Annotated in this window: 181 protein-coding genes, 6 tRNA genes, 1 other RNA gene and 3 pseudogenes; 100 read left to right on the top strand and 91 right to left on the bottom strand. The window is 63.8% G+C overall.

What is annotated here, in order from left to right:
- Positions 1–92: pseudogene (locus tag HHL08_RS13415) on the top strand (IS5/IS1182 family transposase); the annotation flags it as partial.
- A 92-nt stretch (positions 93–184) separates the two neighbouring features.
- Here HHL08_RS13415 and HHL08_RS13420 read toward each other — a convergent pair.
- The gene (locus HHL08_RS13420) at positions 185–2989 is read right to left on the bottom strand and encodes a TonB-dependent receptor (protein ID WP_169573671.1); all 2805 of its coding nucleotides are present in this window, start codon (positions 2987–2989) and stop codon (positions 185–187) included.
- A 336-nt stretch (positions 2990–3325) separates the two neighbouring features.
- Between HHL08_RS13420 and HHL08_RS13425 the strand changes: the two genes are divergently transcribed.
- Genes HHL08_RS13425 through HHL08_RS13435 form a run of 3 tightly spaced genes read left to right on the top strand, consistent with a single transcriptional unit; the run spans position 3326 to position 8713 of the window.
- Positions 3326–4069, top strand: a complete 744-nt coding sequence (locus tag HHL08_RS13425; protein ID WP_169573672.1) for an ImuA family protein — start codon at positions 3326–3328, stop codon at positions 4067–4069.
- Positions 3969–5507, top strand: coding sequence for a Y-family DNA polymerase (locus tag HHL08_RS13430; RefSeq protein ID WP_169573673.1), 1539 nt, complete (start codon positions 3969–3971; stop codon positions 5505–5507). Before HHL08_RS13425 ends, HHL08_RS13430 begins: the two co-directional genes overlap by 101 nt.
- Positions 5504–8713 carry an error-prone DNA polymerase gene (locus HHL08_RS13435; protein WP_169573674.1) on the top strand — a complete coding sequence of 1070 codons (3210 nt, stop codon included), beginning with the start codon at positions 5504–5506 and terminating at the stop codon, positions 8711–8713. The genes HHL08_RS13430 and HHL08_RS13435 overlap by 4 nt, the downstream gene beginning before the upstream one ends.
- Positions 8714–8736: 23 nt before the next feature.
- Here HHL08_RS13435 and HHL08_RS13440 read toward each other — a convergent pair whose 3' ends face one another.
- Positions 8737–9408, bottom strand: coding sequence for a spermidine synthase (locus HHL08_RS13440; RefSeq protein WP_169573675.1), 672 nt, complete (start codon positions 9406–9408; stop codon positions 8737–8739).
- A 168-nt stretch (positions 9409–9576) separates the two neighbouring features.
- Between HHL08_RS13440 and HHL08_RS13445 the strand changes: the two genes are divergently transcribed.
- Positions 9577–10026: a hypothetical protein gene (locus tag HHL08_RS13445; protein WP_169573676.1), complete on the top strand. Its 450-nt coding sequence runs from the start codon at positions 9577–9579 to the stop codon at positions 10024–10026.
- A 27-nt stretch (positions 10027–10053) separates the two neighbouring features.
- Here the strand turns inward: HHL08_RS13445 and HHL08_RS13450 are convergent, their stop codons facing one another.
- The 11 genes from HHL08_RS13450 to HHL08_RS13500 form a co-directional block, all read right to left on the bottom strand.
- Complete coding sequence (locus tag HHL08_RS13450) at positions 10054–13533, bottom strand: DUF3857 domain-containing protein (RefSeq protein WP_169573677.1); 3480 nt, start codon at positions 13531–13533, stop codon at positions 10054–10056.
- Between the two features lie 44 nt (positions 13534–13577).
- Positions 13578–15416: a carboxypeptidase regulatory-like domain-containing protein gene (locus HHL08_RS13455; protein WP_169573678.1), complete on the bottom strand. Its 1839-nt coding sequence runs from the start codon at positions 15414–15416 to the stop codon at positions 13578–13580.
- Entirely contained in the window at positions 15413–17521 is a 2109-nt protein-coding gene (locus HHL08_RS13460) for a DUF4175 family protein (protein WP_169573679.1), read from the bottom strand. Before HHL08_RS13460 ends, HHL08_RS13455 begins: the two co-directional genes overlap by 4 nt.
- Positions 17518–18663 (bottom strand): BatA domain-containing protein, encoded by a 1146-nt coding sequence (locus HHL08_RS13465; RefSeq protein WP_169573680.1) that lies wholly within the window; start codon positions 18661–18663, stop codon positions 17518–17520. Before HHL08_RS13465 ends, HHL08_RS13460 begins: the two co-directional genes overlap by 4 nt.
- Positions 18660–19553 (bottom strand): DUF58 domain-containing protein, encoded by an 894-nt coding sequence (locus HHL08_RS13470; RefSeq protein WP_169573681.1) that lies wholly within the window; start codon positions 19551–19553, stop codon positions 18660–18662. Before HHL08_RS13470 ends, HHL08_RS13465 begins: the two co-directional genes overlap by 4 nt.
- Positions 19554–19566: 13 nt before the next feature.
- A complete protein-coding gene (locus tag HHL08_RS13475) occupies positions 19567–20556 on the bottom strand; it encodes an AAA family ATPase (protein ID WP_169573682.1) in 990 nt (329 codons plus the stop codon).
- Between the two features lie 47 nt (positions 20557–20603).
- Entirely contained in the window at positions 20604–21308 is a 705-nt protein-coding gene (locus tag HHL08_RS13480; RefSeq protein ID WP_169573683.1) for a DUF4159 domain-containing protein, read from the bottom strand.
- Between the two features lie 16 nt (positions 21309–21324).
- Complete coding sequence (locus HHL08_RS13485) at positions 21325–22659, bottom strand: TldD/PmbA family protein (protein ID WP_169573684.1); 1335 nt, start codon at positions 22657–22659, stop codon at positions 21325–21327.
- Between the two features lie 20 nt (positions 22660–22679).
- Positions 22680–24314 carry a TldD/PmbA family protein gene (locus tag HHL08_RS13490; protein WP_169573685.1) on the bottom strand — a complete coding sequence of 545 codons (1635 nt, stop codon included), beginning with the start codon at positions 24312–24314 and terminating at the stop codon, positions 22680–22682.
- Positions 24315–24588: 274 nt separating this feature from the next.
- Positions 24589–24665, bottom strand: a tRNA-Pro gene (locus HHL08_RS13495).
- A 117-nt stretch (positions 24666–24782) separates the two neighbouring features.
- Entirely contained in the window at positions 24783–25076 is a 294-nt protein-coding gene (locus HHL08_RS13500; protein ID WP_169573686.1) for a hypothetical protein, read from the bottom strand.
- Between the two features lie 141 nt (positions 25077–25217).
- Here HHL08_RS13500 and thyA point away from each other — a divergent pair, with 141 nt between their 5' ends.
- The 4 genes from thyA to HHL08_RS13520 all read left to right on the top strand — a co-directional run bounded on the left by thyA (position 25218) and on the right by HHL08_RS13520 (position 30045).
- Complete coding sequence (thyA, locus tag HHL08_RS13505; protein ID WP_169573687.1) at positions 25218–26165, top strand: thymidylate synthase; 948 nt, start codon at positions 25218–25220, stop codon at positions 26163–26165.
- A gap of 119 nt (positions 26166–26284) precedes the next feature.
- Complete coding sequence (locus tag HHL08_RS13510) at positions 26285–27595, top strand: 3-methyl-2-oxobutanoate dehydrogenase (2-methylpropanoyl-transferring) subunit alpha (RefSeq protein ID WP_169573688.1); 1311 nt, start codon at positions 26285–26287, stop codon at positions 27593–27595.
- Positions 27596–27663: 68 nt separating this feature from the next.
- The gene (locus tag HHL08_RS13515; RefSeq protein WP_169573824.1) at positions 27664–28668 is read left to right on the top strand and encodes an alpha-ketoacid dehydrogenase subunit beta; all 1005 of its coding nucleotides are present in this window, start codon (positions 27664–27666) and stop codon (positions 28666–28668) included.
- Between the two features lie 6 nt (positions 28669–28674).
- Positions 28675–30045 carry a dihydrolipoamide acetyltransferase family protein gene (locus tag HHL08_RS13520; RefSeq protein ID WP_169573689.1) on the top strand — a complete coding sequence of 457 codons (1371 nt, stop codon included), beginning with the start codon at positions 28675–28677 and terminating at the stop codon, positions 30043–30045.
- A gap of 41 nt (positions 30046–30086) precedes the next feature.
- Here the strand turns inward: HHL08_RS13520 and HHL08_RS13525 are convergent, their stop codons facing one another.
- Positions 30087–30572 (bottom strand): hypothetical protein, encoded by a 486-nt coding sequence (locus HHL08_RS13525; protein ID WP_235955055.1) that lies wholly within the window; start codon positions 30570–30572, stop codon positions 30087–30089.
- A 168-nt stretch (positions 30573–30740) separates the two neighbouring features.
- Here HHL08_RS13525 and HHL08_RS13530 point away from each other — a divergent pair.
- From HHL08_RS13530 to HHL08_RS13545, 4 genes and pseudogenes are all read left to right on the top strand, one after another.
- Positions 30741–31899: pseudogene (locus HHL08_RS13530) on the top strand (AI-2E family transporter).
- A 42-nt stretch (positions 31900–31941) separates the two neighbouring features.
- Positions 31942–32018, top strand: a tRNA-Asp gene (locus tag HHL08_RS13535).
- A gap of 83 nt (positions 32019–32101) precedes the next feature.
- Positions 32102–32178 (top strand) — tRNA-Asp (locus HHL08_RS13540).
- 80 nt (positions 32179–32258) lie between these two features.
- A tRNA-Asp gene (locus tag HHL08_RS13545) sits at positions 32259–32335 on the top strand.
- Positions 32336–32364: 29 nt separating this feature from the next.
- Here the strand turns inward: HHL08_RS13545 and HHL08_RS25930 are convergent.
- The 4 genes from HHL08_RS25930 to HHL08_RS13565 all read right to left on the bottom strand — a co-directional run bounded on the left by HHL08_RS25930 (position 32365) and on the right by HHL08_RS13565 (position 33911).
- On the bottom strand, positions 32365–32601 hold the full coding sequence (locus tag HHL08_RS25930) for a DUF2842 domain-containing protein (protein ID WP_169573690.1): 237 nt from the start codon (positions 32599–32601) through the stop codon (positions 32365–32367).
- Positions 32598–33185 carry a 5-formyltetrahydrofolate cyclo-ligase gene (locus HHL08_RS13555; RefSeq protein WP_169573826.1) on the bottom strand — a complete coding sequence of 196 codons (588 nt, stop codon included), beginning with the start codon at positions 33183–33185 and terminating at the stop codon, positions 32598–32600. The genes HHL08_RS25930 and HHL08_RS13555 overlap by 4 nt, the downstream gene beginning before the upstream one ends.
- A gap of 203 nt (positions 33186–33388) precedes the next feature.
- On the bottom strand, positions 33389–33724 hold the full coding sequence (locus tag HHL08_RS13560; RefSeq protein WP_169573691.1) for a cell division protein ZapA: 336 nt from the start codon (positions 33722–33724) through the stop codon (positions 33389–33391).
- Positions 33717–33911, bottom strand: a complete 195-nt coding sequence (locus HHL08_RS13565; protein ID WP_235955056.1) for a hypothetical protein — start codon at positions 33909–33911, stop codon at positions 33717–33719. The genes HHL08_RS13560 and HHL08_RS13565 overlap by 8 nt, the downstream gene beginning before the upstream one ends.
- Positions 33912–34103: 192 nt before the next feature.
- Here HHL08_RS13565 and tkt point away from each other — a divergent pair, with 192 nt between their 5' ends.
- The 3 genes from tkt to HHL08_RS13580 all read left to right on the top strand — a co-directional run bounded on the left by tkt (position 34104) and on the right by HHL08_RS13580 (position 38441).
- Positions 34104–36068, top strand: a complete 1965-nt coding sequence (tkt, locus tag HHL08_RS13570) for a transketolase (RefSeq protein WP_169573692.1) — start codon at positions 34104–34106, stop codon at positions 36066–36068.
- A 36-nt stretch (positions 36069–36104) separates the two neighbouring features.
- Positions 36105–37115, top strand: coding sequence for a type I glyceraldehyde-3-phosphate dehydrogenase (gap, locus tag HHL08_RS13575; RefSeq protein ID WP_169573693.1), 1011 nt, complete (start codon positions 36105–36107; stop codon positions 37113–37115).
- 123 nt (positions 37116–37238) lie between these two features.
- Positions 37239–38441, top strand: coding sequence for a phosphoglycerate kinase (locus tag HHL08_RS13580; RefSeq protein ID WP_169573694.1), 1203 nt, complete (start codon positions 37239–37241; stop codon positions 38439–38441).
- Between the two features lie 18 nt (positions 38442–38459).
- Here HHL08_RS13580 and HHL08_RS13585 read toward each other — a convergent pair whose 3' ends face one another.
- On the bottom strand, positions 38460–39659 hold the full coding sequence (locus HHL08_RS13585) for an MFS transporter (RefSeq protein ID WP_169573695.1): 1200 nt from the start codon (positions 39657–39659) through the stop codon (positions 38460–38462).
- A gap of 261 nt (positions 39660–39920) precedes the next feature.
- Between HHL08_RS13585 and HHL08_RS13590 the strand changes: the two genes are divergently transcribed.
- From HHL08_RS13590 to aac(6'), 28 genes are all read left to right on the top strand, one after another.
- Positions 39921–40826, top strand: coding sequence for a fructose bisphosphate aldolase (locus tag HHL08_RS13590; RefSeq protein WP_169573828.1), 906 nt, complete (start codon positions 39921–39923; stop codon positions 40824–40826).
- A gap of 190 nt (positions 40827–41016) precedes the next feature.
- Complete coding sequence (gene thiE / locus HHL08_RS13595) at positions 41017–41724, top strand: thiamine phosphate synthase (protein ID WP_169573696.1); 708 nt, start codon at positions 41017–41019, stop codon at positions 41722–41724.
- A 74-nt stretch (positions 41725–41798) separates the two neighbouring features.
- Entirely contained in the window at positions 41799–42893 is a 1095-nt protein-coding gene (locus HHL08_RS13600; protein WP_169573697.1) for a L,D-transpeptidase family protein, read from the top strand.
- The gene (locus HHL08_RS13605; RefSeq protein ID WP_169573829.1) at positions 42893–43459 is read left to right on the top strand and encodes a M23 family metallopeptidase; all 567 of its coding nucleotides are present in this window, start codon (positions 42893–42895) and stop codon (positions 43457–43459) included. Before HHL08_RS13600 ends, HHL08_RS13605 begins: the two co-directional genes overlap by 1 nt.
- Before the next feature lie 256 nt (positions 43460–43715).
- Entirely contained in the window at positions 43716–44282 is a 567-nt protein-coding gene (efp, locus tag HHL08_RS13610; RefSeq protein WP_169573698.1) for an elongation factor P, read from the top strand.
- A 62-nt stretch (positions 44283–44344) separates the two neighbouring features.
- Entirely contained in the window at positions 44345–44668 is a 324-nt protein-coding gene (locus HHL08_RS13615; RefSeq protein ID WP_235955057.1) for a hypothetical protein, read from the top strand.
- Between the two features lie 39 nt (positions 44669–44707).
- A complete protein-coding gene (locus HHL08_RS13620) occupies positions 44708–45523 on the top strand; it encodes an inositol monophosphatase family protein (RefSeq protein ID WP_169573699.1) in 816 nt (271 codons plus the stop codon).
- A 129-nt stretch (positions 45524–45652) separates the two neighbouring features.
- On the top strand, positions 45653–46027 hold the full coding sequence (locus tag HHL08_RS13625; protein ID WP_088184016.1) for an NADH-quinone oxidoreductase subunit A: 375 nt from the start codon (positions 45653–45655) through the stop codon (positions 46025–46027).
- A complete protein-coding gene (locus HHL08_RS13630) occupies positions 46018–46572 on the top strand; it encodes a NuoB/complex I 20 kDa subunit family protein (RefSeq protein WP_169573700.1) in 555 nt (184 codons plus the stop codon). Before HHL08_RS13625 ends, HHL08_RS13630 begins: the two co-directional genes overlap by 10 nt.
- Before the next feature lies 1 nt (position 46573).
- On the top strand, positions 46574–47356 hold the full coding sequence (locus tag HHL08_RS13635) for an NADH-quinone oxidoreductase subunit C (RefSeq protein ID WP_169573701.1): 783 nt from the start codon (positions 46574–46576) through the stop codon (positions 47354–47356).
- Positions 47356–48591 (top strand): NADH-quinone oxidoreductase subunit D, encoded by a 1236-nt coding sequence (locus HHL08_RS13640; protein WP_169573702.1) that lies wholly within the window; start codon positions 47356–47358, stop codon positions 48589–48591. The genes HHL08_RS13635 and HHL08_RS13640 overlap by 1 nt, the downstream gene beginning before the upstream one ends.
- Positions 48591–49259 carry a complex I 24 kDa subunit family protein gene (locus tag HHL08_RS13645; RefSeq protein ID WP_169573703.1) on the top strand — a complete coding sequence of 223 codons (669 nt, stop codon included), beginning with the start codon at positions 48591–48593 and terminating at the stop codon, positions 49257–49259. The genes HHL08_RS13640 and HHL08_RS13645 overlap by 1 nt, the downstream gene beginning before the upstream one ends.
- Positions 49256–49405, top strand: coding sequence for a hypothetical protein (locus HHL08_RS13650; RefSeq protein ID WP_169573704.1), 150 nt, complete (start codon positions 49256–49258; stop codon positions 49403–49405). The genes HHL08_RS13645 and HHL08_RS13650 overlap by 4 nt, the downstream gene beginning before the upstream one ends.
- Positions 49405–50748, top strand: coding sequence for an NADH-quinone oxidoreductase subunit NuoF (gene nuoF, locus HHL08_RS13655; RefSeq protein WP_169573705.1), 1344 nt, complete (start codon positions 49405–49407; stop codon positions 50746–50748). The genes HHL08_RS13650 and nuoF overlap by 1 nt, the downstream gene beginning before the upstream one ends.
- 134 nt (positions 50749–50882) lie before the next feature.
- Entirely contained in the window at positions 50883–51443 is a 561-nt protein-coding gene (locus HHL08_RS13660) for a hypothetical protein (RefSeq protein WP_169573706.1), read from the top strand.
- A 99-nt stretch (positions 51444–51542) separates the two neighbouring features.
- Entirely contained in the window at positions 51543–53549 is a 2007-nt protein-coding gene (gene nuoG, locus HHL08_RS13665) for an NADH-quinone oxidoreductase subunit NuoG (protein WP_169573707.1), read from the top strand.
- The gene (gene nuoH, locus HHL08_RS13670; protein ID WP_169573708.1) at positions 53546–54595 is read left to right on the top strand and encodes an NADH-quinone oxidoreductase subunit NuoH; all 1050 of its coding nucleotides are present in this window, start codon (positions 53546–53548) and stop codon (positions 54593–54595) included. The genes nuoG and nuoH overlap by 4 nt, the downstream gene beginning before the upstream one ends.
- Positions 54592–55077: an NADH-quinone oxidoreductase subunit NuoI gene (nuoI, locus tag HHL08_RS13675; RefSeq protein WP_169573709.1), complete on the top strand. Its 486-nt coding sequence runs from the start codon at positions 54592–54594 to the stop codon at positions 55075–55077. The genes nuoH and nuoI overlap by 4 nt, the downstream gene beginning before the upstream one ends.
- Positions 55078–55107: 30 nt before the next feature.
- Positions 55108–55719, top strand: coding sequence for an NADH-quinone oxidoreductase subunit J (locus HHL08_RS13680; protein WP_169573710.1), 612 nt, complete (start codon positions 55108–55110; stop codon positions 55717–55719).
- A complete protein-coding gene (gene nuoK, locus HHL08_RS13685; RefSeq protein ID WP_004211745.1) occupies positions 55716–56021 on the top strand; it encodes an NADH-quinone oxidoreductase subunit NuoK in 306 nt (101 codons plus the stop codon). The genes HHL08_RS13680 and nuoK overlap by 4 nt, the downstream gene beginning before the upstream one ends.
- 10 nt (positions 56022–56031) lie before the next feature.
- Positions 56032–58113: an NADH-quinone oxidoreductase subunit L gene (nuoL, locus tag HHL08_RS13690; RefSeq protein WP_169573711.1), complete on the top strand. Its 2082-nt coding sequence runs from the start codon at positions 56032–56034 to the stop codon at positions 58111–58113.
- The gene (locus HHL08_RS13695) at positions 58113–59660 is read left to right on the top strand and encodes an NADH-quinone oxidoreductase subunit M (protein ID WP_169573712.1); all 1548 of its coding nucleotides are present in this window, start codon (positions 58113–58115) and stop codon (positions 59658–59660) included. Before nuoL ends, HHL08_RS13695 begins: the two co-directional genes overlap by 1 nt.
- Positions 59660–61096: an NADH-quinone oxidoreductase subunit NuoN gene (gene nuoN / locus HHL08_RS13700; RefSeq protein WP_169573713.1), complete on the top strand. Its 1437-nt coding sequence runs from the start codon at positions 59660–59662 to the stop codon at positions 61094–61096. The genes HHL08_RS13695 and nuoN overlap by 1 nt, the downstream gene beginning before the upstream one ends.
- A gap of 2 nt (positions 61097–61098) precedes the next feature.
- Complete coding sequence (locus HHL08_RS13705) at positions 61099–61800, top strand: biotin--[acetyl-CoA-carboxylase] ligase (RefSeq protein WP_169573831.1); 702 nt, start codon at positions 61099–61101, stop codon at positions 61798–61800.
- A gap of 10 nt (positions 61801–61810) precedes the next feature.
- Positions 61811–62590 carry a type III pantothenate kinase gene (locus HHL08_RS13710; protein ID WP_169573714.1) on the top strand — a complete coding sequence of 260 codons (780 nt, stop codon included), beginning with the start codon at positions 61811–61813 and terminating at the stop codon, positions 62588–62590.
- Complete coding sequence (locus tag HHL08_RS13715) at positions 62590–64227, top strand: ribonuclease J (RefSeq protein ID WP_169573715.1); 1638 nt, start codon at positions 62590–62592, stop codon at positions 64225–64227. Before HHL08_RS13710 ends, HHL08_RS13715 begins: the two co-directional genes overlap by 1 nt.
- 9 nt (positions 64228–64236) lie before the next feature.
- Positions 64237–64506 carry a DUF1467 family protein gene (locus HHL08_RS13720; protein ID WP_169573716.1) on the top strand — a complete coding sequence of 90 codons (270 nt, stop codon included), beginning with the start codon at positions 64237–64239 and terminating at the stop codon, positions 64504–64506.
- Positions 64503–64964, top strand: coding sequence for an aminoglycoside 6'-N-acetyltransferase (gene aac(6'), locus HHL08_RS13725; RefSeq protein WP_328804659.1), 462 nt, complete (start codon positions 64503–64505; stop codon positions 64962–64964). Before HHL08_RS13720 ends, aac(6') begins: the two co-directional genes overlap by 4 nt.
- Here the strand turns inward: aac(6') and HHL08_RS13730 are convergent, their stop codons facing one another.
- Entirely contained in the window at positions 64965–67637 is a 2673-nt protein-coding gene (locus tag HHL08_RS13730) for a coiled-coil domain-containing protein (RefSeq protein ID WP_169573717.1), read from the bottom strand. It abuts the gene before it with no gap.
- Positions 67638–67717: 80 nt separating this feature from the next.
- Here HHL08_RS13730 and HHL08_RS13735 point away from each other — a divergent pair, with 80 nt between their 5' ends.
- From HHL08_RS13735 to HHL08_RS13750, 4 genes are all read left to right on the top strand, one after another.
- Positions 67718–68020, top strand: coding sequence for an Hpt domain-containing protein (locus tag HHL08_RS13735; protein WP_169573718.1), 303 nt, complete (start codon positions 67718–67720; stop codon positions 68018–68020).
- Positions 68021–68110: 90 nt separating this feature from the next.
- Positions 68111–69277 carry a hypothetical protein gene (locus HHL08_RS13740; protein WP_169573719.1) on the top strand — a complete coding sequence of 389 codons (1167 nt, stop codon included), beginning with the start codon at positions 68111–68113 and terminating at the stop codon, positions 69275–69277.
- 46 nt (positions 69278–69323) lie between these two features.
- On the top strand, positions 69324–70424 hold the full coding sequence (locus tag HHL08_RS13745; protein ID WP_235955059.1) for a DUF2336 domain-containing protein: 1101 nt from the start codon (positions 69324–69326) through the stop codon (positions 70422–70424).
- Positions 70421–71800 (top strand): sensor histidine kinase, encoded by a 1380-nt coding sequence (locus HHL08_RS13750; protein ID WP_169573720.1) that lies wholly within the window; start codon positions 70421–70423, stop codon positions 71798–71800. Before HHL08_RS13745 ends, HHL08_RS13750 begins: the two co-directional genes overlap by 4 nt.
- A 92-nt stretch (positions 71801–71892) precedes the next feature.
- Here the strand turns inward: HHL08_RS13750 and gltA are convergent, their stop codons facing one another.
- Positions 71893–73179 carry a citrate synthase gene (gene gltA / locus HHL08_RS13755; RefSeq protein WP_169573721.1) on the bottom strand — a complete coding sequence of 429 codons (1287 nt, stop codon included), beginning with the start codon at positions 73177–73179 and terminating at the stop codon, positions 71893–71895.
- 20 nt (positions 73180–73199) lie between these two features.
- Entirely contained in the window at positions 73200–74621 is a 1422-nt protein-coding gene (gene gltX / locus HHL08_RS13760; protein WP_169573834.1) for a glutamate--tRNA ligase, read from the bottom strand.
- Between the two features lie 69 nt (positions 74622–74690).
- Here gltX and HHL08_RS13765 point away from each other — a divergent pair, with 69 nt between their 5' ends.
- Positions 74691–76844, top strand: a complete 2154-nt coding sequence (locus HHL08_RS13765; RefSeq protein WP_169573722.1) for a ComEC/Rec2 family competence protein — start codon at positions 74691–74693, stop codon at positions 76842–76844.
- Here the strand turns inward: HHL08_RS13765 and lexA are convergent.
- The 6 genes from lexA to HHL08_RS13795 form a co-directional block, all read right to left on the bottom strand.
- Entirely contained in the window at positions 76835–77506 is a 672-nt protein-coding gene (gene lexA / locus HHL08_RS13770) for a transcriptional repressor LexA (protein ID WP_169573723.1), read from the bottom strand. The genes HHL08_RS13765 and lexA overlap by 10 nt on opposite strands.
- Before the next feature lie 69 nt (positions 77507–77575).
- Positions 77576–78757, bottom strand: a complete 1182-nt coding sequence (locus tag HHL08_RS13775) for a molybdopterin molybdotransferase MoeA (RefSeq protein WP_169573724.1) — start codon at positions 78755–78757, stop codon at positions 77576–77578.
- Positions 78754–79227, bottom strand: a complete 474-nt coding sequence (gene moaC / locus HHL08_RS13780; RefSeq protein ID WP_169573725.1) for a cyclic pyranopterin monophosphate synthase MoaC — start codon at positions 79225–79227, stop codon at positions 78754–78756. Before moaC ends, HHL08_RS13775 begins: the two co-directional genes overlap by 4 nt.
- Positions 79224–80015, bottom strand: a complete 792-nt coding sequence (gene trpC, locus HHL08_RS13785; protein WP_169573726.1) for an indole-3-glycerol phosphate synthase TrpC — start codon at positions 80013–80015, stop codon at positions 79224–79226. The genes moaC and trpC overlap by 4 nt, the downstream gene beginning before the upstream one ends.
- Positions 80012–81004, bottom strand: coding sequence for an anthranilate phosphoribosyltransferase (trpD, locus tag HHL08_RS13790; RefSeq protein WP_169573727.1), 993 nt, complete (start codon positions 81002–81004; stop codon positions 80012–80014). Before trpD ends, trpC begins: the two co-directional genes overlap by 4 nt.
- A gap of 136 nt (positions 81005–81140) precedes the next feature.
- Positions 81141–81731 (bottom strand): anthranilate synthase component II, encoded by a 591-nt coding sequence (locus tag HHL08_RS13795; protein WP_169573728.1) that lies wholly within the window; start codon positions 81729–81731, stop codon positions 81141–81143.
- A gap of 100 nt (positions 81732–81831) precedes the next feature.
- Between HHL08_RS13795 and ssrA the strand changes: the two genes are divergently transcribed.
- Positions 81832–82176, top strand: a transfer-messenger RNA (tmRNA) gene (ssrA, locus tag HHL08_RS13800).
- 345 nt (positions 82177–82521) lie between these two features.
- On the top strand, positions 82522–82911 hold the full coding sequence (locus HHL08_RS13805; RefSeq protein ID WP_169573729.1) for a tetratricopeptide repeat protein: 390 nt from the start codon (positions 82522–82524) through the stop codon (positions 82909–82911).
- 127 nt (positions 82912–83038) lie between these two features.
- Here the strand turns inward: HHL08_RS13805 and HHL08_RS13810 are convergent, their stop codons facing one another.
- Together HHL08_RS13810 and HHL08_RS13815 are read right to left on the bottom strand one after the other, a co-directional pair.
- A complete protein-coding gene (locus HHL08_RS13810; RefSeq protein WP_169573730.1) occupies positions 83039–85738 on the bottom strand; it encodes a TonB-dependent receptor domain-containing protein in 2700 nt (899 codons plus the stop codon).
- 91 nt (positions 85739–85829) lie between these two features.
- The gene (locus HHL08_RS13815) at positions 85830–87428 is read right to left on the bottom strand and encodes a hypothetical protein (protein WP_169573731.1); all 1599 of its coding nucleotides are present in this window, start codon (positions 87426–87428) and stop codon (positions 85830–85832) included.
- A 239-nt stretch (positions 87429–87667) separates the two neighbouring features.
- On the opposite strand from HHL08_RS13815, the gene HHL08_RS13820 reads away from it, so the two are divergent.
- Positions 87668–89095, top strand: coding sequence for a CYTH and CHAD domain-containing protein (locus HHL08_RS13820; RefSeq protein ID WP_408021780.1), 1428 nt, complete (start codon positions 87668–87670; stop codon positions 89093–89095).
- A 6-nt stretch (positions 89096–89101) separates the two neighbouring features.
- Here HHL08_RS13820 and HHL08_RS13825 read toward each other — a convergent pair whose 3' ends face one another.
- On the bottom strand, positions 89102–89758 hold the full coding sequence (locus tag HHL08_RS13825) for a prolyl hydroxylase family protein (protein ID WP_169573733.1): 657 nt from the start codon (positions 89756–89758) through the stop codon (positions 89102–89104).
- A 172-nt stretch (positions 89759–89930) separates the two neighbouring features.
- Here HHL08_RS13825 and HHL08_RS13830 point away from each other — a divergent pair, with 172 nt between their 5' ends.
- The 13 genes from HHL08_RS13830 to HHL08_RS13890 all read left to right on the top strand — a co-directional run bounded on the left by HHL08_RS13830 (position 89931) and on the right by HHL08_RS13890 (position 101986).
- Positions 89931–90788 (top strand): type II secretion system protein N, encoded by an 858-nt coding sequence (locus tag HHL08_RS13830; protein ID WP_169573734.1) that lies wholly within the window; start codon positions 89931–89933, stop codon positions 90786–90788.
- Positions 90785–92989 carry a type II secretion system secretin GspD gene (gene gspD / locus HHL08_RS13835; protein ID WP_169573735.1) on the top strand — a complete coding sequence of 735 codons (2205 nt, stop codon included), beginning with the start codon at positions 90785–90787 and terminating at the stop codon, positions 92987–92989. The genes HHL08_RS13830 and gspD overlap by 4 nt, the downstream gene beginning before the upstream one ends.
- Before the next feature lie 23 nt (positions 92990–93012).
- Positions 93013–94530, top strand: coding sequence for a type II secretion system ATPase GspE (gene gspE / locus HHL08_RS13840; protein ID WP_169573835.1), 1518 nt, complete (start codon positions 93013–93015; stop codon positions 94528–94530).
- The gene (gspF, locus tag HHL08_RS13845) at positions 94523–95740 is read left to right on the top strand and encodes a type II secretion system inner membrane protein GspF (RefSeq protein ID WP_169573736.1); all 1218 of its coding nucleotides are present in this window, start codon (positions 94523–94525) and stop codon (positions 95738–95740) included. The genes gspE and gspF overlap by 8 nt, the downstream gene beginning before the upstream one ends.
- Before the next feature lie 11 nt (positions 95741–95751).
- Entirely contained in the window at positions 95752–96276 is a 525-nt protein-coding gene (gspG, locus tag HHL08_RS13850; RefSeq protein WP_169573737.1) for a type II secretion system major pseudopilin GspG, read from the top strand.
- A gap of 91 nt (positions 96277–96367) precedes the next feature.
- Positions 96368–96808 carry a type II secretion system minor pseudopilin GspH gene (gene gspH / locus HHL08_RS13855; RefSeq protein ID WP_169573836.1) on the top strand — a complete coding sequence of 147 codons (441 nt, stop codon included), beginning with the start codon at positions 96368–96370 and terminating at the stop codon, positions 96806–96808.
- On the top strand, positions 96801–97163 hold the full coding sequence (gene gspI / locus HHL08_RS13860) for a type II secretion system minor pseudopilin GspI (RefSeq protein WP_328804660.1): 363 nt from the start codon (positions 96801–96803) through the stop codon (positions 97161–97163). Before gspH ends, gspI begins: the two co-directional genes overlap by 8 nt.
- Complete coding sequence (gspJ, locus tag HHL08_RS13865) at positions 97160–97948, top strand: type II secretion system minor pseudopilin GspJ (protein ID WP_268932714.1); 789 nt, start codon at positions 97160–97162, stop codon at positions 97946–97948. Before gspI ends, gspJ begins: the two co-directional genes overlap by 4 nt.
- A complete protein-coding gene (gene gspK, locus HHL08_RS13870) occupies positions 97941–98930 on the top strand; it encodes a type II secretion system minor pseudopilin GspK (RefSeq protein ID WP_328804661.1) in 990 nt (329 codons plus the stop codon). Before gspJ ends, gspK begins: the two co-directional genes overlap by 8 nt.
- Positions 98927–100045 carry a type II secretion system protein GspL gene (gspL, locus tag HHL08_RS13875; protein WP_169573738.1) on the top strand — a complete coding sequence of 373 codons (1119 nt, stop codon included), beginning with the start codon at positions 98927–98929 and terminating at the stop codon, positions 100043–100045. The genes gspK and gspL overlap by 4 nt, the downstream gene beginning before the upstream one ends.
- Positions 100042–100530, top strand: a complete 489-nt coding sequence (gene gspM, locus HHL08_RS13880; RefSeq protein WP_169573739.1) for a type II secretion system protein GspM — start codon at positions 100042–100044, stop codon at positions 100528–100530. Before gspL ends, gspM begins: the two co-directional genes overlap by 4 nt.
- Positions 100527–101249: a type II secretion system protein N gene (gspN, locus tag HHL08_RS13885; RefSeq protein ID WP_169573740.1), complete on the top strand. Its 723-nt coding sequence runs from the start codon at positions 100527–100529 to the stop codon at positions 101247–101249. Before gspM ends, gspN begins: the two co-directional genes overlap by 4 nt.
- Positions 101246–101986: a prepilin peptidase gene (locus HHL08_RS13890; RefSeq protein WP_169573741.1), complete on the top strand. Its 741-nt coding sequence runs from the start codon at positions 101246–101248 to the stop codon at positions 101984–101986. Before gspN ends, HHL08_RS13890 begins: the two co-directional genes overlap by 4 nt.
- A 5-nt stretch (positions 101987–101991) precedes the next feature.
- Here the strand turns inward: HHL08_RS13890 and HHL08_RS13895 are convergent.
- The 4 genes from HHL08_RS13895 to HHL08_RS13905 form a co-directional block, all read right to left on the bottom strand.
- Positions 101992–102068 (bottom strand) — tRNA-Pro (locus tag HHL08_RS13895).
- A gap of 54 nt (positions 102069–102122) precedes the next feature.
- Complete coding sequence (locus tag HHL08_RS25935; protein WP_268932715.1) at positions 102123–102257, bottom strand: hypothetical protein; 135 nt, start codon at positions 102255–102257, stop codon at positions 102123–102125.
- An 86-nt stretch (positions 102258–102343) separates the two neighbouring features.
- Positions 102344–102556, bottom strand: a complete 213-nt coding sequence (locus tag HHL08_RS13900) for a hypothetical protein (protein ID WP_088185566.1) — start codon at positions 102554–102556, stop codon at positions 102344–102346.
- Between the two features lie 157 nt (positions 102557–102713).
- Positions 102714–104087 carry a M20/M25/M40 family metallo-hydrolase gene (locus HHL08_RS13905; RefSeq protein ID WP_169573742.1) on the bottom strand — a complete coding sequence of 458 codons (1374 nt, stop codon included), beginning with the start codon at positions 104085–104087 and terminating at the stop codon, positions 102714–102716.
- Positions 104088–104185: 98 nt separating this feature from the next.
- Here HHL08_RS13905 and ettA point away from each other — a divergent pair, with 98 nt between their 5' ends.
- Positions 104186–105871, top strand: a complete 1686-nt coding sequence (gene ettA / locus HHL08_RS13910; RefSeq protein ID WP_169573743.1) for an energy-dependent translational throttle protein EttA — start codon at positions 104186–104188, stop codon at positions 105869–105871.
- Positions 105872–106133: 262 nt separating this feature from the next.
- Here the strand turns inward: ettA and HHL08_RS13915 are convergent, their stop codons facing one another.
- Entirely contained in the window at positions 106134–107135 is a 1002-nt protein-coding gene (locus HHL08_RS13915) for a cytochrome-c peroxidase (protein WP_169573744.1), read from the bottom strand.
- Positions 107136–107333: 198 nt separating this feature from the next.
- Between HHL08_RS13915 and HHL08_RS13920 the strand changes: the two genes are divergently transcribed.
- Positions 107334–107852, top strand: a complete 519-nt coding sequence (locus tag HHL08_RS13920; RefSeq protein ID WP_169573745.1) for a TPM domain-containing protein — start codon at positions 107334–107336, stop codon at positions 107850–107852.
- Between the two features lie 138 nt (positions 107853–107990).
- On the opposite strand, the gene HHL08_RS13925 is transcribed toward HHL08_RS13920, so the two are convergent.
- From HHL08_RS13925 to HHL08_RS13935, 3 genes are read right to left on the bottom strand one after another with little or no spacing between them, the layout of a single operon-like run.
- A complete protein-coding gene (locus HHL08_RS13925; RefSeq protein ID WP_169573840.1) occupies positions 107991–108272 on the bottom strand; it encodes an acylphosphatase in 282 nt (93 codons plus the stop codon).
- Positions 108272–109126 (bottom strand): NYN domain-containing protein, encoded by an 855-nt coding sequence (locus tag HHL08_RS13930; RefSeq protein WP_169573746.1) that lies wholly within the window; start codon positions 109124–109126, stop codon positions 108272–108274. The genes HHL08_RS13925 and HHL08_RS13930 overlap by 1 nt, the downstream gene beginning before the upstream one ends.
- A 14-nt stretch (positions 109127–109140) precedes the next feature.
- Positions 109141–109779 (bottom strand): carbonic anhydrase, encoded by a 639-nt coding sequence (locus HHL08_RS13935; protein ID WP_169573747.1) that lies wholly within the window; start codon positions 109777–109779, stop codon positions 109141–109143.
- A gap of 8 nt (positions 109780–109787) precedes the next feature.
- On the opposite strand from HHL08_RS13935, the gene lipA reads away from it, so the two are divergent.
- Both lipA and HHL08_RS13945 read left to right on the top strand, forming a co-directional pair.
- Positions 109788–110795 carry a lipoyl synthase gene (lipA, locus tag HHL08_RS13940; protein ID WP_169573748.1) on the top strand — a complete coding sequence of 336 codons (1008 nt, stop codon included), beginning with the start codon at positions 109788–109790 and terminating at the stop codon, positions 110793–110795.
- 7 nt (positions 110796–110802) lie between these two features.
- Positions 110803–111276: a type II toxin-antitoxin system RatA family toxin gene (locus HHL08_RS13945; RefSeq protein ID WP_169573749.1), complete on the top strand. Its 474-nt coding sequence runs from the start codon at positions 110803–110805 to the stop codon at positions 111274–111276.
- Here HHL08_RS13945 and HHL08_RS13950 read toward each other — a convergent pair.
- Both HHL08_RS13950 and HHL08_RS13955 read right to left on the bottom strand, forming a co-directional pair.
- A complete protein-coding gene (locus tag HHL08_RS13950; protein WP_169573750.1) occupies positions 111225–111740 on the bottom strand; it encodes a CinA family protein in 516 nt (171 codons plus the stop codon). The genes HHL08_RS13945 and HHL08_RS13950 overlap by 52 nt on opposite strands.
- 4 nt (positions 111741–111744) lie before the next feature.
- Complete coding sequence (locus HHL08_RS13955; protein ID WP_169573751.1) at positions 111745–112926, bottom strand: bifunctional 2-C-methyl-D-erythritol 4-phosphate cytidylyltransferase/2-C-methyl-D-erythritol 2,4-cyclodiphosphate synthase; 1182 nt, start codon at positions 112924–112926, stop codon at positions 111745–111747.
- A gap of 116 nt (positions 112927–113042) precedes the next feature.
- On the opposite strand from HHL08_RS13955, the gene dusB reads away from it, so the two are divergent.
- The 8 genes from dusB (at position 113043) to HHL08_RS13995 (ending at position 123573) form a co-directional block, all read left to right on the top strand.
- Positions 113043–114065 (top strand): tRNA dihydrouridine synthase DusB, encoded by a 1023-nt coding sequence (gene dusB / locus HHL08_RS13960; protein ID WP_169573752.1) that lies wholly within the window; start codon positions 113043–113045, stop codon positions 114063–114065.
- Positions 114062–115171 carry a two-component system sensor histidine kinase NtrB gene (locus HHL08_RS13965; protein ID WP_169573753.1) on the top strand — a complete coding sequence of 370 codons (1110 nt, stop codon included), beginning with the start codon at positions 114062–114064 and terminating at the stop codon, positions 115169–115171. Before dusB ends, HHL08_RS13965 begins: the two co-directional genes overlap by 4 nt.
- Positions 115171–116616 (top strand): nitrogen regulation protein NR(I), encoded by a 1446-nt coding sequence (gene ntrC, locus HHL08_RS13970; protein WP_169573754.1) that lies wholly within the window; start codon positions 115171–115173, stop codon positions 116614–116616. The genes HHL08_RS13965 and ntrC overlap by 1 nt, the downstream gene beginning before the upstream one ends.
- 111 nt (positions 116617–116727) lie before the next feature.
- Positions 116728–118989, top strand: a complete 2262-nt coding sequence (locus tag HHL08_RS13975) for a sensor histidine kinase (protein ID WP_169573755.1) — start codon at positions 116728–116730, stop codon at positions 118987–118989.
- On the top strand, positions 118979–120349 hold the full coding sequence (gene ntrX / locus HHL08_RS13980) for a nitrogen assimilation response regulator NtrX (protein WP_169573756.1): 1371 nt from the start codon (positions 118979–118981) through the stop codon (positions 120347–120349). The genes HHL08_RS13975 and ntrX overlap by 11 nt, the downstream gene beginning before the upstream one ends.
- 174 nt (positions 120350–120523) lie before the next feature.
- Positions 120524–121006, top strand: a complete 483-nt coding sequence (gene hfq, locus HHL08_RS13985; RefSeq protein WP_169573841.1) for an RNA chaperone Hfq — start codon at positions 120524–120526, stop codon at positions 121004–121006.
- 124 nt (positions 121007–121130) lie between these two features.
- On the top strand, positions 121131–122465 hold the full coding sequence (gene hflX / locus HHL08_RS13990; RefSeq protein WP_169573757.1) for a GTPase HflX: 1335 nt from the start codon (positions 121131–121133) through the stop codon (positions 122463–122465).
- An 88-nt stretch (positions 122466–122553) separates the two neighbouring features.
- Positions 122554–123573 carry a 2-hydroxyacid dehydrogenase gene (locus tag HHL08_RS13995; RefSeq protein ID WP_169573758.1) on the top strand — a complete coding sequence of 340 codons (1020 nt, stop codon included), beginning with the start codon at positions 122554–122556 and terminating at the stop codon, positions 123571–123573.
- Between the two features lie 18 nt (positions 123574–123591).
- On the opposite strand, the gene mazG is transcribed toward HHL08_RS13995, so the two are convergent.
- From mazG to HHL08_RS14055, 12 genes and pseudogenes are all read right to left on the bottom strand, one after another.
- Positions 123592–124371 (bottom strand): nucleoside triphosphate pyrophosphohydrolase, encoded by a 780-nt coding sequence (mazG, locus tag HHL08_RS14000; protein ID WP_169573759.1) that lies wholly within the window; start codon positions 124369–124371, stop codon positions 123592–123594.
- A 355-nt stretch (positions 124372–124726) separates the two neighbouring features.
- A pseudogene (locus HHL08_RS14005) lies at positions 124727–125299 on the bottom strand (helix-turn-helix domain-containing protein); the annotation flags it as partial.
- Positions 125300–125493: 194 nt separating this feature from the next.
- Positions 125494–126795 carry an MFS transporter gene (locus tag HHL08_RS14010; RefSeq protein ID WP_169573761.1) on the bottom strand — a complete coding sequence of 434 codons (1302 nt, stop codon included), beginning with the start codon at positions 126793–126795 and terminating at the stop codon, positions 125494–125496.
- Positions 126792–127421: a retropepsin-like aspartic protease family protein gene (locus HHL08_RS14015; protein ID WP_169573762.1), complete on the bottom strand. Its 630-nt coding sequence runs from the start codon at positions 127419–127421 to the stop codon at positions 126792–126794. Before HHL08_RS14015 ends, HHL08_RS14010 begins: the two co-directional genes overlap by 4 nt.
- Positions 127421–128212 carry an MBL fold metallo-hydrolase gene (locus tag HHL08_RS14020; RefSeq protein WP_169573763.1) on the bottom strand — a complete coding sequence of 264 codons (792 nt, stop codon included), beginning with the start codon at positions 128210–128212 and terminating at the stop codon, positions 127421–127423. The genes HHL08_RS14015 and HHL08_RS14020 overlap by 1 nt, the downstream gene beginning before the upstream one ends.
- Positions 128209–128982, bottom strand: a complete 774-nt coding sequence (locus HHL08_RS14025) for a TatD family hydrolase (RefSeq protein ID WP_169573764.1) — start codon at positions 128980–128982, stop codon at positions 128209–128211. The genes HHL08_RS14020 and HHL08_RS14025 overlap by 4 nt, the downstream gene beginning before the upstream one ends.
- Positions 128983–128986: 4 nt before the next feature.
- Positions 128987–130555 carry a methionine--tRNA ligase gene (metG, locus tag HHL08_RS14030; protein WP_169573765.1) on the bottom strand — a complete coding sequence of 523 codons (1569 nt, stop codon included), beginning with the start codon at positions 130553–130555 and terminating at the stop codon, positions 128987–128989.
- Between the two features lie 41 nt (positions 130556–130596).
- On the bottom strand, positions 130597–131568 hold the full coding sequence (locus HHL08_RS14035; protein ID WP_169573766.1) for an AAA family ATPase: 972 nt from the start codon (positions 131566–131568) through the stop codon (positions 130597–130599).
- Positions 131565–132191 carry a dTMP kinase gene (gene tmk / locus HHL08_RS14040; protein WP_169573767.1) on the bottom strand — a complete coding sequence of 209 codons (627 nt, stop codon included), beginning with the start codon at positions 132189–132191 and terminating at the stop codon, positions 131565–131567. Before tmk ends, HHL08_RS14035 begins: the two co-directional genes overlap by 4 nt.
- Entirely contained in the window at positions 132188–133351 is a 1164-nt protein-coding gene (locus tag HHL08_RS14045; protein ID WP_169573768.1) for a D-alanyl-D-alanine carboxypeptidase family protein, read from the bottom strand. Before HHL08_RS14045 ends, tmk begins: the two co-directional genes overlap by 4 nt.
- A gap of 47 nt (positions 133352–133398) precedes the next feature.
- Positions 133399–134349 (bottom strand): RlpA-like double-psi beta-barrel domain-containing protein, encoded by a 951-nt coding sequence (locus HHL08_RS14050; protein WP_169573769.1) that lies wholly within the window; start codon positions 134347–134349, stop codon positions 133399–133401.
- On the bottom strand, positions 134333–135382 hold the full coding sequence (locus HHL08_RS14055; RefSeq protein WP_169573770.1) for a lytic murein transglycosylase: 1050 nt from the start codon (positions 135380–135382) through the stop codon (positions 134333–134335). Before HHL08_RS14055 ends, HHL08_RS14050 begins: the two co-directional genes overlap by 17 nt.
- 313 nt (positions 135383–135695) lie before the next feature.
- Between HHL08_RS14055 and HHL08_RS14060 the strand changes: the two genes are divergently transcribed.
- A tRNA-Ser gene (locus tag HHL08_RS14060) sits at positions 135696–135785 on the top strand.
- A 93-nt stretch (positions 135786–135878) separates the two neighbouring features.
- Positions 135879–136835, top strand: a complete 957-nt coding sequence (locus HHL08_RS14065; protein WP_169573771.1) for a DNA cytosine methyltransferase — start codon at positions 135879–135881, stop codon at positions 136833–136835.
- On the opposite strand, the gene HHL08_RS14070 is transcribed toward HHL08_RS14065, so the two are convergent.
- The gene (locus tag HHL08_RS14070) at positions 136810–137622 is read right to left on the bottom strand and encodes an HNH endonuclease (protein WP_169573772.1); all 813 of its coding nucleotides are present in this window, start codon (positions 137620–137622) and stop codon (positions 136810–136812) included. The genes HHL08_RS14065 and HHL08_RS14070 overlap by 26 nt on opposite strands.
- Positions 137623–138080: 458 nt before the next feature.
- Complete coding sequence (locus tag HHL08_RS14075) at positions 138081–138296, bottom strand: hypothetical protein (protein WP_088185176.1); 216 nt, start codon at positions 138294–138296, stop codon at positions 138081–138083.
- Here HHL08_RS14075 and HHL08_RS14080 point away from each other — a divergent pair.
- Complete coding sequence (locus HHL08_RS14080; protein WP_169573773.1) at positions 138295–138492, top strand: hypothetical protein; 198 nt, start codon at positions 138295–138297, stop codon at positions 138490–138492. The genes HHL08_RS14075 and HHL08_RS14080 overlap by 2 nt on opposite strands.
- Positions 138493–138902: 410 nt before the next feature.
- Here the strand turns inward: HHL08_RS14080 and HHL08_RS14085 are convergent, their stop codons facing one another.
- The 7 genes from HHL08_RS14085 to HHL08_RS14115 form a co-directional block, all read right to left on the bottom strand.
- Complete coding sequence (locus tag HHL08_RS14085; protein ID WP_169573774.1) at positions 138903–140171, bottom strand: site-specific integrase; 1269 nt, start codon at positions 140169–140171, stop codon at positions 138903–138905.
- A gap of 207 nt (positions 140172–140378) precedes the next feature.
- Positions 140379–141080, bottom strand: coding sequence for a response regulator (locus tag HHL08_RS14090; protein ID WP_169573775.1), 702 nt, complete (start codon positions 141078–141080; stop codon positions 140379–140381).
- Complete coding sequence (locus tag HHL08_RS14095; RefSeq protein ID WP_169573776.1) at positions 141077–143743, bottom strand: DUF4118 domain-containing protein; 2667 nt, start codon at positions 143741–143743, stop codon at positions 141077–141079. Before HHL08_RS14095 ends, HHL08_RS14090 begins: the two co-directional genes overlap by 4 nt.
- Entirely contained in the window at positions 143740–144330 is a 591-nt protein-coding gene (kdpC, locus tag HHL08_RS14100; RefSeq protein ID WP_169573777.1) for a potassium-transporting ATPase subunit KdpC, read from the bottom strand. Before kdpC ends, HHL08_RS14095 begins: the two co-directional genes overlap by 4 nt.
- Positions 144331–144354: 24 nt before the next feature.
- Positions 144355–146391 (bottom strand): potassium-transporting ATPase subunit KdpB, encoded by a 2037-nt coding sequence (kdpB, locus tag HHL08_RS14105; RefSeq protein ID WP_169573778.1) that lies wholly within the window; start codon positions 146389–146391, stop codon positions 144355–144357.
- Between the two features lie 75 nt (positions 146392–146466).
- Complete coding sequence (gene kdpA / locus HHL08_RS14110) at positions 146467–148170, bottom strand: potassium-transporting ATPase subunit KdpA (protein ID WP_169573779.1); 1704 nt, start codon at positions 148168–148170, stop codon at positions 146467–146469.
- 12 nt (positions 148171–148182) lie between these two features.
- Positions 148183–148272, bottom strand: a complete 90-nt coding sequence (locus HHL08_RS14115) for a potassium-transporting ATPase subunit F (RefSeq protein ID WP_169573780.1) — start codon at positions 148270–148272, stop codon at positions 148183–148185.
- On the opposite strand from HHL08_RS14115, the gene HHL08_RS14120 reads away from it, so the two are divergent.
- A complete protein-coding gene (locus tag HHL08_RS14120) occupies positions 148271–148432 on the top strand; it encodes a hypothetical protein (RefSeq protein WP_169573781.1) in 162 nt (53 codons plus the stop codon). The two genes, HHL08_RS14115 and HHL08_RS14120, sit on opposite strands and share 2 nt — an antisense overlap.
- An 84-nt stretch (positions 148433–148516) precedes the next feature.
- Here the strand turns inward: HHL08_RS14120 and HHL08_RS14125 are convergent, their stop codons facing one another.
- Together HHL08_RS14125 and secA are read right to left on the bottom strand one after the other, a co-directional pair.
- Positions 148517–148873 (bottom strand): PilZ domain-containing protein, encoded by a 357-nt coding sequence (locus HHL08_RS14125; RefSeq protein ID WP_169573782.1) that lies wholly within the window; start codon positions 148871–148873, stop codon positions 148517–148519.
- Positions 148874–149003: 130 nt separating this feature from the next.
- Positions 149004–151733, bottom strand: coding sequence for a preprotein translocase subunit SecA (secA, locus tag HHL08_RS14130; protein WP_169573783.1), 2730 nt, complete (start codon positions 151731–151733; stop codon positions 149004–149006).
- Positions 151734–151976: 243 nt separating this feature from the next.
- Here secA and HHL08_RS14135 point away from each other — a divergent pair, with 243 nt between their 5' ends.
- Genes HHL08_RS14135 through HHL08_RS14150 form a run of 4 tightly spaced genes read left to right on the top strand, consistent with a single transcriptional unit; the run spans position 151977 to position 156197 of the window.
- Positions 151977–153524: an ArnT family glycosyltransferase gene (locus HHL08_RS14135; protein WP_328804662.1), complete on the top strand. Its 1548-nt coding sequence runs from the start codon at positions 151977–151979 to the stop codon at positions 153522–153524.
- Between the two features lie 32 nt (positions 153525–153556).
- Positions 153557–154783 carry a bifunctional glutamate N-acetyltransferase/amino-acid acetyltransferase ArgJ gene (gene argJ / locus HHL08_RS14140; protein WP_169573784.1) on the top strand — a complete coding sequence of 409 codons (1227 nt, stop codon included), beginning with the start codon at positions 153557–153559 and terminating at the stop codon, positions 154781–154783.
- Positions 154783–155577, top strand: coding sequence for an inositol monophosphatase family protein (locus HHL08_RS14145; RefSeq protein ID WP_408021781.1), 795 nt, complete (start codon positions 154783–154785; stop codon positions 155575–155577). Before argJ ends, HHL08_RS14145 begins: the two co-directional genes overlap by 1 nt.
- An 11-nt stretch (positions 155578–155588) precedes the next feature.
- A complete protein-coding gene (locus HHL08_RS14150) occupies positions 155589–156197 on the top strand; it encodes a glutathione S-transferase family protein (RefSeq protein ID WP_169573785.1) in 609 nt (202 codons plus the stop codon).
- 129 nt (positions 156198–156326) lie between these two features.
- Here the strand turns inward: HHL08_RS14150 and trxA are convergent, their stop codons facing one another.
- From trxA to HHL08_RS14195, 9 genes are all read right to left on the bottom strand, one after another.
- Complete coding sequence (gene trxA, locus HHL08_RS14155) at positions 156327–156647, bottom strand: thioredoxin (RefSeq protein ID WP_088182115.1); 321 nt, start codon at positions 156645–156647, stop codon at positions 156327–156329.
- Between the two features lie 26 nt (positions 156648–156673).
- Complete coding sequence (gene addA / locus HHL08_RS14160) at positions 156674–160141, bottom strand: double-strand break repair helicase AddA (protein ID WP_169573786.1); 3468 nt, start codon at positions 160139–160141, stop codon at positions 156674–156676.
- Complete coding sequence (gene addB, locus HHL08_RS14165; RefSeq protein ID WP_169573787.1) at positions 160122–163091, bottom strand: double-strand break repair protein AddB; 2970 nt, start codon at positions 163089–163091, stop codon at positions 160122–160124. Before addB ends, addA begins: the two co-directional genes overlap by 20 nt.
- Positions 163084–163794 (bottom strand): nucleotidyltransferase family protein, encoded by a 711-nt coding sequence (locus HHL08_RS14170; protein WP_169573788.1) that lies wholly within the window; start codon positions 163792–163794, stop codon positions 163084–163086. The genes addB and HHL08_RS14170 overlap by 8 nt, the downstream gene beginning before the upstream one ends.
- Positions 163791–164777, bottom strand: a complete 987-nt coding sequence (locus HHL08_RS14175) for an aminoglycoside phosphotransferase family protein (RefSeq protein WP_169573845.1) — start codon at positions 164775–164777, stop codon at positions 163791–163793. The genes HHL08_RS14170 and HHL08_RS14175 overlap by 4 nt, the downstream gene beginning before the upstream one ends.
- A complete protein-coding gene (tsaE, locus tag HHL08_RS14180) occupies positions 164774–165193 on the bottom strand; it encodes a tRNA (adenosine(37)-N6)-threonylcarbamoyltransferase complex ATPase subunit type 1 TsaE (RefSeq protein WP_169573844.1) in 420 nt (139 codons plus the stop codon). Before tsaE ends, HHL08_RS14175 begins: the two co-directional genes overlap by 4 nt.
- Positions 165194–165224: 31 nt before the next feature.
- Positions 165225–167573 carry a sensor histidine kinase gene (locus tag HHL08_RS14185; RefSeq protein ID WP_169573789.1) on the bottom strand — a complete coding sequence of 783 codons (2349 nt, stop codon included), beginning with the start codon at positions 167571–167573 and terminating at the stop codon, positions 165225–165227.
- Positions 167574–167725: 152 nt separating this feature from the next.
- Positions 167726–169144 (bottom strand): adenosylhomocysteinase, encoded by a 1419-nt coding sequence (ahcY, locus tag HHL08_RS14190; RefSeq protein ID WP_169573790.1) that lies wholly within the window; start codon positions 169142–169144, stop codon positions 167726–167728.
- 141 nt (positions 169145–169285) lie between these two features.
- Positions 169286–169846 (bottom strand): YqgE/AlgH family protein, encoded by a 561-nt coding sequence (locus HHL08_RS14195; protein WP_169573791.1) that lies wholly within the window; start codon positions 169844–169846, stop codon positions 169286–169288.
- A gap of 143 nt (positions 169847–169989) precedes the next feature.
- Here HHL08_RS14195 and HHL08_RS14200 point away from each other — a divergent pair, with 143 nt between their 5' ends.
- Both HHL08_RS14200 and HHL08_RS14205 read left to right on the top strand, forming a co-directional pair.
- On the top strand, positions 169990–170472 hold the full coding sequence (locus HHL08_RS14200; protein ID WP_169573792.1) for a peroxiredoxin: 483 nt from the start codon (positions 169990–169992) through the stop codon (positions 170470–170472).
- A 93-nt stretch (positions 170473–170565) separates the two neighbouring features.
- Entirely contained in the window at positions 170566–172020 is a 1455-nt protein-coding gene (locus HHL08_RS14205) for an AMP nucleosidase (protein ID WP_169573793.1), read from the top strand.
- A gap of 50 nt (positions 172021–172070) precedes the next feature.
- Here the strand turns inward: HHL08_RS14205 and HHL08_RS14210 are convergent, their stop codons facing one another.
- The 13 genes from HHL08_RS14210 to HHL08_RS14270 all read right to left on the bottom strand — a co-directional run bounded on the left by HHL08_RS14210 (position 172071) and on the right by HHL08_RS14270 (position 183275).
- Positions 172071–173219 carry a GGDEF domain-containing protein gene (locus HHL08_RS14210; protein ID WP_169573794.1) on the bottom strand — a complete coding sequence of 383 codons (1149 nt, stop codon included), beginning with the start codon at positions 173217–173219 and terminating at the stop codon, positions 172071–172073.
- Between the two features lie 31 nt (positions 173220–173250).
- A complete protein-coding gene (locus tag HHL08_RS14215; RefSeq protein WP_169573795.1) occupies positions 173251–175074 on the bottom strand; it encodes a M2 family metallopeptidase in 1824 nt (607 codons plus the stop codon).
- Positions 175075–175127: 53 nt separating this feature from the next.
- Positions 175128–175901 carry an alpha/beta fold hydrolase gene (locus tag HHL08_RS14220; RefSeq protein ID WP_169573796.1) on the bottom strand — a complete coding sequence of 258 codons (774 nt, stop codon included), beginning with the start codon at positions 175899–175901 and terminating at the stop codon, positions 175128–175130.
- 43 nt (positions 175902–175944) lie between these two features.
- On the bottom strand, positions 175945–176583 hold the full coding sequence (locus HHL08_RS14225; protein WP_169573797.1) for a DUF2238 domain-containing protein: 639 nt from the start codon (positions 176581–176583) through the stop codon (positions 175945–175947).
- An 8-nt stretch (positions 176584–176591) separates the two neighbouring features.
- Positions 176592–177617: an aspartate-semialdehyde dehydrogenase gene (locus HHL08_RS14230; RefSeq protein WP_169573798.1), complete on the bottom strand. Its 1026-nt coding sequence runs from the start codon at positions 177615–177617 to the stop codon at positions 176592–176594.
- A gap of 112 nt (positions 177618–177729) precedes the next feature.
- Positions 177730–179955 carry a S9 family peptidase gene (locus HHL08_RS14235; protein WP_169573799.1) on the bottom strand — a complete coding sequence of 742 codons (2226 nt, stop codon included), beginning with the start codon at positions 179953–179955 and terminating at the stop codon, positions 177730–177732.
- A gap of 206 nt (positions 179956–180161) precedes the next feature.
- On the bottom strand, positions 180162–181286 hold the full coding sequence (locus HHL08_RS14240) for a tyrosine-type recombinase/integrase (RefSeq protein WP_169573800.1): 1125 nt from the start codon (positions 181284–181286) through the stop codon (positions 180162–180164).
- A gap of 223 nt (positions 181287–181509) precedes the next feature.
- Positions 181510–181878, bottom strand: coding sequence for a hypothetical protein (locus HHL08_RS14245; protein WP_169573801.1), 369 nt, complete (start codon positions 181876–181878; stop codon positions 181510–181512).
- Entirely contained in the window at positions 181871–182248 is a 378-nt protein-coding gene (locus HHL08_RS14250; protein ID WP_169573802.1) for a hypothetical protein, read from the bottom strand. Before HHL08_RS14250 ends, HHL08_RS14245 begins: the two co-directional genes overlap by 8 nt.
- On the bottom strand, positions 182241–182705 hold the full coding sequence (locus tag HHL08_RS14255) for a hypothetical protein (protein ID WP_169573803.1): 465 nt from the start codon (positions 182703–182705) through the stop codon (positions 182241–182243). The genes HHL08_RS14250 and HHL08_RS14255 overlap by 8 nt, the downstream gene beginning before the upstream one ends.
- On the bottom strand, positions 182702–182890 hold the full coding sequence (locus HHL08_RS14260) for a hypothetical protein (protein ID WP_169573804.1): 189 nt from the start codon (positions 182888–182890) through the stop codon (positions 182702–182704). The genes HHL08_RS14255 and HHL08_RS14260 overlap by 4 nt, the downstream gene beginning before the upstream one ends.
- Positions 182887–183024, bottom strand: coding sequence for a hypothetical protein (locus tag HHL08_RS14265; RefSeq protein WP_169573805.1), 138 nt, complete (start codon positions 183022–183024; stop codon positions 182887–182889). The genes HHL08_RS14260 and HHL08_RS14265 overlap by 4 nt, the downstream gene beginning before the upstream one ends.
- The gene (locus tag HHL08_RS14270; protein ID WP_169573806.1) at positions 183021–183275 is read right to left on the bottom strand and encodes a hypothetical protein; all 255 of its coding nucleotides are present in this window, start codon (positions 183273–183275) and stop codon (positions 183021–183023) included. Before HHL08_RS14270 ends, HHL08_RS14265 begins: the two co-directional genes overlap by 4 nt.
- Before the next feature lie 62 nt (positions 183276–183337).
- On the opposite strand from HHL08_RS14270, the gene HHL08_RS14275 reads away from it, so the two are divergent.
- Genes HHL08_RS14275 through HHL08_RS14285 form a run of 3 tightly spaced genes read left to right on the top strand, consistent with a single transcriptional unit; the run spans position 183338 to position 184198 of the window.
- On the top strand, positions 183338–183538 hold the full coding sequence (locus HHL08_RS14275) for a hypothetical protein (protein WP_169573807.1): 201 nt from the start codon (positions 183338–183340) through the stop codon (positions 183536–183538).
- A 40-nt stretch (positions 183539–183578) separates the two neighbouring features.
- The gene (locus HHL08_RS14280; protein ID WP_169573808.1) at positions 183579–183956 is read left to right on the top strand and encodes a hypothetical protein; all 378 of its coding nucleotides are present in this window, start codon (positions 183579–183581) and stop codon (positions 183954–183956) included.
- A gap of 14 nt (positions 183957–183970) precedes the next feature.
- On the top strand, positions 183971–184198 hold the full coding sequence (locus HHL08_RS14285; protein WP_169573809.1) for a hypothetical protein: 228 nt from the start codon (positions 183971–183973) through the stop codon (positions 184196–184198).
- 24 nt (positions 184199–184222) lie between these two features.
- On the opposite strand, the gene HHL08_RS14290 is transcribed toward HHL08_RS14285, so the two are convergent.
- From HHL08_RS14290 to HHL08_RS14305, 4 genes are all read right to left on the bottom strand, one after another.
- The gene (locus HHL08_RS14290) at positions 184223–184612 is read right to left on the bottom strand and encodes a hypothetical protein (RefSeq protein WP_169573810.1); all 390 of its coding nucleotides are present in this window, start codon (positions 184610–184612) and stop codon (positions 184223–184225) included.
- 68 nt (positions 184613–184680) lie between these two features.
- Complete coding sequence (locus HHL08_RS14295) at positions 184681–184890, bottom strand: hypothetical protein (protein ID WP_169573811.1); 210 nt, start codon at positions 184888–184890, stop codon at positions 184681–184683.
- Complete coding sequence (locus tag HHL08_RS14300) at positions 184887–185603, bottom strand: phage antirepressor KilAC domain-containing protein (protein ID WP_169573812.1); 717 nt, start codon at positions 185601–185603, stop codon at positions 184887–184889. The genes HHL08_RS14295 and HHL08_RS14300 overlap by 4 nt, the downstream gene beginning before the upstream one ends.
- 40 nt (positions 185604–185643) lie before the next feature.
- Positions 185644–185910 carry an Arc family DNA-binding protein gene (locus HHL08_RS14305; protein WP_169573813.1) on the bottom strand — a complete coding sequence of 89 codons (267 nt, stop codon included), beginning with the start codon at positions 185908–185910 and terminating at the stop codon, positions 185644–185646.
- Between HHL08_RS14305 and HHL08_RS14310 the strand changes: the two genes are divergently transcribed.
- From HHL08_RS14310 to HHL08_RS14320, 3 genes are all read left to right on the top strand, one after another.
- Positions 185909–186196, top strand: coding sequence for an Arc family DNA-binding protein (locus HHL08_RS14310; RefSeq protein WP_169573814.1), 288 nt, complete (start codon positions 185909–185911; stop codon positions 186194–186196). The two genes, HHL08_RS14305 and HHL08_RS14310, sit on opposite strands and share 2 nt — an antisense overlap.
- A 146-nt stretch (positions 186197–186342) precedes the next feature.
- Entirely contained in the window at positions 186343–186633 is a 291-nt protein-coding gene (locus tag HHL08_RS14315; RefSeq protein WP_169573815.1) for a type II toxin-antitoxin system RelE/ParE family toxin, read from the top strand.
- Positions 186634–186662: 29 nt separating this feature from the next.
- Positions 186663–186989 (top strand): addiction module antidote protein, encoded by a 327-nt coding sequence (locus HHL08_RS14320; protein WP_169573816.1) that lies wholly within the window; start codon positions 186663–186665, stop codon positions 186987–186989.
- A gap of 44 nt (positions 186990–187033) precedes the next feature.
- Here the strand turns inward: HHL08_RS14320 and HHL08_RS14325 are convergent, their stop codons facing one another.
- Positions 187034–187459 (bottom strand): hypothetical protein, encoded by a 426-nt coding sequence (locus HHL08_RS14325; protein ID WP_169573817.1) that lies wholly within the window; start codon positions 187457–187459, stop codon positions 187034–187036.
- Between the two features lie 184 nt (positions 187460–187643).
- Between HHL08_RS14325 and HHL08_RS14330 the strand changes: the two genes are divergently transcribed.
- The 7 genes from HHL08_RS14330 (at position 187644) to HHL08_RS14360 (ending at position 192020) form a co-directional block, all read left to right on the top strand.
- Positions 187644–188072, top strand: coding sequence for a DUF3168 domain-containing protein (locus HHL08_RS14330; RefSeq protein WP_169573818.1), 429 nt, complete (start codon positions 187644–187646; stop codon positions 188070–188072).
- A 67-nt stretch (positions 188073–188139) separates the two neighbouring features.
- The gene (locus tag HHL08_RS14335; protein WP_169573819.1) at positions 188140–188574 is read left to right on the top strand and encodes a phage tail tube protein; all 435 of its coding nucleotides are present in this window, start codon (positions 188140–188142) and stop codon (positions 188572–188574) included.
- A 1-nt stretch (position 188575) separates the two neighbouring features.
- Positions 188576–189025 carry a gene transfer agent family protein gene (locus tag HHL08_RS14340; protein ID WP_169573820.1) on the top strand — a complete coding sequence of 150 codons (450 nt, stop codon included), beginning with the start codon at positions 188576–188578 and terminating at the stop codon, positions 189023–189025.
- A gap of 29 nt (positions 189026–189054) precedes the next feature.
- Positions 189055–189219, top strand: coding sequence for a hypothetical protein (locus HHL08_RS14345; protein WP_169573821.1), 165 nt, complete (start codon positions 189055–189057; stop codon positions 189217–189219).
- Positions 189219–189692, top strand: a complete 474-nt coding sequence (locus HHL08_RS14350; RefSeq protein WP_235955060.1) for a phage tail length tape measure family protein — start codon at positions 189219–189221, stop codon at positions 189690–189692. Before HHL08_RS14345 ends, HHL08_RS14350 begins: the two co-directional genes overlap by 1 nt.
- Positions 189685–191766 (top strand): phage tail protein, encoded by a 2082-nt coding sequence (locus HHL08_RS14355; protein ID WP_169573822.1) that lies wholly within the window; start codon positions 189685–189687, stop codon positions 191764–191766. Before HHL08_RS14350 ends, HHL08_RS14355 begins: the two co-directional genes overlap by 8 nt.
- Before the next feature lie 50 nt (positions 191767–191816).
- The gene (locus HHL08_RS14360; protein WP_169573823.1) at positions 191817–192020 is read left to right on the top strand and encodes a hypothetical protein; all 204 of its coding nucleotides are present in this window, start codon (positions 191817–191819) and stop codon (positions 192018–192020) included.
- The last annotated feature ends 107 nt before the right edge of the window (positions 192021–192127 follow it).

Below are 192127 nucleotides of genomic sequence, written 5' to 3' on the forward strand. Positions count from 1 at the left end.
CCAAGGACTTTGAACAGACCATCGCATCGGCAACTGCGTGGCTGTTCATAGCTTCCATCCAGCTATTCGCGCGTCGCATCGCAAGACTATGAAATTTCATCGGATAATTATGAATCAGGCTCTAACCGATTTTTCGACACCTGTCATGCTTTTGGCCGGGCGCATCCGCGCCCGGCCAGCGGGATCAGAATTTCACCGACGCATTGACGAAGAAAGCGCGGCCATAGACGTCATAGGTCGACGGATAGGTGTTGGACTGTTCCTGGTTGTCGCCCAGGATCGGCGGCTTCTTGTTGAACATATTGTTCATGCCGATGGTCCAGCCGAAATTCTTCGTCACTTCTATCTGCGCGCCCAGGTCGAACAGATTATAGGCATTGATCTTCTCCACGCTATATTCGGTCGTATCGTCGTCATCCTTGACGCTCGACAGGTGGCGGTGGGTCAGCGACAAGGTCAGCGGCCCGCTGCTATAGGTGACGCGGTTGCTCAGGCGCAGTTTGGAATAGGGATTGCCGCAATAGATGCCGAACTTGCCCGCGCATTTCTGGGTCAGTTCCGGGATCGCCGCCAGCGGGTTGAGATCATATTGGATCAGCCGCGTGCCGGAAATGCGGAAATCCAGCTTGCCCGTCTTGGCGCCCAATATCCCGAAATTGAGCGGCACGCTGTAGCGCGCCTCGAAATCGACGCCCCGCGTCTTGAGCCCGCCGGTATTGGCCAGCAGGTTGACAGCCCCCTCGATCGCATAGCTGTTGGCGTTGCGCGGCAGCAGCGAACAGGCGCTGCTGTCATAGGGCGTCCAGCCATTGGCCGCCGTGCCATAGCAGGCGGCGATCAGGTTCGCGGTGCCGGGGGTGGAGATATAGTCGGCGATCTTGATCTGGTAATAATCGATCGTCATCGTGAAGCGCGGCAGGAAGCGGGGTTGCAGGATCACGCCCGCCGTCCAGGTGTCTGACGTTTCGACGCCCAGGTCGCTATTGCCGCCGCTATAGGACTGGATCTGCGTGCTGCCGCCGTTGAGCGACGTGCCCAGCAGCGCGGACGGCACACCGGCCGCAACGCAGCTTGACGTCAGATTGGCGTTGGTCAGTGCGGCGGCGTTTTCGCACGGGTCGTTCGCAGTCGGATAATCCTCCGACTGGCCCGAATAGAGATCCGCGACCGTGGGCGCGCGCACCGCACGGCTATATTGGCCGCGCAGCGTGATGTCCTGCACCGGCGCATAGATCAGGCCCGCCGAATAGGTGCTGACCGATTTGGCGGCGGTGGAATAGCGTGAGAAGCGATAGGCGCCGTTGAACGCCAGCTTGTGGACCAGCGGCATGTCCGCCAGCAGCGGCACGTCGATTTCGGCGAACAGCTCCTTCACATTATAGCCGCCCGACAGCCCTTCGCCCGCGTTGAAGCCGACGACGTCGCCTGACGAGAGCGCATAGTCGGGATCGTAGCTGCCATGTTCGCTGCGATATTCCGCGCCGAACGCGATTCCCGCAGGGCCAGCGCCCAGGTCGAACAGATTGCCGTTGGTGATCGCCAGGTTGGCAACCTGCTCGGTGATGGTGCTGACATTCTTCACCGGAATGGCGATGAACGCCGCGGCTTCGTCGCTGATATTGCCCGCGCCGAAGATGTTGAGCGGGACGCAGCCGTTGCTGGTGTCGGAACAGACCAGGTTTCCGTCGCTGTCATAGGTGGTGGCCAGCGCTTGCTCCACCCGGCTGCGCGATACGTTACCGGTTTGGGTTTCGACGGACTTGGTGCGCGCATAGCTGTAATAGCCGTCATAATTCCAGTCGCCCGCAACCTCCCCGCGCGCGCCGATGACCGTGCGATAGGCGGTGTTGTCGACGGACGAAAGGCGCGGCCCGACCTCGTTCATGCGGCGATAGATGGATGCGGTGGTATAGCCGTCGCCATCACTGTCCAGCCCCTGGAGCAGCGCCTGGGATGACGCGGACAGGAAACTGCTGTCATTGTCCAGTTCCACCGTGCCGGTGAAGGGCGTGGAGGCAAGCCGGTTCTTGACGCGGTTGTTGATGAACTGCCCCTCGGCATAGACGGTCAGGTGATCGCTGACTTCATAATGGGTCTGGGCGCTCAGCAGGATGCGCTTCTGGGGCACCTGCAGATAATTGTCGGGCGCATAATTGTAGGCGTCGGTGCCGGAATTATAGGCCGAATAGCTGCCGTCGCTCTCGAACTTGCGCTGAACGCCGCCGATTGCAAAGCGGGTGCCGGGGATGGAGCCGGAGCCGCCGGCCGCCAAGCCGCCGTCGCCATCGTCGGTGTAGGCTTGTTTGGTATAGCTTCGCCCGGCCTGCAACACGCCGCCGCGCTTGGTATAGTCGATATAGAAGGTCGCATTGCCCCGGCCGTCCGCGAAATTGCCGCCCAGCAGCAGGTTGGTGTTGAACGTGCCGCCATCGCCCGCCTGATTGATGCGGTAATTGGCGTTGGCTTCCACGCCTTCGAAATTCTGCTTCATGACGAAGTTGATGACGCCGGCGATCGCATCGGACCCATAGACCGCCGACCGGCCACCGGTAACGACCTGCACCTGATCGATTAGGCCAGCCGGAATGGTGTTGAGGTCGACGACCTGGTTCGAATCATAGTAGACATAGCGGCGGCCATTGACCAGCACGAGCGTCCGGGTGGAGCCAAGGCCACGCAGGTCGGCCGTCGATACGCCGCCACCCGGATTGTTGGATGCGGCCGTTGTGCTGGGGATCAGTTGCGGCAGATCGTTGATGATCGCCTCAACATTCACCTTGCCGCTCAGCTTAAGTTCCTGGCTGCCGATGACCGCGATGGGCGACGCTTGTTGCAGGTCGGGACGGGCGATGCGCGATCCGGTGACGACGATCGTCTCGGCGGGCGCGGCGCTGTCTTCCGGTGCGCCGCTCTGGGCCAGGGCCGGGGTCGACAGGCCGAGCAGGACCGTCGACGCCAGGAGGCGCCTGCAAAATTCAGCCGATGTCATGATATGCTCCCTTCGATGCACTCTATGCGACCCGTGCAGTTTTATCGTGGCTGCATCGAGTTGATGGGATGAATGTGCCTTGGCGTGGCGCATATCGTCAATATTGCGCTTTTGTTAAACAGCGGCTTTTCAGGCAATGTGTCTTTTTAGAAACAAGAATTTCGTAATATTACTATCAATGTCGTAATATTACGATAATTTCATCATGTTTCAAATTGATACTATCTATCTATCATTGTCGGGCGGTTGGAAAATCGTCCTTTCCTCGCACTCTTTCGATGCTGGACGAACGCTCGCATATGGAACATAAAGAGAACATAGCGAGTGATTCTAGATATGACAGCCAATGGTCCCATCAGCAGCGCGCGTCCGGCAGGACGGCATGCGCCCGAAGCGCAAGCGTCCTGTCCGGCGCTTGAGCAGGGACATTTGCATGAAATTCACAGCCAGGCTGAGGACCGGGCTGCCGCCTTGGCCTTTGCCCTGACGCAAGGGCCGCTGGCCGGCGCAGGTGCGATCTTTGCCCTGCGTACACCGCGTCGGCAACGCCTGCCGACGCTCTTTTCGGGCGACGGACTGGCGTTGCTGGGTATCCAGCCCGGTCGCCTGACGATCGTGGAGACAAGGACTGAGGTCGATATGCTGCGCGCCGGGCTGGAGGCGGCGCGCTGTCCGGGCGTGGTGGCGGTGCTGATGGAAAGCGAGGGGCGGTTTGTCGACTATGACCTGACCGCCAGCCGCCGGCTGGTGCTGGCGGCGGAAGCCTCCGGCGCGTGCATATTATTGCTGCGAGGCGATGCAGAACCGCGATCGAGCGGCGCGCAGACCCGCTGGACCATCAAAAGCGCGCCCTCCGTCGCATTGGAGGCGGATGCCCCCGGATGGCCGGCGATCGAGGCCGAATTGCTCCGCTGTCGTGGTGGCCTTGCGGGCGGACGCTGGCGGCTGACATGGGATAATGAAGGTGGATGTTTCAGGGATGCAGACGGACAAGCGCCTTTGCCTGGCGCTGTGGTTCCCTTTTCTCGCCTGCGAACGGATGCGGGCGACGATGGGGACGAGCAGCGACAGGTCGCTTGATGGCGTAGCGCCCGAACCTCTGGCACTCGTGGCGCGGGTCGGCAGTGCGCTGCGGTTGGCGGCGGTGGACAGGCAGGCCGTCGAACAGGGGCTGGCTGCGGGCATGACGCTGGCCGATGCGCGGGCGCGCTGTCCGACACTCGTCACGCGCCCGGCCGATCCGGTCGCCGATGCGCAGGCGTTGGACCATTTGCTGGAGGCGATGCGGCATTTTACCCCCATGGTCGCGCTGGATGCGCCGAATGGCCTCATCCTTGATATCAGCGGTTGCAGCCATCTGTTCGGCGGTCCCAAGGCCCTTGCGCAACAGGCGCGGGCCATAGCCGGCTATGCCAGTCGCCATGCCTTTGGTCCCAACGCCATGGCGGCCCGTGCGCTCGCCCGACATGGCGGGAGTGGCGGCGATGTGGCAGCATTGCCGGTCGCGGCGCTTGAACTGGACGATGGCGGACTGGCTGCGCTGCGCCGGGCCGGCCTGCGCAGTATCGGCGATCTGGCGCAGCGCCCGATGGGTATGATCGCCGCCCGCTTTGGCGAACAGGCGGTCACCCGGCTGCGCCAGATATTGGGCGAAGCGCCCAGTCCGATCGCGCCGCGCCGTCCCTCCGCCCCGATCCGGGCCGAGGCGCGCTTCCCCGAACCGATCGCCCGGACCGAGGATGTCATGGACGTGATCGAGGATCTGCTGGATCAGGCCGCCCGGCAGATGGAAGCGCGCAAGCTGGGCGGCCGGCGTTTCGTCATCCGTTTGTTGCGCAGCGATGGCGCGCGGCAGGGGCTGGCGATCGAAACCGGACAGCCGGTGCGCGATCCCGCCGCCGTGCTGCGCCTGTTGCGTGAGCGGATCGACACGATGGCGGACCCGCTCGATCCCGGCTTCGGCTTCGACGCTGTGTTGCTGGCGGTGCCGCGGGTCGAGCCGCTGGCCGAACGGCAACAGGCGATGGACGGGGAGGCGCAGGCGGCGGAGGAGGGCATCGTCGCGCTCGTCGATCGGCTCGGCATCCGCCTTGGCCCGGATAATGTGCGCCGTCTCCAGCCCTGCGACCGGCACCTGCCCGAAGGCGCGCAACGGCTGCTCCCGGCGACGCAGTCCCGGCAACAGCTCTGGCCGACAGAAGAGGATCGTCCGCCTCGTCCGTTGCTGCTGTTCGACCCGCCCCAACCGGTTGCGGTGATCGCCGGCGTGCCCGATGGCCCGCCGCAGCGCTTTCGCTGGCGTGACCGCCTGCATGAAGTGCGGCTGGCCGAAGGACCGGAACGGATCGCGGCGGAATGGTGGCGCAGACGGGCCGGGCATCAGCCGGGCGGGGCAGGCAAGACGCGCGATTATTATCGGATCGAGGATAGTGACGGGCGACGCTACTGGATGTTCCGCCATGGCCTGTTCGGCGAAGAGACGGAGATACGCTGGTATCTGCACGGCCTGTTCGCATGAGCGACTTTGCGGAGGTGGTGGCCGCCACCAATTTCAGCTTCCTGCGGGGTGCGTCCCATCCCGCCGCCATGGTGCAGCAGGCCGCGCATCTGGGCATGACCGGCATCGGCATCGCCGACCGCAATACGGTGGCGGGCGTGGTCCGGGCGCATCAGGCGCTCAAGGATTTGCGGCCGTTGGGCGTCACCATGCGCCTGATCGTCGGGGCACGGCTGGTCTTTGCCGATGGCACGCCGGACATCGTGGCCTATCCCCGCACCCGTTTCGGCTGGGGCCGGCTGACCCGGTTGCTGACACTGGGCAATCTCCGCGCGATCAAGGGGACATGTGAACTCAATCTGTCGGACCTGATCGATCATGCGCAGGACATGGCGTTGATCGCGATGGACGATGACGCAGCGCTGCTGGCGCAATTGCGGGCGCTTACCCCGTATCTCTGGCTCGCCGCCACGATGGGGCGATCCGGGCGCGACGCACGGATGCTGGCCCGGCGCAGGATGCTTGGCGCACAATGCGGCGTGCCGTTGATCGCCACCAATGACGCCCTCTATGCGGAGGCGGAGGACCGGCCGATGCAGGATGTGCTGACCTGCATCCGCGAAGGGCTGACGATCCAGACGGCGGGCCGCCGCCTTGCTCCCAATGCCGAGCGCCACCTGAAAACCCCCGCCGAAATGGCACGGCTGTTCGCCGCCTGCCCGCAGGCGATCGCCGCGACGCAGGACTTGCTCGGCTGCATCGATTTCAACCTGGACCAACTGGTCTATGAATATCCGCATGAGCCGGTGCCGGAGGGCTGGGCACCGCAGGACTGGCTCGAACATCTGGTTGAGGAAAAGGCGAAGGCGCGCTTTCCCGACGAATTGCCGCCCGCCTATCGGAACGTGCTGAATGACGAGTTCCGCCTGATCCGCCTCAAAAACTACGCTTATTATTTCCTGACTGTCCACGACATCGTAGCCTATGCCCGCAGCCTCGATCCGCCGATCCTGTGTCAGGGGCGGGGGTCTGCCGCCAACTCCCTGGTCTGCTATCTGCTGGGCGTTACCCCAATCGACCCGGTCGAGCAGAAGCTGCTCTTTTCCCGCTTCCTGACCGAAGCGCGCGACGAGCCGCCCGACATCGATGTCGATTTCGAACATGAGCGGCGCGAGGAGGTGATGCAATATATCTACCGCCGATACGGACGTGATCGCGCCGGCATCGCCGCGACCGTCATCCGTTACCGCCAGCGCAGCGCTCTGCGCGAGGTCGGCAAGGCGCTTGGCCTGACCGAGGATGTGACGGCGCGCCTTTCCGGCACCGTCTGGGGCAGTTGGAGCGGGGATCAGGAAGTGCCTGAAGCCCGACTGGCCCAAGCCGGCTTCGATCCCGCCAATCCCGAACTCGCCCGTCTGCGCGACATGGCTAGCCGATTGCTCGAATATCCCCGCCACCTGTCGCAGCATGTCGGCGGCTTCGTGCTGAGCCAGGGGCGCTTGGACGAACTGGTGCCGATCCACAATGCCGCCATGCCCGACCGCACCTTCATCGAATGGGACAAGGATGATCTCAACACGCTGAAACTGATGAAGGTCGATGTGCTGGCGCTCGGCATGTTGACTGCGATCCGCAAGAGTTTCGACCTGATGCGCCTGCATGGCCTGGGCGACCTGAAGTTGGAGACGGTGCCGCTTGAAGACCCCGCAACCTACGCCATGCTGCAAAAGGGCGACAGCATCGGCACCTTCCAGGTCGAAAGCCGTGCCCAGATTTCCATGCTGCCGCGCATGAAGCCCAAGGAGTTGTACGACCTCGTCATCCAGGTCGCGATCGTGCGGCCCGGCCCGATCCAGGGTGGCATGGTCCATCCGTATTTGCGACGGCGAGCGGGGGAGGAGGCAGAAGCCTATCCGGGGCCTGCGGACAATCCCTTCGAACTGAAGGAGGTGCTGGAAAAGACCAAGGGCGTACCACTGTTTCAAGAGCAGGCGATGCGGCTGGCGATCGTGGCCGCCAAATTCACGCCGGCGGAAGCGGACGGCCTTCGCCGATCCATGGCGACCTTCCGCAATCGCGGGACGATGGGCTATTGGCAGGACAAGTTCATCGGCGGCATGACTGCGCGCGGCTATCCGCTCGAGTTTGCCGAGCGCTGTTTCGAACAGATCAAGGGCTTCGGCGAATATGGTTTCCCCGAAAGCCATGCGCAGGCGTTCGGCTGGCTCGCCTATGTCTCCTCCTGGCTGAAATGCCATTACCCCGCCGTCTTCACCTGCGCGCTGCTCAACAGCCAGCCGATGGGCTTTTACGCCCCCGCGCAATTGGTCCGCGATGCGCAGCAACATGGCGTGGAAGTGCGGCCGATCGATGTGCAGGCGAGCGACTGGTATAGCAGTCTGGAAGGGGAGAGAGTGCTGCGCCTTGGCCTCAAGCAGATTGATGGATTCCGCGAAGAATGGGCCAAGGCGCTAATCGCAGCACGGCATGAAAGCGCCCTGCGCGACATGGAGGATATTGCTCGCCGCGCCGGGATGCCCGCGCGCGCCCTGCATCTGCTGGCGGACGCCGACGCGCTCCAATCGATCGGCCGCAGCCGTCGCGAAGCGGGGTGGGACGCGCGTCGAGTGCCGCCGGCCCAGTTGCCCCTCTTCGCCGCGCAGGATTTGCCCGAACTCGGCAGCGAAGCCGATCCGATGCTGCCAGCCATGCCGTTGGCCGAAGAGGTCGCCATCGATTACCAGACCCACAGGCTGTCGTTAAAGGGGCATCCGATGCAGTTTCTGCGCGACCATTTCAACAGACGCGGCGTCATCGACTGCGCATCGGTCAATAGCGCCAAAGATGGTGCGAAAGTGAAGGTGGCAGGCGTGGTCCTGATCCGCCAGCGGCCGGGCAAGGGCAATGCGGTTTTCATCACGATCGAGGATGAAAGCGGCATCGTCAACGCCCTGCTATGGGCGCGTGAGATGGAGAAGCAGCGGCGCGCGGTGATGGCGGCTCGCCTTATGCTGATCGAAGGCGAAGTCCAGCGCAGCAAGGAAAATGTTGTCCATCTGATGGTCGATCGCGTCACCGACGCCAGCCGCGCGCTGGACTGGTTGCAGGAACAGCCGATGATGCGTGGGGATGAAGTTACGCATCCGGTCCAAGCGCGTGCTGCCCCATCGCCGCGCAGGCATCCCAGGGACGTGCGGATATTGCCGCGATCACGGGATTTCCATTAAGGGTCGAAACGGACTAGGACCGGTTATCGCTTCCGCGCAAACCAGATGACATGGCGCGGCCCCTTGCCATTGTCGCGCGCCTTGACCGCGACCTCGTCTACCTCGAAGCCCGCATTGCGCAGGCGTCGGGTAAAGGGATCGTCCGATCCCGCCGACCACACCGCCAATATCCCGCCAGACTTCAGCGCCGCTTTGGCGACTGCCAGCCCGCTGGCGGAATAGAGCCGATCGTTCGCTGCGGCGGTCAGGCCGTCAGGGCCATTGTCGACATCCAGAAGGATCGCGTCGTAGGTCGCCTGGCCCGCCGCGATCACCGGCACGACATCATCGATCAGCAGTTCGACGCGGGGATCGTCCAGGCATCCGGCCATCAGATCGGCCATCGGCCCGCGCGCCCATTCGATGATCTTGGGCACCAGTTCGGCCACGGTAACGCGCGCCGATCCGTCGAGCACGCCCAGTGCCGCGCGCAGGGTGAAGCCCATGCCATAGCCGCCGACCAGCAGATGCGGTGCCTTGCGCCCCTGCAATCGTTCGATCGTCATCAGCGCCAGCTGCTTTTCCGATCCGCTCATCCGACTGCTCATCAACTCGTTGCGGTCGAGCACGATCATATGATCGGCGCCGCGCCGATAGAGTTTCAGTTCCTGCCCGCCCGGCACCTGCGCCGAATCCAGATATTCCCGCGGGATCATGATCGCTTCCTTCCATCTGCCGCACGCCATTCGTCGCGCCATTTATCCCATGGGTGCCACGCGCGACGCGCATGGCAGCTTGGCATCCGTCACGCAAATGCTACAGGCACCTGCAACCCTGCGTCACCCCCTTCGACGCCCTCTCACTGGCAGGCAGTTTTTCCTTTCATGCGGTATTTCCTCGACACCGAATTCAACGGCTTTGGCGGCACGCTGATCAGCGTCGCACTGGTTCCCGAACATGGTGACCAGGAATTTTATGTAACGCTGCCGCTGCCCGAGGAGATCGAACCCTGGGTGGAAAAGCATGTCATCCCCTATCTGCGCCATGTCCCGCCCGGCATCGATCTGCAACTGGGCCGGGTCGAAGCCGCCGACCATGTGGCCGCCTATCTCGAAGGGGACAGCGATCCGATCATTATCGCCGACTGGCCGGAGGATCTGTCGCATTTCTGCGCCCTGCTGGTGACCGGGCCGGGCAAGATGGCGGGCGTGGACTTCGGGCTGCGGCTGGAACTCATCAACGCCGCCGGTTTCAGCGCAGCCGCCAACAGCCGTGTGCCGCACAATGCCCTGCACGATGCGCGGGCGCTGCGCGACTTTTACATGGCCGACTGAAGAAACCCTAAGCCCGCCGGAACCCGGTCAGAAATCGCCCCAATAGGCCTTGCTGCCGGCGAAATCGACTACGCGGCCATATTCGCTGAACTTAGCCTTCACCGCCGGGGCGGCGCGCGCCGCAGCCATCACCTGCTCCAGCTTTGCGTCGAAGCGCGATGGCGCAGGCTGCACCTTGAACCGCGTGAACAGGCCCAGCGCGGCGGCACGATCCTCCGGCTTGTCCAGCCGTTCGATCAGCAATTTTTCGATCATCGGCTGGTCGCCACGACATGCCGCAGCCATGGTGACCGCCGATTTATTATCGTCGCGGCCGGTAACGAGCTTTTCTTCCACGGCCTTGGCCTCTTCGCCGCGATTGAGGTTGCGCAGCGCGCAGGCCTTGCCAGCCCATATCCACATCTTGCCGAACATGCTGGCATGGGTGGCATAATTGTCTTCCGCCTCGGTCAGCGCCGCCAGCGCCTGTTCCGGCCTGTCGCCATGGTTGAACATCTCCGCCCGATTGATGACCTGGGACACCAAGGTCGGATATTGGTCGACGCCCAACGCCATCAGCCCGTCCATCTGCGCGATGGCATCGTCCGTCCTGCCCGCGTCCGCCAGCGCATAGGCATATTCGTTGACGAACCAGAAGGCGGTGTCGCCCGTCGCTTCGATCTTGTCCTTGCGCGCGGCCAACAGCTTGCCCGCTGCTATGGCTTCCGGCGCCTTGCCGGCAGTGCGCAGCGCCTGGATCAACCCGGTCGCGGCGCCGAATTCGTCCGGCGCCTTGGCTACTGTCGCTTTGGCGGTGACGATAGCCTGCTCGATGTTCTTGGCAAAGCCATCCGCCTGCCCCTTCGCCAGGTCCGGCCAGATCGCCTGATAGCGTTTGTCCATCGCCAGGCTCGCCAATGTATCGGCCGATGGTTGCAGCGCGATCAGCTTGCGCGCCTCGGCCACATTGCCGCGTTGCAATTGCCCCTGGATCGCACAGCCCAGCATGCTGACGCCTTCCACCGTGCGCGGTTCCATATGCCAACCGCTGCCGGCCAGAAGGATGCACAGTTCATGACGCGCATTTTGCCGCTGTTCTTCGGGCAGCGTGCGTATCCGCTGCTGCATGAACCGCATCCAGTCCATGTCGAAATTCTGGATAAGCGCAGGCTGGGCCGCCTGCGCGACCTTCATCGTCTTGAACAAGGCGGCGGGTTCGTCGCTATTCAGCTGAATGGCCATCAGGGTGCGCATCATGTCCGCATTGCCCTGATATTGTTCCAGGCTGGACAGCAAAGCCGCCTTGGAAGGCGCATTGCGGCCAAGCCCTGCCAGGATCAGCCCTTTCAAGCCATCGAGCAGGCCGGCAATGGCGGACGGGCGCGGCGGCTTTTCGGCCAGTTGGTTGGCGATAGACAGGGCTTCGACCTTCGACGCCTGATCCGTTTTCTCGCCCATCAGGGCGACGATCCGGTCCAGTTCGACGCGATAGGGCTGCATGTCCGCGGGGTCGATTGCGCCCATCGTGGCGGACGGACGGGAGGATTTGTCGATGAAGAAGCGCAGACCGCTCTCATCGCCGATCTTGTCGCTGATGGCATAGACTGTGGCGGCCTGCGCGGCTGGGACGACATTGTTGTCGTCATTGATCAGGCGATAGGCGATGCGGACGCCATCGCCGTCGCGCACCGACTTGCGGGAAAAGACCAGGCCGTCGGCCTTCATCTCAATATCGTCCGGCGCCCACAGGCGGCGATCCCTGGCATGGACCTCGATCAGCTGGCTACGGTCGATATTGGCGGACAGATAGAGCGGTTGCGTACGCGGTCCGGCCTGCTTGGCAGGCACCAGATTGCTGATGGCATAGGCGTTGGTGTTAAGATCCGACAGGATCTTGCCCTTGTCGAACTCAGTCTTGGATAGGCTGTAATCCTCCCCCAGTACGACGATATTGGCGTCCCGGTCGTCGCTGATCGCCAGCGTCTTGGACTCGGTCAGCCCAGGAAAGCGCTTCTGGTAGAATTCCAGGTTGCCGCGCGCCATCTGCGCCGCCGACTGCGACGCCAGCCGACCGCGCATCCAGTCCGCCATGCCACCGCTATAGCGCGTCTCGACATGCAATGTCATCGCGACCGGCGCGGCTTCGTCCACATCGAACCGCTCGATCACGTCCATCTTCCCGGCGCGGGCGGCATAGCCTTCCATTTTCTCCAGCGCCTGCTGGCCGTCGCGGATCGGCAGCGCATAACCCAGATTGGAGGGCGTGATGTTCAGGCCCCGACCGCCGCGATGGGTCGCGGTTGGATCAATCCACAGCGTCTGGGCGTCGATCGCCACCCGCACGATTACATGATCGAACATCAGGGGCGACGCCAGCCGGTCAGGCAAGTCGCGGCCCGGCCTGGTCGACACCAGCGCCGGCACCGCGCCGATCCCCAGCCGTCGCAGCGCCACGGCCAGCAACAGGCTCTTGTCCTTGCAGTCGCCATAGCCGCGCTCTAGCACCAGCCTGGGCCGGCGCGGCACATAGGAGCCTTCACCTAACTCCTCGCCGACATAGCGAATATTGTCCTGAATATAGCGGCTGACCTCGGTCAGTCGGTCCTGCGCCTTGGGCCATCGTTTGGCGATGTCGGCCAGCGACCGTTCGAAATCGGGTGTCAGGCTTTCATCGCCCGCATAAAGCGGCGTTGCCCAACGCGCGACCGTCGCCCAATCGGCCATGGTCGATATGTCGATACGGCCATATTGGGGGTGCCATGCGGGCACGTCATCCTCGCCCGGACCGAATGGCCGGTCGCGGCCGACCCATTCCCAGGCGGTCATGTCGCCCTGCTTCTGCTGGGTGAAGGCGATGTCGCTATTGGCAGCCTTGAACCGCAGCGGCTGGCTGGCGGGCCAGATGAAACGGATCGCGCGCAATCCCAGAGGCTCGGTGAAACGATCGGTGAAGCTGGCGAAATAGTGGCCGGGCCACAAGGCGGTGCGGACATGCTGAGTCATGCCATAATCGACAATGTCGCCAACCCGCACATCCTTCAGCGTGGCGATGGCCTTTAATGTTCCGCTGATGATGCCATCGTCCAGATCGTCTTCGCGCTCGACCACGCGAAAGCTGGCGTCTGAAGTGCGGTCGATCACCTTGCCGTCGCGGATGATATGGACGAAATTCAGGGCGACCGTTTCAAATGCCGGGTTATAACTGGTGGATATGCGCCCCGTTTCTTCCAGGCCGCTGCGATCGACCACCTTGGTCGCTATGCGATAATAGCTGTCATAGCCTTGCGCCGTGCCGCGTACCTGCCAGTCGGTCAGTAGGTAGGCGACGCCGTCCTCCGCATGCGCCAACTGATCAGGCTTGATATCGGGCAGGGTGCGGACGGCCAGCCAGTCCGGGCTTGTTTCGCGCAAGACGACGGGTGCCTGGGACGTCTGTGCCGCAACCGGAGCAATCGACGTTACGGACAGCGCCGTGGCTGACGCGGACAGCAAAAGCAGACAACCACCGGTCGCCGACAGAAATCGCATGGAAAATCGCCCCCAATTTCAGGCATCACAGCCCTGCATCCTTGCTATGGCGCAGCAGAGGCAGTTGCAAGCGCAGGCTCTGCCTGGCCTGACGAAAGGGTGACGCGGCGACCCACGCGCGACCGCTCCAGCCACCATAGCAGCGCGCTCGCTACCAACCATGCCACCCAGAAGGGCCACGCCGATCCAGAACCGCCGGTCGTCACCGCTACGGCTGGCGCACCGGGGGTAGTGGTCGACCGCATCGCCATCGCCTGCCGGTCACGCGCAGCGCGCATTGTCGGCAATGCGTCGTGCGACTGAACATAGAAGGGGCGAAGCGCGTCCTTCACGCGCAACTGATGCCAGCCAGCCCTTGCAGGCCAGAACGCGCCGCATCCCGCCACCGGTGCAAGTCTGGTCTGCGCGCTGTCGGTATTTTCTACTTGTCCGTCGCTACCAATATCGCACAGCGCCATCCGTTCGCCCGCCCAAAGGATGCCGGGGATCATGTGGCTGGATGGCGCAGGTCGCGCGACCGCCGTCAGCAGCCCATTCCACCAGTCGCCATAGAGATCGCGGCGACCGGTCAGGGTCAGGACATAGCTGTCGATGCCGGTGAACAGCGCGACCCGCCCGATGCCGATCGCCCGCCACGCACCCAGCGTTGCGCCACCTGCATCCTGAAGCATGGGCACGGCCTCGCCGCCGCCGGGCGTCAGGCCCAGGCGGCCGACATCGGGCGCAAAGTCTTCGGGCAAGGCCATGTCCACCGGCGCTTCGTCGCTGCCAATGCCATGGCGAGTGCGGGCAACGGCTTCATCGGACGCATTGGGCAACGCCAGCGGTGCCACGCCACCCGGACCGCTCAGGCCAAAGCCCAGAGCCTGCCATTGCGATCGCGTCACGCCGTCGATCGCACCGCCCGCGCGCAACACCAGCCCCAAGCCGCCGCGCACGGCGGCGATCAGCGGGCCGCGCAGTCCCGCCCATGCGCGATCATCGACGATGGCCACATCGAACCGGCGCAATCCGGCGGCATCCAGCGCCACCGGCGCGTCGCCAAGCGCGATCCCGCCGCCCGCACTCATTTGCGTCGTCACGTCGAATCCTGCGTCGCTCGCCCAGCGTCGCAGATATTTGGCCTCCGGCCCCGGCGCGCCTGCCAAGATCAACAGCCGGGGGCGGGTGCTGTCCGTCACCCAGACCGGGACGTCGGCCTGCTCGATCAGGCGCTTGTCCTTGCGCGCGCGCAGCGTGAAGTTAACGGCCCCCGCCGCCCGCGCGGTTCCGGCCAGCAGGAAATGCCCGTCCCGGTCGGCCGAACCGCTGTCGGTAACGCGGCCCGCCGGATCGATGAGTTCGACCGTTGCTTCGCTCAGTCCGGCCAGCGTTCCGCCCACGACGAAACGGCCGCCTGCCGGCGCCGTTGGCGGCGGCGTCAGATTGAGGATGCCTGGCCGGAGCGGCGGCGAATCGAACTCTACAGCCACCTGCCGCGCGGCATCGATATCGCGTGGGCCAAGGCCTTTGCCCAGCACGGTGATCGTTCTGACGCCCGGATGCCGCCGCAGCGCGGTGGCCAGATCGGGCGTCGCTTCGCCGCCACCGATCGCAGGCGCTTCGGGCAGCAGGATGAGTGGCGCGCCATCGACAGCGGCCGCAAGGCGCGACGTTCCGGCCGTCGCGATCCGCAGGTCGGTCGGGCCGCCGCCCACCATGGGCGGGAACAGGGCGTAATAGAGCAGCGCCGACACCAGCGGTTGGAGCAACATCAACAATGCCAGTCGGACAGGCGAAGCCTGGCCCGTCCTTCGCCCGCGACTATGCCATAATGAAAGTCGCACCCAGGCGAGAAACGTCGCAAAGCCCAGGATCAGCATAACCGCCCATTGAATCGTCATGGCGTTCCCCCGATCGCACCCAGATAGCGCGCGCCGCCCGCATCGGCCGGGCGACGTCGGGCAGGGCGCGCAAGCGGTCGCTCCATCGCGGTCCATAGTTGCGCGCGCAATCGGGCGCGACAGGCCATGCAGGCGGGATCGCTGCGCACGCTATCGATCGCACCCAGCAGCGCCAGCGCGTCGGGCAGCCGTCCGGCATTGGTCCGCGTCCAGTCCTCCAAAGCATCCAGCGCGATTGGCCCACGGATCGCATCCGGCCCTTCGCCCAACGCCCGCCATGCAGCGGCGGCAGGGCCATCGCGTCCCTCCACTGGAGCGAGGGCAAGCGTGCGGCTCGCCAATCCCTCGCGCTTGCCGGTCATGCGTCGGGTCGCGTCGATCGGCGGCAGTTCCGGGCCGACCCGCGACAGGAAAATGCGGGTCGCCTGTTGCACCTCCTTGATGAAACGCAGCGCCTTGTAAGCGAAGGGCAGGGCCAGGTCGGGGCGGCCCTGCTTCAATTCCCGTTCGGATTGCCACATTTCATCGACCGCCTGTTTCAGGATCGCGCGGGTTTCAGGATCAAGGCTGGAGGCGGGGCTATCGTCATGGGGATGGCCGAAATCGCCCAGCACATCCTCCGGCGCGCCAAAGCCGGTGCTGGGCTGCTTGGGCGGCCCGCCATGGTCGTGGCCGTCGCCCTCCTGATGGCCGTCTGCGGTCGGCAATGCCGGTTCGCCTTCCTCCTCGCCACCCAGAAACTGACTGTAGCGGCCGCGCAATATCTGCTGGTCGCCGCCGATCGACGCCGATCGGGTGACATAGCGGTCCAACGCCATACCGCGCTTCTGTTTGATGAGCGCCTCTGCATCGATGATGATCTGCCGCTGGCTGCGGAAATAGGCGGGCAGGGTGGTGTTCACCATGCCCTCCATACCGCCGCTTTCCGGCTCTTTGGTCGACGGCCAGCGCAGGATCATGCTGGGGCCGCGTACCTCCTGCGGCGTGGGGGAGCGATTGTCGCGCACGATCAACTGCACCACCATGTCGCCGCCCGCGACGAAGCCGAAGCTGGAAAAATCGAGCCGCGGCGCAAAGCGGCGATCGCGCGCCGGGCCGCTGCCCGTCAGGGCGATTTCCCGTTCGCTGAAGGTCACATTCTCACCCTCGCCGATCGCCAGAGTCACGCGCAGCCGGGCGGTGGCGGCGACGCCATAATCGTCGGTCGCGGCGAAGACCGGGGTCCAACTGCGCTGACCCGCCGTGACCATGGACAGGCTGGCGGTCGGCGACAGCGCCTTTACCTGGGGCGGGGCGTCGGCGATCGCGTCTATCCGGTGAAGCGGCGGGGTCGGGCCGCGTGCCGTGGCAGGATCTACCCGATAGAGGAAGGAGGCATCGAGCGTTCGGCTGGCGATCCATGTTTCACCGTCGCGCCGCAGGGATAGCGGTTGGCCAGCGAGCATCGCCAGGACGGCGTTGCTTGGCTGTGGATCGAACCGCAGCGTCCATTCCAGTCGTGCCCCTCGTGGCGCGCGGGCATCGAGCGAGGCGGAATCACGCACCGATAGGCCGGTATAGGACGGCGGAATGATCCGCAGATTTTGTGCAACCAGGCGCGGGATGCCGGGGCGGGCGGGCAAGCCTTCTTGGGCCGGCGCGAGCATGGGCGGCCCTTCGCCGGGGCGTGGACAGAGCAGGGCGGCGATGATCAGCGTAGCGGCCATGATGCTAACAGCCAGCAGCGTGCGACGCGACCAGCCGGGCCTTAGATCGTCAGGCGCACCCTGATCGATCCGCGCCGCGATGCGCGTGTGCTGGAGCGCTTGCAAGGGGGCAAGCGGAGCATCCTCGGCGAACAGCAGCGCGCTGCTATCCTCCAGTTCCGGGCGGCTATTGTCGAGGCTGCGGACTAGCCAGGCCCGATCGAAACGGGCGGCGCGCCGACGGGCGATAAGAATGGCCATGGCGCTGCCAATCGCAACTATCAGCAGCGCGATGACCGGTCCCCCCCCGCGCCAGCCGACCACGCCCCCAGCGATCAGCAATGGCATCGCCATCGCCAGCGTATCGGCCAATGCCCTGCGGCGGGCGGGAGCGATCCAATGCGCGAGCAGCCCGGTCATGGCGCGATGCTCCGGCCGCGGCGCGTCGCCATCCAGCGCTCGACCAGCAGCAACAGCGCAATCAGCAGGGCCAGCCAGGGCCGCAAAGACTGCGGCGGCTGGTCATAGGTGCGCCCGCCCGTCAGCGGCGCATAATCGGCGGCAGCGACGCGGGCAGGCGGTATCGGTGGGGCCAATAACGCGCGCAATTGAGCAGGAAAATCCGCGTCGAGCAATATGGGCATCTGCGCGGGCGTCATCGCGCGGGTGAAATGCAGTAAGCGTCCTTTGCCCATCGGCCGCGCCTCTGCCAGCGGTGTGCCCAGATCGTCGCGCCAGACGGGCAGGGCAGGGCGACCATCGGGCAAGCGCGCATCGCTCACCGCCAGCACCGTGCCACCTTCGTTCACCCAGCGGAGGACGTCGTCCGGCAAGGTGCCGCCAGCCAGCCAGAGCAATATCCGTCGCTGGTCGGGCAGCGGGGCGTCGGTGCCGGCGGTGTCGATATCCGCCTTCCGTCCTGCCGGCTGCCATGCCAATGCGGCGGCGCGGATGTAGCGCAGCGGACCGCGATTATCGGTATCGAAGCGAACGGACAGGGGCGGTGGTGACACAAGCTTGGCCTCTGATGCCGCCACCGTGCCGTCTGTAATCCGCCACGTTACCTTGCGCGACAGGCGCAGGCGATCGGCGTCCGCCCCGTCTATGACAGTTGGCGTGATGATGGTCAGCGGCGTTCCAGTCGGCAATTCCGCGTCGATCTGCCGTATCAGGCTGGCAATCGGCAGCGGCCCCGCAGGCTGTGGCGTGTCGATCGCCGGAAACCCCGGCGCGATCCAGTGGAGGCGGCTGTTCTTGAACGTCGCAGCATCAAATTGCGCGCCCGGCACCACGGCGACGTAGGAGCTGCGGTCGGCCGCACCGAACAGCACAGGCTGCGCCAGCCATAGCGCCGCCAGTGCGAGCAGTATGAGCCGCACCAACAGCAACGGCCATTCGTCGAAACGTAGCCGGGAGCGCGGTTTCGGTTTCTGTCGCAGCCAGCGCAGCGCCGCGAAATCGGTCGGCAACTGCTCGCTCTTGCGCGCGATATGAATGATCAGCGGCACGATCAGCGCAAAAAGCGCGGTCAGCGCCGCCGGGAAGAGCAATCCCACGCTCATGCATAGTCCGCCGCGCCATGGGCGGAAAAGAGGCGGCGCAGCGGCAGGTCGATCGGTTCGTCCAGCACATAGGCGGCATGGCGAATGCCGACGCCGTCCAGTCGCGCATGGAGCGCAGCGCGGGCCTGCCCGAAGCGAGCAATGAACCCGGCGCGCAGCGCCGCGCCGTCCCCCAGCAATTGCTCGCCCGTTTCGGGATCGCGAAACCGATAGCCGCCGTCGAAGGGGAAATCCCGTTCGGCGACGGTCAGCATCTCTATCACCAGAGTCTCCCGCCCCGCGGCGGCCAGCTTTTCCGCCAGCGCCACCGCGCCATCATCGAAACAGTCGCTCAGCAGGATGACCAGGTCGTGCGCCCCGATCCGTTCCCAGACCGGCCCCAGTTGGGCCTCCGCCGCGAAGCCGCGCGCGGGATGCACGGTCAGCAGGTCGAGCAGTAGCCGGTCGCGATGGCGCGCGCCGGTCGCGGGCGGCAGCAGCGTCATCCCTTCGTCGCACAGCGCCATGAAGCCGAAACGATCGCCCTGTTTCAGGGCGAGTTCGGCGATGGCGGCGGTGATGCCCTTGGCCGCGTCGAGGCGGCGATAATGTGGGCGTGGGGCGTCGGCCTGGCCCATCGAGGCGCTGGCGTCGATCAATATCCACACAGCGACAGGGCTTTCGCGCTCGGCTTCGCGCACGAAGAATTTGTCCGACCGGGCGTAGAGCTTCCAGTCGATCTGTCGCAGTTCGTCGCCCGGTTCATAGGCGCGATATTGGGCGAATTCCAGGCCGGCCCCCCGGCTGTGACTTTGATGCAGGCCAAGGCCATGCGACCCCACCGCCCGGCGCGTGACAAGCCGCAGGCCGCGAAGGCGGCTGCGCACGTCAGGTGGAATCAGGTCGGTCATCGCCGGAACAGGTTCAGGCGAGCGGGACGGCGCGGACCAGGGCGGCGACCACATCATCGGCGCTGCGCCCTTCGGCCTCGGCGGCGAAGGACAGCAGCAGGCGATGGCGCATGACCGGCGCGGCGAGCGCGGCGATATCCTCGCGCGTCGCGGCCAGGCGACCATGCAGCAGCGCGCGCGCCTTGGCGCACAGGATCAGCGACTGGCCGGCACGCGGCCCCGCGCCCCATTTCACATATTTACGGATATCCTCCGGCGCGTCGTCGCCGGGGCGGCTGGCCCGCACGATCCGCGTCACCCAATGGAGCAGGTCGTCGCTGAAATGCACGTCGCGCACCAACCGTTGCAGCGCCAGCACCTCCTCGCCGTCCATCACCATCGGCACCACGCCCGCTTTGGTCCCCGTGGTCTGGGCCAGGATCGCGCGTTCCTCCTCCTCGGTCGGATAATCCACGCGGACATGCAGGAGGAAGCGGTCGAGCTGCGCTTCGGGCAGGGGGTAGGTGCCGGCCTGCTCCAGCGGGTTCTGCGTTGCCAGCACAAAGAAGGGGGCGGGCAGCTTATGCGTTACGCCGCCATAGCTGACCGTCTTTTCCTGCATCGCCTCCAGCAGCGCCGCCTGCGTCTTGGGCGGTGTGCGGTTGAGTTCGTCGGCCAGCAGCAGGTTGGTGAAGACCGGGCCTTGCTGGAAACGGAAGCTGCGATGGCCGGTGCCATGGTCCTCCTCCAGCAATTCCGTGCCCAATATATCGCTGGGCATAAGATCGGGGGTGAACTGGACGCGGCGGAAATCGAGCTTCAGCGCGTCGCCCAGCGACCGCACAAGCAGCGTTTTGCCCAGGCCCGGAACGCCTTCCAGCAGGCAATGCCCGCCAGCCAGCAGGCCGATCAGCAATTGCTCCACCACCTCCGCCTGCCCGACGATCGCCTGCCCGATCGCGGAGCGCAATGCGGTCAATCGCGCAAGACGGATCTGGATTTCGGCTTCGGTGATTTCGGTCATGTCATGTCCCTTGCTGGACGAAAGGCGGGAATGGGGAGGGGCGCTCGTCACACTGACAGGGCGTACATGACGATGTTGACCGCGAACTTGGTATTATCCTCGGCAAGGAAGCGCTTGTTGCGCCAGTCATAATCCCACTCGCAGCCATAATCCTTGTTGCTGTACAGAATGCCCAATCGGCCGTTCACCTCTATCCCCTTGAGATAGTCGTGAACCAGGTCGTCGCCCCAGCCATTGAGTTCCAGCCCGGTGTTGGGTGGGCCGTCATCGAATTTGAAGAAGCTGCGATATAGGCCATGGCTCTTGGGCAAGGTCTTCAATGCCTTTGGCCCGAAGATCTTCGCCATCTGCGCTTCGAAGGACCGGGCGAACAGGCCGTCGATGTCATGGTTGCAATCATCCACCATGACGAACCCGCCATTGCGGACATAGCGTTCGAAATTGCGGCGTTCGGCCGCTGAAAATTCAACCAGCTTGTGCCCTGCCAAATAGCAGAAGGGCGCAGTCAGCATCTTGGGGTCCGACAGGGCGATGACATGCTCCTTCGGGTCAACGCGCAGCGTCGTATAGTCGATCAGCGACGTGACGATGTTCGATGGAGTGCGCTGGTCCACATCCCAGTCTCCGCTATCGTAGCGCAGGCGCGTGAACCAGAAGTCGTAGCCAGCCGCAGCGGAGGCGGCGAGCGGCCGGGCCAGCAACGCGCTGGCCAGACCACCCGCCATCAACCGAAGAAAGTCGCTGCGCGTCATGCCGTGCGGGTCAGCCTCACACCGCGTCCGACAGCGACGTGAAGGTGAAGTCGCGCAGCTTCATCGGCGGAATGACCATCGGCGAATCCGCTTCGTCGCCCTTCACCCGCACGGGTTTGCCGAGTTCTTCGACATTGTTCAGCATGATGACCGGGCTTTCGTTGAAACGGAAATTCTTCACCGGATATTTGATCTGGCCATTTTCGATATAGAAGGTGCCGTCGCGGGTCAGGCCGGTCAGCAGCACCGTCTGCGGGTCCACCATGCGGATATACCAGGTGCGCGAAACCAATATGCCGCGCTCGGTGGTGCGGACAAGGTCCGCGGTCGACTTGGTGCCGCCTTCCATGATGATGTTGCCGAACTGCGCCTGCTGCGCCTTGCCCTGCTTCTGCGCCCAGAAACGGCTATAGTTCATATTCATCAGCTTGCCGTTCTGGATGATCGGCAGCTTTGCGCGTGGCACGCCATCCTCGTCCCAGGGCAGCACCGCTGCGCCGGGATAGGCCGGGTCGGTGAACATCGTGACCTGCGGGCCATAGACTTGTTCGCCCAGCTTGTTGCCGCCGCCCTTTTTCGACAGGAAACTGCGGCCTTCGTCCGCCGATCGCGCGTCGAAGAAGAAGAACATGAATTGGATCAGGCCAGCCGCGGCGGCCGGTTCCAGAATGACGGTATATTTGCCCGGCTCCAGCGCTTTCGCTTCGGCAGACGCGCTCGCCTTGCGCATGGCGACGCGGATATCCTCGCCTGCGCTGAACGTCGCCACATCCTGCACATTATGGCCTACCCAGCCGGACCCGCGTCCGTCTTCGGTGCGGACGGTGCAGGTGTAATCCGCGCTGGTCGATGTCTGATACCCGTAATTGCCCTTGCTGTTCAGGAAGGCGACAAAGCCCGCCTGATCCTCCAGATAGCCTGCCGCTATCAGCTTTTCGGCGCGGCACGGCCCGATGGAATCGGTGGCGACCTTGGCGCGGTAATTGGCGTCGATCCCGGCCGTCGATGCGCTGAACGTGTCGGTGGGCTTGTAGGTCTGTTTCGTCACCGCTGGCATGAATTCCGGATTTTCCGGCGCCAGCTTCGCCAGTTCCTCCGCCCGGCGCACCACGCGCTCCAGCGCGGCATCGTCGAACTGGTTGATGGTCGCGGTGCCGATCCGCTTGCCGAACGCGACCTGCACGGCCAGTTCGATATTGTCGGTGATGCCCGCGGTGGACACGTCATTGCGCGCGAAGCGCACATTGCCGCGGATCGCCCCGGTCAGTTGCGCGGTACATTCGTCCGCCTTGGAAAAGCCCACGACCTTGGTCAGGATCGCCTTGGCCTGTGCTTCGGAAAGGATGCTCATGTCTTTGTCTCCCTAACCGATCAGCCGAGCGAACGGGCGGTGTTGATGACGTTGATGCCGTTGAAACGCGCGGTCGATGATCCGTGCGACACGGCCGAAACCTGGGCCGGCTGGCCCTTGCCGTCGAAGAAGGAGCCGCCCAGGCGATAATCGCTGGCATCGCAGACCCCGGCGCAGCCGTTCCAGAATTCCGGCGTGCGGATCTGGTAGGCGACGTCCTCGATCTGCTGGGTGATCTTGCCCTGCTTGATCTCGTAGAAAAGCTGGCCGCCAAACTGGGCGTTGTAGCGCTGCTGGTCGATCGAGAAGCTGCCGTCGCCGATGATGTAGATGCCGTCTTCGACATTGGAAATCATGTCGGCGACGCTCAGCTTGGCCTTGCCCGGTTCCAGCGACACGTTGGCCATGCGCTGAAACTGGACGTTGGACCAGCTATCGGCATAGGCGCAGCCGTCCGACGCGGTCTTGCCCTCGATATAGGCCTGGTCGCGGATCGCCTGATAGCCGACCAACTTGCCGTCGCGGATAAGATCCCATTTCTTGGTCTTCACGCCTTCGTCGTCATAGGACACGGCGCCCAGGCTGCCCGGCTGCGTCTTGTCGGCGACGATGTTCACCTTGTCGCTGCCATATTGGAAATTGGCCTTAAGCTTGTCCATCGTCGCGAAGCTGGTGCCAGCATAATTGGCCTCATAGCCCAGCACACGGTCCAGTTCGAGCGGATGGCCGACCGATTCATGGATCGTCAGCCATGTGTGCGACGGGTCGAGCACCAGATCATATTTGCCCGGCTTGACCGAGGGCGCCTTGATCTTCGCCATCGCCTGCTTGGCGGCGGCGACGGCATCTTCCTTCATGTCGTAGGACTGGCCATAGACGATGACGCCATTGGGCAGAACGGTCTTGCCCGACGCTGCGCCGTCCAGATATTCATAGCCCAGCCCCATGGGGGCCGACAGGCCTTCGCGCACGCGGAACTTGCCGCTCGCCTTGTCGACGGCGGTGACTTCCATCGGCGCCCAGATGCGGTGGACGTCCTGATCGATATAGCTGCCGTCGGTGCTGGCGAAATATTTCTGCTCGTTCACCAGGAACAGGATGGAGCGGATGAAGCTGGCCCCGGCATCCAGCGCCGCGGCGTTCACGCCCATCAGCAGGTCGACCTTGTCCTTGATCGGCACGGTCATGCTGTTCTTGACGATCGGCGTGCGCCAGCTGACCTCGCCCACGCCCGTCACAGGGGCAAGTTGGACCGGCGCGCTCTGCCCCGGCGCATTGGCCTTGGCGATGGCGACGGCTTGGCTCGCGGCCTTGGCGACCGCTTCCTTGGTCATTTCATTGGTCGCGGCAAAGCCCCAGGCGCCGTTCGCGATCACGCGGATACCAACGCCGGTCGATTCGGTGTTCACCACATTTTCGACATTGCGTTCACGGGTGATGACGAACTGGCGCAGGTATCGGCCCACGCGCACATCGCAATAGGATGCGCCGGCGCTTTTGGCCGCATTCATCGCGGCGTCGGCCAGTGCCTTCTTCACTGCCACGTCGATGGCGCTGTTCAATTCTTCGGCGGCAATCACCTTGCCGAACATGGAGGGGAGGACGAGTCCTCCTACGCCCACGGCCCCAAAGGCCAGAAAATCGCGTCTGTGCAAGGCTTGTCTCCCGCCTGACTATGCCCGCAGGACGCGGGTCGGATTATATTCGGATCATGGTTTGCAGCCATATCGGCTCGATAAGACGGATCATCGCCGTCCAGACGGGCGGGGTCAAACATCTTTTACGGATGCATAAAAAGGAGCGGGATGCTTTCGACAGATGACATCTGTCGAAAAATACTGGTCGCCAAAAGACGCGGAGACACGACAAATCGGCGGAGAAGGCTATGCCATCCCGCTGATATATCGTCATATCTGACTATGAATTATGTGGTCGGGGAAAGAGGATTCGAACCTCCGGCCCCTGCCTCCCGAAGACAGTGCTCTACCAGGCTGAGCTATTCCCCGACCGATGCCGAAGCCGCTTTGTAGGCGGCCCCGTAAGGCAGGAGTGCGCCTATAGAGGGGGCGTTCGGGACTGGCAAGCGGGCAATGACGCTTTTTTTGCAGTCCCCATAGCGGTCGTTACAGAAGCCCCGCCGCGCGGAAGCTGAAGCGCATTTCGCCCGCGTGGATGACATGGTCGGCCAGCATCATGTCCAGCGGGCGCAGGCTGCGCGCGACGGTTCGCGTCAGGGCGACATCGCGCCAGCAGGGCAGGGGCGACATATGGATGTCGCGCCGCTGGATCAGCGCGACCCAGCTGCCTTCGTCTCTCAGCAGGTGATATAGCAGGCCATGCCAGTCCTGCCGCAGCGTCAGCAGGCGTTGCGGTCGCCATTCGCCATCCAGAATCGCGAGCGCCAGTTGGTCCGTCATGCCTACAGGATGCCGTGACCGTTGGCGTGCGGGCAGCGGAACATGAACCCTTTTGGACGGTGATTGCGTATCTCGGTCCGATTGGCGCGGCCGTCATCCTGAGCTAGAGCGTCTGACGACATCCATCCGCAGGAAACCATCTTGACCGATACGCTCTCTTCGTCCGCGCCCCATTATGAGCAGCAATATCTGGACCTGATGCGGCATATCTGGTGCCATGGCGACGAGCGGGTCGATCGCACCGGGGTCGGCACCCGGTCAATATTGGGCGCGACGATGCGATTTTCGCTGGCGAACGATGCGGTGCCGCTGCTGACGACCAAGCGGGTCTATTGGAAGGTCGCGGCGCGCGAAATGCTGTGGTTCCTGACCGGCGACACCAATATTCGCGAACTGGTGCGGCAAGGCGTACACATTTGGACCGACTGGCCGCTCGACGCCTATCGCAAGGTGACGGGCGAGGACATTGATCGTGACACGTTCGAGATGCGAATCGTCGGAGATGATGACTTCGCCCGGCAATGGGGCGACCTTGGCCCGGTCTATGGCGCGCAATGGGTAAACTGGCCGCGCTACGAGTCGGTCGGCGACGGGCTGTATCGCAAGGCGGACAAGGGGCACAACCAGATCGCCGATTTGGTGCAGGCGATCCGCACGACGCCCGGTTCGCGCCGCCTGTTGTTCACGGGCTGGAACGTCGCCGAAGTGGGGCAGATGGCGCTGCCGCCCTGCCACATGACCTATCAGTTCCAAGTGTCGAACGGAAAGCTCAACGGCCTGCTGTTCCAGCGCAGTTGCGACCTGGGCCTCGGCTTCGCCTTTAACATTTTCGGCCTGTCGATGATCACCCGGATGCTGGCGCAGCAATGCGATCTGGAGCCGGGCGAAGTGGTCTGGCAGGGCGGTGACGTCCATCTCTACCTGAACCATGCCGCGCTGGTGGAAGAGCAGATGAACCGAATGCCGTCCGGCACACCCAAATTGCGGATCAATCGGCGGCCTTCGACTATTTTCGATTATCGAATCGAGGATTTCGACGTCCTCGATTATGCGCCGCAAGCCCATATTTCCGCGCCGGTCGCAGTCTGAAGAGACAACGAACTGGACAGTTGTAACGGAAATTTGGGTCAGCAAGGCTTGCCTTTTGCGGCGTTGAAATATAATATCTGCTTTAAGCAATATTATTGCAATGCACCATAGGAGGCAGGATGAGCGATCCGACCGGATCAGGCGGCGTTGATAGGCAGGCTGGGGATGGGCAGACTGGACGCAATCTGCCGCCGCTGCGCCTGCATGTGCCAGAGCCGCCCGCGCGGCCCGGCGAAAGCGCCGACTTCACCCATTTCGAGATCCCCGCCGCCGATGCTGCGCCCCGCCCGGATGAAGCGGCGCAGCCCGGCGCGATACGCGACATGGCCTATGGCCTGATCCGCGTTCTGGACGAGGAGGACGCGGCGGTCGGCGCCTGGAATCCCAAGCTGCCGCCCGAAACGCTGCTGCGGATGCTGCGCTACATGGCGCTGACCCGCGCTTTCGACGCGCGTATGTTCCGCGCCCAGCGGCAGGGCAAGACCAGCTTCTACATGAAATCGACGGGCGAGGAGGCCGTGTCGATCGGTGCCGCGCTGGCCCTGTCGCGCGACGATATGTGCTTCCCCAGCTATCGCCAGCAGGGCATATTGCTCGCGCGCGACTGGCCGCTGGTCGATATGATGAACCAGATTTATTCCAACAAGGGCGATCGGCTGAAGGGCCGGCAGTTGCCGATCATGTATTCGGCGCGAGAGGCGGGCTTCTTCTCCATCTCCGGCAACCTGACCACCCAATATCCCCAGGCGGTAGGCTGGGCGATGGCAAGCGCGGCGCGGGGCGACACCCGCATCGCGGCGACATGGTGCGGCGAGGGTTCCACGGCGGAGGGCGACTTCCACAGCGCCTGCACCTTCGCCAGCGTCTATCGCGCACCCGTCATCATGAATGTCGTCAACAATCAATGGGCTATCAGCAGTTTTTCAGGCTTTGCTGGAGCGGAGGCAACCACCTTCGCCGCGCGCGCCGTGGGCTATGGCATTGCCGGCCTGCGGGTCGACGGCAATGACATCCTCGCCGTCTATGCGGCGACGCGATGGGCTGCCGACCGGGCGCGGTCCAATGCCGGGCCGACCCTGATCGAGCATTTCACCTATCGCGTCGAAGGGCATAGCACGTCGGACGATCCGACCGCCTATCGCTCCGTCGAAGAAAGCAGCCTCTGGCCGCTGGGCGACCCGATCGCGCGGCTGAAAGCCCATTGCATTACGCTTGGCATCTGGGACGAGGATAGCCACGCCGTCATGGACAAGGAACTGGCCGAACTGGTCCGCGACGCTGCGCGTGAAGCCGAGAAGAACGGCATATTGGGCCACGGCCTCCACCATCCGATGGAAAGCATGTTCGAGGATGTGTTCGAGGAAATGCCGCCGCATTTGAAAGAGCAGCAGCAGCAGATGCTGGACGAATGGAAGGCGGCGGGCCTGTGAGCGAAGCGATCGAAACAGAGGTTGTGAGCGAGGTCATGACCCAGGAAACTCCTGCCGACACCATCCACATGAACATGATTCAGGCGATCAACAGCGCCATGGACGTGATGATGGAGCGCGATCCGACCGTGGTCGTGATGGGCGAAGATGTCGGCTTTTTCGGGGGCGTGTTCCGCGCCACTGCTGGTCTGCAACAGAAATTCGGAAAAAATCGCGTGTTCGACACGCCGATCACCGAATGTGGGATCATCGGCGTGGCGGTGGGCATGGGCGCCTATGGCTTGCGGCCGGTGCCCGAAATCCAGTTTGCCGACTATATTTATCCCGCGCTCGACCAGTTGGTGAGTGAGGCGGCGCGGCTGCGTTACCGGTCTGCGGGCGAGTTCATCGCGCCGATGACGGTGCGCTCGCCCTTTGGCGGGGGCATCTTTGGCGGCCAGACGCACAGCCAGTCGCCCGAAGGCATCTTCACCCATTGTTCGGGGATCAAGACGGTGATCCCGTCCACCCCCTACGACGCCAAGGGTCTGCTGATCGCGGCGATCGAGGATAATGATCCGACCCTCTTCTTCGAGCCCAAGCGCATTTATAACGGCCCGTTCGACGGCCATTATGATACGCCTGCGACCAGTTGGGCAGGGCATGCCGATGCCCAAGTCCCGACCGGCTATTACCGGATCCCGCTGGGCAAGGCGCGGATCGCGCGGGCGGGCGGCGCGCTGACCATATTGTGCTACGGCACGATGGTCCATGTCGTCGAGGATACGGTCAAGACGCTGGGCATCGACGCGGAAATCGTCGACCTGCGCAGCCTGGTGCCGCTCGACATCGACACGATCGAGGCGTCGGTGAAGAAGACGGGTCGTTGCCTGATCGTGCATGAGGCGACCCGGACCAGCGGCTTCGGTGCGGAACTGTCCGCCCAGGTGCAGGAACGCTGCTTCTATCATCTGGAAGCACCGATTGCGCGCGTCACCGGCTTCGACACGCCCTATCCGCACAGTCTGGAATGGGCCTATTTCCCCGGCCCCGTGCGTATCCGCGAAGCCATCAACAAGATCATGAAGGACTAAAGAGTCATGGCTCTTTTCACGTTCAAGCTGCCGGATATCGGCGAGGGCATTGCACAGGCCGAGATCGTCGGCTGGCACGTCAAGGTCGGCGACAAGATCGAGGAAGACCAGCCGATCGCCGACATGATGACCGACAAGGCGACGGTCGAGATGGAAAGCCCGGTTTCGGGCACCGTGATACGCCTGGCCGGCGAGCCGGGCGACCAAGTGTCGATCGGCGCTATGCTGGTGGAGATTGAGGTGGAAGGCGATAGCGGCGCCGCGCCGCCGCCGTCGGTGGAGGTTATCGAGGCGGAAACGGTGGGGTCCGAAGATATCCTCCCCGATACGGGGAGGGGGACCGCCGACGCAGTCGGTGGTGGAGGGGGTGTGCCGCTTGAGATGCCCGCCGAAACGACCACCCCGCCATCGACGGCTGTGCAAGAGGCCAGCCCCCTCCACCAGCCTGCGGCTGTCGAAACGAGTCACGTGCCTCGTTTCGACCCTCCCCGTGCCGGGGAGGAAATGGTTTTAGCCTCTCCCGCCGTCCGCGCCCGCGCCAAGGAACTGGGCGTCGATCTGACCCAGGTGAAGCCGTCCGGCGATCATATCCGCCATTCGGACCTCGACGCCTATCTGCTCTATGGCCAAGGGCAGGGCTATCGTCCCGCCGGACGGTCCGCGAAACGCGCCGACGAACAGGTCAAGGTGATCGGCATGCGCCGCCGCATTGCGGAGAATATGGCGGCGTCAAAGCGTAACATTCCGCACTTCACATATGTCGAGGAAATCGATGTGACGGCGCTGGAGGCATTGCGCGAGCAGCTCAATGGGGCACGGGGGGATCGGCCCAAACTCACCATGCTGCCGCTGCTGATCGTCGCGCTGTGCAAGGCGCTGCCCGACTTCCCGATGCTCAACGCCCGTTATGATGACGAGGCGGGCGTGGTGACGCGCCATGGATCGGTGCATCTGGGGCTGGCGACGCAGACCGATGCGGGCCTGATGGTGCCGGTGATCCGCGATGCGCAGGACCGTAATGTCTGGCAGCTTGCGACCGAAATCCGTCGCCTGGCCGACGCCGCGCGCAGCGGCAAGGCGAAGTCGGAGGAGCTGTCCGGCTCCACCCTGACGCTGACCTCGCTCGGCCCGCTCGGCGGGATCGCCACCACGCCGGTCATTAACCGACCCGAAGTGGCGATCATCGGCCCCAACCGCGTGATCGAGCGTCCCGTTTTTGTTACCAACAAGATGGGGGGTAAGGAGATCGTCGCCGCGAAGCTGATGAACCTGTCGATCAGTTGCGATCATCGCGTAGTCGATGGCTGGGACGCCGCCAGCTTCGTCCAGGCCGTGCGCAAGCTGCTGGAGGCACCAGCCTTCCTGTTCGTGGACTGATCGGCATCACGGGCCGGGCGGCGTCGCGTCGCCCGGTTCCCCTAACGCATGACCGCGCGATAACTGATCCGCCCGGTCCGGCCCGGCGGCACGGCTTCGGGCAGTTGCCAGCGTATATGGGTGACGTCTTCCACCACGGCTCGGCGCATGCCGCCCAGCGGCGTCGGTAGCCAGAACTGGTCGAGCCGCCCCCAATGACCGCCGCCGTCAACCGACACCTGCATATGGGGATCGTTCAGGTCCGGGCGCGTGCGGGGCGGGACGGCGCGCGTGACGGCGAAGTCGCGGACGGGCTGGGTGCTGGCGTTGCGCCAATGGACGATCACGATCAGCGTGTCGCCGGGGCCGACCCGGTCGGCGCTCGCCAATGTCCGGCGCGGGCGGCCGTTAATGTCGGTCGATACGCGCTCCACGAACGTCTGCGTGCCAAGCCGCATCGCCGGCTGCGCAGCGACCGGTTGCGCGGCCGTCAGACCCGCCGCCAGAGCCAGCCCCATGGGCAATGAGGCCCAAAGCGTCCGCGTCATTCTCTTCCCCGTTCTTGCGTCCCCTGCGTCTACCCCTAGTGGAGGCGCGCAAATATTTGGTTAAGCCCGCCTTTTCCTCCTCTGCCCACGCGGTGACGCCCTTTGTAAATTGACGCTGCACCGCGGGCAGCGCACATCGGATGGGAACGAAAAGGGAATCGACCGGGTGTGACCATGAATGAGCAGCAAGAGGTCAACCGGCGCCGCGACCGGCTGCTCGCATCGATTGCGCTGACGTCGGGCATCGGCCTGATCCTGGCGCTGCCGTTTGCCCTGAGAGCAGGGGCGGAATTTTTCCTGCCACTGACCGCCGCGCTGGTCATCGCCATTGCGCTGGTGCCGTTGCTGGAGTGGATGGAGCGGCGCGGGTTGCCTTCGGGGCTGGCGGCGCTGATCGCGATGATCGGCTTTCTGGTCGTCGCCAACACCGCGCTGGTCCTGATCGTGGTGCCGGCGACCGACTGGTTCCGCATCCTGCCTCAGCGTTTGCCGCAGATTCAGGCGAACCTCGCCCCGCTGATCGACTTTTACGCCAATCTCCAGCGCTTCGTGGATGAAACCGTGCGGATGATCGCGAACGGCACGGTCGCGGCGGCGCAGACGGCGGCGGTCGATGCGCCGCGCTCGCTGCTCCAGTTCGCCGCCACATCGGCCCCGTCCGCGATCATCCAGATGGTGTTCGCGCTGCTCATCATCTATTTCTTCCTGGCTGGCTGGCTGGACCCGGCTGCGGCGGCGCACGATTAACAGCCGCGGCAGCTTCGATGGTGCCATGGCGGTGGCGCGGGTGATCCAGAATATGGTCGATGCGACATCGGCCTATGTCATCACCATCGCCACCATCAACCTGTGCCTGGGCGCGGCGATCGCCTTTGCGCTGTGGCTGATCGGCATGCCCTCGCCGCTGATGTGGGGCGGCATCGTCGCGCTATTGAATTTCATTCCCTATTTTGGGCCGATGCTGGCCGCAGTGCTGCTGGGGCTGGGCGGCCTCATGGTGTTCGACGACGTCTATGTCGCGTTGCTGCCTGCGGGCTTGCAGGTGGGCTTTCATCTGGTGGAGGCCAATGTCGTCACGCCGATGCTGCTTGGCCGGCGGCTGACGATGAACCCGCTGCTGATTCTCGTCTCGCTGGCCTTTTGGGGCTGGGTCTGGGGCACGCCGGGTGCGCTGCTCGGCGTGCCGCTGCTCATCATCATCCAGACCGTCGTTCAGGCGGCGGGAACGCCCGATATTGCAGGTTTCCTGTTCGAACAGGGGACGTTGACCGTGGCCCCGCGCAAAGAAAATGACGAGAAACAGGAAAGTCCCGTTGCGGACGGTTGACAGCATCGCAGGACGCTCATAGACGGCGCTTCCACACCAAACGCGGGTGTAGCTCAGTTGGTTAGAGTGCCGGCCTGTCACGCCGGAGGTCGCGGGTTCGAGCCCCGTCACTCGCGCCACTTTCCTTGACCGGAGGGTGGAAATGGTGTTCCAGGCCGTATCGTCTGGTGATCTGCAAGGTCACGAAAAGATGCCACCCTGCGCGGGTGTAGCTCAGTTGGTTAGAGTGCCGGCCTGTCACGCCGGAGGTCGCGGGTTCGAGCCCCGTCACTCGCGCCACTTTCCCTGACAGGAAGGTGATTTCTCCCAGATCGGCATCATCTGGCGGCTTTCGGGTCGATGAAGATGCAGCGCCTTACGCGGGTGTAGCTCAGTTGGTTAGAGTGCCGGCCTGTCACGCCGGAGGTCGCGGGTTCGAGCCCCGTCACTCGCGCCACCGCTTCGATTATGCGGTGGGAAGAAGGTTTAGCGCCAGCGCCCGGTTTCCATCCAGGCGAGCAGCCGCCGGAGCGGCAGTATCCATATCCACACGATCCCCAGCACGACGTAGATGGGTGCCTGCACCCACATCGGCAGCGCGCCGATCAGTCCCGACAGGCTGCCCACCAGCACGGCCCAGAGCGCGATCAAGCCGACGATCGCGAACATGCCCACCGGCTTGCGCCAGCTGGGCTGGTGATAATGGCGCGGGTCGATGCTCACAATTCCGGTCCTTCGATCAGTTCGACTTCGGTCATGATGATGTCCAGCGGCAGATCCCAAGGATCGGCGGGCACAGCGTCGATCTCCTGCGCGGACCAGGCGATACCGACCCGCAGCGCATCGGGAAAGCGGGCGAAGGCGCGGTCATAATAGCCGCCGCCCTGGCCAAGGCGATTCATTGCCCGGTCAAACCCGACCAGCGGCGCAATGATGACGTCAGGCGTCACCGGTCCGTCGCCCGGTTCGGGATGGCTGGTGCGGAACAGGCCGGGGACCAGTTGATCTTCGGGCTGCCAGGCCAGGAAATCCATGCTGCCCAGCCGGTCGAGCACGCGCGGCAGCGCCACGGTCTTGCCCAGCGCCTGCAACTGCGCGGCCATGCGCTGGGCCGGCGCCTCGTCATCCACCGCCATATAGAGCGCCACGACTTGCGCATCGGCGATCCGGCGCGCCAGGGGCGACGGGATTGCCTTGAACGCCAACCGGTGGGCCAGCGGATCGAGCGTGGCGACGAAATTGGATCGCCTCTGCCGCGCGATCGCGCGCAATGTCGTCTTGTCGGCGGCGGACATATCGTCGCTCATCATGGCCTTCTGGAAAAAGCGGGCGGGAGGAGGGTGACGGGACCACCTTGGCCGTGTGCTGGAATATCCTCTGACGCCTCAACGTCAGGTGGGGACCATGTAGATCGGGCCGGAACCCGCCCAGGGACAGCCCCCTTGGATGTGATTATCGCCTCAGGGATGTTCGCTAAAGCTCGTACCAGGCAGAACCCGTCAAAGCCAATCTAGGCGTTCCCGGTCCGGGCGGCAAGCCGGTCGCGCAGCTTTTCTATGCGCCCGGCCAGCGCCTCGATTGCGCGGGCGCTCGGTTCGTCATCGCCGTCCAGTGGCAAGCTTGTCTGCCGCCCCGCGACTTCGCGCTTCAGATCGTTCAGTTCGTCCGCCAGGAACAGAGCGGCGAACAGCAAGGTGCGGACTTCGGTCAGGCCCGGCGTGCTCTGTTGCGCCACGCGCGACTTGTCCTCGATCAGCGTTGCAAGATGGCCCAGATGCGCCTCTTCCCCGTCACGGCAGCGGATCGCATAATGGCGCCCGGCGATTACAAGCGTCGTTTCAGCCATGGGCGTGCCCTTTCAGCGTATCGATCAGATCGTCCAGCGATCGCAACGCTGCGCGTGCGGCAGCCTGGTCCAATATGGGAAGGGGGTTGGCCGGGGCGGCATCCGCCAGACCCGCCACATCCTGTTCAAGCCGGCTCACAGCGCGCTCCAGCGTGCCGATCGCCTGCATCATGCGGTCGCTTGCCATCGTCCATCCATAGCGAAAGTCGCGGCCATGCAAAAGCAGTCTTTATGGCCGATTGCAGCGCTGTTCTCACGATTCGTGCCGCCGCTGCGGTTGACGCATGGGGCTTGACGCGACAAAGGGGGCGCGATCTCGACTCGCCTGCACGTGCGCGGGCGCCGTCCTTATGCTTGCTTCAGAAAGACGCCCGCCCGCATGACCGTTTCCGAAAAGTCGCTCGCCAACGCCATTCGGGCGCTGTCCATGGACGCCGTGCAGGCCGCCAATAGCGGTCATCCGGGTATGCCGATGGGCATGGCGGATGTGGCGACGGTGCTGTTCGGCGACTTTCTGAAATTCGATCCGACCCAGCCCAAATGGGCCGACCGCGACCGTTTCGTGCTGTCGGCCGGCCATGGATCGATGCTGATCTATTCGTTGCTGCACCTGACCGGCTATGCGCGGCCCACGATTGAGGACATTCGCAATTTCCGCCAGTTGCACAGCCCCTGCGCCGGTCACCCGGAGAATTTCGAGCTGGCAGGCGTGGAAGCGACCACCGGTCCGCTGGGGTCGGGCCTGGCCACCGCGGTCGGCATGGCAATCGCCGAGCGGCATCTGAACGCGCAGTTCGGCGACGATCTGGTCGATCACCGGACCTGGGTGATCGCGGGTGACGGCTGCTTGATGGAAGGTATCAACCATGAGGCGATCGGCCTCGCTGGCCACTTGAACCTGGGCCGCCTGATCGTGCTGTGGGACGATAACAAGATCACCATAGACGGCGCGGTCGACCTGTCGAGCAGCGAAGACGTGCGCGCCCGTTATGTCGCAACCGGCTGGCATGTCGTATCGTGCGATGGTCATGATGTGGCCGATGTGCGCCGCGCGCTGGCCGAAGCGATCGCCGATCCGCGCCCCTCGCTCGTCGCCTGCGCGACCAAGATCGGCTATGGTTCGCCGAACAAGGCGGGCACGTCGGGCGTTCATGGATCGGCGCTGGGCACGGACGAAGTCGCCGCCGCGCGCGAATTTCTGGGTTGGACCGCCGAACCTTTCGTTATTCCGGCCGATATTGCCGATGCATGGAAAGGGATCGGCGCCAAGGGCGCGGACGTTCGCGCCGCGTGGGAAGATCGTCTGGCGCATAACGAGAATGGTGCCGAATTTAGCCGTCGCATGGCGGGTGAACTGCCCGCCAACTTCTCGCTGGAAGCCTATATCGACAGCCTGATCGCCAATCCGCAGAAGGTCGCAACCCGTAAGGCGAGCGAACTGACGCTAGGCGCGATCAACGACCTGTTGCCCGAAACGCTGGGCGGATCGGCTGACCTTACCGGCTCCAACAACACCAAGACCAAGTCGACCGGGCCGCTGACCAAGGACGATTATTCGGGTCGCTACATCTATTATGGCATCCGCGAATTTGGCATGGCGTGCGCGATGAACGGCATGGCGCTGCATGGCGGCGTGATCCCCTATGGCGGCACCTTCCTGGTCTTTTCCGACTATATGCGCGGGGGTATCCGTCTCGCGGCGCTTCAGCAGCAGCGCGTCATCCATGTGCTGACCCATGACAGCATCGGCTTGGGCGAAGATGGCCCGACCCACCAGCCGATCGAGCATGTCATGTCGATGCGGATGATCCCCAATCTGGACGTCTATCGCCCGGCCGACATCGTCGAGACGGCGGAGTGCTGGGAATTGGCGCTCAAGGATGCGACCGGCCCGTCGGTGCTGGCGCTGACCCGCCAGAACCTGCCGCAACTTCGCACCGAAAAGAGCGAAAATCTCTCGGCCAAGGGTGGCTATCGCCTGCGCGCCGCGGGTGCTGACCGCAAGGTGGTGATCATGGCGACCGGATCGGAAGTCGAGATCGCCGTCGACACCGCCAAGTTGCTGGAAGAACAGGGCATCGGCGTCGATGTCGTGTCCATGCCAAGCTGGGCGCATTTCGACGCGCAGAGCGCGGCGTATAAGGCGGACATCCTGCCTGCCGACGTGTTGCGCGTGTCGATCGAAGCCGGGACTACTTTTGGCTGGGAACGCTATACCGGCATTGCGGGTCTGCGCTTTGGCATCGACAGCTTCGGCGCGTCGGCCCCGGCCGAAGTGCTTTACGATCATTTCGGCCTGACCGCCGTCAAGATCGCGCCCCGGATCGTGGCCGCTCTCAACTAATCACCCGAACAACAACACCTTAAGGAGGCTAGTGCAGTGGCAACAAAGGTAGCAATTAACGGTTTCGGACGTATCGGCCGCCTGGTGGCGCGCGCCATCCTGTCGCGCACCGACCATGACCTGGAACTGGTCAGCATCAACGATCTGGGCGACGTCAAGTCCAACGCCCTGCTGTTCAAGCGCGACTCCGTGCATGGCAATTGGGCCGGCGACGTCAGCGTGGATGGCGATTTCCTGGTCGTCGACGGCAAGAAGATCAAGGTGACCGCCGAGCGCGATCCCGCCAACCTGCCGCACGCTGCCCTTGGCGTCGCCATCGCGCTGGAATGCACCGGCATCTTCACGACCAAGGACAAGGCGAGCGCGCATCTTACCGCCGGTGCCAAGCGCGTCATCATTTCCGCGCCCGGCACCAATGTCGATCGTACCGTCGTGTTCGGCGTCAACCATGACGCGCTGACCGCCGACGACATCGTCATCTCGAACGCCAGCTGCACCACCAACTGCCTGGCCCCGCTCGCGAAGGTGCTGAACGATGCGATCGGCATCGAAAGCGGCTTCATGACGACGATCCACAGCTACACCAACGACCAGAACACGCTGGATCAGTTGCACAGCGACATGCGCCGCGCCCGTGCCGCTGCCCTTTCGCAGATCCCGACCTCCACTGGCGCGGCCCGCGCGGTGGGTGAGGTTCTGCCCGAATTGAAGGGCAAGCTGGACGGTTCGTCGATCCGCGTGCCGACGCCCAACGTCTCGGTCGTGGATCTCAAGTTCATTCCGAGCCGCCCGACCACCAAGGACGAGGTCAACGCCCTGCTCAAGGCGGCTTCGGAAGATGGTCCGCTCAAGGGCGTGCTGGGCTATTCGGACGAGCCTTTAGTATCGATCGACTATAATGGCGATCCGCGCAGCTCGACCGTCGACAGCTTGGAGACCGCTGTGGTCGATGGCAAGCTGGTCCGCGTGCTCAGCTGGTACGACAATGAATGGGGTTTCTCGAACCGCATGATCGACACCAGCGGCGTCGTCGCGAAGTTTCTGTAAGCACACGAACGGACTAACCTCCGTTCGCCCTGAGCTTGTCGAATGGCCTTTCTTTTCTGCGAGGGAGAGGACAGGGCTTCGACAGGCTCAGCCCGAACGGGCTGGGTATTCAGGGGAAAAGACATGACCAAGCCCTTCAAGACGCTCGACGATATGGGCGACATCACCGGCAAGGTGGTGCTGGTGCGCGAAGATTTGAACGTGCCGATGCAGGATGGCGCGGTCAGCGACGATACTCGCCTGCGTTCGGCTATGCCGACTGTGCTGGAACTGGCCGATCGGGGCGCCAAGGTGTTGATCCTGGCGCATTTCGGCCGTCCCAAGGGCCAGAAGAACCCGGAATATTCGCTGTCCAAGATCACCCGGCCGCTGAGCCAGGTTCTGGGCCGCGAAGTGCAGTTCATCCCCGATTGCCAGGGGGAGGCCGCCGTCGATGGCATCGCGGTGATGCGCCCCGGCGACATCGCCATTCTCGAAAATACCCGTTTTCATGCCGGCGAGGAAAAGAACGACCCGGCACTGGCCGAGGCGATGGCGGCGATCGGCGACCTCTATGTCAATGACGCCTTCTCCGCTGCGCATCGCGCCCATGCCTCGACCGAGGGGCTGGCCCATAAGCTGCCCGCTTTTGCCGGTCGTTCCATGGAAAAGGAACTGGATGCGCTGCAGGCGGCACTGGGCGAACCGGTCAAGCCAGTTGCGGCGGTTGTCGGCGGCGCCAAGGTATCGACCAAGCTCGACGTGCTTAACAATCTGGTGAAACAGGTCGATCACCTGATCATAGGTGGCGGTATGGCGAACACTTTCCTCCATGCCCGCGGAGTCGATGTCGGCAAATCACTGTGCGAGAAGGATCTGAGCGACACGGCCGAAGCGATTTTCGAGGCTGCCGAAGCCGCCGGCTGTACCATTCATCTGCCTTATGACGTGGTGGTGGCGAAGGAATTTGCCGCCAATCCTGCGTCCCTGCGCACCTGCAACGTGCATGAGGTCGCGGCGGACGAGATGATCCTGGACGTCGGCCCGGCCGCTGTCGAGGCGTTGGCCGACGTGCTCAAAAACTGCCGCACATTGGTCTGGAACGGTCCGCTTGGCGCGTTCGAGATGGCCCCGTTCGATACCGCGACCGTGGCGCTGGCCCGGACTGCGGCGGCGCTGACCAAGGAAGGCCAGTTGACGTCGGTTGCCGGTGGCGGCGATACCGTCGCGGCGCTTAACCATGCAGGCGCAGCGGCCGATTTCACCTTCGTCTCTACCGCCGGCGGTGCCTTTCTCGAATGGATGGAAGGCAAGGAACTGCCGGGCGTCAAGGCGCTGACGGCCTGATTCGATAGCGACCGGGGGTCAGCGCGCGATGCTGGCACCCCGGTCGAACAGCAGGAAGGCCAGGGTCGCGACCCCGCCGATGGCCGCACCCGCCAGAGCGCTGGCGGTCCAGCCGCCTGCTTCATAGGTGACCGATCCGATCACCGACCCAAGCGCGCCCACCAGGAACATGACGGTCACATAGGCGGCATTGATGCGGCCGCGCGCATGGGGATCAAGCGAGAAGATCAGCTTCTGCCCCGTGATCTGGCTCATCTGCACCGCGCCGTCGATCAGCACAGCCATGATGGTGAAGCCGATCAGGCTGCCCGCGGCTACGCTCCAGTCGGCGAGCAGAAAACCGACCGTCAGTCCGATCAGCCCGATCAGCGAGGCGGGGCGGGTCAGGCGGCGATCGGCCATCCATCCCGCGATCGGCGCCACCAGCGCCCCGCCAGCGCCGGCCAGCGCAAAGGCGCCGATGCCGGTATGGCCGAGGTGAAATTCATGGATCAGCGCCAGCGGCGCGGCGGTCCAGAACAGGTTAAACGCTGCGAACATCGCCGCCTGATAAAATGCGCGCATCCGCACGACACGATGCTTGACCAGTTGATCGAAGGTCGACGCCAGCACGTCGCGATAGCGCATCCCGCCCTTGGGCTTGCGTTGCGGACAGGCGGCGAGCAGCGCCACGCCCACCATGGCCATGACGACTGCGGAGACGATGAAGGTAGCCCGCCAGCCGACCGACCCGGCCAGGAAATTAGCGATCGGGCGCGACAACATGATGCCGAACAGCAGTCCGCTCATCACCGTGCCGACCACGCGGCCCTGCTTTTCCGGTGCGGCGAGGTGCGAGGCGAGGGGGACCAGCACCTGCGCCCCGGTGGCGCCCACGCCGGTCAGGATGGAGGCGACCAGGAAGCTGGTCGGCCCGCTGGACAGGGCGATGGCGATGCAGCCGATGGTGGTGGCAGCAATCGACGTCAGCACGATGCGCCGGTTTTCTAACAGGTCGGCCAGCGGCACCACCAGGAACAGGCCCGCGCCATAGCCAAGCTGGGTCAATGTCGTGATCAGCCCCGCGACGCTGGGGGAAAGGCCAATTTCCGGTCCGATCACGTCGATCAGCGTCTGAGCATAATAGAGGTTGGCGACGATCACGCCGCACGCCACCGCCATGAGGAGGATGGCGGCAGGGGAGAGATTTGCGGGTTTTTCGGCGGGGATGCTGGTCATGCCTGCCCTATGGGTCGCAAGACGCAACCTTTCAACCCGGCCTTCCTAATTGTGCGATGCAGCGGAACCGGCTGGACCAACCGTTTTTCCGGCTACGGTGGCATCAGCACGCCCCTTGCGGTGCGGCATGGGACTGGCTACCAGCCGGAATACCGGCGATAACAACAAAAAGTCGCACCCGGCCGACAGGTGGTGGAGCATCTGTCGATCATCTATTTTTCGTGCCGCCAGGAGGCGGCGCCCAAGGGAAGGTATGTGCAGATGCTGGATCAGGATATGAAGCAGAAGATCGCGACAGGCGAAGGCTTTATCGCGGCGCTCGACCAGAGCGGCGGATCGACGCCCAAGGCGCTCAAGGGCTATGGCGTGGAAGAAGACGCCTGGACCAGCGAAGAAGACATGTACGGCCTGATCCACGCGATGCGCAGCCGGGTCATCACTTCGCCCGCCTTCACTGGCGATAAGGTGCTGGGTGCGATCCTGTTCGAACGCACCATGGACGGCACCGTCGACGGCAAGCCCACCCCGCAGGCGCTGCTCGATCGCGGCGTGGTGCCTTTCATCAAGATCGACAAGGGTCTGGAGGATGAGGCGAACGGCGTGCAGTTGATGAAGCCCAATCCCGATCTCGACATCCTGCTGCACCGATCGAAGGCGCTGGGCGTGTTCGGCACCAAGGAGCGTTCGGTCGTGAACCTGGCTAACCGCGAAGGCATCGCCGCCGTGGTCGCGCAGCAGTTCGCCATCGGCAACCAGGTGCTCGCCGCTGGCCTGATGCCGATCATCGAGCCGGAAGTGAACATCAAGTCGCCCGAACGCGCCGAGGCCGACCAGATCTTGCTGGAGGAAATCCTCAAGAATCTCGACGCCTTGCCCGATGGTGTTCAGGTCATGTTGAAACTGTCTCTGCCTGCCAAGGCCGGCCTCTTCGACCCGCTGGTCGATCACCCCGCGGTGCTGCGCGTCGTCGCGTTGTCGGGTGGTTTCGCCCGTCCAGAAGCCTGTGTCGAACTGGCCAAGAATCGCGGCATCATCGCCAGCTTCAGCCGTGCGCTGCTCAACGATCTGCGTCACCAGATGACCGATGACGAGTTCAACGCATCGCTGGGCGAAGCGATCGACGAAATCCACGCCGCATCGACCGCCAAGCAGCCGGTCACGGCCTGACGTGTAATACCGGGCGGATCGTCTACGCCCGGTATTGTCACCACCTCCGTTCGCCTTGAGCCTGTCGAAGGGCTTCTCGTCTTAAGAAGCAAGGGGCTCCGACAGGCTCAGCCCGAACGGATGAGAGTTTGGGCATTTCATTCCAGCACTGCGCCCTTGGCGTACTGGCGCGAATGGCTATAAAGCGCCCATGACCGATTTTACCGATGAAGAGCTGGCGCTCGACCCGCATTTCGCCGACCAGTTCGAGCCGGGCTTTCGCCCCGCCTGCCAACTCTACCTGATCTCCCCGCCGGCCATCGACGATGGCTTTCTCGATCAGCTCGCGGCCGCGTTCGATGGCGGCGGCGTTGCGGCGTTTCAGTTGCGGCTCAAAGGGATAGATGATCACGCTATCGCCGCGCTCGCCCCGCCGATCCAGGCGCTGTGCGCGGAGCGGGAGGTCGCCTTCATCGTCAATGACAGCATTGGTTTGGCCAAGCGGCTCAATGCGGACGGGGTCCATCTGGGGCAGGAGGATGGCGACCCGCGCGACGCGCGCGAGCAATTGGGGCCGAAGGTGCAGATCGGCGTGACCTGCCATGACAGCCGCCATCTGGCGATGGAGGCGGGCGAGGCGGGGGCCGACTATGTCGCGTTCGGTGCTTTCTATCCCAGCACCACCAAAGAAACGCTCCACCGCGCCGAGCCGTCGATCCTGGGGTGGTGGACGACCCTGTTCGAACTGCCCTGCGTCGCGATTGGTGGCGTGACCGCTGACAATGCCGGGCCTCTGGTCGCCGCAGGGGCGGATTTCCTGGCGGTCAGCAGCGCTGTGTGGAACCACCCTGACGGTCCGAAGGCGGGCGTCGCCGCCTTTGCCGAAGTGTTGGCGAGCAAGCCGCCGCCGCCGCGCTGAGCGGAGTGGTTCGGCGCATCGCAGCCTTCCGCGTCTTCGCGCGTTCTCTGCTCATCTGATCGGAGAGAATCGCCTTGAAAAACCATCTGTTGCTTGTCGCCCTGCTGTGTAGCGCCTGCAATGTCAGCGTTACCGACGCCAATAGCAGCGCGCCTGCGGATAACGCCGTCCAGCCCGCCAACGCGGCCAACGCCGCTGCCGCCGTTAAGAGCGACGCTTACGCCTTTCAGGTTGTGCAGGAACAAAATCCCCAGCAACCCAATCGCTTTCTCATGGCGCAGGTTGCGCTCGACCGCTGGGGATTCTCGCCCGGCGTGTTGGATGGCAAGGACGGCATGAGTTTCAAGGCGGCCCTGCGCGGTTTTCAGGAAGCCCATAATCTGCCCGTTACCGGCACCTTCGATCAGAAGACCAGCACAGCCCTGCTGGAAGGCGAGCCGCGGCCGACAACCTATCTGGTGCGGATTCCAGATGATTTCGCCCGCGGTCCCTTTTTCGACCTCCCACGCGGGAACCTCAACGAACAGGCCAAATTGCCGGCGCTGACCTATCGCAACCTGCTGGAAAAGGTCGCCGAACGCTTTCACACCACGCCCGAAGCGTTGATCGCGCTCAATGCGCCCAATACGAGGGTCGGTGCGGGTACGACCATCCGCGTGCCGGCGATCGACAACCAGCCGGTCGCCACGATCGAGGGCGACGAGCGCGGTTGGGGCGAGACGCTCGCCAGCCTGGGCGTCGCGAAGGATCAGCCTCAGGCCGATCATCTGGTCGTCGACAAGTCCGAAGGGCTGCTCAAGGTCTATAACGCCGAAAACCGCCTGATCGCGCAGTTCCCCGTGACGACGGGATCGCAACATGATCCGCTGCCGCTGGGCGAATGGACGATTAAGGGCGTCAGCCGCAATCCCGATTTCCACTATAATCCCAACCTCTTCTGGGACGCTTCTGCCAAGGACCAGAAAGCGGTTCTGAAGCCCGGACCCAATGGTCCGGTCGGCGTGGTGTGGATCGACCTGTCGAAGGATCACTACGGCATCCACGGCACGCCGGAGCCGCAGACGATCGGCCGCACCGAAAGCCATGGCTGTATCCGCCTGACCAATTGGGACGCAGCGCGACTGGCCCAGATGGTAAAGAGCGGGACCAAAGCTAAGTTTCAGGCATGATGAGGCCGCGACTGTGGGGGAGCGTCGCTTCGGCGCTGCTGCTCTGCGTCGCCTTCGCCCATTTCTGCGTCCGGATCGTGCCCGCCGACGCGCCGTCCGGGCCTACGCCCCAGTCCGCTGGCCCGGCGACCAACGGCCCGTTGCTGATCCCGGTCGAGGGCGTGCCGGCTTCGGCGCTTGCCGACACTTTCACCCAAGCTCGCGCCAATGGCGCGCGGCCGCATGACGCGATCGATATCATGGCGGCGCGGGGCAGGGCGGTGCTGGCCGCGGCTGACGGCTGGATCGAAAAGGTCTTCTGGAGCGAAGATGGCGGTCGCACCCTCTATCAGCGGTCGGCTGACGGGCGGCTGCTCTATTATTACGCTCATCTCGACAGCTATGCGCCCGGCCTTCGGGAAGGGCAGGCGCTGCGTCGCGGCCAGCGGATCGCCACGGTCGGCAGCACAGGCAATGCCGATCCATCCGCGCCCCATCTGCATTTCGCGGTCCATGTCATGAAGGCCGGCGAACCCTGGTATGGCGGACGCGCGATCAATCCCTATCCGCTGTTGGCGCGCCGCTGACCTGTCCTACACAGGTCGCGTCTGTTACACCGATATTTACCGCACTGCGTGTTCCCGCCTACGCAGGGAAGATGTCCGCTATTTGGAAACAAAATTTCCCGCATAGGAAACTTCCTGACGAAACCGGCGGGAAAAGTGCGAAGTTAAGCGTCGGGGGCCACCCCCTTGCCCTTCGCGCCGTCCCGCGGTAAAGGCTCGCCCAGCCTCAAAGAGGCCGGCTCTTTTCCACCTTCAGACATATAGGCAGGCTCTTCCCATGGCGAAGATCAGCGGCGTGGACATTCGTCCCGGCAATAATATCGAATATGAGGGCGGCCTGTGGCGCGCCGTCAAGATCCAGCATACCCAGCCCGGCAAGGGCGGCGCCTATATGCAGGTCGAACTCAAGAACCTGATCGACGGCCGCAAGAACAACGTCCGTTTCCGCTCCGCCGAAAGCGTCGAGCGCATCCGCCTCGACACCAAGGATTTCCAGTATCTCTATGCCGAAGGCGACATGCTCGTTTTCATGGACAATGAGAATTACGAGCAGATCAACCTGCCCGCAGAATTGCTGGGCGATGCGGCCGACTTCCTGCAGGATGGCATGGAAGTGACGCTGGAAATGTATGATGAGCGCCCGATCTCGGTTCAGTTGCCCGACACGATCGAGGCGACCGTGGTGGAAGCCGACGCCGTGGTGAAGGGCCAGACTGCTTCGGCCAGCTACAAGCCCGCGATCCTCGACAATGGTGTGCGCGTCATGGTCCCGCCGCACATCGTCAGCGGCACCCGCATCGTCGTGGACGTCTATGCCCGCGAATATGTGAAGCGCGCCGAGTGATGCCGATGGACGGCAACAGGGCATGGGCCGCTCGATTGGCACTTGGCCTCGCGATCGCCGTCATGCCGGCTGCGGTTCCCATCCAGGCTATGGCGCAGGCGCAAGCGGCGCCCACCAAGGCGCAACTGGACAGCGCGGCCTATGTGCTGCGCATCGTCACCAGCGCGCTTCAGTCGAACGAGATCGAAGCGCCGGTCAAGAGCGCGCTGTTCGATTGCCTCTATTCCAATTCGGTGTCCAAGGTCAGCGAGGCGACGGACAAGGTCATCGCCGCCAATGCCGGCAAGGTCGATCGGAAAGATCCGTCGCAGATGCTGGCCGTGATCGCCGGCGTATGCGGCTATCGCCCCGCCGCCCCGGCCGCCAAGCCCGCCCCGAAGAAATAATCCAGCAGGCCGTCCCACCGGGGGCGGCGGAGAAACATTATGGCATCGCATTCCGGCCTTCTCACCGTCATGGAGCGCGCCGCGCGCAAGGCGGGATCGAAACTCCGCCGAGACTTCGGCGAAGTCGAACATCTTCAGGTGTCCCGCAAGGGACCTGCCGACTTCGTGTCCAAGGCCGATCATCAGGCGGAAAAAACGCTCGTCGAAGAATTGCAGAAGGCGCGTCCAGACTGGGGCTTCCTGCTGGAAGAAGGCGGCGTGATCGACGGCGATCCCACGAAGCCGCGCTGGATCATCGATCCGCTCGACGGCACCACCAACTTCCTGCACGGCATCCCGCACTTTGCCATCTCGATCGCGGTCGAAGAACCGCAATATGGCAGCGCCAAGCGCGAGATCACAACCGGCCTCATCTATCAGCCCGTCACCGACGAGAGCTATTGGGCCGAAAAGAACCGGGGTGCCTGGCGGCATGACCAGCGTTTGCGAGTCTCGGCGCGGCGCGACCTGGCCGATTGCGTGATCGCGACCGGCATCCCGTTCATGGGCCATGGCGATATGGCCCAATGGACACGTGTCTATGGTGCAGTCGCCCCTTCCGTCGCGGGCATCCGGCGCTTCGGTGCCGCCTCGCTCGATCTCGCCCATGTCGCTTCGGGCCGCTATGACGGCTATTGGGAAAGCGGGCTTCAGCCCTGGGATGTCGCCGCTGGCCTGCTGCTGGTGCGGGAAGCGGGCGGTTTTGCGAGCGATTTCCGCGGTGGCGACCAGTCGATCGAGCGCAAGGAAGTGATCGCCGGCAACGATGCGATCCACAGCAAATTGCACAAGCTGGTGGCTGGCGCGCTGCGTTAAAGCCCGGTTAGGCCAAGCGCTTCAAGCGCTTGGCCTTTTTGCGATTCATTCTCAGGGCGTTGGCCCCTTGCTTCGCATATGCAGCAGGCCTAAAGCGCCCCCAACAACCTTTTCGCCCAGGGGAATCCGTTGGTCGATCTTGCCCAATATCTGCCGATCCTGATCTTTCTCGGGGTCGCCTTGCTGCTCTCCGGCACCTTCGTCTTCCTGCCGATGCTGGTGGGCCGGCTGACCGGCGCACATAAGCCCGAACCGGCCAAGCTGTCCGAATATGAATGCGGTTTCCCCGCGTTCGAAGAACCGCGCAGCCAGTTCGACGTCCGCTTCTATCTGGTCGCCATTCTCTTCATCATCTTTGATCTTGAAGCGGCGTTCCTGTTTCCGTGGGCGGTAAGCCTTGACCAGATCGGCTGGGCCGGCTGGGCAACGATGATGATCTTCATAGCGGAGCTGGTGCTCGGTCTCGTCTATGCGTGGAAGAAGGGAGCACTCGATTGGGAGTAGAACTCTATAACCCTGCGCCTGGCACCTTGCCTCCGCAGGGCACGCAGCCCGACCAGGATTTCTTCAATTCGCTCAACAGCGAAGTGAATGACAAAGGCTTCCTGGTCACCTCGACCGAGGACCTCTTCACTTGGGCGCGGACCGGTTCGTTGTGGTGGATGACATTCGGCCTGGCCTGCTGCGCGGTCGAGATGATCCACGTCAACATGCCGCGTTACGACATGGAGCGTTTCGGCGCCGCGCCGCGCGCGTCACCGCGCCAGTCGGACGTTATGATCGTCGCGGGCACGCTGTGCAACAAGATGGCGCCGGCGTTGCGCAAGGTTTACGACCAGATGTCCAATCCGAAATATGTCATTTCGATGGGCAGCTGCGCGAACGGCGGCGGCTATTATCATTACAGCTATTCGGTAGTGCGTGGCTGTGACCGCATCGTGCCGGTCGACATCTATGTGCCGGGTTGCCCGCCGACCGCCGAAGCGCTTCTCTATGGCGTGATGCAGTTGCAGCGGAAAATCCGCCGTATCGGGACGATTGAGCGCTAATATGGGACATTCCGCACCCAGGATCGCGACCATCGACGGGATTGTCGAGGAAATCGGCACTCTGCTGGGGTCGATGCTGATCGAAACCGTCGATCATGCTGACGAACTGACCTTCATCGTCGCGCGCGACGGCCTGCCGCAGGCGTTGACGCTGTTGCGCGACCACGCGGAATATCAGCAGCTGATGGAGATCGCCGGCATCGACTATCCCGACCGCCCGGAGCGGTTCGAGGTCGCCTATCATCTGCTCAGCGTCACGCGGAATCATCGTATTCGCGTGAAGGTATCGACCGACGAAGACACGCCGGTCCCTACCGTCACGCACCTCTGGCCGGTCGCCGGCTGGCTGGAGCGCGAAGTGTTCGACATGTATGGCGTCGTCTTCGACGGCAATACCGACTTGCGCCGCATCCTGACTGACTATGGGTTCAAGGGGCATCCGCAGCGCAAAGACTTCCCACTGACCGGCTATGTCGAACTGCGCTATTCCGAGGAGGATAAGCGCGTCGTCTATGAACCGGTGAAACTGGCGCAGGACTTCCGCAGCTTTGACTTCATGAGCCCGTGGGAAGGCGCGCAATATGTGCTGCCCGGCGACGAAAAGGCTGTAGCGCCCGCCGCCCCGGCCGCGCCCACGCCCAAGACGACCGAAAAGAAGGCCGACACCGGCGCGGGCGAGGCTGCCAACAAAGCAGCCGAAACGAAGTCCGGTGACGCGCCGGCCAAGCCCGCTGCCGCGACCGACGAAGGTAAAGGTGCTGCCAAGCCCGAGGATAAAGCCTGATGGCCGACTATCTCGACGAACTGGAACATCGCACGGACGCGGCCGACCCGTCTTATGGCGATACGGAAATCCAGAACTACACGATCAATTTTGGCCCGCAGCACCCTGCGGCGCATGGCGTTTTGCGTCTGGTTATGGAACTGGATGGTGAAATCGTCGAACGCTGCGACCCGCATGTCGGCCTGCTGCATCGCGGCACCGAAAAGCTGATCGAATATAAGACCTATATGCAGGCGCTGCCCTATTTCGATCGGCTGGACTATTGTTCGCCGCTCGGCATGGAGCATAGCTATGTGTTGGCGATCGAGAAGCTGCTGAACCTGGAAGTGCCACTGCGCGCGCAATATCTGCGTGTGTTTTTCGCGGAACTGACCCGTATCTGCAATCATATGCTGAACCTGGGTTCGCATGTGATGGACGTCGGCGCGATGACGCCGAACCTATGGCTGTTCGAAATCCGCGAGGATTGCCTCAACTTCTTCGAACGCGCTTCGGGCGCCCGTATGCACAGCGCCTATTTCCGTCCCGGTGGCGTGCATCAGGATGTGCCTTTGAAGCTGCTGACCGACATCGCGGACTGGCTCGACGGTCGCCTGCCTCGCCTGTTCGAGGATGCGATCAGCCTGGTGGCTGACAACCGCATCTTCAAGCAGCGTAATGTCGACATCGCGGTCGTGTCGAAGGAAGACGCGCTGAAATGGGGCTTTTCCGGTCCCATGATCCGCGGGTCGGGTATCCCCTGGGACATCCGCAAGTCGCAGCCCTATGACGTCTATGACCGTATGGAGTTCGACGTTCCCGTCGGCACCCAGTTCGACTGCTACGACCGGTTCATGGTTCGCGTCGAGGAAGTGCGGCAGTCGGCGCGTATCATGAAACAGTGCCTGAACGAGATGCCGGACGGCCCGATCGCCAGCTTCGACCGCAAGGTGGTGCCGCCCAAGCGCGGTGAAATGAAGCGATCGATGGAAGCGCTGATCCACCACTTCAAACTCTACACCGAGGGCTTCCATGTCCCCGCGGGTGAAGTCTATGTGGCGACCGAAAGCCCGAAAGGCGAATTCGGCGTCTATCTGGTCAGCGACGGATCCAACAAGCCCTATCGCTGCAAGATCCGCCCGACTGCCTTTTCGCATCTGCAAGCCATGGACTTCATGATGAAGGGCCACATGCTTGCCGATACAACCGCTGTACTGGGCGCGATGGACATCGTGTTCGGAGAATGTGACCGATAATGGCTGACGCAGTTCATATCCCCGATGAGGCCGAAACCCGCGCGCGCTGGGGCGCGTTCGAGTGGACCGCCGAAAACGCCGAACAGGCCAAGACGGTCATCGCGCGCTATCCCGCCGGTCGTCAGCAATCGGCGGTGATGCCGCTGCTTGACCTGGCCCAGCGGCAGGTCGCTGCGGAGACTCAGACCAATGGCTGGTTGCCAGTGCCGGTGATGGAATATATCGGGCGTCAGCTCGATATGCCGTACATGCGCGTTTATGAAGTCGCGACCTTCTACACCATGTACAACCTCGCGCCGGTCGGCCGCTATCATGTGCAGGTGTGCGGCACGACGCCCTGCATGTTGCGCGGGTCGGACGATGTCTTTTCGGCCTGCAAGAATAAGGGCCTCGTCAAGGGCGGCACGACCCCCGATGGTCTGTTCACGCTGAGCGAAGTCGAATGCCTCGGCGCCTGCGCCAATGCGCCGATGGTCCAGATCAACGATGATAATTTCGAAGATCTGACCTATGACAGCATGAGCGCGATTTTGGAGACGTTGGCCACCGGTGGCCAGCCCAAGATCGGCCCGCAGATCGACCGTCAGACCAGCGCGCCCGAAGGTGGCCCGACCACGCTCAAGGAGATGGTCAGCGAAAATCACGATTATCGGGGTTCGTGGGCGTGAGCGCCCTGATCGCCATCATTTTGGGCCTGATCGTGTTCGTGATCGCGCTCAAGATCATCGGCGCTGTGCTGGGTCTTGTCATCGGCCTTGCCCTTGCGTTGCTTGCCTATTTCGTGGCTGAAAAACTGATCGGAAAGGGCCGGTAATGGCCGACGAAACCGCACCTCCCCCGCCGCCGCCCTTCGTAGGGCCGCTGTCCGATAAGGACCGCATCTTCACCAACGTCCATGGCTACCAGGATTGGGGCATCGACGCGGCGATGAAGCGCGGCGATTGGGACAATACCAAGAAGCTGATGGAAATCGGCCAGGATGCTATCATCGATATCATCAAGGCGTCGAACCTGCGCGGCCGTGGTGGCGCAGGCTTCCCGACCGGCATGAAGTGGAGCTTCATGCCCAAGGAAAGCAAGGACGGCCGTCCCAGCTTCCTGGTCATCAACGCCGATGAATCCGAGCCAGGCAGCTGCAAGGACCGCGAAATCGTTCGCCACGATCCGCACAAGCTGATCGAAGGCGCGCTGATCGCCGGTTTCGCGATGCGCGCCCGCGCGGCTTACATCTACATTCGCGGCGAGTTCATCTACGAAGCGAAGGTTCTCTTCGCCGCGGTCGAGCAGGCCTATGAAAAGGGCTTCATCGGCAAGAATGCCTGCGGGTCGGGCTATGATTTCGACGTCTTCGTCCATCGCGGTGCGGGCGCCTATATCTGTGGCGAAGAAACCGCGCAGATCGAAAGCATCGAGGGCAAGAAGGGCCAGCCCCGCCTGAAGCCGCCTTTCCCGGCGGGCGCAGGCCTTTATGGCTGCCCGACCACGGTGAATAACGTGGAATCGATTGCGGTCAGCCCGACGATCCTGCGGCGCGGCGCGGCCTGGTTCAACCGCTTCGGCCGCGAGAATAATCGCGGCACCAAACTGTTCCAGATCAGCGGCCATGTGAACAAGCCCTGCGTCGTCGAGGAATCGATGTCGATCCCGTTCCGCGAACTGATCGACCGCCATTGCGGCGGTATAAGGGGCGGGTGGGACAATCTAATGGCGGTCATCCCCGGCGGCTCTTCGGTGCCATTGGTGCCGGCCCGTGAAATCATGGACGCGCCGATGGATTTCGATGGGTTGAAGGCGCTCGGCTCCGGCCTTGGCACCGCCGCCGTCATCGTCATGGACAAGTCGACCGACATCGTCCGCGCCATTTCGCGCCTCTCCTACTTCTACAAGCATGAGAGTTGCGGCCAGTGTACGCCATGCCGCGAAGGCACGGGCTGGATGTGGCGGGTGATGGAACGGCTGCGTACCGGCGACGCTGACCTGTCCGAAATCGACATGCTGCATCAGGTGACCAAGCAGGTCGAAGGCCACACCATCTGCGCGCTCGGCGACGCGGCGGCATGGCCGATCCAGGGGCTCATCAAGCATTTCCGCCCGGAAATCGAGCGCCGCATAAATGAAAACAAGGGTAGCGCCCCCGTCATGGAGGCAGCGGAGTGATACTGCGGTTCGCTCTTCTAATATCCGCCGCTTTTGTTGCGGCACCGTCAGCATTGGCGCAGGAAACGGGGACATTGATCCGTCATCGTGTGGCCCAAATGCCGGGTCGAGGTCCCGCGGCCGCGCGAGTGACCATGGAGGGATTTGCGGCTTGCGTCGTAGATCGCTCTCAAGGACGCGCGCGCAAATTCATCGATCTGCCGGTCGGTTCGCCAGAGTATAAATCTTTGCTCAAAAGCATGTTCGACCCTTCGGACGAGTGCATGGCGGATGGTCATTTGAAGCTTTCGGAAAACTTGCTGCGAGGAGGAATTTTCGTGGCGCTTTTCCAGCATGACTATAAGTCCAAGGCCATTGATGCATTTCCGGATGATTTGAATAGCGGTTATCTCCAATTATATGGCGATACCGTTCCTAGTGCGGCATATTCTGTGGTGGCGCTGGAACAATTTGGAGAATGTGTAGCGCGTGCCAATCCATCGCTTTCACGGTCGCTTGTGCTATCTTATCCAGCTTCTCGTCAGGAAAATGAAACCGTTCAGGCGTTGATGCCGAAACTCAGCGCCTGCATCCCCGATGGCGAGAAAATCGAACTGTCAAAGGCAACGGTGAAGGGTGCCATTGCTGAAGGATTGCTTCGTTTGACCCGCGCCGCCACGAAGAGCGAATTTGCTCGGACCGAGGTGCAAAAATGAATCGGATCCGCCTTAATTTCGCCCCAGGCCACGCCGAGAGGGTCGATTGTCATAAACGGGCGGCCAGGCCGCTCATCGCTTCCAAAAAGGGCAGCGCGAATGCCTAAAGTCAAAGTTGACGGCGTAGAACTCGAAGTCCCGGCGGGCGCCACCGTCCTCCAGGCTTGCGAGATGGCGGGGAAGGAAATTCCGCGCTTTTGCTATCATGAACGGCTGTCTATCGCGGGCAATTGCCGCATGTGCCTGGTCGAAGTGAAGCCCGGACCGCCCAAGCCGCAGGCGTCGTGCGCGCTGCCCGCTGCCGAGGGGCAGGACATTCGCACCGACAGCGAAATGGTAAAGAAGGCGCGCGAAGGGGTGATGGAGTTCCTCCTCATCAACCATCCGCTTGATTGCCCGATTTGCGACCAGGGCGGCGAATGCGATTTGCAGGACCAGTCGGTCGCCTATGGCCGCGGCGCATCACGTTATGATGAGAATAAGCGCGCCGTAACCGAGAAATATATGGGACCGATCGTCAAAACGGTCATGACCCGCTGCATCCAGTGCACCCGCTGCGTGCGCTTTGCGGAAGAAGTCGCGGGCGTACCGGAAATCGGCGCAATCGGCCGTGGCGAGAATATGCAGATCACCACCTATCTCGAACATGCCGCGCAGAGCGAGCTGTCCGGCAATGTGGTCGACCTATGCCCCGTAGGTGCGCTGACTGCCAAGCCCTATGCGTTCGAAGCGCGTCCGTGGGAATTGAAGAAGACCCACGCGATCGATGTGATGGACGCGCTCGGCACCAACATCCGCCTCGACAGCCGCGGCCGCCAAGTGCTGCGCGCCGTGCCACGCATCAATGACGACGTGAACGAGGAATGGGCGTCGGACAAGACCCGGCACAATGTCGACGGTCTGGTCCGCAAGCGGCTCGACAAGCCCTATGTCCGCAAGGACGGTAAGCTGGCCCCCGCGACCTGGGCGGAAGCCTTTGCCGCCGTCGCCGCGGTCCAGCATGGCGGCAGCGTCGCGGCGATTGCCGGCGACCTGCTCGATTGCGAGACGATGTTCGCCGGCAAGGCGCTGGTCGAAAAGCTGGGCGGCACGATGCTGGAAGGCCGCCAGACCGGCCTGTCCTACGACGTGTCGAGCCTGTCGTCGGTGGTGTTCAACACGCCGCTGGCCGATCTGGAAACCGCCGACGTCATCCTGCTGGTCGGCACCAATTTGCGCTGGGAAGCGCCTTTGGTGAACACGCGGCTGCGCAAGGCGATCAAGAAGGGCGCGAAGGTCTTTGCGGTCGGGCCTGAGTTCGATCTGACCTACAATGTCGAGTGGCTGGGCAATGATGCGTCTTTGCTCGCCAAGCTGCCGGACGCGGTGGTCGAGGCGTTCGGCAAGGCTGTGCGTCCTGCGATGATCGTTGGTGGCGGGGTGCTGGCCAAGGACGGCGCGCATGGCGATACGCTGGCGCTGGTCGATACGCTTGGCCTCGTGAAGGATGGCTGGAACGGCTATAACGTCCTGCACTTTGCGGCGGCGCGTATGGGCGGGCTGATGCTGGGTTATGCGACGCAGGGCGGCATCAAGGCGGTGGCGGCGGCCGCGCCCAAGCTGCTCCTTTCGCTGGGGGCGGACGAAGTCGATTATGCAGCCTTCTCCAACAGCTTCAAAGTCTATGTCGGCCATCATGGCGACAAGGGTGCGCACGCGGCGGATGTGATCCTGCCGGGCGCAAGCTATGCCGAAAAGGCGGGCACCTATGTCAACCTCGAAGGCCGGGTGCAGTTCGGCGAGAAGGCGGTGTTCGCGCCGGGCGATGCCCGCGAGGACTGGTCGATCCTGCGTGCGCTGTCCGAAGCGCTGGGCGCCAGGCTGCCTTTCGACAGTTTCGACGCGCTGCGCGTCGAAATGGTCAAGGCGGTGCCGGCGCTGGGCGTCGAAGGCTTGGCCGATTATGGCTGGTCGCTCCCGAAGCTCCCAACCGGAGCGACCGGTGAACTGGCGTCGCCGATCAAGGATTTCTACCTGACCAACGCCATCTGCCGCGCCAGCCCGACGATGCAGCAATGCTCGGCGGAACTGGTCCATGGTGAGAGCTTCGCGGAGGCCGCAGAGTGACCGCTTTCTTCCAAAATCTGGGTATGGGCTTCGAAGGCGCCTGGTTCCTGTCGACCATCATCGGCATCCTGGTGATCGCATTGCCGGTCATGCTGGCGGTTGCGATGCTGATCTATGCCGATCGCAAGATCTGGGCGGCGATGGCGCTGCGTCGCGGTCCCAACGTCGTTGGTCCCTTCGGCCTGCTCCAATCCTTCGCGGACGGCCTGAAGGTCTTTCTCCAGGAAACCATCGTCCCGTCGGCATCGAACAAGGCGCTGTTCCTGATCGCGCCGATCATCACATTCACCGTGGCGCTAATCGCCTGGGCGGTTGTCCCGTTCCAGGTCGGCGTCGTGCTGGCCGACATCAATGTTGGCTTGCTCTATATTCTCGCGATTTCCTCGCTGGGGGTTTACGGCATCGTACTGGCAGGTTGGGCGTCGAACTCGAAATATCCCTTCTATTCCGCGATCCGCGCATCTGCGCAGATGATCAGCTATGAAGTCTCAATCGGCTTCATCCTGATCTGCGTCGTGCTTTGGGCGAACAGCTTCAACCTGACGACCATCGTAGAAAGCCAGAAGGGCTATTATGGCTTCCTGAACGGCAACGGCTTCAACCCGCTGCTGTTCCCGATGGCGATCATGTTCCTGATTTCGTCCCTCGCGGAAACCGGCCGCGCGCCTTTCGACCTGACCGAAGCGGATTCGGAACTGGTGGCGGGTTACCAGACCGAATATTCGTCCATGGCCTTCGCGCTCTACTGGCTGGGCGAATATGCCAATGTCATCCTGATGTGCGCATTGAACGCGATCCTGTTCTGGGGCGGCTATCTTCCCCCGGTCGACTGGGCACCGCTCTATTATGTGCCGGGCATCCTGTGGCTGTTCGCCAAGATCCTGTTCTTCTTCTTCGTCTTTTCCTGGGTAAAGGCGACGGTGCCTCGCTACCGGTATGACCAGCTGATGCGGCTGGGCTGGAAGATTTTCCTGCCGACCTCGCTCTTCTTCGTCTTCCTGGTGTCGGGCTTCCTCATGCTGACGCGCTATGGAGGCGCACAATGAGCCTCGGTTATTACGTCAAAAGCTTCACCCTCTGGGAGTTCGTGAAGGCGCACTGGTTGACTTTGAAATATTTTTTCAAAGCCAAGGCGACGATCAACTATCCCTATGAGAAGAACCCGATCAGCCCGCGTTTCCGCGGCGAACATGCGCTGCGCCGCTATCCCAATGGGGAAGAGCGCTGTATCGCGTGCAAGCTGTGCGAAGCGGTGTGTCCGGCGCAGGCGATCACCATTGAGGCTCAGCCGCGCGACGATGGTAGCCGCCGCACGACGCGCTACGACATAGACATGACCAAGTGCATCTATTGCGGTTTCTGTCAGGAAGCCTGCCCGGTGGACGCGGTCGTGGAGGGGCCGAACTTTGAGTTCGCGACCGAAACCCGCGAGGAGCTGATCTACGACAAGGCCAAGCTCCTAGAAAACGGTGACAAGTGGGAACGCGCGATCGCCGCGAACCTTGCCGCCGATGCCCCCTATCGTTAAGCCGCGCGCGTCAAAGGGAATATTGCACCTGTGATTCACGTCCTCGCCTTTTACCTGTTCGCCATTTTGGTGGTGAGCAGCGGCGCGCTCACCATCTTGTCGCGCAACCCCGTTCATTCGGTGCTGTGGCTGATCCTTGCCTTCTTCAATGCGGCGGGGCTGATGGTCCTGCTCGGCGCGGAATTCATCGCGATGCTGCTTGTCATCGTCTATGTTGGGGCGGTCGCGGTGTTGTTCCTGTTCGTCGTCATGATGCTAGACATCGACTTTGCCGAATTGCGCGCCGGCTTTGTCAGCTATCTGCCGTTTGGCCTGCTGATCGCGTTGGTGCTGCTGGCGGAAATCGTGCTGGGCATCGGCCTGTGGAGCGCGGGGCCGATCGAACTGGCGCAACGCGCAGCGCCGACCGCGCCGGACGTGTCAAACATCAAGGCAATCGGCACGCTCCTTTATACCCGCTACATCTTCCTGTTCGAAGCGGCGGGCATCGTCCTGCTGGTCGCGATGATCGGTGCGATCGTCCTGACCCACCGGACCCGTGGCGGCACCAAGGGGCAGAATATCGCCAAGCAGAACCGTCGCCGTCCGCAGGATGCGGTCCGCAATATCAATCAGCCCATGGGGCAGGGGGTGGAGCTGTGATCGGCCTTCAACATTATATGGTGGTCAGCGCCATCCTCTTCGTGATGGGGGTGCTTGGCATCTTCATCAATCGCAAGAATGTCATCATCATCCTGATGGCGATCGAGCTGATCCTGCTCAGCGTGAACATCAACCTCGTCGCCTTCAGCGCCTTTCTGGGCGATCTGGTCGGGCAGGTCTTCTCGATGTTCGTGCTGACCGTCGCGGCGGGTGAGGCGGCCATCGGGCTTGCCATCCTCGTCATTTACTTCCGTGGTCGCGGCACCATCGCCGTCGACGATGTCAACCGGATGAAGGGCTGAGCCTGAACTCATGATCCAGCTTATCGTTCTTCTTCCGCTGCTGGCTGCTGCCATCGCGGGCCTGGGCAACAAGGCTCTCGGCAAATTGCCGGCCAAGATCGTCACCACTGGCGCGCTGTTCGCAGCCTGCGCCATGAGCTGGGCGATCTTCATTCCCTTCCTGCTCGGCCACGCCGAAGCATCGGTGACGCCGCTGTTCACCTGGATCGAAAGCGGCAGCTTCGATGCCCAGTGGGCGCTGCGCGTCGATACGATGACGGCGGTCATGCTGGTGGTCATCACCAGCGTTTCGAGCCTCGTTCACCTCTACAGCTGGGGCTATATGGACGAAGAGCCGGATCAGCCGCGCTTCTTTGCCTATCTCTCGCTCTTCACCTTCGCGATGCTGATGCTCGTGACCGCAAACAACCTGCTGCAGATGTTCTTCGGTTGGGAAGGCGTAGGCCTGGCCTCCTATCTCCTCATCGGCTTCTGGTTCCGTAAGCCCTCGGCCAACGCGGCCGCCATCAAAGCGTTCGTTGTCAACCGCGTAGGCGACCTTGGCTTCATGATGGGCATTTTCGGCACCTATCTGGTGTTCAACACCATATCGATACCGGAAATTCTGGAAATGGCGCCGTCGATGGCCGGTTCGACTATCGGTTTCCTTGGCCACCGTTTCGACACGATGACGGTCCTCTGTCTGCTGCTGTTCGTCGGCGCGATGGGCAAGTCGGCGCAGCTTGGCCTGCACACCTGGTTGCCGGACGCGATGGAAGGCCCGACCCCTGTGTCGGCGCTGATCCATGCGGCGACCATGGTCACCGCGGGCGTCTTCATGGTCTGCCGCCTGTCGCCGATGTTCGAAACGTCGCCAACGGCGCTGACCGTTGTCACCTATGTCGGCGCTGCGACATGCCTGTTCGCGGCGACGGTGGGCACCGTGCAGACCGACATCAAGCGCGTCATCGCCTATTCGACCTGTTCGCAACTGGGCTATATGTTCTTTGCGGCCGGCGTCGGCGCTTATGGCGCGGCGATGTTCCACCTCTTCACCCACGCCTTCTTCAAGGCGTTGCTGTTCCTGGGCGCCGGCTCGGTCATCCATGCGATGCATCATGAGCAGGACATGCGTTACTATGGCGGCCTGCGAAAAAGCATCCCCATCACCTTCTGGACGATGACGCTTGGCACACTCGCCATCACCGGCGTCGGCCTGCCGATTATCGGCGTGGGCTTCGCGGGCTTCTATTCGAAGGACGGCATCCTCGAAGCGGCCTATGCCGCTGGCGGGGCCGGGACCGGGGCGTTCATCGTCGGCGTGTTCGCCGCGTTGCTCACCAGCTTCTACAGCTGGCGCTTGGTCTTCCTGACCTTCTTCGGCAAGCCGCGCTGGACCAAGTCGGAACATATCCAGCATGCGCTGCATGATGCGCACGGCCATAACGATCATGGTCACGACGATCATGCCGCCCATGCGCATAACGATCACGCCCATGTGGCGCATGGTCATGACGACCATCACGCCCATGATGCAGGCGACGGCACGGGTGGCTATCACCCGCACGAAAGCCCGCTCGTCATGCTGGTTCCGTTGATCGTGCTCAGCCTGGGCGCGGTGTTCGCCGGCTTCCTGTTCCACGACCAGTTCATCGGTGCCGAAGGTGGTATCGAATTCTGGAAGGGCTCGCTCGCGTTTGACAGCCATCTGATGCATGCCGCGCATGAAGTGCCGACCTGGGTCAAGTTTGCACCGTTCACGGTGATGCTGACCGGTCTGTTCGTCGCCTGGCTGAGCTACATCAAGAATACCGACTGGCCGCAGCGGTTCGTGGCGACCTTCACCGGTCTGTACACATTCCTGCTCAACAAATGGTATTTCGACGAACTGTACAACGTCCTGTTCGTCAAGCCCGCCTTCGCGATCGGTCGCTTCTTCTGGAAGGTCGGTGACGTCGGCTTCATCGACCGGTTCGGGCCGAATGGCCTGGCTGCGCTGGTCGTGCAGGGCAATAAAATTACCCGTCGGCTTCAGTCCGGCTACCTCTACACCTACGCGCTGGTGATGCTGATCGGCCTCGCCGCTGCCGCAACCTGGGCGATGACACGATAATGGACGGCTTCCCCATCCTTTCCCTGATGATGGCAGTCCCGATGGCTGGCGCCATCGCCTGCCTCTTCGCGAGCGCCAACAATGCGCGCTGGATCGCGCTCATCGCGACGCTGGTCGATTTCGTCCTGGGCATCGTCCTGTGGATGAATTTCGACCAGGGCGGCCTGCAATGGCAGTTTCAGGAATATGCGCCGATCTTCGGTCGCTTCGCCTGGGCGCTGGGCATCGACGGTATCGCCCTGATGCTGATCGCGCTGACCGTGTTCCTGATGCCGATCTGTATCGGCGCGAGCTGGAACGCGATTACCAAGCGTGTCGGTGAATATATGGCGGCCTTCCTGTTCATGGAGGTGCTGATGATCGGTGTCTTCACGGCGCAGGATCTCTACCTCTTCTACATCATGTTCGAAGCCGGCCTGATCCCGATGTATCTGATCATCGGCATCTGGGGCGGCGCGGATCGTATCTACGCCTCGTATAAATTCTTTCTCTACACGCTGCTCGGATCGGTCCTGATGCTGATCGCGATGATGTGGATGGTGCATGAGGCCGGTTCCACCGAAATTCCGGTCTTGATGGCTTATAATTTCGATCCGCATGTCCAGACCTGGCTGTTCTTGGCCTTCTTTGCCAGTTTCGCTGTGAAGATGCCGATGTGGCCGGTCCACACCTGGCTGCCCGACGCGCATGTTCAGGCGCCGACGGCCGGTTCGGTCATCCTGGCAGGCGTGCTGCTGAAGATGGGTGGCTATGGCTTCATACGCTTCTCGCTGCCAATGTTCCCCGAAGCCTCGGCGCAGCTTGCGCCGATGGTCTGGGGCCTGTCGATGGTCGCGGTGGTCTATACCTCGCTGGTCGCGCTGGTGCAGTCGGACATGAAGAAGCTGATCGCCTACTCGTCGGTGGCGCATATGGCTATCGTCACCATCGGCCTGTTCGCCTTCAACCAGGCGGGTATCGAAGGCGCGATGATGGTCATGCTGGGTCATGGCCTGGTCGCAGGCGCGCTGTTCCTGTGCGTCGGCGTGGTCTATGATCGCCTTCATACCCGCGAGATCAACCGCTATGGCGGCCTCAGCATCAACATGCCGCGCTATGCCGTGCTGTTCCTGTTCTTCACCATGGCGTCGGTAGGCCTGCCGGGCACGTCCAACTTCGTCGGAGAATTCCTGGCGCTGATGGGCGTGTACCAGGCGTCGAGCTGGGTCGCGCTGGTCTGCACGACCGGGATCATCCTGGGTGCGGCCTATATGCTCTATTTGTATCGCCGCATTTGTTACGGCCCGCAGGTCAATGCCGATGCCGCCGCGATGCCCGATCTGTCGATCCGCGAATTCTGGCTGATGGCGCCGATTGCGGCGGTCGTGCTGTGGATGGGCGTCTATCCTGAAAGCTTCCTGGCCCCGATGCGCTCCGACATTCAAGCGCTTGAAGCGCGCCTCGCCCCTGCGGCTCCCGCAGGAGATTCCAAGATTAAGATGGGTGCGCCCAAGCCTGCGGGCGAGAGCCACCATGAAGAAGCCCCTGCGCACGGGGAGGCGCACTGATGATCGACTCCGCTTCCCTTCTGGCAGTATTGCCCGAACTCATCCTGACGGCGGGCGGCCTCGCGCTGATGATGGTTGCGGCCTTTGGCGGCGACGGCTCGGCCCGTGTCGTCACCTGGTTGTCGGTGGTCACGCTGGCGATTGCCGGTGCGGCGCTGTCCTGCTCGCTCGCCCATGGTCCTGACGCCTTTGACGGCCTGTATCGCGCCGACGCCTTCTCGGTATTTGCCAAGGCGCTGATTTACGTCGCGGCGGCGGCGGCCATCCTGCTTGCCCCGCGCTTCTTCTCGACCGACGGCGTGCCCCGCCCCGAATATCCGATCCTGATCCTGTTCGCCTCCATCGGCATGGGCATGATGGTATCGGCGGGCGACATGCTGACGCTCTATGTCGGCCTGGAGATGAACAGCCTGGCCTCTTATGTCCTTGCCAGCTTCATGCGGCAGGACGAACGCTCTTCGGAAGCGGGCCTCAAATATTTCGTGCTGGGCTCGCTTGCCAGCGGCATCCTCCTATACGGCATCTCGCTGCTGTACGGCTTTACTGGCAGCACGGCGTTCGACGGCATCGCCGTGGCGCTGGGCGAAGGCGTGTCGAAGGGCGAATTGTTCGGCCTGGTGTTCGTGCTGGCTGGCCTGGCTTTCAAGATCAGCGCCGTGCCGTTCCACATGTGGACTCCCGACGTCTATGAAGGCGCGCCGACCCCAGTTACGACCTTCTTCGCCAGCGCGCCAAAGGTCGCCGCGATGGGCCTGACCGTCCGTGTCGCTATCGAAGCATTGGGGCCGGCGGGTCTGGACTGGCAGCAGATCGTGATCTTCGTCGCGCTCGCCTCGATCCTCTTCGGCGCGGTCGCGGCGATCGGCCAGACCAACATCAAGCGTCTGATGGCCTATTCATCGATCAACAATGTCGGCTTTGCGCTGATCGGCCTGGCGGCGGGCACCCCTGCCGGTGTCGCGGGCACGATGAGCTATATGGCGATCTATGTCCTGATGACGATCGGCGCTTTCGCCTGCATCCTGCAAATGCGCGATGCAGACGGCAAACCGATCGAAACGATCGCCAGCCTCGCAGGCCTGTCTCAGTCGCGCAAAGGCCTGGCTGCGGCCCTCGCCATCTTCATGTTCTCGATGGCCGGCATCCCACCGCTCTTCGGTTTCTGGGCGAAATTCCTGGTGTTCGATGCAGCCGTTGCGGCTGGCCTGACCGCGCTGGCCGCCTTCGGCATCACGGCTTCAGTGATCGGCGCTTTCTATTACCTCAAGATCATCAAGACGATGTATTTCGACGAACCCACCGCCGCCTATGAGGCAAAGGGTGGTCCGGTCGAGAATATCATCCTGACGGCCTGCGCCGTGGTGATCGTGCTGGGCTATCTGCTCAACCCCCTACTGGATCAGGCGAGCGCTGCCGCGGCAGCGTCGCTCTTCTGACGCTGCCGCGCTTCGTCGAGGAAACCGGTTCCACCAACGCCGACATGCTGGCGTTGGCGGGGCAGGGGGCGGCCGATGGCAGCTGGTTGCGCGCCGGTCGCCAGACTGGGGGCAAGGGGCGGATGGGCCGCGCCTGGGAAAGCCCGGACGGTAATCTCTATTGCTCCACGCTGGTCCGGTTGCAGCCCAACGATCCGTTGGCCCATACGCTGGCGCTGGTTGCGGCCAATGCGGTCCATGCGCTTATTGCCCCGCTGTGTCGCGGGCAGGCGCGGATCAAATGGCCGAACGACATATTGGTCGATGGCGCGAAGATCGCCGGCATACTACTGGAACGGGCCGGGGACGCGATCGTCGTGGGCATCGGCATCAATGTCACCGGCCATCCCGAAGGGCTGGAACGCCCGGTCACCAGTCTGGCGGCACAGGGCGCTGCAGACGCGCAGGCGAAGGTGCTCTATGCGCGACTTGCCCAGCTATTTTGCCATTGGCTGTCCATCTGGCGCGCCCAGGGCATCGATCCCATCCGCACCCACTGGCTGCTCAATGCCCACCCGACCGGCACGGCGATGCGTGTCGTTCAGCCCGATGGCGGGGCGGTCGAAGGCGCGTTCGACACGCTCGACCGGCACGGCATGTTGATCCTGCGCTTGGCGAATGGGCAGAGCCATGCCATTCACGCGGGCGACATCATTCTCAACTAAGGGACGAGCCATGCTTCTCGCGATCGACGCGGGTAATACCAATGTCGTTTTCGCGCTGCTGGACGGGCGTGAAATCCGGGCACGCTGGCGAATCGCCACCGATCCGCGGCGCACCGCCGACGAATATGCCGTATGGTTGAACCAGTTGTTGCAGCTGGAAGGCTATGCCATTGCCGATGTCGATGCAGTGATCATCGCGACGGTGGTGCCACGCGCGCTGCATAATCTTCAGGTGCTGGCCGACAAATATTTCAAGACCCCGGCACTGATTGCGGGCCAAGGGTCCGTCGAATGGGGCATCGAACTGGACGTGGCCGAACCGGCGTCGGTCGGCGCCGACCGGGTTGTAAATGCCATCGCTGCGCACCACCTCTACGCAGGCGATCTGATCGTGATCGATTTCGGCACGGCGACGACGTTCGACGTAGTGGATTATCGCGGTGCCTATAAGGGCGGTATCATTGCGCCGGGGATCAACCTGTCGCTCGATGCGCTGGTCGCGGCTGCGGCAAAACTGCCCAAGATCGCGATCGCGCCACCGCAGGATCGATCGGTCATCGGCCGCACGACCGAAGCGCAAATGCATATTGGCGTTTTCTGGGGCTACGTAGCGATGATGGAGGGGCTGGTCGCCCGTATGAGGGCCGAGATCGGCCGTCCGACCAGAGTGATTTCGACGGGGGGCCTGGCGGTCCTCTTCAATGACAATAGCGATATTTTCGATGCGATCGCGCCGGACCTGACGGTTCAGGGCCTCGCGCTGATGCACGAACGGAGTTTGAAGACATAATGACACCCAAGGATGAACTGATTTTCCTGGCCCTTGGTGGGTCGGGCGAGATCGGCATGAACGTCAATCTATACGGCTGCCAAGGCAAATGGGTCATGGTCGACCTCGGCATGACCTTCGGCGATCCGACCTATCCCGGCATCGAACTGGTGCTGCCGGACCTCAGCTTCATCGAGGAGCGGCGCGACGACCTGCTGGGCATCGTCCTGACGCACGGGCATGAGGATCATATCGGCGCGATCCCCTATCTCGCTGCGGACCTTGGCGTCCCGCTCTATGCCACGCCCTTCACTGCGGGCCTCATCCGCCTGAAGCTGGAAGAAGAAGGCCTCTCGAAGGAGGTCAAGCTGCATGTGATCCCCAATGAAGGCAGCTTCAATCTCGGCCCGTTCGGCTTCCGTTACGTCCCGCTCGCCCATTCGATTCCCGAAGGCAATGCGGTGTTGATCGATACGCCCTACGGCCGCATTTTCCACACTGGCGACTGGAAGCTGGATGAACAGCCTCTGCTCGGCCAGCCCTCCACCCCGGCCGAACTGACCGCGATCGGCGACGAAGGCATACTGGCGCTGGTATGCGACAGCACCAACGTCTTCAACGACAAGGCCAGCGGGTCCGAAGGCGATGTGCGCGAAGGGCTGATGAAGACCGTCGCCGACGCAAAGGGGCGCGTGCTGGTCACGACCTTCGCCTCCAACGCCGCGCGCGTCCAGACGCTGGGCGAGGTCGCCGCGGCCACCGGCCGTAAGGTGTGCGTGGCGGGTCGCTCGCTCGACCGCATCATCAGCACGGCCGAGGCGGCCGGCTATCTCAAGGATTTTCCGCCCACCGTCGATTGGGACGATGTCATGCACCTGCCCCGCAGCGAGGTGATGATCATCGCCACCGGCGGCCAGGGTGAGGTGCGGGCAGCACTGGCCCGCATCGCGTTCGACAGCCATCCGATCAAGCTGGCGGAGGGTGATACGGTCATCTTCTCCTCCAAGCAGATCCCCGGCAATGAGATCGCGATCGGCCGTATCCAGAATGCGTTGGCGCAGAAGAATATATTGATGGTCACCGACCGTCAGGCCGAAGTCCATGTGTCCGGCCATCCCGGTCGCCCCGAACTCGAAGCCATGTACCGCTGGATTCGTCCCGAAATCCTGCTGCCGGTCCATGGCGAGCGCCGCCATATGGCGGAACAGGCGCGGCTCGGCATCACCAGCGGCATCCGCCATGCGGTGGTCCAGTCGAACGGCGATGTGCTGCGCCTGGCACCCGGCGCGCCGACGATCATCGGCAAACAGGACACAGGCAGACTGGTGCTGGATGGCGATGTCATCCTGCCGGCTGACGGCGCGACGATCAATGAACGGCGCAAGCTCGGCCTGCATGGCCAGATCAGCGTCGCCGTGGCAATCGACCGCAAGGGCAAGCTGATCGGCCAGCCCGCCTTGCGCACGCAAGGCGTGCCGGTGGAGGAAGACAAGGCGGCATTCCTGGCCGAAGCGGCCAACGAAGCCGCCGCCGCCGTGCCCAAGGGTTCGATGGAGGAAGAGGCGTTGCGCGAACGGGTCCGCCTGGCCGTGCGCCGCACAGCGACGCGCTGGACCGGCAAGAAGCCGATAGTGGACGTACTGCTCGTTCGGGCCTAATCACACGCCATGAACCTCTACGCCATCTTCGCCATCTACTTTCTGATGTGGGTGATCAGCGCCTTCATCATGCTCCCCTTCGGCATCCGCACGCCCGACGAAACGGGCGAAGTGCTGCTGAAGGGGCAGGCGGACAGTGCGCCGAGCAATTTCCGGCCCGGTCTGGTCATGCTGCGCGCGACCATAATGGCGACGATCCTGTTCGGCCTCTATTACGCCAATTATGTGCAGGGCTGGGTGACGCTGGACATGCTGCCAGGTTACCGCACCGCGCAGTGAATAGGCGGGCGGCAGCGCGGATCGTGCGTGCTGCCGCCGATCATGCGCCGTCCTGGGCGAAGATGCGGGCCGCGCTCTGGCCCTACGCGTCGCTGGCCGATCATCATGCCGACATTGCCGATATGCTGGCGCGTGATGGCGAGCTTATTGCTTTCATCGCCTTGGACGGGGCGGGCGACGCAATCGGCTTTGCCGAGGCGACGCTGCGTCGCGACTATGTCAACGGCTGCGACACCAGCCCGGTGGTCTTTGTCGAAGGGCTTTATGTGACGCCGGCGGCGCGACACGAAGGCATTGCGCGCGCGCTGATCGACACCGTCTCGGCGTGGGGACGGGCCATCGGCTGCACGGAAATAGCATCGGACGCGGACATTGCCAATCTGGCCAGCCATGATTTCCATCGCGCCGCTGGCTTCGTAGAAACCGAGCGGGTCGTCTATTTTCGCAAAGCTATCTGATTATTGCCGCAGTCGCTCGATCGCCTGGGCGAGCGCGACATAAAGCTTGCCCATGTCGGACGATAGCACCGCAACGCCCAGCGCATTGCCGTCGCGCGCCGACAGGATGATCCGCAGCATCGACTCGAAATCATGGATATAGCGGTTCACATGATCGCGGAACTCCGCGTCATTATCATAATGAAGCGCAATTTCGCGGGATTCGCCGGCATCCAGCAGCTTCACCGCGCGCCGGGTGAACACGCCGCGATCGCCCTTCAGATAGGCGGACCAGGCCGAATCGGTGACGTCGTTGGACAATATCTTCGCGACGTCGATCGCCGTACTGTTGAGCGATTCGATCAACAGGGCGGAGCGCCGCGCGAAATGGTCGCGATCGCGGCTTTCCGATGCGCGTTCCGCTTCCTCGATCCGCTGTTCGACGCTGGCGCTGGTGTCGGCGATCGTGAGCAACTGACGGGTGAGGCGTTCGGACGCCTGATGCGCCGCCTTGACCGCTTCTTCCGCGACCCGCGCGACCTGTTCGATCTGCGCCGTCACCTTCTCGCCGATCACGGCCTGCAACGCTTCGTCGCTGGCCTGCGCCAATTGTTGTGCGGCGTCGGGAATGGCGCGGCCCAGCGCCTGACGGGCGCGTTCCGCCGCCTGATCGGCCGTGTCCTTGACCCGCAGCAGGGCCGTTACCAGCAAGGGGCCGGCGCCTTCGGTGATGCGCGTCGCGTCTTGGTGCGCGGCGTCGAGCGTGGTGCGGAGGCGCTCCACCAGCGCGCGATTGGCTTCCAGCCCGCCTTGCGTGCTTTCGAGCCATTCGGTCAGGCGGCTGCCTTGGCCGCGCAGCATCTCTTCGGCCTCAGCGGTACGGCCCACCAACGCTTCGGAAATTGCCTCCAACCGCTCCATCTCGGGCGCGGTGCTGCCCAGCAGGGAGCGGCTCTGTTCAAGCCGCGCGTCGAATCGTTCGAGTGCGGCGGGATAGGTTTCGTCCAGTTCCCTTACGCTCGAATCGAGCGCGACCAGCAGCGTCTCGGCGCATCCGATCAGCTTTTCGGCGGTCATGCCGCCAGCCGAGAGTGCCTTGTCGATCCGCAGCGTTTCATCAGTCATGCGGACGAGGGCACCGGTCAGGCGTTCGCCGCGCGCCAGGGCGCTGTCCTCCAGCGCGGCGAAACGGCTTTCGGTCGATGAGATTGTGTCATGCAGGCTGCTGTGCAGGCTCGACATCAGGCTGCGCTGGCCCTCGATCATGTCGTTGACCTGATGCAGGCGGCTTTCGACGTCGCCGATCGAGTCGCTGAGGCCGGTGACGGTTTCATCGCCGATCGCAGTCAGGCTTTCGCGCGAGCGGGCGATCAATGCGTCGAGCGTCATCGTCTGGCTGGTCAGGCCACCATCGGTGATCGCCAGCGTTTCCTGTGCCCGTTGCAACGCAGCGTCCAGGCGGCGGCGCAAATCCGTCTCCATCGATTCGATGTCGCGTTCGAATATGGCGAGCGACTCTTCGCTTGCGCCGTTTATGCCCGTCCGGGCCGCCGCAACCAGCGTTTCCAACGCCGCTGCCCGACGAGACAGCGCCTCGTCGGTGGATGCCATGCTGTCCTTCAGCCTGAGCAAAGCGCTGTCCATGCGCCCACGCAGATCATGTTCGGCGCTATCGAGATCATGGGTCAGCGTCTGGCGAACCTGCGCGCTGGTTTCCGCCACGCCGGCCTGTGCCGCCTCGACCAGGATGGTGAGCGCTGTGGCATGGGCTTCCATATCCTGGCGGCTGCGATCCATCGCCTGCCGTGCGCTCTGCGCTGTGGCGTCGATTCTGCCGGCGGCAATCTCAGCCATGCCGGTGACTTCCTCGGTCGCCGTTCGAGTCGTTTCCTGCAACTGGGTCAACTGGCTGGACAGGCTCTTGGTCGCAGAGAGCGTGCGGGCGCGCGCATCGTCGGACAGTTCGGCGAGGGAATGGAGGCGGGCCTCCAGTGTGTCGATCCGTTCGGCCAGCGCATGGCCATTGTCCATCATCTGCGCGGTCATGCGCCCGGTGCGGTCCTCCAGTTCGGGAATAGACCCGATCAGCATGTCCATGCGCGCCACCAATGCGCCGGCAGCGCGTTCGGCGGTTTCCGCCCGTTCGGCCGTGGCATGGGCGCGTGCCGCAATCAGTTCGGCGGACGCTTCCATATTGCTGCTGGCCGCGGCACCATAGCTGTCGAGCAATTCCGCCTGGTCCTGCATCGCCTGCCGCGCGGTTTCCAACTGGCTGCTGATGCGGCCCAGCCGGAGTTCCAGCAAGTCGGCCTCGGTGCGCAGCGCGCGCGCCGTGTCGAGATAGCGGCGTGATTCGGCGCGGCTGTTGCGGACCAGGAGCATATAGCCGACGCCCAGCAGGATGAGGGGGATAGCGAGCGTGACGATGGCATTGGCCCAGGCAAACGGACCCGCGGCCAGATCGCCCGACGTCGCGATCGCCCAGCCGGCAAAGCCGATCCAGCCGACCGCCAGCGCCAGCATGGCCCAGCGGATGCGCTTTATCCGGTCGTCTCCGACACCTTCCGTCGCGTCATCCTCGTCGATGTCGAGAACGGCCTGTTTCAATAGCAAAATATCGTCCGTCTGCGATTCGTTGCCGATCGCGGTTTGTTCGTCTCGCCAGAACTCGACGATGGTGCTGCCCCCTGTCATGTCATCATCCTAGCATCTTTTCCGCCCGCGCAAATGCCCTGTTACCAAAACTTAACGCAAGCCCGATAGCGTCTGTCGCCATGTCCTATGATCCTGGTGCCCTTCATGCCGCATTGGCCGCCGCCGTCGGCGAAGACAGCACGCTGATCGCAGACCTGCGCGTCGCCTTTCTGGAAAGCGCGACGCGACAAGTCGACTTGCTCGGTCGGGCGCGGTGCGACGCTAATTGGGAATTGGCCGCTTGGCGGCTTAAGGGATTGGCGGCCAGCTTTGGGCTTACCGCATTGATGGCGCTGGCTGACGAGGCCGCGGCGGCGGCGCCCGGCGATCCGCGCGTGCTGCGTCGCCTGCATGCGGCGCTGGCGGGCCTTGATCACAGTTGATCGTCCGACGCTGAAAGCCTTGCTTGCGCGAAACGCTCCGTCTTGCGAAAAGGTCGTCGCACAACAATCGGGTCGACAAGCGTAAACGACATGAGTTTCGCCGCTATTCTGAGCGCTAGTCGCGCATCGGGCGATTCGCCCGCGGGTTTGCGCGCGAGCCTGTATTTCGCTGGTCAGACGCTGGTGGAATATCAGGCGCGGCAGGCGGCGCACGCAGGCGCCGATCGAATCATGATTCTGGTGAGCGTCATCACGCCGGCCCTGTCGCAGGCGGTCGATCGTCTGAGCGCGGATGGCATCGCCGTGGCGCTGGTGCGCGACATGGTATCGATGGTGCGGGACGCGCCACGCGATAGCGACGTGCTGCTGGTGGCGGACGGCGCGATCATCGCACAGGAGCATTATGACGGCATCGGCGCGGCCCAGGGCAATGTGATGCTGGTGACGGACGATAGCCGCGCCAGCGCGCCGTTCGAACGAATCGATGCCGGTCAGCGCTGGGCGGGCCTGGCGCGGATCAGCCCTGACCTGCTGTTCGGTACGCTGGACATGATCGGCGACTGGGATCTGGCGCTGACTTTGGTGCGGACCGGGGTGCAAAAGGGTGCCAGGCGGGTCACCGTGCCGCAGGACGACCTGTTGGAAGGGCGCGTCGCGCTGGTCGAAAGCCAGGCGCAGGCCGATCTGGTAGCGCAGGCGGTGACTGCGGCAGGATCGTCCCGCTCGCATGCGCGCGGGGGCATCGAACATTATCTGCTGGCACCGCTTGCTCGGATCGTCAGCCCGCCACTCATGCGAATGCAGGTGCCCGCGCTTCAGGTGCGAATCGCCGGAATCGCGTTGGGTGCCGTGGCGCTGGTGCCAATCGAACTGGGATGGCCGCTCGCCGGATTCTGCCTGTTGATGGGCGCGCTTCTTTTGTCGGAAATCAGCGATCGGCTGGGCGACCTTGCGCTGCGGACGCCGCTGATGGGCTGGTTCGCCTTCTGCGCGCCGGCGACGGTGCTTGCAGGAATGGTCTTTGCTGGTGGCACGACATTGGCGGCTGACCTCGCGCTGCTGCTCGGCATCCTGATGGTGGCCGATCGTTGGGGCCGGACGGCGGCCGCGCGACCGTGGATGATCTTCACGCCCGGCACCGCGCTGCTGCTGCTGATCCTGACCGGCTTTGTCGGGGTGATGGCGGGGGGCTTCCGCGTCTCCATTTTGCTGGCGATTGCGTCGGTCGGCGCCATCCTGCTGCGAAAGCGTGATTGAACGATTTTCCCCGGCACGGTTTAGTGCATTTTAAGGACGTGCGATTATGCTGACCGGCATGAGCGCCTATTCGTCCCTTACCGGCACGGCCATGGCGGGCAACTGGCCAATGGCGCGGGTCATGGCTGGCATGTCCGCCGTGCCGGTCGGCCATGCCATCGACCTGGCGTTTTTCTTTCCCGACAACCGGCAGGCGCGCCACGACGCCCTGATCGCCGAAACGCGCCGCCATATCGGCGGATGCATCACCGCGATCGAAATGGCCCTGCGCCTGTCGTTGGAACATGCGCCCGATGTCGCCGCGGCTCTGGATCGCTGGCCGGCCCCTGTCGCCTGGGCGATGGTGCGCGCGCACCCCAGTCTGCTTGGCCCCGGCCTGCTGGCGCATATGCAGATGCGCGCTGGCGTGACGGTGATGCTCCGCCAGTTCGGCCAGGCCGATGTCGAGCAACTGGACGAGGTCGAGGGGGCCGCAGCGCCGTCGATCGATGATCCTCTGCTGGGCGATGCCCTGTCGGGGCTGGCGCTGGCCGAAGGACGCTGGCTGGCCATGGGTGGGGAACACACGCCAATGAAGCCCGACCTGCCCGCCGAACATTTCGCCGAACTGATGTGGATGGTCGCTGCCTGCCTGACCGTCGTCGCGCAACGGACCATGGTCGATGCAGACGATCGGCTGCTGGCCGCTTTCGACCGGTCGGGCTGGGCATTGCTGGCCGACCATGACGAGGCGGCCTGTCCGATCGTCCAGGCGGATCGACTGGTGCGCCGCATGGGCGAGCAAGCCGACGCGCCCGACCTGCTGGGCCGCTTGCTCGAACGGCGACGGTTCCTGCTGTTCGCGGCGGTCACCGCGCGGCAACTCCGGTTGGAGAGCGGCCAGGTGATCGAGATGCTGGTGATGGGACCGTTGTCGCAGGTCGCGACGCTGTGCCGGGCACTGGGCGGATCAGGTGCCGATTATCGCCATTTGCTGCTCGCGTTGCGGCCAGTCCGGCCGTCGCTGTCCGATGCGACGATCGTGGCGGAGGCGGATCGCTATGAGGGGTTGAGCGAGGAGCAGGCCGATAGCGCTGTTGCCGCTCTGCGGACGTCGGCCGCCTTTCGTACGAAGCTCGATCATCTGCGGGCGGTTACGGGCGTATGAACATGCCGTCGCATCCGGCCATCCTGCGCGCCGCCTTGTCGGCCGACGGCCGCCTCTTGAGTGCGGACGCGCCGCTGCTGGCGTTGCAACGGGAGGCGGGCGCTGATCTCGGCGCGCCGTTTGCAGTGCCGCAATTGATGGCGATCGCCAGACTGGCGTCCCGACTGGGCGTTCTAGTGTCGCGGCCGGTGGTAGCGGCAGCGCAGCGCGGCGATATCGATATGTGGGTGCGGGCGAAGCCGGAGGGCGACAAGGGCGTCAGCCTGTCGGTCGTGGACTGGCGCGAACGGCCCGCCGCCCCGCTGCCGCCCGATGACGGCCGGCGCGAAGCTGATATTGCGGCGCTGGCCGATGGCTGGACCTGGCAGATCGATACCCAGTTGCGGTTCCAGATGGTGCTGGCGGGCAATGGCGACAGCGGGACGCTGCCGGTCAGTCCTCCTGTGCCAGGAACCCGCTTTTCCGCTTATTTTCAGTTGCAGGCGGACAGCGACGGCGACATGGCGATGCTGCGCGGCTTGGCCCAGCGGCGCGCGTTTCGCGATCAACAGGCGGTGCTGGCGAGCGATATCGCGTGCCATTTTCGCCTGTCGGCCTTTCCGATGTTCGACCATGCCGGTCAATTGACAGGCTACCGTGGGACCGCCTTCCCGCTGGAACTGGCGGTCGCCGCGCCTTTGGCGGACGGAGCGCCGCTGACGCTCTATCCGGTCGAGTTCGGACGTCGGCTCGATCGCTCGCTGCGCCAGCCGCTGGGCCGGATCATCGCGAACGCCGATACGATCAGCGCGCAGTTGGAAGGACCGCTGCGCCCCGATTATGCCGGTTATGCCACTGACATAGCGGCTGCGGGCCGGCACTTGATGGCGCTGGTTGATGATCTGGCCGATTTGCAGGCGATCGATCGCCCGGATTTTAGCGTCGTTGCCGAAGAGGTCGATCTGGCCGATCTGGGACGCCGTGCGGCAGGACTGCTGGCGGTCAAGGCATTGGATCGACGGATCACTATCGTCGCCCCGGCGCCGGACGCCAGCCTTCTGGCGATCGGGGAATTTCGCCGGATACTCCAGATATTGGTCAATCTGATTGGCAACGCTATCCGTTATGCGCCGGAAGGTACGCAGGTGCGCATCGCGACCGAATGGGAAAGCGGTCAGGCGCGCATTGCCGTCATCGATCAGGGCGCGGGCGTCGCGCCCGCCGATCGCGAGCGCATTTTCGAGAAGTTCGAGCGGCTGGGGCGCGATGACGCCGGGGGCAGCGGGCTTGGCCTCTATATCTCCCGCCGCCTCGCCCGCGCGATGAACGGCGATATCCGCATCGGAGGCGCGCCGGGTGAAGGCGCGCGCTTCATCCTGTCGCTGCCGGTCGCCTGACACGATAGCGATGCGACCCAAAGGGCTTCATCCCCATAAAAAACGGCACCCATTGGGTGCCGTTCTTCATCATAGCGTTGGCTTGGTGCCGATCAGCGCTTGTCGACTCCGACATAGTCACGCTGCGTCGGGCCGGTGTAGAGCTGGCGCGGACGACCGATCTTCTGCGCTGGGTCCGAAATCATCTCGTTCCATTGGGCTACCCAGCCGACGGTGCGGGCGAGGGCGAAGAGCACGGTGAACATTTCGGTCGGGAAGCCGATCGCAGACAGGATCACGCCCGAATAGAAATCGACATTCGGGTACAGCTTCTTCTCGACGAAATAGGGATCGTTGAGCGCGATCTGCTCCAGTTCCTTGGCGACGTCGAAGACGGGATCGTTGACGCCCAGCTTCTCCAGCACGTCCTTGGCGGTCTTCTGCATGACGGTCGCGCGCGGATCGTAATTTTTGTAAACGCGGTGGCCAAAGCCCATCAGGCGGAACGGGTCGTCCTTGTTCTTGGCGCGGGCGATATATTCCGGAATGCGATCGACGGTGCCGATTTCGCGCAGCATGTTGAGCGCAGCTTCGTTCGCGCCGCCATGCGCCGGGCCCCACAGGCAGGCGATGCCGGCCGCGATGCAGGCGAACGGATTCGCGCCCGACGACCCGGCGAGGCGCACGGTCGAGGTCGAGGCGTTCTGCTCATGATCGGCATGGAGGATGAAAATCTTGTCCATCGCGTCCACGATCACCGGATCGGGGATATAATCTTCCGCCGGGACCGAGAAGGTCATGCGCAGGAAATTGGCGGTGTAGCTGAGGTCGTTGCGCGGATAGACGAAGGGCTGACCCACCGAATATTTATAGGCCATGGCGGCAATCGTCGGCATCTTGGCGATCAGGCGGTGGCTCGCGATGCGGCGCTGTTCCGGGTCGTTGATGTCGGTCGAGTCATGATAGAAGGCCGACAACGCGCCGACGACGCCGACCATGATCGCCATCGGATGCGCATCGCGGCGAAAACCGCGGAAAAAGGCCGACAGCTGCTCATGCACCATCGTATGGCGCGTGATGGTGGTGGTGAAGTCTTCCAGTTCCTTTTGCGACGGCAATTCGCCGTTCAGCAGCAGGTAGCAGACTTCCATGAAGCTTGATTCTTCGGCCAATTGGCCGATCGGATAGCCGCGATGTAGCAGGATGCCCGCGTCACCGTCGATATAAGTCAGGCCGGATTCGCAACTGGCGGTCGAGGTAAAGCCCGGATCATAGGTGAACATGCCGGTATTGGCGTAGAGCTTGCGCACGTCGATGACCTGCGGGCCGACCGTGCCGTCCATGACGGCATAGTCCTTGGTGTCTCCCCCGACGGTCAAAGTGGCATTGTTATCCGACATATTGTTCTCCTTGAGTGCCATCAACCGGCCGATGCGTGCCCAACATCGTTCAGTCGTTCCAAGCTCTCCTCTTTCCCCAAAAGGAAGAGGACATCGAAAATCCCCGGCGAGACGGTGCGGCCGGTGAGCGCGGCGCGCAGCGGCTGCGCTACTTTGCCCAGTCCCAGACCGGCATCCTCTGCCACGCGGCGTATCACGTCTTCGATCGCTTCGACCGTCCAGAACTGGACGGGCTGGAGAGCGTCGGCTGCCTTCTTCAGCAGAGCGCGCGCGGAGTCGTCTAGCAGAGCGGATGCCTTCTCGTCAAAATCGAGCGGGCAATTTTTGAATAGAAATTCTGCGCCCTCGGCAATTTCATTAAGGTTTTTGGCGCGCGGCTTCAACGAAGCCATCGCCTGGGTCAAAATGTCCAACCCGTTTTCGGATAAAAGCTTTCCAAGCCGCGCGGCGACGCGGGGCGCGACCAGGGCCGCGAGGCGCGCATCGTCGGCCTCGCGCAGATAATGGCCGTTCAGATTTTCCAGCTTCTTGATGTCGAAGCGCGAGGGCGAACGGCCGACGCCGCCGATATCGAACAGGTCGATGGCGCGGGCGATCGATATGATCTCCTCATCGCCATGGCCCCAGCCCAGACGCAGCAGATAATTCAGCACCGCTTCGGGCAGCATCCCCATTTCGTCGCGATAGGCGTCCACGCCCAGCGCGCCGTGGCGCTTGGACAATTTCGCGCCGTCCGATCCGTGGATCAGGGGGATATGGGCGTAGATCGGCTCTTCCCACTGCATCGCCTTGATGATGCTGAGCTGGCGGAAGGCGTTGTTCAGATGATCGTCGCCACGGATGACATGGGTGACGCCCATGTCATGATCGTCGACCACGACGGCGAGCATATAGGTGGGCGTGCCATCGGACCGCAGCAGGATCATGTCGTCCAGCTCGGCATTCTGCACGATGACGCGGCCCTGGACGGCGTCCTCGATCACGGTTTCGCCTGTCCGTGGCGCTTTTATGCGGATGACGAAGGGCGCGCCTGCGGGCGCATCTTCGGGCGCGCGATCGCGCCAGCGGCCATCATAGCGCATCGGCTGCTTGGCGGCGCGCTGTTGTTCGCGCAGTTCGGACAGCTCTTCCGGCGTCGCATAGCAGCGATAGGCGTGGCCTGTTTCCAGCAACTGGTTGGCGACCTCCGCGTGGCGCGGGGTGCGCGCAAACTGGAAGACGGCCGGTTCGTCGCCGCCCAGGCCCAGCCATTCCAGCCCGTCGAAGATCGCGGTGACGGCCGCGTCGGTCGAACGTGCGCGATCGGTGTCCTCGATCCGCAGCAGGAACTTACCGCCATGATGGCGCGCGAACAGCCAGTTGAACAGCGCGGTGCGAGCGCCGCCAATATGCAGGAACCCGGTTGGGGACGGGGCGAAACGGGTCACCACCGGCTTGTTCATTCCCGTTGCACTTGCCGTCATATTCCCTGACATTCGCCTAGCTGACCCATGGATGCTGCGCCCCCTAGCATGGCTTTTGAGCCACGACAAACCTCCCTTGGTGCGAGGCCGACGGCATTGGCGCGGGCGGGGCTGGAGCGACTCGAAAGCTGGCTGGAGTGCGAGCGCGAACAGATCGGATTATGGGTGCCGATCGGGCTGGGCAGCGGGATTGCTGCCTGGTTCATCCTGCCTCATGCTATGGCCTGGCTGGCCTTCTGCTGCGGCGCACTGGCGATGGCCTGCATCGGGGCGATGCTGCCGGTGGGCGGGCGGTTGCGGCGGCTGTTCGTGGCGGGTGCCATTCTGGCGTGCATGGGGTGTCTGCTCGTCTGGGGGAAGGCGATGCTGTGGGGCCAGCCGCCACTCGGCCGGGCGACCTTCGTGCGGTTGACCGGCGATGTGACGGGCGTGCGTCCCGTTCCGGCACAGGCGATGGTGCGCGTCATGCTGCGCCCGGTCGACGCGCCCGATCTGCCGGCCGTCGTGCGGGTGAATATCGCCGATGCCGATGTGCCGTCAGGGCTGGGCGAGGGGGCGCGGCTGCGTTTTCGCGTGCGCTTGATGCCGCCTGCGCCGCCGAGCGTGCCGGGCGGCTATGATTTTGCGGCCCGCGCCTATTTCCAGGGCATCGGAGCGACGGGCAAGGCATTGAAGCCCGTCGAGATGTTGATCCCCTCCAACGCCGCGCCACCACTGCGGGCGCGGCTCTTCGACCATATATTGAAACGGGTTGATGGTCCGGCCGAAGGGATAGCCGCTGCGCTGGCGACCGGGGACCAGGGCGCGATTCCCGAAGCCGATGCGGAAGCGATGCGGCGCAGCGGACTGGCGCATCTTTTGTCGATCAGCGGGTTGCATGTCACGGCGCTTATCGGGGCGGTAATTTTCCTGCTGATGCGGGTGATGGCGCTGAGCCAGCGCGCGGCGCTCGGTTGGCCGCTGATGCTGATCGCGGCGGCGGGCGGCGCGCTGGCCGGGATCGGCTATACGCTGCTGACCGGGGCGGAGGTGCCGACGGTGCGGTCCTGCGTCGCGGCCTTGCTGGTGCTGGGCGGGCTGGCGATGGGGCGGGACGCGGTGACATTGCGGCTGGTGGCGACCGGGGCGCTGGTGGTGCTGGTGATGTGGCCGGAAGCGCTGGCAGGACCGAGTTTTCAGATGAGTTTCGCTGCGGTGACGGCGCTGGTGGCGCTGGCCGAACATCCCCGTTTCCGCGCTTTCGCCGCAGCGCGGGACGAGGGGGCGGTGCGCAAGGTGGGTCGGTTGCTGGTGGTTACGCTGGCGACCGGCATAGCCGTCGAACTGGTGCTGATGCCGATCGCGCTATTCCATTTTCACAAGGCGGGCCTGCTTGGCGCCTTCGCCAATCTGATTGCGATCCCGCTCACCACCTTCGTTGTCATGCCGCTGGAGGCGCTGGCGCTCGTGCTGGATGTCGCGGGGATGGGCGCGCCCTTCTGGTGGTTGACGCAGCAGGCGCTGAACCTGTTGCTGTTGCTGGCTCACGGCGTTGCGGCGAGTCCGATGGCGACATCACTCGCGCCGACCATGGGCACGGGGCTGTTCGGCATAACCGTTATCGGGCTGCTTTGGTGCCTGTTGTGGCGGACGGGATGGCGATGGCTAGGCGTCGCGCCGGTGCTGATCGGTGTGGCGGTCACCTTTGCGGCCTCCCCGCCCGATATCCTGATTACCGGCGACGGGCGGCATGTCGCGGTGCGGACGGGCGGGGGCATGGCGATATTGCGCGATCGGGCGGGGGACTATGTGCGCGACGTGTTGTCGGAGAGTGCAGGCTATGACGGCGAACTGGTAGCGATCGCAGCATTGCCGGAGGCGCGCTGTTCGCAGGATCTGTGCGCCGTGAGGATGAAGGATGGCAATGGCCGCAACTGGCGGCTTCTCTTTACTCGCAGCAATGTGCTGATCGATCGGTCGAGCTTCGCGCGCGATTGCGCGGCGGCGGACATCGTCGTGAGCGATCGGGGATTGCCGCGCTGGTGCAGGCCACGCTGGATGAGGGTCGACCGCCGGCTGCTCGCGCGTACCGGCGGCCTGTCCATCACCCTGGCAGGGGGCGAAGTACACACCGTCCATCGGGCGGGTGACGCGCATCCCTGGATCGCTCGCCCGACTCGCCGGACATGGCGGGGCCAGCCTCGATCACGGCCTCAATTATAGCGGCGCAGTAGCCCTGCCAGCTTGCCCTGGATGCGGACCTGGCGCGGGTCGTAGATTTGCGGCTCATACGCCGGATTGGCCGGATCGAGCCGGACACGACTGCCTTCCCGGCGGAAATATTTCAGCGTCGCTTCCGCTTCGTCAATCAGCGCCACGACGATCTGGCCTTCACGGGCGACGTCGGTGCGCTGGATGAGCGCAAAATCACCGTCGAGGATGCCGGCCTCCATCATCGAATCGCCCGATACTTCCAGTGCATAATGATCGCCTGCGCCGAGCAGCGCGGCGGGGACGGACAGCATCGCCTGCCCCTCCATCGCCTCGATCGGCACGCCAGCCGCGATCCGGCCGTGCATAGGAATTTCGATCACGTCGTTAGCGGCGATCAGAATAGGGGGCGCGGCCTTGGGCTTGAGCGCGATCACTGGCGCGGGCGCGCGATGCATCGCATCGGGCAGCTTCAGCACCTCCAGCGCGCGGGCGCGATTGGGCAGGCGGCGGATGAAGCCGCGCTCCTCCAGCGCATTGATGAGGCGGTGGATGCCGGACTTGGACCGCAGGTCCAGTGCATCCTTCATTTCCTCGAACGAGGGCGACACGCCGCCTTCGTCCAATCGGGTCTGAATGAAGCTCAGCAATTCCTGCTGCTTGGGCGTCAACATTGCGGTCCTCCGTAGAACGTATGAGGAACGCATAGGAAACAGATGAAGATTAGTCAAGCACAGAACATGTCAGGGCAGCGGGAGAATAACGACCCGATCGCCCGGCGCTGCCGGCGGCGATCCGGCCGGGCGCAGGATCAGGCAGTCGGCCCTAGCCATGGCGGCGGTGGCGGCGCTGTCCTGCGATGTCACCGACACTATGCCGTCCGGCCCACGCCAGGCGCGCAGATAATCGTCGCGATCGCCGGTGGCGGGCAGCGGCGCGGCGAGTGGCGCGTCGCTCATGGGCGGGAGCGGATTACGCGCGCCGGCCAGATGGCGGACTAGCGGCAGCAGGAACAGCGTGGCCGTGACGAAGGCTGAGACGGGATTGCCCGGCAACCCCAGGAACAGCGTATCGGCGATTCGCCCAGCCATCAGTGGCTTGCCCGGCCGCATCCTGATCTTCCAGAAATCGAGCGTGCCGCCCGCTTTAATGAAGGCGGGGCGCACGAGGTCATGGTCACCGACGGAGGCGCCGCCGGTCGACACGATGATGTCGGCCGTCCGCGCCCGTCCGATCGCGACCACCATGGCGTCCAGATCGTCCGGCACGATGCCAAGGTCGATGACGTCGCAGGGCAGGGCGGCGAGTAGCGCGGCGAGCATCGGCGCGTTCGAGGACGGCAGGAAACCCGGCGGCGTCGGCGCGCCGGGCGGCACCAGTTCGTTGCCGGTGGAAAGCAGCGCGACTGTCGGGCGCCCGCCGACCGGCACGACGCCATGGCCGCCCAGCACGGCGAGCGCGATCTGGGCGGGGCCGAGGCGGCTGCCCGCCTCCAGCAACAGGCTGTCCTGCGCGAAGTCGGAGGCGGCGGTGCGGACATGGCGCCCGGCGGGTAGGGGATCGGCGCTGGCGGTCAGCCGGTCGCCATCACGGGTCGCATTTTCCTGTATCAATATGGCGTCCGCGCCCGGTGGCAGCGGTGCGCCGGTGAAGATACGGCTCGCGTCGCCCGGTGCCAGGGCGGGAAGGCCCGCCGAACCGGCTGCGCTTTCGCCAGCCACGCGCCAAGGGCCGGGCGCTTCGGCCGCGCGCACGGCATAGCCGTCCATCGCCGACAGGTCGGCCCAAGGCTGATTGCGCAGCGCCGTCAGATCCCGCGCCAGCCAGCTACCGGCGGCGGCTGTGATCGGCACTGTTTCGGTCGCCAGCCTGCCGGCGAGCGCCAAAAGGCGCGCTTGCGCATCGGCGACCGGCAGCAGGCTCATGGCGCGCGATGCCAATCGCCCGATTTGCCGCCGGTCTTGGCGATCAGGCCGATGCCGCCGATGATCATCGACTTGTCCAGCGCCTTGGCCATGTCATAGATGGTGAGGAGCGCGACCGAGGCCGCGGTCAGGGCTTCCATTTCCACCCCGGTCTGGCCGGCGGTGCGGGCAGTCGCGGTGACGGTGACGCCGCGGTCGTCTAGGTCGAAATCCACGGTCACGGCGCTGAGCGCGATCGGGTGGCAGAGCGGGATCAGGTCGGCGGTCCTCTTCGCCGCCATGATGCCCGCCACTCGCGCCACGGCCAGTACGTCGCCCTTCTTGACCAATCCTTCGGCGATCGCCCTCGCCGCCTCGGCACTCATGTCGATCCGGCCGGAGGCTATGGCCTCACGCGCGGTCACCGCCTTGGCCGAGACATCGACCATCCGGGCCGCCCCGTCGTCGTCCAGATGGGTGAGGCCGCTCATGCGCCCGTCAGCAGATTGTGCGTCGCCGCCTCGACATCGGCCTGGCGCATCAGCGTTTCGCCGACCAGGAAGCAGCGCACGCCATGATCCGCCATGGCGACCAGATCGGCATGCCCGGTCAGGCCGCTTTCGGCGACGAACGTGTAGCCTTCGGGCGCCTTGCCCACCAGTTCATAGGTGCGGGCGAAATCGACGCTGAAATCCCGCAGGTCGCGGTTGTTGACGCCGATCAGGCGCGAGCGCAGCTTCAGCGCGCGCTCCAGTTCCGCCTCGTCATGCACTTCGATCAGGGCATCCATGCCCAGGCCCAGCGCCGCGTCCTCGATCTCCTGCATCTGGCCGTCGTCCAGCGCGGCCACGATGATAAGGATGGCGTCCGCGCCAAGCGAGCGGCTTTCCAGCACCTGCCAGGGATCGACCAGGAAATCCTTGCGCAGCACGGGAATCGCGCAGGCCGACCGGGCAGCCATCAGATAATCGTCATGTCCCTGGAAATAGGGTTCATCGGTCAGCACCGAAAGGCAGGCGGCACCGCCGGCCGCATAAGCGACGGCATGAGCGGGCGGATCGAAGTCGGCGCGGATCAGCCCCTTGGACGGGCTGGCCTTCTTGATCTCCGCGATCAGGCCGAAGCCCGACCGCGCGGCGTTGTCCAACGCCTGACGGAAACCGCGCGGCGGCGTTTGCTCGCTGGCGCGGGCGTGCAGCGCCGAGACAGTGGTCGCAGCGCGGCGGCGGGCGACATCCTCGCGCTTGAAATCGCAGATTTCGATCAGTTTGTTGGTCATTGATAGGCAATCCAGCAATTGAGGAGCGCGTTGGCAAGGCCGCGGTCGATGGTTTCGGCGGCTTCTTCCACGCCTTCGCGCAGATTGGGAACGGCGTCCGCGACGACAAGGGCGGCGGCGGCGTTGAGCAGCACGGCGTCGCGATAGGCGCCCGGTTCGCCTTGCAGCAGAGCGCGGAGTGCCGCGGCGTTATGGGCGGCGTCACCGCCGCGGATCGCCTCGACCGGCTGGGTGGACAGGCCGAGTTCTGCGGCGGTCAGGCGGTGCATCGCGACCAGCGCGTTGCCCTTCACCTCCGCCATGTCGTTGCCGCCTGCCAGGGAAAGTTCGTCCAGCCCTTCGTCGCCGGAAATAATCATGGCATGGTCGACGCCGAGGTCCGCGAGCGCCTGCGCATAGATGGGGACATAGGCCGGACGGGCGATGCCGACGAGCTGGCGGCGGACCCCGGCCGGATTGGCGAGCGGTCCCATCAGGTTGAAGATGGTGCGTTCGCCGATCGCCTTGCGGATCGGGCCAAGCCGCTTGAGCGCGGGATGGTAATTCTGAGCGAAGAGAAAGCAGATGCCAAGGTCGCCCAGCGTCGCTTCGGCGGTCGCGGCAGCCCTGTCCAGATCGAGGCCCAGCGCCTCCAGCGTGTCGGCCGCGCCCGCCTTTGACGAGGCGGCGCGATTGCCATGTTTGGCGACGGGCACGCCTGCCGCTGCGACAACGAGCGAGACAGCTGTGGAGACATTCAGGGTATGATGGCCATCGCCCCCGGTGCCGCAGACGTCGATCGCGCCGTCCGGCGCGCTGACCAACAGCATGCGGGCGCGCATGGCGCGGGCGGCGGCGGCGATCTCCACCGCGGTTTCGCCACGACGCGCCATGGTGACGAGGAAGGCGGCAATGTCCGCTTGCGCAAGATCGGCGTCGAACAGCAGGTCGAAGGCCTGGGCTGCGGCGTCGGGGTCGAGCGGTGCGGAAGGATCGGGCAGGCGGGTCATGGCCCCTGCCTTAGTCGGCGGCGGGCGGGAGAGTCGAGGGGGCGTTAGCGCTTGTGGGCGCAGTTTTTCCCTCGGGCGTGAAATTCCGTTTCCTATTCGCGCAATATTCGCAAAGCGACCGAGCGAAAGGCCATTGTCACGCCGTTTCGCGCTCCCGCACGGGGATACCGGCGATCTCCATGAAGTTGGCCAGCATGTCATGGCCATGTTCGGTGGCGATGCTTTCGGGATGGAATTGCACCGAATGAATCGGCAGGGTCGCATGGCGGAAGCCCATGACCGATCCGTCCTCGCTGGTGGCGTTCACTATGAGGCTGTCTGGGATATCCTCGACGATCAGCGAGTGATAGCGGGTCGCGGTGAAGGGGGAGGGCAGGCCCTTAAAAAGCCCGGTGCCATCATGGGTGACCGGCGACGTCTTGCCGTGCATCAGGCCGCCCCGGACAACCTTGCCGCCGAAATGCTGGCCGATCGCCTGATGGCCCAGGCACACGCCCAGCAACGGCGCGCCCGCATCGGCGCAGGCGGCGACGAGGTCCAGGCTGACGCCCGCCTCATTGGGGGTGCAGGGACCGGGCGACAGCAGGAACGCCTTCGCGCCGCTGGACAGGGCCTGGCCCGCCGAAATGGCGTCGTTGCGGACGACCTCCACCTGCGCGCCCAGTTCCATCAGATAATGGACCAGGTTCCAGGTGAAGCTGTCATAATTGTCGATGACGAGGATCATGGGACAGAGCCTTAGCGCGGGATGCGCGCGGGGGGAAGTGGGGAGCGAAGGCTCGCATTCCGCCAGAGGCAGTCGATCCGATCATGCGCCGATGCGCATCCCGCTTGAAAAACCATCCGCTTGGGGCCATATGGGTCGTGCCGGGTTCGCCCGGCTATGGTGATAAATTGTGTCGTATAATAGACGCAGCGGACCCGGGGGCAGTACCCGGCGTCTCCACCACATGCCCCGCTTTTAGCGGGGTGTCTGACGGGGGCGAACTAGGATCGACGTGTGTTCAAAGGCGATATTTTTACCCGGCCCGTGTAAGCCGTTAAACTGTGCAAAACTCACAAGTGCCAACGATAACGAAGCACTCGCCATTGCAGCGTAATTGAGGGCCTCACGGCCTGATATTATCCTAAAATAGCGCGGTTGAACCCACCGGGCAACAGAAGGGAATTCAGCGGCCTCCGGGAGGGCCGGGCAACAGAACCTCCCGGACCTATCCTTCATCGTCAGACATGTCGCGGCGCGCCTTTCGTGCCGCTTATCGTGCGCGCATGTCCGCAGCGAACGATGAAGCGCGCCGATAGCGGCTGCCCGATTGCGCGACACGGGTGATTCGAATCGCCTTTCAACCGCATCGATTTTCGATTACGCTTTTATGACACTATGGCGTAAAAATGATAATATGTTGAAATAGAACGCAAGAAAATCGTTTTTGCTGGTCCGATGCGCCCTTGTCCTGATGTCATCTAAATGAAATACTTCTGGCTATAGTGAGAAGTTTTTTCTGGAGGCATGAGAGATGAAGAAGGTCGCTGTGATGATGGGTCTGGCTTTGGCGGCGATGACGCCGAACATGGCCCAGGCGGCGGCCGAAGGGCAGGATCTGGTGGTCGTCGCCGGTCCCGAAGGTCGGCTGGCGGCCAGTGCTTTGGCGGCCGGACGCTATGACGCGGCGCTGCGCAAGCTGGAGCCGATGCAGGTCTATGGCGAGAATGACCCGGCCCGCCTCATCAACCTGGGCAATGCCTATGCGGGTTCTGGCCGCCTGGCGCAGGCGCGTGAAGCCTATCGCTCGGCCCGCTTCGCACCGGAAACGACACTGGTGCTGGCCAATGGCGCGGAAGAATCCTCGCGCACGGTCGCCATGCGCGCGCTCAGCCGCCTCAATCCCAGCTACGCCATGCGCTGATCGCACAATATAAGGTGCAGGGAGCGGGGGTGTCGTCCGACAGGGCGGCGCCCCTTCGCGTTTGCGGACATGAAAAAGGCCGACCGGTTAGCCCCGGCCGGCCTTTTTCATGCGATGGATCGTCCGATCAGAAGGCCACGGTGAGCGAGGCCGCGATCGTCGTGCCGATCTTGTAGCGGTTATAATAGACGCGGTTGCCGTCCTGCTCCTGAAACTCCTGAAACTTGCGTCCCAGGATGTTGCGCGCTTCGAACTTGACCTCGCTGTTGATGCCGCCGGGCAACTTCACGCCCTGCCGCGCCACGAAGTCGAGCTGAACGCCCGGCCGTTCCTTGATGTCCGGTTGCAGGTTGGGGCCGCGGCTGGTGACGCGGTCGCTGGCATAGGTCAGCAACAGGGTCTGCTGCGACAGCTTCTCCGTGTCCTCCAGCCCAATCTGAAGATTGACCAGATGGTCCGACTGGCCCGTCAACGGCGCGCCGTCGATGAAATAGTCGGATGCGGCGGGCAGGTCGCCGGTGGTGTAGGTGTAGGGGATGGTGGTGTCGCCATCGCTGACCTTCAGTTCCGACTGGGTGTAGGTGTAGTTGGCGATCAGCGCGATCCGGCGGCTCTGGAAGAAGGTCGAGTCCATCCCGTCGAGCGGGATATATTTCTGCGCTTCGACCTCCGCGCCGTAGAGCGTGGCTTCCGGTGCATTGGCGAAGCTGGTCGTCACCGCATAGGTATCGCTGATGGTGGTGTAGGTTTCGATCGGGTTCTTGATCTTCTTGTAGAAACCCGATGCGGTCAGTCGCTCGTCGCGGCCCATATACCATTCCGCCCGGATTTCAGCGTTCCACAGTTCGCTGTCCTGCAAGAATGGGTTGCCGCGATAGAAGCGGTTGGAGTCGGTGTCGATGAACGGCTGGGCGATCAACTCGCGGAATTGCGGGCGGGCCAGCGTCTTGGAGCCCGACGCGCGGAATTGCAGGCCGCCACCGGCATCATAGGTCAGCGTCAGGGCGGGCAACCAGTAATTATTCTTGATCTGGTTGAACGGCGTCACACCGGTCGCATAGACGTCCACGCCCGTCACCGACTGGCGGCCGCTTTCATAGCGGACGCCGGCATCGATGCTGAAGCCGGGGAAGAGTTCCGCCTTCACCTGGCCATAGCCGGCATGGACGCGCATGGCGGCGTCATAGACCGGATAATTGCCGGAGAAGTCGAGCAGGCCCAGATCATAGAGCTGGATCGTCGCGTCCGACAGCAGATAGTCGGGGCGCAACTGCTGCACCGCGATCGGCAGGTTGACCGCGTCGAAATGCAGTTCGTAGCGCGACGAGGTACGCTTCGTGTCGGTATAGGCGTAACCGCCGGTGATCACGAATTTGGGCGCGATCTTGTAGCTGAGGTCCGCGCCGCCGAACCAGAGATTTTCGTTGAGGTCGCTAAAGGTTACCGATGCGTCGCCGCGCTGGCGGTTGAGCGCGTTGACGAAGCGGTCGCCAACCGGATCGGTGTTCAGGTCGCGGTTGGAGCGGACATAGACAAATTCGCGTTCATAGGGCGCTTCGCGCTGCGAATTGGCGTAGGAGCCGCGCAGGTCGAGGCTCAATGCGTCGCTGAACTTGAACTCGCCGGTGAACTGGGTGTCGATCAACTGACGCTCATACCAGGCGGTCTGCTGCGTCATATAATCGGCACCCTGGATCAACCCGTCATTCTGGCCGACCGCAAGCGATGCGCGCTTCAGGGTGTCGCGGATATAGAGGTTGGTCCAGCGTATCTTCTGGTCGCCCCATTCAGCGCCGAAACCAAGCAGGCCGTTGACCGTCACCTGATTGTCGGTGACGACTTGGCTGGCGCTTTTGCCCGCGCCTTCCGACACGGTCAGCGACGCCTGTTGCAGGTTGTCGCGGGTGCGCCATTTGTTGCTGTAGCCCGCCGTGGCGATAACGCCCACGCGCGCATCGCCGATGTCGAACGCGGTGCCGCCATTGAGCGTGCCGGAGAAATTGAAGGGCAGACTGTTCGTCCGCTGCACGACCGAGGTCTTGCTGTTGAGGAACTGCATCGCAATTCCCTGCTGATCGGCGCGGTCGATATTGGCGAAGGGCACGCCCGCGCCAAATGCATTCTTGAGCAGCGGCGGCACGTCGCGCGAGCTGTCGTCGAAGCCGGTCCAGTCGGACTTGCTGCCATAATAGGTGTAGCCGAGTTGGCCAGACGTTTCGGTGTTGGCCGAACTGCCGACGCCAAATTCCAGATAGGATTCGGTCGGGATCGCCTTGGTCGTCAGGTTGATGACGCCGCCGCCAAATTCACCGGGGAAATTGGCCGAAAAGCTTTTCTGGACCAGGGTCGATGCGATAACGCTGGTGGGGAACAGGTCGAGAGGAACGACGCGCTTCAAAGGCTCGGGGCTGGGCAGCGGCGAGCCGTTGAGCAGGGCGAGCGAATAGCGATCGCCCAGGCCGCGAACATAGACATAGCCGCCCGCAGCGACCGACAGGCCGGTGACGCGCTGGAGCGATCCGGCGATGTCGCCTTCGCCCGTGCGCTTGATATCGGCGGCGGAAAGGACGTTGACGACCTGCGGCGCGGATTGCGAGATATTGCTGTTGCGACGGCCAGTGACGATGATGTCGGAACCGGGGATCGACACGTCGACATTGCCGGTCTGGGCGGCGGCTTCGTCGGCGGCGCTGGGCGTGCTCGACATGCCGGCATCGCCGGTGGACGGCGTACCGGCGGTGATCGCGTCGGTCTGCGCCATCGCCATGGGAGCGACCAGCGCGGTGGAAATCAGGAGCAGGCGCGCCAGGCTGAGCGGCTTCGACATGCTATATATCCCCCTTGGGAAAATTCAGTGCAAAGAGGGCGGGGAAGCGCTGCATCACGCTCCCCCGCCCCTGTTGAGGTCGTGGGTCCGATCAGGTGGTCGGGATCGCCGTGCAGTTCTTGCTGGTGCTGCCGAAGCTGGCGGTCACCGAATTGCAGGTCCAGCCGGCATACCAGGTGTCGCTGCTGTCCTTTACCGCACCGATATAGTTGGTGGTGGTGAAGGCGGCGTCGATGGTCTTGGGGTCGATCGCGGTGCGGGCGGTTTCGGTCGCGCCGTTGATGAACAGGCTGGTCAGCGACGGGGTGTAGCTGATCGTGCTGTTCGCACCGGCTTCGAAGATCGACTGGACCAGCGCGGCGTCAACGCCGGTGCCGGTGCCCTTATAAGGCGTGCTGTTGCACTGCATCACCACCGACAGGTAGCGCGGCTTGCCGGCGTCTTGCAGCGCCGTGTCGGCGTCGCGGACGGCGGCAGCGCCGTTGATGCGCAGGCAGCTCTGGTTGGGGCTGACGATGATGCCGTTGACCAGCGCCAGGTCGGCGCCGCCGCGCAGCAGCATCGATGCACCGTCGTCGCCGGTGTTCGAACGCTGGATATGCGTGAAGTTGGCGACCTTCAGATACTGGCGGGGCAGGGCGTCCTCGCTGGCATTGCTGTTGGTGGCCGAACCGTTCGAGTCGGTTTCGAGGAAGGTGTCGCCGATATTGTTCCCTTCGCGCTGGGCGGAGATCACGAACTGGGCGGTGCCGCGGAAGCCGACGTCGGTGTCCAGATTGTCGTCTTCGTTACCGGTCAGGACCAGATACTTCAGGTTGGCCGAGCCACCGAAGGCTTCGATGCCATCGTCCGAGCTGTTGTGAACCTGGATATGGTCGATCACGGTGCCGGTGCCGACGCCTGCGGGGGTCAGGCCCTGCAATTCCTTGCCGTCTGCCAGGACGAAGCCCGAATAACGGATCTGGACATAGCTGAGACGGCCCGAGCTGTCAGTGTCGGTCGCGCCGCCATAGAGGGCGTTGCTGGTGCCTTCAGTGTCGCGTTCGCAGGCCGTGGTGCCCGCTGCGGCGGCAGGCGCCTGGCAATCGGTGATCTTGGCGCGGCCGAGCAGCACGATGCCGCCCCACTGGCCCGACGACTGGTCGGTGTTGGTGCCCAGGACGTTTTCACGGCTGGTGAAGATCACCGGTTGCGTGGCGGTGCCGATTGCGTTGATCTTGTTGCCGCGGTTGACGGCCAGGAAGGCGCTGCCGGTGCTGGCGAACACGACCACGCCCGGATCGATCGTCAGCGTGACGTCGGTGCCGGTGCTGGCGGCACCCTTGTCCGTGCCAACGTCGACGCGGCCGGGGAGCGAGTAGATCACGCCGGTCGTCTTGGCGATGGCGGTGGAGCTGTTGAAACGGGCGGGGAAGCCGCAATTGCGCCAGCTGTTGGTGCCATCCGAGATGGTGCCTAGGTTGGTCAGCTGGTCCGCACCGCTAAGGGTCGGGCAGTCGGCCGCAGGGGTCACCGCGGTCGGCGTGGGGGTCGGCGTAGGCGTGGGGGTCGGCGTGGGGGTCGGCGTCGGCGCGGGGATGACGATGGTGCCTTCGCCCGGCGAAGCGATGTCGTCCGCGCCGCAGGCGCTCAGGCCCACGCAGGCGCAGCTCGCCATCAGGATCGTTTGGATACGGTTAATCTTGGCCATGTCGTCTCCGCTCCGGCCTGTTGCCGGGATTGTTGAAGTGCGGACCGCAGGGGAATTTCGAATCGGACAACGCCCCCTGTCGCCCTCAGACCGGGCAGTTAGGCGCGACAGATGACAGGCTGATGCTGCTTCTATGACAGATGGGCGTCGGTAAAATGACAGTTCGAAGACTCCTTCGCCATTTCCATGGTTAAGGCCGTTCATGCTAAAGGCCGTGCCGGGTGGGATGCTGGCAGGAGATGGGCTTGCAACCGGAAATCGAACTGAAGCTGGACCTGACGCCGGAAGCGGCGGAGATGTTCGCGCAATGGCCCTTCCTGCCGACGGAGAGCCAGACGGCGGCGCTGCACGCCACCTATTTCGATACGCCCGATCATCAACTGGGCAAGCGGGGCATGAGCCTGCGCATCCGGCGATCGGGGCGGCGGCGTGTCCAGACGGTCAAGGCGGACGGGCACGAGGGGGCGGGCCTGTTCGCGCGCGACGAATGGGAAATGCCGGTGCGCGGTGCTACGCCGGTGCTGGACGATCGCACGCCTGTCGCCGCGCTGCTGGGCGAGGCCGTGGGGCAAGTGGACCGGATGTTCACCGTCGATGTGCAGCGCCGGACCTGGATGGTGACGCAGGACGGCGCGACGATCGAACTAGTGCTGGATCGCGGCGCGGTGCTGGCGGCGGGGCGGGAACAGGCGATCTGCGAGATCGAACTGGAATTGAAGGCAGGCGATCCGGCGGCGCTGTTCGCCCTGGCGCGGCGTATCGACGCGGACATTGCCCTGCGGCCCGGCGTCCTGAGCAAGGCCGAGCGCGGCTATCGGCTGACGGCGGCGTTGCCGACCGCGTTCAGGGCCGAACCTGTGGCGCTCGACCCGGCTATGACGGTCGGTCAGGCTTTCCTGCGGATCGCCGCTTCATGCCTGCGCCAATATCGGCTGAACGAAGCGCTGCTGCTCGACCATTATACGCCCGAAGCGCTGCATCAGGCGCGAGTCGCGATCCGGCGGATGCGATCGGCGCTGAAACTGTTCAGTACGGTCTTGCAGGCGTTGGACGTGACGCGCTTCCAAAATGAATTGCGCTGGCTGGCGGCAACGCTGGGTGAGGCTCGCGACCTGGATGTTCTGGCGGCGCGGATCGGCGACGGGCGGATCGAGGGGCCGCGGGCGGCGGCGCAGGGCCGCGCGCTGCAATGGCTGGCATCGGCGCGGGTGCGTATGCTGCTGCTCGACCTGGTGGAATGGCTGGCGCTGGGGGCGGGGCTGGGCGCGAAAGCGGATCGGTTGGCGGCTCCCTTCGCCGCGACCCGCCTGCGCAAGCTTCGCAAGCGGATATCGAAGGGCGGCAAGCCTATGGCGCGGCTGAGCGACGAGGCGCGCCATAAGGTGCGAAAAGAGGCGAAAAGGCTCCGCTATGGCGCTGAATTCTTTACCGGACTGTTCGACAACAAAAAGAAGCGGCGTCGGCGGCGCAAGATATTTCTGGGCAGGCTGGAAAGCATGCAGGATGTGCTGGGCACGCTCAACGATCTGGTCACGACGCCTGTCACGCTCGCCCGTCATGGACTGCCGGCCGACATCGGGACCGGCAGGGCGGAGAAGGCGGACTTGCTTACCGCAGCGGCACAGGCGCATGACGAATTTGTCGATGCGCGCCGTTTCTGGACCTGACCCGCTTCAACCCCATGGACGTTCCCGATACCATTTGGTGATGACATGCTTCAACCCGGACCGCACTTTCATGCCGTGATGGAGGCTGGCTGGGTTGGGCGCGCCCGCCCCGTCGCGGTTGTTCCAGGCGAGCAGTTTGCCGGTTTCGGGCTGGACGGTCTTGCCGATTTTCGTGAAGCGGGTCGCGCCGCCGGCCGCCGGTTCGTTCAGATAGACCATCAGCGTCCAGGTGCGATTGCCCGCCACCGAACAATATTGCGCATAATCGGACCCCTTGGGATCGAAATAATCGGTATGCGCTTTGAATTCTTGACCCACATCATAGCGTTGGCCCTGGATGGGTTCGCCATGGGGCGACGCTATCCCGGCAAAGGCGTCCAACCGCGCATTGATGACGGCGACGAAGGGATCGTCATGGTCGAGGTCGCAGGTTTCGCTGGTACGGAAATAGCCGTCGCCATTGGCGTCCGCGATGGTGGAGGGGCGGCGTTTGGCGTCGATCCGATCGATCAGCCCGACACATTCGTCCGCGGTCAGGAAGCGGCGCTGGATGAATAGGGTCAAAGCGCGGCTCGGCACGCGCTGGACGCGCGGATGGGCGGCGATCCATGCAGGGTCTGCGTCGGTCGCGAGGGCTGGAGGCGCGGCGGTCAGGTCCGTCATGGCGAGTTCCGAAAGAAGCGAATAATGGCGTAAGACGTCGCAGTAGCTATATTCCAGCCGCGGAAATGCAAGATGGCATAGCCATGTCATATTTACGCAATATAACTGTCATGCAGCAGTAAGATCAGATGCCTAGCAGGCTCCCGAATGATTGGGGGCGTGGGGCAGCAGCATGCGGGTGCCATTTAGCGACAGAATGCGCGGCTTTGGACGCGGGAGGGCCACGGCCATTCCCGCGGTCGACTGGCTTGCGCTGCTAGAACGGGCGCTGCTCGTCCTGCTGGCGTTGCAACTGGTGCGGCTGGTCTGGGCGGTCGTCGTGCCGGTCGGGAGATTTGGTCCCTGGGAAGGGCGGCAGGCGCAGATCCTGTCCCCAAGCGCGCGGCAGGCGCTGTTCGCCAGCTTCGATCCCTTTTTCCGCACCGGCGCGCCGCAACAGGCGGGCAGCGGCGTCGTCACCTCGCTGGCGCTGACCCTCTATGGCGTGCGGGTGAACGAGGGATCGGGCCTTGGATCGGCCATCATCGCTGCGCCCGACGGGGTGCAGAACAGTTTTGCCGTGGGCGATGAAATCATGCCGGGCGTCGTCCTGAAGGCCGTGACGTTCGATCATGTGACGATCGATCGGGGCGGCGCGGAAGAACAGATTTTCATCGACCAGTCGACCCCGGCGCCCGAAGCCGAACCCGCCCCTACGCAGGGCGCGGGCTGGCAGAGCGCCGCGCCGCCGCCGCCCGCAGCACCAGGCGCAGGCCCGAGCGTGGATAGCCTGAAGCGCGACATCGGCTTTGCCCCGCGCATACAGAATGGCCGCGTCACCGGCGTTGCGGTCATGGCCAAGGGGCCGGCCTTCGCAGCCGCAGGCTTCCGCCCCGGCGACATCATCAGCCAGATCAACGGACAGCCGATCGGATCGGCCGGGGATCTCCAGGCGCTCCAGAACCAGATCGCGCCCGGTGCGCGCCTTTCCCTCACCGTCGAGCGCGGCGCCGCCGTGGCATCGGTCAACATCATAGTGCAAGGCCAATGACCCGCAAACTCCTCCTTACCGCCGCTACGGCGCTCGCCCTGGCCACGCCGATCGCCGCGCCGCTGATGGCGCAGCAGACGCTCAACGTCCGCGACGCCGACATCCGTGCCTTCATTCAGGATGCGGCGCGGGTGACGGGGCGGACTTTTATCATCGACAATAGGGTGCAGGGGAAAGTGTCGGTCGTGACCGACCGGCCGCTGTCGCGATCCGAATATTTCGAGATCGTGCTGTCCACCCTGCGCGCCAACGGCCTGGTCGCGGTGCCCGCACCCGGCGGCGCATACCGCATCCAGCCGGCCGATGGCGCGGCGGGCCAGCCGAGCAGCGTCGGCCGCGCGGCCAGCCGCAACAGCTTCGTGACGGAGGTCTTCCGCCTGCGCTCCATCGACGCGGCGAGCGCGCTGGAAACGCTGCGCCCATTGGTCAGCAAGGAAGGGTCCGTCACCGCCAACCGCGCCGGCAACAGCGTGGTGGTGGCCGATTATGCCGACAATATATCGCGCATCCGCCAGGTGATCGCCCGCATCGACCGCGATACGTCCGCGACGCAGATGGTGATGCTGAAAAATGCCGGCGCGCGGGAAATTGCGACCTCGCTTCAGGCGCTGGTGGCGACCAACGGCGGTGGCGAGAATGCGGCGGCATCGGCCGCGACCGTCGTGCCGATCGACAGCAGTAACGCCGTCGCGATCCGCGGCGACGCCAGCACCGTGGCCCGGCTGGCGGCGATGGCGCGCCAACTGGATCAGCAAGCGGCGAGCGGCACCGAAATCCGCGTCTATTGGCTGGAACATGCCGATGCCGAAAAATTGCTGCCCGTGTTGCAGCAACTCGTCGGCCAATCGACCAGCCAGCCGGTGACGGCATCGACGCCGTCCGCAGGCGCTGCGCCTGCCGCGCAAGCGGCTGTGCCGGTCGCGGCATCCTCCTCCTCTTCCTCCTCCAGCGGCGGCGGCATTTCGACGCGCGGCCCGGCGATCGTTACCCGTTACGAAGGCGCGAACGCGATCATCGTCGCGGCCAACAGCGACGTGCAGCGGATGCTGGGCGAAACCATCCGCCAGGTCGATACCCGGCGCGAACAGGTGCTGGTGGAAGCGATCATTGTCGAGATCAGCGATGCGGCGGCCAAGAAGCTGGGCGTGCAGTTCCTGCTCGGCAGCACATCGACCGGCTTCGCCGCCAGCAACTACTCAAACGCCTCGCCCAATCTATTGACCCTGGCGGGCGCCTATGGCGCGACGCAGCTGGGCACCACGACCACGACGGTTGTGGCCCCGGACGGCACACGCACTACGACGGAGGTGCAGAATAGCGGCGACCTCGCCAGCACATTGCAGGAATCGGCGATCAGCAGCTTGACCAGCGCGACCGGCGCGATCCTGGGGCTGGGCGGCAGCATCGGCAAGAACGGCATTTTCGGCGCGATCATCAATGCGGTGAAATCCGACACCGAAAGCAATCTGCTTTCCACGCCGTCGGTGATGACGCTGGACAACCAGAAGGCGTCGATCCTGGTCGGGCAGCAGGTGCCGGTGACGACCGGTGAGGCGCTGAGCCAGAATTTCGACAATCAGTTCCGCACCGTCCAGCGCCAGGATGTCGGCATCAAGCTGGAGGTGAAGCCGCAGATCAACACCGGCGGCGCGATCAAGCTGTTCCTGCGCCAGGAAGTGTCGAGCGTGGCCGGGCCGGTCAGCAACTCCAGCAGCGACCTCATCATCAACAAGCGCGAGATCGAGACGACGGTCACGGTGGACGATGGCGAGATATTGGCGCTGGGCGGCCTGCTGGACGATAATGAGCGCAAGACGATCGAGCGCATCCCGCTGCTGTCCGACATTCCGGGGCTGGGCGAATTGTTCAAATCGCGCAGCAAGAGCCGGACCAAGACCAATTTGATGGTCTTCATCCGCCCGACCATCCTGCGGTCGAAGGAAGATGCGCAACGACTGACGCAGCAACGCTACGGCTATGTCCGCAACATGCAGTTGCAGCGCAATCCTGAAGTCGAACCGACCATCGATGAGCTGGTGCGCGACTATATGGGCGCGACGCCGCCGGTTGCGGTGGCACAGCCGGGCGACGCGGTGATGCAGCCCGAAGCCGCGCCGCCGCAGGTCATCGAACCCATCGTCCGCCAGTCGAGCGGCGTGGTGCGGCCGGTCGAGATACCGGCGAGCGGAGAGCGCAAGTGAGCGAACCGACGCAACCCGATGCCATGTTCCCGCCCGCGCCGCCGTCGCGCCCCATCGACATTCCCTATGTCTTCGCGCGCAAGCATGGCGTCGTCATGCTGCCGATCGAGGGCGAGCGGCTGACCATCGCGGTGCGCGCAGGCAGCGATCCGCGCGTTCTGCTGGAAGTGCGGCGGCATCTCTCGCGCAGTTTCGATGTCATCTTCGTCGAACCCGGCGAGTTCGACCGGCACCTGTCCAACCATTATGCAATGGAGGGCAGCGCCGCCGCCATGGCCGGATCGCTGGAAGTCGGCGCGGACGAGCTGGACATATTGGCGGCCGACATTCCGACCGCCGACGACTTGCTCGACAGCGCGGACGATGCGCCCGCCATCCGCCTGATCAACGGCATTATCGCCGAAGCGGCACGGCAGGGCGTGTCGGATATTCATATCGAACCCTATGAAACCGGCCTGGTCGTACGGATGCGGATCGACGGCGTGCTGCGCGAAACGCTGCGGATGCCGCCCCATGTCGCGCCGGTGGTGGTCAGCCGGGTCAAGGTGATGGCCCGGCTCGACATTGCCGAGCGGCGGGTGCCGCAGGATGGCCGCATCGGGCTGACGCTGGGCGGAAAACTGCTCGACGTGCGCGTTTCCACCCTGCCCAGCCGGGCTGGCGAGCGGGTGGTGCTACGTATTCTCGACAAGGAGAATGCGGGCATCACGCTGGACCTGTTGGGCATGAACGGGGTGCCCGACCGCATTTTCCGCGAAGGGTTGAGCGAACCCAACGGCATCATCTTGGTCACCGGGCCGACCGGATCGGGCAAGACGACGACGCTCTATGCCGGGCTGCGTCAGCTTAATGACGGCACGCGCAATATCCTGACGGTCGAAGACCCGGTCGAATATGCGATGGAGGGTGTGGGCCAGACCCAGGTCAACGCGAAGGTGGGCCTGACCTTCGCGGCCGGCCTGCGCGCCATCCTGCGGCAAGACCCCGACGTCGTCATGGTCGGCGAAATCCGCGACCGCGAGACGGCGGAGATTGCGGTGCAGGCTTCGCTGACCGGGCATCTCGTCCTGTCCACGGTCCACACCAACGACGCGGTCGGCGCGATCACTCGAATGCGCGACATGCGGGTCGAACCCTTCCTGCTCGCCTCCACCCTGCGCGCGGTCATCGCTCAGCGGCTGGTCCGACGGCTGTGCCAGAATTGCCGCGAGCCGGTGCAGGCGGACAAGTCGGCCAGCGCGCTGCTGGGCTTCGACCCCGGCACGATCATCTATCGCGCCAAGGGCTGCGATACGTGCGGCGGCAGCGGTTACAAGGGCCGGATCGGCGTGTTCGAGGCGATCCGGGTGGACGATACGATCCGCCGCCTCATCAACGATGGCGGCGACGAATCGCTCATCGCGCGCCATGCGTTTCTCAACGCGCCCAATCTGGGGTCGGCGGCCCGCGCGCTGGTGCGCGACGGGCAGACTACGGCCGAAGAAGCCATTCGCGTGTCCCGACGCGACGCGATCGAGGCGGAAACCATCGCCGATGGCTGATTTCGACTATAGCGCGATCGACCCGGCGGGCCGCGAGCGCAGCGGCAGCATCAAGGCCGGGACGATCGAGGATGCGCGCGCCAAGCTGGACGCGCGCAAGCTGTTCATCGTGCGGATCGAGCCGGGCGCTGTCGAAACGGCGCGCAAGCGGGCGAATCTGTCGCTGCGAAGCCCGCGCCTCAGCCCCAAGGAACTGACGCTGTTCACGCGCCAGCTGGCGACGCTGACCCAGGTCAGCCCGCTGGAGGAATCGCTGCGCACCATCGGCCGCCAGAGCGAGCAGGACCATGTCCGCGCGATCGTGGGCAAAGTGCATGGCGGGGTGATGGAAGGACGGCGGCTGGCCGACGCGATGGGCGCGGAGCCGAAAAGCTTCCCGCCGCTCTATCGTGCGATGATCTCCGCCGGTGAAAGCTCCGGCAGTTTGCCCACGATCATGGAGCGGCTGTCGGACCTGATGGAACGGCAGGCGGTGATGCGCTCGAAAGTGCTGACCGCCATCGCCTATCCATCAGTGTTGGCGACCTTCGCCGTGTTCGTGGTCGCCGCGCTGATGATCTTCGTCGTGCCCAAAGTGGTCGAACAATTCGATACGGTCGGGCAGGAATTGCCTTTGCTGACCCGGATCGTGATGGCCATATCCGCTTTCCTGGCCGCCTATTGGTGGTTGCTGCTGATATTGATGCTGCTGGCTGGCGTCGGTTTTTGGCGCGCGCTGAAGAATGACGGCTTTCGCTATCGTTTCGACGCGATGATGCTGGGATTGCCGGTGCTGGGCAAGCTGATCCGCGACCTGCACGCGGCGCGGATGGCGCGCACATTGTCCACCATGGTCGCCAGCCGCCTGCCGCTGATGGAGGGGCTGACGCTGACCGCCAACACCGTCCATAATCGCGTGCTGCGCAAGGCATCGGACGAGATCGTCGAGGCGATCCGGGGTGGCGGCAGCCTGTCCGCCGCGCTGCGCCGAGCGGGCGTGTTTCCACCCTTGCTAGTCTATCTCGCGGCCAGCGGCGAGAGCGCCGGGCGGCTGGACACCATGCTGGAGCGCGCGGCCGACTATCTGGAGCGGGAGTTTGACGCCTTCACCTCCACCGCCCTCGCCATGCTGGAGCCGATCATCATCATATTGATGGGCGGCATCGTCGCCGTCATCATCCTGTCCATCCTGTTGCCGATCCTGCAGCTGCAAAGCCTGACCGGGGCTTGAAGGAGTTGAATATGTTGAAACTAACATCCGTTCGGGCTGAGCCTGTCGAAGCCCTGTCCTTCTTGGAAAGAAAAGAAAAGCCCTTCGACAGGCTCAGGGCGAACGGAAACGAGACGTTGAGGGAGGCTGGCTTCACGCTGGTCGAACTGATGGTCGTCATCGTCATCATCGGCCTGCTAGCGACGATCGTGGCGATCAACGTCATCCCCGCGACTGACACAGCACGGGTGGAGAAGGCGAAGGCGGACATCGCCACCATCGAACAGGCGCTGGAGCAATATCGGCTCGACAACCTGACCTATCCGGCCGGATCTGACGGGTTGCAGGCCTTGCTCAACCCGCCCGCCTCGCTGGCGCAGCCGCAGCGTTATCGCCGCGGTGGCTATATCAAGAAGCTGCCCGACGATCCGTGGGGCCGCGCCTATGTCTATACCGTGCCGGGCCGCAAGGGCGCGTTCGACATCAGCTCGCTGGGCGCGGACGGCCAGCCGGGCGGAGATCAAGAAAATGCGGATATCTATTCCAGCGAAATCTGAGCGGCTGTTCCCCGGCGCAGGCCGGGGTCCAGGTTCTCATGCGCAGCGTCCGGTCCACTGGACCCCGGCCTTCGCCGGGGCACGTTCGCGGATGTGCGAACGTGGCTTCACTTTGATCGAACTGATGGTCGTGCTGACGATCATCGGCTTCATTTCTGCTGCCGTGGTGCTCGCCATTCCCGATCCGCGCGGGCGCGTGATCGAGGATGCCGACCGCTTCGCCGCGCGCGTGGCCGCCGCGCGCGACGAAGCAGTCGTCACCGCGCGTCCGATGGGCCTGTGGGTGTCCGCGTCCGGCTATGGTTTCCAGCGCCGCGAGGCGGGGCAATGGGCGCAGCTGGAAGACAAGCCCTTCGTCACCGCCAACTGGAAAGGCGGCACCCGGGCCCTGGTGGGCAAGGATGGCCGCCAGCAGATTGCCTTCGACGGCACCGGCCTGCCCACTGATCCGCTGACCGTCACCCTGGCGCGCGAAGGCGAGCGGGTGTCGGTGACTGTCGATATGGCGGGAAAGGTCATGGTCGGTGGGTAAGCGCGAGGCCGGCTTCACGCTGCTCGAAATGCTGGTCGCGCTGGCGGTGTTCAGCCTCGCTGCGCTGGCTCTCGTGCGGTTGCAGGGCGTCACCCTGCGCACCGCGGCCGATCTCGACAGCAAGGCGCTGGGCCAGATCGTCGCGCGCAACCTGATGGTCGATGTGCAGACCGATCCGATCCCGCCGTCCGTCGGCGAGGAGGATGGTGACGTCGATAATGGCGGGCGGCGCTGGCACTGGAGCCGAACGGTGAAGCCGACCGACGACGCGCGGCTGTTGCAGGTCGACCTGACCGTCGATGGCCAGCCGGGCGCATCGCCGGTGGTGCTTAGCTTCGTGCGGGTGGTCGAATGATGAATCCTATCCATCAACATCCGTTCGTTTCGAGCGAAGTCGAGAAACATCAACACAGCGCTATCCGCTTCTCGACTACGCTCGAAGCGAACGGATGTGGGCGCGCGCAATCGAGCTTCACCATTTCCAAGGCGGCCGATCGCGGCTTCACGTCCTCTACGGCTTCCGCCGATCGCGGCTTCACCCTGATCGAACTGCTCGTCGCCCTCATGATCTTCGCGATGCTCGCCGGCGCGGGGGTGCTGCTGCTGGGCAATAGCGTATCGGCGCAGGCGCAGATCAAGGCGCGGCTGGACGATAGCGCGGCGGTTCAGCGCGCGGGCGGGGCGCTGGCCGGCGATCTGGGACAGGCGGTGCCGCGCATCACCCGGACCGAGGCGGGGACGCTGGCCCCTGCCTTCTGGGCGCATGACGAGGGCGAGAGCGCGCCGGTGATGCAGTTCGTGCGCGGCGGATGGGACAATCTGGGCGACCTGCCCCGGCCATCCTTGCAGAAGGTCGAATATTGGGTGCGGCAGGGGCGGCTGGAACGGCGGACCTATGCCCAGTTGGACGGCGCGACGGGCGACGATCCGGCCGCGCTGCTGGAGAATGTGGAGGCGGTCTTGCTGCGTTTCCGCGATGCGCAGGGCAAATGGCGGGAGGATTGGACCCCGACCCAGCCGGACCTGCTCCCCCGTGCGGTCGAAATGACGGTGACGCGCACGGGCGAACCGCCGGTCATGCTGCGCTTCCAGGTGGCACCCGGCCCGGTCGAAAAGCTGGAGGTCGCGGCTGGTGCCTGATCCCTGTAACAAAAACGAACGCGGCGCCGCTTTGCTGACCGTGCTGCTGTTGGTAGCAGTCATGGCCGTGGTCGCCGCGACGGCGCTGGAGCGGGTCGCGCTGGCGACGCGGATGACCGGCAATGGCGGCGCGGTCGATCAGGGTCGCGCCTATGCCGATGCCGCGACCGAGATGGCGCGGTTGCGCATTGCCGATCTGACCGCATCAAACCCTGCCAAGATAACCTTGGCGGGCGGATGGATGGGCACGCCGCAAACCATCCCGGTGCCAGGCGGCATCGCTACCGCACGAGTGACGGATGCGGGCAACTGCTTCAACCTCAACAGCGTCGTCAGCGGCGATAATGAGGCAAACCTGAAAGTCCGCGCGATCGGCGTCAGCCAGTTTCAGGGCCTGTTGCAGGCGATGGGCGTGGATGCGCGGCAGGCGCAGGCCGCGGCGGCGAGCCTGGCCGACTGGATCGACACCGACAGCGCGCCGCAGCCCGGCGGCGCGGAGGATGAGACTTATGCGCGCATGGAACGGCCCTATCGCGCCGCCAACCGCATGATGGTGGACGCCAGCGAATTGCGCGCGGTCAGCGGAATCAGCCCCGCCATCTACGCACTGGCGCGCCCATGGATTTGCGCCCTGCCGGTCACGGATTTGTCGCCGATCAACATCAATACGCTGCTGCCCGATCAGGCCCCGTTGTTTGCGATGCTGATACCGGGACAATTGAGCGTTGCACAGGCGCGGCAACTGCTGGCGCAGCGGCCGGCGGACGGCTACGGCAGCACGGTGCAATTCTGGGCCCTGCCCTCCCTCGCCGGGCTGTCGCCCATGAATGAGGTGACCGAACAGGTGAAATTGACGACGGGATTTTTTGGAGTGGACGTGTCGGTGGATGTTGGGGGAACGCAGGTGGTGGAGCGGGCGCTGATCGATGCGCGGCAAAGCCCGGCGCTGCTGGTGCGTCGCAGTTGGGGGGCGGGGGCATGAGCAGTCGCGACGCCCTGATCGTCTTCCTGCCCGAAGCGGCGGGGGCGGAACCCCATTGGATGCGGGTGGTGGACGGCGCGCTGGTCCAGGCGGGCGTGGGCGCGAACTGGCTGGCGGCCTGCGGCATCGCCGCGCTGCCCGATCAGGCGCGGGTCATGCTGGTGCCGCCCGCCGCGCTGGTGACGCTTTACTGGACGGTGCATCCCGATCTGCCGGTGCGGCAGGGGCGGGCGGCGGCGCGGCTCGCGGCGCTGGCCGGCGGGCTGGTGCCGTCCGACCAACTGTTTGCCGCGACCGACGTTAACGAAGACCCCGCCCGCCCGCATATCGTTGCGGTGGCGAGCCATGCCGACATGCAGCATTGGCTGCTTTGGGCGCAACATCATGGGCTGGACCCGGACATCATCGTGCCGGCCCCGTTGCTGCTGCCGGAGCCGGAGAGCGGCTTCACCCGCGGCCTGATCGCGGGCGAGGCGGTGTTGCGCGGCGTGGATATGGCGCTCACCGCCGACATGGCGCTGCCGGCCTTGATCGCCGACGCGCCGATCGCCGATGTGTCGCCCGGCGTGATCGAGGGGCGGGCGATCGCTGCACTCGATACGCCGCCGATCGACATGCGGCAGGGCGAGTTCGCCAAGCGCGTCCGGCGCGCGATGGATGGCCGGGCGGTCGGCCGCATCGCGTTGTGGAGCGGGCTGATCCTGCTCGCCAGCCTCGCCATCGCGCTGATCGGCATCGCCAAGCACCATGGGGAAGCAAGCCGCCTGGATCGCGAAAGCCTGGCGCTGGCGCAGCAGGTGACGCCGGACGCCACCGACGCGGTGCAGGCGCTTGCGGAGATGGAGGGCAAGCTCGCCGCGCGGGGAGCGGGTGGCCGGGCCTTTACCGCGCCAGTGGCCGGATTGCTGGCGGCGATGCAGGATGCGCCCGGCGTCGCGATGACCGGCCTGTCGCGCGATCCCGACGGCATGGTCCGCGCCACCCTGGCCGCGGCCAAGGCGGACGACATCAACATCGTGCTGTTGGCGTTGCAGGCGGCCGGTTTCACGATCACGGCGACCCCGTCCCAGGAACCGGGCGGGCGGACGTTGGCAGATATCACGGTGCGGTCATGATGGAACGATTAGGCGCATATTGGGCGGAACGATCGCCCCGCGAACAATGGCTGCTGGGCGTCATGTTCGCGCTGCTGGCGGTCGTGATCCTGTGGTTCGGCATCGCCATGCCGCTCGATCGGGCGCAGCGCAGTGCGCGCGATACGCTCAATGAAGCGACCGATCGCAACGCGGCGGTGCGCGCTGCGGTCAAGCAGCTCAAGGCGCTGCCGCGCAACGCCGCCGCCACGGGGCCGGTCACCCCGGTCGATCAGTTTGTCGGGCAGAGCGCAGGCGAGGCTGGGCTGACGCTGGAACGGGCGCAGGCGCAGGGCGGCGACCGGATCGACATCGCCATTGCGTCGGTCCGTCCGGTGGCGCTCTTTTCCTGGCTGGCGGCGCTGGAGGCGCAGGGCGTCCGGGTGGAAACGATGAGCGCGCGGCCTTCGCCAACTGCGGGCAGCGTCTCGGTGCAGGCGGTGCTGGTGCGGGGAGAGGGACGATGATGGGCCTGTCGCTGTCGCGCCGGATGCGGATCATTCTCCTCATGACGCTGGTGCTGGGCCTACTGCTGTTCCTGCCGATGCGGGTCGCGCTGGGCCTGGCCGGGCTGGAGCGGCTGGGCATCGCGGCGCGGGAGGTGCGCGGCACCGTATGGAGCGGGCGGATCGACCAGTTGATGCTGGGCAATATGCCGCTTGGCAGCGTGCGTGCCGGTCTGTCGCCAATATCCCTGCTGGTCGGGCGGGCGCGATTCGACGTCGCCCGGACCAAGGGGCTGGCGGATGATGTCCAGGGTGCCTTGACGGTCGGCTTCGGCCGCATTGGCGTGGATGACGTCACCGGCGCGGTGCCGCTCGGTCGCACCTTCGCGCCGCTGCCGGTGGGCAGTCTGATGCTGGAGGATGTCAGCGCCTATTATGCGGGCGATCGCTGCGGCCATGCCGAAGGGCGCGTGCGGGCGCGGATGGCGGGGCAATTTCCCGGCCTGAACCTGACGCAGGGCCTGTCGGGCGTCGTCGTTTGCGATGGCGATGCGCTGCTGCTGCCGCTGGTCAGCCAGTCGGGCATGGAGAAGATCAGCCTGCGCATCTGGCGATCGGGACGTTATACGGCCGAAATGCGGGTTGAAACCGCCGATCCGACGCTGGCCGCGACTTTGGGCCAGGCCGGTTTCGCGGGCGTGGGCAACGCCCAGTTGCTGAAGGTCGAAGGGACGCTGTGATCCAGCCGATCGCGGCGCTGGCCGGCGCGCTGGCCGGTGCGATCCTGGGCAGCTTCCTCGCCACGCTAATCCTGCGCTGGCCGCAGGGGCGGGGCGTGGCGCGCGGGCGATCGGCCTGCGATGGGTGCGGCCGAACGCTGGCGTCGCGTGACCTGATTCCCCTGTTCAGCGCAATGGTCCAGCGCGGCCGCTGTCGCACCTGTGGCGCGCGGATCGATCCGCTGCATGGCCGCGTGGAGGCGGGATGCGCGATCATCGGCGCGCTGGCGATCGGCGGGACGCCGGACATGGGCGGGATCGGCTGGGCGCTGCTCGGCTGGACGCTGCTGACGCTGGCGATCCTCGATTGGCGGCATTTCTGGTTGCCCGATGCGCTGACCCTGCCTCTGGCCTTTCTCGGCCTCACCATGGGCATGTGGGCGACCGACGTCATCCTGATTGACCGCGTCATGGGCGCTGCGATCGGCTATGGCGCATTGCTGGCCATATCGCTGGGCTATCGCGCGTTGCGGGGGCGTGATGGGTTGGGCCTGGGCGATGCCAAGTTGCTGGGCGCCCTGGGCGCCTGGTTTGGATGGCAGGCGTTGCCCTTCATCCTGCTGATCGCGTCGATGATGGGGCTGGTCGTGATGCTGGCCAGCGGACGGGCGAAGAGCCGCACCGCGCGGGTGCCATTGGGCACCTTCCTTGCGCTGGCGGCGTTGCCAGCGTGGATCATGGTTCTGCGCTTTTTTTAGGAAAGTGGTCGGGGAGACAGGATTCGAACCTGCGACATCCTGCTCCCAAAGCAGGCGCGCTACCAGACTGCGCTACTCCCCGACGAGGGGCGGCCTTAGCGGGGGAATGCGCGTCCCGTCAATCGCCATCGCCCTGTTAGTGGAAGAAAAGCCACAAAAGCAGGATGATGGGAATCGGCACGCCCAGCAGCCACAATAATATGCCCTTGCCCATGTCGATCTCTCCTGTGTCCTCGGTCGTAAAAGCGGCGGAGAGCCATGGATGTTCCATCAGGCGCTGGTTTCGGATCGCGTCGGCACAAACAAAAAGGGCGGGCCATTAAGGCCCGCCCTTCGAGAATCTCGCAAATGCGAAGATTACATCGCGTTCGAAGCGTTCTCAGCAACGTTGGCGGCGTTAGCAGCAACATTGGCAGCGTTAGCAGCGTTGTCCGCAGCGTTGGCGGCGTTCTCAACGACGTTTTCGACGACGGCGTTCGAAGCGTTCGCGGTCTCGTTGGCCGGCTTCTCACCGCAAGCGGCGAGGGCCATCAGGCTGGCCGAAGCGAAAACAGCAGCGATCTTCTTCATTGTGTACGGCTCCCATAGCATTATGCCGCGTCAGGCACGTTTGAAATGTAACCCTACGCGAGCGACCCGCATTAACGTGTGCGATGCACAAATCAATGCTTTTCTGCGCCGGTGAAACGAAGGAATCACGCGACAGGGCGTTGTCTACTATAAAAGTTCAGTTAACGCCCATGGATTCTGGTGCATTGGCGACGGCTTCCAGGGTCACCGCCCAGGCGGCGACATTCTGGCGCAACTGGGCGGGATCGACCTTGTCCAGCGTATCGTCGGGCGTGTGGTGCAGGTCGAAATAACGCGTGCCATCCTGTTGCAGGTCGATCACCGGCACCCCGGCCTTGACCAGGGGGGCGATGTCAGCCCCACCGCCTGCTTCCTGCGTGCTGGCACCCACACCCAGTGGCGCGAGCGCGCCCGCGATGCGCTTGGCCAGCACCTCATGACCCTGCGGCAGTTTGAAATCGACGCGCCAGATGCGATCCGCGCCGAAATCCGATTCGATGGCCAGCGCATGCTTCTCCGCTCCGTGTGCCTTATAATAGGCCCGCGCGCCGTCGCCGCCGACTTCCTCCGCGCCCGCCATTAGCACGCGGATGGTGCGGCGGGGCTGGCCGAGCTTGGCGACCTGTAAGGCGGAAGCCGCCGCGATGCCGCAACCGGTTGCGTCGTCGATCGCGCCGGTGCCCTGGTCCCAGCTATCGAGATGGCAGGCGGCCACCACGATGCCCGTCGTCGGATCGCTGCCGGGGATTTCGGCGATGACGTTGCCCGACGGCTGGTCCTTCAACATCTTGGATGTCAGCGTCAGATGGACTTTCACCGGTTGGCCGCGCGCGATCACGCGGGCAAGCTGTTCGGCGTCCGGCACGGACAGCGCGGCGGCCGGGATCGGCGTCACGCCGTCCGCCCACATCTGCACGCCGGTATGCGGCACACGATGATGGTCGGTGCCGATCGATCGGATCAGGATCGCGATCGCGCCCTTTTTGGATGCGATGCTTGGTCCCTGCCGCCGCGCCGCGCCGAAATAGCCGTAGGAGGAGCCATCCTGCGTCGCCTTCATGCCATGATCGACAAAGGCGATCTTGCCTTTAAGCGCTGCGGCGGGTGCGGCTTCCAGATCGGCGATGCTGGCGAAATAGACGATCTCGCCCTCGATACCCTTCTCGCTGGTCGATCCGCTGTTCCCCAGCGCCGCCAGCACCAGATTTTGCGGGAAGGGCGACACTATGCGCGCCTCGTCACGGCCGCGCACCCATACCGGCATGGTATAAGGTTCGGCCCGGACATTGGAAAAGCCCAGCGCCTTCAATTTCGCCACCGCCCAATCGCGGGCGCGCGCTTCCTGCGGCGTACCGGCGGGGCGGGGGCCGACCTCCGTCGTCAGCCCTTCGGTAAAGGCAAAGGCGACATCGTCTTTCAGCGCCGAATCGCGAATCGCGGCGCTGTCCGCCGGGGCGGCGTGGGAAAGGACGGGGGTGAAGATGCTGCCAAGGAGGAGGGCGGCGAGCGTGCCCGATCGGATTTTCTGCATGGGTGGGAGCGTAGCGGGCCATCACCTATTTGCCAATGCGCCCCGCCTCCGCTAACTCCGCGCCAAATCCTCTTATCCTACGTTGGAGCTGCCCGAACATGTCCGCCTCCTCGCAATATGCCTATGTCATGAAGAGCATGACGAAGACCTTCCCCGGCGCGGCCAAGCCGGTGTTGAGCGATATCAACCTGCAATTCTATCGTGGGTCCAAAATCGGCATCGTCGGTCCCAACGGCGCGGGTAAATCGACCCTCATCAAGATCATGGCCGGCATCGACACCGACTATAGCGGCGAGGCCTGGCCGGGCGAGAATATCACCGTCGGCTATCTGCCGCAGGAACCGCAGCTCGACCCGAACAAGACCGTGCTGGAAAACGTCAAGGACGGCGCGCGCGAGACGGCCGACAAGATGGATCGCTTCAACGAGATCAGCAACATCATGGGCGACCCGCCGGAGGACGTCGATTTCGACGCGCTGATGGAGGAAATGGGCACGTTGCAGGAGCAGATCGATGCCGTCGATGGCTGGTCGCTCGACAGCCAGCTGGAACTGGCGATGGAGGCGCTGCGCTGCCCGCCGTCGGACTGGTCGGTCGAAAGCCTGTCGGGCGGTGAAAAGCGCCGCATCGCGTTGACCCGCTTGCTGATCCAGAAGCCCGACATCCTTCTGCTGGACGAACCGACCAACCATCTGGATGCCGAAAGCGTCACCTGGCTGGAAAATCACCTGAAGGAATATGCCGGGTCGGTGCTGATGATCACCCATGACCGCTATTTCCTCGACAATGTCGTGGGCTGGATTCTGGAACTCGATCGGGGCAAATATTTCCCTTACGAAGGCAACTACTCCACCTATCTGGAGAAGAAGTCGAAGCGCCTGGAGCAGGAAGACCGCGAGGCCACCGGCCGCCAGAAGGCGATCAACGACGAGCTGGAATGGATCAGGCAGGGCACCAAGGGCCGCCAGACCAAGTCCAAGGCGCGTATCAAGAAGTTCGAGGAACTGGTCGCGGGTCAGAATAACCGCTCGCCCGGCAAGGCGCAGATCGTCATTCAGGTGCCAGAGCGGCTGGGCGGCAAGGTGATCGAATTCAAGAACATCACCAAAGCGTTCGGCGACAAGCTGCTGTTCGAGGATCTGTCTTTCCTGCTGCCGCCCGGTGGCATCGTCGGCGTGATCGGGCCGAACGGCGCGGGTAAATCCACTTTGTTCAAGCTGATTACCGGGCAGGAAACCCCTGATTCGGGCGAGATCGACATCGGGTCGACCGTGCGTCTGGGCTTCGTGGACCAGAGCCGCGACCATCTCGACGGCTCCAAGAATGTCTGGGAAGAAGTGTCCGACGGCCTCGACTATGTGAAGGTCAACGGCCACGACATGTCGACGCGCGCCTATGTCGGCGCCTTCAACTTCAAGGGGCAGGACCAGCAGAAGAATGTCGGCAAGCTGTCGGGCGGTGAACGCAACCGCGTCCACATCGCCAAGATGCTGAAAAAGGGCGGCAACGTGCTGCTGCTCGACGAACCGACCAACGATCTGGACGTCGAAACGCTGGGCGCGCTTGAAGAAGCGATCGAAAATTTCGCGGGTTGCGCCGTGGTCATCAGCCATGACCGCTTCTTCCTCGATCGCCTGGCCACCCACATCCTGGCGTTCGAAGGCAACAGCCATGTCGAATGGTTCGAAGGCAATTTCGAAGCCTATGAAGAAGACAAGCGCCGCCGCCTGGGCGACGCCGCGGACCGCCCGACCGCGCTGTCGTATAAGAAGCTGACGCGCTGATCGGATGCCGTCAGGCGGGGCGGCGGTCATGCGATTGCAATATTTGCAACCGTGATATTGCCTTTCGCACTTGCGATGGTGGCGCTAACATTTCATAGAGGGCGTGCCTTTCAGGCATCCTCTCCTAAAACTTTACGGGCTGGTCCTTCACGGATCGGCCCTTTTTTTGTGCGCCTAATCTCGGCGTGCTCCCGCGCAGGCGGGAGTCCAGTCCTGACGTTGGAACTGGCCTCCCGCCTGCGCGGGAGCACGCTGGCATGATTCAAGCCGGGACGGGGCAGCCGACAGGCGGTGGCCCCAGCGCGGGATTCTTGAGAAAATCCCGATCGGTCAGCGCATCGAGAAACGCCAGCAGCGCGGACATGTCGATGCCTGTCAGATGCGCGGCGGCATGGCGGCGAATCGCGCCGTCGATGCTGTCGGCCTTGCCATCGTGCAGCCATGGCCCGGTGACCGCGACGTTGCGCAGCGACGGGGTGCGGAACTGTTCGGGCGGCGGCTCGAAACCGGGCGGCGGCGGTTTGCCGCCATAGGCCGGGTCGTCCGATTCGCGGGGCGCCGCGGTACCGACATAATGGACCTTGCCATCGGTCAGGTCCGCGCCGCTATGGCAGGATGCGCAGCCCGACGCCTGGAACTGCGCCGCGCCTTTGGCGGCCAACGGGGTCAGGGTGCCGCGATCATAGGCGCTGCCGAACGAAATCATGGTGCGCTGGAACGCGCCCAGCGCCGCCGTTACCCTAGCAAAATCCGTGGCCCCCTTCGCGCCGGGAAAGGCTTGCGCGAACATCCGGCGATAGCAGGGATCGGCGTCCAGCCGCGCGGCCAGGTCGCCATCGCGGCCGGCCATGCCCATTTCCACCGGCTTGGTCCCGGTCATCGGCACCATCGCCTGCGCCTCCAGCGTGGTGATGCCCGCATCGGTCCAGGTCAGGCCGCTGCGCCAGGCGACATTGGCCAACCCCGGCACATTGCGCACGCCCATGTCGCCGGTCACGCCTACATGGGTGGGCTGGCCATCGGTAAAGCCGCGCGCCTGCTGGTGGCAATCGGCGCAGGCCATGCTGCCGTCATGCGACAACGCGCGATCGTAGAAGAGGCGGCGACCCAGCGCGATCTTCGCCGCGCTCATCCCCGTGTCGGCGGGCAGGGCAGGCGCGCTGACCCCCGCTGGAAAGACGGGCCAGCGCCAGTCCGCCCCCGCGCCCATGGCGCCGGACGCCAGCACGACCGCGCCGATGATCCCTGCTATGCCAACCCGCATGGCCATTCCCCCTGCGCCGCGTACGACGAACGAACGCTGGCTTATCCGCAGGGGGAGGGCAAGGCTGGGTGGATTTCAGTCGATCAGCTTTTGGATAGATGGCCGACAATAGCTGACGTTCCGCGATAAAAATCATGCGGCAACAATCGTCCACTTGCATACATTGACGATTTAGGAATGCGGTCCCACTGTGCGGGCATGAAGGCCATCTTTCTTCTTATGCTTGCCGCCACTGCATCCTGCTCGGACGGAAAGGCAACCAATCAGTCACCTTCAAGCAACCGATTAGACGCCAGCGACAGCGCGCCCGCGAGCGTTGCGCTTCGAGGGCGGGTTACGGACGACGCCGACATACTGAACCCCGAGCAAGAGGCGAGTCTGTCCACCCGGTTGCAGGCGTTCGAGGAAGCATCTGGTCACCAGATGGTCGTAGTCACGGTGCAGTCGCTTGGCGGACGGGACGTCGCCGTTTTCACAAAGGAGCTTGGCAACACGTGGGGTATTGGAAGAGCGGAACAGGACGACGGGATTATCCTTCTTGTTGCGCCAAAAGAACACAAGGCGCGGATAGAAGTGGGTCTGGGTTTGGAGCGGACGCTTCCGAACAACTTATGCAAGCAGATCATGGATACTGAGATCATCCCGCACTTCCGGAACGGCGACTATCCGAGCGGCATCAGTGCTGGGGTGACCGCGGTCATCGCCCATGCCTCGTAGGGCAAGGCCGATAGCTGCGTTCCATCAGATCCCGTCATTCAGCGTCCCACGAACCATCTCAATGAGTTGCCGGTTTCGAGGATGAGGATAATCTGACGGAGTGCCCAAGAAATGGTCGTGTCCAGACACCCGCTACCTTCAAACCGTCCCGCGCTTGTCGAACCCGCTCAGCCCCTCAACCGCCACCTCGCCCTCATCGATCCGCGCCACCTTCGCCGCCGGTGGCCCATCCTGCGCCAGCGCGATAAACCGCGCCACGGCCTCCGCCTCGCCCTCTACCAGCGCCTCGACGCAACCGTCCGTGCGGTTGCGGACCCAGCCCGCGAGGCCCAGCCCGCGCGCCGTTTCGACCGTCCAGGCGCGATACCAGACGCCCTGGACCCGGCCATGGATCATCAGGTGCCGCGCCACCTGCGGCATCATTTGACCCGCTTGATCCAGGTCTGCCCGCCTTCGCGGACTTCGGTGATGAAATTGGGGATGGCGGCGACCAGGTCGGACAGGCGTTTGTAACCATAGTTGCGCACGTCGAAGCTGGAGCGGTTGCCGACCCGCTGGCCCACCGGCCCCAGCGCCACGAAGCCGCGCTCGTCGCGCTTTGCCTCATCATAGGCGTCGATCAGCAGGCGCACGACTTCGGGATCGACCGCCTTGCCGGGCGTGGGCACGGCGGCGGGCGGCGCGACCGGGGCGGGCGCGGCTTGAGGGGCGGCTCTGGCTGGCGCGGCCTGGGGCGCGACCGCCTTGGCCGGCGCAGCCTTGTCCGCGGTTGCGCTCCGGGCCGGCGTCCTGGCCACCACCGGCACTTCGGCCGGTTTCAGCGCCGCGACATTCAGGAACCTCGTGCAGGCGCGGCGAAACCCTTCGGGCGTGTTCGCCGACCCAAAGCCATAGACCGGGATGCCCTGCTGCCGGATGCGGGTCGCCAGCGGGGTGAAGTCGCTGTCGCTGGACATCAGGCCGAAACCATCGACCCGGCCCGACGCCATCAGGTCCATGGCGTCGATCGTCATCTTCATGTCGGTGGCGTTCTTGCCCTTGGTCAGGTCGAACTGCTGCTGCGGCTCGATTGCCTGCGCGATGGAGAGCGCGGCCCATGTCTTGAGCGTCGCCTTGCTCCAATTGCCATAGGCGCGGCGGATATTGACCGTCCCCAGTTCCGCCAGGACATTCATGACCGAATCGAAATGCGCCGCCGACGCATTATCCGCGTCGATCAGCAGGGCGATATTACCCCGGCCTTCCAAAACGCGCCCTTCCTGTAACAACGCCATCGCGCCTGGTTCCTTTATGCGGGCGAGAAGGCGCCGCTATCCTCGTCCAAGATGTTCAACACGCCGTCGGTGATCGCGAAGAAACTGCCGACCAGCTTCAATTCGCCCTTGCGCTCCTTAGACCGGACGCAGGGAAAGGTGCGCAGATTGGCCAGGCTCACCTTCACCGCTTCCTGCTCCATCGCCCGTTCGGCATCCCGGTCGCGTCGCTCGCCATAGTGGCCGATCACGACATCGCGGGCATCGTCCAGCAATTCGATCCAATTGTGGATGAAGCCGCCTTCGCCCGGCGGCGCGTCCTTCAGATCCTGGCTGAGCGCCGCCTTGCACCCCCCGCATTTGCCATGGCCCATGACGACGATCTCGCCGACTTTGAGCACCTGCACCGCAAATTCCAGCGCGGCGGACACGCCATGATGGCCAGGCGCCGTCTCGAACGGCGGCACCAATGCGGCGACGTTGCGCACGACGAAAATCTCGCCGGGGCTGGTGTCGAAAATCTGCGCCGGGTCGACCCGGCTGTCGGAACAGGCGATCACCATCACCCTGGGGCTCTGCCCCTCGTTCAGTTCATCCCATCGCGCGCGCTGCTGGTTCCAGCCGGTGTCGCGGAAACGGCGATAGCCATCGAGCATGTCGGTAAAATCGGTCATGTCCAGCGATGTGCCGCACAAATAGGGGGCTGGCAAGAGCGGCCCTGCATCGCTATCTGGGGCGCATGAACGACATCAGCCCGATCCCCGTACCCGGTCAGCCCGCCAGCCCGGAACGCGCCCGCAAGCCCGACTGGATTCGCGTCAAGGCGCCGACCAGTCCGGCCTATCATGAAACGCGCAAGCTGATGCGCGACAAGGGTCTGACTACCGTCTGCGAGGAAGCGGCTTGCCCCAATATCGGGGAATGCTGGACCAAGAAGCACGCCACGGTGATGATACTGGGCGACGTCTGCACCCGCGCCTGCGCCTTCTGCAACGTCAAGACCGGGATGCCGCGCAAGGTCGACGTCAACGAACCGCAGAATCTGGCGGATGCCTGCGCCGAAATGGGGCTGGAACATATCGTCATCACCTCGGTCGATCGCGACGACCTGCCTGACGGCGGCGCATCGCAGTTCGTCAAGGTGATCGAGGCGCTGCGCCGAACGACGCCCAACACGACGATCGAAATCCTGACGCCGGACTTCCGCAATAAGCATGAACGCGCCGTCGAAATGATCGTCGCCGCCCGGCCCGACGTCTATAATCATAATCTGGAAACCGTTCCGCGCCTTTACCCGACCATCCGTCCCGGCGCGCGCTATTATGCGTCGCTGCGCCTGCTGGAGTCGGTGAAGAAGCTCGACCCGTCGATCTTCACCAAGTCCGGCATCATGCTGGGCCTGGGCGAAGAGCGGCTGGAGGTCCATCAGGTGATGGACGACATGCGGTCCGCCGACATCGATTTCCTGACCATGGGCCAATATCTGCAACCCACGCCCAAGCATGCCAAGGTGATCGATTTCGTCACCCCGGCGGCGTTCACCGCCTATGCGGGGATTGCGCGGGCCAAGGGCTTCCTCCAGGTCGCATCGTCGCCGCTGACCCGGTCCAGCTATCATGCCGGCAAGGATTTCGCGGAAATGCGCGCCGCGCGCGAAGCGAAACTCGCCAAGACGGCGGCGAAGGCCTGACGTCCAGATGCCCAAGCATGAAGAAACGCGCCACCTTCCCTATACGCCGACGCAGATGTTCGACCTGGTGTCGAATGTGGAGGCCTATCCCGAATTTCTGCCATGGATCAGCGCTATCCGCGTGCGATCCGACAGCGAGAGCGAGATGGTCGCCGACATGATCGTCGGCTTCAAAGGGGTGAAGGAAAGCTTCACCTCCCGCGTCATTAAGCATCGACCCGACCATGTCCGGGTGGATTATCTCGACGGGCCATTGAAGCATCTCCACAATGAATGGCGCTTTCGGGACGACGGGCAGGGCGGGGTGCTGGTCGATTTCGAGGTCGAGTTCGAATTTAAGAACCGCTTGTTCGAAATGCTCGCCGGCCAGTTTTTCGACAAGGCGCTGCGCAAGATGATCGGTGCGTTCGAAACCCGCGCCACGCAGCTTTATGTGGGCGAATCGGGCAGCAGCAGTTCCAGCGCGCACAGCGCCGCCTGAAGCCGCACGCCGCCCCGGCCATTATCCTCGAAATGGCGCATGTCGGCGACGACCTTTTCGGCCGCGGCACCGCGTTCCGCGCGGGCGAAGACGACGGTGCCGACCGGCTTCTGCTCGCTGCCGCCGCCTGGTCCTGCGATGCCGGTGATGGCGACCGCGACATGGGCGTGGCTTTTCTTCAGCGCGCCCTGCGCCATCGCCCAGGCGGTCGCGATCGATACCGCGCCGAACGTATCCAGCACATCATGCGAAACTTTCAGAAGTTCCGCCTTCATGTCATTGGAATAAGTAATAAACCCGGCTTCGAACACTTCGGAGGAGCCGACGATCTCCGTTAGCGCGGCCGACACCAGCCCGCCGGTGCAGCTTTCCGCCACGGCGATGGTGCGCCCGGCCCGGCGGTTGGCGATGATGACCTTTTCGGCGAGTTCGACCAACTGGGCCGGCAGGATCGTATCTGGCATGGGATCAGGATAGCGCGGGGAGGGACAGGGTGGCAACCGCTTGTGCGCCAATGCCTTCGCGCCGACCGGCAAAGCCCAGCCGCTCGGTCGTCGTGGCCTTCACGCTGATCCGGTCGATCGGCACCGCCAATATCTCGGCGATGCGCGCGCGCATGGCGTCGCGATGCGGGCCGATCTTGGGCGCTTCGCAGATGATGGTCAGGTCGAGATGCTCGATCACACCGTCCCGTGCGACCACGCGGTCGCGCGCATAGGCCAGGAAGCGGTCGGACGATGCGCCGCGCCATTGCGGGTCGGACGGCGGGAAGTGGCTGCCGATATCCCCCTCCGCCAGCGCGCCCAGCATCGCATCAACGATCGCGTGCAGCGCCACATCGGCATCGCTATGCCCGGCAAGGCCCCGATCGTGCGGCACCAATATGCCCCCCAGCCAAAGCTCTTCGTCGGACGCAAGGCGGTGGACGTCATAGCCCATGCCGACGCGCGTGGTGCGCGGCGTCACCAGTTGCGCTTCGGCGCGGGTGAAGTCCTGGGGATAGGTCAATTTCTCAAGCCTTTCATCGCCTTGCACCAATATGACGTCATGGCCCCAGCCTTTCAAAATCTGCGCATCGTCGGTCGCCTCATGCGCTTCGTCCCACGCCCGGTGTGCCACCATGATGGCGTCGAAGCGGAAAGCCTGCGGCGTCTGGACGCGATGCAGTCCATCCCGGTCCACGCCATCGCCCATCTTGCCGCTGGCACCGCGTATCAGCGTATCGGCGACCGGCAGCGTCGGGATGGCCCCGGTCCCGCTCTCCAGCGCCGCCAGCAGGCGATCGATCACGCCGCCGGGCAGGAAGGGGCGGGCGGCGTCATGGATCAGCACGATATCCGCGCCGCCCTGCGCCGCGATCGCCTCCAGCCCCGCGCGCACCGATCCACGCCGGCTGTCGGCACCGGTCACGAAGGATGCGGCCCGTTCGCCCAGCAGGGCGCGCGCCGTGCCTTCCTGTCCGTCGCCCAGCACGATATGGATCGCGTCGATCCCGCCATGGGCCGCCAACGCATCATAGGCATGGGCCAGCACGGCCTTCCCCGCAATCATGCGGAACTGCTTGGGCGTGTCGCCGCCCGCCCGGTTGCCCTGGCCCGCGGCGACGATCAGCGCAACGATCTTGCTTTTGGATATCATGCAGCGCCGCATAGCGGGTCGCGGGACCGACCGGAAGAGGTGGTGGACCGAAAGGGCCAGCGCCTTGCCGCGCGCTCCAATTTCCGCTAAGGGCTGCCTGTTTTTTAGGCAGTATCAAAAGTAAGACCATGCGCAGGCTTTCCCCTATCTCCATCGGCCCGATCACCATCGACATGCCGGTCGTCCTTGCCCCCATGACGGGCGTGACCGACATGCCCTTTCGCACGCTGGTCCGCCGCTATGGCTGCGGCCTCAACGTGACGGAAATGATCGCGTCGGCGGCGATGATCCGCGAAACCCGCCAGTCGCTGCAAAAGGCGGCCTGGCATCCGCTGGAAGAACCGGTTTCGATGCAGCTTGCCGGCTGCTCGCCGACCGAAATGGCCGACGCCGCCAAGCTGAATGCCGATCGCGGCGCGGCGATCATCGACATCAATATGGGCTGCCCGGTGAAGAAGGTCGTCAATGGCGACGCGGGCAGCGCACTGATGCGCGACCTGCCACTCGCCGCCTCGCTCATCAAGGCGACGGTCGAGGCGGTCGATGTCCCGGTCACGGTCAAGATGCGGATGGGCTGGGACCATGCCAGCCTCAACGCCCCGGAATTGGCCCATATCGCCGAGGATCTGGGCGCGCAGCTCATCACCGTCCACGGCCGCACCCGTTGCCAGATGTACAAGGGCAGCGCCGATTGGGCCTTTGTCCGCTGCGTCAAGGACGCGGTGAAGCTGCCGGTGATCGTCAATGGCGACATTTGTTCGGTCGAGGACGCCGACACGGCGCTGGAACAGAGCGGCGCGGATGGGGTGATGATCGGGCGCGGCGCCTATGGCCGGCCTTGGCTCATCAGTCAGGTCATGGCCTGGCTGACCGATGGCACGCGCGTTCCCGACCCATCACTGGCGGAACAATATCAAGCGATCATAGGGCATTATCACGCCATGCTCGAACATTATGACACCTACACGGGCGTCAATATGGCGCGCAAGCATATTGGCTGGTATACCAAAGGGCTGACCGGATCGGCCGAGTTCCGCAATGCCGTGAACCAGCAGCCGGACGCCGCGGTCGTGCTCGATATGCTGGCGCGTTTCTACGAACCGCTCATCGCCAGCGGGCTGGACGCTGCGGACCTGCGCAAGGCCGCATGACGGTGACCTTGACGTCCGTCCCGCCGCTTAGGATGTTGCAGGACGGGCCTTCGCTGGGCGAACAGATGACGGCGCTGCCGGTGGCGACACTGGTGGTGAAGCCCGACAACAGCATCGCCGAAGCCAATGTGCGCGCCGAAACCCTGCTCAACATGGCTCGGTCGGCCATCGTCGGCAGCGACGTCGCGCGCACCATCCGCATCGCGGAGGCGGGCGCGCGCTTCGACATTTGGCACAGCAACAAGCCGATCGCCGCCTATGACATAAAGGTTCACGCCGGCCGCACCGCCGAAATGGAAGTCGACCTGATGATCGCGCCGATTGTCGATCATGACGGCTGGCGCGTGGTGTCGCTCCATGCCCAGAGCCAGGCCCGCAAGATCGGCCATCGCGGATCGTCGGGCGGCGCGCGTTCCGCCATGGGCGCGGCGGCGATCCTGGCGCATGAGATCAAGAACCCGCTATCGGGTATCCGTGGCGCGGCGCAATTGCTCGAAGGCGGTCAGGGCGGACGCGATGCGGCGCTGACCCAGTTGATCTGCAACGAAGTCGACCGGATCGCCGCGCTGATCGACCGGATGCAGGATTTCACCACCGACCGCACGCTGGAATGTCGCCCCGGCAACATCTATCCTTTGATCGACCGGGCGGCCGGGATCGCCGCCGCCGGTTTTGCAAAACATATAAGGATCATAAAACATTATGATCCGTCCTTACCCTTCGCCAACATCAATGAAGATGCCTTGGTGCAAGTGATGATCAACCTGCTGAAGAACGCTGCCGAGGCGCTGGAGCATGTCGCCAACCCGCGCATCCGGGTCGAAACCGCCTTCCGCCATGGCGTCTCCGTGGTGGTCGGCGACGGCAAGGGCAGCGCGGTGCTGCCGATCGAAATCCTCGTGATCGACAATGGTCCCGGCGTGCCCGAACATATTCTCGACCATCTCTTCAACCCCTTCATCACCGGCAAGCGCGACGGGCAGGGGCTGGGCCTGGCGCTGGTGGACAAGCTGGTCCGCGATATGAGCGGCTTCGTCCAATATAGCCGCGATGTGGAGGCGGGCGAATCCACCTTCCGCATCCTGCTGCCCATGGGGATGGGCTGATGCCCGCGACTGGCGCAATATTGGTGGTGGATGACGATCCCGCCATCTGCGTGGTGGTGGGCGAAGCCCTGCGGCGGCAGGGGCACCGGGTCAAGACCGCCGCCTCGATCCGTGAACGCAGCGCGTTGATGGAAAGCTTCGCGCCCGATGTGCTGATCACCGACGTCATGCTGCCGGACGGTGACGGGCTGGACGGCGTGGCGGAGATATTGGCGACCAAGCCCGACCTTAACGTCATCATCCTGTCGGCGCAGAACACGCTCAACACCGCGATCCGCGCGACCGAAAAGGGCGCGTTCGAATATCTGCCCAAGCCATTCGACCTCAACGAACTGACCCGCGCCGTCGCCGACGCGCTCGGCACCCGCCAGAGCGCGGAGGAACCGGAGGGCGACGTCGGCCTGCCGCATGACGGCCTGCCGCTGGTAGGCCGCTCGCCGGCGATGCAGGAAGTCTATCGCACCATCGCGCGCGTCCTGTCCAACGACCTGTCCATCCTGGTGCTGGGCGAATCGGGCACGGGCAAGGAACTGGTGGCCGAAGCGATCCACAGTCTGGGCCAGCGGCGCACCAAGCCGTTCATAGCAATCAACATGGCGGCGATCCCGCGCGAACTGATCGAGGCGGAACTGTTCGGCTATGAAAAGGGCGCCTTCACCGGCGCCCACGCTCGTACCGCCGGCAAATTCGAGCAGGCGCAGGGCGGCACGCTCTTCCTCGACGAAATCGGCGACATGCCGATGGAGGCGCAGACCCGGTTGCTGCGGGTGCTTCAGTCGGGCGAAGTCACGACTGTCGGCGGGTCGAAGCCGGTGCGGGTGAATGTCCGCATCATCGCCGCGACCAACAAGGATCTGCCGCTGCTGATCGAGGATGGCCGCTTCCGCCAGGATCTCTATTATCGCCTCAACGTCGTGCCGATCGCGCTGCCCGCCCTTCGGGAACGGCGCGAGGACGTCATCCTGCTTGCGCGCCATTTTCTGGAGCGAGCGGCGCAGGAGGGGCTGCCGCGCAAGTCGCTGGCCGACGATGCGGCGCAATTGCTGATGACCTATCATTGGCCCGGCAATGTGCGCGAACTGCAAAATATGATGCAGCGCCTGTCCGTTCTCAGCCGCGAAAATGTCATCACCGCCGAGATATTGCGCCATATGCTGCCGATGGATGCGATCCCGGCGGACTATGCCGCGCCGACCGATCATCTGGCGCATGCCGTTCGCGACTGGGCCAAACGGCAACTGGGCGTGGGGCTGGCCCAGCCCAATCGCGCGCTGCATGACGATTTGCTGGCGGTGGTCGAGCCTATCCTGTTGCAGGAAGTGTTGGCCAGCGTCGATGGCAATCAGATTCGCGCGGCGGGCCTCCTGGGCATCAACCGCAATACGCTGCGCAAGAAACTGACCGATTACAGCCTCGATCCCATGCAGTTGCGCCTGAACGATTGATCCGTATCAGTCGCAAATCAGGACGAACCGACGATCTGGATCGACCAGTGACAGCCCTTTTGCCAAATACTGTGTTTGAACGGGCACGGGGGTTGTTGTAACAATGCCACTATGAAAGGCGCGACCACACTCCCCAGGCGGGCATCGGCATGGCGGAGGACTCTTTCGCTGGCCCTGCGCAATGGACGGCTGGCCGCGCTGGTGGAAGGGGTGACGCTGGTGCTCTTCCTGGGCATGGCGGGGCTGACCTATCATATCCTGTCGGGCAGCGGCCAATCCTACACGCTGTTGACGCCGCCGATCGTCGCGCTGTTGCTGGTGGCCAATCTGGTCCCGGCGATCGCTCTTTTGGTGTTCCTGGGTCGGCGCGTCGCCAAACGCCGTGCATCGCAATCGGCCATCGGCAGCGAAGGGCAATTGCATGTCCGGCTGGTTGCCATCTTCTCCATCGTGGCCAGCGTGCCGATGCTGCTGGTGGTGATCTTCGCCTCCCTGCTGTTCCAATATGGCGTGCAATTCTGGTTTTCGGACAGCGCGCGCGGCATGTTGCAGAATGCCAGCGACCTGGCGCGCGGCTATTATGAACAGAATTTGCGCGAAGTGGGCGACGAAACCGTCACCATGTCCAGTGATCTGCGCAAGGAACTCATGGATTCGCAGGTCAGCAGTCCGCGATTCGCCGAATATCTTCTCTATCAGGTGGTCGGCCGCAAGCTGAGCCGGGCCGCGATCATCGAGCAGGGCGCGGATGGCATCGTGCGCACCGCCGCCACCGTCGACCCGGAAAACCGGCCCGCGGCGGACAAGCTGACCCCCGAGGTTATCGGTCGACTGAGCCGGGGGGAGACGATCGTCGTCCAGACCCGCAATAACCAGATCGAGGCGGTGACGCTTCTCTATCCCAAGTCCAAAATCTATCTCTACGCGGCGCGTAACGCGGACAGTTCGTCCTTCTCCAACGTGGCCCGCGCGCAGAAAGTGTTGTCGGATTATGATCTGTTCGCGGCGCAATCGCGCGCGCTCCAGCTCCGCTTCAATATCGCGCTGTTTGTGGGGTCGCTGCTGCTGGTGGGCATCGCCGTCTATATCGCGCTGGCCGTCGCCGACTGGATGGTGCGGCCGGTAAACGAACTCGTGACCGCCGCCCGGCGCATCACCGCGGGCGACCTGTCGGCGCGTGTCACCAGCCCGCAGGCGCGCGACGAGATCGGCACCCTGGCCGCCGCCTTCAACCGCATGACACAGCGGCTGGAGGCGCAGACCGGGGCGCTGGTCGCCGCCAACAGCCAGCTGGACGAACGGCGCGCCTTTATCGAGGCGATCCTGTCGGGCGTCAGCGCCGGTGTGTTGTCGGTCGATTTCAAAGGCGTGGTGCAATTGCTCAACAGCTCGGCCGCCGCCATCCTGGTCGATGCCGACGGCGACGATCCGGTCGGCCGTTCCTTGGTCGACCTGTCGCCCGAACTGGCCGAATTTGTCGCGTCTGACGAAGGCGCCGGCATCGTCCAGGTGCGCGCCCATGGCGATTCGCGCACGCTGGCGGTGAAGCTGTCGCAGGACGCCTCACGCCACATCCTGACCTTTGACGACATTACCCAGCAATTGTCCGATCAGCGGCGCGCCGCCTGGTCCGACGTCGCCCGCCGCATCGCGCATGAGATCAAGAATCCGCTGACCCCTATCCAGCTGGCCGCAGAGCGCCTGCAACGCCGTTATGCGCAGGAAATCACCAGCGACCTGCCGACCTTCACCCGCCTGACCGGCACGATCGTCCGTCAGGTCGGTGATCTACGCCGCATCGTCGATGAATTTTCGTCCTTCGCCCGTATGCCCAAGCCGGTTTTCCGGCGTGAGGCGGTCGGCGACATAGCGCGCCACGCGCTGTTCCTGCATGAGGTCGCGCATCCCGAAATCCGGTTCGAATATGAGACGGACGACGCCGACATGGAATTGGTGTGCGACCGGCGCCAATTGGGCCAGGCATTGACGAATATCGTGAAAAATGCCGTGGAAGCGATTGAACAGAAACCCGTTCTGGAGGATGGGGGACGGCAGGGCCATGTCCGCATGCAACTGGCGCAGGGGCCGGACGGGGACATTGTCATCACCGTGATAGACGACGGCATTGGATTGCCGTCCGAACGGGACCGGATATTGGAACCCTATATGACGACGCGGTCCAAGGGGACGGGTCTTGGGCTGGCCATCATCAAGAAGATTGTCGAGGAGCATGTGGGGGAAATCCGCTTCGACGATGCACCGGGGGGCGGGGCGTGCGTAACCCTGCGCTTCGCCGCGGGGGCGCTGGAAAAACTGGAAGACGGGCAGGTAATCGCCCTGCCAAAAGGAAAAGTGACGGCCAATGGCGCTTGATATTCTGATAGTCGACGATGAAGAGGATATTCGCGATCTGGTCGCGGGTGTGCTCGAAGATGAAGGTTTCACCACCCGGACAGCCGCCAACAGCGACAGCGCGATCGATGCGCTGGATGCCCGTCGTCCCTCGCTCGTCCTGCTCGACGTCTGGTTGCAGGGATCGCGGATGGACGGGCTGGAACTGTTGGAGGAGATCAAGCGTCGCGATCCCACCGTGCCGGTCCTGATGATTTCCGGCCATGGCAATATCGACACCGCCGTCGCCGCGATCCGCAAGGGCGCGGCCGACTTCATCGAAAAGCCGTTCGAGGCCGACCGGCTGCTCCACCTCGTCTCACGCGCGACCGAAACGGAGCGGCTGCGTCGCGAAAACCAGGTGCTGCGCGCCCGCTTCGGCCAGGATGACGAACTGACCGGCTCGTCGGCGTCGATCAACGGCGTGCGCGCCACGATCAAGAAGGTCGCCGGTACTGGCAGCCGCGTCCTCATCTCCGGCCCCGCGGGCGTGGGCAAGGAAGTCGCCGCACGCATGCTCCACAGCTGGAGCGGCCGCGCCGATTCGCCTTTCATCATTGTCGCAGCCGCACGGATGGACCCGGATCGTGTCGAAGAGGAACTGTTCGGCGTGGAAGACCCCAGCGGCCTCGTCCGCCCCGGCTTTCTGGAACAAGCCCATGGCGGCACGCTTTATATCGACGAAATCGCCGACATGCCGATTACGACGCAGGGCAAAATCTTGCGCGTCCTGACCGATCAAAGCTTTACCCGCGTCGGCGGCCAGCGCGTGGTGAAGGTGGACGTCCGCGTCATCTCCTCGACCGCGCTGGACCTGGCAGGCGAGATCGAGGAGCGGCGTTTCCGTGAGGATCTCTTCTACCGCCTCAACGTCGTGCCGCTGGGTATCCCGCCACTGTCTGAACGGCGCGACGATATTCCGCCGCTGGTCGAACATTATCTTGCCCGCTTCGCTGCCGAACGCCGTGTACCGCCGCCGGAAATCGCCAGCGACGCCATGGCCGCGCTCCAGGCCAATGAATGGCCGGGCAATGTCCGCCAACTGCGCAATGTCATCGAACGCACGATGATCCTGGCGCCGGGCGACCGGATCCGGCGGATCGAACTCGACATGCTGCCGCCTGAACTCACCAGCGGCGGCGGCGGGGAGGGGATGGGCCAATCCTCCATCATGGGCGCGCCGCTGCGCGAAGCGCGTGAGAGTTTTGAGCGGGAATATTTGCGCATCCAGATTCGGCGCTTTTCCGGCAACATCTCCCGCACCGCGACCTTTATCGGCATGGAGCGATCCGCGCTGCACCGCAAACTCAAGCTGCTGGGCATCACCGAAGGCAAGGATTAGCGGCGTCTGGCCAATCGATTGCTGGAGGTTGGCTAAAGCGCATCTGCGCCATGGACGCTCCTTCGCAATTGCGATAGGATTGGCCGGCTCCCGACAGGCGGGGGCAAGCAAGACACCCTGCTTAGGGTGCGAGAGCGGGCAACGTCCCGCCAAGAATAAAGGATGGCGACGACCATGGCCGACAAAGTGAACAACCTTCAGGATATTTTCCTCAACGGCCTGCGCAAGACCAAGACCCCGGTGACCATGTTCCTGGTCAAGGGCGTCAAGTTGCAGGGCATCATCACCTGGTTCGACAATTTTTCCGTGCTGCTGCGCCGCGATGGCCAGTCGCAACTGGTCTACAAGCACGCGATCTCCACCGTCATGCCGGCCCAATCGATGGATCTGACCGACCTGCGCAAGGCCAGCGATGGCAATGGCAAGGGCAAGCTGCTCCAGGAAATCTTCCTGTCCGCCGTCCGCAAGTCCGGCAGCCCGGTGACGATGTTCCTGGTGAACGGCGTCATGCTCCAGGGTGAGATCGCCGCCTTCGACCTGTTCTGCATGTTGCTCGAACGCGACGGCATGGTGCAACTCGTCTACAAGCACGCCATCTCGACGGTCCAGCCGCTCCATGCGCTCGACCTGAGCGGCGAGAATGAACAGGACGATTGATCGCTTTTCCTGTCCGATAGACTAATATCGCCATGCTCTCGCGCAGGCGGGCGCCTAGTTCTGTCATCAGGACTGGGCTTCCGCCTTCGCGGGAGCATGTTGAATTTTGAGGCGTTGTAGTCCCATGGCCATATTCAACCGCGACTCCGATGACGAAGTGGCGCGCGGCGCTCGCGCCGTCGTCGTTCATGCCGAAACCCACAATGGCGACCGCCGAGACAGCGACGCCCGGCTGGAAGAGGCGCGCGGGCTGGCGCTGGCGATCGGCATCGATGTGCGCGCGTCCCAGGCGTTCCGCGTGCGCGACCGCAAGCCCGCGACGTTGTTCGGCAGCGGGCAAGTGGACCAGATCGCCACCCTAGCGCGGCAGGAAGAGGCCGACCTTATCATCGTCGACAACAACCTGTCGCCGGTGCAGCAGAGCAATCTGGAAAAGGCGTGCGAAGCCAAGGTCATTGACCGGACCGGGCTGATCCTCGAAATCTTCGGCGAACGCGCCGCCACCAATGAAGGCCGTCTCCAGGTCGAACTCGCCCATCTCGATTATCAGGCGGGCCGGCTCGTGCGTAGCTGGACCCACCTTGAGCGGCAGCGCGGCGGCTTCGGCTTCCTCGGCGGTCCGGGCGAAACGCAGATCGAGGCGGACCGGCGCATGATCCGCGACCGCATGGCCAAGATCCGCAAGGAACTGGACCAGGTCACCCGCACCCGCGGCCTGCATCGCGCCCGGCGTCAGCGCGCACCCTGGCCGGTGATCGCGCTGGTCGGTTATACCAATGCCGGAAAATCAACGCTTTTCAACCGGATGACCGGGGCTGACGTCATGGCGGAAGATTTGCTTTTCGCCACGCTCGACCCCACCATGCGCCAGATCGCGTTGCCGGGGCTGGACAAGGCGATCCTGTCCGACACCGTCGGCTTCGTGTCCGACCTGCCCACGCAGTTGATCGCGGCCTTCCGCGCCACGCTGGAAGAAGTGCTGTCAGCCGACCTCATCGTCCATGTCCGCGACATTGCCCATCCAGACAGTGAAGCCCAGCGTGACGATGTGCTGGACGTGCTCGGCGAACTGGGCGTCGCGGGCGAAGCGGCGCTGGATCGTAGGAAAGGGGAGCCGGACGCGCCGCCGATTCTGGAGGCTTGGAACAAGCTTGACCTGCTGAGCGAAGAAGACGCCGCGCTCGCCCGCGAAACCGCATCCCGCCGCGACGATGTCGTGATCCTTTCGGCCTTGACCGGGGAGGGGGTGGACATACTCCAGCGGACCATCAGCGACCGCATGACCCGCGGCGCGAAAGTCTATGGCCTGCGCGTGCCGGTGTCGGACGGCGCCACCGTCGCCTGGCTCCACGAACATGGCGAAGTCCTGTCGACCATCGTCGAGGACGAGGAAAGCCGCGTCGACGTCCGCCTGTCGGACTCCGCCTTCGCCCGTTATGCGAAGCGGGCCGAAGGGTAGGGCGTATCCCCTTGTTCGCGTCCGCCGCAGAAGCGTTTCTTGCTGATCGATAGGGATTGAACTTTCGCCCTACCGTAGGAGCATCGTGATGAAAGTTGCTGTTTTTAGTACGCATCCCTTCGACCGCCATTTTTTCGACATCGCCAACCAGGCCGCTGGCCGTCCGCACGACCTAACCTTTTTCGAAGCCCGGCTCGACATGCAATCGGCCGCACTGGCTGCCGGCTATCGGGCGATTTGCGCCTTCGTCAACGATCGGCTCGATCGCCCTGTGCTGGAAGCGCTATCGGAAAAGGGCGTGCGCCTGCTGGCGCTGCGGAGCGCGGGGTTCAATCATGTGGACCTCAAAGCGACGCAGGAACTGGGTTTAACAGTCGCCCGCGTGCCCGCATATTCGCCCGACGCCATCGCCGAACATACAGTCGCGATGATGCTGACGCTCAACCGCAAGACCCATAAAGCCTATGCCCGCGTGCGAGAGGGGAATTTCGCACTCGACGGGCTGCTGGGGTTCGACCTGCGCGGGCGGACGGTGGGGATCGTCGGCACCGGCAAGATCGGCCTTAATGTCGCGCGCATCATGCGCGGCTTTGATTGTGAGGTGATTGCATATGATCCCTACCCGGACGGGGCGGCGCTGGCCGCGGTCGGCGGAGCCTATGTCGGTTGGAACACGCTGTTGGCGCGATCGGATATCATTTCGCTCCATTGCCCGCTGACGCCGCAAACCCGGCACATGATCGACGCCGCCGCGATTGCCGCCATGAAAAAAGACGTCATGCTGATCAATACCAGCCGCGGCGCCGTGGTCGACACCCGCGCACTCGTGGCGGGTCTTAAGAATGGGCGGATTGGCTATCTGGGCCTGGACGTTTATGAAGAGGAAGAGGGGCTGTTCTTCAACGACCGGTCGGATCAGCCGATCCAGGACGACCTGTTCGCCCGGCTGCTGACTTTCCCCAATGTGCTTGTGACTGGGCATCAGGCCTTTTTCACGAAAGAGGCGCTGAGCGCTATCGCCGACACGACTATCGCCAATATTTCGGCGTTCGAATCTACGGGTAAACCGCTTCATCCGGTGGAAGAGCCCAGCGCTGCTCCCTCATAAGGGGCACCATCGGTTAGCTTATTGGCGCTTTTCCTGCGCCTTCGCCTGCAACCACAATAGTTCCTTATCATCCAGCGCCAACGCAGCGAAGCCTTCACCGGCCGCCGCCTCCATGAAGCGAAAGCGGCGGTCGAATTTCCCGTTCGCCTTGCGCAGAGCGGCTTCAGGATCGACCTTGAGATGGCGTGCGAGGTTGACCACGGCGAATAGCAGGTCGCCGACTTCCTCCTCGCGCTCGTCCTGGTTGGCCGCTGCGCGTACTTCGTCCAGTTCCTCTACGATCTTGTCGATCACGCCGACCGTGTCGGGCCAGTCGAAGCCGGTGCGCGCGGCGCGCTTCTGCAATTTTTCGGCCCGCAGTAGCGCGGGGAGGGCGATCGCGACACCGGCCAGCGCGCTGGGGTCCGGCTCCTTCTCCGCGCGCTCGGCCGCCTTGATCGTCTCCCATTGGGCATGGCCATCCTCGCGCCGCGTGCCTTCTGCAAAGACATGCGGATGCCGGCGGATCATCTTTTGCGTGATGCCGTCGATCACATCCTGCATCGCAAAATGCCCGGCCTGTTCCGCGATCCGGCTATGGAAGGCGACCTGGAGCAACAGATCGCCCAGCTCGTCGCGCAGCGCGTCCATATCCGCCCGTTCGATCGCATCGGCCACTTCATAGGCTTCCTCGATCGTATAGGGCGCGATCGACGCGAAATTCTGTTCGACGTCCCAGGGGCATCCGGTTTCGGGATCGCGCAGCCGCGCCATGACGTCGGCAAGCGGCATGATGTCGGCGGGACTGGCTTTGCTCATATCGGACCTGATGGCTGTGGAATGCTGGCCGATCGATAGGACGCACGCACGCCCCTGGCCAGCATCAATGTGTTCTCGCTAATTAGAGAAGTCACTATCTCCGCCATATAGAAATGTCACACGTTGAGGACAGCAGGTGCTGCGCGGAGCCATCGGCCTAGCGCAGCGCAGCCCCTGCTGATGCGCTGACTTTGGGGTGGTGCACCATGGACCCGCTGCCCTGCAGTGGGCTCGGTCATGTCCTCTGCACGAACCTGAGCGTGCCGCGTTCGCGCAACGTCTCATCACTGAGCCTGGGACTACGCTTGAGCTTCGAGCCGCCCAGTGTGCGGCGGTCGATCTTTGGTGGCGGTTCTGGCTCGGGGAACAGATGCATGGGTTGGTCACGGCGGGCAGGGGCGTCATTGTTGCGTTTGCGATGATGCGGCATGATCGCCTGCATCTGCCGGGCCGGCAGCAACGCCGCGTCCAGATGCTTGTTCTCGACAATGGCAGGCTGGTTCACCTGCCGCATCTTGTCGAACTGACGATAGGGCAGGACATGGCCCTCATGCTCGATCTCCAGTCGACCGTCGGGATATTCACAGACCGTCACCCGCTTGAGCGCCAGATCTAGGCTGACATCGTTCGGCTCCAGAATGAACATTGCCTTGTTGTAATGCAGCGTCAGCGCCGCCGTCACGGTCCGCTGCTCACGCCAGACCATGATTGAGCGCAGATCGTCATGCGGTGCAAGCGGGCGGCCGCGCTTGCGGGACATGAGGCCGGCGGCACCATCTTCACGGAGCCGACCCAGCAGCCGGAATATCTGCCGGCGCTTCAGTCCAAGCAGCGTCGCTGCATCCTCAATCCGAAGTTCGCCGCGCTCAACGCGCATCAGTGTATCAAATCTCGATAGCTCGCCTTGGCTCATCGCCAGCACCGTCATAGTCTGATCCTCCCGTGGGAAGACCATGAACACCGCGTTCGCCGCCAAGGCCCAAGAGTGTCATCTCTATCTAGCGGAGGGGTGTCATTTCTATCTAGCGCTTACAATCAGAAAGTTCGATAATATATATTATGTTAAATCCGCGCTATCGCCGCAATCGCGTACAGCTGTCCAACTCGCCGTCGCTTTCATGCTCAATCCTCGCGGATCAGGCTGTGCTTGGCGGTATCGCGCATCCGCACATAGACGACCAGCGATATGGCGATCATCACCGTAACGTAGATATAGAATGCCTGCTCCATGCCCGCCTGCTTGAACCAGAGCGCGACAAGCTCCGCCGTCCCGCCGAACAGCGTGTTGGCCAGCGCATAAGGCAGCGCCACGCCCAGCGCTCGGATATGTGCGGGAAACAGCTCCGCCTTCACCACTGCGTTGATCGACGTATAGCCGGTCACGATCACAAGCCCCGCCATCACCAGCAGCCCTGCAATCAGCGGGTCTTTCGTCACCGCCAGCGTCGCGAAAATCGGATAGGTGCAGATCAGGCCCATGACGCCAAAGCCGATCATCAGCGGCTTGCGCCCGATCCGGTCGGACAAGGCGCCGGCAACCGGCTGCAACAGCATGAAGACAAAAAGCGTCGCCGCATTGATCTGCGACGCGACCTCACGGCTGAGGCCACTGGTGTTGACCAGGAATTTCTGCATGTAGATGCTGTAGGCGTAGAAGGCGATGGTCCCGCCCGCGGTCAGCAGCATCACCGTCAGCGTCTCACGCGGATGGTTGGTGATTAGTTCGACAAAGCCGGACTTGGGCGCGCCCGCCGCCTTGGCCACCGTAAAGCTTTGCGTCTCGGCCAGCCCGCGCCGCAGCCAGAACACCACGATCGCCAGCAGCCCGCCGATAAAAAAGGGTATGCGCCATCCCCAGGCGTCAAGCTGCGCTTCGGTCAGCGTCGCCTGCAACAGCAGCAGCACGCAGATCGCGACCAGTTGCCCGGCGATCAATGTCACATATTGGAAGCTGGAAAAGAATCCGCGCCGGTTCTTGCCCGCCATTTCGGACAGATAGGTCGCGCTCGCGCCATATTCGCCGCCGATCGACAGCCCCTGCATCAACCGCGCCAGCACCAGCAGCGCCGGCGCGGCGACGCCGATCGTCTCATAGCCCGGCGTCACCGCGATCAGCAGCGACCCCGCGCACATCAGCGCCACGGACAGGGTCAGCCCGCTCTTGCGCCCATGGCGATCGGCATAGACGCCCATCAGCCAGGCGCCGATCGGCCGCATCAGGAAACCCACGGCGAAGACGCCCGCGGTGCTCAACAACTGGGCGGTGCGATCACCGCCCGGAAAGAAATGCGGCGCGAAATAAAGGGTGAAGGCGGCATAGGCATACCAGTCATACCATTCCACCAGATTGCCGGTAGACCCGCCGATAATGGCCCTGAGCCGCTGCGCCTGCGTCGGCGCGCCCGTCTCGATCGAAGCGGTCATGGCGTCAGCACCATGGCGCCATCCTGCACGCCCCAGCTTTTCAGGCGCGACAACATGTTCATGCCGATCACATTAACCTCCCCGAAGGCCGGTGACACGACCACGGGCAGGTCGCTTGCCGAAATGGGACCGATGGCGAGCGTGGCGATGCTGGATCGCTTGGCCGTGACCTTGCCATTGGCGGTGGTCATGATGACGCCCGGCTCGCCGACATCATAATTGAGGCCGGCTGCGCGCGCCGTATTCTCAGACAAAGCCGTGACGGTTGCGCCGCTGTCGATCAGGAACCGGGCAGTCGTGCCGTTGATCGACGCCTCCACCCAATAATGGCCGTCCGGCGCGACCGGGATGCGCAGCGCCTTCCCCTCGGTCCGGGCCTTGGGCAGTACCGACGGCGCTTCGTCGGGGCCGACGGCCGTCCCCTCCTCCGCCCATCGTCCGGTCAGATACCCCTGGCCTTGGGCGAATTTGAACAGGCCAAGCAGCCCTGCGAAGATCGCTACCCATAGCAACGCCATCCGCAACAGGTTGCCCCAGGCCATCTGCCGCCCGACCAGTGCGGACCCGACCAGGATGAGTGCCAGCACGTACCAGATGGTTGATGCCGCCTGATCCGTGCCGTCCATCAGACCCCCTGCTCTTTCGCGTCCAGTTCAACCACCATGCCGTCATAGCCTGGCGCCACGCCCTTGGGCAGCGTGCGACACAATGTCGCATAATCCATGCTCTGGTCCATATGGGTCAGGATGGCGCAGCCGGGCCGGGTGGCGGCGATGCCATCCAGCGTCATCGCCAGATGCGGATGGGTCGGGTGCGGCTTTTCCCGCAGAGCATCGACCACCCAAACGTCCAGCCCATCGTACAGCGCCAGCATGTCCGGCGTCAGGGCATGGAAATCCGTGGCATAGCCGACCGACCGGCCGCCATGACTGAAGCGGAAGCCGGTGGAATAGATGTCGCCATGTGGCTGGTCGACGCAGGCGATGTCGATGTCGCCGATCCGCAACCCGTCGGGCAGGACATGCGGCTGGATCGTCGGGTGGTAACCGTTGCGCCCTTCAAAGGCATATCCAAACCGCTCTTTCAGCAGCTTGAGCGTCTGCGCCCGCGCATAGCCGGGAACCGGCGTGCGGCGATGGTGGAAAAGCTGGCGCACATCGTCGATGCCATGGCTGTGATCGGCATGGTCGTGGGTCCACAATATCGCATCGATCTGGATCACGTCGGCGGCCAGCAACTGCGCGCGCATGTCGGGCGATGTATCGACCAGAATGCGCGTAGTCGGGCTTTCCACTAGGATGGACACCCGCGTCCGCCGGTTCTTCGGCTCTGCCGGATCGCAGTCCCCCCAGTCATTACCGATCCGCGGCACGCCGGAAGACGTGCCGCTGCCCAGGATCGTCAGCTTCAGGCTCATGCGACCTTGCTGAACAAGGCGCGGAAATTGGCCGATGTCGCCGCCGCCAGCTCCTCGACGCTCTCGCCGCGCAGATTGGCCAGGAATTTGGCCGTGTCCGCAACGAACGCCGGTTCGCACGGCCTTCCGCGATGCGGCACTGGCGCCAGGAAGGGCGAATCCGTCTCCACCAGTAGCCGGTCGAGCGGCAGCCGCGCCGCCGTTTCCTGCAAATCCTTCGCGCTCTTGAACGTCACGATGCCCGAAATGCTGATGTAGAAGCCCAGTTCCATCGCCGCATCGGCAAAGGCGCCGCTGGCGGTGAAACAATGGATGACGCCAGTGAAGCCGCCCTGCCCCATCTCGTCGCGCATGATGGCCAGTGTATCCTCCTCCGCATCGCGGGTATGGACGATCAGCGGCAGGCCGGTGTCCCGCGCCGCAACGATATGCGATCGGAAGCTTTTCTGCTGCCGTTCGCGGTCGCTATGGTCGTAATAATAGTCCAGCCCCGTCTCGCCGATGCCGACCACACGGGGATGCGCCGCACGCTCAGCCAGCTTGGCGGTGTCGATATGGGGATGCTCGTCCGCTTCATGCGGATGGATGCCGACCGTCGCCCACACGTCCGGCTCGCGGATCGCGGTGCCCAGCACATCGTCCCACTCGCTTTCGCGCGTCGCGATATTGAGCATCAGGTCGACGCCAGCGGCCCGCGACCGTTGCAACACATTGGCCTGATCCTCGATCAAGCCTTTGTAATTCAGGTGGCAATGGCTGTCGATCAGCATGGGATCAGGCGTCCTCCGCCGGCAGTTCGAGCCGCGGGAAGAGCGGCTTGGGCGCGGCCAGTACAAAATCGCTTTCGGCCAGCGCCGAATACCAATGACTGCCAATGGCGGCATACGTGCGCTTGTCGGCGGACAAGCCCATATGGTCAAGCAACGCTGTTGCGCTCGCAGGGATAACCGGCAGGATGGCAACCGCCAACTCGGCGATGGCGATATAGAGGGTCGCCAGCACCGTCTCCATCCGCGCGGCATCGGTCTTGCGCAAAGCCCAGGGCGCCTGCGCATCGATATATTGGTTGCAGGCGAAACAGGCACGCAGCCACGCCTCGATCGCCACGCTCGGCGCAAGGTCCGCGAAGGCGGCGGGCATGTCGGTGCGGATCGTCTTGTCGAGCAGCGCGAACAACTCGCTGTCCGCAGCGTCTTGGCCGTGAATCGCGGGCAGGCTGCCGTTCAGATTCTTGGCGATGAAGCTCAACGTCCGCTGCGCCAGATTGCCGAAGGCATTGCCCAGATCGCTGTTGGAGCGCTGGACAATCGCCTCCGCGCTATAGCTGCCGTCATTGCCGAACGTGACTTCGGACAACAGGAAATAGCGCAACTGGTCCACGCCAAAGCGATCGGCCAGTTCCATCGGATCGGCGACATTGCCGACCGACTTGGACATCTTTTCGCCCCGGTTCAGCAGGAAGCCATGACCGAAGACCTGTTTGGGCAAAGGCAGCTTCGCGCTCATCAGGAAGGCCGGCCAATAGACCGTATGAAAACGCACGATATCCTTGCCGATGATATGCGTGATGTCGCCGCCTTCGGCCCAGTAACGCGCCATCCGATCGGCATCATCAGGATAGCCGCAGCCGGTCAGGTAATTGGTGAGCGCATCGACCCACACATACATGACATGGCCGTCCGATCCCGGCACTTTCACCCCCCAGTCGAAGCTGGTGCGCGATACGCTGAGATCAGACAAGCCGCCTTCGACGAAGCGTAAAATCTCGTTGCGACGGCTGTCGGGCTGGATGAAATCGGGCTGGCTTTCATACAGCGCCAGCAGCCGGTCCTGATAGGCCGACAGGCGGAAGAACCAGCTTTCCTCGACCGTCCATTCGACCGGCGTGTTCTGGGGAGAAAGCTTGACGCCCCCCTCCCCCTCGACGATTTCCTTCTCGTCGTAGAAGGCTTCGTCGCGGACCGAATACCAGCCTTCATAGCGGCCCAGATACAGGTCGCCATTGGCCTCCATCGCCTGCCAGATCGCCTGGCTGGCGCTATGATGGTCCGGCTCGCTGGTGCGGATGAAACGATCATGGCTGATGTTCAGCCTCTCGTTCATCACCTTGAAATAGCCTGCCATTTCATCGGCCAGTTCGCGTGGTTCGATCCCGCGACCCCGCGCTGTCTGGGCCATTTTCAGTCCATGTTCGTCAGTGCCGGTCTGGAAGAAGACATCGCGCCCCATCATCCGCTGGAAACGCGCGACCGCGTCGGTGGCGATCACTTCATAGGCGTGGCCGATATGCGGACGGCCATTGGGATAGGAAATGGCGGTGGTGATGGTGAAGGGCTTGGACATGGCCTCTCCCTAGCCGCTCATCTGCGCCCCGCAAAGTCGCTTTATGCGCGCTCTTGCGCCAGCGCTGCAACATGTCCCGCCAGTTCGAACACCACGCCCGCAGGATCCAGCGACAGGATCACCGCGCCACCGGCCAGATGCCGGGCCTTTTCCCAATGGTCCAGCGCCGTGCCCAACGCTGGTCCCTGCCGGGTCCGCGCCGCCTGCGCGATGAAGGCAGGCGCGCGCTCCAGAAAGGCTTCATAGCGCGGTTTGGCGGATTTCAGCGCCAGCGCCTTGGCCAGCGCCAGCCGCTGGCGATTGCCCGGATCGCCCTGCGTCGCGAGGTTGTTCAGCGCCTGCTCGATCTCCGACAGATTAAGCCCCGCATAGCGCAGCGCCTGGCCCGGCGATCCCTCGCCCGCGCGGACGAGCGCATCCATCTCCTGCGGCGACAGCGTCTCGTCGCTCGCCTTGAGCACCGCGCGCATCGTCGCAGCATCCAGCGGATCGAAGCGCAATGTGCGGCAGCGGGACCGGATCGTCGGCAGCAATCGCCCCGGTGCGTGGCTGACCAGCAGGAACAGCATGTCGGCCGGCGGCTCCTCCAGCGTCTTGAGCAGCGCATTGGCCGCGCCCCGCTCCAGATCATCGGCGCCGTCGACCACCACAATGCGGCGCGGCGATAGCGACGGGGCCGACTGGATCAGCCGGCTGAGTCCGCGTACCTGATCGACGCTGATATTGCGCGCCGTGACGCCATCCTTTTCCAGCGGCGCCAGTTCGGCATAGTCGGGATGCGCCGATGCCTCGATCAGGCGACGGGTCTGATGGTTTTCCGGCACGGACAGTCCCTCGCCACCGATCGGCGGCCCGGCGGCGTCGGCCAGCAGCCGCATCGCCAGCGCGCGCGCGAAACTGCCCTTGCCGATGCCTCTGGGACCAGCGAGTATCCAGCCATGGTGCATCCGCCCGCTCTGCGCGGCGGCCATCAGTGTGCGGGCCTGTACGTCATGGCCCAGAATCAGCGTCATGGCAGCAGGTCTTCGATCGCGGCAAGCAATCGCTCCGTCACGACCTCGGCCGGACCAGAGGCATCAATCGCCTGAACACGCGAACTTTCCTCGCGCGCGAAGCGGCCGAACGCATCGGCCACGGCGCGATGGAAATCGTTCGCCCGTCCGCCGATCCGGTCTTCGGCATCGCCGTCACGCGCCCTGGCCCGCCCGGTCGCTTCCTCTTCAGGGAGCGTCAGCAGCAAGGTACGGTCGGGCAGAAAACCGTCGCTGCCGATCCGGTGCAGCGTCAATATGTCGGCGTCGCTCAGATCGCCTTGCCCCTGATAGGCGCGGCTCGAATCGAGAAACCGGTCGGACAGCACCCACGCCCCCCGCGACAGCGCGGGGCGGATCGTCTTTTCGATATGATCCGCCCGCGCCGCCGCGAACAACAGCGCTTCGGCGCGCGCACTCCAACGGTCTGCGCCGCCGGTCAGCAGCAGGGCGCGGATCGCCTCAGCCCCCTCGCTGCCACCCGGCTCGCGCGTCTCGACCACTTCCAGCCCCCGCGCGCGTAGGGCGGCGGCCAGAGCGTGCAACTGCGTCGATTTGCCCGCGCCTTCGCCGCCTTCCAGGGTTATGAACTTGCCTTGGTTCAAGCGAAGAGCGACTTCATGCCGTTCCACAACCGGCCGAAAAAGCCCGCTTCCGCGACGTCTTCACCGGCGACCAGTGGCATAATCTGCGGCGGCGTGTCGGGCGTCTGCACGATCATCTGGGCGATCTGCTGGCCTTTGACGATCGGCGCCTTGATCGGGCCGCTATAGACCACTTTCACCTGCACGTTGGCGGACGCCGTGCCCGGCAGGGTCACGGCCAGGTTCTGCGGCGCGACCAGCGACACGCTCGTCGCGCTGCCCAATTGCACGTCCGCCGTCTCGACCGTCTGGCCCTTCTTGAACAGCGGCTGCGCCTTCCACGCCTTGAAGCCCCAATCCATGAAGCGGACCGATTCGGTGATGCGGCTGTTGAAGCTGTTCAGGCCCGCGACGACCATCACCAGACGGCGGCCATTTTGTTCGGCAGAGCCGGTAAAGCCAAAGCCCGCCTCCTCGGTATGGCCGGTCTTCAGGCCGTCCGCGCCGGCGATCTTGCCCAGGATCGGGTTGCGATTGCCCTGCGCGATGTCCGCGCCGCCCATCGTCTTGCCCCAGGTAAAGGACCGCGTGGCGTAGAAGCGCTTGTAGAGGTCAGGCGTTTCCTCGACCGTGGCCTGTGCCAACTTGGCCAGATCCTCCGCGGTGACATAGGTCACGCCTTCGTCCGGCCAGCCATTGCTGGTGCCGAAATGGCTGTTTTTCAGGCCCAGCCGCTTGGCTTCTTCGTTCATCGCGGCGACGAAGGCCTGTTCGGTGCCGGAAATCCCCTCCGCCAGGACGACACAGGCGTCATTGCCCGACAGGGTGACGATGCCATGCAGCAGATTCTCCACCGACACCTGCTCGCCGACCGACAGGAACATGGTCGATCCGGCCTGCGGGCCATGCCATTGCTTCCAGGTTTCCGGGCGCACGGTAAATTTCGTGTCGAGCTTCAATTCGCCCTTCTGGATCAGGCGGAAGGCGACATGCGCCGTCATCATCTTCGCCATGGAGGCCGGCGGTATCTTCGTCTCGCCGCCCTTGTCGTAGAGCACCGCGCCAGACGACAGATCCTTCATATAAGCGATCGGCGCTTCGGTGGTATAGGGCGGCGCGGCGGCGATCAGCGGCTGGGCCAGCAGCCCGGCGGCAAGGAGGACTGCAACGCTTTTCTTCATGGGAAAACTGCCTTCGAACAAATGGAATCGCTCTTCAACTGCGATGTCTATCGCGCGTCATTAGCCATGATGCGGCTATTCTCAAAGCCTTTGGCGGCGGCCTGCCGAACACCGGCCTGCGCCGCCAGTTGCGTCGCATAGGGGCCAAGCCGCACGCGCCATATCCCGCCGCCCGCATCGACGCGTGCGCCTAGGCTCCTGGCCAGCGCATCGGCGCGGGCCTGGGAGGAGAAAGCCCCGACCTGCACGACATAGCCGCCGGTTCTCGGCGAGGCGGCTATCGGCTTGGGCGCTGGCTTGGCGGGTTGCGCGACAGGCTTGGACGCAGGCGTGTCGAAATCCGCGCCAGGCCGGCCGGCGCTGGCGGGCTTGATCGCCACCGGCCTGGGCTTGGCCGCAACCGTGCGCGTGGCCGCTGTTGGCTTCATCGGACCGAGCTTCCCCCGCAATACCTTGAGCAAGGCGGCGGGCGTTTCCAGCCGCTCGGCCGCCTGGCCATGGCCGCGCAGCACCGCGCGTTCCTGCTCCGGCGGATTGACCCGCCGCACCCGTACCGGCGCCATTCCGGCGACGCCCAGTTGCGCCGCAGCACCCGGCGACAACGCGATCAACTGGTCGCTCCGCATCGGGCCGCGATCATTGACCCGCACCAGGATCGTCCGCCCGCTGTCCAGCGCCGTCACCTCGACATAGCTGGGCAAGGGCAAGGTCTTGTGCGCGGCGGTGATGGCGGTAGGGATGAAGGACTCGCCCGTCTCCGTCACGCCGCCCTGGCTGCCATCCTCGATTGCGCCGGCATAGCCGACCTCGTCATAGGAAATCGGATCGGCGGGCGTATAGGTCACGCCCCCCACCGAATAGGGCGGCCCCAACGGCACTGGCGTATCGCCGACCATGGCGGCCAAACCGGCCTGTTGGGGTTGCGCAGCACCCGCGCCGCCGCCAACCAGCACCAACATCATGGCTGTAACGAACAGCCCCTTATTGTTTGACAGCATCCGCCAGCAATCCCACCGACAAGGCATAGAAGTTGGAACAATTATAATCCAGGATCGCCCGATAGTTGCTCGTCAGCAGATAGGCGGTCTTACCCGGCCCATCGGGTTCCAGCAGCGTCGCCAGCATCGTGTCCGTGGGCCAGATACCGCTGGCCGGAAACAGGCCCAGCTTGCGCCATTCCGCCATCGTCAGCCAGCGGCTGTGCCGGTTGAATACCCGCGGGCAGCGCGCCGGTTCGGTCTTGGCGACCACGGCGGCGCGGTCGAAGCCTGCCGGCACGGTGACCGCCACGCCCCAGGGCTGACCCTTGCGCCATCCTGACTGGACGAAATAATTGGCGATCGACGCCAGCGCATCGGCCTCGCTGGTCCATATGTCGGCCTTGCCATCGCCATCGCCATCCTTGGCTATGCGCAAATAGACGGACGGCAGGAATTGCGGATAGCCCGTCGCCCCGGCCCAGCTGCCGACCAGTCGGCTGCGCGGCACGCCATTGTCCAGCATCTTGAGCGTGGCCAGGAATTCCGGCTCGAACAGCGCGCGCCGCCGCCCTTCATGCGCCAGCGTCGCGAGCGACCGGATCAGGTCGAAATCCCCGGTATAGCTGCCATAATTGGTTTCATGGCCGTAGATGGCGACCATGATCTCCTCCGGCACGCCCGTCTCCGCCTCGATCCGCGACAGGCGTGACCGGTTGGCCTGATAGGCGATCCGCCCCCGGCTGATCCGCGCGGCGTCTACATGCTGGCGGCGATAGGGTTCGAAATTGGGGATGGGCGAATAAGCGCCGCCGCCCGGCTGGCTCTGGTCCAGCTGGACGACGCGGGGATTGGGCGTCAGCGTCGGATAGACGCTATCCAGCGTGGCGTCGCGGATGCCCATCGCCCGCGCCTTGGGCCGCAGGCTTTCCAGATAGGCGCGGAAATCCCCGCTATCCTGCGCCTGTGCCGGCCCGACGGCGATGCTGCCAGCCGCAACGGTGGCAAGGCCCAGCAATAAAGACAGGACGGGTGAACGCAAAGAATCCCTCATCCCCCCGTTGTTGCACAGGCGGGGCGGCAGGTGAATCCCCTTAATGCTAGGTCGGGTCGCTTAAGGCGACGAACAGAGAGGGCGAGAAATGTAGAAGGGGGCGATTTCCCCTTGGCATCGCCGCCCGGCGCGCTAGGAAGCGGGCCAACGGAAGCGTGGCCGAGTGGTTTAAGGCAGCGGTCTTGAAAGCTACCGGAGCTTGTCGGCGGAACGAGTGAATAGGAGTAAGGTTACAAAGGGTTAGTGGAGGTGGATCGCAGGGGTGAAATCACCCCATAAGCCGACCGTAAGCTGCCAGCCCTTATTTCGGTATGGAAGAGTGTCCGAGTGGTTTAAGGAACTAGTCTTGAAAACTAGCGACGGTGCAAGCTGTCCGTGGGTTCGAATCCCACCTCTTCCGCCAACCGAAGCTGCCAGCTATCCTTTACAGGGCGAGTGATTCTGTTAGGAACATAAACAGAACATCGTTTCAATGAATCGGAAGGGGTCACAGGCCATGCTAACTTCGCTCGAACTATGTGCCGGAGCAGGTGGCCAAGCGCTTGGGTTGGAAAAGGCGGGCTTCCATCATGAGGCGCTGGTCGAGATCGACAACCACTGTTGCAACACGCTGAGAGCCAACCGACCAAGCTGGAATGTCATCGAAGACGACCTTCGGGTTTTCAAAGAGCGTGCTGGTGACTTCGCTGGCGTTGATGTTGTTGCGGGTGGACTTCCCTGCCCTCCCTTTTCGGTCGCGGGGAAGCAGCTCGGCGCACTGGACGAACGAAACTTGTTTCCTGACGCTCTGGACATAATTGACGCCATCCGCCCGAAGGCTGTGATGATCGAAAATGTGCGCGGTTTCCTCGACGCTGTATTCGAGGACTACCGCCTCCATCTCAAGCGCCAGCTAAAGAAGCTGGGCTATGAGGTCGATTGGCGGTTGCTCAACGCATCTGACTTTGGCGTGTCGCAGTTGCGCCCGCGTGTGGTGATCGTTGCCACACGGAAGGAATTCTGGCCCAACTTTGCTTGGCCGTCAGTTGCGAAGACTAATCCTAAGACGGTCGGTGAAATGCTTCACACCATGATGGCAAGCGGCGGGTGGCTCGGGGCAGATCAATGGCGCGACCGCGCCAGCGATATTGCGCCAACGGTCGTTGGCGGATCGAAAAAGCATGGTGGCCCAGACTTGGGGCCGACCCGTGCAAAGAAGGCTTGGGCTTCGCTTGGCGTCAACGGCCATACGCTAGCCGATGAGGTTCCAGCCTCGGACTTTGTTGGGATGCCCCGATTGACCGTGCCGATGGTGGCGCTGCTGCAAGGGTTCCCGCCGGAATGGAAATTCACCGGCCGGAAAACGGCTGCCTACCGTCAGGTTGGCAATGCGTTTCCGCCGCCGGTCGCAGCGGCGGTAGCAAGCCAATTGAAGAAGGCGATAACCGTCAGGCGATCCCTAGCTGTTGCTTGAGTAGTTGTTTCTTGGCGGGGTTCTCCCAGTCACGGATTAACTGTCGATGATTGGGTGGTAGATCCCGCCAGTTGTGAAGCGTGTAGGTGCTACGGGTGAAGCCCTGCGGCGTTTTATATCGGCCAGATGTGATTTCCAACCCGATCACAGGGTAGCGAAGATCGCGGAGCCTCTTCTGCCAGTCCTCTTGCCTTTCCGTCGCATTCGCGACGAACTCGATTACGTTTGAGTCCACCGGTTGACCCATGTGCATCTTGAGAAGGTGTGCAATCCGCTCGTGAACTGACTCGTATTCGAGCAGCGCTGTCATCTCGTCTGCGTCGTATGACGCAAAGTGATCGCGCTTCCCGTTGTTGCAGGATTCGCAGATCGCCCAGAGGTTTTCGATCACCGTAAGGCCGCCCCATGCCTGCGGAACCTTGTGGTCAATTTGAAGCTTGATCGCATCGTCGGTAACAGTCTTGCCGCACATCTGGCATCGACCCTTGGCGATATTGAGTGCTTCTGCTCTCAGTTTGCCCGAAATCGCACCGGAGTCGGTAATGCCGCCCTTGGCTGAACCGAGGGTATAGACGAAACGCCCGCCAACCTGTTTGCCGGGAAGATGATAGTATTTACGCAAACTCCGAAGTCGGCGGTCTAGGTGCATCTGGTCTGCCCCGACACCAAGCACTGCCTTGATCTCGTCAATATCCAGTCCATTGGGGTTCGAGCGCAATAGGTCGCGAATTGCACGCGCGACATGGTTGAGTTTAGAATCAATATCGCTGTCGTCAGTTGTAGCCATGCGGCCAGCGTGGCATCGCCGCTAACGCCGGTCAACAAATCTGATGGCTGCTTACACAGGGCTTTTCCAGTTCGGTTGCTTCCGATGCAACTCATGCAGAAGCAAACGCTTAGCGAATGCATCCGCAAGTTTCGTGGTTTACCGGAGGTCGCTGCAATCGCGGCACATGCGTATGCGCCGGGTGTCGTCGGACCAGAACGGCTTGCGGCATGTCATGCACCGCTGCCAGCCAACGACCCTGACCACACGGGGCGGATTGTGGTCAACGTCCAGCACCTTCTCGCGCCGCTTGCCCCCGTCATCGGGCCACGGCACCGGCTCCACGAACCCTTGCACGTTGGCCTTCGGGCGCTGGGGCGGCACAGCCTCGGCTACAGCGCTGACGGTAGCTGTTTCGCCGCTACCCCCTTGGCCGCGCTCGCGCCACGCTACCAGCCACGGCGGGGTAACCGCGCCCGTCACCGACGCCACAGCCCTTCGACATGCCAGCGCCGGATGGAATTGAGGATGGCGGGCATGTCCCTGGTATCGAGCACGCCAGCGGCCATGCCAGCCCGCGCCTCCACCTCGAACGCATCGAAGCTGCCGTATTCCCGCTCGAACAGGGAGCGCGGCGCAATGCGGGCCTGCTCCAACCGAGCGACACGGGCAAGTAGGGCGCGGGGCGATGCCATGTCAGCCCTGCGCGATCTTCCGCCACTTGAACCCGACGCGGACCATAATCTCAATGCCGAGCGCGGGCGCAACGGTGACGCCGCGCTCGGCATAGCCCACTCCAACGCTACGCTACGACAAGTTTACATGCTGGTGTTTGATAAAATGCCCCTGCATCAGCGCGACCCCGCCTTGGCTGAAAGCAATCAAAAGTGACCGTTCATCTGAGTTGGCATACGCGGCAGCAAGCACTCTGAGCGCTTGGCGAACCTGTCGCTCAGTGGGCTTCTTCTTCGGGGCTACATGCTCGGGCATTGCCCAAGGAGGAATGGAGGCTGGTTCATAAAGCATTGTGGAATCCTTCGAGCGTGCTCGCCCGTGGACGCGCCAAGACGGACGAGCGTGGTTAAACACGTTCATCTGCCTGCCCATGCAGCCCAGAATGTTATGGAGAAGCATCCGGCCATGCCGCCATGCGTGCTTATGGAATACCTCACCGGCGCTGCGCTGTCCAGATAGCACCGACCATCGCCGTGCATTTCTCGGCAGCGCCGCCGCGTGGGGCGCGATCAGCACCCCGCCGCCCCTACCCCGGCGCGCTGTGCAGGCCGGGGCTGTGCGCGAGGCTACGCGGCCTCGGTGCGCGGGGTCAGTCGCTTGACGTTGTCGCTGGCAGCTATCGCCGCCTGCTGGTCGAGGAAATCTGCAATCTGCTGCGCTTCTGGCTGTAGCCATTGCAGGTTGGTCGTGTCGAAATAGTGTTCGGCGGTCACGTCGCGGGTGATGTGGTTTGTGAGCAGGTCGGTGCGGAACTTTTCGATCCGGCAGGAGCGCAGAGCGATGTTCGTATAGGTGCGCCGGAGGTCGTGCGGCGTGATCGGGTTGCCCGCAACCCCGCTCAACTTCTTCATCAGGTCGCGGGGGTCTTTGATATGACCAGCCTTGCCCCATGACGGGAAGACATAGGGGTTGTCATCGACGCGGGGCCGCGCCTCTAGCAGCTCGGTTGCCTGCGCCGCCAGCGGCATGAACACCGGATGGGCGTTCTTGGGGTTCGGCAGGTGGAAATAGCCATCCTCCAAGTTGACCTGATCCCACTTGAGCGAGGACGCTTCGCTAATGCGCAGCCCGGTCAGGAGCAGGAACCGCACGAGGTCGATGCTCGATGCCGTGTCGCGGTTGTGAGCTATGGTTCGCCACTGACCCAATGCCAGCCAGACCGCGCCGACCTTGGCATCCAGCACGCGGGTCGTGCGCGGCTTCAACTTCACCTTGTCGTCCTTGAGCGAGGCGACGGGGTTGTGAGCGATGAGCGGCGAGCCATCGGCCCGCTTGTGCTGGCGACCGGCGTAGTTGATGAGCGCGCCAAGAACGGCGAACGCCTGATTGGCTTGCCCCGGCGCTCCCTTCTTCCCCCGCAACCCCTTCGTCAGCAGCTCACGGTAGCGGGCTTTGCACATATCCTCGGTGATCGAGACAATGGGCTTGGACGCCCACGCCAAGAAAGTTGTGCGGACATGGCGCTCAATGGCGTGCTTGCTGGTCGCCTTCAGCTTGCCGGGGCGGCTCACATAAGCATCGCAGACCGCCTGCAACGTCACCTTCAGCGCGTCGTCCTGTTTCTTCATATCGCGGGGGTCGAGGCCCATACGCATATTGCGCAGGTGTTCGCGCGCCACGTCGCGTGCCTGTTCGGCGGTGAACACCCCGAACGGGCCGACAGTGATACGGGCTTCCTTGCCGCTCCCCTCAACCCTGCCCTGCACGATGAATGTCATCTTGCCGGTCGGGGTGACGCGCAGGCCGAACCCCTTCACGTCCGTATCCCAATGGAACTCGTCTTTCGCCCCGGCCTTGATCCGGTCGATATAACCCTTCGTCAGTTTGCTTGCCATGTGGCCCTCCGTAAGCAGTTCGTAAGCAGCCTACGGGAACTTATGACAACCTACATAAACATGCTAGGGGCGAAAAATGCCTGATATTGCGGGGATTCGTATGCTTATGACCACATATGCAAACATGCGGAAACACCCGGCCCAGCAAACTTGAAAACCGCCGTGGGTGTAAGCTCACCGTGGGTTCGAATCCCACCGCTTCCGCCATCACCCCCCCTCGCCATCCGTCCGCAGCCGATAGCCGATGCCGGGCTCATTGCCGATGATCTGCGGCCGTTGCGGATCGTCCTCCAGCTTGTGGCGCAGCGTGCGGACCAGGACGCGCAGATATTCGACATGATGTTCGACCTCGCGCGGCCATACCTGCGCCATGATCTGGCCGTGGGTGATGACCCGGCCGGGAAATTTCGCCAGCTGGACCAGCACGCCATATTCCTTGGGCGTCAGATGCACTTCATGGCCACCCTTGCGCACGATCCGCGCCAGCAGGTCGATCTCCACATCGCCGACCTTGACCGCCGACACGCCGCCCCCCTTGGTCAGCCGGTTGCGCAGCGCGACGCGCAATCGCGCCAGCAGTTCGTCCGTATCGAACGGCTTGGTCAGATAATCGTCAGCACCCAGGTCTAGCGCCGCCACTTTTTGATCGGTCGCCTCGCGCGCAGACACGACGATCAAAGTGGCGTCGGACCGCTGCTTGATCAGCGGCACCAGCTCCAGCCCATCGCGATCGGGCAGGCCAAGGTCCAGGATGACGATGTCGGGCAAAGCATCGCGCAGTTGGTCGAGCGCCTCGCGCGCATTCTGCGCTTCTACCGTCTCATAATCGGCGCGGGCGAGCGCGCTGTGGATCAGGCGGCGGATATGCAGTTCGTCGTCAACGATCAGCACTTTATGGCGTGTGGTCATGGTCGGTCGTCCAGGGGCATATCCTTGATGATGCAAGTTTCGGGGATACGGATGGTGAAGCAGGCACCGGGCGGATCATCGACATTGGTTGCCTGGACGGTCAATCCCATGGCCTCGGCAAATCCCTTGACGATGGCAAGGCCTAGGCCGGTGCCATGTTTGGCGCGGTCGTTCCCCTCGATACGGGTGAAACTGTCGAATAGCCGATCTTCGGCACCCGGCGGGATGCCCGGCCCCTGGTCGATCACCGACAGAAGCAGCGCGTCGGCGGTGCGAGCGCCGCGAATGACGACGGGCGTGCCGGGATCGCCATAGCGCCCGGCATTGTCGAGCAGGTTGAGGAGGATATGGTGCAGCAGCACCGGATCGACCCGCACCAGCGGTATGTCAGGCGGAATATCGACCTTCACCTCGCGCCCGCTGAGCGATTGCCTCGTATCCTGCACGGCGCTGGCGACGGCGTCGAACAGGTCGGTCGCCTCGATCCGCATCGGCAGCGCCCCGGCCTCGACCCGCGCCATGTCGAGCAGGTTGGCGACGAAACGGTTGAGCCGCAGCGCCTCCCCCTCGATCAGTTCCGCCAGCGGCAGCGCATGGTCGCGGCGCAATTCCTGCGCGGCCGACAGAATCGTGGTCAGCGGCGTGCGCAGATCGTGACTGACCGAAGACAGCAAGGCCGCGCGCAGCCGGTCGCGCTCGCGCACATGGCGCACGTCGAGCATCTGTTCTTCCAGCGCCATGCGATCCAGCGCAATCGCGGCTTGGTCGAGCAGGCTGATGAGCAACGGCATCTGGTCGGGGCGCAGGGCCAGCCCGGCATCGTCGCGCGCGATGCCGACCACGCCCAGCACACCGCGCTGGGTATGGAGCGGATGGAACAGCCAATCGGACGCGGTCAGGGTGGATGATCCGCGGCCGGCGGGCTGGACATTGTCCATCGCCCATTGCGCCGCGGCCTTCTCGATCTGCTCCATCCGGTCCTCCGGCGGAAAGGCGGCGCGCAGCGTCGGCCCGACGGCGGATGGCGTCAGCAGCACGGTGCGCACATCCAGCAGCCTTGCGATTTCGGCACAGACGCCCTGCATCAGTTCCTCTTCGCTGGCCGCGACGGTCAGGTGGCGGGAAAAGCCCGCCAGCGCCGCATTCTGTCGCGCGCTTTCGCCTGCAAGATTGGCTTGCGCGCGTACACCCGCGGCAAATTGCGCTGTCACGATGGCGACGCCCAACAGGACCAGGATGGAAATGATATTTTCCGGGTTGCTGACGGTCAGCGTGCCGGTGGGCGGCAGGAAAAAGAAATTATAGGCCAGGCTCGACGACAGCCCCCCGAATAATCCCGCGCGCAAGCCATAGGAGGCCGCCGCAAACATGACGGGGACGAGGTAGAGCAAGGCGATGTTGCCCAGGTCGATCGCCTCGACCAGCAACCGACCGATCGCGGTCATCGCAACGACCGCGAGCAAGGTCATGACATAATCGGCTGGCCTGCCCCAATGACCCTTAATCGCCCTGGATCTGACCCGCGCCGGTGCATCGTCGTCCGACGGCAGCACATGCACCGCGACCGAACCGATATCGCGCACCAGCCGGTCGACCACCGATCCGTGCCGCAGTTCGAACCACCAGGACCGGGTGGATTTCCCGATCACGATCTGGGTCGCGCGCGCATCTGACGCGAAACGGCGCAGCCCTTCGACCACGTTGCGCGCCGGAATACTTGCCGTCGCCGCACCCAGCCGGGACGCCAGCGCCAGCGTTTCGGCCAGACCCTGCCGTTCCGCGTCGGACAGGGTCGCGCTGCGCCGGGTTTCGATATGCACCGCAGTCCATGGCGCGCGCAGCGCGTCGGCCAGCCGCTTGGCGGCGCGCACCAGGCCCGGCGCGCTCGGCTGTTCGCTGATCGCGACCACCACCCGTTCCCCCACCGCAAAACTGCCGGCCAGCGCATGGGCGCGGACATAGTCCAGCATCTGCGCATCGACCGCCTGCGCCGCGCGCCGCAGCGCCAGTTCGCGCAGCGCCGTCAGGTTGGATTTGGAAAAGAAATGGGTGAGCGCCCGGCTCGCTTCCTGCGGGATATAGACTTTGCCGTCCTTCAGCCGCTCGATCAGCTCGTCGGGAGGCAGGTCAACGACCTCGATATCCGCATCCTCCAACACCGAATCGGGCACGGTTTCGCGCACCCTGACCCGCGTAAAGGAGGCGACGACATCGTTCAGGCTTTCGAGATGCTGGATATTCAGCGTCGAGTAGACGTCGATCCCTGCCGCCAGCAATTCCTCGACATCTTGATAGCGTTTGGGATGGCGGCTGCCCGGCGCATTGCTGTGCGCCAGTTCGTCCACCAGCGCCAATTGCGGCTGCCGCGCCAAAATGGCGTCGATGTCCATCTCGGTCAGGCTCTGATTCTGATGAGGGACGATCCGGCGCGCGATCAACTCATGGCCATGGACCAACGCTTCCGTTTCGCGGCGGCCATGGGTTTCAACGATGCCGATCACCACATCCGTCCCCGCCTTCGCGCGCTGCGCGCCTTCTGTCAGCATCTCATAGGTCTTGCCGACGCCGGGTGCGGAACCCAGGAAGATTTTCAGACGCCCGCGGCCTTCCTGCGCGGCGGCGCGCAGAAAGGCTTCGGGGTCCGGGCGCGCTGTCTCGTTCACCGCGCCTGCTTAGCGCCAATCGCGTCCAGCCGTCGATTCAGTTCGAACAGATTGACGCGCGCTTCGCCCAGGAAACCGAGCAAAGGTCGCTCGACGCTGCCCGCCACGAGCGACCGGACCTGTCGCGGTTCCATGCCGCGCGCCCTGGCGACGCGATCGACTTGATAAAAAGCCGCCTCAGGACCGATATGGGGGTCGAGCCCCGAGGCGGAGGCTGTCACCAGATCGGACGGAACGGGGCGATCGGGTGTGGCAGTCTTATAGGTTGCAATATCGGCCTTCACCCGGTCGAGCAGCGCTTGGCTGGTGGGGCCAAGGTTGGAACCGGACGAGGCAAGGCCGTCATAGCCCTTGCCAGCCGCAGACGGGCGGCTGTGGAAATAGCGGTCCGATGTAAAGCCCTGGCCGACGATGGTGGAGCCGATGACGACGTCCTTGTCGCGCACCAGGCTCCCGTTCGCTTGAGCGGGAAAGAGCGCCTGCCCTATCCCCGTCAGCGCGAGCGGATAAGCGATGCCCAGCAACAGCGCGAACAGCAAGGTCATGACGAGCGCCGGGCGGACGGCGGATTTGAGGTCGGTAAACATATCAAAATCTCCTTCATCGGGCGGTCAGGCGAGGCCCAGGCCGTTGACGACCATGTCGATCAGCTTGATCCCCACGAAAGGCGCTACCAGCCCGCCCAGCCCATAGATGGCGAGGTTGCGCGCCAGCAGCGGTCCCGCGCCGATCGGCCGGTACGTAACGCCCTTGAGCGCCAGCGGCACCAGGCAGGGGATGATGAGCGCGTTGAAGATGATCGCAGACAGGATCGCGCTCTGCGCCGTGCCCAGCGCCATGATGTTGAGCACCCCCAACCCAGGATAGAGCACCACGAACATCGCCGGGATGATCGCGAAATATTTCGCGACGTCGTTGGCGACCGAGAAGGTGGTCAGCGCCCCGCGGGTCATCAGCAATTGCTTGCCCAGTCCCACCACTTCGATCAGCTTGGTCGGATCGCTGTCCAGGTCGACCATGTTGCCCGCCTCGCGCGCCGCCTGGGTGCCGGTGTTCATCGCGACGCCGACATCGGCCTGCGCCAGCGCGGGCGCGTCATTGGTGCCGTCGCCGCACATCGCGACCAGCCGCCCGCCCTGCTGCTCCTTGCGGATCAGCGCCAGCTTGTCCTCCGGCGTCGCCTGCGCCAGGAAATCGTCCACCCCCGCTTCGGCCGCGATCGAAGCCGCGGTTAGCGGATTGTCGCCGGTGATCATCACCGTGCGGATGCCCATCTGGCGCAATTCGCCGAACCGTTCGCGGATGCCGGCCTTGACGATGTCTTTGAGGAAGATCGCGCCGAGCAAACGGCCGTCCTGCGCCACCGCCAGCGGCGTGCCACCCGCGCGGGCGATCTCGTCAGTGATGCGGCGCAGTTCGTCTGCATCGTCGCTCCCGTTCGAGCCGAGCGCCTTCAACACCGAATCCACCGCCCCCTTGATGATCCGGGTGCCGCCCGTGTCCACCCCAGAGATGCGAGTCTGCGCGGTGAACGGGATGACCTCTGCTCCCTCTGGCAGCGCCTGCGCCGTCTGGCCAAAGCGCTCTCGCGCCAGCAGTACGATCGAACGACCTTCGGGCGTCTCGTCCGCCAGGCTGGCGAGCAACGCGGCTTCGGCCAATTGCGCCTGGCTGGCACCGCCCACGGTCCGAAACTCCGTCGCCTGCCGGTCGCCCACGGTGATGGTCCCGGTCTTGTCGAGCAGTAACACGTCGATATCGCCCGCCGCCTCGACCGCCCGGCCCGACTTGGCCAGCACGTTGAACCGCACCAGCCGGTCCATGCCGGCAATGCCGATGGCAGACAGCAAAGCCGCGATGGTGGTGGGAATCAGGGTGATGAACAAAGCCGCCAGCACCGCCACCGGGATCGTGCCGCCGGCATAGGTGGCAAAGCTGGGGATGGTGGCGACAGCGATCAGGAAGATGATGGTCAGGCCGACCAGCAACAGCGTCAGCGCGATTTCATTGGGCGTCTTCTGCCGCTCGGCCCCCTCGACCAGCGCGATCATCCGGTCGAGGAACCCCTGCCCCGGATTGACCGTCACCTGCACCTTGATCCGGTCGGAGATGACGCGGGTGCCCGCCGTCACGGCGGAACGGTCGCCGCCCGCCTCGCGGATCACCGGCGCGGATTCGCCGGTAATAGCTGCTTCGTTGACCGACGCGACGCCCCATACGACCTCGCCATCGGACGGGATCAGGTCGCCTTTTTCGACCAGCACGACGTCTCCCATCCGCAGTGCGCTGGCCGGGACGGCGTCAAAGGCGTCGCCGTCGTTTTTCTTGAGCCGCTTGGCGGTCAGTTCCGCCTTGGTGGCGCGCAGCGACGCCGCCTGCGCCTTGCCCCGCCCTTCGGCCAAAGCCTCGGCGAAGGTGCCGAACAAGACGGTCAGCCACAGCCAGACGACCAGTTGCAGCTTGAAGCCAAGGGCGAGGCTGTCCTGCCCCACCGCCAGCAGGATGGTGAGCAGAACCGCGACGATGGCGGTGGTGAACATCACCGGATTGCGGATCAGTTCGCTTGGGGACAGCTTGCGAAAGGCGTCGCCGATCGCAGGCAGGATCAGGTCGGCGGTGAAGAGCGATTTGGACGCGGTGCGTGCCATGGTGATGCTCCGATTCTTTGTTTGACGGATCGCTTGGGCGAAAAACCGGTGCCCACTTTTCCGCGCGATCCTTCGTTAAAACGTCTGGCCGTGGATCATCGCGAGATGATCGGCGACGGGGCCAAGGGCTAGGCTGGGCAGGAAGGTCAGGCCGCCGACAACCAGCACGATGCCGATCAGCAGGCCGGTCCACAGCGGCCCCGTGGTGGGGAAGCTGCCCGCGGTTTCAGGCGTATAGGATTTCGCCGCAAGGCTGCCCGCAATCGCCAGCATCGGAATGATGATGAAGAAGCGGCCGATCCACATCGCAACGCCCAGCATGCCATTGTAGAAGGGCGTGTTGGCGGTCAGGCCCGCAAAGGCCGACCCGTTATTCCCGACTGCGCTGGTGAAGGCGTAGAGGATTTCGGTAAATCCGTGCGGCCCCTTGTTGAGCGGTCCTGCCAGCCCGGCCTGCGTGACGCTGGCGATCGCGGTCATCCCCAGGATCACCAGCGGCAGCACCGCGATGGCCAGCACGGCGAGCTTGACCTCACGCGACTCGATCTTCTTGCCGACATATTCCGGCGTCCGTCCCACCATCAGCCCGGCGACGAACACGGCGAGGATGGCGAACAGCAGGAAGCCGTAAATGCCCGCGCCGACGCCGCCGACCACCACTTCGCCCAGTTGGATATTGAACAGCGGGATCATGCCGCCCAGCGCGGTGAAACTGTCATGCATGGCGTTGACCGCGCCGCAGCTGGCCGCCGTGGTGACGACCGAGAAAAGCGCCGATGCGGCGATGCCGAAGCGGACTTCCTTGCCTTCCATATTGCCGCCGGCAACGCCCAGATTGTGCAGGATCGGGTTGCCCGCAGCCTCCTGCCAATAGGTGATGGTGACGCCCACCAGGAAGATGGCCAGCATCGCCGCCAATATCGCCCAGCCCTGCCGCACATTGCCGACCGCCTTGCCGAACGTATAGGTCAGGCCCACGCCAATGGCGAAGATCGACAGCATCTGGACGAAATTCGTCACGGCATTTGGGTTTTCGAACGGATGGGCGCTGTTGGCGTTGAAGAAGCCGCCGCCGTTGGTGCCCAGCATCTTGATCGCTTCCTGGCTGGCCACCGGGCCAAGCGCCAGCGTCTGCTTGACGCCTTCCAGCGTCGTCACATCGACCGACCCGGCCAGCGTCTGCGGCACGCCGCTCGCGATCAGGAACAGGGCGTAGAGGATGCACAGCGGCAGCAGCAGGTAAAGCGTCACCCGCGTCATATCCGCCCAGAAATTGCCGATCGTCGTCGCGTTCCGCCGCGCAAAACCGCGGAACAGCGCGAAGGCGAGCGCAATGCCGGTCGCTGCCGACAGGAAATTATGGATCGCCAGGCCCAACATCTGTGACAGGTTCGACAGCGTCGATTCGCCCGCATAGCTCTGCCAGTTGGTGTTGGTCGTGAAGCTGACGGCGGTGTTGAACGCCAGATGCTCGCTCGTGCCCGCGAAGCCCAGCGGATTAAGCGGCAACAGCCCCTGCAAGCGCAAAACCGCATAGGTGAAGAGCGCGAGCATGAAGTTGAAGAGCAGCATGTGCACGGCATAGCGCCGCCAGCCCTGCTCCTGCGTCGGGTCGATCCCCGACAGGCGATAGAAGCCCCGCTCGACCGGGCCGAGCACGGCATGCAGCGGCGTGCGCCGCCCTTCGTACAACGCGAACAGCCACAGCCCGACCGGCTTCGTAAGCGCCAGTAATATGCCGACAAAGGCCGCGATCAGCAGCCATCCCTGGAAGGTCATGATTGCCCCTCCCTAAAAGCGTTCGGGCCGTGCAAGCACGGCGGCGAGGTAGCCAAGAAGGCCGAGCGCGGCGATCGCCGCAAGCCAGAGGTCGATGGTCATGATGGCTGCCTCCTCACGCATGGTCGCAAAGCGCGACATAGCCAAGGCTGGCCGCCGCCAGGCCGAAGGTGAGGCCGATCCAGAGGATGTCCTGCATGAAAATTCTCCCGCACGCCGTCGCCGCGGAAGGCGGCAGGATCGGCTACGGGACGTCACCTAGTGCGTGGGTGCAGTGGAATGCGAGACGAGGACTATGCCACCGCCATAGTATTTGCGTATGATTCGGAGTCTATCGCGCCATCGCTTAGGCGTAGCTGCCGGGGCCGACCCGATGCAGCGTGATGGGTGGATGATCAACGGCATGAACGCGCGATTCGGTAATGACGGCGAGTGGGTCGATGGCATGGCTGAGCAACAGGCCGCAGCGATCCGGCCCTTCCCAGATCACCGTGCCGCATACCTCCAGCCCGTCGGCGATCAACGTCACCCGCTCGCCGATCGTTGGGAGCCATGCGCCGGCGATCAGCGCGCCATAGATGGAGATGTTGCGGATCGTAACGGGCTGGCTGATCCCGTCCCAGTGCAGCGTCGCCCCGACCTCAGCGGCGAAGCGGCTTTCGCGGCGGCGTTCGGCGCGGGCGCGATAGGAAATGCTGTCCATGGCCTTCTCTCCCGGTATGCCCCCCGGAGTCAGGCCACATTCGGCGGGCAAAGTTGCCAAAAGACTAAGCCGACTGGTTAACGATCGGTTGGGCGCGAAAGGGGGGCAGACCTTGCCCGCCCCCTTCAATTCAGGCCAGAGCGCCGTGGCAATGCTTGTATTTCTCGCCCGAACCGCAGGGGCAAGGCGCATTGCGGCTGATGTCCAGATTGGCGAACTCCCCAACAGCGCCCACCGGCGCGCGCGGGATCGTGGTGGTGAGGCCGCCAAAGCTGCCGCCGTCGATGTCTGCGCTATTATCTTCGCCCGAAAACGGGTCGATATGCGTGGTGATGAAATCGGGCAGCACCGGCAGGTCGAACTGCGGCATCGGCGCTTCGTCCATGCGGAACTGCACGCGGGCGATCGACCCGGTCACATCCTCGCGGATATTCTCCAGCATCCGCTCGAACAATGCGAAGGCTTCCTGCTTATATTCGTTGATCGGCGTTTTCTGGGCATAGGCGCGCAGATGTACCACCTGGCGCAGCGCGTCGAGCGTCGAGAGATGCTCCTTCCAGTGATGGTCCAGGCTCTGGAGCAGGATCGATTTTTCGATCATGTGCCAGTCGGCTGCATCGACCTCCCTGACCTTCTCCGCCACGGCTTCGTCGGCCAGCGCCGACAGCCGCTCCTCGATCAGTTCTGGATCGACCGAATCCTCGGCCAGCCAGGCGTCGAAGTCCGGCTCCAGACCCAATATGTCGGCCGCGCGCGCCTTCAGCCGCTCGATATCCCATTGTTCGGGATAGGTGCCGGGCGGGCAGGATGCGCCGACCAGGTCGTTCACCGTTTCACGGCGCATGTCGGCGACGACATCATCGACCGTATCAGCGTCCATGATGTCGGCGCGCTGCTCGTATATGACCTTGCGCTGGTCGTTCATCACGTCGTCATATTCGACGACCTGCTTGCGGATGTCGTAATTGCGGGCCTCGACCTTGCGCTGGGCCGTCTCGATCGCCTTGCTCAGCCATTTGGACGGCGGCAATGCCTCGCCATCCTCCAGGTTAGACCGGATCATCTTGGCGAACATCGTGTCCGGGCCGAAGATGCGCATCAGGTCATCGTCGAGGCTGAGGTAGAAGCGCGAAAGGCCCGGATCGCCCTGACGGCCCGAACGGCCCCGCAACTGGTTATCGATCCGACGACTTTCATGGCGCTCGGTCGCCAGCACGAACAGGCCGCCTGCCGCCAGCACTTCGGCCTTTTCGGCGGCGATTTCGGCCCGGATACGCTCGATCGCGGCGTCGCGCTCCGGCCCTTCGGGCACATCGCGCAATTCGTCCTCGACCCGCAGTTCCAGGTTACCGCCCAACTGGATGTCGGTGCCGCGGCCCGCCATGTTGGTGGCGATCGTCACCACGCCTTTGCGCCCGGCCTGGGCCACGATATGCGCTTCGCTCTCATGGAAGCGGGCGTTGAGGACCGCGTGGGGTACGCCTTCCTGATTGAGGAATTCGGACAGCATCTCGGACTTTTCGATCGACACGGTGCCGACCAGCACGGGCTGGCCCTTTTCAGCATGTTCTTTGATCGTCTTGGCGATGCCGCGGAACTTGTCCTCGATATTCTTGTAGAAGCTATCCTGTTCGTCCACCCGCTGCACCGGCTTGTTGGTCGGGATGGTGACGACGTTCATCTTGTAGATTTCGTAGAATTCGGTCGCTTCGGTCGAAGCGGTGCCGGTCATGCCCGAAATCTTGGGATACATGCGGAAATAATTCTGGAAGGTGACGGACGCCAGCGTCTGGTTCTCCGGCTCGATCTGGACGCCTTCCTTGGCTTCTACCGCCTGGTGCAGGCCGTCCGACCAGCGGCGTCCGTCCATCATGCGACCGGTAAATTCGTCGATAATGACGACCTTGCCGTCCTTGACGATATAATCGATGTCGCGGCGGAACATCACGACCGCGCGCAGCGCCTGGTTCACATGATGGACGACCTGCGTATTTTCGAAATCGTAGAGGTTGCTGCCCTGGAGCAGCCCCGCGGTTTCCAGCAGGCGCTCGATATTCTCGGTGCCGTCCTCGGTCAGCGTGACGGTGCGCTGCTTCTCGTCCTTCTCATAATCATCCTCGACCAGCTGCTTCACGATCGCGTCGACCGAAACATACAGTTCCGACTTGTCGTCGGTCGGGCCGGAGATGATGAGCGGCGTGCGCGCTTCGTCGATCAGGATCGAATCGACTTCGTCCACGATCGCATAGTTGAACGGCCGCTGGACCATCGATGCGCGATCATATTTCATATTGTCGCGCAGATAGTCGAAGCCCAGTTCGTTGTTCGTCGCGTAGGTGATGTCCGCGGCATAGGCTGCGCGCCGCTGGTCCTCGCTGATGTTCGGCACGATGACGCCGGTGGTCAGGCCCAGGAAACGATAGACCTGGCCCATCCATTCGCAATCGCGGCTGGCCAGATAGTCGTTCACGGTAACGACATGGACGCCCTTGCCCTGCAATGCGTTCAGATAGGTCGCCAGTGTCGCGACCAGCGTCTTGCCCTCACCCGTCCGCATTTCGGCGATTTCACCGCGATGCAGCACCATGCCGCCGACCATCTGCACGTCGAAATGGCGCATCCCCAGCACGCGCACGCCCGCTTCGCGCACCGTGGCGAAGGCTTCGGGCAGTAAATCGTCCAGCGTCTCGCCATTGGCCAGCCGTTCGCGGAACTTCGCCGTCTGGCCGACCAGTTCCTCGTCGCTCATGGCCTGCATCGCCGGTTCGAAGGCGGCGATCTGGTCTACGGTCTTGCCCAGCGACTTCACATAGCGTTCGTTGGACGATCCGAAGATGGACTTGGCGAGTGCGCCGAACATGCGATTTCCTAATTTCGTAAGGGGCACGCCCCCCCTTGTCAGAAGCGCGCGCGGATATGCGCCGCGATTTAGGCACGGCACATCCTTTAGTCAATCAGACAGCGGCTTAACCCAATCTGTCGCAGGTTCGTCAAAATCCTGTGGCAGGCGGCTTTGGTCGGGCGGTGGCGTCATGCCAACGCGAAGGCGTTGCACTTCGCGCAAGCTGCGCCACAAGAGCGCGACAAGAGCAAGGGTCGCATAGTGTATCGTTCAATCGTCCTGGCGACGGTGCGCCGCCGCGCCCTGCCGGTCGCCGCGCTGGTCGCGATGGCGCTGATCCTATGGTTCGGCCTGACGGCGATTGCGACTCCGTTCGACCATGACGAAAGCCAATATGTCGCCGGCGCCTATTTCAGCAGCCGCCTGCTGATTTTCCGCGATTTCCTCTATCTCCAGCCGCCGCTGCACAGCTGGACCTTCGCGCCGATCGTTTGGCTGTTCCCCGATCATATGGTGGTGGCGATGCGGCTGGCCACGGCCGTTACCGCGCTTGGCACCCTGGCGACACTATGGGCAGGACAGCGGATCGCCGGCATTTCGCGCGACAGCGCCGCTATCGCGACCTTGCTCGTCGGCGCGACCGCCGCCTTCCAGTTCACCGGCGCGGTGGTGCGCAACGACATGTTGCCGACTTGGCTGTCGTCCATGGCGCTGCTGGTCAGCCTGCTCGCGCTGCGCCATTGTGGGCGTCGCTATTGGTTCGCGGCCGGATTGCTATTTGGCCTTGCCATCGCGACGAAGCTCAATTTCGCGCCGCTGGGGCTGATGACCGGTCTGTTCGTCATCAGCGCGGGCGGGCGTTGTGGCCTGCGCGCTGCCTGCTGGCTGGCGGCTGGCGCGGTGGCGGGTATGACGCCGATGCTGATAGCCTGGGCGCTCGACCCCGACGCCTTCTTCTACGGCGTGCTGACCTTCGGCGCGACCGCGCCCCATGCCTGGTACGCGGCCAATGGCGCGTTCGATGAACTGGCGACGATCGAAAAACTGACCGACCTGCTCAAATATCTGTGGAAAGGACCGGCGCTCGCCGCCTTGCTCCTGTTGTCGGCCAACTGGATCATGACCCGCCGGCGCGTGCGTTCGCCCGGACGGCGACTGGCGATCTGGATGACGGTCGGCGCGCTGATCGGCGCGGCGATGCCGACGCCATCGCAGGTCCAATATGTCATGCCCTTGCTGCCGCCGCTGGCGCTGGCGCTCGGCTATCTGCTCGACGACGCGCGGCGCTGGCCCTTTGCGCCCCGTCAGGCGCTGCTCGGCCTGCTCTGCCTCGCCGCCATTCCCGGCATGTTGGCCGCCACCCGGCATGTGGTGGCGATGCTGCGAAGCGGATCGCCGGTGCTGGAGGCGGACGCCGCCGCGCGCTGGGCTGGGGCGAGCGTGCGCGCGATGGGTCAAGGCGACGACGTCGTCACCCTGTCGCCGCATATGATCCTGGGCAGCGGCCTCGCCCTCGACCCGCGCTTTGCCCCCGGACCGTTCGCCTGGCGTACCGGCTGGACGATGGGGCCGGTGCTGGCGCGGCAGGTTCACGCCATGATCCCGGCGACGCTGGGCGACATGGACCGCGATCCGCCCGCCGCCATCCTGACCGGCTACGAAGGCGGCACCCGCAAATTGCCGCTGCGCCCCGACGACGCGCTGGTCGCCTATGCCCGCCAGCGCGGCTATCGCATGGTGGCGATGCCCGATGGGGTGGGTCGCTTATATATGCGGCCGTCTGCCCCGGTCGCTTCGCGGAAAGATTGACCCTCGCCCGATTTTGTCCCATTTCGCGCGCCATGACCGACCGCTCCCCCCTCGCCCCCGCCGCCTTCCCTCCGCTGCCGTCGATTGCAGGCGTGACGCTGCGCACGGCCCGCGCCGGATATAAGGCCTGGGATCGCTGCGACCTCACCTATGTCGAGCTGGACGCGGGCACCGCCGTCGCCGGTGTCACGACGCAGAGCAAATGCCCCTCGCCCGAAGTCGAATGGTGCCGCGACGCCATCCCGCTCGGTTCGGCGCGCGCACTGGTGGTCAATGCCGGCAACGCCAACGCCTTTACCGGCCATCGCGGTCGCGCGGCTGTGGAGGCGATCGCGGCCAAGGTCGCCAATCACCTCGGCTGCCTGCCATCGGACATCTTCGTCTCATCGACCGGTGTGATCGGCGTGCCTTTGCCGATCGACAAGGCCGAAGCGGGTCTGGAAGCCGCCTTCACCGCCGCGCCCTGCGGCTGGGAAGAGGCCGCGACCACGATCGGCACCACCGATACCTATCCCAAGGGCGCCCATGTGTCCGCCATGATCGGCGACACGCGGGTCGAGCTGGTCGGCATCATCAAGGGGTCGGGCATGATCGCGCCCGACATGGCGACGATGCTGGGCTATATCTTCACCAACGCGGCGATCGAACCTACCCTGTTGCAACACATGCTGTCGGCGGCGAACCGCAAGAGCTTCTCCTGCATCACGGTCGATAGCGATACCTCCACCAGCGACACCGTGCTGGCCTTCGCCACCGGCAAGGCGGGCCATGCGCCGATCACCAGCATGGACGATGCCGGGGCGGACGCTTTCCACGCGGCGCTGCATGACCTCTGCCGCCAACTGGCCCATCTGGTAGTGCGCGACGGCGAAGGCGCGACCAAGTTCATCGATATCATGGTGGAGGGCGCGGAGAGCGACGCCAGCGCCCATCGTATCGCCCTCTCCATCGCCAACTCGCCGTTGGTGAAGACCGCGATCGCGGGCGAGGACGCCAATTGGGGCCGTATCGTCATGGCCGTGGGCAAGGCCGGCGAACCCGCAGACCGCGACACATTGTCGATCCGCTTCGGCGCGACGCAGGTAGCGACCGGCGGCCTGGCGGTCGAGGGCTATGACGAAGCCCCGGTGGCGGCCCATCTCAAAGGACAGGATATCCAGATCGGCGTTGATCTGGGCCTGGGCGAAGGCCGGGCGCAGGTGTGGACCTGCGACCTGACCCACGGCTACATCTCGATCAACGCCGATTACCGCAGCTGATGCTGGCGCTGCACGATCCCGTCGTCGCGCTGATGCGGCAGGTCGGACGCGACATCGTCATGCCGCGCTACCAAAATCTGGCCAGCGACGAGATCAGCGAGAAGGCGGCGAACGATTTCGTCACCATCGCCGACAAGGAAAGCGAGGTCCGGCTGGCCGAAGGCTTGGCCGCCATCCTGCCAGACGCCGGGATCATCGGCGAGGAAGCCTGCGCCGCCGACCCGGCGATCCTCGACCGGGCGGGCGATGGGCTCAACTGGATCATCGACCCGATCGACGGCACCGGCAATTTCGCCGCGGGCAAATCGCCTTTCGGTATCATCATCGCCCTGGCCGATGCTGGCACGACGCTGGCGGGCTGGATACTCGATCCGCTGACCGGGCGGCTGTGCCACGCGATGCTGGGCGGCGGCAGCCATGTCGATGGCAACCAGGTGGAGGCGCGCGAAACCGGCGGCGCGCTGCCGATCGCGGCGCTGGCGACCTTCTTCATGTCCGCTGAAGAACGCGCCGATATGGAGCGCCGGTCGCAGGCCATCTTTACGCTGGTGGACATTCCCCGTTGCGCCGCGGAGCAATATCCGCGGCTGGTGCTGGGACAGAATGACGTGTCGGTGTTCGCGCGGACTTTGCCCTGGGATCATGCGGCGGGCACCTTGTTCGTCAATGAAGCGGGCGGCTGCTGCCAGCGCACCGACGGAACGCCCTATGTCGTGGGCGACCTGCGGCGCGGGTTGATGGGCGCATCCTCGCCCCGGCTGTGGGACAAGGCGGCCGCGACGCTATTTGGATAAAGGGACATGCCATGCTGACGATCTGGGGCCGGTTGAACTCCCACAATGTTAAGAAAGTCGTGTGGTTCGCCGATGAAATCAGCCTGCCCTATGTCCGCCATGACGTCGGCGGCGCCTATGGCATGAGCGCGGATTATCTCGCGAAGAACCCCAATGCGCTGATCCCCACGGTCGAGGATGGCGACGTCATGCTGTGGGAATCCAACGCGATTTTGCGCTATCTGGCGGCGCGCCATGCCCCGGCCCTTTGGCCCGCCAACCCGGCGGAGCGGGCGCAGGGCGACAAGTGGATGGACTGGCAATTCGCCTTCGCCGACGCCCAGCGCGACGCTTTCCTGCAACTGGTGCGACACTCGCCCGAACAGCGAGATGGACAGTTGCTGGCCAAGTCCGCAGCAGCATCGGGCGCGGCCATGAAAATCCTCGACCGGACGCTCGCGGTGCAGCCTTGGCTTTCAGGTGTCGCTTTCGGTGTCGCGGATGTGCCGATGGGCGTCTATGCTCACACGTTCTTCACGCTCGACATGGAGCGGCCCGATGTGCCGCATGTGCGCGCCTGGTATGACAGGCTTCGCGCCCGCCATGCCTATGCCCAGTCGGTGATGATCCCGCTGACATGAACCTTGCACGTCCAAGCGACCCGTTCGTGCTGAGTAGGGACTGAGCGAAGTCGAAGTCCCGTATCGAAGCATCCTTCGATACGCCATTTCGACTTCGCTCAATGGCTACTCAGGACGAACGGAAAAGTTTCAGAGAACGCTTTCGATCCAGCCCTTGAGCGCGCTCTTGGGCGCCGCGCCGACTTTGGTCGCGGCCGCTTCGCCATTTTTGAACAGGATCATCGTCGGGATGCCGCGCACGCCATATTGGCCAGGCGCATCGGGATTTTCATCGATGTTGACCTTCACGATCGACACGCGGTCGCCCAGTTCCTCGGAAATTTCCTCCAGGGCCGGGCCGATCATCTTGCACGGACCGCACCATTCGGCCCAGAAATCGACGAGGACGGGCTTGTCGGAATCGATGACGTCGGCCTTGAAGCTGAGGTCGGTAACTGCCTTGGTGGCCATGAGAGTCTCCTTATGTTGCAGCCTATCTAGGACGGGCGCGCATCTGGCTCAACGGGCGAGAGCAGCAAATTCTCCTGCGCGGGCACATAGCCCGGCTTGTGCGCCGCCAGCGGCCCGAGTCCCGGCTTGTGTGCCGCCAGCAGAGCGGGCGGCAGGACGATCAGGCGCGGCGCGCTGGTGTAGAGCAGCCCCGCCTCGATCGCCCGGTCGGGAAAGATCACGCCCAGCGCCGCGACATAGGCGGCCATCTGCCGGATATGAGCGGTCGGCACTTCGGCCAGGGTGAGCGGCGCGACCCGCCCGGTCTTGAAATCGACCAGCTGGATGCGATCCGCGCCGATGCACAGCCTATCGACGGTGCCGGCGATCACCGCCTCCCCCACCACGGCGGCGATCGGCGCCTCGGCCAGCGCGTCGGGGCCGAACAGCGCGGCGAAGTCCGGCGCGTCGATCACCTTGATCGCCTGGTCGATGACGTCATGACGTTGCGCGGCATCGGCTACGCCCTGCTGGACCAGCCAGCGATCTGCCGCATCGCGTCGCCGATCGGCGGGCAGGTCGGGCAGCCGTTCGAACAGAGCATGGAGCCAGCGCCCCCGTTCGGCCGCGGCGCGCATCGCCTGCGTCGGCGGCGGATAGGGCACGTCATCCTCCACCGGGGCGGACGGCGCGAGCGGCCGGGGCGGACGCGATTCGGCCGGAGCCGGCTCGCGCAGCCAGACGGGCTGGACGATCGGCATCGATGCGCGTGCCTCTTCCGCCTCCGCCTTGCGCGGTTCCAGCTGCTCGGTCCCGCGCCAGAGGCGCACCCCGCCCCACAGCGGATCGGCTTGCCAATCGGCACCCAGCGAAATCATCGCGCCTTCGACCGCCGCATACCAGCTTTCCGGCTTCACCTCCCCCTTGGCGCGGGGGCCGAGCGATCCGGCGACGACCAGCTTTTCCTCCGCGCGGGTCAGCGCGACATAGAGCAGCCGCCAATGCTCCTCCCGCTCCACTTGCGCGGCGGCTTCTGCAACCTCGCCAATCGGTCCCTGCCGTTCGGCCTTGCGCGGGGCCAGGATCGGCAGGCCGTTCCACAGCAGCGAATCCGATCGATTGCCGGCATCGGGATCGAGGCAGGCGTCGGCCAGGATAACGATCGGCGCTTGCAGCCCCTTTGCGCCATGCACGGTCAGCAGGCGCAGATTGTCGCCCTGCGCCGCGGCATCGCGCACGATCTCCACCTCGCCCCGGTCGAACCAGTCGATGAAGCGCTGGAGCGAAGGATGATCGTCGCTTTCGAAGGCGAGCGCGGCATTCAGCAATTCCTCGATCGGATCGGCGGCCTCGGTCCCCAGTCGTTCGACCAGCCGCCTGCGGCCGTCCATCGGGCCGGACAATATCGCCTCCAGATAGCGATAGGGGGTGGTGAAATCCGCCACCGCCAGCAGATCGCGCAGCGGCTTCAAAGTCGCATCGTCCATCGTCTGCTGGAGATGCCGCCACAGGCCGCCTTTGCGGCCGATCAGCCGCACCATCAGTTCGTCCTGCGTCCAGCCGATCAGCGGCGACACGAGCAGCGAGGCAAGGTTCAATTCATCCTCCGGCTGCACCGCAAAGCGCAGCGCGGCGAGCAGGTCGCGCACCGCCAGCGGCGCGTTCAGCCGCAGCCGGTCGATCCCGGCCACCGCTACCTTCTCCTCATAAAGCCGCGCGACGATCAGCCGCGCCAGTTCGCTGCGGCGGCGCACCAGGATCATGATGTCGCCCGCGCGCACCGGCCGCCCCCGGCTTTCCAGCATCAGCCCATCGTCGATCCACTGTTTGATCTGCCGCGCGATCTTGCCGGCCAGCACCCGTTCCTGATCGGCGGCCCAATCCTCCTCGCCTTCCGCATCTTCGGACAGGCCGGCGACGACCGGCTTCCACAATTGCACCTCGCCTGGATGACGATTGGCGCTGACATGGCGCACCTCGCCTGCGTCCATGCCCAGCCGTTCGGCGCGCAGCGTCGAGATGGTGCGGTCCACCACGTCCAGCACGGCGGGCGTCGAGCGAAAACTCTGGTCGAGCGACAGGTTGAAGAAATCATGCCCAGATTGGTCCGCGTCGCGTTGGAACAGGATACGGGCGGCTGCGAAATTGGCCGGGCTGGTGCCCTGGAAGCCAAAGATCGCCTGTTTGAAATCGCCCACGGTGAAGATAGTGCGGACCTTTTGCCCCGCGTCCCATTCGGTTGCGAAAAACTCTTCGGCCAGGGTGCGGACGATCCGCCATTGCGCGGCGTTGGTGTCCTGCGCCTCATCCACCAAAATATGGTCGATCCGCTGGTCCAGCTTGTAGCGTATCCACTCGGCGATGCCCGGCTGTTCCAGCAGGGCGGCAGTGCGGGCGATCAGATCGTCGAAATCGACCGCGCCCGCCAGCCGCTTCGCCTGGGCATAATCGCGCGCATAGGCCCGCCCGGCATGGAGCGCCTGGCCCAGCAATGCGGCATAATCGGCGCGCAGCTTCATCGCGATCAGCGCGCCGCATGTGTCGTAAAGCCGCTTGGCCATCTCGCCATAGCCGTCGATCGGCGGAACGAAGCCCTTGCTCTCTAGAAAATCACCGTCCGCCTTGCTCCAGGCGCGATGGAGGTCCGCCAGCGTCGTCGCCCGCCCCACAGCGTCCAGCCCACGCCAGGCGGCGATACGGTCGCACCGTTCCAGCCCGCGCCCCTTGCCCCATTCGACATTGGCGCGCACGATCCCGTCCAGCGTGCGCATATCGAACATCGCGTCCGAACATTGGTCGCCAAGCCATTGATCGATATCGCCTTCAGGCATCTCCAACTCTGTCGCCAGCCACGGCCCGATCGCGTCGGGCAGGTCGTTCAGCGCATCGCCCTTCGCCGCGCAGCGCAAAAGAAACTGCTCCGCCCCGCCCTCACCCAGCCGCAGGCTGATCGCCTGCAACGCGCCGATCAGCGCGTCATCGTCCCCGTCATGCGCCCGCACCGCCATGTCGGCCAGGGTCTGCCGCGCCAGGCTGGATTGTTCGCGCTGGTCGAGCGGGCGAAAGCCCGGCGTCAGGTCGGCTTCCAGCGGAAAGGCGGTCAGCAATTGCTGGCAAAAGCCGTGGATGGTCTGGATGCGCAGCCCGCCGCCGGTCGATTCCAGCACTTCGGCAAAGAGCCGGCGGGCCTGATCCTGCTGCTCCGGCCCATGATCCTCGCCCAGCGCCATCAGATCCTTGGCCAGGTCGATGCCATCCATCTGCACCCAGGCAGCCAGGCGATCATGGATACGATCGGCCATTTCCGCCGCGCCCGCCTTGGTGAAGGTCAGGCAAAGGATATTTTCCGGCCGCACGCCCTGCAACAGCAGGCGGAAGACGCGCGCGGTCAGCACATGGGTCTTGCCGGTGCCTGCCGATGCCGACAGCCAGACATGGGCGTCGGGCGCGGCGGCGCGGGCCTGATCGCCCAGCAACTTTTGCAGCGCGCGGGTCTTAGCCATCGTCGCGGCCATACCATTCCTCCAGCCGCATCAGCTGGTCATAATCGCCATAATTGGCGACTTCGGGGTTGATTTCCGCGCGGAAGGGGGTGGTTCCAAGCAGGAAGGCATCAGCCACCGCCTCGAAATGTTCATGGGCGTGCGCGGTAAACTGGTCGGTGACGATCTTGTCGCGCTTGCCCATCGGATCGACCGGCCGTTCGCGATAGCCGAACTGGTCGCCCTTTTTGGCAAGTGACCAATATTCGAAGTCGCCTGCTTGCGGATTGGGACCAAGGCCGTCGAACCCGCCCAGTTCCGCGATGATGCCGAGCAGCCCCAGTTGCAGCGAAAAGCCCGCCTTCACCTGACGCGCGCTGGGTGGTTTGCCGGTCTTGTAATCGATGATGCCGATGCGCCCGTCGGCCAGCCGATCGATCCGGTCGGCCTTGCCCATCAGCGTGACCCCGGCGATGTCGGCGCGGCCTTCCTTCTCCACCGCCAATATGGTGCGGCCCTCCGCCTTGTCGCTGGCGACCTGCGCTGCGATCCAGCGGATCGCCTCGATTAGGCGCGGCTGCCACAGCGCTTTGAGCAGGGGATGGACTTCGGGCTGATCGAACATGGCGCGGGCGCGCGATTCCAGATCGGCGGGGTCGAGCGTGCCCGCCTCCGCCCAGCGCTGGAGAATGTCGTGGACCGCCGTCCCGCGCCAGGCCGGTCCGGCATCGGCATCGACGGGATCGAGCCGATTGAGGCGTAAAACCCGCTTGGCGTAGAAGGCATAGGGGTCCGCCTTCAGTCGATCGACATCGGTGACCGGGATCACATTGGGCCGAACTGATGCAGGCGGCGCGGGCGCGGGACGGTCGGCGGGGCTATGCCGGCCCGGCGCGTCAATCGCCTGCGCCAGCGTCGCATAACGATCCGCCGTCTTCCATTGCGGTCCGGCCATCGCCTTCAGCCGCAGCCAGAAGCGCGACGCCACCGCCGGCCCGCCGCTGCCCCGGCGCGCGCGGGTGATCAGGACATGCGGCGCGCCCAACGCCCCGGCAAAATCATGCGCGGCCAGGCCAATCCGCGTCTCCAGCCCCGGCAGTCCCAATTCGCGCCGGATGCGCGGCGCGAGCCAAGGGTCGGGTGACGGCAGGCCCGGCCATGTGCCTTCATTGAGGCCGCCCAGGATCATGAGGTCGGCCTGCGTCAGCTGCGCCTCGATCAGGCCCAATATCGTAATGCGCGGATGGCCGCCCTGGGGCGGGCGCACCGACACGCCGCCGAGCATATGGTCGAGCAACACCGGCAAGGCGCGCGGATCGGCCTGCCGCGGGCCTTCGGGCGAGGCGGCCTCCATTTCGGCGAACAGGTCGGCGGCGGCGTGGCCCTGATGGCCCGCCCAGACGGCATCGTTTGAGAGCGCACCTGCCTGTTCACGCAGCGCCGCCAATTGTCCGCTCAGGTCGGCGGCGGCGATAAAGGCGCTCTCCAGCGGCTCCAGCAAGGCGCGCGCCGTCGGCCACCAGTCTCGCACCTGATCCCGCAACACCCTCTGCCGATCGTCGGGGCGCGGATGCATCAGCAGGTCGATACCAACCAACCCCGCCTGGGGCCGCGGCCCGCGCAGCAGCAGGTCGAGAGCGCGCACCCCTTCCAGCCAAGCCAGACGCCATTCGCCCCGCATCACCAGCGGATGTTTGAGCAGGGTGAGCAGCGCCACCGGCGCAAACCGCTCCGCCACCGCCTGCGCCATGGCGATCAACAAAGTGCCGGGCGGCAGGCGCGACAGCGGCAGGCCCGCCGAATCGTCCGCCTCGATGCCCCAGCGGCGCAGATGCGCCGACACCCGTGTAGCCAGTTGCCGGTCGGGCGTCACCAAAGCGGCGGTCCGTTCCGGCGTCTCCAGCGCCTCGCGCAGTGCAATGGCGATGGCCTGCGCCTCCTCGCCCGGCGTCGCCACTTCCAGCGCCTCCACCCCCGCCAGCGATCGGTCGGCGGTCTTCAGGTCGCGCCAGCGGCTCGTCAGCCTGGGCGGCAGCATGGCGTTGGAGATGTTGCGCCCGCGCACCGCCCGCGCATCATGTTCGCTGCCCCAACGCCATAAAGCGACATCGTCCCGCGTCGCGCTCATGCGGTCGAGCAGGCGCTTGAGCGCATATTGGGGATGGCTTTCATGGCCCTGCGGCGCGCAGCCGGTGACCGGATCGGGATCGAACGGGCCGATCGCGTCCCAGGCCGGATCGTCCATATGCTGGTCGAGGCCGGCGAACACCACCATGCCTTTCGGCATCATACCGATCCGGCGCAGCAAGTTGGCGACGGCCGGTGCGGTGGTCGACAGGCCCGCTGCAACGACGAAGCCCGACGGCGGATGGTCCTTCCAGCGTGCCGCCAGCCGGTCGAACAGCCGATTGCGCCGGTCGGCGAGGTCGATGCACCCGGTCCGCGCCAGCTCGCCGGGCCAGCGGGCGATCAATATCTCGAACATCGTCAGCGATGTCTGCCAATGTCTCGACAGTTCGTCGGACAGCGCCAGCGTGCGCAGGGCGCTCACCGGCACGCGCTCCACCTGCATCTGGTCCAGCACCGCGCCCAGCGCCTGTCCCAGCAGCAGCGCCTGACCCGCGTCGATACCCGGATGCGCATCCTGCACCATGCGCGCGAGAATCATCTGGCGGCGCATCGGCGCGATCGCGGGCGGGACGGGGTCGGCCTCCCCCAGCGGATCGAGCGCGCCGCCCACCTGCTCGCCCAGGTCTGGGTCGCCGATTGCGACCAGCCGGGGCAGCAGCAGTCCGCCGCCCGATTGGCGCACAAAGGCGTCGCTGACCGCCCGGATCGCGCGGTTGTTGGGCAACAAGACCATGCCCTGCGCCAGCGCCATGGGATGCCCCCGATGCTGCGCCAGCAGCCCCGCCGCCAGCGCATCGGCGAAGGCGCGATGCGCCGGTATCGTGAAGAGCGCGGGGCGCGTCTTTTCACCCATGAGCGAGCATCGACTCCACCACCGGAATGGCCTGGGGCGTGCCGACGTCGAACCACAGCCCCTGATGCGACACGCCATAGAGCCGCCCCGCTTCGATCGCGCGGTTCCAAAAGATATTGGTGGAAAACACGTCGCCCGGCGGATCGACCAGCAGCGACGGCGACAATATTTGAACCCCGGTAAAGACGAAGGGCGCGACATAGGCGGTCTTGCGCCGGCTCAACCGGCCATTGGCATCCATGTGGAAATCGCCAGGCCCCGTGTGGCAGGTCGCGCGGGCCAAAGGCACCAGCAACAGCAGCGCGTCCATCCGCTCCGGGTTCCAGATCCGCTGCATCATGCCCAGCGTCTCCTGCGCACCGTCGATCCACAGATTGTCGCTATTGGCGCAGATGAAGGGCTTGTCGCCCAGCAGCGGCTTCGCCCGGATAAGCCCGCCGCCGGTTTCCAGCAGCTTGGCCCGCTCGTCCGAAAGGACGAAATCCAGCCCGCATTTGCGCGCCCTGAGATGCGCCTCGACCGTGTCGGCCAGATAATGGACGTTGACGACCACAGTCTTGATGCCGCCCGCCTCCAGCCGGTCGAGCGCATGATCCATAAGCGGCTTGCCCGCCACCTTGACCAGCGGCTTGGGCCGGGTCGCGGTGAGCGGACGCATCCGCTTGCCCAGCCCGGCGGCCATCAGCATGGCGGTGTCGATCATTCGGGGGCGAACTCCGCAAGCGCATGGTGGCGCTGGTCGGCGGGGATGTTGGCGGCGAACCAGTCGGCGACCGGTGCCAGCGCCGGATGAGCCAGGTCGCGCTCCAGCAATCCCCACATGCGCGGCAGGAAAGACAGGTAGCGCGGCTTGCCGTCGCGTTTCCACAGCCGGGTGAAGATGCCGATGATCTTGGCGTTACGCTGCGCGCCCAACACCGCATAGGCGGCGTCGAAATCGGCGGGCGGAATGGCGACCGCCTTGTAATGGGCCAGCATAGCCGCCTCGACCGCCTCCGGCACATCGCGGCGGGCATCCTGCAACAGCGACACAAGATCATAGGCCGGATGGCCCGCCAGCGCGTCCTGAAAATCGAGCAAGCCCAGGCCATGCGAAGCGTCGCGGTCGATCAACATGATATTTTCGGCATGATAATCGCGCAGCACCGTTACCGTCGGGCTGGCGGACTGCTCCACGATGGGCAGAACAGCATCCCACGCCCGCACATAGGCGTGGGCATCCACATCCAGCCCGATCGCCGGGCAATACCAGTCTGTCAGCAGCCCGACCTCGCGCTGATAAACGGCGCGGTCATAGGGCGGCACCTGCGCCGCGGGCAGGCAGTGCAGGTCGGCCAGCAGGTCGATCGCGCGGGCATAGGTCGCCAGTTCCTCCGCCGGATCGGCGTCCAGATGCTCCTTGACCCGCAAGTCGCCGAAATCCTCGATCAGCACCAGCCCCTGCTCCAGATCGCGCGCCAATATCTGCGGCGCGGCAAAGCCGTCTGCCAGCAGATGTTCGGCGATCGCTATGAACGGCCGCGGGTCTTCATGCGGCGGCGGCGCGTCCATCAGCACGGCGCGACGGCCGCCGTCCAGCACGCGAAAATAGCGGCGGAAGGAGGCGTCGCCGGCGAGCGGTACGATGGCGGCGTCACCCCATCCCGCGTCGGCGAGGAAGGCGGGCGCGGCGGCGGGGGGGATCATATCTGTGACCATCGCTCCGTCCAAGCGTCCGGCACGGCCGCTGTCAAGCGCCGCGCGTCATCGCCTGCAAAGTCGATGCTGAGCCGCAGGGCGTGTGACCATAGGGCGTCGCCCAACCGGTCGGGCCATTCGATGATGAGCAGGCTGTCCATCAGATAGTCGCCCAGCGCCAGTTCCTCGGCCTCCGCCGCATCATCCAGCCGGTACAGATCGACATGGGCGACCGGCAGGCGCACTTCCGGCACGTCATAGGGCTGGACGATCGCAAAGCTGGGACTGGGCGCTTCGCCCTCCAGCCCGAGCGCTTCCAACATCCCGCGCGCCAGCGTCGTCTTGCCAGCGCCCAACCCACCTTCCAGCGCGATTACGTCGCCGATCCGGGCGTGGGCGGCGATCCGCCGGCCCAGGTCCAGCATCGCCGCCTCACCATCCAGTTGCGTTACCGCCTCAGCCACGCGGCAGTTCGATCACGGCCATCGTCCCCTGCCCGGCTTCCGACACCAGTTGCAACGTGCCGCCATGCGCCTCCGCCAGTTGTCGTGCAAGCGGCAGGCCGATCCCCGCCCGGCCGCCGTTGCGCGCCTGCCCCGCGCGCGCCGCCGGATCGAATATCGCCGCTTGCTGACCGGCCGCGATGCCGGGGCCATTGTCCGACACGACTATGCGCGCCGTGTCGGCCGTGCCGTCGCCATGGATCAGGATGCGGGCACCCTTGCCGCAATAGCGGATCGCATTTTCCAGCAGATGGTCGATCGCCTGGCCAATCCGTCGCGCATCGCCCTGCACGGCGCCCAGGCTGTCCTGCAACGTCATGTCGATCTCCATGCCCTTGGCGGTCGCATCCATCATCATCCGGCTGGCGCTGGCGCGGACGACGGTGGTCAGGTCGACACGGGCACGATCGATCGGCAGCGTGCCGACTTCGCCCTGGGTCAGGTCCAGCACATTGTCGATCAGCATCGACAGACGCGCCGTGCTCTTGAGGATGCCATCGACATATTCGGTGGCCGATGGGCTCAGTTCCCCGGCATAGCCCGCGCTCATCATCTCGGCGAACCCGGAAATGGTGGTCAGCGGGGTGCGCAACTCATAGCTCATATTGGTGACGAAGGCGGTCTTGACCTTGTCCGCCTGCTCCAGCGCCTCGTTGCGGTCGCGCAGCACCTGCTCGACCCGGCGGCTGTCGGTGACGTCAAGCATGGTGAACAGCGCATTGCCGTCGGGCAGCGGGATAGCGGCAAATTCGAAGATCCGCCCGTCCGCAAAGCCGACATGGCCCATGCGCTGCTTGCGCTCCACCGTCGCCGCACGCACCAGTTCGCGCACCAGATTGGCCTGCTCCGGTTTCGTCAGCTTCGCCTGTACCGCGCGCATCAGATCGTCGATCCGCGGATGACCCGCCAGCAACTCCTCATTCGCGCCCCAGATGGTGCGGAAGCGGCTGTTCCACATCTGCAACCGCCCGTCGGACGAGAAGACGCCGATCGATTCGAACAGATTGTCGAAGGTCGCGGTGCGGACCCGCAGGAGCGTGTCGCGGGCGCTCGACAGATTGACCTGTTCGGTGCGGTCCTCGAAAATCAGCAGCAGCCCGCCATCGGGCAACGGCTGGGCATAGACGCGCAAATGGGTGCCGTCCTGCAACAGCCAGTTTTCCTCCAGCGGCTCAGGCGACAGGAACCATTGCCGCCGCTCCGCGCGCCAGGCGGGGAAATCGCGATGTTCGGGCAGGCGCCGCGCGTCGCGCATCTGGTCCAGCACGCGCTCGAACGGCGGGGCGTCGGCCAGCGCATCCTGGTGCAGGCCAAACAGGCTGATGAAGGGCTGATTCCAGAAGCGCAGCGCCCTGTCGGAGCCGAAACGCGCGACACCAGCGGACAGCCGGTCGAGCAGGTCACGCTGCGCCGCTTCCAGCCGCCGATGTTCGACCCGCGCCTGTTCCAGTTCATGCTGATCGACGGCATAGCCCGCGACGCCCGCCGCCCCCAGCGGCACATCGACCACGCGCATCGTGCGCCGTTCGCCATCGATGGTGGCGGGCACCATGCGTTCGATCGGTTCGTCGCGGGCGATCGCATCGGCCGCGGCGGCTTGCGGCGTCAGGCCCGCGACGGTTTCGACCAGTTCGGTGCCATGGGCGATGACATCGCCCGCGCCTTGCCCGTCGACCGCTCGCACATAGGCGCTGTTGACCAGGCTCAGGCGCAGGTCGGGCGTGCGGTGCCACATCGGGAAGGGCGCGGCCTCGACCAGGCCAGCCAGGGCCTCCAGCGCGTCGCGCAATTGCTCGACATGGCCGCGCAGCGACTGGATTTCCGCCTGGCTGTCGGTCGCGTCGAAAATCCACAGGATGACGCCGCCACTCTCGGCAATGCCCGGTCCGGCCGGCGCGCCGCGGACCAGCAGCAGCCGTGACGATCCCAGCCCCCGCACCGGCAGGGCGAAACTCCTGCCCGCGCGCTGGGCCGAGGCGATCTCCTGCGCCAGCGCGGCCGCATCTTCCGGTTCCAGACCGCCGTCGGGCGCGGTGAGTTCGGACGCGAAGGTCGGCACGCGCGGCTTGCCCAGCCATTTGGCCAGGCGATCGGCCGCTTCGAGCCGTCCGTCGGGATGGATGATGATAGGCGCCGCGGGCGCCGACGCCAGCAGCGTGGTCAGCCGGTCGAGCTTGCCCTGCGCATGGGTGCCCTCGCGCCGCATCCGCTGGCCGCTGACCAGCGCCCACACGGCCGCGCCCAGCCATCCGGCCAGCACGACGCCGAAAATGATCGCGGCATAGGGGGACAATGTCGTCATGACATACGCCCTCCGGCCCGTCGCACCTGCCTGTCCCTGTTCATACGTCGGCTGGGCCTATCCCAGATCGGTCGCACGGCCAAGGCGGCGGACAAGAAAAAAGGGAGGCGTCTCCGCCTCCCCCTTTCGATGTCGCTCGCTGGCGTTTCGGCTCAGTAGCGGTAATGGTCGGGCTTGAACGGCCCTTCCACCGGCACGCCGATATAGTCGGCCTGGCGCTGCGACAGCTTGGTCAGCTTCACGCCGAGCTTGGCCAGATGCAGTTCTGCGACCTTTTCGTCCAGATGCTTGGGCAGGACATAGACGTCATTGCCGTACTGCTCGCTCTTGGTCCACAGCTCGATCTGCGCCAGCGTCTGGTTGGTGAAGCTGGCCGACATCACGAAGCTGGGGTGGCCGGTGGCGTTGCCCAGGTTGACCAGGCGGCCCTTCGAAAGGACGATGATCTTCTTGCCGTCGGGGAATTCGACTTCGTCGACCTGCGGCTTGATCTCGGTCCACTTCATGTTGGCCAGGCCCGCAATCTCGATCTCGCTGTCGAAATGGCCGATGTTCGACACGATCGCCATATTCTTCATGGCGCGCATGTGATCGACGGTCAGCACGCCTTCATTGCCGGTCGCGGTGACGAAGATGTCGGCGCGCGGGGCGGCCTCTTCCATCGTCACGACTTCATAGCCTTCCATGGCGGCCTGCAACGCGCAGATCGGATCGACTTCGGTCACCAGCACGCGTGCGCCGCCATTGCGGAGCGAAGCGGCGCTGCCCTTGCCGACATCGCCAAAGCCAGCGACGCAGGCGATCTTGCCAGCCAGCATGACATCGGTGCCGCGACGGATCGCGTCGACCAGCGATTCCTTGCAGCCGTAAAGGTTGTCGAACTTCGACTTGGTGACGCTGTCGTTCACGTTGATCGCAGGGAAGGGCAGCTTGCCCTTTTTGCTCAGCTCATACAGGCGGTGCACGCCGGTCGTCGTTTCTTCCGAGACGCCCTTGATGCTCGCGACCGTCTTGGTCAGGAAGCCGGGGCGCTCGGCCAGCACGCGCTTGAGCGTCTTGACGAAGATTTCCTCTTCTTCGTTGGACGGCGTGAACAGGTCTTCGCCGGCCTCGACGCGGGCGCCCCACAGGGCGAACATGGTGGCGTCGCCGCCATCGTCCAGGATCAGGTTGCAGACGCCCGATGGATCATTGTGCCAGTCGAAGATGCGCTCGACATAGTCCCAATATTCGTCGAGCGTCTCGCCCTTGATGGCGAACACCGGCACGCCGGACGCGGCGATCGCAGCGGCGGCATGGTCCTGCGTGGAATAGATGTTGCAGGTCGCCCAGCGGACCTGCGCGCCCAGCGCCGTGAGCGTTTCGATCAGCACGGCGGTCTGGATCGTCATGTGCAGCGATCCGGTGATGCGCGCGCCCTTGAGCGGTTGCGACGGGCCAAATTCGGCGCGCAGCGCCATCAGGCCGGGCATTTCGGTTTCCGCGATATCCATTTCCTTGCGGCCAAAGGCGGCAAGGGCGATATCGGCGATCACATAATCCTGCGCCTGGGTGGCGGGTGCAGTGGCCACGAGCGTATCTCCGTCAGCTTAGAATGGAGCCCCGCCAGCGACAAGCACAGCGGCGACAATGGAATGCGCCTTACCAACCGGCAAAGCGCATGGCAACTCATATAAAGATTTCTTTATGTGCCTCCGCGATGTGCTCTCGCGTCAGGCGGACCCGGCGCCGGATACCAGATGCGACGCATCCACCCCGGCCGCGGCGTAGGCCGCCGCCCATTTACGCCGGGTCGGCACGTCGAACAGCAGGTCGGGATCGCCATCGGCCAGAAACCAGCTCTCGCCGTGCATTTCCTGCTCCAATTGTCCCGCGCCCCAGCCGGCATAGCCCAGGGCGACGAGGTAACGGCTAGGGCCCCTGCCCTCCGCGATCGCCTTCAATATATCCAGCGATCCCGACAATCCCCACCTGCCGCCGACATGGACCATGTCCTGCCCGCCCCAGTCGAGTGAATGGAGCACGAAGCCGCGCCGCGGTTCGACCGGGCCGCCGCGCAGCACCGGCATGTCGGGTACCTGGCTGCCGTCGATATCGAAACTTTCGAGCAGTTCGCGCAGGGTGATGCCGTCCATCTCCTCGCCCACCGCGATGCCCAGAGCACCTTCTTCGTCATGGACGCACAGCGCCACCACCGAATGATCGAACCGCATGTCCGCCATGCCGGGAAGGGCGAGCAGGAAATGCCCGCCATAAAAGCGCGTCTGGGTCATGATGCTGAATATAGCCCGCCGCCGCGTCTTGCCAAGGACACATGGTCGCACCGGCGGGGCGTCGTGACATATAACTTGTCTCGCGCCTTGACAGCGGCCCTGCCAGCGCCGACCTCCCGCCCGTCAAAGGCCAGGAGACAGACATGACCATTTCCAAGGGCGATCGCCTTCCCAGCACTACCTTCACCCAGATGACCGAAAACGGGCCCGAAGCCGTATCATCGGCCGATTATTTCGCCGGCAAGACCGTCGCGATCTTTTCCGTGCCCGGCGCCTTCACCCCGACCTGCTCGGCCAAGCATCTGCCCGGCTTCATCGACAAGAGTGAAGCGCTGAAAGCCAAGGGCGTGGACGAAATCGCCTGCACCGCGGTCAATGACGCCTTCGTCATGGGCGCCTGGGGCAAGTCGGCCGGCGCGGAGGGCAAGGTCACCATGCTCGCCGACGGCAATGGCGATTTCGCGCAGGCCGTGGGCCTGACCATGGACGGCAGCAAATTTGGCCTGGGCCAGCGCGGCCAGCGTTTCTCGATGATCGTGAAGGATGGCGTCGTTTCGGAACTCAACGTCGAAGCACCGGGCGACTTCAAGCTGTCGTCGGCCGAACATATGCTCGAACAGCTCTGATTTTTCAGCCGGATGGGCGGACGACTTAAAATCCGCCGCCCATCCTGCACGCTGCGTCTTCCTTCCGTCATGCAAAGACGGTAACAGGGGGCGATGACACAAAGCATCGGCAGCGCAACGGTCACGCAACTTGACCGCATTTACCAGACATCCATCGAAAATCTGCGCGAGGCCATGCGGGCCTATGCCCGCGACGGCAGCGTCCCCCCGGCGACCGCGAAGGCCGACCGGCGCTATTGCTATCCCGAATTGCGCATCACCTATCATGGTGACAGCGACGCGCCGCCGCCGGGCCGCTCTTTCGCCCGCCTGTCAAAGCCTGGCCGCTACGCCACCACGGTCACCCGGCCCGCCATGTTCGCCGATTATCTGGCCGAACAGATTGATTTGCTCGTCCGCGACTATGGCGTGGACGTGGAAGCGGGCTTAAGCGAACAGCAGATCCCCTTCCCCTATGTGCTCGACGGGCTGGACATGAGCGCGCTCGACGGCACCCCGCCGACCGAACTGGCGCGCTATTTCCCCGCGACCGAACTGGCGGAAATCGGGGACGAGATCGCCGATGGCCTCTTCACGCCCGATGCCGACGGCGACCGGCCGCTTGCCTTGTTCGACGGGCTGCGCACCGACTTTTCGCTGGCGCGCCTCAAACATTATACCGGCACCCCGGCCGAGCATGTGCAGCGCTACATATTGTTCACCAACTATCACCGCTATGTCGATGAATTTGTGGCCTGGGCCTGTGACGAATTGCAGCGGGAGGGCAGCCGCTACACCGCCCTGTCGGGGGCTGGCGGCGTCTATGTGACACCCGAAACTGCCGACCCCGCGCGGATGATCGCCGACAGCGCCTGGCGTCGACATCAGATGCCGGCCTATCATCTGATCGCGCCCGACCGCAGCGGTATCACCCTCGTCAATATCGGCGTCGGCCCGTCCAACGCGAAGACGATCTGCGACCATCTGGCCGTCGTGCGTCCCGAAGCCTGGCTGATGATCGGCCATTGCGGCGGCCTGCGCCCCAGCCAGAGGATCGGCGACTATGTGCTGGCCCACGCCTATCTGCGCGACGATCATGTGCTGGACGAAATGCTACCGCCGGAAATTCCGGTGCCGGCCATCGCTGAAGTGCAGGTCGCGATGGCGCAGGCGGCCGAGGCCGTGCTGGGCCACAGCGACCCGGAGGATTTCAAGCGCCGCCTGCGCACCGGCACCGTCGTCACGACCGACGATCGCAACTGGGAATTGCGCTATTCCAGCTCCGCCCTGCGCTTCAGCCTGTCGCGCGCGGTCGGCATCGATATGGAATCGGCCACCATCGCGGCGCAGGGCTATCGCTTCCGCGTCCCCTACGGCACCCTGCTTTGCGTATCCGACAAGCCGATCCATGGCGAACTCAAGCTGCCGGGCCAGGCCAATCGTTTCTATGAGGAAGCCATCGCCAGCCATTTGCGCGTGGGCATCATGACCTGCGAACTGCTGCGTGAGGAAGGGGCCAAGCTGCACAGCCGCAAGCTGCGCGCCTTCAACGAGCCGCCCTTCCGCTAAGCCCATGGCCGCCCTCGGAACGGATCTCGGACGTTCGCGGGAGCGCCCGGCTAAGCCGCTTCCTGCCAGATGCTGATGCGGTCCTTGCCGTCCTTCTTGGCGGCATAGAGGGCCGCGTCCGCGCGCGCGACCATATCCTCCAACTGCGCGTCGGCGGCGACCAGTTCGGCTACGCCGAAACTGGCGCGCAGCCAGACGTCGGGAAAGCCCGGCAGCGCAAGATGGCCCACTTCCACGCGCACCCGCTCCATCACCTCGGCGGCGGCGGCAGCGCTGGTGTTCATCAGCAGCAGGCCGAATTCGTCGCCGCCCATCCGTCCTACCACATCGCCGCGGCGCACCGCGCTGGTCAGCAACTGGGCGAACCCCTTGAGCGCCTGATCACCCGCAATATGGCCATGGCCATCATTCAGCGCCTTGAACCCGTCTAGGTCGCACACGACCAGCGCCAGCGGCATGCCGTGCCGTCGGGCCAGCGCCATCGCCTGGCCCGCCGCCTCGTCCAGTCCCCGGCGATTGAGCACCTGGGTCAGCGGATCGTGGCGCATCTGCGTGCGCAACTGCTGAGCCAGGTCGCCCGCGACCACCAGCACCGCCGTCACCGCGGTCGCCACATAGATGGTCGGCATGAAGATGCTGAAGATCAGGCGGTAGAGATCTTTCCCGATTTCAGGACCGCGAATCAGCATGGCCGATCCCGCCAGCGCGAACTGGACGATGACGAAGGCCAGCAGCGCAAGAAAGAACACCAGCTCCGGCGGCGTGAACGACCGGCCCTTGGGCCATAGTGACGCGGCGCTCACCGCCAACAGTCCGCCGACATAGGTTGGAATGATTAGGCCCTGCATGATCTGGCTGCCTACCGGGCCGATGGCGAAGGCCATGGCCAGTATCACCAGCATGGCGGGGACCACGAACCATGCCAGCCGCAACGGTTTGCCAGATCGCTCGCGGATACCGATGGCGAGCAAAGACCCGCTGATGATCAATCCCACGCCGGTTACGATGAACCAGCCCGGACTTTTCAGAAAAAAGCCGCAGGCATTGGCCGTCCATTGCACCATGCCCATGGCATAGGATGCGGTCCATGTCAGGACATGCCTTTGCCGTCCGAAATGCAGCCATGCCACAGTCAGCGCGACGGTCATGACGGCGGCGGTGCCGAACAATAGGGAAAGGAGAATGGCTGGCGCGTTCATGCGCCAGCCATTTACCAAGATTTACTCCGGCTTACCAGCCGCAAGTCTTGCCTTTATTTTGCGTAATCAACCACTTCTGCAATGGCGCGAAATAATTGACCAACGCCTTGCCTGACATTTCACGGCTGCCGGTAAAGGCCTGGAGCGCATCGGGCCAGGGCTTTGACGCGCCCATCTGCAACATCGCGTCAAGTTTCGCGCCTACAGCCTTGTTTCCATAGAAAGAACAACGATGGAGCGGCCCTTTCCAGCCCGCCTGCTTGCACGCTGCTTCATAGAATTGGAACTGTAGCACCCGCGCCAGGAAGTAACGGGTGTAGGGCGTATTCCCCGGAATATGATATTTGCCACCGGCGTCGAACTTCGTCTCGTCGCGGGACACGGGCGGAACGATGCCCTGATATTGCAGGCGCAGGTCGGTCCAGCTCTTTTCATACTGGCTCTGCGGAATCGACCCGTCGAACACGCCCCAGCGCCATTTGTCGATCAGCAGGCCGAACGGCAGGAACGCGACCTTGTCCATCGCCTGGCGCAGCAGCAGGCCTGTATCCTTGTCAGCGCCCGGCACCTTGGCGGGGTCGAGCAGGCCGATCTTCACCAGATAGTCGGGCGTGATCGACAGCGCCACGAAATCGCCGATCGCTTCATGGAAGCCGTCATTGGCGCCATCCAGATAGAGCGGCTTTTGCGCCTGATAGGCGCGCTGGTAATAATTATGGCCCAGTTCATGATGGATGGTGACGAAATCGTCGCCATTCACCTTCGTACACATCTTGATGCGGATATCGTTCTTGTTGTCCAGATCCCACGCCGATGCATGGCAAATCACCTCGCGGTCGCGCGGCTTGGTGATCTGCGAACGGTCCCAGAAGCTTTGCGGCAGAGACTCGAAACCGAGCGAACTGTAGAAGCCCTCTCCCGTTTTCACCATCTTCACCGGGTCATAGCCCTTGGCCTTGAGCAGATCCGTGGTGTCGAAGCCCAGATCGCCCGCCCCCGCCGGCGCGACGATGTCATAAATATTGCCCCATTCCTGCGCCCACATATTCCCCAGCAGGTCGGCGCGGATCGGGCCACTCTTGGGCTGCACCGCATCGCCATATTTCTCATTGAGCTTGGTGCGGGTATAGCAATGGAGATCGTCATAGAGCGGCTTGACCTCCGCCCAGATCTTGTCGGTCAGCTTGGCGAAATCGTCGGCCGGCATGTCATATTTGGACCGCCACATCGCGCCCGTGTCGGCAAAGCCCAGTTCCTTGGCCCCGGCATTGGCGATGCCGACCAGCTTGGCATAGTCGGCCCGCATCGGCGCGCCGACATTGTCATGCCAGCTGACCCACATTTCCTTCAGTTCTTCGGGGTTGCGGTTCTCCCCCATCTGCTCCTCGATGTCGCTGCCGTTTATCGGCTGGCCCTTCAACGTGCCCTTGCCCTTGCCATAGGCGGATTGGAGCTTGGTCGCGAGGTCGTTCAGTTCCTCGGCGGCGCCCGGCGTCGTGGGCGCGGGCAGCGTCAGCGCGGTGCGCAGCAGCGTCAGCCGCCGCTTAGTCTCTTCGCTCAGCCCCGGCGCGGTCGCGAACTTCGCGGCCGCCAGCGCATAATCGACCCGCTGCTTGGTGTCGATCGCGCCGAAATAGGACGCCATCGCGTCGGTATCGTCGGTGATATAGGTTGCGTTGATCCACGCCGCGCGCCCGCTGACGATAGACTGGTCGAACAGGGTCTTCTCAGCTTGGGCCAGGAAGGCGTCCGCTTCAGCCGCGGTCGGCGCGGCAGCGGCAGGTGCCTGCTGCGCCATCACCGGCAAAACAACGAGGGCAGCCGCAAGCGCGGCCATCGATATAGCGATTTTCATGGATATCCCCTGATCGGTTATGACGGGGAAGGTGGCTTGCCGCGCCGATACAGTCAAGCCGTCAGGAAATCGATCATCGCCTGCCCCAACTCCTTGCGGGTCACGGCGTTCATATGATTGCCTGGCACCTCGACATAGCGCCCATCGGGCAGCACTTCGGCCAGTTCCTGCGCCACGCCATTATCGCGATCATCCGCGCCGCAGATCACCACGGTCGGCTGCGGGAATCCGGCGATCGTCGCCTCGTCGGTATCGACGAAGGTGTTCAGGATATGGAGTAGCGCCACCGGATCGCCCTTGGTGGTCTTCAGGAACGCCTCTGTCATCCATTGCGACGTGCCGCGCTCGAACGTGCCAAGGTTGGTCAGGACGTTGCGGTAATAGCCGCCATTGTCGAGCGTGCTGACAAGGCCGCGCAACCCCATCCCCGCCAAAATCACGCGACGTGGGCTGGCACCACGCGCCAGCATCCGCACCGTCGTCCGTGCGCCCAGCGAATAGCCCCCCAGATCATAATCGGTCAGCCCCAGCTGGGCGATCAGCCCCAGATTGTCGTCGGTCAGCGCATCGGCTGGATAGGCGGCGGGATCATGCGGCTTGGCGCTTTCGCCATGGCCGCGCAGGTCCGGCAGGATCAGTCGAAATCCCGCCTCCACCAGCTTTGCGGCATGGCCGTAGCGAATCCAGTTGGTAAAGGCGTTGGAGAAATAGCCATGGATCAGCACCAGGTCGCGGGTGCCAGCTGTCTTGGGCCCGACCATATGCACCGCAATCGGCAATCCGTCGAAACCCTTAATCTCATGGCGTTCGATCGGCAGGTCGGTCATCGGGGCATTTCCTCTTGGGCTTGGATGCCTTGCCGATATGGCGTCAGGCGCGACGGCGCAAGAGCGGGATCAGCGCCAAAGTACTGCCGACCTGCGCGGCGGCCATGTCCTTCTGCGCGTCCCAGACGTCACCCTGCTGACCGTTATAATAGTCAGCCGTCTCACCCGCCGCCAAGATGGTGAGCAGCCATTCGAAAATCTCGTAAACCGCGCTGCCCAGGCCGATGGCGGCAAAGGCGAAGGTCATGCTCCAGCGCATTGGCAATCCGCCATGACGCCCAGCCACCTCCGCGATCGGCGCGGTCAGTAATGCGCCGAAGCCGAAATGCACCAGCCGGTCATAGCCGTTGCGCTCGGTGCCAAAGAGGCTGGAGATATCGTGCCCGCTCAGCGCCCGCGCCCAGTCGTCATAGGGCACATAGCTATAGATCCAGCGCGCGCCCAAAGTGTGCAGCAGCAGGAAGAGCCAGATACAGGCGACCGAAGATGTGGAAAGCGGCCAGCGGCGCAACAGCCAGGGCGTAGCCAGGATCAACGCGATCGTCGGTCCATGTTGGAGCGGGGCGAGGTCGGGATAGGGTTGCGCGATATTGGCAAGGCCAACGGCGCAGAGCAGCGCGACGATCATCCGGCGCTGCGCGATCGGAAGAGCCTTCCACATCGCAGCAGCGCCGGCAATCATGACAGGCGTCAGCCCTTCTTGAGGTGGCGACGGCCGAGCAATTCGGCGATCTGCACCGCGTTCAGCGCCGCGCCCTTGCGCAGGTTATCGCTGACGCACCACAGGTTGATGCCGTTCTCGATCGTGGAATCCTCACGCACGCGGCTGATGAAGGTGGCGAAATCGCCGACGCATTCGATCGGCGTGATATATCCGCCATCCTCGCGCTTATCGACCAGCATGATGCCCGGCGCTTCGCGCAATATGTCCTGCGCTTCCTTGGCCGAAATCTCATTCTCGAACTCGATGTTGATCGATTCGCTATGGCCGACGAACACCGGCACGCGCACGCAGGTCGCGGTGACCTTCACCTTGGGATCAAGGATCTTCTTGGTTTCCGCGACCATCTTCCATTCTTCCTTGGTCGACCCATCGTCCAGAAAAACGTCGATATGCGGGATCACGTTGAAGGCGATCTGCTTGGTGAACGTCTTGGGTTCGGCCGGATCGCCAACGAAGATGTTGCGGCTCTGCTCGAACAGTTCGTCCATGCCCGCCTTGCCCGCGCCGGACACCGACTGGTAGGTGGACACCACCACGCGCTTGATCTTGGCGAAATCGTGCAGCGGCTTCAACGCCACGACCATTTGCGCTGTCGAGCAGTTGGGGTTGGCGATGATGTTCTTCTTTTTATAGCCGTCGATCGCGTCCGGGTTCACTTCGGGCACGATCAAGGGCACGTCCGGGTCCATGCGATAGAGCGAGCTGTTGTCGATCACGACGCAGCCGGCCGCCGCCGCCTTGGGCGCATAAATCGCCGTCGGGCCGCTACCCGCAGCGAACAGAGCGATGTCCCATCCGGTGAAGTCGAAATGCTCGATATTCTGGCATTTCATGGTCTTGCCGCTATCACCGAAATCGATGGTCAGCCCCTGCGACCGCGACGACGCGACCGCCGCAATCTCGTCAATAGGGAACTCGCGCTCGGCGAGAATGGTCAGCATCTCGCGGCCCACATTCCCCGTGGCTCCGACGACGACGACCCTATAACCCATGACAAAAGACTCCAGTTCAACGCAGGATTGCGGAGTGCGCGCCATAGCGATGTGGCTACAATTGTCCAGAAAGAAGGGCTTGCCTGCCGCAAAACCCTCCTCCAGCGTAATTTTATTTCGAAGCCACGTCCGCCCCTCCCGCATGTTCGGCCAGAAAATGTTCGATCGTCTTCCACAGGTGGACGCTGACGCCCGGCCCGCCGACGCGATGGGTCTGGCCCGGATAGGCCATCATCTCGAACGGCACCGCCGCGCCCTGCATCTTGGCCATCAGCGCGGTTGCATTGTCGAACACCACATTGTCGTCGGACATGCCGTGGATCAGCAACAGCGGATCAACGATCTTCACCGCGTCATCCACCGCGCCCGACGCCGGATAGGCGCTGGCCTTGTCCTGCGGCTGACCCAGATAGCGTTCGGTATAATGGGTGTCGTAGAGCTGCCATTTGGTCACCGGCGCCCCCGCGACCGCCGCTGCGAAAACTCCTGGCGCCTTCTCCAGCAGCTTGACCGACATATAGCCGCCATAGGACCAGCCATAGGTCGCGATAAGCTTGGGATCGACAAACGGCTGGGCTTTCAACCACGCCACCCCCTTCAACTGGTCATCGACCTCCACCGTGCCCATGGCGCGATACAGATGATCCTCGAACGCCTTGCCGCGATCGGGCGTGCCGCGATTGTCGATCGCAAATACGATCCAGCCGCGATCCACCAGATATTGGTTCAGCGCACCGCTCCATGTGTTGGTCACCTGCCGCCCGCCGCCCGGACCGCTATAATGGATCATGAAGACGGGGTAGCCCTTTCCCTGCTCCATCTTGGGCGTCATGATCTTGGTATAGAGCGTCGTCCCATCCGCCGCCTTCACCGTGCCGAAGCGCGTCTGCACATGGCCCGCGACATAGGGCGCATAGGGGTGGTTGCCCGTCAGCGCATTTTCCGACAGCCATTGCAACTGCTTGCCGCCGCTGTCGGCCAGATAGACCTGCTTGGGCTGGTCGCTATTCTGGCGCGTCACCACGACCCGGCTCGCCGCGCCGTCCATCACCGCATCGTTCCACCAGCCCTTCGCCGTCAGCGCCCGCGCCTGCCCAGCCTTGCCCAACGGCGCGACATATAATTGCTGTTCCAAAGGCGTTTCCCGATTGCCGGTAAAATAAACCAGACCCTTGCCCTCATCCACGCCCACGACGTCGCGCACCTCCCAGTCGCCGCTGGTCAGCGCCGTCCATTTGCCGCCGTCGATGCGATAAAGATGCCCATGGCCGCTCTTTTCCGACCACCACAGGAAACTGCCGTCTTTCAGCGCATGGAAATTGTTCGACAGGTTGATCCAGCTTTTCGCCGTCTCGGTCAGCGCCACCCGCGTCTTGCCCGTAGCGGGATCGACCGCCAACAGGTCGAGCCGTTTCTGATCCCGGCTCTCGCGCTGGACATAGAGCGTCCTGCCGTCCTTCGACCAATCGACGCGCGCGAGATATATGTCCTTCTCCGCGCCCAGGTCGACCTTAACCTGGCTCGATCCATCAGGCTTCATCACGAACAGGTCGACGATCGCGTTGGGCGTGCCGGCGGCGGGATAGCGCTGCTGATAGACTTTCGTCCCCTCCCCGCCGATGGCGGTGCGGGTGACGATGCCGACCGGGCTTTCATCGACGCGCGCGACCGCGATCAACGCATCGTCGGGCGACCACCAATAGCCGGTGCGCCGGTCCATTTCCTCCTGCGCCACAAACTCTGCCACGCCCCAACTGACCGTATCGCTCGCCCCCTGCGTCAACTGTCGTTCCGCCCCACCGATCGGCTGGGTGAACAGATTGCCGCCGCGCACGAAGGAGACATAGCTGCCCTTGGGACTGACCACGCCGTTCAACTCGCCATCGGGCGTATCGGTCAGCCGCGTGACCGTCCCGTCCAGCCCGGCGAGATACAGGTCGCCATCCACCGGCACCAACAGGCTCTTGCCGTCATGTGCCCAATCATAGCTGGTAATGCCCGTGCTTCCCGCAACGCTGCGATCGCGCTCCCGCTGCATCTTCTCCGCTTCGGAAATCTCGGCGCCGCTGCCGGTCTTCTTCGAATCGACCAGCATCCGCTCCGCGCCCGTCTTGCTGTCGATCGCCCACAGGTCGAGCCGTTCCTTCTCGTCAGCACGGGGTTTCAGCAGCGTCACCAACGATCCATCCGGCGACAATTTCAGCGCACGCGGCTGCGGCCCGGCCAGGTCGGGACTGGCGAACACGCGCTCCAGCGTGAGCTGTTCCTGTGCGCTGGCGGGGACTGTGGAGAGCAGCAGCGCACCAAGGGCCGCGCCGGCTTTCAGATAGGGGGGCATGATCGTCCTTTCCGGTCGGCGCAGACGCACCGCATGATCGCGCAGACTTAGCGCGACGAATTAGAAAAGATCAATGCCGGGAAATTATCTGTCCTGCCATGATCGCCTGGATCATGGTGGGCGCGGCAGGGATTGAACCTGCGACCCCACCCGTGTGAAGGGTGATGCGGCCTTCGCATAACTTGTTGCGGACAATACCATTTCTGTCATTCCTCTTCTGCGATTGTACGCGATTTGTACGAATCAGCGCTAGTGGAAAGTGAAAGCCCGGTGCTTTTTTCGGCGTCCCTCAGGCCTCGGTAGAAGGCGTCATGGACCTTGCCGCTGACTTCTTCCGCGTGGGTGTAGGTGCGCTTCATCAAGGCTGTGTCAGACCACCCGCCAAACTGTCCTGCAGCTTTTTCATCGATCGACTGGCGCACGTTCATTTCCTGCCCGAAGCCATGGCGGCCTGCAGCGTGGAACGGGATATAGACGATGCCTGCAGCCTCGCACGCCTTCTGCCAACCCTTGCGCGGGCTGGACCGATCGGCAAAACCGAACAGGCGCAAGTTCTCATCCGTCCGCTTCGCCCCACGCGGGTGCATCAGCGGCAGCGCGCGCAATTCCTCGACCAGCTCAGCCGGGATGTCCAGCCAGCGGTCGTCCAGGCCCTTGGCACCTGGGATGCAAATCCTGCCATTATCAAGATCGCAATGCTGCGTTGGACGCATCGCTATCGCTTGGCTGATGCGCGCGCCAGTGACAAACATCGTCAAGGCCAGCGCGGCATGACGTTGCGGCGCGTGCTGGCGAAACTGCAGCAGCCATTCCCAGCTTCCCGGCGCGTGCTTCGCCCGTCCGCGCTGCCCTCTCGCCTTGTCCTGCGCCACACGCTCCTGCTTTGAGAAGCCCTTGACCCGGAACGCCTCGCCCTTGTCGCTGTCACGAAAGCTGTTGATGACAGAGCGCACGGGAGTGATGACCTGACGTGTCCATGTATCTGTCGATGCCTGCGGATAGAGCCGCCGCGCCAGATTGCGGACATCGCGTGGGGCGATCGATGATAGCAGCTTGGACCCCCATTCCGTCACGATCGGAATCAGGTAGGCCGCCGTCTTCGCATTCGCCGGATAGATCATCACCGCCTCCGCAAAAGTCAGGGTTTTGTTGGCACCAAGGACGTGTTCATTTATGCGGCGCTCTTCTTCGTCGCGGCACCACGCCCACCCGCCCGCTTCTTCAGATGCTCCAGTGCTGCATCGGTAGTATTCCGTGATCGGCTTGCCGAGATATTCGACCCGGCCCTTTGCCCACCAGAGCGCTCCCCGCCTATAGGGTTCGAGCGGCATCGTTTTTCTCCGAGAATGACATCCATCTGCGCCGGGGTGATAAGCATCACGCGGCCCAGCTTATAATATTCGCCCAGCTTATGGGCTTTGTCGCGCAAGGTCCGCTCTGACACGGGCATCCCGCGTCCGGCCAGGATCTGCACCCATTCGGCAGGCGGGCGTCCACGGTCTAGGATCGCAGAGCCTGTCTTGTCCTGTAGGTCGCTGTGCTGGTGCGCCCCCATCACCCCTCCCCAATCGCAGCATCGATCATGGCGCGGTAAACAAGAGCGGCGCGCGTCCCCTTGCTTGGCGTATGGTCTAGCGACTTCATTTCCGGCTCGTCACGAAGCCACTGCGGGACCTCGCGGCCTGAACATTCCAGATGCCTGAACAACGTCCGCGGCGTGGTTGGCTTCATGTCCATCCACATAATGATTTGCCAGGCCAGGCCGCCCCACTGCAACTCGCTCGGATCGCGCAACTCCTTGAGGGCGGCGATGGCCAATGGCTCGTAATAGCGCCAGCGGGGACCATCGTTCGCCATGATTTCGTTAGGATCAAACCCGGCGTCCGCGCACATCGCCCGCGCCACCCTCTCCACGCTACTCATGCGACGGCTCCTTGTTGGCGGGAGTGAGGGCGTCAACAATATCGACGGCCCATGAATGGAGGACATCCCTGTCCATTGTTGGCCGGTATTCTTTAGCCAGCCGCGCCAAGCGCTCCCCCACATCCGCCCGATCCAACAGGGCGGGAAGGGCGTTGAGGGCAGCGGTGATGAGGCGGGCGTTGTCGCGTCCTTCGGGGAGGCTATCGTTGAACTCGGCAAGAATGATCGGTTCGAGGTCCTCTCCTGTAACATAAATGTCCGCATAACGCCCCGGTCCATCGGGAGGGATAACGCCTGCATCCCATGCCCAATCCCCCGGCGTCGCCTTCGCCAGCAGCTCGCGCAGTTCTGCGATGGTGGCGTCAGTCATGGCCGTCTCCTTGGGATTGGGCGCGGGCGCGTAGGGCGGCGGCGGTTAAAGCTAGGGCTGGCGTTGCTCCCCATCCCATCGCATCGCCTTCATGGTTCCAGCGGGCCAGATGCGCAGACCAATAATTTGGCACAGGCGATGGGATGTTGAGATACTTGCGCGGGCCTTTGATCTCATGCCAGCTATCAGGAGGCACCAGCGTCATGGCGGCGTCGATCGAGGCGGTGTAGGCTGGCAGCCTATCACGAAGCCCCTGCCCGCGGTTGCTCTTATTGCCCCAACTATCCGCCCCGCAATCGATGCATTCAAATCCTGTGTCGCTTTGCGCGCCGCTTCTCACTGTGTTCGCGTGCCTACACCAGCCAAGAACATCGTAGTGGATCGCCGCATCTACCTCTCGATCTGGTCCAGACTCCACCCGCTCAGCCAGCGCCAACATCGTATCCCGATCACTCACGACCCCACCTCCACCGCCCGCAGCGCCATAAATGGCCGGGATTGCGGGTCAACGTCGTCGGTGAACATGCGCTCAATCTCACGATCTTCGGCACGATGCTCAGCACACATCAGGCCGTGGTCAGCCGGTTTGCCGATGCACTCTTCGGACATGGCGCACTGGTCCTTGCCGTGGCGGTGTTTCATCGCGCCTTCCTCTCAGCAAGCGGCACCGTCCATTCACGATGGCCGCGGGGTTTCGGCTCGACCAGCCGGGGCGGGTTGCTCATCAGGGCCAGCGTCTTTTCGCGGATGGCGATTTGCAGCGGGGTTCGGGTCATGCTGCCTTCTCCCGCGCGCGCGATTCCGCCTTTCGATCACACTTGCCCTTGGCCAGCATGATAGCCGTGTCCAGATTGATGGCCTCCGCCGTCTCGGTATCCTGGCCCACCCGCACCGTCGCCAGCATGTTGCCAGCCTTGCAGTCGGTGGACGGACCAACCGCGCCAAGCTGGACGATCACCATGTCGGCGCTGGCATCGCGGACCTTCATCAGCAGCGTGCCGATCGCGTTGATTTCTTCGGAGGTCATCACAAAATCTCCCGCGTTGCGACTTTGCCATCGCCGCAACGCTTTATCCCTGCCGCGCCCAGATGGATGCTGCGACCTATGCCATGCGCCAGAGCGAGGGCTACAGTGAGGGCGATGTGCGGATCATCGTTCTTGTCGCAGGGCTTGGCACAGAGATCACCACGGATTGTCAGATCAGCGTTTCCGGCAAGCGGTGGATGGTCGGCAGCGCGGAGTTGGACGCGGCTTCGAGTCATTGGGTGCTGCGTGGGCGTAAAGCGTAGCGGCGGTCTTGGCGGGAAGGCGAAGAGCCTAACGGCAGAAATGCGCCGCCAACTCGCTACTGCCGTTGAGGCGGTTTCCGAAGACGTTCTGCGTGACGCGCAGTTCAGCATCACGTCTGGGTCAGTCAGCGGGAAAAGCCACAAGCCAAGCGCCCCTGGCACGGCTCCGAACAACAACAGCGGTCACCTGGCTGATGGAATCGTCATCACCGGCACGCGCGGTGCTCTGACCCGTCAGATCGTCAGCACGGCTGAATATGGTGCCATTCATGAAATGGGCGGCTCCACCGGAACGGCGACGCTACCCGAACGTCCATACATGCGCCCCGCCGCCAAAAAGAACCAAACATCCGGTGTCGCCAAGATGCGCGCGGCGGTTGACCATGTGATTAGCGGCGGTAAGTTCCGGCAGGATTGAGCAGGGGGGATTCGATGCGCTGGCATATATTGATCTTGGCGCTTGCTCTTGCGAGTTGCAGTGCAGGCAAGGAAGCCGAAGAGAAGTATCACATGGTTGAGAAGGCCAAGGGCGGCAAACGGGAACTATGCACCGCGGCGGGGGAAGTGGCGGCAGCATATTTGGCCGACCGAAATCAGGTCGAGTATGAGCGCTGGAAATTGTACCGCGACACGAATTGCATGGCCGCGCGATACGAATAAGGCGGGCCGAAGCCCGCCGATAGGTCAGCCCAACCGCATCGCGTCGCGGGCGATTACCTCGATCAGTTCCTCAGGCAGTTGGCAGTCCTGATAGTCTTTCAGGATCATATCCAACTTCATGCCGACTTCCCGACCGTTCTTCGCTGGCATCCGCAGGGCGCGTTGCTGAACGGCAATGGCGCGATCATGGATGGCGTCACCTTGCGCCCTCAGGCTTTCGTAATTCGGCTCGATCCCGCGCGTGTTGTGAAACGGATGCTGCTCATATTCAGCCATGATTTGCCAGTATTCGGCGATCAGGTCGGCGAGGCTGGTTTGCGGCGCTGCCATGGCCGGCATTGCGACGGCGACGGGGGCAAGCGCAGCAGCAGCTAGAAACGCACGGCGCGATGATGTATTGGCAGAGGAAGCCATAACGCGGTCCTTTCGCGTTGAGGGTTAGGAGCGGCGCGGGGATTGCAGTCCCAGCGCCGTTCTGTTTTTTAGTTGCGAAATCTGCGACGGACATCCGTCGCGATTGAAATAAAGGTATCGAGGGCATCTTGTGGCCCATGGCGTTCTGCCAACATGCCAAAAGCTGCCGTTATCAACGTGTTTGCGGCCCATGCTTCATGCGGGCAGATCGCACGGGCGATGACGACGAGTTGCTCGGCTCGCGCGTGATCTTCGTCCGTCCAAGGTGGGGCGTTCATGCCCGCCCGCCTGAAAGGCGCTCAGCAAGCCGCTTTAAGCCTTTCGGGGTTATCATCATCTGCGCGATTGTCCGATCTTCCCCGCGCACCTGATCCCGGTAAGTATGCGGACGATGCTCAAGATAGCCACGATCTCGCTTATCGACATAAGCCTGGAGCGGGCCGATCCCGTTTTGGCGGAAAGCCCAGCGGTTGGTCTGCAACCAACTGGTGAACTTCTTTTCCGGCATATTGAGCATCTTGGCGGCGAGGCGCGGACCAACGGAGCCTTCGGACGTTTCCAGCAGATCCAGTGCTTCCGCCTTCGGGGCCAACTCTTCCACCTTATGCTCCAGCGCGATCACCTTCTCGCTGTAGGTGAGTAGGAAGCCACGCAGGGCGGCTGCATCGTTCAGCGCGACCATCGGGTCTGACACCCTTGCTTCGATTTCTTCCAGCCGCTTAACGATACGATGACGCAGCTGGATATCGTAGCCGGCGACCAGAGTAAGGGTCAGGTCTTTCGGAAGCAGAAACTCGCGATAGCGCTGGCCGTTCTGGGGGTCTGTCCAAAAGTGGACATACCCCTCTTGGTCCATATCCAAGGCCTTAAACATAGCGCCAGCGTCGCGCATAACGTGCTGGTGCTTTTTGCTCGTCAGTTCCGCTATCTCGCGTGTTGACATGGTGGGTAGCGTTCCGCCGCCCGATCCACTATGCATCAGGTCATTCATATAGATTTCCTTCTGTGTGAAGGCGTCGAACCTTGGTTGTCTAGGCCGTGGGGTTCGACGCCGCTTTTATGCCGCCTTCAACGAGACACAGGATCTCGTTGTTAATCGAACGACGGTTTTGCTCAGCAAGCTGCTTAAGCATATATCCCATCTCGACTGGGAAGCGGACGTTCAGGCGATATTCGCCCTCCTCCTCTTGCTTTGCGCGAGGCAATGCTGTTCTCCTTGTCATCAACTGCAACTTTGGTGTCGCAGTAGATAAATGACACCAAAATGAGGTGGCGTCAATGCGCAAAAATAGTGTCATGAAAGATAAGGATGAGGTGAGGGTTACTCTTCGCCTTCCGTCCAGCCTTTATGACGAGCTTCTAGTAAAGGCGACGGGCAGTCAGCGATCAATGAATGGGGAGATCATAGCCCTGCTCTCCGCCATTTTGCTGGAAGGGCAGGACGCCAGTGAGGCCGCGCTGTTGGAGGAATGGAGTAGCCTAAGAACCCGCATAGCCATCGCTGAAAACGACACGGCAAACATGCGTCAGCGTATGGCGTGGCTGGATGAGCAAATCGCCCGCTTGCAGGACAAACGGCCCTGACTCGACTCCTGGCGGAACCTCTGCCGTAATGGCGGCGAGATTCGGGGGGGGTAGCGCGTGGACGGCCAGACGGAGCGGCAATCGTACTTCACGCCAATCTGTCGTTTATAGTTGACACCATCATCCCTGTCGCTTATACAAGACAAATGGATTATGAAGTCGCCACCACGGACGAATTTGACGAATGGCTAGACAGCCAAGCCGTTGATGTTCGTGAAGCGGTTTCGACCCGTATTCTGCGCGCTCAGTCCGGCTTATTCGGCGATGTCGAACGGGTGGGCGACAAGGTTACCGAGATGCGTTTGCACACTGGACCGGGATACAGGGTCTATTTCACGATCCAAGGCCGGATTTTGATTATCCTACTCTGCGGCGGAGAGAAGAAAACGCAGAAAAAGGATATCAAGAAGGCAAAGGGTATGGTTGCTGACCTTTAACAGCATCGCCTTCGTTCGGGAGAAGCGGAATGGCACTCAAGATTAAACGCTTTGATGCCGCCAAGCATTTTGAAAGCGCCGAAGCGCAAGCTCGTCTTATTGATGATGCCCTTCGAAGCGGCAATACCGGCTATATAGCAAACGCCCTTGGGATAGTAGCGCGGGCGCGTGGCATGTCCGCCATTGCGAAGGATGCCGGGCTTAGCCGCCAGGCGCTCTACGCCGCCCTAAGCGAAAATGGCAACCCCTCGCTTGACACCATAGTCAAAGTGACAAAGGCGCTGGGCATAGACCTACACGCGGGGCCATCGGCGGCGAATGATGTGGCGGCCGGGAGAGAAGTGGCGCACGCTTAAGCCTCAAGGATTAGCCACAAACACCTTCGGCCCGGCCGCGCTCATTAATTGTAGCCGGTGCCTTCTGATATGTCGTTGACAACACCTAAGGCGTGTCGGGCAAAGGCCTCGACCCCGACAGGTCCATCAACGTCCTGAATAGCCCTAAGGCTCGCTCCAAGCAAAATGTTTGCCAGGGTGAAATGCCCAACGCCTTCCCCCACGATCTCCTTCGCTGCTTGGAGCACCACATTGGATGCCTCGATAATAGCTGCGTCCTGTTCAAATTTTTCGATTGGGTTGGTCATGCCGTGATGATATCCACTCAGCAGAAAATAGGAAGGCCCTGCGGCACAATGCACGACCCCGATGAGACATGCTTTGCCGAAGAGTTCATAGCCAAGATCATGCCCGCGCTTATCCGAATGGGCGATATCCGGGAATCGTCCATACTTAAGCTGGCAGACCAGTGCGAGAGTGAGGCGCACCATGCCCTATCAGTCGATGAAGAAGAAAGGCTGAACCACATGGCGACGGCGCTTCGGGCATGGGCCATAGAGGCGGCGGGGCCACCTCCATCCGATTGGCGCGCAGACCATCGTCGGGGCAATCTCAAGCTCATCACGCCTGATTAGCGTCCGTATAGGTTTCAGGCGGTCCTCCTACCATGCGACTATGCCCACAAACCTTGACCTCACCCAAGCGATCAGAGGCAAGATACTTGCCGCGCTAAAGGCCGATACCGACCTATCGGCCGTTGTGGCAGGCCGCATCTACCCTCAGGCCGTGCCCGCGACGCTGACATATCCTTATATCAAGATCGGCTCACCAATCACCACGCCGCAGTTCATCGACGGCGGCGACGGGTGCGATTACAGCGCTGCCATCCACTGCTTTACGAAGAAGAAAGGCGGCGCGCTCCCACCTGAGGAAATGGCCATGGCGATCAACGCCCATGTCGTGCGCATATTAAATGCGATCGAAGTGTCCGAAATTGGCGACAGTCTCACGCTGGACATCTTCCCACGGCAAGCGCAAACCATGCTGGACGGCGACGCCGATAGTTTCCACGGCTTTGTCACCTTCGACGCCAGCGCTTCCTAACTGCCGTCCGTAGAGCGATAGACCGCCCTCCCCCATCCTCCTGCCAATGTCACGCAGGAGCCTGTGAATGAGCTACCCCACCACCATAAAAGGCCAGAAGGTCGCGCTCCAGCTTGGCGATGGCGCGTCCACCGAAGTTTTCACCACCGTTTGCGGCATAACTACGAAGGGATTGCAGCGCACACGGGCGGTAAACGATTCTGAGGTTTGGGATTGCACCGATCCCGATGCCCTACCGCTGACCGAGCGCGAAATGGGCGCTGGGGACTGGACGATCACCGGGGAGGGACAGGCTGTGGCCGCCGAACTGGATCGCATTGAAGAGGCGTTTGAAGCCGCCGCAAACTGGCAGATCGTCTTTTTCGGGACCGGTACCACAATCACGCGCACATATCGCGGCAACGCAATCATGACAGATCTGAACCTTGGCGCAGTCAATGGCCAGAAGGCCAGCATATCACTCACGCTTTCCGGCAATGGCGAACTGACCAAGCTCCCCTGATATGCAGACCCACCGCGACCTTGAGTTTGGCGACGGAACCTATCGCTTCATGCTCACGATGGCAGGAATCCTTGCGATCGAAGAGAAGTGCAAGTCCCGCATTGGCGCGATCCACCGGCACTTGCTGGCAGGCCGGTACACCAAGGATAACGTGGATTTTGGCTATTCGCTTGAGGGCGATTACGGCGCGGTTGAGTTGCTGGAGATATGCCGCCAGGGGTTGATTGGCGGCAACAGCGGCTTCGTTGACGGGCGGGATATCACTGTCAGCGATCACCTCGCCACCCATCTGGTGCGCACCTATCTCCACCCCGAAAATGGCAGGCCGATCATCAAGGCATGGGATATCGCCACCGCCATCGTGCAGGCGTGTGTCATCGGATACGAGCCGGAAGGCGACGTAAAAAAAAAGAAATTGCCCCGCAAACCGAAAGCGACGGCCGTTTCGTAAGAGGCGAGATTGTCGGCAACGGCATAGTCATGGGCCGCGATACGCTGGCGATGCCGCTCTACGATTACACCGCTGCCCTTCATCACTTCAACAAGGCCAATGCTGCCGACGAGGAAGATGAGGTGCCTCTTTCTGATGACGATTTTGACGAGATGATGGTCGCTATGGCCGGTCAATCCGGGGGCCTACACTGATGTCCGGCACACCTCTTGAATTAATCGCCGTCGAGGTAAGGGCGGACATTGGGCAGTTAGAGCGCGAAATGACCGGCGCGGTGCGCGTGGTCGATCGCGGCATGTCCAATCTGGAAAATTCCACGATACGCGCCGAGCGAACTGTTGTGCGATCGGCGGGCGCGATGGCTAATGCTCAGCGCAATCTCGGACGGCAGTTCGCTGACGTCGGCGCTCAGTTGGCAAGCGGCTCGTCGCCGTTCCTTATTCTTGCCCAGCAAGCGCCACAAGTCGCTGATGCGCTGGCCGACACCGGAGGTAAGGCCGCGCGGGAGGCGGGCGATGTCGGCGTCGTGCATGTAGTTACTCCGCAAGGGGCCGACGAGATCGGCGGAATCTATACCGGCGATAAATGGGCGCTGCTGACCGGCAAGGGTCTGGCCTTCGTCCGACTGCCTGAAAGCAACGTAATCGCGGTGTGGCGTCGTGGGTAAGTTCACTGGCGCGATCATAGGGGCGGCGCTACTGACTGTTGGCGTTGTGACAGGCAACCCAGGCTTGGCGCTGGCTGGCGGGAACATGCTTATCGCAAGCACGGTGGCGCTCCTGCTCGCCCCATCCATGCCGAAACCGGACGCTGCCCAGACGCAAAAACGGGAGCCGCGCCCAGTTCGAACAAAGGGCATCGGCACGCGGCGCGTTTTTGCCAAGGCGATGTTTTGGGACACCAATCACAACGGCGAAACCGTGGATGTTCTGGCGTTCTTGTCGGGGCGCTCTCACGCGATGCGTCAACCCTATCTCAACGATGACAAGGTGACTATCGTCGCGGGCGTCGTGCAGGGCCTTGCCGATGGTGCTTACGCGACGGGGAAGGTTCTGGCGGGGGTCAATCTCGGCCTTGCCACCGAAACAGCCTTCCCGGCCGTGATTTCAGCGCTGCCAGGCATTTGGACTGCGGACCATCGAGGGGACGGCATTACTTCCGGCTATCTCATTAAAAAGCCGGTTAAAGCCAAAAACTATCTGGAAGTATATCCGCAAGCCGACAACACGATCCTGTCGGCTGTGTTTGACATGTCCTACCTGTTCGACCCTCGCGACCTCACCATGGATGCTTATGACCCCGACACATGGGTCAAGGCAGATCCACTACTCGACAATCCGGTGCTTGGCCTGCTCTGGTATCTGATCACCGACCGCGGTGTTGATTACGACACCCAGATATTGCCCGTCATAGATTATTGGACTTCCGCAGCGGATCATTGCGACGAACTGGTTGCGCTGAAAGGCGGCGGCTTTGAGCGCCGTTATCGCTGCTGCATCCTTTTCGACATGACGGGCGAACCGGCTGACATCATCAGCGAAATCCTTAAGACCTTTGACGGCTGGTATTCTGAGGACGCGCTTGGCCGGTACATCGTCTATTCTGGTCGCTATTACGAGCCGACCGTTGCTATCGGGCCGTCTCAGATCGTCAATGCTCGGCACCAGGGTTTTGTCGAGGATGAGGATTTCATCAATGAGATTCCCATCACCTACGTATCGGCTGAGCATGACTATAACGAGCCGGATGCAACGCCTTGGACCGACGAGGATGACATTGCCGAACGCGGCAAGGTAAATAGCACGAACTTTTCGCCGCAAACGCCCAGCCATTCTCAAAATCGGCGGTTGGCGAAGCGCTTCATGGCGCGCCAGAACGCGGCGGATAGAGGGACGATCACCACCAATTACGACGGCATGACTGTGATTGGCGAGCGTTTCATATGGCTCAATCATGTTGAGGCAGAAACAAGCTTCTACACCGGCGCGGCTGAAATCGTCACTTCTCCAGAAAGGGATATGCAGACCCTTGGTGTCTCGTTCGATTGGGTCGCCGTATCGCCGTCGATCGATAATTGGAACGCCGCCACAGAAGAGGGTGAGCCTGCTCCTGTAGAAGACAGGATAGCTCCTCTCCCCCTAGAGGCCCCAGTCATAACGGACACCGAAGCCGAACTAGGCGACGGCGGCTCCAGCGCCCGCATCCGCATCACGGTTGACGGCTTCGACCGCAACGACGTGACATGGTTCGCGCGCTGGAGGATCACGACCGACACGACATGGAACGAGCAGGAATATAGCGACATCGACCCCGGCCCGGATGCAGTCCTGTTGACGAGCCTTGTCCCGCTTGACGTGAGCGTTGACGTTGAGGTTGCTTATGGCGTGGGCGACGGGCGCGTATCGCCATGGTCGGCGCTGGAGGCTGTCAGCACATCGACGGCGGCGCTGGCCCCTGCCCCACCAACCGGCGTGTCTGGCACCGGGGGAACGCTGGAAGCCGATATCGCATGGACCAACAGCGCCAGCGCGAACCTTGCGTACAGCCGCGCCTATCGCAACACGACCAACACCTATTCCGGCTCCACGCTGGTCAGCGGGGATATGGCATCGGCGGCGGGAGCGGCGCAGTCCTTCCACGACGAACCTGCGGCGGGCGCTTGGTATTACTTCGTGCGCGGGTTCAATTCGGCCGGCACGGGTTCAGCAGCGGTCGGCACCGGCTTGGTGACGGTAGTTTGATAGGCCGCCGTCCGTAGAGCGACGCCGCGCTTTCGCCGCACGCTTTCGCCATGCTCAGCACCTTTCCGACCTGCCTTTTCAGCTTTGCGACGCGCGAGATCATGGTGCAGCAATCCACCGTGTCGGGCGGGCGTTCGCTTAGCGGAGACGATACGGTCATCGCGACCGATGGCGGGGGCCGTTGGGTAGCCCAATATGGCAGCGCGCCACTCAATCGCCGCGACAAGGTTCTGGCATGCGTGTTGCCTCATTAAGCGATGTTCCCGAGCGGCATAGCCATTGCCTCACGTAAATGCTCCCTACAGGAGATCACCCTCACGGACTATTCCTTGCGCGACTGGGGGCCGCGCAGCGGAGCCGG

The organism is Sphingobium psychrophilum (assembly GCF_012927105.1).
Classification (GTDB): domain Bacteria; phylum Pseudomonadota; class Alphaproteobacteria; order Sphingomonadales; family Sphingomonadaceae; genus Sphingobium; species Sphingobium psychrophilum.

Coding starts and splice junctions, on each gene's coding strand:
- HHL08_RS13420 (WP_169573671.1), bottom strand. CDS start 2,989: ATGACATCGGCTGAATTTTGCAGGCGCCTCCTGGCGTCGACGGTCCTG.
- HHL08_RS13425 (WP_169573672.1), top strand. CDS start 3,326: ATGACAGCCAATGGTCCCATCAGCAGCGCGCGTCCGGCAGGACGGCAT.
- HHL08_RS13430 (WP_169573673.1), top strand. CDS start 3,969: ATGCAGACGGACAAGCGCCTTTGCCTGGCGCTGTGGTTCCCTTTTCTC.
- HHL08_RS13435 (WP_169573674.1), top strand. CDS start 5,504: ATGAGCGACTTTGCGGAGGTGGTGGCCGCCACCAATTTCAGCTTCCTG.
- HHL08_RS13440 (WP_169573675.1), bottom strand. CDS start 9,408: ATGATCCCGCGGGAATATCTGGATTCGGCGCAGGTGCCGGGCGGGCAG.
- HHL08_RS13445 (WP_169573676.1), top strand. CDS start 9,577: ATGCGGTATTTCCTCGACACCGAATTCAACGGCTTTGGCGGCACGCTG.
- HHL08_RS13450 (WP_169573677.1), bottom strand. CDS start 13,533: ATGCGATTTCTGTCGGCGACCGGTGGTTGTCTGCTTTTGCTGTCCGCG.
- HHL08_RS13455 (WP_169573678.1), bottom strand. CDS start 15,416: ATGACGATTCAATGGGCGGTTATGCTGATCCTGGGCTTTGCGACGTTT.
- HHL08_RS13460 (WP_169573679.1), bottom strand. CDS start 17,521: ATGACCGGGCTGCTCGCGCATTGGATCGCTCCCGCCCGCCGCAGGGCA.
- HHL08_RS13465 (WP_169573680.1), bottom strand. CDS start 18,663: ATGAGCGTGGGATTGCTCTTCCCGGCGGCGCTGACCGCGCTTTTTGCG.
- HHL08_RS13470 (WP_169573681.1), bottom strand. CDS start 19,553: ATGACCGACCTGATTCCACCTGACGTGCGCAGCCGCCTTCGCGGCCTG.
- HHL08_RS13475 (WP_169573682.1), bottom strand. CDS start 20,556: ATGACCGAAATCACCGAAGCCGAAATCCAGATCCGTCTTGCGCGATTG.
- HHL08_RS13480 (WP_169573683.1), bottom strand. CDS start 21,308: ATGACGCGCAGCGACTTTCTTCGGTTGATGGCGGGTGGTCTGGCCAGC.
- HHL08_RS13485 (WP_169573684.1), bottom strand. CDS start 22,659: ATGAGCATCCTTTCCGAAGCACAGGCCAAGGCGATCCTGACCAAGGTC.
- HHL08_RS13500 (WP_169573686.1), bottom strand. CDS start 25,076: ATGACGGACCAACTGGCGCTCGCGATTCTGGATGGCGAATGGCGACCG.
- HHL08_RS13510 (WP_169573688.1), top strand. CDS start 26,285: ATGAGCGATCCGACCGGATCAGGCGGCGTTGATAGGCAGGCTGGGGAT.
- HHL08_RS13515 (WP_169573824.1), top strand. CDS start 27,664: ATGAACATGATTCAGGCGATCAACAGCGCCATGGACGTGATGATGGAG.
- HHL08_RS13520 (WP_169573689.1), top strand. CDS start 28,675: ATGGCTCTTTTCACGTTCAAGCTGCCGGATATCGGCGAGGGCATTGCA.
- HHL08_RS13525 (WP_235955055.1), bottom strand. CDS start 30,572: ATGACGCGGACGCTTTGGGCCTCATTGCCCATGGGGCTGGCTCTGGCG.
- HHL08_RS13555 (WP_169573826.1), bottom strand. CDS start 33,185: ATGAGCGACGATATGTCCGCCGCCGACAAGACGACATTGCGCGCGATC.
- HHL08_RS13560 (WP_169573691.1), bottom strand. CDS start 33,724: ATGGCTGAAACGACGCTTGTAATCGCCGGGCGCCATTATGCGATCCGC.
- HHL08_RS13565 (WP_235955056.1), bottom strand. CDS start 33,911: ATGGCAAGCGACCGCATGATGCAGGCGATCGGCACGCTGGAGCGCGCT.
- tkt (WP_169573692.1), top strand. CDS start 34,104: ATGACCGTTTCCGAAAAGTCGCTCGCCAACGCCATTCGGGCGCTGTCC.
- HHL08_RS13580 (WP_169573694.1), top strand. CDS start 37,239: ATGACCAAGCCCTTCAAGACGCTCGACGATATGGGCGACATCACCGGC.
- HHL08_RS13585 (WP_169573695.1), bottom strand. CDS start 39,659: ATGACCAGCATCCCCGCCGAAAAACCCGCAAATCTCTCCCCTGCCGCC.
- HHL08_RS13590 (WP_169573828.1), top strand. CDS start 39,921: ATGCTGGATCAGGATATGAAGCAGAAGATCGCGACAGGCGAAGGCTTT.
- thiE (WP_169573696.1), top strand. CDS start 41,017: ATGACCGATTTTACCGATGAAGAGCTGGCGCTCGACCCGCATTTCGCC.
- HHL08_RS13605 (WP_169573829.1), top strand. CDS start 42,893: ATGAGGCCGCGACTGTGGGGGAGCGTCGCTTCGGCGCTGCTGCTCTGC.
- efp (WP_169573698.1), top strand. CDS start 43,716: ATGGCGAAGATCAGCGGCGTGGACATTCGTCCCGGCAATAATATCGAA.
- HHL08_RS13615 (WP_235955057.1), top strand. CDS start 44,345: ATGCCGGCTGCGGTTCCCATCCAGGCTATGGCGCAGGCGCAAGCGGCG.
- HHL08_RS13620 (WP_169573699.1), top strand. CDS start 44,708: ATGGCATCGCATTCCGGCCTTCTCACCGTCATGGAGCGCGCCGCGCGC.
- HHL08_RS13635 (WP_169573701.1), top strand. CDS start 46,574: ATGGGACATTCCGCACCCAGGATCGCGACCATCGACGGGATTGTCGAG.
- HHL08_RS13640 (WP_169573702.1), top strand. CDS start 47,356: ATGGCCGACTATCTCGACGAACTGGAACATCGCACGGACGCGGCCGAC.
- HHL08_RS13645 (WP_169573703.1), top strand. CDS start 48,591: ATGGCTGACGCAGTTCATATCCCCGATGAGGCCGAAACCCGCGCGCGC.
- nuoF (WP_169573705.1), top strand. CDS start 49,405: ATGGCCGACGAAACCGCACCTCCCCCGCCGCCGCCCTTCGTAGGGCCG.
- HHL08_RS13660 (WP_169573706.1), top strand. CDS start 50,883: ATGGAGGGATTTGCGGCTTGCGTCGTAGATCGCTCTCAAGGACGCGCG.
- nuoG (WP_169573707.1), top strand. CDS start 51,543: ATGCCTAAAGTCAAAGTTGACGGCGTAGAACTCGAAGTCCCGGCGGGC.
- nuoI (WP_169573709.1), top strand. CDS start 54,592: ATGAGCCTCGGTTATTACGTCAAAAGCTTCACCCTCTGGGAGTTCGTG.
- nuoL (WP_169573711.1), top strand. CDS start 56,032: ATGATCCAGCTTATCGTTCTTCTTCCGCTGCTGGCTGCTGCCATCGCG.
- HHL08_RS13695 (WP_169573712.1), top strand. CDS start 58,113: ATGGACGGCTTCCCCATCCTTTCCCTGATGATGGCAGTCCCGATGGCT.
- nuoN (WP_169573713.1), top strand. CDS start 59,660: ATGATCGACTCCGCTTCCCTTCTGGCAGTATTGCCCGAACTCATCCTG.
- HHL08_RS13710 (WP_169573714.1), top strand. CDS start 61,811: ATGCTTCTCGCGATCGACGCGGGTAATACCAATGTCGTTTTCGCGCTG.
- HHL08_RS13715 (WP_169573715.1), top strand. CDS start 62,590: ATGACACCCAAGGATGAACTGATTTTCCTGGCCCTTGGTGGGTCGGGC.
- HHL08_RS13720 (WP_169573716.1), top strand. CDS start 64,237: ATGAACCTCTACGCCATCTTCGCCATCTACTTTCTGATGTGGGTGATC.
- HHL08_RS13730 (WP_169573717.1), bottom strand. CDS start 67,637: ATGACAGGGGGCAGCACCATCGTCGAGTTCTGGCGAGACGAACAAACC.
- HHL08_RS13735 (WP_169573718.1), top strand. CDS start 67,718: ATGTCCTATGATCCTGGTGCCCTTCATGCCGCATTGGCCGCCGCCGTC.
- HHL08_RS13740 (WP_169573719.1), top strand. CDS start 68,111: ATGAGTTTCGCCGCTATTCTGAGCGCTAGTCGCGCATCGGGCGATTCG.
- HHL08_RS13745 (WP_235955059.1), top strand. CDS start 69,324: ATGCTGACCGGCATGAGCGCCTATTCGTCCCTTACCGGCACGGCCATG.
- HHL08_RS13750 (WP_169573720.1), top strand. CDS start 70,421: ATGAACATGCCGTCGCATCCGGCCATCCTGCGCGCCGCCTTGTCGGCC.
- gltA (WP_169573721.1), bottom strand. CDS start 73,179: ATGTCGGATAACAATGCCACTTTGACCGTCGGGGGAGACACCAAGGAC.
- gltX (WP_169573834.1), bottom strand. CDS start 74,621: ATGAACAAGCCGGTGGTGACCCGTTTCGCCCCGTCCCCAACCGGGTTC.
- HHL08_RS13765 (WP_169573722.1), top strand. CDS start 74,691: ATGGCTTTTGAGCCACGACAAACCTCCCTTGGTGCGAGGCCGACGGCA.
- lexA (WP_169573723.1), bottom strand. CDS start 77,506: ATGTTGACGCCCAAGCAGCAGGAATTGCTGAGCTTCATTCAGACCCGA.
- HHL08_RS13775 (WP_169573724.1), bottom strand. CDS start 78,757: ATGAGCCTGCTGCCGGTCGCCGATGCGCAAGCGCGCCTTTTGGCGCTC.
- moaC (WP_169573725.1), bottom strand. CDS start 79,227: ATGAGCGGCCTCACCCATCTGGACGACGACGGGGCGGCCCGGATGGTC.
- trpC (WP_169573726.1), bottom strand. CDS start 80,015: ATGACCAACAAACTGATCGAAATCTGCGATTTCAAGCGCGAGGATGTC.
- trpD (WP_169573727.1), bottom strand. CDS start 81,004: ATGACCCGCCTGCCCGATCCTTCCGCACCGCTCGACCCCGACGCCGCA.
- HHL08_RS13795 (WP_169573728.1), bottom strand. CDS start 81,731: ATGATCCTCGTCATCGACAATTATGACAGCTTCACCTGGAACCTGGTC.
- HHL08_RS13805 (WP_169573729.1), top strand. CDS start 82,522: ATGAAGAAGGTCGCTGTGATGATGGGTCTGGCTTTGGCGGCGATGACG.
- HHL08_RS13810 (WP_169573730.1), bottom strand. CDS start 85,738: ATGTCGAAGCCGCTCAGCCTGGCGCGCCTGCTCCTGATTTCCACCGCG.
- HHL08_RS13815 (WP_169573731.1), bottom strand. CDS start 87,428: ATGGCCAAGATTAACCGTATCCAAACGATCCTGATGGCGAGCTGCGCC.
- HHL08_RS13820 (WP_408021780.1), top strand. CDS start 87,668: ATGGGCTTGCAACCGGAAATCGAACTGAAGCTGGACCTGACGCCGGAA.
- HHL08_RS13825 (WP_169573733.1), bottom strand. CDS start 89,758: ATGACGGACCTGACCGCCGCGCCTCCAGCCCTCGCGACCGACGCAGAC.
- HHL08_RS13830 (WP_169573734.1), top strand. CDS start 89,931: ATGCGGGTGCCATTTAGCGACAGAATGCGCGGCTTTGGACGCGGGAGG.
- gspD (WP_169573735.1), top strand. CDS start 90,785: ATGACCCGCAAACTCCTCCTTACCGCCGCTACGGCGCTCGCCCTGGCC.
- gspE (WP_169573835.1), top strand. CDS start 93,013: ATGTTCCCGCCCGCGCCGCCGTCGCGCCCCATCGACATTCCCTATGTC.
- gspF (WP_169573736.1), top strand. CDS start 94,523: ATGGCTGATTTCGACTATAGCGCGATCGACCCGGCGGGCCGCGAGCGC.
- gspG (WP_169573737.1), top strand. CDS start 95,752: ATGTTGAAACTAACATCCGTTCGGGCTGAGCCTGTCGAAGCCCTGTCC.
- gspH (WP_169573836.1), top strand. CDS start 96,368: ATGTGCGAACGTGGCTTCACTTTGATCGAACTGATGGTCGTGCTGACG.
- gspJ (WP_268932714.1), top strand. CDS start 97,160: ATGATGAATCCTATCCATCAACATCCGTTCGTTTCGAGCGAAGTCGAG.
- gspL (WP_169573738.1), top strand. CDS start 98,927: ATGAGCAGTCGCGACGCCCTGATCGTCTTCCTGCCCGAAGCGGCGGGG.
- gspM (WP_169573739.1), top strand. CDS start 100,042: ATGATGGAACGATTAGGCGCATATTGGGCGGAACGATCGCCCCGCGAA.
- gspN (WP_169573740.1), top strand. CDS start 100,527: ATGATGGGCCTGTCGCTGTCGCGCCGGATGCGGATCATTCTCCTCATG.
- HHL08_RS25935 (WP_268932715.1), bottom strand. CDS start 102,257: ATGGAACATCCATGGCTCTCCGCCGCTTTTACGACCGAGGACACAGGA.
- HHL08_RS13900 (WP_088185566.1), bottom strand. CDS start 102,556: ATGAAGAAGATCGCTGCTGTTTTCGCTTCGGCCAGCCTGATGGCCCTC.
- HHL08_RS13905 (WP_169573742.1), bottom strand. CDS start 104,087: ATGCAGAAAATCCGATCGGGCACGCTCGCCGCCCTCCTCCTTGGCAGC.
- ettA (WP_169573743.1), top strand. CDS start 104,186: ATGTCCGCCTCCTCGCAATATGCCTATGTCATGAAGAGCATGACGAAG.
- HHL08_RS13915 (WP_169573744.1), bottom strand. CDS start 107,135: ATGCGGGTTGGCATAGCAGGGATCATCGGCGCGGTCGTGCTGGCGTCC.
- HHL08_RS13920 (WP_169573745.1), top strand. CDS start 107,334: ATGAAGGCCATCTTTCTTCTTATGCTTGCCGCCACTGCATCCTGCTCG.
- HHL08_RS13925 (WP_169573840.1), bottom strand. CDS start 108,272: ATGCCGCAGGTGGCGCGGCACCTGATGATCCATGGCCGGGTCCAGGGC.
- HHL08_RS13930 (WP_169573746.1), bottom strand. CDS start 109,126: ATGGCGTTGTTACAGGAAGGGCGCGTTTTGGAAGGCCGGGGTAATATC.
- HHL08_RS13935 (WP_169573747.1), bottom strand. CDS start 109,779: ATGACCGATTTTACCGACATGCTCGATGGCTATCGCCGTTTCCGCGAC.
- lipA (WP_169573748.1), top strand. CDS start 109,788: ATGTGCCGCACAAATAGGGGGCTGGCAAGAGCGGCCCTGCATCGCTAT.
- HHL08_RS13945 (WP_169573749.1), top strand. CDS start 110,803: ATGCCCAAGCATGAAGAAACGCGCCACCTTCCCTATACGCCGACGCAG.
- HHL08_RS13950 (WP_169573750.1), bottom strand. CDS start 111,740: ATGCCAGATACGATCCTGCCGGCCCAGTTGGTCGAACTCGCCGAAAAG.
- HHL08_RS13955 (WP_169573751.1), bottom strand. CDS start 112,926: ATGCGGCGCTGCATGATATCCAAAAGCAAGATCGTTGCGCTGATCGTC.
- dusB (WP_169573752.1), top strand. CDS start 113,043: ATGCGCAGGCTTTCCCCTATCTCCATCGGCCCGATCACCATCGACATG.
- HHL08_RS13965 (WP_169573753.1), top strand. CDS start 114,062: ATGACGGTGACCTTGACGTCCGTCCCGCCGCTTAGGATGTTGCAGGAC.
- ntrC (WP_169573754.1), top strand. CDS start 115,171: ATGCCCGCGACTGGCGCAATATTGGTGGTGGATGACGATCCCGCCATC.
- HHL08_RS13975 (WP_169573755.1), top strand. CDS start 116,728: ATGAAAGGCGCGACCACACTCCCCAGGCGGGCATCGGCATGGCGGAGG.
- ntrX (WP_169573756.1), top strand. CDS start 118,979: ATGGCGCTTGATATTCTGATAGTCGACGATGAAGAGGATATTCGCGAT.
- hfq (WP_169573841.1), top strand. CDS start 120,524: ATGGCCGACAAAGTGAACAACCTTCAGGATATTTTCCTCAACGGCCTG.
- hflX (WP_169573757.1), top strand. CDS start 121,131: ATGGCCATATTCAACCGCGACTCCGATGACGAAGTGGCGCGCGGCGCT.
- HHL08_RS13995 (WP_169573758.1), top strand. CDS start 122,554: ATGAAAGTTGCTGTTTTTAGTACGCATCCCTTCGACCGCCATTTTTTC.
- mazG (WP_169573759.1), bottom strand. CDS start 124,371: ATGAGCAAAGCCAGTCCCGCCGACATCATGCCGCTTGCCGACGTCATG.
- HHL08_RS14010 (WP_169573761.1), bottom strand. CDS start 126,795: ATGACCGCTTCGATCGAGACGGGCGCGCCGACGCAGGCGCAGCGGCTC.
- HHL08_RS14015 (WP_169573762.1), bottom strand. CDS start 127,421: ATGGACGGCACGGATCAGGCGGCATCAACCATCTGGTACGTGCTGGCA.
- HHL08_RS14020 (WP_169573763.1), bottom strand. CDS start 128,212: ATGAGCCTGAAGCTGACGATCCTGGGCAGCGGCACGTCTTCCGGCGTG.
- HHL08_RS14025 (WP_169573764.1), bottom strand. CDS start 128,982: ATGCTGATCGACAGCCATTGCCACCTGAATTACAAAGGCTTGATCGAG.
- metG (WP_169573765.1), bottom strand. CDS start 130,555: ATGTCCAAGCCCTTCACCATCACCACCGCCATTTCCTATCCCAATGGC.
- HHL08_RS14035 (WP_169573766.1), bottom strand. CDS start 131,568: ATGACGCTGATTCTGGGCCATGACGTACAGGCCCGCACACTGATGGCC.
- HHL08_RS14045 (WP_169573768.1), bottom strand. CDS start 133,351: ATGAAGAAAAGCGTTGCAGTCCTCCTTGCCGCCGGGCTGCTGGCCCAG.
- HHL08_RS14050 (WP_169573769.1), bottom strand. CDS start 134,349: ATGCTGTCAAACAATAAGGGGCTGTTCGTTACAGCCATGATGTTGGTG.
- HHL08_RS14055 (WP_169573770.1), bottom strand. CDS start 135,382: ATGAGGGATTCTTTGCGTTCACCCGTCCTGTCTTTATTGCTGGGCCTT.
- HHL08_RS14065 (WP_169573771.1), top strand. CDS start 135,879: ATGCTAACTTCGCTCGAACTATGTGCCGGAGCAGGTGGCCAAGCGCTT.
- HHL08_RS14070 (WP_169573772.1), bottom strand. CDS start 137,622: ATGGCTACAACTGACGACAGCGATATTGATTCTAAACTCAACCATGTC.
- HHL08_RS14080 (WP_169573773.1), top strand. CDS start 138,295: ATGTCAGCCCTGCGCGATCTTCCGCCACTTGAACCCGACGCGGACCAT.
- HHL08_RS14075 (WP_088185176.1), bottom strand. CDS start 138,296: ATGGCATCGCCCCGCGCCCTACTTGCCCGTGTCGCTCGGTTGGAGCAG.
- HHL08_RS14085 (WP_169573774.1), bottom strand. CDS start 140,171: ATGGCAAGCAAACTGACGAAGGGTTATATCGACCGGATCAAGGCCGGG.
- HHL08_RS14090 (WP_169573775.1), bottom strand. CDS start 141,080: ATGACCACACGCCATAAAGTGCTGATCGTTGACGACGAACTGCATATC.
- kdpC (WP_169573777.1), bottom strand. CDS start 144,330: ATGTTTACCGACCTCAAATCCGCCGTCCGCCCGGCGCTCGTCATGACC.
- kdpB (WP_169573778.1), bottom strand. CDS start 146,391: ATGGCACGCACCGCGTCCAAATCGCTCTTCACCGCCGACCTGATCCTG.
- kdpA (WP_169573779.1), bottom strand. CDS start 148,170: ATGACCTTCCAGGGATGGCTGCTGATCGCGGCCTTTGTCGGCATATTA.
- HHL08_RS14120 (WP_169573781.1), top strand. CDS start 148,271: ATGATGGCTGCCTCCTCACGCATGGTCGCAAAGCGCGACATAGCCAAG.
- HHL08_RS14115 (WP_169573780.1), bottom strand. CDS start 148,272: ATGACCATCGACCTCTGGCTTGCGGCGATCGCCGCGCTCGGCCTTCTT.
- HHL08_RS14125 (WP_169573782.1), bottom strand. CDS start 148,873: ATGGACAGCATTTCCTATCGCGCCCGCGCCGAACGCCGCCGCGAAAGC.
- secA (WP_169573783.1), bottom strand. CDS start 151,733: ATGTTCGGCGCACTCGCCAAGTCCATCTTCGGATCGTCCAACGAACGC.
- argJ (WP_169573784.1), top strand. CDS start 153,557: ATGACCGACCGCTCCCCCCTCGCCCCCGCCGCCTTCCCTCCGCTGCCG.
- HHL08_RS14145 (WP_408021781.1), top strand. CDS start 154,783: ATGCTGGCGCTGCACGATCCCGTCGTCGCGCTGATGCGGCAGGTCGGA.
- HHL08_RS14150 (WP_169573785.1), top strand. CDS start 155,589: ATGCTGACGATCTGGGGCCGGTTGAACTCCCACAATGTTAAGAAAGTC.
- trxA (WP_088182115.1), bottom strand. CDS start 156,647: ATGGCCACCAAGGCAGTTACCGACCTCAGCTTCAAGGCCGACGTCATC.
- addA (WP_169573786.1), bottom strand. CDS start 160,141: ATGGCCGCGACGATGGCTAAGACCCGCGCGCTGCAAAAGTTGCTGGGC.
- addB (WP_169573787.1), bottom strand. CDS start 163,091: ATGGGTGAAAAGACGCGCCCCGCGCTCTTCACGATACCGGCGCATCGC.
- HHL08_RS14170 (WP_169573788.1), bottom strand. CDS start 163,794: ATGATCGACACCGCCATGCTGATGGCCGCCGGGCTGGGCAAGCGGATG.
- HHL08_RS14175 (WP_169573845.1), bottom strand. CDS start 164,777: ATGATCCCCCCCGCCGCCGCGCCCGCCTTCCTCGCCGACGCGGGATGG.
- tsaE (WP_169573844.1), bottom strand. CDS start 165,193: ATGCTGGACCTGGGCCGGCGGATCGCCGCCCACGCCCGGATCGGCGAC.
- HHL08_RS14185 (WP_169573789.1), bottom strand. CDS start 167,573: ATGACGACATTGTCCCCCTATGCCGCGATCATTTTCGGCGTCGTGCTG.
- HHL08_RS14195 (WP_169573791.1), bottom strand. CDS start 169,846: ATGACCCAGACGCGCTTTTATGGCGGGCATTTCCTGCTCGCCCTTCCC.
- HHL08_RS14200 (WP_169573792.1), top strand. CDS start 169,990: ATGACCATTTCCAAGGGCGATCGCCTTCCCAGCACTACCTTCACCCAG.
- HHL08_RS14205 (WP_169573793.1), top strand. CDS start 170,566: ATGACACAAAGCATCGGCAGCGCAACGGTCACGCAACTTGACCGCATT.
- HHL08_RS14210 (WP_169573794.1), bottom strand. CDS start 173,219: ATGAACGCGCCAGCCATTCTCCTTTCCCTATTGTTCGGCACCGCCGCC.
- HHL08_RS14215 (WP_169573795.1), bottom strand. CDS start 175,074: ATGAAAATCGCTATATCGATGGCCGCGCTTGCGGCTGCCCTCGTTGTT.
- HHL08_RS14220 (WP_169573796.1), bottom strand. CDS start 175,901: ATGACCGACCTGCCGATCGAACGCCATGAGATTAAGGGTTTCGACGGA.
- HHL08_RS14225 (WP_169573797.1), bottom strand. CDS start 176,583: ATGATTGCCGGCGCTGCTGCGATGTGGAAGGCTCTTCCGATCGCGCAG.
- HHL08_RS14230 (WP_169573798.1), bottom strand. CDS start 177,617: ATGGGTTATAGGGTCGTCGTCGTCGGAGCCACGGGGAATGTGGGCCGC.
- HHL08_RS14235 (WP_169573799.1), bottom strand. CDS start 179,955: ATGCCCCCCTATCTGAAAGCCGGCGCGGCCCTTGGTGCGCTGCTGCTC.
- HHL08_RS14240 (WP_169573800.1), bottom strand. CDS start 181,286: ATGCCGCTCGAACCCTATAGGCGGGGAGCGCTCTGGTGGGCAAAGGGC.
- HHL08_RS14245 (WP_169573801.1), bottom strand. CDS start 181,878: ATGAGTAGCGTGGAGAGGGTGGCGCGGGCGATGTGCGCGGACGCCGGG.
- HHL08_RS14250 (WP_169573802.1), bottom strand. CDS start 182,248: ATGACTGACGCCACCATCGCAGAACTGCGCGAGCTGCTGGCGAAGGCG.
- HHL08_RS14260 (WP_169573804.1), bottom strand. CDS start 182,890: ATGAAACACCGCCACGGCAAGGACCAGTGCGCCATGTCCGAAGAGTGC.
- HHL08_RS14265 (WP_169573805.1), bottom strand. CDS start 183,024: ATGACCCGAACCCCGCTGCAAATCGCCATCCGCGAAAAGACGCTGGCC.
- HHL08_RS14270 (WP_169573806.1), bottom strand. CDS start 183,275: ATGACCTCCGAAGAAATCAACGCGATCGGCACGCTGCTGATGAAGGTC.
- HHL08_RS14275 (WP_169573807.1), top strand. CDS start 183,338: ATGGATGCTGCGACCTATGCCATGCGCCAGAGCGAGGGCTACAGTGAG.
- HHL08_RS14280 (WP_169573808.1), top strand. CDS start 183,579: ATGCGCCGCCAACTCGCTACTGCCGTTGAGGCGGTTTCCGAAGACGTT.
- HHL08_RS14285 (WP_169573809.1), top strand. CDS start 183,971: ATGCGCTGGCATATATTGATCTTGGCGCTTGCTCTTGCGAGTTGCAGT.
- HHL08_RS14290 (WP_169573810.1), bottom strand. CDS start 184,612: ATGGCTTCCTCTGCCAATACATCATCGCGCCGTGCGTTTCTAGCTGCT.
- HHL08_RS14295 (WP_169573811.1), bottom strand. CDS start 184,890: ATGAACGCCCCACCTTGGACGGACGAAGATCACGCGCGAGCCGAGCAA.
- HHL08_RS14300 (WP_169573812.1), bottom strand. CDS start 185,603: ATGAATGACCTGATGCATAGTGGATCGGGCGGCGGAACGCTACCCACC.
- HHL08_RS14310 (WP_169573814.1), top strand. CDS start 185,909: ATGAAAGATAAGGATGAGGTGAGGGTTACTCTTCGCCTTCCGTCCAGC.
- HHL08_RS14305 (WP_169573813.1), bottom strand. CDS start 185,910: ATGACACTATTTTTGCGCATTGACGCCACCTCATTTTGGTGTCATTTA.
- HHL08_RS14315 (WP_169573815.1), top strand. CDS start 186,343: ATGGATTATGAAGTCGCCACCACGGACGAATTTGACGAATGGCTAGAC.
- HHL08_RS14320 (WP_169573816.1), top strand. CDS start 186,663: ATGGCACTCAAGATTAAACGCTTTGATGCCGCCAAGCATTTTGAAAGC.
- HHL08_RS14325 (WP_169573817.1), bottom strand. CDS start 187,459: ATGGTGCGCCTCACTCTCGCACTGGTCTGCCAGCTTAAGTATGGACGA.
- HHL08_RS14330 (WP_169573818.1), top strand. CDS start 187,644: ATGCCCACAAACCTTGACCTCACCCAAGCGATCAGAGGCAAGATACTT.
- HHL08_RS14335 (WP_169573819.1), top strand. CDS start 188,140: ATGAGCTACCCCACCACCATAAAAGGCCAGAAGGTCGCGCTCCAGCTT.
- HHL08_RS14340 (WP_169573820.1), top strand. CDS start 188,576: ATGCAGACCCACCGCGACCTTGAGTTTGGCGACGGAACCTATCGCTTC.
- HHL08_RS14345 (WP_169573821.1), top strand. CDS start 189,055: ATGGGCCGCGATACGCTGGCGATGCCGCTCTACGATTACACCGCTGCC.
- HHL08_RS14350 (WP_235955060.1), top strand. CDS start 189,219: ATGTCCGGCACACCTCTTGAATTAATCGCCGTCGAGGTAAGGGCGGAC.
- HHL08_RS14360 (WP_169573823.1), top strand. CDS start 191,817: ATGCTCAGCACCTTTCCGACCTGCCTTTTCAGCTTTGCGACGCGCGAG.